This window comes from Streptomyces phaeofaciens (assembly GCF_014648915.1).
Taxonomy (GTDB): Bacteria; Actinomycetota; Actinomycetes; order Streptomycetales; family Streptomycetaceae; genus Streptomyces; species Streptomyces phaeofaciens.
Genome location: NZ_BMSA01000002.1, coordinates 57672 through 283155, shown reverse-complemented (window position 1 = coordinate 283155; position 225484 = coordinate 57672). Strand labels below are relative to the sequence as shown.

At 72.0% G+C, this 225484-nt stretch carries 211 protein-coding genes, 2 pseudogenes and 1 riboswitch (2 of these 214 only partly in view); of the genes and pseudogenes, 98 read left to right on the top strand and 115 right to left on the bottom strand.

What is annotated here, in order from left to right:
* From IE275_RS04780 to IE275_RS04755, 6 genes are all read right to left on the bottom strand, one after another.
* Positions 1–1080, bottom strand: partial view of a TadA family conjugal transfer-associated ATPase gene (locus IE275_RS04780; RefSeq protein WP_189707864.1) — the 5' portion only. 258 nt of this gene lie to the left of the window's left edge; only the first 1080 of its 1338 coding nucleotides appear in the window; its start codon is at positions 1078–1080; its stop codon lies off the left edge, out of view.
* A 13-nt stretch (positions 1081–1093) separates the two neighbouring features.
* The gene (locus tag IE275_RS04775; protein WP_189707862.1) at positions 1094–1468 is read right to left on the bottom strand and encodes a TadE/TadG family type IV pilus assembly protein; all 375 of its coding nucleotides are present in this window, start codon (positions 1466–1468) and stop codon (positions 1094–1096) included.
* A gap of 1 nt (position 1469) precedes the next feature.
* A complete protein-coding gene (locus IE275_RS04770) occupies positions 1470–1802 on the bottom strand; it encodes a pilus assembly protein (RefSeq protein ID WP_229870101.1) in 333 nt (110 codons plus the stop codon).
* A gap of 395 nt (positions 1803–2197) precedes the next feature.
* Positions 2198–3451 carry a CpaE/TadZ family protein gene (locus tag IE275_RS04765; RefSeq protein WP_189707860.1) on the bottom strand — a complete coding sequence of 418 codons (1254 nt, stop codon included), beginning with the start codon at positions 3449–3451 and terminating at the stop codon, positions 2198–2200.
* A gap of 13 nt (positions 3452–3464) precedes the next feature.
* On the bottom strand, positions 3465–4172 hold the full coding sequence (gene cpaB / locus IE275_RS04760) for a Flp pilus assembly protein CpaB (RefSeq protein WP_189707858.1): 708 nt from the start codon (positions 4170–4172) through the stop codon (positions 3465–3467).
* Positions 4173–4225: 53 nt separating this feature from the next.
* Complete coding sequence (locus tag IE275_RS04755) at positions 4226–5092, bottom strand: hypothetical protein (protein WP_189707856.1); 867 nt, start codon at positions 5090–5092, stop codon at positions 4226–4228.
* Positions 5093–5334: 242 nt separating this feature from the next.
* Here IE275_RS04755 and IE275_RS04750 point away from each other — a divergent pair, with 242 nt between their 5' ends.
* A complete protein-coding gene (locus IE275_RS04750; protein ID WP_189707854.1) occupies positions 5335–7026 on the top strand; it encodes a chitinase in 1692 nt (563 codons plus the stop codon).
* Positions 7027–7103: 77 nt separating this feature from the next.
* Here IE275_RS04750 and IE275_RS04745 read toward each other — a convergent pair whose 3' ends face one another.
* Entirely contained in the window at positions 7104–7487 is a 384-nt protein-coding gene (locus IE275_RS04745) for a hypothetical protein (RefSeq protein WP_189707852.1), read from the bottom strand.
* 118 nt (positions 7488–7605) lie between these two features.
* Between IE275_RS04745 and IE275_RS04740 the strand changes: the two genes are divergently transcribed.
* Both IE275_RS04740 and IE275_RS04735 read left to right on the top strand, forming a co-directional pair.
* On the top strand, positions 7606–8115 hold the full coding sequence (locus tag IE275_RS04740) for a SigE family RNA polymerase sigma factor (protein WP_189707850.1): 510 nt from the start codon (positions 7606–7608) through the stop codon (positions 8113–8115).
* Positions 8116–8208: 93 nt separating this feature from the next.
* Positions 8209–9462, top strand: a complete 1254-nt coding sequence (locus tag IE275_RS04735) for a hypothetical protein (protein WP_189707848.1) — start codon at positions 8209–8211, stop codon at positions 9460–9462.
* Positions 9463–9492: 30 nt separating this feature from the next.
* On the opposite strand, the gene IE275_RS04730 is transcribed toward IE275_RS04735, so the two are convergent.
* The 4 genes from IE275_RS04730 to IE275_RS04715 form a co-directional block, all read right to left on the bottom strand.
* Positions 9493–10818: an Nramp family divalent metal transporter gene (locus tag IE275_RS04730; protein WP_189707847.1), complete on the bottom strand. Its 1326-nt coding sequence runs from the start codon at positions 10816–10818 to the stop codon at positions 9493–9495.
* A 69-nt stretch (positions 10819–10887) separates the two neighbouring features.
* A complete protein-coding gene (locus IE275_RS04725; protein ID WP_189707845.1) occupies positions 10888–11379 on the bottom strand; it encodes an ATP-binding protein in 492 nt (163 codons plus the stop codon).
* 93 nt (positions 11380–11472) lie between these two features.
* Complete coding sequence (locus IE275_RS04720) at positions 11473–12435, bottom strand: anti-sigma factor RsbA family regulatory protein (RefSeq protein ID WP_189707843.1); 963 nt, start codon at positions 12433–12435, stop codon at positions 11473–11475.
* Between the two features lie 44 nt (positions 12436–12479).
* On the bottom strand, positions 12480–14990 hold the full coding sequence (locus IE275_RS04715) for an ATP-binding protein (RefSeq protein ID WP_189707841.1): 2511 nt from the start codon (positions 14988–14990) through the stop codon (positions 12480–12482).
* Positions 14991–15299: 309 nt separating this feature from the next.
* Between IE275_RS04715 and IE275_RS04710 the strand changes: the two genes are divergently transcribed.
* Positions 15300–16670, top strand: a complete 1371-nt coding sequence (locus IE275_RS04710; protein ID WP_189707838.1) for a M14 family metallopeptidase — start codon at positions 15300–15302, stop codon at positions 16668–16670.
* Here the strand turns inward: IE275_RS04710 and IE275_RS04705 are convergent.
* From IE275_RS04705 to IE275_RS04685, 5 genes are all read right to left on the bottom strand, one after another.
* Entirely contained in the window at positions 16667–17218 is a 552-nt protein-coding gene (locus IE275_RS04705) for a hypothetical protein (RefSeq protein WP_189707836.1), read from the bottom strand. The genes IE275_RS04710 and IE275_RS04705 overlap by 4 nt on opposite strands.
* 64 nt (positions 17219–17282) lie before the next feature.
* Positions 17283–18761, bottom strand: coding sequence for a GntP family permease (locus IE275_RS04700; protein ID WP_189707834.1), 1479 nt, complete (start codon positions 18759–18761; stop codon positions 17283–17285).
* 233 nt (positions 18762–18994) lie between these two features.
* On the bottom strand, positions 18995–19405 hold the full coding sequence (locus IE275_RS04695) for a RidA family protein (RefSeq protein WP_189707831.1): 411 nt from the start codon (positions 19403–19405) through the stop codon (positions 18995–18997).
* A gap of 7 nt (positions 19406–19412) precedes the next feature.
* A complete protein-coding gene (locus IE275_RS04690) occupies positions 19413–20180 on the bottom strand; it encodes an IclR family transcriptional regulator (RefSeq protein ID WP_189707829.1) in 768 nt (255 codons plus the stop codon).
* Entirely contained in the window at positions 20177–21226 is a 1050-nt protein-coding gene (locus IE275_RS04685) for a sugar kinase (RefSeq protein WP_189707828.1), read from the bottom strand. The genes IE275_RS04690 and IE275_RS04685 overlap by 4 nt, the downstream gene beginning before the upstream one ends.
* A gap of 125 nt (positions 21227–21351) precedes the next feature.
* On the opposite strand from IE275_RS04685, the gene IE275_RS04680 reads away from it, so the two are divergent.
* The gene (locus IE275_RS04680; protein ID WP_189707826.1) at positions 21352–22617 is read left to right on the top strand and encodes an amino acid deaminase; all 1266 of its coding nucleotides are present in this window, start codon (positions 21352–21354) and stop codon (positions 22615–22617) included.
* Positions 22618–22631: 14 nt separating this feature from the next.
* A complete protein-coding gene (locus IE275_RS04675; RefSeq protein WP_189707824.1) occupies positions 22632–24242 on the top strand; it encodes an N-acyl-D-amino-acid deacylase family protein in 1611 nt (536 codons plus the stop codon).
* 22 nt (positions 24243–24264) lie between these two features.
* Here IE275_RS04675 and IE275_RS04670 read toward each other — a convergent pair whose 3' ends face one another.
* Entirely contained in the window at positions 24265–25122 is an 858-nt protein-coding gene (locus IE275_RS04670; RefSeq protein WP_189707821.1) for a S1 family peptidase, read from the bottom strand.
* Positions 25123–25539: 417 nt separating this feature from the next.
* Here IE275_RS04670 and IE275_RS04665 point away from each other — a divergent pair, with 417 nt between their 5' ends.
* Genes IE275_RS04665 through IE275_RS04655 form a run of 3 tightly spaced genes read left to right on the top strand, consistent with a single transcriptional unit; the run spans position 25540 to position 30058 of the window.
* Entirely contained in the window at positions 25540–26367 is an 828-nt protein-coding gene (locus tag IE275_RS04665) for an FAD binding domain-containing protein (protein ID WP_189707819.1), read from the top strand.
* Positions 26364–29090, top strand: coding sequence for a molybdopterin-dependent oxidoreductase (locus IE275_RS04660; protein ID WP_189707817.1), 2727 nt, complete (start codon positions 26364–26366; stop codon positions 29088–29090). The genes IE275_RS04665 and IE275_RS04660 overlap by 4 nt, the downstream gene beginning before the upstream one ends.
* A complete protein-coding gene (locus IE275_RS04655; protein ID WP_189707815.1) occupies positions 29087–30058 on the top strand; it encodes an antibiotic biosynthesis monooxygenase in 972 nt (323 codons plus the stop codon). Before IE275_RS04660 ends, IE275_RS04655 begins: the two co-directional genes overlap by 4 nt.
* A gap of 20 nt (positions 30059–30078) precedes the next feature.
* Here IE275_RS04655 and IE275_RS04650 read toward each other — a convergent pair whose 3' ends face one another.
* Positions 30079–30753, bottom strand: coding sequence for a hypothetical protein (locus IE275_RS04650; RefSeq protein ID WP_229870100.1), 675 nt, complete (start codon positions 30751–30753; stop codon positions 30079–30081).
* Between the two features lie 124 nt (positions 30754–30877).
* Between IE275_RS04650 and IE275_RS04645 the strand changes: the two genes are divergently transcribed.
* The 4 genes from IE275_RS04645 (at position 30878) to IE275_RS04630 (ending at position 34723) form a co-directional block, all read left to right on the top strand.
* Positions 30878–32089 (top strand): pyridoxal phosphate-dependent aminotransferase, encoded by a 1212-nt coding sequence (locus IE275_RS04645; RefSeq protein ID WP_189707813.1) that lies wholly within the window; start codon positions 30878–30880, stop codon positions 32087–32089.
* A gap of 102 nt (positions 32090–32191) precedes the next feature.
* Positions 32192–32629 carry an SCO4983 family protein gene (locus IE275_RS04640; protein WP_189707811.1) on the top strand — a complete coding sequence of 146 codons (438 nt, stop codon included), beginning with the start codon at positions 32192–32194 and terminating at the stop codon, positions 32627–32629.
* 181 nt (positions 32630–32810) lie between these two features.
* A complete protein-coding gene (locus IE275_RS04635) occupies positions 32811–33410 on the top strand; it encodes a tetratricopeptide repeat protein (RefSeq protein WP_189707809.1) in 600 nt (199 codons plus the stop codon).
* Between the two features lie 53 nt (positions 33411–33463).
* Positions 33464–34723 carry a glycosyltransferase 87 family protein gene (locus IE275_RS04630; RefSeq protein ID WP_189707807.1) on the top strand — a complete coding sequence of 420 codons (1260 nt, stop codon included), beginning with the start codon at positions 33464–33466 and terminating at the stop codon, positions 34721–34723.
* A gap of 40 nt (positions 34724–34763) precedes the next feature.
* Here the strand turns inward: IE275_RS04630 and IE275_RS04625 are convergent, their stop codons facing one another.
* Positions 34764–35810 (bottom strand): glycosyltransferase family 2 protein, encoded by a 1047-nt coding sequence (locus IE275_RS04625; protein WP_189707805.1) that lies wholly within the window; start codon positions 35808–35810, stop codon positions 34764–34766.
* Positions 35811–35905: 95 nt separating this feature from the next.
* Here IE275_RS04625 and IE275_RS04620 point away from each other — a divergent pair, with 95 nt between their 5' ends.
* The 5 genes from IE275_RS04620 (at position 35906) to IE275_RS04600 (ending at position 40861) form a co-directional block, all read left to right on the top strand.
* The gene (locus IE275_RS04620) at positions 35906–36334 is read left to right on the top strand and encodes a GtrA family protein (RefSeq protein WP_189707803.1); all 429 of its coding nucleotides are present in this window, start codon (positions 35906–35908) and stop codon (positions 36332–36334) included.
* A gap of 141 nt (positions 36335–36475) precedes the next feature.
* The gene (locus IE275_RS04615; RefSeq protein ID WP_189707801.1) at positions 36476–37540 is read left to right on the top strand and encodes a hypothetical protein; all 1065 of its coding nucleotides are present in this window, start codon (positions 36476–36478) and stop codon (positions 37538–37540) included.
* A 12-nt stretch (positions 37541–37552) separates the two neighbouring features.
* A complete protein-coding gene (locus IE275_RS04610; protein ID WP_189707799.1) occupies positions 37553–38728 on the top strand; it encodes a toxic anion resistance protein in 1176 nt (391 codons plus the stop codon).
* On the top strand, positions 38725–40272 hold the full coding sequence (locus IE275_RS04605; RefSeq protein ID WP_189707797.1) for a vWA domain-containing protein: 1548 nt from the start codon (positions 38725–38727) through the stop codon (positions 40270–40272). Before IE275_RS04610 ends, IE275_RS04605 begins: the two co-directional genes overlap by 4 nt.
* A complete protein-coding gene (locus IE275_RS04600) occupies positions 40259–40861 on the top strand; it encodes a hypothetical protein (RefSeq protein ID WP_189707794.1) in 603 nt (200 codons plus the stop codon). Before IE275_RS04605 ends, IE275_RS04600 begins: the two co-directional genes overlap by 14 nt.
* Positions 40862–41035: 174 nt before the next feature.
* Here IE275_RS04600 and IE275_RS04595 read toward each other — a convergent pair whose 3' ends face one another.
* Positions 41036–42874, bottom strand: a complete 1839-nt coding sequence (locus IE275_RS04595) for a phosphoenolpyruvate carboxykinase (GTP) (RefSeq protein ID WP_189707792.1) — start codon at positions 42872–42874, stop codon at positions 41036–41038.
* 337 nt (positions 42875–43211) lie between these two features.
* On the opposite strand from IE275_RS04595, the gene trhA reads away from it, so the two are divergent.
* From trhA to IE275_RS04575, 4 genes are all read left to right on the top strand, one after another.
* The gene (gene trhA, locus IE275_RS04590) at positions 43212–43925 is read left to right on the top strand and encodes a PAQR family membrane homeostasis protein TrhA (protein WP_189707790.1); all 714 of its coding nucleotides are present in this window, start codon (positions 43212–43214) and stop codon (positions 43923–43925) included.
* Between the two features lie 111 nt (positions 43926–44036).
* Positions 44037–45581, top strand: coding sequence for a DHA2 family efflux MFS transporter permease subunit (locus IE275_RS04585; protein ID WP_189707788.1), 1545 nt, complete (start codon positions 44037–44039; stop codon positions 45579–45581).
* A gap of 5 nt (positions 45582–45586) precedes the next feature.
* On the top strand, positions 45587–46216 hold the full coding sequence (locus tag IE275_RS04580) for a TetR/AcrR family transcriptional regulator (RefSeq protein ID WP_444545875.1): 630 nt from the start codon (positions 45587–45589) through the stop codon (positions 46214–46216).
* Between the two features lie 33 nt (positions 46217–46249).
* Complete coding sequence (locus IE275_RS04575; protein ID WP_189707784.1) at positions 46250–46981, top strand: Mut7-C RNAse domain-containing protein; 732 nt, start codon at positions 46250–46252, stop codon at positions 46979–46981.
* Positions 46982–46984: 3 nt separating this feature from the next.
* Here IE275_RS04575 and IE275_RS04570 read toward each other — a convergent pair whose 3' ends face one another.
* The 5 genes from IE275_RS04570 to IE275_RS04550 all read right to left on the bottom strand — a co-directional run bounded on the left by IE275_RS04570 (position 46985) and on the right by IE275_RS04550 (position 55802).
* Entirely contained in the window at positions 46985–49435 is a 2451-nt protein-coding gene (locus IE275_RS04570) for a galactose oxidase family protein (protein WP_189707782.1), read from the bottom strand.
* On the bottom strand, positions 49432–50640 hold the full coding sequence (locus tag IE275_RS04565; protein WP_189707780.1) for a glycosyltransferase: 1209 nt from the start codon (positions 50638–50640) through the stop codon (positions 49432–49434). The genes IE275_RS04570 and IE275_RS04565 overlap by 4 nt, the downstream gene beginning before the upstream one ends.
* Positions 50637–52286 carry an ArnT family glycosyltransferase gene (locus IE275_RS04560; RefSeq protein ID WP_189707778.1) on the bottom strand — a complete coding sequence of 550 codons (1650 nt, stop codon included), beginning with the start codon at positions 52284–52286 and terminating at the stop codon, positions 50637–50639. Before IE275_RS04560 ends, IE275_RS04565 begins: the two co-directional genes overlap by 4 nt.
* Positions 52283–53563, bottom strand: a complete 1281-nt coding sequence (locus IE275_RS04555) for a glycosyltransferase (RefSeq protein WP_189707776.1) — start codon at positions 53561–53563, stop codon at positions 52283–52285. Before IE275_RS04555 ends, IE275_RS04560 begins: the two co-directional genes overlap by 4 nt.
* Before the next feature lie 205 nt (positions 53564–53768).
* Positions 53769–55802 carry a thioredoxin domain-containing protein gene (locus tag IE275_RS04550; protein WP_189707774.1) on the bottom strand — a complete coding sequence of 678 codons (2034 nt, stop codon included), beginning with the start codon at positions 55800–55802 and terminating at the stop codon, positions 53769–53771.
* 176 nt (positions 55803–55978) lie between these two features.
* Here IE275_RS04550 and IE275_RS04545 point away from each other — a divergent pair, with 176 nt between their 5' ends.
* Positions 55979–59179 (top strand): tetratricopeptide repeat protein, encoded by a 3201-nt coding sequence (locus IE275_RS04545; protein WP_189708688.1) that lies wholly within the window; start codon positions 55979–55981, stop codon positions 59177–59179.
* Between the two features lie 151 nt (positions 59180–59330).
* Here the strand turns inward: IE275_RS04545 and IE275_RS04540 are convergent, their stop codons facing one another.
* Positions 59331–59624 carry a hypothetical protein gene (locus IE275_RS04540; protein ID WP_189707771.1) on the bottom strand — a complete coding sequence of 98 codons (294 nt, stop codon included), beginning with the start codon at positions 59622–59624 and terminating at the stop codon, positions 59331–59333.
* Positions 59617–60498, bottom strand: a complete 882-nt coding sequence (gene mca / locus IE275_RS04535) for a mycothiol conjugate amidase Mca (RefSeq protein ID WP_189707769.1) — start codon at positions 60496–60498, stop codon at positions 59617–59619. Before mca ends, IE275_RS04540 begins: the two co-directional genes overlap by 8 nt.
* A 169-nt stretch (positions 60499–60667) precedes the next feature.
* Between mca and IE275_RS04530 the strand changes: the two genes are divergently transcribed.
* Complete coding sequence (locus IE275_RS04530; protein WP_189707767.1) at positions 60668–61069, top strand: DUF4307 domain-containing protein; 402 nt, start codon at positions 60668–60670, stop codon at positions 61067–61069.
* A 176-nt stretch (positions 61070–61245) separates the two neighbouring features.
* Positions 61246–61746: a transcription elongation factor GreA gene (gene greA, locus IE275_RS04525; RefSeq protein WP_189707765.1), complete on the top strand. Its 501-nt coding sequence runs from the start codon at positions 61246–61248 to the stop codon at positions 61744–61746.
* Positions 61747–61818: 72 nt separating this feature from the next.
* On the opposite strand, the gene IE275_RS04520 is transcribed toward greA, so the two are convergent.
* From IE275_RS04520 to ilvA, 3 genes are all read right to left on the bottom strand, one after another.
* The gene (locus IE275_RS04520) at positions 61819–62682 is read right to left on the bottom strand and encodes an ABC transporter permease (RefSeq protein ID WP_189707763.1); all 864 of its coding nucleotides are present in this window, start codon (positions 62680–62682) and stop codon (positions 61819–61821) included.
* The gene (locus IE275_RS04515; RefSeq protein ID WP_189707761.1) at positions 62679–63659 is read right to left on the bottom strand and encodes an ATP-binding cassette domain-containing protein; all 981 of its coding nucleotides are present in this window, start codon (positions 63657–63659) and stop codon (positions 62679–62681) included. Before IE275_RS04515 ends, IE275_RS04520 begins: the two co-directional genes overlap by 4 nt.
* Positions 63660–63874: 215 nt before the next feature.
* Positions 63875–65104, bottom strand: a complete 1230-nt coding sequence (gene ilvA, locus IE275_RS04510) for a threonine ammonia-lyase (RefSeq protein ID WP_189707759.1) — start codon at positions 65102–65104, stop codon at positions 63875–63877.
* Between the two features lie 163 nt (positions 65105–65267).
* Here ilvA and IE275_RS04505 point away from each other — a divergent pair, with 163 nt between their 5' ends.
* The 3 genes from IE275_RS04505 (at position 65268) to IE275_RS04495 (ending at position 66665) form a co-directional block, all read left to right on the top strand.
* On the top strand, positions 65268–65771 hold the full coding sequence (locus IE275_RS04505) for a MarR family winged helix-turn-helix transcriptional regulator (protein WP_189708686.1): 504 nt from the start codon (positions 65268–65270) through the stop codon (positions 65769–65771).
* 139 nt (positions 65772–65910) lie between these two features.
* On the top strand, positions 65911–66420 hold the full coding sequence (locus IE275_RS04500) for a sigma factor-like helix-turn-helix DNA-binding protein (protein WP_189707757.1): 510 nt from the start codon (positions 65911–65913) through the stop codon (positions 66418–66420).
* Entirely contained in the window at positions 66417–66665 is a 249-nt protein-coding gene (locus tag IE275_RS04495; protein WP_189707755.1) for a hypothetical protein, read from the top strand. Before IE275_RS04500 ends, IE275_RS04495 begins: the two co-directional genes overlap by 4 nt.
* Positions 66666–66693: 28 nt before the next feature.
* On the opposite strand, the gene IE275_RS04490 is transcribed toward IE275_RS04495, so the two are convergent.
* Positions 66694–67848: a cystathionine gamma-synthase gene (locus tag IE275_RS04490; RefSeq protein WP_189707753.1), complete on the bottom strand. Its 1155-nt coding sequence runs from the start codon at positions 67846–67848 to the stop codon at positions 66694–66696.
* A 175-nt stretch (positions 67849–68023) separates the two neighbouring features.
* On the opposite strand from IE275_RS04490, the gene IE275_RS04485 reads away from it, so the two are divergent.
* Positions 68024–69142, top strand: coding sequence for a hypothetical protein (locus IE275_RS04485; protein ID WP_189707751.1), 1119 nt, complete (start codon positions 68024–68026; stop codon positions 69140–69142).
* 38 nt (positions 69143–69180) lie between these two features.
* Here IE275_RS04485 and IE275_RS04480 read toward each other — a convergent pair whose 3' ends face one another.
* On the bottom strand, positions 69181–70023 hold the full coding sequence (locus tag IE275_RS04480; RefSeq protein ID WP_189707749.1) for a YhjD/YihY/BrkB family envelope integrity protein: 843 nt from the start codon (positions 70021–70023) through the stop codon (positions 69181–69183).
* A gap of 347 nt (positions 70024–70370) precedes the next feature.
* Between IE275_RS04480 and IE275_RS04475 the strand changes: the two genes are divergently transcribed.
* Both IE275_RS04475 and IE275_RS04470 read left to right on the top strand, forming a co-directional pair.
* Complete coding sequence (locus IE275_RS04475; protein WP_189707747.1) at positions 70371–70655, top strand: hypothetical protein; 285 nt, start codon at positions 70371–70373, stop codon at positions 70653–70655.
* A 79-nt stretch (positions 70656–70734) separates the two neighbouring features.
* Positions 70735–71547 carry a hypothetical protein gene (locus IE275_RS04470; RefSeq protein ID WP_189707745.1) on the top strand — a complete coding sequence of 271 codons (813 nt, stop codon included), beginning with the start codon at positions 70735–70737 and terminating at the stop codon, positions 71545–71547.
* Positions 71548–71641: 94 nt separating this feature from the next.
* On the opposite strand, the gene msrA is transcribed toward IE275_RS04470, so the two are convergent.
* Entirely contained in the window at positions 71642–72154 is a 513-nt protein-coding gene (gene msrA, locus IE275_RS04465; RefSeq protein ID WP_189707743.1) for a peptide-methionine (S)-S-oxide reductase MsrA, read from the bottom strand.
* Between the two features lie 177 nt (positions 72155–72331).
* A complete protein-coding gene (locus IE275_RS04460) occupies positions 72332–73168 on the bottom strand; it encodes an MBL fold metallo-hydrolase (RefSeq protein ID WP_189707741.1) in 837 nt (278 codons plus the stop codon).
* Positions 73169–73348: 180 nt separating this feature from the next.
* On the opposite strand from IE275_RS04460, the gene IE275_RS04455 reads away from it, so the two are divergent.
* Together IE275_RS04455 and IE275_RS04450 are read left to right on the top strand one after the other, a co-directional pair.
* Entirely contained in the window at positions 73349–73813 is a 465-nt protein-coding gene (locus IE275_RS04455; protein WP_189707739.1) for an SRPBCC family protein, read from the top strand.
* Positions 73814–73926: 113 nt separating this feature from the next.
* Positions 73927–75030 (top strand): serine hydrolase domain-containing protein, encoded by a 1104-nt coding sequence (locus tag IE275_RS04450; protein ID WP_189707737.1) that lies wholly within the window; start codon positions 73927–73929, stop codon positions 75028–75030.
* A gap of 106 nt (positions 75031–75136) precedes the next feature.
* On the opposite strand, the gene IE275_RS04445 is transcribed toward IE275_RS04450, so the two are convergent.
* The gene (locus IE275_RS04445; RefSeq protein ID WP_189707735.1) at positions 75137–75523 is read right to left on the bottom strand and encodes a VOC family protein; all 387 of its coding nucleotides are present in this window, start codon (positions 75521–75523) and stop codon (positions 75137–75139) included.
* 81 nt (positions 75524–75604) lie between these two features.
* A complete protein-coding gene (locus IE275_RS04440; protein ID WP_189707733.1) occupies positions 75605–76645 on the bottom strand; it encodes an NAD(P)-dependent alcohol dehydrogenase in 1041 nt (346 codons plus the stop codon).
* Between the two features lie 172 nt (positions 76646–76817).
* Here IE275_RS04440 and IE275_RS04435 point away from each other — a divergent pair, with 172 nt between their 5' ends.
* Positions 76818–77723, top strand: coding sequence for a helix-turn-helix domain-containing protein (locus IE275_RS04435; RefSeq protein WP_189707731.1), 906 nt, complete (start codon positions 76818–76820; stop codon positions 77721–77723).
* Between the two features lie 34 nt (positions 77724–77757).
* On the opposite strand, the gene IE275_RS04430 is transcribed toward IE275_RS04435, so the two are convergent.
* The 5 genes from IE275_RS04430 to IE275_RS04410 all read right to left on the bottom strand — a co-directional run bounded on the left by IE275_RS04430 (position 77758) and on the right by IE275_RS04410 (position 82844).
* Positions 77758–78549 carry a group II truncated hemoglobin gene (locus IE275_RS04430; RefSeq protein ID WP_189707729.1) on the bottom strand — a complete coding sequence of 264 codons (792 nt, stop codon included), beginning with the start codon at positions 78547–78549 and terminating at the stop codon, positions 77758–77760.
* Between the two features lie 116 nt (positions 78550–78665).
* Positions 78666–79352, bottom strand: coding sequence for an ABC transporter ATP-binding protein (locus tag IE275_RS04425; protein ID WP_189707727.1), 687 nt, complete (start codon positions 79350–79352; stop codon positions 78666–78668).
* Between the two features lie 45 nt (positions 79353–79397).
* A complete protein-coding gene (locus tag IE275_RS04420; protein ID WP_189707725.1) occupies positions 79398–80870 on the bottom strand; it encodes an ABC transporter permease in 1473 nt (490 codons plus the stop codon).
* Between the two features lie 136 nt (positions 80871–81006).
* Positions 81007–82254, bottom strand: coding sequence for a L,D-transpeptidase (locus IE275_RS04415; protein WP_229870099.1), 1248 nt, complete (start codon positions 82252–82254; stop codon positions 81007–81009).
* 236 nt (positions 82255–82490) lie between these two features.
* Entirely contained in the window at positions 82491–82844 is a 354-nt protein-coding gene (locus IE275_RS04410) for a hypothetical protein (RefSeq protein ID WP_189707721.1), read from the bottom strand.
* A gap of 109 nt (positions 82845–82953) precedes the next feature.
* Here IE275_RS04410 and IE275_RS04405 point away from each other — a divergent pair, with 109 nt between their 5' ends.
* Together IE275_RS04405 and IE275_RS04400 are read left to right on the top strand one after the other, a co-directional pair.
* Positions 82954–83337 carry an LPXTG cell wall anchor domain-containing protein gene (locus tag IE275_RS04405; RefSeq protein ID WP_189707719.1) on the top strand — a complete coding sequence of 128 codons (384 nt, stop codon included), beginning with the start codon at positions 82954–82956 and terminating at the stop codon, positions 83335–83337.
* 42 nt (positions 83338–83379) lie between these two features.
* Entirely contained in the window at positions 83380–84174 is a 795-nt protein-coding gene (locus tag IE275_RS04400) for a hypothetical protein (RefSeq protein WP_189707717.1), read from the top strand.
* Between the two features lie 57 nt (positions 84175–84231).
* Here IE275_RS04400 and hutH read toward each other — a convergent pair whose 3' ends face one another.
* The 3 genes from hutH to IE275_RS04385 all read right to left on the bottom strand — a co-directional run bounded on the left by hutH (position 84232) and on the right by IE275_RS04385 (position 87913).
* Positions 84232–85770 carry a histidine ammonia-lyase gene (gene hutH / locus IE275_RS04395; protein ID WP_189708684.1) on the bottom strand — a complete coding sequence of 513 codons (1539 nt, stop codon included), beginning with the start codon at positions 85768–85770 and terminating at the stop codon, positions 84232–84234.
* Between the two features lie 125 nt (positions 85771–85895).
* Positions 85896–87038: a GGDEF domain-containing protein gene (locus tag IE275_RS04390; protein ID WP_189707715.1), complete on the bottom strand. Its 1143-nt coding sequence runs from the start codon at positions 87036–87038 to the stop codon at positions 85896–85898.
* A gap of 71 nt (positions 87039–87109) precedes the next feature.
* On the bottom strand, positions 87110–87913 hold the full coding sequence (locus IE275_RS04385) for an enoyl-CoA hydratase/isomerase family protein (protein ID WP_189707713.1): 804 nt from the start codon (positions 87911–87913) through the stop codon (positions 87110–87112).
* A gap of 237 nt (positions 87914–88150) precedes the next feature.
* Here IE275_RS04385 and IE275_RS04380 point away from each other — a divergent pair, with 237 nt between their 5' ends.
* A complete protein-coding gene (locus IE275_RS04380; RefSeq protein ID WP_229870098.1) occupies positions 88151–88795 on the top strand; it encodes a hypothetical protein in 645 nt (214 codons plus the stop codon).
* Positions 88796–88818: 23 nt separating this feature from the next.
* On the opposite strand, the gene IE275_RS04375 is transcribed toward IE275_RS04380, so the two are convergent.
* Both IE275_RS04375 and IE275_RS04370 read right to left on the bottom strand, forming a co-directional pair.
* Positions 88819–89985 carry an adenylate/guanylate cyclase domain-containing protein gene (locus tag IE275_RS04375; RefSeq protein ID WP_189707711.1) on the bottom strand — a complete coding sequence of 389 codons (1167 nt, stop codon included), beginning with the start codon at positions 89983–89985 and terminating at the stop codon, positions 88819–88821.
* Between the two features lie 151 nt (positions 89986–90136).
* On the bottom strand, positions 90137–91003 hold the full coding sequence (locus tag IE275_RS04370; protein WP_189707709.1) for a biotin--[acetyl-CoA-carboxylase] ligase: 867 nt from the start codon (positions 91001–91003) through the stop codon (positions 90137–90139).
* Between the two features lie 110 nt (positions 91004–91113).
* Here IE275_RS04370 and IE275_RS04365 point away from each other — a divergent pair, with 110 nt between their 5' ends.
* From IE275_RS04365 to IE275_RS04355, 4 genes are all read left to right on the top strand, one after another.
* On the top strand, positions 91114–92718 hold the full coding sequence (locus tag IE275_RS04365; RefSeq protein WP_189707707.1) for an acyl-CoA carboxylase subunit beta: 1605 nt from the start codon (positions 91114–91116) through the stop codon (positions 92716–92718).
* A 15-nt stretch (positions 92719–92733) separates the two neighbouring features.
* Positions 92734–92943 carry an acyl-CoA carboxylase epsilon subunit gene (locus IE275_RS04360; protein WP_189707705.1) on the top strand — a complete coding sequence of 70 codons (210 nt, stop codon included), beginning with the start codon at positions 92734–92736 and terminating at the stop codon, positions 92941–92943.
* Positions 92944–93053: 110 nt separating this feature from the next.
* A complete protein-coding gene (mmpB, locus tag IE275_RS46770; RefSeq protein WP_268255251.1) occupies positions 93054–93182 on the top strand; it encodes a morphogenic membrane protein MmpB in 129 nt (42 codons plus the stop codon).
* A 27-nt stretch (positions 93183–93209) separates the two neighbouring features.
* On the top strand, positions 93210–93815 hold the full coding sequence (locus IE275_RS04355; RefSeq protein WP_189707703.1) for a Maf family protein: 606 nt from the start codon (positions 93210–93212) through the stop codon (positions 93813–93815).
* Here IE275_RS04355 and IE275_RS04350 read toward each other — a convergent pair.
* Positions 93784–94398 (bottom strand): hypothetical protein, encoded by a 615-nt coding sequence (locus IE275_RS04350; protein WP_229870097.1) that lies wholly within the window; start codon positions 94396–94398, stop codon positions 93784–93786. The two genes, IE275_RS04355 and IE275_RS04350, sit on opposite strands and share 32 nt — an antisense overlap.
* Positions 94399–94772: 374 nt before the next feature.
* Here IE275_RS04350 and IE275_RS04345 point away from each other — a divergent pair, with 374 nt between their 5' ends.
* Entirely contained in the window at positions 94773–96545 is a 1773-nt protein-coding gene (locus IE275_RS04345) for an acetyl/propionyl/methylcrotonyl-CoA carboxylase subunit alpha (RefSeq protein ID WP_189707701.1), read from the top strand.
* A 292-nt stretch (positions 96546–96837) separates the two neighbouring features.
* Here the strand turns inward: IE275_RS04345 and IE275_RS04340 are convergent, their stop codons facing one another.
* Both IE275_RS04340 and IE275_RS04335 read right to left on the bottom strand, forming a co-directional pair.
* Positions 96838–97803 carry a DeoR/GlpR family DNA-binding transcription regulator gene (locus tag IE275_RS04340; protein WP_189707699.1) on the bottom strand — a complete coding sequence of 322 codons (966 nt, stop codon included), beginning with the start codon at positions 97801–97803 and terminating at the stop codon, positions 96838–96840.
* Between the two features lie 122 nt (positions 97804–97925).
* Positions 97926–99374: an NAD(P)H-quinone dehydrogenase gene (locus tag IE275_RS04335; RefSeq protein WP_189707697.1), complete on the bottom strand. Its 1449-nt coding sequence runs from the start codon at positions 99372–99374 to the stop codon at positions 97926–97928.
* 96 nt (positions 99375–99470) lie between these two features.
* Between IE275_RS04335 and IE275_RS04330 the strand changes: the two genes are divergently transcribed.
* The 4 genes from IE275_RS04330 (at position 99471) to IE275_RS04315 (ending at position 102887) form a co-directional block, all read left to right on the top strand.
* The gene (locus IE275_RS04330) at positions 99471–99917 is read left to right on the top strand and encodes a gamma-glutamylcyclotransferase family protein (RefSeq protein WP_189707695.1); all 447 of its coding nucleotides are present in this window, start codon (positions 99471–99473) and stop codon (positions 99915–99917) included.
* A 53-nt stretch (positions 99918–99970) separates the two neighbouring features.
* Positions 99971–100252 carry a type II toxin-antitoxin system RelE family toxin gene (locus tag IE275_RS04325; RefSeq protein WP_189707693.1) on the top strand — a complete coding sequence of 94 codons (282 nt, stop codon included), beginning with the start codon at positions 99971–99973 and terminating at the stop codon, positions 100250–100252.
* Positions 100253–100349: 97 nt separating this feature from the next.
* Positions 100350–101174: a purine-nucleoside phosphorylase gene (locus IE275_RS04320; RefSeq protein ID WP_189707691.1), complete on the top strand. Its 825-nt coding sequence runs from the start codon at positions 100350–100352 to the stop codon at positions 101172–101174.
* Between the two features lie 78 nt (positions 101175–101252).
* Positions 101253–102887 carry a phospho-sugar mutase gene (locus IE275_RS04315; RefSeq protein ID WP_189707689.1) on the top strand — a complete coding sequence of 545 codons (1635 nt, stop codon included), beginning with the start codon at positions 101253–101255 and terminating at the stop codon, positions 102885–102887.
* A gap of 435 nt (positions 102888–103322) precedes the next feature.
* Here the strand turns inward: IE275_RS04315 and IE275_RS04310 are convergent, their stop codons facing one another.
* Complete coding sequence (locus tag IE275_RS04310) at positions 103323–105011, bottom strand: hypothetical protein (RefSeq protein ID WP_189707687.1); 1689 nt, start codon at positions 105009–105011, stop codon at positions 103323–103325.
* Positions 105012–105413: 402 nt separating this feature from the next.
* On the bottom strand, positions 105414–106157 hold the full coding sequence (locus IE275_RS04305) for a PH domain-containing protein (protein WP_189707685.1): 744 nt from the start codon (positions 106155–106157) through the stop codon (positions 105414–105416).
* 123 nt (positions 106158–106280) lie between these two features.
* On the opposite strand from IE275_RS04305, the gene deoC reads away from it, so the two are divergent.
* From deoC to IE275_RS04290, 3 genes are read left to right on the top strand one after another with little or no spacing between them, the layout of a single operon-like run.
* On the top strand, positions 106281–107234 hold the full coding sequence (deoC, locus tag IE275_RS04300) for a deoxyribose-phosphate aldolase (RefSeq protein WP_189708678.1): 954 nt from the start codon (positions 106281–106283) through the stop codon (positions 107232–107234).
* Positions 107235–107239: 5 nt separating this feature from the next.
* On the top strand, positions 107240–108676 hold the full coding sequence (locus tag IE275_RS04295; protein WP_189707683.1) for an aldehyde dehydrogenase family protein: 1437 nt from the start codon (positions 107240–107242) through the stop codon (positions 108674–108676).
* Positions 108669–109553 (top strand): aldehyde dehydrogenase family protein, encoded by an 885-nt coding sequence (locus IE275_RS04290; protein WP_189707681.1) that lies wholly within the window; start codon positions 108669–108671, stop codon positions 109551–109553. The genes IE275_RS04295 and IE275_RS04290 overlap by 8 nt, the downstream gene beginning before the upstream one ends.
* Before the next feature lie 66 nt (positions 109554–109619).
* On the opposite strand, the gene IE275_RS04285 is transcribed toward IE275_RS04290, so the two are convergent.
* A complete protein-coding gene (locus tag IE275_RS04285) occupies positions 109620–110027 on the bottom strand; it encodes a hypothetical protein (RefSeq protein ID WP_189707679.1) in 408 nt (135 codons plus the stop codon).
* 58 nt (positions 110028–110085) lie between these two features.
* Between IE275_RS04285 and IE275_RS04280 the strand changes: the two genes are divergently transcribed.
* Positions 110086–110793: a uridine kinase family protein gene (locus IE275_RS04280; RefSeq protein ID WP_189707677.1), complete on the top strand. Its 708-nt coding sequence runs from the start codon at positions 110086–110088 to the stop codon at positions 110791–110793.
* 274 nt (positions 110794–111067) lie between these two features.
* On the opposite strand, the gene IE275_RS04275 is transcribed toward IE275_RS04280, so the two are convergent.
* Entirely contained in the window at positions 111068–111808 is a 741-nt protein-coding gene (locus tag IE275_RS04275) for a SigE family RNA polymerase sigma factor (protein ID WP_189707675.1), read from the bottom strand.
* Positions 111809–112096: 288 nt separating this feature from the next.
* Here IE275_RS04275 and afsQ1 point away from each other — a divergent pair, with 288 nt between their 5' ends.
* From afsQ1 to IE275_RS04250, 5 genes are all read left to right on the top strand, one after another.
* Positions 112097–112774, top strand: coding sequence for a two-component system response regulator AfsQ1 (gene afsQ1, locus IE275_RS04270; RefSeq protein ID WP_175522268.1), 678 nt, complete (start codon positions 112097–112099; stop codon positions 112772–112774).
* Complete coding sequence (locus IE275_RS04265; protein ID WP_189707673.1) at positions 112771–114357, top strand: ATP-binding protein; 1587 nt, start codon at positions 112771–112773, stop codon at positions 114355–114357. The genes afsQ1 and IE275_RS04265 overlap by 4 nt, the downstream gene beginning before the upstream one ends.
* The gene (locus tag IE275_RS04260; protein WP_189707671.1) at positions 114354–114959 is read left to right on the top strand and encodes a hypothetical protein; all 606 of its coding nucleotides are present in this window, start codon (positions 114354–114356) and stop codon (positions 114957–114959) included. The genes IE275_RS04265 and IE275_RS04260 overlap by 4 nt, the downstream gene beginning before the upstream one ends.
* Before the next feature lie 148 nt (positions 114960–115107).
* Positions 115108–115659 carry a VanZ family protein gene (locus IE275_RS04255; protein WP_189707669.1) on the top strand — a complete coding sequence of 184 codons (552 nt, stop codon included), beginning with the start codon at positions 115108–115110 and terminating at the stop codon, positions 115657–115659.
* Positions 115660–115751: 92 nt separating this feature from the next.
* Positions 115752–115955, top strand: a complete 204-nt coding sequence (locus IE275_RS04250) for a PspC domain-containing protein (RefSeq protein ID WP_189707667.1) — start codon at positions 115752–115754, stop codon at positions 115953–115955.
* 77 nt (positions 115956–116032) lie between these two features.
* Here IE275_RS04250 and IE275_RS04245 read toward each other — a convergent pair whose 3' ends face one another.
* Together IE275_RS04245 and IE275_RS04240 are read right to left on the bottom strand one after the other, a co-directional pair.
* Positions 116033–116398 carry an ATP-binding protein gene (locus tag IE275_RS04245; protein WP_189707665.1) on the bottom strand — a complete coding sequence of 122 codons (366 nt, stop codon included), beginning with the start codon at positions 116396–116398 and terminating at the stop codon, positions 116033–116035.
* Positions 116399–116535: 137 nt separating this feature from the next.
* Entirely contained in the window at positions 116536–117699 is a 1164-nt protein-coding gene (locus IE275_RS04240; RefSeq protein WP_189707663.1) for an adenosine deaminase, read from the bottom strand.
* A 113-nt stretch (positions 117700–117812) separates the two neighbouring features.
* Between IE275_RS04240 and IE275_RS04235 the strand changes: the two genes are divergently transcribed.
* Positions 117813–118577, top strand: coding sequence for an alpha/beta hydrolase (locus IE275_RS04235; RefSeq protein ID WP_189707661.1), 765 nt, complete (start codon positions 117813–117815; stop codon positions 118575–118577).
* Between the two features lie 137 nt (positions 118578–118714).
* Here the strand turns inward: IE275_RS04235 and IE275_RS04230 are convergent, their stop codons facing one another.
* The gene (locus IE275_RS04230; protein ID WP_189707659.1) at positions 118715–119668 is read right to left on the bottom strand and encodes a LysR family transcriptional regulator; all 954 of its coding nucleotides are present in this window, start codon (positions 119666–119668) and stop codon (positions 118715–118717) included.
* Between the two features lie 63 nt (positions 119669–119731).
* On the opposite strand from IE275_RS04230, the gene IE275_RS04225 reads away from it, so the two are divergent.
* From IE275_RS04225 to IE275_RS04215, 3 genes are all read left to right on the top strand, one after another.
* Entirely contained in the window at positions 119732–121009 is a 1278-nt protein-coding gene (locus IE275_RS04225) for an MFS transporter (protein WP_189707657.1), read from the top strand.
* An 88-nt stretch (positions 121010–121097) separates the two neighbouring features.
* Positions 121098–122213: a DNA polymerase III subunit beta gene (gene dnaN, locus IE275_RS04220; protein WP_189707655.1), complete on the top strand. Its 1116-nt coding sequence runs from the start codon at positions 121098–121100 to the stop codon at positions 122211–122213.
* A gap of 110 nt (positions 122214–122323) precedes the next feature.
* A complete protein-coding gene (locus IE275_RS04215; protein WP_189707653.1) occupies positions 122324–123349 on the top strand; it encodes a sigma-70 family RNA polymerase sigma factor in 1026 nt (341 codons plus the stop codon).
* Here IE275_RS04215 and IE275_RS04210 read toward each other — a convergent pair.
* The 13 genes from IE275_RS04210 to IE275_RS04150 form a co-directional block, all read right to left on the bottom strand.
* Complete coding sequence (locus IE275_RS04210; RefSeq protein WP_189707651.1) at positions 123233–123580, bottom strand: STAS domain-containing protein; 348 nt, start codon at positions 123578–123580, stop codon at positions 123233–123235. The two genes, IE275_RS04215 and IE275_RS04210, sit on opposite strands and share 117 nt — an antisense overlap.
* 220 nt (positions 123581–123800) lie before the next feature.
* A complete protein-coding gene (locus IE275_RS04205; RefSeq protein WP_189707649.1) occupies positions 123801–125084 on the bottom strand; it encodes a thymidine phosphorylase in 1284 nt (427 codons plus the stop codon).
* Positions 125085–125179: 95 nt separating this feature from the next.
* The gene (locus IE275_RS04200; RefSeq protein WP_189707647.1) at positions 125180–125581 is read right to left on the bottom strand and encodes a cytidine deaminase; all 402 of its coding nucleotides are present in this window, start codon (positions 125579–125581) and stop codon (positions 125180–125182) included.
* Entirely contained in the window at positions 125578–126840 is a 1263-nt protein-coding gene (locus IE275_RS04195; protein WP_189707645.1) for an ABC transporter permease, read from the bottom strand. The genes IE275_RS04200 and IE275_RS04195 overlap by 4 nt, the downstream gene beginning before the upstream one ends.
* Positions 126840–127955, bottom strand: coding sequence for an ABC transporter permease (locus tag IE275_RS04190; protein WP_189707643.1), 1116 nt, complete (start codon positions 127953–127955; stop codon positions 126840–126842). Before IE275_RS04190 ends, IE275_RS04195 begins: the two co-directional genes overlap by 1 nt.
* Complete coding sequence (locus IE275_RS04185) at positions 127952–129622, bottom strand: ABC transporter ATP-binding protein (RefSeq protein WP_189708676.1); 1671 nt, start codon at positions 129620–129622, stop codon at positions 127952–127954. The genes IE275_RS04190 and IE275_RS04185 overlap by 4 nt, the downstream gene beginning before the upstream one ends.
* A 236-nt stretch (positions 129623–129858) precedes the next feature.
* The gene (locus IE275_RS04180; protein WP_189707641.1) at positions 129859–130911 is read right to left on the bottom strand and encodes a BMP family lipoprotein; all 1053 of its coding nucleotides are present in this window, start codon (positions 130909–130911) and stop codon (positions 129859–129861) included.
* A 240-nt stretch (positions 130912–131151) separates the two neighbouring features.
* Positions 131152–132189 (bottom strand): BMP family lipoprotein, encoded by a 1038-nt coding sequence (locus IE275_RS04175; protein WP_229870094.1) that lies wholly within the window; start codon positions 132187–132189, stop codon positions 131152–131154.
* Positions 132190–132494: 305 nt separating this feature from the next.
* On the bottom strand, positions 132495–133751 hold the full coding sequence (locus IE275_RS04170) for an amidohydrolase (protein ID WP_189708672.1): 1257 nt from the start codon (positions 133749–133751) through the stop codon (positions 132495–132497).
* Positions 133752–134219: 468 nt separating this feature from the next.
* A complete protein-coding gene (locus tag IE275_RS04165) occupies positions 134220–135296 on the bottom strand; it encodes a hypothetical protein (protein WP_189707639.1) in 1077 nt (358 codons plus the stop codon).
* Positions 135297–135370: 74 nt separating this feature from the next.
* Positions 135371–136309 carry an N-acetylneuraminate synthase family protein gene (locus tag IE275_RS04160; RefSeq protein ID WP_189707637.1) on the bottom strand — a complete coding sequence of 313 codons (939 nt, stop codon included), beginning with the start codon at positions 136307–136309 and terminating at the stop codon, positions 135371–135373.
* Positions 136310–136322: 13 nt separating this feature from the next.
* Positions 136323–137540, bottom strand: coding sequence for an N-acylneuraminate cytidylyltransferase (locus tag IE275_RS04155; RefSeq protein WP_189707635.1), 1218 nt, complete (start codon positions 137538–137540; stop codon positions 136323–136325).
* Between the two features lie 26 nt (positions 137541–137566).
* Entirely contained in the window at positions 137567–138907 is a 1341-nt protein-coding gene (locus IE275_RS04150; protein WP_189707633.1) for a DUF6716 putative glycosyltransferase, read from the bottom strand.
* Positions 138908–139105: 198 nt separating this feature from the next.
* Here IE275_RS04150 and IE275_RS04145 point away from each other — a divergent pair, with 198 nt between their 5' ends.
* Positions 139106–140092: a glycosyltransferase family 2 protein gene (locus IE275_RS04145; protein ID WP_189707631.1), complete on the top strand. Its 987-nt coding sequence runs from the start codon at positions 139106–139108 to the stop codon at positions 140090–140092.
* A complete protein-coding gene (locus tag IE275_RS04140) occupies positions 140092–141483 on the top strand; it encodes a polysialyltransferase family glycosyltransferase (RefSeq protein WP_229870093.1) in 1392 nt (463 codons plus the stop codon). The genes IE275_RS04145 and IE275_RS04140 overlap by 1 nt, the downstream gene beginning before the upstream one ends.
* Positions 141484–141493: 10 nt before the next feature.
* Here IE275_RS04140 and IE275_RS04135 read toward each other — a convergent pair whose 3' ends face one another.
* Entirely contained in the window at positions 141494–141709 is a 216-nt protein-coding gene (locus IE275_RS04135; RefSeq protein ID WP_189707629.1) for a hypothetical protein, read from the bottom strand.
* A gap of 120 nt (positions 141710–141829) precedes the next feature.
* On the opposite strand from IE275_RS04135, the gene IE275_RS04130 reads away from it, so the two are divergent.
* Genes IE275_RS04130 through IE275_RS04120 form a run of 3 tightly spaced genes read left to right on the top strand, consistent with a single transcriptional unit; the run spans position 141830 to position 144526 of the window.
* Entirely contained in the window at positions 141830–142852 is a 1023-nt protein-coding gene (locus IE275_RS04130; protein WP_189707628.1) for a glycosyltransferase family 2 protein, read from the top strand.
* Positions 142842–143264, top strand: coding sequence for a GtrA family protein (locus IE275_RS04125; protein ID WP_189707625.1), 423 nt, complete (start codon positions 142842–142844; stop codon positions 143262–143264). The genes IE275_RS04130 and IE275_RS04125 overlap by 11 nt, the downstream gene beginning before the upstream one ends.
* Positions 143261–144526, top strand: a complete 1266-nt coding sequence (locus IE275_RS04120) for an NAD(P)/FAD-dependent oxidoreductase (RefSeq protein WP_189707623.1) — start codon at positions 143261–143263, stop codon at positions 144524–144526. The genes IE275_RS04125 and IE275_RS04120 overlap by 4 nt, the downstream gene beginning before the upstream one ends.
* A 57-nt stretch (positions 144527–144583) precedes the next feature.
* Here the strand turns inward: IE275_RS04120 and IE275_RS04115 are convergent, their stop codons facing one another.
* Genes IE275_RS04115 through IE275_RS04105 form a run of 3 tightly spaced genes read right to left on the bottom strand, consistent with a single transcriptional unit; the run spans position 144584 to position 150019 of the window.
* Positions 144584–146266 (bottom strand): hypothetical protein, encoded by a 1683-nt coding sequence (locus IE275_RS04115; RefSeq protein ID WP_189707621.1) that lies wholly within the window; start codon positions 146264–146266, stop codon positions 144584–144586.
* 4 nt (positions 146267–146270) lie between these two features.
* Positions 146271–148598 (bottom strand): glycosyltransferase, encoded by a 2328-nt coding sequence (locus IE275_RS04110; protein ID WP_189707619.1) that lies wholly within the window; start codon positions 148596–148598, stop codon positions 146271–146273.
* On the bottom strand, positions 148595–150019 hold the full coding sequence (locus tag IE275_RS04105) for a glycosyltransferase family 29 protein (protein WP_229870092.1): 1425 nt from the start codon (positions 150017–150019) through the stop codon (positions 148595–148597). Before IE275_RS04105 ends, IE275_RS04110 begins: the two co-directional genes overlap by 4 nt.
* A 289-nt stretch (positions 150020–150308) precedes the next feature.
* On the opposite strand from IE275_RS04105, the gene IE275_RS04100 reads away from it, so the two are divergent.
* A complete protein-coding gene (locus IE275_RS04100; RefSeq protein ID WP_229870091.1) occupies positions 150309–151436 on the top strand; it encodes an acyltransferase family protein in 1128 nt (375 codons plus the stop codon).
* 26 nt (positions 151437–151462) lie between these two features.
* Here the strand turns inward: IE275_RS04100 and IE275_RS04095 are convergent, their stop codons facing one another.
* Positions 151463–152113, bottom strand: coding sequence for a TetR/AcrR family transcriptional regulator C-terminal domain-containing protein (locus tag IE275_RS04095; RefSeq protein ID WP_189707612.1), 651 nt, complete (start codon positions 152111–152113; stop codon positions 151463–151465).
* Positions 152114–152183: 70 nt separating this feature from the next.
* Between IE275_RS04095 and IE275_RS04090 the strand changes: the two genes are divergently transcribed.
* Positions 152184–153521: an FAD-dependent monooxygenase gene (locus IE275_RS04090; protein ID WP_189707610.1), complete on the top strand. Its 1338-nt coding sequence runs from the start codon at positions 152184–152186 to the stop codon at positions 153519–153521.
* Positions 153522–153525: 4 nt separating this feature from the next.
* Here the strand turns inward: IE275_RS04090 and leuE are convergent, their stop codons facing one another.
* The 3 genes from leuE to IE275_RS04075 form a co-directional block, all read right to left on the bottom strand.
* Entirely contained in the window at positions 153526–154173 is a 648-nt protein-coding gene (gene leuE / locus IE275_RS04085; protein WP_189707609.1) for a leucine efflux protein LeuE, read from the bottom strand.
* A gap of 60 nt (positions 154174–154233) precedes the next feature.
* The gene (locus IE275_RS04080; protein WP_229870090.1) at positions 154234–154833 is read right to left on the bottom strand and encodes a Uma2 family endonuclease; all 600 of its coding nucleotides are present in this window, start codon (positions 154831–154833) and stop codon (positions 154234–154236) included.
* A gap of 68 nt (positions 154834–154901) precedes the next feature.
* The gene (locus IE275_RS04075; RefSeq protein WP_189707607.1) at positions 154902–156482 is read right to left on the bottom strand and encodes an acyl-CoA mutase large subunit family protein; all 1581 of its coding nucleotides are present in this window, start codon (positions 156480–156482) and stop codon (positions 154902–154904) included.
* Positions 156483–156595: 113 nt separating this feature from the next.
* Between IE275_RS04075 and IE275_RS04070 the strand changes: the two genes are divergently transcribed.
* A complete protein-coding gene (locus IE275_RS04070; protein WP_189707605.1) occupies positions 156596–157450 on the top strand; it encodes a L,D-transpeptidase family protein in 855 nt (284 codons plus the stop codon).
* Positions 157451–157706: 256 nt separating this feature from the next.
* Here the strand turns inward: IE275_RS04070 and IE275_RS04065 are convergent, their stop codons facing one another.
* From IE275_RS04065 to IE275_RS04045, 5 genes are all read right to left on the bottom strand, one after another.
* Positions 157707–159221, bottom strand: a complete 1515-nt coding sequence (locus IE275_RS04065) for a hypothetical protein (protein WP_189707603.1) — start codon at positions 159219–159221, stop codon at positions 157707–157709.
* The gene (locus IE275_RS04060) at positions 159221–159880 is read right to left on the bottom strand and encodes an RNA polymerase sigma factor (protein ID WP_189707601.1); all 660 of its coding nucleotides are present in this window, start codon (positions 159878–159880) and stop codon (positions 159221–159223) included. The genes IE275_RS04065 and IE275_RS04060 overlap by 1 nt, the downstream gene beginning before the upstream one ends.
* Positions 159881–160276: 396 nt before the next feature.
* Complete coding sequence (locus IE275_RS04055; protein WP_189707599.1) at positions 160277–161026, bottom strand: hypothetical protein; 750 nt, start codon at positions 161024–161026, stop codon at positions 160277–160279.
* Positions 161027–161104: 78 nt separating this feature from the next.
* Positions 161105–161713, bottom strand: coding sequence for an RNA polymerase sigma factor (locus IE275_RS04050; RefSeq protein WP_189707597.1), 609 nt, complete (start codon positions 161711–161713; stop codon positions 161105–161107).
* A 161-nt stretch (positions 161714–161874) separates the two neighbouring features.
* Complete coding sequence (locus tag IE275_RS04045) at positions 161875–162288, bottom strand: hypothetical protein (protein WP_229870089.1); 414 nt, start codon at positions 162286–162288, stop codon at positions 161875–161877.
* 172 nt (positions 162289–162460) lie between these two features.
* On the opposite strand from IE275_RS04045, the gene IE275_RS04040 reads away from it, so the two are divergent.
* Positions 162461–162919, top strand: a complete 459-nt coding sequence (locus IE275_RS04040; RefSeq protein WP_189707595.1) for a DUF1877 domain-containing protein — start codon at positions 162461–162463, stop codon at positions 162917–162919.
* A gap of 184 nt (positions 162920–163103) precedes the next feature.
* Here IE275_RS04040 and IE275_RS04035 read toward each other — a convergent pair whose 3' ends face one another.
* Positions 163104–163661, bottom strand: a complete 558-nt coding sequence (locus tag IE275_RS04035) for a hypothetical protein (RefSeq protein WP_189707593.1) — start codon at positions 163659–163661, stop codon at positions 163104–163106.
* Between the two features lie 139 nt (positions 163662–163800).
* Entirely contained in the window at positions 163801–165462 is a 1662-nt protein-coding gene (locus IE275_RS04030; protein WP_373299165.1) for a beta-N-acetylhexosaminidase, read from the bottom strand.
* Between the two features lie 166 nt (positions 165463–165628).
* Between IE275_RS04030 and IE275_RS04025 the strand changes: the two genes are divergently transcribed.
* The 9 genes from IE275_RS04025 to IE275_RS03985 all read left to right on the top strand — a co-directional run bounded on the left by IE275_RS04025 (position 165629) and on the right by IE275_RS03985 (position 172456).
* Positions 165629–166168, top strand: coding sequence for a 2-oxo-4-hydroxy-4-carboxy-5-ureidoimidazoline decarboxylase (locus IE275_RS04025; protein ID WP_189707589.1), 540 nt, complete (start codon positions 165629–165631; stop codon positions 166166–166168).
* 329 nt (positions 166169–166497) lie between these two features.
* Positions 166498–166878: a succinate dehydrogenase, cytochrome b556 subunit gene (gene sdhC / locus IE275_RS04020; protein WP_189707587.1), complete on the top strand. Its 381-nt coding sequence runs from the start codon at positions 166498–166500 to the stop codon at positions 166876–166878.
* A gap of 5 nt (positions 166879–166883) precedes the next feature.
* A complete protein-coding gene (locus IE275_RS04015) occupies positions 166884–167366 on the top strand; it encodes a succinate dehydrogenase hydrophobic membrane anchor subunit (protein ID WP_189707585.1) in 483 nt (160 codons plus the stop codon).
* Positions 167367–167385: 19 nt separating this feature from the next.
* Positions 167386–169140: a succinate dehydrogenase flavoprotein subunit gene (gene sdhA / locus IE275_RS04010; RefSeq protein WP_189707583.1), complete on the top strand. Its 1755-nt coding sequence runs from the start codon at positions 167386–167388 to the stop codon at positions 169138–169140.
* Positions 169140–169901: a succinate dehydrogenase iron-sulfur subunit gene (locus tag IE275_RS04005; RefSeq protein ID WP_189707581.1), complete on the top strand. Its 762-nt coding sequence runs from the start codon at positions 169140–169142 to the stop codon at positions 169899–169901. The genes sdhA and IE275_RS04005 overlap by 1 nt, the downstream gene beginning before the upstream one ends.
* Before the next feature lie 153 nt (positions 169902–170054).
* Positions 170055–170675, top strand: coding sequence for a Uma2 family endonuclease (locus IE275_RS04000; RefSeq protein ID WP_189707579.1), 621 nt, complete (start codon positions 170055–170057; stop codon positions 170673–170675).
* Positions 170676–170813: 138 nt separating this feature from the next.
* Complete coding sequence (locus IE275_RS03995; protein WP_189707577.1) at positions 170814–171371, top strand: hypothetical protein; 558 nt, start codon at positions 170814–170816, stop codon at positions 171369–171371.
* An 8-nt stretch (positions 171372–171379) separates the two neighbouring features.
* A complete protein-coding gene (locus IE275_RS03990) occupies positions 171380–171709 on the top strand; it encodes a hypothetical protein (protein WP_189707575.1) in 330 nt (109 codons plus the stop codon).
* A 54-nt stretch (positions 171710–171763) separates the two neighbouring features.
* Entirely contained in the window at positions 171764–172456 is a 693-nt protein-coding gene (locus tag IE275_RS03985; protein WP_189707573.1) for a hypothetical protein, read from the top strand.
* Here IE275_RS03985 and IE275_RS03980 read toward each other — a convergent pair.
* Positions 172394–173338 (bottom strand): hypothetical protein, encoded by a 945-nt coding sequence (locus IE275_RS03980; protein ID WP_189707571.1) that lies wholly within the window; start codon positions 173336–173338, stop codon positions 172394–172396. The two genes, IE275_RS03985 and IE275_RS03980, sit on opposite strands and share 63 nt — an antisense overlap.
* A 160-nt stretch (positions 173339–173498) precedes the next feature.
* On the opposite strand from IE275_RS03980, the gene IE275_RS03975 reads away from it, so the two are divergent.
* The 4 genes from IE275_RS03975 (at position 173499) to IE275_RS03960 (ending at position 175753) form a co-directional block, all read left to right on the top strand.
* Positions 173499–173909 carry a VOC family protein gene (locus IE275_RS03975; RefSeq protein ID WP_189707569.1) on the top strand — a complete coding sequence of 137 codons (411 nt, stop codon included), beginning with the start codon at positions 173499–173501 and terminating at the stop codon, positions 173907–173909.
* A gap of 137 nt (positions 173910–174046) precedes the next feature.
* Positions 174047–174454, top strand: a complete 408-nt coding sequence (locus IE275_RS03970) for a hypothetical protein (protein WP_189707568.1) — start codon at positions 174047–174049, stop codon at positions 174452–174454.
* Positions 174451–174969 (top strand): thiol-disulfide oxidoreductase DCC family protein, encoded by a 519-nt coding sequence (locus tag IE275_RS03965; protein WP_189707566.1) that lies wholly within the window; start codon positions 174451–174453, stop codon positions 174967–174969. Before IE275_RS03970 ends, IE275_RS03965 begins: the two co-directional genes overlap by 4 nt.
* A gap of 10 nt (positions 174970–174979) precedes the next feature.
* Positions 174980–175753, top strand: a complete 774-nt coding sequence (locus IE275_RS03960) for a TetR/AcrR family transcriptional regulator (RefSeq protein WP_189707564.1) — start codon at positions 174980–174982, stop codon at positions 175751–175753.
* 18 nt (positions 175754–175771) lie between these two features.
* On the opposite strand, the gene IE275_RS03955 is transcribed toward IE275_RS03960, so the two are convergent.
* Together IE275_RS03955 and IE275_RS03950 are read right to left on the bottom strand one after the other, a co-directional pair.
* Positions 175772–176182, bottom strand: coding sequence for an ATP-binding protein (locus tag IE275_RS03955; protein ID WP_189707561.1), 411 nt, complete (start codon positions 176180–176182; stop codon positions 175772–175774).
* A 110-nt stretch (positions 176183–176292) separates the two neighbouring features.
* Positions 176293–177831 (bottom strand): ABC transporter substrate-binding protein, encoded by a 1539-nt coding sequence (locus tag IE275_RS03950; protein WP_229870088.1) that lies wholly within the window; start codon positions 177829–177831, stop codon positions 176293–176295.
* Between the two features lie 349 nt (positions 177832–178180).
* On the opposite strand from IE275_RS03950, the gene IE275_RS03945 reads away from it, so the two are divergent.
* The 3 genes from IE275_RS03945 to IE275_RS03935 are packed head-to-tail and all read left to right on the top strand — an operon-like array spanning position 178181 to position 180385.
* Positions 178181–178741: a hypothetical protein gene (locus IE275_RS03945; RefSeq protein WP_189707557.1), complete on the top strand. Its 561-nt coding sequence runs from the start codon at positions 178181–178183 to the stop codon at positions 178739–178741.
* Entirely contained in the window at positions 178741–179883 is a 1143-nt protein-coding gene (locus IE275_RS03940; protein WP_189707555.1) for a hypothetical protein, read from the top strand. The genes IE275_RS03945 and IE275_RS03940 overlap by 1 nt, the downstream gene beginning before the upstream one ends.
* 4 nt (positions 179884–179887) lie before the next feature.
* The gene (locus tag IE275_RS03935) at positions 179888–180385 is read left to right on the top strand and encodes a hypothetical protein (protein ID WP_189707553.1); all 498 of its coding nucleotides are present in this window, start codon (positions 179888–179890) and stop codon (positions 180383–180385) included.
* Positions 180386–180404: 19 nt separating this feature from the next.
* Here the strand turns inward: IE275_RS03935 and IE275_RS03930 are convergent, their stop codons facing one another.
* Together IE275_RS03930 and IE275_RS03925 are read right to left on the bottom strand one after the other, a co-directional pair.
* On the bottom strand, positions 180405–181745 hold the full coding sequence (locus tag IE275_RS03930) for a metallophosphoesterase (RefSeq protein ID WP_189707551.1): 1341 nt from the start codon (positions 181743–181745) through the stop codon (positions 180405–180407).
* A gap of 3 nt (positions 181746–181748) precedes the next feature.
* Positions 181749–181988: an SCO4848 family membrane protein gene (locus IE275_RS03925; RefSeq protein ID WP_189707549.1), complete on the bottom strand. Its 240-nt coding sequence runs from the start codon at positions 181986–181988 to the stop codon at positions 181749–181751.
* A gap of 91 nt (positions 181989–182079) precedes the next feature.
* Between IE275_RS03925 and IE275_RS03920 the strand changes: the two genes are divergently transcribed.
* Positions 182080–183438 (top strand): D-alanyl-D-alanine carboxypeptidase family protein, encoded by a 1359-nt coding sequence (locus IE275_RS03920; RefSeq protein WP_229870087.1) that lies wholly within the window; start codon positions 182080–182082, stop codon positions 183436–183438.
* On the opposite strand, the gene IE275_RS03915 is transcribed toward IE275_RS03920, so the two are convergent.
* From IE275_RS03915 to IE275_RS03900, 4 genes are read right to left on the bottom strand one after another with little or no spacing between them, the layout of a single operon-like run.
* The gene (locus tag IE275_RS03915) at positions 183392–184306 is read right to left on the bottom strand and encodes a YihY/virulence factor BrkB family protein (RefSeq protein WP_189707545.1); all 915 of its coding nucleotides are present in this window, start codon (positions 184304–184306) and stop codon (positions 183392–183394) included. The genes IE275_RS03920 and IE275_RS03915 overlap by 47 nt on opposite strands.
* On the bottom strand, positions 184294–184731 hold the full coding sequence (locus IE275_RS03910; RefSeq protein WP_189707543.1) for a GtrA family protein: 438 nt from the start codon (positions 184729–184731) through the stop codon (positions 184294–184296). Before IE275_RS03910 ends, IE275_RS03915 begins: the two co-directional genes overlap by 13 nt.
* A complete protein-coding gene (locus IE275_RS03905) occupies positions 184725–185738 on the bottom strand; it encodes a decaprenyl-phosphate phosphoribosyltransferase (RefSeq protein ID WP_189707541.1) in 1014 nt (337 codons plus the stop codon). The genes IE275_RS03910 and IE275_RS03905 overlap by 7 nt, the downstream gene beginning before the upstream one ends.
* Positions 185731–186315 (bottom strand): phosphatase PAP2 family protein, encoded by a 585-nt coding sequence (locus tag IE275_RS03900; protein WP_189707539.1) that lies wholly within the window; start codon positions 186313–186315, stop codon positions 185731–185733. The genes IE275_RS03905 and IE275_RS03900 overlap by 8 nt, the downstream gene beginning before the upstream one ends.
* Before the next feature lie 132 nt (positions 186316–186447).
* Here IE275_RS03900 and dprE1 point away from each other — a divergent pair, with 132 nt between their 5' ends.
* Both dprE1 and dprE2 read left to right on the top strand, forming a co-directional pair.
* Positions 186448–187797, top strand: a complete 1350-nt coding sequence (gene dprE1, locus IE275_RS03895; protein ID WP_189707537.1) for a decaprenylphosphoryl-beta-D-ribose oxidase — start codon at positions 186448–186450, stop codon at positions 187795–187797.
* An 8-nt stretch (positions 187798–187805) separates the two neighbouring features.
* Positions 187806–188561: a decaprenylphospho-beta-D-erythro-pentofuranosid-2-ulose 2-reductase gene (dprE2, locus tag IE275_RS03890; RefSeq protein WP_189707535.1), complete on the top strand. Its 756-nt coding sequence runs from the start codon at positions 187806–187808 to the stop codon at positions 188559–188561.
* A gap of 30 nt (positions 188562–188591) precedes the next feature.
* Here dprE2 and IE275_RS03885 read toward each other — a convergent pair whose 3' ends face one another.
* The 3 genes and pseudogenes from IE275_RS03885 to IE275_RS03875 form a co-directional block, all read right to left on the bottom strand.
* Positions 188592–189170, bottom strand: coding sequence for a 2'-5' RNA ligase family protein (locus IE275_RS03885; RefSeq protein ID WP_189707533.1), 579 nt, complete (start codon positions 189168–189170; stop codon positions 188592–188594).
* Positions 189171–189392: 222 nt separating this feature from the next.
* Positions 189393–190406 (bottom strand): tryptophan--tRNA ligase, encoded by a 1014-nt coding sequence (gene trpS / locus IE275_RS03880; RefSeq protein ID WP_189707531.1) that lies wholly within the window; start codon positions 190404–190406, stop codon positions 189393–189395.
* A gap of 78 nt (positions 190407–190484) precedes the next feature.
* A pseudogene (locus tag IE275_RS03875) lies at positions 190485–191945 on the bottom strand (glycine hydroxymethyltransferase); the annotation flags it as partial.
* A 38-nt stretch (positions 191946–191983) separates the two neighbouring features.
* A riboswitch (ZMP/ZTP riboswitch) is annotated at positions 191984–192073 on the bottom strand.
* A 90-nt stretch (positions 192074–192163) separates the two neighbouring features.
* Here IE275_RS03875 and rocD point away from each other — a divergent pair.
* Entirely contained in the window at positions 192164–193369 is a 1206-nt protein-coding gene (gene rocD / locus IE275_RS03870) for an ornithine--oxo-acid transaminase (RefSeq protein ID WP_189707527.1), read from the top strand.
* Positions 193370–193410: 41 nt separating this feature from the next.
* Here rocD and IE275_RS03865 read toward each other — a convergent pair whose 3' ends face one another.
* Both IE275_RS03865 and IE275_RS03860 read right to left on the bottom strand, forming a co-directional pair.
* Positions 193411–194604, bottom strand: coding sequence for a glutathionylspermidine synthase family protein (locus IE275_RS03865; RefSeq protein ID WP_189707525.1), 1194 nt, complete (start codon positions 194602–194604; stop codon positions 193411–193413).
* A 17-nt stretch (positions 194605–194621) separates the two neighbouring features.
* Positions 194622–194972: a hypothetical protein gene (locus tag IE275_RS03860; RefSeq protein WP_189707523.1), complete on the bottom strand. Its 351-nt coding sequence runs from the start codon at positions 194970–194972 to the stop codon at positions 194622–194624.
* Between the two features lie 123 nt (positions 194973–195095).
* On the opposite strand from IE275_RS03860, the gene IE275_RS03855 reads away from it, so the two are divergent.
* On the top strand, positions 195096–195908 hold the full coding sequence (locus IE275_RS03855; protein WP_189708664.1) for a DMT family transporter: 813 nt from the start codon (positions 195096–195098) through the stop codon (positions 195906–195908).
* 33 nt (positions 195909–195941) lie between these two features.
* Here IE275_RS03855 and pdxR read toward each other — a convergent pair whose 3' ends face one another.
* Positions 195942–197354, bottom strand: a complete 1413-nt coding sequence (pdxR, locus tag IE275_RS03850; RefSeq protein WP_189707521.1) for a MocR-like pyridoxine biosynthesis transcription factor PdxR — start codon at positions 197352–197354, stop codon at positions 195942–195944.
* A gap of 47 nt (positions 197355–197401) precedes the next feature.
* Between pdxR and IE275_RS03845 the strand changes: the two genes are divergently transcribed.
* On the top strand, positions 197402–197899 hold the full coding sequence (locus IE275_RS03845; RefSeq protein ID WP_189707519.1) for a carboxymuconolactone decarboxylase family protein: 498 nt from the start codon (positions 197402–197404) through the stop codon (positions 197897–197899).
* A gap of 27 nt (positions 197900–197926) precedes the next feature.
* Here IE275_RS03845 and IE275_RS03840 read toward each other — a convergent pair whose 3' ends face one another.
* The 5 genes from IE275_RS03840 to IE275_RS03820 are packed head-to-tail and all read right to left on the bottom strand — an operon-like array spanning position 197927 to position 205059.
* Positions 197927–198874 carry an ABC transporter substrate-binding protein gene (locus IE275_RS03840; RefSeq protein ID WP_189707517.1) on the bottom strand — a complete coding sequence of 316 codons (948 nt, stop codon included), beginning with the start codon at positions 198872–198874 and terminating at the stop codon, positions 197927–197929.
* Between the two features lies 1 nt (position 198875).
* A complete protein-coding gene (locus IE275_RS03835; protein WP_189707515.1) occupies positions 198876–200831 on the bottom strand; it encodes an ABC transporter permease subunit in 1956 nt (651 codons plus the stop codon).
* The gene (locus IE275_RS03830) at positions 200831–201952 is read right to left on the bottom strand and encodes a quaternary amine ABC transporter ATP-binding protein (protein ID WP_229870086.1); all 1122 of its coding nucleotides are present in this window, start codon (positions 201950–201952) and stop codon (positions 200831–200833) included. Before IE275_RS03830 ends, IE275_RS03835 begins: the two co-directional genes overlap by 1 nt.
* On the bottom strand, positions 201952–203481 hold the full coding sequence (locus tag IE275_RS03825) for a GMC family oxidoreductase (protein ID WP_189707513.1): 1530 nt from the start codon (positions 203479–203481) through the stop codon (positions 201952–201954). The genes IE275_RS03830 and IE275_RS03825 overlap by 1 nt, the downstream gene beginning before the upstream one ends.
* A gap of 48 nt (positions 203482–203529) precedes the next feature.
* A complete protein-coding gene (locus tag IE275_RS03820; RefSeq protein ID WP_189707511.1) occupies positions 203530–205059 on the bottom strand; it encodes an aldehyde dehydrogenase family protein in 1530 nt (509 codons plus the stop codon).
* 268 nt (positions 205060–205327) lie between these two features.
* On the opposite strand from IE275_RS03820, the pseudogene IE275_RS03815 reads away from it, so the two are divergent.
* Positions 205328–206221, top strand: a pseudogene (locus IE275_RS03815) (bifunctional helix-turn-helix transcriptional regulator/GNAT family N-acetyltransferase); the annotation flags it as partial.
* Between the two features lie 99 nt (positions 206222–206320).
* Here IE275_RS03815 and IE275_RS03810 read toward each other — a convergent pair.
* The 5 genes from IE275_RS03810 to IE275_RS03790 all read right to left on the bottom strand — a co-directional run bounded on the left by IE275_RS03810 (position 206321) and on the right by IE275_RS03790 (position 210862).
* On the bottom strand, positions 206321–207310 hold the full coding sequence (locus tag IE275_RS03810; RefSeq protein ID WP_189707509.1) for a malate dehydrogenase: 990 nt from the start codon (positions 207308–207310) through the stop codon (positions 206321–206323).
* A 422-nt stretch (positions 207311–207732) separates the two neighbouring features.
* A complete protein-coding gene (locus IE275_RS03805; protein ID WP_189707507.1) occupies positions 207733–208722 on the bottom strand; it encodes a helix-turn-helix domain-containing protein in 990 nt (329 codons plus the stop codon).
* A gap of 109 nt (positions 208723–208831) precedes the next feature.
* Complete coding sequence (locus IE275_RS03800) at positions 208832–209299, bottom strand: helix-turn-helix domain-containing protein (RefSeq protein WP_189707505.1); 468 nt, start codon at positions 209297–209299, stop codon at positions 208832–208834.
* A 245-nt stretch (positions 209300–209544) separates the two neighbouring features.
* A complete protein-coding gene (locus tag IE275_RS03795) occupies positions 209545–210018 on the bottom strand; it encodes a DUF3017 domain-containing protein (protein ID WP_189707503.1) in 474 nt (157 codons plus the stop codon).
* Positions 210008–210862, bottom strand: coding sequence for a bifunctional methylenetetrahydrofolate dehydrogenase/methenyltetrahydrofolate cyclohydrolase (locus IE275_RS03790; RefSeq protein ID WP_189707500.1), 855 nt, complete (start codon positions 210860–210862; stop codon positions 210008–210010). The genes IE275_RS03795 and IE275_RS03790 overlap by 11 nt, the downstream gene beginning before the upstream one ends.
* A 310-nt stretch (positions 210863–211172) precedes the next feature.
* On the opposite strand from IE275_RS03790, the gene IE275_RS03785 reads away from it, so the two are divergent.
* The 5 genes from IE275_RS03785 to IE275_RS03765 all read left to right on the top strand — a co-directional run bounded on the left by IE275_RS03785 (position 211173) and on the right by IE275_RS03765 (position 215807).
* A complete protein-coding gene (locus IE275_RS03785) occupies positions 211173–211808 on the top strand; it encodes a DUF2076 domain-containing protein (RefSeq protein ID WP_189707498.1) in 636 nt (211 codons plus the stop codon).
* A 117-nt stretch (positions 211809–211925) separates the two neighbouring features.
* Positions 211926–212699, top strand: coding sequence for an FHA domain-containing protein (locus IE275_RS03780; RefSeq protein WP_189707496.1), 774 nt, complete (start codon positions 211926–211928; stop codon positions 212697–212699).
* Positions 212696–214264: a serine/threonine protein kinase gene (locus IE275_RS03775; protein WP_189707494.1), complete on the top strand. Its 1569-nt coding sequence runs from the start codon at positions 212696–212698 to the stop codon at positions 214262–214264. Before IE275_RS03780 ends, IE275_RS03775 begins: the two co-directional genes overlap by 4 nt.
* Positions 214265–214391: 127 nt before the next feature.
* Entirely contained in the window at positions 214392–215306 is a 915-nt protein-coding gene (locus IE275_RS03770; RefSeq protein WP_189707492.1) for a hypothetical protein, read from the top strand.
* Positions 215307–215342: 36 nt separating this feature from the next.
* Positions 215343–215807, top strand: a complete 465-nt coding sequence (locus IE275_RS03765) for a hypothetical protein (protein ID WP_189707490.1) — start codon at positions 215343–215345, stop codon at positions 215805–215807.
* Positions 215808–215984: 177 nt separating this feature from the next.
* Here the strand turns inward: IE275_RS03765 and purH are convergent, their stop codons facing one another.
* Positions 215985–217562 carry a bifunctional phosphoribosylaminoimidazolecarboxamide formyltransferase/IMP cyclohydrolase gene (gene purH / locus IE275_RS03760; protein ID WP_189707488.1) on the bottom strand — a complete coding sequence of 526 codons (1578 nt, stop codon included), beginning with the start codon at positions 217560–217562 and terminating at the stop codon, positions 215985–215987.
* Entirely contained in the window at positions 217559–218188 is a 630-nt protein-coding gene (gene purN, locus IE275_RS03755) for a phosphoribosylglycinamide formyltransferase (protein WP_189707486.1), read from the bottom strand. Before purN ends, purH begins: the two co-directional genes overlap by 4 nt.
* 282 nt (positions 218189–218470) lie before the next feature.
* Here purN and IE275_RS03750 point away from each other — a divergent pair, with 282 nt between their 5' ends.
* Positions 218471–219274, top strand: a complete 804-nt coding sequence (locus tag IE275_RS03750; RefSeq protein ID WP_189707484.1) for a hypothetical protein — start codon at positions 218471–218473, stop codon at positions 219272–219274.
* Between the two features lie 100 nt (positions 219275–219374).
* Here IE275_RS03750 and IE275_RS03745 read toward each other — a convergent pair whose 3' ends face one another.
* Complete coding sequence (locus IE275_RS03745; RefSeq protein ID WP_189707482.1) at positions 219375–221213, bottom strand: cell division protein PerM; 1839 nt, start codon at positions 221211–221213, stop codon at positions 219375–219377.
* Between the two features lie 96 nt (positions 221214–221309).
* Between IE275_RS03745 and IE275_RS03740 the strand changes: the two genes are divergently transcribed.
* A complete protein-coding gene (locus IE275_RS03740; RefSeq protein ID WP_189707480.1) occupies positions 221310–222527 on the top strand; it encodes a helix-turn-helix domain-containing protein in 1218 nt (405 codons plus the stop codon).
* 63 nt (positions 222528–222590) lie between these two features.
* Here IE275_RS03740 and sucD read toward each other — a convergent pair whose 3' ends face one another.
* From sucD to IE275_RS03725, 3 genes are all read right to left on the bottom strand, one after another.
* A complete protein-coding gene (sucD, locus tag IE275_RS03735) occupies positions 222591–223475 on the bottom strand; it encodes a succinate--CoA ligase subunit alpha (protein WP_189707478.1) in 885 nt (294 codons plus the stop codon).
* Positions 223476–223496: 21 nt separating this feature from the next.
* The gene (gene sucC / locus IE275_RS03730; protein WP_189707476.1) at positions 223497–224675 is read right to left on the bottom strand and encodes an ADP-forming succinate--CoA ligase subunit beta; all 1179 of its coding nucleotides are present in this window, start codon (positions 224673–224675) and stop codon (positions 223497–223499) included.
* A gap of 729 nt (positions 224676–225404) precedes the next feature.
* Positions 225405–225484, bottom strand: partial view of a hypothetical protein gene (locus IE275_RS03725; RefSeq protein WP_189707474.1) — the final stretch only. Its footprint extends 763 nt past the window's final position; the window shows 80 of its 843 coding nt (coding positions 764–843); the start codon falls outside the window, past its right edge; it ends in the stop codon at positions 225405–225407.

The window sequence follows — 225484 nt, the reverse complement described above, 5'->3', positions numbered from 1 at the left end:
GGTGAGCTGGACGATCACGTCGACCGCGCTGTTGATCTGGTCGTGCAGCGCGACGAACGGGATCTCGACGTCCGACATGGACGCCAGCGTCTGGAGCCGCATCAGGGCGTCCTCCGCGCTGTTGGCGTGGACGGTGGCCAGGGAGCCGTCGTGGCCGGTGGACATCGCCTGGAGCATGTCGAGGGACTCGCCGCCGCGGACCTCGCCGACCACGATCCGGTCGGGGCGCATCCGCAGGGAGTTGCGGACCAGGTCGCGGATGGTGATGCGGCCGTTGCCCTCGACGTTCGGGGGGCGGGACTCCAGGCGGATGACGTGCGACTGCTGGAGCTGGAGTTCCGCCGAGTCCTCGATGGTGATGATCCGCTCGCCTTCCGGGATCAGCCCGGAGAGCGCGTTGAGCAGGGTCGTCTTCCCGGTGCCGGTCGCGCCGGAGACGATCACGTTGAACTTCGCCTGCACCAGGCCGGCCAGCAGGTACAGCATGGGCTCGTCCAGCGAGCCGAAGCCGATCAGCTCGTGCAGGGTGAAGGAGCGCGGGAAGCGGCGGATGGTGAGGGTGGGGCCGGTCAGGGCGAGCGGGGGGATGATCACGTTGACGCGTTCGCCGGACGGCAGCCGGGCGTCGACCATCGGGTTGGTCTCGTCGACCCGGCGGTTGACGGTCGAGACGATCCGTTCGATGGTCTGCATCAGCTGGTCGTTGGAGGCGAAGCGGATCGGCAGCTGCTCGACCCGGCCCGCCCGTTCGACGAAGATCGCGTCCGGGCCGTTCACCATGATCTCGGTGATGGAGGCGTCCTCGAGGAGCGGCTCCAGGATGCCGAGCCCCAGCGCCTCGTCGACCACCCGGCGGATCAGCTGGGAGCGCTCCGCGGTCGACAGCACCGGGCCCTCGCGGCTGATGATGTGCCCGAGCACCCGCTCCAGGCGCGCCCGGCGCTCGGCGGCCGCCAGCGAGCTCATCTCGGCGAGGTCGATCTCCTCCAGCAGCTTGGCCCGGTAGGAGGAGACCAGGTGGCCGTCCTCGCCGCGACCGCCCTGCTCCTCGGGTGAGGTGATGCGGGCCCGCAGACTCATCTCCGGTTCCTCCTCATGGACGTCGGTGGTCGACCGGCATGGTGGCCGTCTTGCGGGCGGTGCCGAAGTCCCCGATGCCGGGGATGACGGACGGGATACGGACACTGGAGGTGACCCGGACCTCGTCGCCCAGGAACGCCGGGGCGCAGCTCGCGTCCAGCCAGCTGCTGACCGCCCGCGCGCAGTCCCCGTTCGCGTCCCCGTCGAGGGACGCGCTGCGGGCCCCGGCGCGGGCCGCGGTGCCCGCCTGCTGGGCGGCGTACGCGATCACGCCGAGCTGTACGGCGGCCAGGGCGAGCAGCAGCAGGAGGGGCAGGAAGCCCAGGTACTCCAGGGCCACCTGGCCCCGGTCGCGGGCCCGGTCGGGTCGGTTCCGTCCGTGGGGCATCTCAGTCGCCGTCCTCTTCCTCCACGGCGCCGGCGTGGCCGTGCACCGTGAACGGGAAGTCGATGGTGCCCGGGAAGAGCACGGGCACCCGCAGGGAGACGTCGGCGGTCACCAGGCCGCCTCCGGTGGTGCACTGCACGGTGGCGTTCCCCCTCCACGCGTCCCCCAGGTTCCTCAGGCCGGCCTCCTGGCAGGCCCCCTGCCGCTCCCCCGGCGGCGCGGCCGTTCCCGCCCGCACCGCCTCGTCCGCAGCATGCCCCGCGAGCGTGAACGTGTACCCCACGAGCACGAACTGCCACACCAGCGCCAGGGTTACGATGATCAGCGGGGTCATGCCGAGGAATTCGACGGTGACTTGGCCCCGGTCCGGGGCGTGATGGCCGGCGGGGTCAGGTATGCGGCGTCCGGGCAGGGTCCGCGCCCGGCGTCCGGTCAGGTCCCGCACACCACGCCCGGCGAGGCCGGGTACACGGCCTCCGATCAGGCCCCGCACCCGGCCTCCGGCCAGGCCCCGGGAACGACGCCCGACGGGGTCCCGTACCGGGCGCCCGACCATGCCCCGCGCACCACGCCCGGCCGATTCCCGTACCCGGCGCCCGGCAAGGCCCCGCGCCCGGCGTCCCGCCGGGCCCCGTACCGCCCGCCGGGCGAGGTCCCGCCCGCGGCGCCCGGACAAGTCACCCGCCCACCGTCCGGCCAACTCCCACCCCCAGTCTCCGATCACGGCGCTCACTCCTTCCGCCGCCGGAGGCCGCCCGTGCCCCGGTCCCGGTCCCGGGTGCGGCCCGATCGGCGTTCCAGGGCGCGTTCCGGTGTCTTGACCAGGCCCAGTTCGGCGGCGAGCGCCCACAGGGCCTGGCGGACGGTGCCCTTGCCGTCGAGGTCGTGGACGCGGCCCGCGTCGACCGCGGCCTGGAGTTCGCGGAAGTTGGCGGGGATCGCGGTGGCGGCGACGGCGGTGCCGGTGATCTTCTGGATGAGGGGCGGCTGGATCTCCGTGGCGCGGGTGTGGCGGTTGACGACGACGGTGGTCTCCTCGGCCTTGCGGATCTGGAGCCGGTCCCACATGCGGACGGTGCGTTTGGCGCCGCGGACGGCGACCACGTCGGGGGTGGTGACGAGCAGCGCGGTGTCGGCGAGTTCGACGACGGCCGCGCCGGCGCCGCCGAGCTGGGCGCCGCAGTCGACGACGACCACCTCGTAGCGGGAGCGCAGGGCGCTGACGATCTGGCGGGCGGCGCGGTCGGTGACCTCCTCGCCGCGTTCGCCCTCGGCGGGGGCGAGCAGGAGGGCGATGCCGCTGTCGTGGCGGAAGACGGCCTCGGCGAGGATGCGGGGCGAGATGTCGGTGATGGCGGCGAGGTCGACGACCGAGCGGCGGAACTGGACGTCGAGGTAGGAGGCGACGTCACCGGTCTGGAGGTCGAGGTCGACCAGGGCGGTGGGGCGGCCGGAGGCCTGGGCGGCGAGGGCCAGCTGGACGGCGGTGAGGGTGGTGCCGACGCCGCCCTTGGCGCCGCTGACCGTGACGACGGTGCCGCCGGCGCCGGTGAACACGTCGGCGCCGTGGCCGAGATGGCGGCGTACGCCGACGGACCACTGGGCGACGGCCTGGACGCGGTTGGCCAGTTCCTCGTAGCTCAGCGGGAGGGCGACCAGGCCGCGGGCGCCGGAGTCCATGGCGGCCTGGAAGAGGCCGGGGCTCGCGTCGGTGGTGACGAGGATGACGCCGACGGCCGGGAAGCGCAGGGCGACCTCGCGGACCAGCTCCAGCGCGGGAACGGGGCCGATGCGTTCGTGGACGACGACGACCTCGGGGAGTTCGTCGACGGACTCGGCGGCGAGCCGGGCGAGGGTGTCGACGAGCTGGGTGGAGTCGGCGACCGGGGCGACGGGTTCGGCGTCCGGGAGCTGGCTGAGCAGGGTGGTGAGGGAGCGGACCGCGTCCGCGTCGCCGACGGCCGGAAGGATCCTGGTGGGCATGGGCGGCGGCCTCTCACTTGTCCGTGACGAGTTCGTACGTACGGTCCTGGTCCGGGACCGCGGCGCTGCCGCCGGGGGCCACGAGGGCGAGGCGGACGCGCTTGGCGAAGGACTCGGCGTAGGTGATGCGCTGGGCGTCGAGCGTGGAGAGCGCGAAGGTGATGGGGACGGCCTCGGTGGCGGACCGGTCGCGGTTGTCCGCGTCGGGTTCGAGGGCGGTCAGCTCGCCGACGTCGAGGACCCGGGCGTTGGTGACGATGATCTTCGACTGGTCGGGGTCGCTGTCACGGGCGCCCTCGAAGGTGGCGTAGACGTTGACCGAGGAGCCCGGGGTGATCTTGCCCGCGACGCCGGTCGCCGCGTCGATCATGATGGCGACCTCCTGCTGTCCGGGCCGCAGGGCGGGCTGGTCGACGATCATGTCGCTCTGGAGCAGGGAGCCCTTCTTCAGCGTCGTGACGGCGATCTTGCCGCGGATGGCGGCGAGGTCGGTGACGGCGTTCTCGGACAGCCAGCGCTCCGGCATGCTGATCTTCTTGAACTGGCCCGCGCTGAGGGCGGTGTAGGGCGCCACGTCGGAGCGCAGTTCGTAGGCGGTCACCTCGGGGCCGACCTTGGACTGCACGTCGTCGATGACCGAGAGGACGCCGGCGAAGGCGCCGAGGGCGCACAACACCGACAGGAGCAGGAGAATCACGCCGCGGCGCTGACGGGAGTTCATGAACCGTGCAACCTCGTTGGGGGTCGGGTCGAGCGGGACGGTGGTCCGGCGTTTCAGCCTGTGGTGAGAGCGCGGAGGGGACGGGCGGTGAGTTCGGCGGGGGGCGGCGGGGTGGCGGAGCAGAAGACGCAGCGGTCCCCGATGACGTCGATGCCGCACCAGTGGCAGACGCTCTGCCGCACCGAGGCGACCAGCTGGTAGAGGACCGACAGGTCGGGCAGATAGGCGCAGAACTCGACGAGCTTGCCGGTGCCCCACCAGTTCGCGGACTCGGCGGGCGCCTCGGTCTCCCTGAGGCCCTGCACCTGCCAGGCGGGGGCCAGGGTCGCGGTGACCCAGTCGGACTGGAGCTGCCCGCGCCCGACGAGCATCCAGGTCCCGAACTCGGGGCCGGGCAGGGTGACGTCGGGTCCGGCCTTCACCAGTGCGGGCTGCGGATGGGCGAGCACTCCGAACTGGCTGCCCGGGACCCAGGACCTGGCATGGGACTTCAGGCCGACGACGGGGACGCGGTCGAGGCGGGCGACGGAGCCGAGGAGGGCGCCGGCGTGGATGTAGTGGGTGAGCAGCCGCCCGGCCGAGGCGAGGACGCCGGGGCCGAGGTCGCAGGAGGCGAGCTGGCGCAGCTGGCGGGCGAGGACCGCGACTCCGAGCGGGGGCAGGTCCGGGCGGAAGAGTGCGATGCGGTCGCTCTCCAGGAGCGCGCGGATGGTGTGCAGTCGCCGCTCGACGGCCGCGGGCACTCCGCGCGAGTACACCACGACGAGGTGTCCGTGCTGTTCGACGAGTGTCTGGACGGCGGTCAGGGCCGCCTCGAGCGGCTGCCGGTCCAGGCCGGCGAGCACGGCGGCGGGCAGGGTCCGTTCGTCCTGCGGCGGCAGCGCCAGGTCGGCGCCGGTCACGGCAACGGCAGTTGGCACGCGCAGCTCCCCGATTCCCGCGGTCCGGCCCACCGGTTGTGTTACTCCGGCGCACCGGGGTGACTTCATTGCGTGACTACCTCAGCACTGTAACCACGCCCCTGTGGCCGGAGAACAGCTTTCCGTAGCTGGTAGGCAACTGTTCTTCGCGCAAGCCACGGCAAACCGGGGCAGGTTGCGCACACCGACCCTCCACATACGGATCCCTTGACAATTAAATTGGTCTGGACCAACTTGTTGTCATGTCCCCACATAAAAGATCGACACGACTGTGGTCGGGCGCGGTGACCGCCGCCCTGGCCCTCACCCTGGCGGGCGCGGCTCAGGCGTCCGCCGCGGACGTCAACAACGCGAAGAACGCCGGCTTCGAGTCCGGCCTGGCCAACTGGACCTGTTCGGCGGGCAGCGGTACGACCGTCTCCTCGCCCACGCACGCCGGCGCGGGCGCGCTCAAGGCGACCCCGGCCGGCCAGGACAACGCCCGGTGCTCCCAGACCGTGGCCGTGAAGCCCAACTCGACGTACACGCTGGGCGCCTGGGTGCAGGGCGGCTACACCTACCTGGGGGTGACCGGCACGGGCACCACCGACGTCTCGACCTGGACGCCCGACTCCGCCTCCTGGAAGCAGCTGACGACCACCTTCACCACGGGCTCCTCGACGACCTCGGTGACGGTCTACACGCACGGCTGGTACGGCCAGGCCGCCTACTACGCCGACGACGTCTCGGTGTTCGGCCCCGACGGCGGCGGGGGCACCGACCCCGCCCCCACGGTCCCCTCCGCGCCGGCCGGCCTGACCGTCTCCGGCACGACCTCCTCTTCCGTCTCCCTGGCCTGGAACGCCGTCTCCGGCGCGACCGGCTACAACGTGTACCGCGCCGGTACGAAGGTGACGGCGGTGACCGGCACGTCCGCCACCGTGACCGGGCTCGCGGCCTCGACGGCGTACAGCTTCCAGGTCACGGCGACCAACGCGGCCGGTGAGTCGGTGAAGTCGGCCGCCGTGACGGGGACGACGACGGCGACCGGCGGCGGGGGCGGCGGCTCCCTGCCCAAGCACGCCGTCACCGGCTACTGGCAGAACTTCAACAACGGCGCCACGGTCCAGAAGATCTCGGACGTGCCCGCCCAGTACGACATCATCGCCGTGGCCTTCGCCGACGCGACGACCACCCCGGGCGCGGTCACCTTCAACCTGGACTCCGCCGGACTGGGCGGCTACACCGTCGACCAGTTCAAGGCGGACATCAGGGCGAAGCAGACGGCCGGCAAGAAGGTCATCGTGTCGGTGGGCGGCGAGCGCGGCACGGTCGCGGTGAACGACTCCGCCTCCGCGACGAACTTCGCGAACTCGGTGTACACGCTGATGCAGACGTACGGCTTCGACGGCGTGGACATCGACCTGGAGAACGGGCTCAACGCGACCTACATGAGCCAGGCGCTGCGCTCCCTGTCCGCGAAGGCGGGGCCGTCGATGATCCTGACGATGGCGCCGCAGACGATCGACATGCAGTCGACGTCGAACACGTACTTCCAGACCGCGCTGAACGTGAAGGACATCCTCACGGTCGTCAACATGCAGTACTACAACAGCGGTTCGATGCTGGGCTGCGACGGCAAGGTGTACTCGCAGGGCTCGGTGGACTTCCTCACCGCCCTCGCCTGCATCCAGCTGGAGGGCGGCCTGGCCCCGTCCCAGGTGGGCCTCGGCCTGCCGGCCTCCACGCGCGGGGCGGGCAGCGGGTACGTCTCCCCGACGATCGTCAACAACGCCCTGGACTGCCTGGCCAAGGGCACGAACTGCGGTTCCTTCAAGCCGTCGAGGACGTATCCCGACCTGCGGGGCGCGATGACGTGGTCGACGAACTGGGACGCGACCGCGGGCAACGCGTGGTCGAACGCGGTGGGGCCGCACGTGCACGCGCTGCCGTGAACCCCGGCGTGAGGTGAGCCGACGGCCGCCCGGGGACCGGTCTCAGGTCCCCGGGCGGCCGTCGGCGGTACCCCACGTCACCCCGTCGGGCGGTAGTACCCCAGGACCCAGGCCAGGTGGGCGAACCAGGCCTGGAGGCGCTCCCTCGGCTTGGCGCGGACGATGCCCTCGAAGACGCGGCCGTCCAGGTGGACCACGGCCACCATGAGGGACTTGCCGTCGTCGCTCCCCTTGTAGTGGACGCTGCGGATCTCCGGCCAGGTGAACTCGACCGTGATGTCGTACATCTCGAAGGCGACGCCCGACGCGTCGACGACGATCGAGTTGCGCCGGTCGACCGCCAGGAACTCGGGCAGGGCCTGGCCGGGCGGGAGGTACTGGGGTCCCTCCGGGGCGTACTGCGGCGGGGGCGGGCCGAATCCCGGAGGGGTCGCCGGGGGCGGCGGGGGCTGCTCAGTCACCCCGGCAACCTACCCCGCCGTCCCTGTGCCCCCTCTTTCCGTCCCCCGTGAAACATTTCCCCTCCCCCACCGCATCAATGAGGTGAGGACGACGTACGGCGACTGAGGGGGAGCACGCATGAGACAGGCCCGTGCGGACGAGTACGCCGAGTTCGCGGCGGCGCGTGCCGGGCATCTGTACCGGTCCGCGTGTCTGCTCACGGCAGGGGACACCCATCTCGCCGAGGATCTGGTCCAGGAGACCCTCGGCAGGGTGTACGTCCGCTGGGCACGGGTCTCCCGGGCCGACAACCCGGCCGCGTACGCGCAGACCGTGCTGACCCGTACCTTCCTCGCCCACCGGCGGCGGCGCAGCAGCGGCGAACGGGCCGTGGAGGCGTTCCCGGACGTCCCCGACGGCAGCGGCACGGACACCCCGTTGCGGCTCACCCTGCTCCAGGCCCTGGCCCGGCTGCCCGCGAAGGACCGGGCGGTCGTGGTCCTGCGGTACTGGGAGGACCGTTCGATCGAGGAGACCGCCGGCGCCGTGAACGCCAGCTCCGCCGCCGTGCGCACCCGCTGCTCGCGCGCGCTCGGCCGGCTGCGGGAGCTTCTCGGCGAGGACATCGGCGAGTACGCGCGGCCCTGAGCCGCCCGCCCCGCGCCGGGCCCCGGCCCCGTCCCCGCACAGCACCCGACCTTCGACTTCTTCATCACCCGCTCGTGGAAACGGTGGTTCACCATGCCCGCACACCAGCCCGACGACCCCTTCGAGGACCGGCTCTCCGCAGCTCTCCACCGGACGGGCGGCGCCTTCGACTCCCCCCGTACCGAACTCACCGCCGCCGGGGCGCGGCGCGGCCGGCGGATGCAGGTGCAGCGCCGCGCCGCGATCGTGGGGAGCGTCGCGGCCCTCGCCCTCGTGGGGGTGGGCGGATCCCTCCTCCTCCCCGGGGGCACGCCCGACGCGTCCCCGCCCTCCCTCGCCGGGAACGGCAGCAAGGCCGCGACGACGTCCTACTCCGGCGACGACGTCGTCCGCGCCCTCGTGAAGCTGCTCCCCAAGGGGGCGTTCACCGAGACGGAGTCGCGCGGAACGGACGAGGAGCTGCCGCCGCTCGCGGTGGGCGTGTTCGACGACGGCAAGGGTCCGGCGTCCCTCTCCCTGGGCCTGGACCGGATCCCGGCGGACGCGGGGAAGATCGATCCCTCCGCCCAGGTGATGCCCTGCCCCGAGGACGGGCAGGGGGACCTCGACAGCTGCGAGAGCGGACTGCTGCCGGACGGGTCCGCGGTGACCGTCTACCAGGGGTACGAGTATTCCGACCGCCGCGAGGACACCAAGTCGTGGGGCGCGGACCTGGTCACCCCGGCCGGGCAGCATGTGAGCCTCATCGAGTGGAACGCCCCGGCGGAGAAGGGCGAGCCCGTCTCCCGGCCCGAACCCCCTCTCACCACGGCCCAGTTGAAGAAGGTGGCCGCCGACGGCGTATGGCGCCGGATCATCGACGCCATTCCCGAGGAGGAGCGCCCGACGGCCTCCGCGGGCGGACACGGCGGCGGCGCGCTGATGCCCGACTACGTGGTCATGCGCAAGCTCGCCCTCCTGCTGCCCAAGGGCCTCGACCGCGACGCGGGGGTCAGCCAGGACGGGTACGGATCCTTCGTCGTCGACGACGGCAAGGGCAAGGGCCTCGTCCAGGTCAACGTGCAGCCCGGCATGTCCGCCGACGCCGGACAGCTCTTCGGCTCCGGCGCCGAGACCCTCCCCGACGGGACCCGGGTCGCGACGCGCCAGGAGCCGGGCGAGAAGGGCGGGGCCGGGGTCGTGATGTGGACCGTCGACACGCTGCGCAAGGACGGACTGCGGGTGGTCGTCAGCGCCTTCAACACGGGTGACCAGACCAAGGCCGCGACCCGCGCGAAGCCCGCGCTCACCATGGCGCAGCTGCGGGACATCGCACTCAGCCCCCGCTGGACGAGCACGGAGGACTGACGGACGAAGGCAATGGGACCGGACGCGCGGTCAGAAGAACTCCGACCACGGCTGGTCCCAGACCTGCTTCACGCACAGCACCAGGAAGAGCACCCCGGCCAGCGCGAGCATCGTGTTGCTCAGCGGACCGTTGCGCCACTGGCGTGGCGTGCGGGAGGAGTTGAGCAGCCACAGCAGCGTGCCCGCCAGGAACGGCAGGAAGGCCGCGCCCAGGACGCCGTACAGGATGATCAGGCGGAAGGGCTGGCCCTGGAAGAGCAGGACGATCGGCGGGAAGGTCAGCCAGAGGAGGTAGGCGCGGAAGGGCCAGGAGCGCTCGCGCTCGCCCGAGGCGACCTTCTCGCCGCGGGCCGCCTGCTGGGACCGGAAGCGCTCCACGAAGTCGGCGAACATCAGGCTGACGCCGTGCCAGACGCCGATCAGGGAGGTGAAGGAGGTGGCGAAGAAGCCGATCAGGAAGAATTTCGCGGTCGCCCCGCCGTACTCGGCCTCCAGGATGTCGCCGAGCTGGACGAGCCCCTTGTCGCCGCTCGCGATCGCCACGTTCGCCGAGTGCAGCAGCTCCGCGCCGACGAAGAGCATGGCGATGACGAAGATGCCGGTCGTGAGGTACGCGACGCGGTTGTCCAGGCGCATCACCTTCATCCAGCCGGTGTCGGTCCAGCCCTTGGCGTTGACCCAGTAGCCGTACGCGGCCAGTGTGACGGTGCCGCCGACGCCGCCGATCAGACCGAGGGTGTTGAGGACGGAGTCCTTCTCGTCGGGCAGTACCGGCAGCAGGCCGGCGAGGGCGTCGGGGAGGTTCGGGGTGACCCGGATCGCCAGGTAGACGGTGACGACGAACATGACACCCACCAGGACCGTCATGACCTTCTCGAAGACCGCGTACTTGTTGAACCAGACGAAGACCAGCCCGACCAGCCCGCACGCGATGCCCCACCATTCGAGGTCCATCACGTCGGGGAACAGCGCCTGGAGCGGCAGCGCGCTCGACGACATCGCGGCCGCGCCGTAGACGAAGCCCCAGATCACGACGTAGACGACGAAGAACCACGTCGTCCAGCGGCCGAGGCTCGCCCAGCCGTCGAAGAGGGTGCGGCCGGTGGACAGGTGCCAGCGCCCCGCCGCCTCCGCCAGGGAGATCTTCACCAGGCAGCCGGCGACCGCCGCCCAGAGGAGGGTGTAGCCGAAGTTGCTGCCCGCGATGAGCGTGGCGACCAGGTCGCCGGCGCCCACACCGGTCGCGGCGACGACGATGCCGGGGCCGATGTACTTCCAACTCGCCTTGCGGGGGGTGGGGTTGTCGATGCCGGATGGTGCCTCGGTGTCCGTGGGGTTTCCCGTGGTGTCCGCCATGAAGGTCAAGAAAGCCCAAAGCGGCCGGTCCGGCAAGGGGGCGGGCACGATCTCCACCCGAAGTGGTTGCTACTGCGACGGCTGCCGCCGGCCGCAGCCGTCGCAGCCGCAGGTGCCGAGCTCGAACCACACGGTCTTGCCCGGCCCGTCCCGGTGGCAGCCCCAGCCCCGGGCGAGGGCGTCCACGAGGAACATCCCCCGGCCGCTCTCCGCGTCGCCCGCCTCCCGTAACTCCGGGGGGTGCCGGCCGGTGTCGGCGACCTCGCAGCGCAGCGTGCCGTGCGCGGCGAAGAGGGTGAGCCTGAAGCGGCTCGCGGAGTGCAGCACGGCGTTGGTGGCCAGCTCGCTGACCAGCAGCTCGGCCGTGTCGACCAGGTCGTCCCGCTCCCCCAGCCCCCACCGTTCCAGCTGCCCGCGCACCTGCGCGCGGGCCTCGCGGACGGCGGCGGGCCGGGGCTCGTACTCGATGCTCGAATGACCGGCTCCCAACGGCGGCTGGGGGTACGCGCCGTACTGAGGGTGGGGGTCCGGGAGGGGGTCTCCCCCGGAGAGTCGCAGCATGAGGTCAGCGTGCCCTCCCCGGGCCTCACGCGCACGGGGAGGACTACCCGTTTCCGTACCCGCCCGTAGTACCACCGGGGTACACGCGGGGGCTCACCCGTACTGAAGGCGTACGGACGTGCCCCCGCCGGCCGCGGCACGGACGTCGACGTACGCGCACACCTGGCGGGCGAACCACAGGCCCTGGCCGGGCTCCGGGGCGGCGGTGCCGGGCGGCACGAACCCGGCGAGCGGGTCGTCGACGCGCCGGGCCAGGCCCAGTTCGCAGCAGCAGCCGGGGGCCTCGCCCCACAGCAGGGCGCCGGTCACCGGGCCGAGGCCGGCCGCCTCCGCGACGGCCGTGGCGAACAGCTCCGCGTCGGCCGGCCCCAGCCCCCGCGCGGCCGCCCAGCCGCGCACCGCCTCCGGCACCGGCTCGGGCAGCAGCTCGGCCTCGGACGGCACGGGCGCCAGCGGTACGGCGTCCAGTTCGGCGGCGATCTCGAACGGGTCCGCGTAGACGCCGGTGTCCGGGTGGGCGCGGCGGGCCGCCTCGACGACGACGGCACCGGCGGTGCGGGTGTCGTAGACGCACATCGCGGTGGTCGCCGTGGGGGCGAAGAGGAGGTTGGCGAGGGCCTCGTAGCGGATCCACTCGGTGCTCTCGCGCGGGGAGCGGCCGGCGCGGCCGTTCCACACGGGTTCCATGAGGAGGTGGCAGCGGCCGCCGGGGCCGGCCTGGGTGGCGAGGTGCCGGGCGGCGCGGGCCACGGCGTTGGCGGCCGAGCCGGTGTACCAGTCGGTGTGCGGGAGGAGGCCGACGTCCTTCGCGGTGGTGCCGAGGGCGTCGCGCAGGAGGTCCAGCTTGTCGGGGGCGACGATCGCGAGGGGCGGCGGCTCGTGGGAGGCGGCGAGACCCTCGGTGAGGAAGGGGAGGGCGGCGGCGACGAACGCCTCGTCGGTGCCGAAGACGGCCATCCGGTGGTCGAAGGTGCCCTGCACGGGCGGTGGCGCGGCGGCGGCCGGGCGGACGGCGGCGGGCTGGAGGGCGGTGGGCCGGGCGGGTCGGGTGGTCATGGGGTCCCCCATGGGTGCGGGTGGGTGGGTGGAGTGCGGGGCGGTCACCGCTGGGCCGTCACCCAGGCGGCGATCTGGCTGCGGTTGCTGAGGCCGAGCTTGCTGAGGATGCGTTCGACGTGCCCTTCGGCGGTGCGGCGGGCGATCACCAGGCGGTCGGCGATCTGCTGGTTGGCGAGTCCCTCGGCGACCAGTGCGGCGACCTGCGTCTCGCGGCGGGTGAGGCGGACACCGGGCTGCGGTCCGGCGGCGGGCCGCTCGGGCGCGGCGGGCGGCTCGCCCTCGGTCTCGTCCAGCGCGTACGCGACGACGTCCGCGAGGGCGAGGGCGGCGCCCCGGTCGTAGGCCCGGCGCAGGGCGGCGGGGCCGAGCGCCTCACGGACGCGTTCCTCGCCGGCCCGGCGGGTGGCGTTGAGGGCCGCCGAGCCCCAGCGGTCACGGTCGACGTCGGCCCAGGCGCGGTCGGCACCGCCGAGCAGGACGGCCGCCCGGTCGTGGGCGCCGCGCTCGGCCGCGATCCGGGCCAGCAGGTCGAGGGTGAGTCCCATGCCGAGCACGTCGTGCACCGCGAGCTTGAGCCGCAGGGCCTCCCGGCCGTGCGCCTCCGCCCGGTCCCGGTCGCCCTTCACGCTGTGGGCGAGCGCGAGGATGCGTTCCACGTACGACAGCACCCACCGCTCGCCGTGCGCGGCGCAGAGCCGGCGGGTCTCCTCGCAGACGTCGATGGCCTCGTCGGCGCGGCCCAGGAAGGCCAGGGCGCAGGCGAGTTCGACCCGGTCGAGGCCGACGAGGCTGAGGTGCTGGCCGGGGAGCGGGCCGCGGGCGACGCCGGTGCGGAAGTGGTCGAGGGCGCCGGTGAGATCGTCGCTGAAGAGACGGATGACGCCGACGACGTAGTCGGCGTGCGCCGCCTCCGCCCGGTCGCCCAGGCGGTGGGCGAGGTCGCGGGCCTGTTCGGCGCGGTGCCGGCCACGGGTGAGGTCCTCGGGGCAGCCGGCCAGCAGGCCCGCGATCCACAGGGCGCGGGCGCGTTCGGAGGTGGGGCCGGGGTTGGCGTCGAGGGCGCGGTCGAGCCAGTAGCGGCCTTCACGGGGTGCTCCGCAGGCGTGCCAGTGGAACCACAGGGTGCCGGCGAGCCGCAGTCCCGCGAGAGCCTCTCCGGGGGTGGTGAGGCTGAAGTCGAGGGCGGCGCGGATGTTGTCGCGGTCGGCGCGCAGGCGGGCGACGATGGCGGGCTGGCCGGGGCCGAACCAGGCGCGCTCGTGGGCGGCGGCCTGGCGCTGGGTCCAGTCCCGGTGCCGGGTGCGGGTGGCCCGCTCCTCCCCCGGTTGCTCACGCAGGCGTTCGAGACCGTAGTGGCGGAGGCTGTCGAGGAGGCGGTAGCGGACGCCGCCGGCCGGGCCGGTCTCGCGGCACAGCACGGACTTGTCGACCAGCCCGGCGACGGCTTCCAGGACGTCGTGGGGGTGGAGGCGGGGGGAGGGCGCCCGGTCGCCGGCGGCGTGGGTACCGCGTTCCGCCGCCGCGTCGGCTCGTGAATCGGTGGCGGTGGCGCTGGTGGTGACGGGGAGGGTGGCGGTGGCGCTGGTGGCGACGGGGACGGTGGCGCTGGTGGTGACGGGGACGGTGGCGGTGGCGGTGGCCGCCCCGTCCGCTCCCGCGCACACCGCCTCCGCCGTCTCCAGGTCGAAGCTCCCGGCCAGTACCGACAGCCGGGCCCAGACCAGCTGTTCGCGCGGGTCGCACAGGGCGTGGCTCCAGTCGACCGCCGCGCGCAGGGTCTGGTGGCGGGGCAGGACCGCGGGGCTGCCGCCGGTGAGGAGGCGGTAGCGGTCGTCGAGGCGGGCCACGAGCTGGTCGACGTCGAGGACGCGCATCCGCACGGCGGCCAGTTCGATGGCGAGCGGGAGGCCGTCGAGGCGGCGGCAGAGGCGGGCGACCGACGCCCGGTTCGCCGCGGTGAGGCGGAAGCCGGGGACCACGGCGGCGGCCCGGTCGGCGAAGAGCGCGAGCGCCGGGTAGCCGTCGGCGGCGGAGAGGTCGCCGTCCGGGTCGGGCACGGGCAGCGGCCGTACGTCCATGAGGTGCTCCTCGGTCAGCCCGAGCCGGTGACGGCTGGTGGCGAGGATGCGGATGCCGGTCGTGCCGCGCAGGAGCGCGGCGGCCAGCTGGGCGCAGGCGGCGAGCAGATGCTCGCAGTTGTCGACGACCAGCAGCAGCCGGCGGTCCCGCAGGCGCTGGGCCAGCGCCTCCAGCGGCGGGCGGTCGGAGTGGTCGTGGAGGCCGAGGGCGTCGGCCACGCCGTGCGGGACCAGGGCCGGGTCGTGCAGTCCCGAGAGGTGGACGAAGCGGACGCCGTCGGGGAAGGCGCGGGCAACGCGGGCCGCGATGCGGCCGGCCAGACGGGTCTTGCCGACGCCGCCCGGGCCGGTCAGGGTGACCAACCGGGCCCTCGCCAACAGCTCGCGCCCTTCGGCCAGTTCGGTCCGCCGGTCGACGAAACTGGTCGTCTCCACCGGGAGGTGCCAGTCCCGGCGCGGCGCTGATCCACCCATGATCAGCCAGTCCTCTGAGGGGGTCCGTTCATGCGGACCCTCAGGCTTCCCCGGGCCGTACATATATGCACGTTCAGGTCACACGGGTGGGTGCACTTTGCCGTGGATCGCGCCGAAAGGCGTGGTCATGCGTACACTGCGCGGCCTTCATCCGCATGATTCAGGCCAAGCGGCTCTTTGTCCTCTCTTGACCTGCACATGCCATGCGCTCACGATGAGCGGCACCCGTACCGCCGCACAGCAAGCGCACAGCACGTCGCACGGAAGCAGCACCACCCCCCACACTTCCCCTCCCCACAAGGAGATCTCATGCGACTTCGCATCCGCGGCTCAGGCTCCGGCGCCACAAGCGCCCGCGGCGGCAGAAGGTCCGCCGCCCTCGCCGCCCTGCTGGCCCTGGCCCTCGCGGCACCACTGACGGCCACGGCCACCGACGCCGCCGCGGGCAGCGCCTCGAAGCCGACGGCCTCCGCCGACGACATCCGTCAGTACGAGATCCGGATCCACCACAGCACCCCGCAGATGCGCACCGCGATCGCGGCGTCCGGGGTGAGCGTCGACGAGGCCGACGAGGAGACCGTCGTCGTCTCGGGCCGCGCCGACCAGATCACGAAGCTGCGCTCCCAGGGGTACGAGGTGTCCCTGCTGGGCTCCGCGCCGAACCGGGTCGCCGAGGACGAGGTGCGGCTGTTCGACTTCCCCTCCGCCGACTCCCGCTACCACAACTACGCGGAGATGACGGCGGAGATCGACCAGCGCATCGCGGCCTACCCGGGCATCATGAGCAAGCGGGTGATCGGAAAGTCGTACCAGGGCCGGGACATCGTCGCCGTCAAGATCAGTGACAACGTCGCCACCGACGAGGCCGAGCCGGAGGTGCTGTTCACCCACCACCAGCACGCCCGCGAGCACCTCACCGTGGAGATGGCGCTCTATCTGATCCGTGAACTCGGCGCGGGCTACGGCTCCGACTCCCGCGTCACCAGCATGGTGAACGGCCGCGAGATCTGGATCGTCCCCGACCTCAACCCGGACGGCGGCGAGTACGACATCGCCACCGGCTCCTACCGCTCATGGCGCAAGAACCGCCAGCCCAACTCGGGTTCCTCCGCCGTCGGTACGGACCTCAACCGCAACTGGGCCTACCGGTGGGGCTGCTGCGGCGGTTCCTCGGGCTCGACGTCGTCGGAGACCTACCGGGGCACGGCCGCCGAGTCCGCGCCCGAGGTGAAGGTCGTCGCCGACTTCGTGCGCAGCCGGGTCGTCGGCGGCAAGCAGCAGATCACCGCCGGGATCGACTTCCACACGTACAGCCAGCTGGTGCTGTGGCCCTTCGGGTACACCACCGCCGACACGACCACCGGGATGACGGCCGACGACCGCAACGCGTTCGCCACCATCGGGCGGGCGATGGCCGCGAGCAACGGCTACACGCCGGAGCAGGCGAGCGACCTGTACATCACGGACGGGTCGATCGACGACTATCTCTGGGGCTCGCACAAGATCTTCTCGTACACCTTCGAGATGTACCCGGGATCGGCGTCCGGGGGTGGGTTCTACCCGCCCGACGAGGTCATCGAGCGGGAGACGGCCCGTAACAAGGACGCGGTGCTGCAACTCCTGGAGAACGCCGACTGCATGTACCGGTCCATCGGCAAGCAGGCCCAGTACTGCGCCTAGTCCTTGTCGGCGACGTCCTTCTCGGCGACGTCCGTCTCCGTGACGTCCTCGGCCTCGTCCTCGGCGCCCCCTTCTTCGAAGTAGGCGTCGAGGACCGCGTCCAGCTGGTCCTCCCACTCCTTGAAGCGGCTCCTGGCCGTCGCCTCGATCTCGATCGGGTACCAACGGCGGTCAGGGGTGTGCACCGTGATGGTGAATCGCTTGCCGAACCGCGGCGCCTCCGTCTCGACGGCGCCGATCTCGTCCCAGCGGAACTCGCACGCCTCCTCGTCGAGTCGGAGACGGACGCCCCTGGCGTCGGCGCTGATCCGCGCGCGGCGGTCGGATGCCTCGAAGACGGGGCCGTCCGACGACTCGTCCTCGGCGGGGGACTCCTCCGCCGGGGCCGACGCCTCCTCGGACCCGACGCCCTCGGCGTCCTCGGCGTCCTCGGCGGGCGCCTTGTCCTCCGGCTCCGCGGTCACGGGCGACGTGAGCCCGGGGATGAATGCCGGGTCGAATCCGGCGCCCTCCAGGGGCTGGCTGCTCGAACCTATGCGCTGCTCCACAGCGGGCAGTATGGTCGAAGATCCTGTGCCGGACACAGCCAGCCCCAACTTCGTTATGAGACGCCTACACGAACAGGCTCAATCCGGCCGCCGTCACGAACCCCACCACCGACAGCACCGTCTCCAGGACGGTCCACGTCTTCAGGGTGTCGCGTTCGCTGATGCCGAAGTACTTGGCGACCATCCAGAAGCCTCCGTCGTTGACGTGCGAGGCGAAGATGGAACCCGCCGAGATGGCCATGATGACGAGGGCCACGAAGGCCTGGGAGTGGTCGCCGGCGGCGAGCAGCGGGGCCACGATGCCCGCCGTCGTCACGATCGCCACGGTCGCCGAGCCCTGGGCGATCCGCAGCACCACCGAGATCAGGTAGGAGAGGACGATCACCGGCAGGCCCACGTCGTTGAAGGTGTCCGACAGGGCCTGGGCCACACCGCTCGCCTTGAGGACGGCACCGAAGACGCCGCCCGCGCCGACCACGAGCAGGATGTTGCCGACCGGCTTGAGCGAGGCCGTCGACACCGTTTCCAGGGACTTGCGGGACCAGCCGCGCCGGATGCCGAGCAGGTAGTAGGCGAGCAGCAGGGCGAGGGTGAGCGCCACGAAGGGGCTGCCGAAGAACTCGACGATCGAGCGCAGGGTGGAGGGGTCCAGGGCGATCGAGGAGAACGTGGCGGCCAGGATCAGCAGCAGCGGCGTACCGATGATGCCGAGGACGGTGCCGAGGGGCACCGGGTCCTCGCGGGGTACGACACCCTGTGCCCGCTGTTCCTCGACGACGGCCCGCCGGGCCTCCGCCGCCGCCTCGGCCATGTCCTGCGGTACGGCGACGAAGATGCGGCGGCCGATCCACGCGGAGAACACCCACGCGGCCAGTACCGCCGGGACACCGCAGACCACGCCCATGAGGATGACCCAGCCGAGGTCCACGTGGAGCAGGCCGGCGGCCGCGACCGGGCCGGGGTGCGGGGGCAGGAACGCGTGGGTCATGGACAGGCCCGCCAGCAGCGGCAGGCAGTACAGCAGGATCGACCGGCCGCCCCGCTTGGCGGCCGCGTAGACGATCGGCGCGAGGACGAAGATGCCGACGTCGAAGAAGACCGGGATGCCGAAGACCAGGCCGGTCAGACCCATCGCGAGGGGGGCGCGCTTCTCGCCGAACACGCCGAGCAGCCGGGACGCGAGCACCTCGGCGCCACCGCTGACCTCAAGGATCGCGCCGAGCATCGTGCCCAGGCCGATGATGATCGCGACATGGCCGAGGATGCCGCCCATGCCGGACTCGATGGTGGAGACGGCGTCCGAGCGCTGGACGGTGCCGAAGAGTTCGGTGACGGACAGTCCGGCGAGCAGGCCGACGGCTATGGAGACCGCGAGGAGGGCCACGAAGGGCTGGATCCTGACCTTGATGATCAGGAAGAGCAGGAGGGCGATGCCGAGGGCGGCGACCGTCAGCAGTCCTGCGGTGCCGTCGATCAGGAGGAGCAGGCCGCCGGTGTGGGGTGGGGTCACGGCGGGGGCGGATGCTGCGAGGGAGTGGGGCAACGGGGGGTCCTCTGCGTGGGTGCATACAGCTTTCGGGCAGGGCGGATCGCGGTACGGCGCCGCTGGGGGCGCCGTACCGTCGTGCGGTGTGCGGGAGTTGATGAACCGTCGGCCGACCGACGTCGGTCGGCCGACGTCAGTGGACCGACGTCAGTGGACCGACGTCAGTGGACCGATGCCGGCGGACCGGTGCCGGCGGACCGGTGCCGGTGGCCCGGAGTCTGCGGGCCGGGTCAGCCGAGGACGGCGAGTGCGTCGATCTCGACGAGGAGTCCGGCGGGCAGTCCGACGTAGACCGTGGTGCGGGCGGCGGGCGGGGCGGTGAGGGCCTGCTCCTCGAAGTACGCGTTGTAGATCGCGTTCATCTCCGCGAAGTGGGCCGTGTCCGTCAGGTAGACGCGGATCATCATCACGTCGTCCCAGGAGGCGCCGCCCTCCTCCAGGATCGCCTTGACGTTGGCGAGGGTCTGGAGGGTCTGCTCGCGCAGGGTGGGGCCGGCGGGCGTGGGCGGCCTGCCCTCCTCGGCGGGCAGGAAGCCGACCTGGCCGGCGACCTGGAGGATGTTGCCCTTGCGGACCCCGTGGGAGAACTTCGCGGGCGGTGCGGTGTGGGTCTTCGGGGTGAGCGCGGTCTTCTCGGTCATGCTGTACCTATCCCTCGGGGGCTTCCTTGATCGGGGTCCTGCCGGAGTACTCGCCGCTGATGGTGTCCGCCGTACGGCGCACCAGCGGGAGCAGCGTGAGGAGTTCGTCGGCGGTGACGACGACGTTCGGCGCGGAGACCGACATCGCGGCGACCACCCGGCCGTCGGCGCCCCGGATCGGTGCGGCGACGCAGTTGATGGACTCCTCGTGGCCGCCGAGGTCGGTGGCCCAGCCCTGTTCTCGGACCTTCTCCAGCTCCCGCAGGAAGGCGGGGGCGTTGGGGGTGGAGCGGGCCGTGTAGAGGGGGTAGTCGAGCTTCTCGGCGACCGCCCGCCGTTCGCCCTCGGGCAGGTCGGCCAGGAGCAGCTTGGCGACGGCGGCGACGGTGATGGCGACGGGCTTGCCGATGCGGGAGTACATCCGCACCGGGTAGCGGCTCTCCACCTTGTCGATGTAGAGCACCTCGCCCTCCTCGTGCACGGCGAGGTGGACGGTGTGTCCGCACCGCTCGTTGAGCCGGGCGAGGTGGGGGTGGGCGATCTCGCGGATGTCGAGGTTCTCCATCGCCTCCTGGGCGAGGGCGAAGAGGCGGGCGCCGAGGCGGTAGCGCTGGTCGGACTGGCGGTAGACCAGGCCGTGTTCGTGCAGGGTGCGCAGCAGCCGCAGGGCCGTCGACTTGTGGACGCCGAGGCGGTCGGCGACCTGGCCGAGGTCGGCGGGTCCCTCGGCGAGCAGGGGCAGGATGCTCAGGGCGCGGTCGACGGTCTGGCTCATGGGGTGCGTACCTCCTCGGTGGCCGGCGCGGCCTGGGTCCAGCCGGGGCCGAGTCGAAGTCTCCCCCACGCGGTGTCGTCGAGGGCGGCCAGCCGGTCGGCGTGGTCGCGGGAAGGGGGGACGGCGAGGTCGCCGGGGGCGGTGAGGGCGGCGGCGGCCATCAGATGACCGTGCCGCAGCCGGTCGCGCACGGGCAGCCCGCGCAGGGTCGCGGAGAGGAAGCCGGCGGCGAAGGCGTCCCCGGCGCCGACGGCGGCGACGACGTCGACCCGCGGGGCGGGCATGTGCAGGGCGGTGCCCCGGTCGAAGACGGTCGCCCCGCGCGCGCCCTGTTTGACGACGAGCACCTCGGGGTCGGGGAACGCGGTCCGTACGGCGTCGACGCCGTCCAGGCCCCACACCTCGGCGGCCTCGTCCTCGCCGACGAACACCAGGTCGGCGCCGCGGGCCAGTTCGAGCAGCACCTGGGGGCTGTTGCCGTCGGTCCACAGGCGGGGGCGGTGGTTGACGTCGAAGGAGACGAGGGGCCGCCCGGGCCGGGGGGCCATGAGCGTGCGCAGCAGGCGGAGACAGTCCGCGGAGAGGGCCGCGGTGATCCCGGTGAGGTGCAGCACCCGTGCGGCCCGTACGGCGTCGAGGGGGACGGTGTCCACGGACATCGCGGAGGCGGCGGACCCGGCGCGGTAGTAGGCCACCTCGTGGGCGTCGGTGGACCGGTCGCCGGCGGTGCGGAAGTAGACGCCGGTGGGGCGGGCGGGGTCCCGGGAGACGGACGCCACGTCGACGCCGTACGCGCCGACGGTCTCGACGAGGTGGTCGCCGAAGCCGTCGGCGCCGACCCGGCTGACCCAGCGGGCCGGGTGCCCGGCGGCCGCGAGGGCGCACACCACGTTGGACTCGGCGCCGCCGATGGCCCGCTCGAAGGAGGGCACGTCGGCGAGGCGGCCGGGCCGGGAGGGCAGGAAGGTGACCATGGACTCGCCGAGCGCGACGACGTCCACCACGTCGATGACGTCCGGGGCGTTGCGGGGTCCGGTGGCGGTCACGATCGTCGTAGCTCCCAGCGTCGGGCGGGGCCGTTGACCCCGCGTTGGCCGAGATGTTAGACAGCCGTAAGCGATATACGCAATGGACGTTGCAGTTGTTGCAACGCTCCTGATCAGGAGGTTCCATGAGCACCGAGGCACTCGCCCGACTCGCCGAGGAACGTGTCGACCACCGCTTCAAGGGCCTCCCCCCGGACGCCGACGGCCTCACGGTCGGCGAACTGGCCGCCCAGCGCCGCAACCTCTTCACCGACGGCTTCGCCACCCCCGTCCTCGCGCTCTCCGCGGAGCGCCTGGAGCACAACCTGCGGCTCATGGAGACGTACGCGACCCGGCACGGGCTGGCCTTCGCCCCGCACGGCAAGACCTCCATGGCCCCGCAGCTCTTCCAGCGGCAGATCGACCGCGGCGCGTGGGGCATCACCCTCGCGGTCCCGCACCAGGTGCGGGTGGCGCGGGCGTTCGGGGTGAAGCGGATCTTCCTCGCCAACGAACTGGTCGACGAGGCGGCCCTGCGCTGGATCTCCGGCCGGCTGGACGCCGACCCGGAGTTCCGGCTCGTCTGTTACGTCGACTCCGTGCGCGGCGTGGAGCTGATGGACGCGGCGCTGCGCGGGGCGGCCCGGCCGGTGGACGTCGTCGTCGAGCTGGCCGCAGGCGAGGGGGCGCGCACCGGGGTGCGGACCGAGAAGGAGTGCGCGGCGGTCGCCGACGCGGTGGCCGCCGCACCGACCCTGCGGCTGGTGGGGGTCGCCGGGTACGAGGGCGAGGTGCCGGGCGCCGACGCGGAGCGGGTGCACGCCTGGCTGCGCCGGCTGGTCGCGCTCGCCGTCGACCTCGACCGGGCGGGACGGTTCGCGGGCCTGGACGAGATCGTGGTCAGCGCGGGCGGCTCCGCCTGGTTCGACGCGGTCGCCGACGTCTTCGCCGCGATCCCCGAACTCTCCCTGCCCGTCCTGAAGCTGCTGCGTTCGGGTGCCTACGTCTCGCACGACGACGGGCACTACCGCAAGCTGACCCCGTTCAACCGGGTGCCGGAGGAGGGCGCCCTGGAGCCGGCCTTCCGGCTGTGGACCCAGGTGGTCTCCCGCCCCACCCCCGAGCAGGCGTTCGTCAACGCGGGCAAGCGCGACGCGGCCTACGACCTGGATCTGCCCTTCGCCCAGGTGATCCGGCGCGGCGGCACGGAGCGCCCGGCCACCGGTGTGTCCGTCACCGCCCTGTCCGACCAGCACGCCTGGCTGCGCACCCTGCCCGAGGCGGATCTGGAGGTCGGCGACTGGGTGGGCCTGGGCCTGTCCCATCCGTGCACGTCGTTCGACAAGTGGCCGCTGATCCCGGTAGCCGAGGCGGACGGCACGGTCGTCGACTACATCCGTACGTTCTTCTGAGCGGGAGGCAGGGCATGGAAGACCTCGTCGTCCGGGACGCGGACGTCGTCGACGGCAGCGGCGCGGACTCCTACCGCGCGGACGTGGTGATCGACGGCGGGCGGATCGTCTCGATCGTGAAGGAGGCGGCCGCGGCCGGCTGCCAGCGGCCGAAGGCCGTCCGGGAACTGGACGCCGAGGGGCTGGTCCTCGCCCCCGGCTTCATCGACATGCACGCCCACAGCGACCTCGCCCTGCTGCGCGACCCGGACCACAGCGCGAAGGCCGCGCAGGGCGTGACCCTTGAAGTCCTGGGCCAGGACGGGCTGTCGTACGCGCCCGTCGACGACGCCACGCTCGAAGGGGTCCGCCGGGCCGTCACCGGCTGGAACGGGTACGGCGACGACATCGACTTCGACTGGCGGTCGGTGGGCGAGTACCTGGACCGGCTGGACCGCGGCATCGCCGTCAACGCGGCCTACCTGATCCCCCAGGGCACGGTCCGGGCGCTCGTCGTCGGCTGGGAGGACCGTCCGGCCACGCCCCGGGAACTGGACCGGATGCGGGAGCTGGTCGCGCAGGGCCTGGAGCAGGGGGCCGTCGGCCTGTCCTCCGGACTGACCTACACCCCCGGGATGTACGCACCGGACGCCGAACTCACCGAACTGTGCCGGGTGGTGGCGGCGTACGGCGGCTACTACTGCCCGCACCACCGCTCGTACGGCGCGGGCGCGCTGGAGGCGTACGCGGAGATGGTGGCGCTGACCCGGGAGGCGGGCTGCCCGCTCCATCTCGCCCACGCCACCATGAACTTCGGCGTGAACGAGGGCCGGGCCCCCGAGCTGCTCGCCCTGCTGGACAAGGCGCTGGACACCGGCGCGGACATCACCCTGGACACCTATCCGTACACCCCCGGCTGCACCACGCTGGCGGCGCTGCTGCCGAGCTGGGCGAGCGAGGGCGGCCCCGGGGAGATCCTGCGCCGCCTCGCGGACGAGGAGATCGCCGAGCGCGTCCGGTACGACCTGGAGGTGACCGGCGCGGACGGCTGTCACGGGGTGCCCGTCGACTGGCGGACGATCGAGATCTCGGGCGTGGCGGACCCGGCGCTGGGCGACTTCGTGGGCCGTACGGTCCATGAGTCGGCGTCCCTGCGCGGGGAGAGCCCCTGGACGACGGCCCGCGAGCTGCTCCTGGCGGACCGGCTCGGCCCGACGATCCTCCAGCACGTGGGCCACGAGGAGAACGTCCGGACCATCATGCGCCACCGGGTCCACACGGGCGGCTCCGACGGCCTCCTTCAGGGCGCCAAGCCGCACCCGCGCGCGTACGGCACGTTCCCGCACTATCTCGGGCGGTACGTACGGGAGCTGGGGGTGCTGTCGCTTCAGGAGTGCGTCGCGCACCTCACCGGCCGCCCGGCGGCCCGGCTGCGGCTGCCCGACCGGGGCCTGGTCCGTGAGGGGTACCGCGCCGACCTGGTCCTCCTCGACCCGGCGACGGTGGCGGCGGGTTCGACGTACGACGCCCCGCGCACCCTGCCGACGGGCATCCCGCACGTCCTGGTCGACGGCCGGTTCGTGATCGAGGACGGCCGGCGCACGGACGTCCTGGCGGGGCGGGCGGTCCGTCGCAGTCCCGTGTGACGGAACGCCCCCCGCGTCGCCGTTACGGCTTCGGCAGGGCGCAGCCGCTCGCACTCAGGCTGAGCTGGTTGCCGGTGGTGAAGCAGGCCGGGATCAGATACGTCTCCTGGGCGTAGTTGATGCCCTGCCGGACCGTGACGTTGCCGCTCGCGTCGACCTCGCACGGGTTGTTCACGGTGCAGCTCGCGCCGTCCTCGTTGCCGGTGTTGTTGACGGCGACGACCTTGCCGGTGGACTGGTCGATCACCGGCGAGCCGGAGGTGCCGCCGATGGTGTTGCAGGCGGAGGTGTAGCGGACCGAGTCCTTCCAGGTCCAGTCACCCTCCTTCAGGCGGTACACGAAGGCGTCGATGTTGCAGTTGTAGAGCCTCTTCCAGTAGCCGGACGCCACGGTGATGGCGGTACCGGCGGTGGGGTGCGTGTCCTGCACGGTCAGCGCGGTGATCCCGTACGAGTTCTTGATCGTCGCGTAGGTACTGGTGAGCTGGTAGATCGAGACGTCCGTGTCGGTCATCGTCGCGTAGGCGAGCTTGCTCGCGCGCAGCGTGGCGACCCGGGTGCCGGAGGAGTTGAGCAGTCCGAAGGTCCGGGTGGAGGTCTGGTTGGTGAGCACCTCGCCCGGGTCCAGGAAGCCCGAGGTCAGACAGTGGCCGTTGCTGAGCACCAGGGCCGGGTCGGTGTCCAGGGAGTTCGGGAAGCGGACGACCGATCCGGAGCAGTTGCTGAGCGCGACGGTCCCGGCGAGGCTGACGGCCTGGAGCGTGGGCGCGGCCGCCTTGGTCTCGGTGGTGGAGGCGCTCACGGGCGCCGCGACCGCGGGTGCCGCGCCCGCCCCGGCGATGGCCAGGGCGATGAACACGGCGACGAGAGGCTTTCTCATGTGGGGGTCCCCTCTGACGACAGGGCGACCGGAGATCTTCCGGCCGCCCGTTGATTTGTCATGCGCATTGTTAGTGCCGCGGGGAAAGAGATCAAGGGTCTGTTTTCGGCCGTGGGAGGGCGCCGAAGACGCCCCTCCGCGAAGAGAAGACGCCCCTCCCTGGAAGAGGTGCGGCGGAATCGGGCCGTCCGGCGCCGGCGGCCGCGGCCCTCGCCCCCGCGGCTCCGCCAGGCGAGGCCGGCCCCCGCGGGGATAACCTGGAGAGGACTCTCCGCGCCCGTCGAACCCGCCCCCATCAGGTCGGCCAGGGCGGCCGCACCGCGATCCGTCGCACTCGGCAGGTCCGCTCCCGGCGCGTGTCGCGCCCCGTCGACAGAGGCCGCCGCCCGCCCGTCGTCGTGAGGGAGACCGGCTCCCATGGACCTCAACACCATCACCGAAGTCGTCCGGCGGCCGTCCGACCGGCCGGGCGCCGACTGGCGCGAAGGCGACGCCTGGCTCGCGGGCGGAACCTGGCTGTTCTCCGCCGAGCAGCCCGGCCTGCGCCGGCTCGTCGACCTGACGGCGCTGGACTGGGAGCCCCTCGTCCCCGGCGACGAGGGCCTGGAGATCGGGGCGACGTGCACCGTCCGCGACCTGTACGCCTTCGTGCCGCCGGACGACTGGAGGGCGGGCCCCCTCCTCGCCACGTGCTGCGAGGCCTTCCTGTCCTCGTTCAAGGTCTGGAACGCGGCGACCGTCGGCGGCAACATCTGCATGTCCCTGCCCGCCGGCCCCATGATCACGCTGACGGTCGCGCTCGAGGCGCAGTACGAACTCTGGGCTCCCGACGGGTCCACGCGCATCGTCGACGCCCTCGGCTTCGTGACCGGGAACCACCGAAACGTCCTCGCTCCCGGGGAGATCCTGCGGCGGGTCAGGATTCCGGCACGCGCCCTGCGCGGACACACCGCGCACCGTCGCTTCTCACTGACCCGCCTGGGCCGTTCGACGGTGTTCCTGATCGGCACGAGCGCGCCGGAACGGGGCGACCTGCTGCTCACCGTCACGGCCGGCACCACCCGGCCCGTACGCCTCGCCTTCGACACGATGCCCGATGCCCGGACCCTGCGGGAGAGTGTCGACGCCCTCCCCGCCGCCCTCTGGTTCGCCGATCCCAACGGGACCCCCGGCCACCGCCGCCATCTGACACGGCACTTCGCCGAAGAGATTCGTCGCGCACTCATGACGGGGGACCCGGCATGACCTGCACCGTGAACGGCAGGACCTTCCACGAGGAACCGGCACCCGGCCAGTGCCTGCGCACCTTCCTTCGCTCGCTCGGCCACCACGGCGTCAAGAAGGGGTGCGACGCGGGCGATTGCGGTGCCTGCACGGTGTGGCTCGACGGCGATCCGGTGCACAGCTGCATCACCCCCGCCTTCCGCGCCGACGGTCGTGACGTGACCACGATCGAGGGCCTGGGATCACCGGGCGACCTGCATCCGGTGCAACGGCGGTTCCGTGACGCCCCGGGGTTCCAGTGCGGATTCTGCACCGCGGGGATGATCATGACGGCGGCGGCACTGACCGAGGCCCAGCGAGCCGACCTGCCGCGGGCGCTGAAGGGCAACCTCTGCCGCTGCACCGGCTACCGGGCGATCGAGGACGCCGTGCGGGGCGTCGTCGGCGTGGAGGCGGCCGCGCCGGGAAAGGCCGTCGGGACAAGCGTCGGCGCGCCGGCGGCCGACGAGGTGGTGACCGGTCGCGCCGAGTTCACGATGGACACCCGCATCGACGGCATGCTGCACCTCAAGGTGCTGCACTCCCCGCACGCGCACGCCCGGATCGTGTCCGTCGACAAGACCGCCGCGCTCGCGGTTCCCGGCGTGCACCGGGTCTACACCTGGCGGGACGTGCCGCGCAGATCCTTCACCACGGCGATCCACAGCGACCATCTCGTCGATCCGGACGACACCTTCATCCTCGACGACACGGTCCGCTTCGTGGGCCAGCGCGTCGTCGCGGTCCTGGCCGACACGGTCGGGGCGGCGGAGGAGGGCTGCCGGAGGGTCGCCGTGGAGTACGAGGTGCTGCCGGCGGTGTTCGACCCCGAGGCGGCGATGGCGGAGGGCGCACCCCAGCTGCACGGCACGGACGATCCGTTCGTCCGCGATCCCGCCCACAACATCCTGCTCGAGGTGCACGCGCACATCGGTGACGTCGAAGCGGGGTTCGCCGAGGCCGACGTGATCCACGAAGGCACGTACTCCTCGCCCCGGGTGCAGCACGCCCATCTGGAGACCCACGGCTCGATCGCCTGGATGGAGAACGGCCGCCTGAACGTCCGCACCAGTTCGCAGTCGCCGTCGATCGCGAAGGTCAAACTCGCCCATCTGTTCGCACTGCGCCCGGACCAGCTCCGCGTGTTCTGCCGGCGGGTCGGCGGCGGCTTCGGCGGCAAACAGGAGGTGATCTCGGAGGATCTGGCCGCGCTCGCGGCCCTGGACACCGGACGGCCCGTCTGCTTCGAGTACACCCGCGAGGAGGAGTTCACCACCGCCTCGCCACGCCATCCGATGACGTTGACGGTCAAGCTCGGCGCGAAGGCGGACGGAACCCTCACGGCGGTCCAGGTCCGCAATGTGTCCAACACCGGCGCCTACGGCAACCACGGCGGCGAAACGCTCTACGCGGGCGGCGCCGCCGTCATGATCTACCGCTGCCCCCACAAGAAGTACGACGCCTGCTCCGTCTATACCAACACCGTTCCCAGCGGGGCGCTGCGCGGATACGGGATGACGCAGCCGGCGTTCGCCGTGGAGTCGGCGATGGACGAACTGGCGCGCGCGTTGCACCTCGATCCGCTCGCCCTGCGCCGCCGGAACATCGTGCGGCCGGGTGACCCGCTCGTCGCCCTGCACGACGGCCCCGACGACGTGTCCTTCACCGAGGACGGCCTCGCACAGTGCATCGACCTGGTGGACGCCGCCCTGGCCCGCACCGCCGACCAGCCGTCCCCCGGCCCCGGGTGGCTCGTCGGGACCGGCGTGGCGAGTTCACTGCACGAGACCGCGCCGCCGACCGAGCACCTCTCCGAGGCCTGGGTCACGCTCGGCGACGACCTCGTGTACGAACTGGCCGTCGGAACGGTCGAGTTCGGCGAGGGCACGTCGACCGCGCATGTCCAGATCGCCGCCCAGCAGCTGGGGACGACGCCGGCCCGGATCCGCCTGGTGCAGTCCGACACCGACCGCACGGGATTCGACACCGGCGCGTTCGCCAGTGCGGGACTGTTCGTGGCGGGCAACGCGGTGCTGCGAGCCGCGGGAGCCGTACGCGACCGCGTCCTGGAGTACGCCGCCGCGCACACCGGGGTCCATCTCGTGATGTGCGCGATGGACGACGACGAGGTCGTCTGCGGCGACCGGCGGGTGCCGCTGGCCGAACTCGTCACGTCCGCCCGGGCGCGCGGAATCCGGTTCACCGCCGCCCGCAAGGCCTACGGTTCCCCCCGCAGCGTCCTGTCCAATACGCAGGGGTTCCGCATCGCCGTCCATCCGGTGACGGGTGAGATCCGCATCCTGCACAGCGTCCAGGCGACCGACGCCGCCGTGGTCATCAACCCCGCCCAGGTCCGCGGCCAGGTGGAGGGCGGTGTCGCCCAGGGGATCGGCTTCGCGCTGACCGAGAACTACCAGGTCGACACGGACGGCGTCATGGTCAATCCGAACCTGCGCAACTACCGTGTCCCCGCCTACGCCGACATCCCCCGCACCGAGCTGCTCCTGGTGTCCTCGACGGATTCGGTCGGCCCCATGCGGTCGAAGGGAATGGCGGAGTGCTGCATCAACCCGGTGGCCCCCGCGCTGGCGAACGCGCTCCATGACGCCACGGGCGTCCGCTTCCGCGCACTGCCCCTGACCCCGGAACGGATCTACGGCCGCCTCGGCGAGAAGCAGTCGATGCCGACGGGCCTGCGGACATGAGCACCGAACAGCGCGAAGGCGCCGCGGCGACGGCCATCATCAGCCAGAAGGTCCTGCCCGGCCGCGAACGCGAGTACGCGAGCTGGCAGAAGAGCGTCAACGCCGCCGCCGCCGACTACGCCGGGTACCTCGGCGCCGAGGTCACCCCGCCGACCTCCGTGCAACCCGAATGGGTCGTCGTGTACCGCTTCGACTCGGTGGCCCACCTCCAGGCGTGGATCAACAGCGCGACCCGGCAGAGTCTGCTCGACATCGGCGACGGGTACCTCGACGGACCCGGAACCCAGCAGGTGGTCAGCGGCGGCACACAGCCGACGGATGCGCTGGTGACCGTGGTGGTCAGCCACCGGGTCCACGCGCGGCACGTCGACGAGTTCCTCGCCTGGCAGCGGCGCATGAGCCAGGAGGAGAGGCGGTTCGAAGGGTTCCGCGGCACCGAGATCTTCCGCCCGGTCGAGGGCGTTCAGGACGAGTGGACCACGCTGTACCGCTTCGACAGCGCCGAGCACCTGGAGGCCTGGCTGACGTCGTCGAAGCGGCAGGAGGTCCTCGCCGAGGGCGAGCGGTTCGACACGTTCAGGCTGCGCACGATCGACAACTCGTTCGGCAGCTGGTTCGCCTTCGAGGAGAACGGCAGGAACGCGCCGCCGCCGTCGGAGACCAAGACCGCCCTCGCGGTCTGGGTCGGCCTGTATCCGACCGTCGTGCTGCTGACACTCGCCCTGTCGCCGCTGGGGATGCCGTTCTGGTTCGGGCTGCTCGTGGGCAACCTGCTGTCGAGCTTCATCATGAGCTTCGTGACGATGCCCTACTACGTGAACCGGCTCCTCGAGCGGTGGCTGCGGCCGGCACCGGACACACCGGCGGCGCGGACCAACCTCTTCGGCCTCGGCGTCGTCGCCGCGGCGACCGTGTTCTGGGGCACCGTGTTCTACCTCGTCACCACCAGGATCTGGACGCTGCCCTGACCGGGGCCGGCCCGCCCCGGCTACCTGGGCCCCTTCGTCCTCCCCCGCCCGTTGCCCTTCCCCGAGCCCGGAGCGGACGTCGTCGCGCTCGCCGCCGGGCCGTCGGTGGCCCCGGCCGACGACGCGGCCGAGGACCCGGCACCGGACGCTTCGGACGGCGTGGCCGCGGAGGACGGCTCCGCGCTCGCGCCGGGCGGCGCGGACGTACGGACGTCCGGGGATCCGGCCGGGACGCTCGCGGACGGGGACCCGGACTCCGGATCCGCCGTGCCGTCGGGTGCCGTGAGGGTGTCTCCCGGCTCGCCCCGCCGCTCCCCCGCCGGGGAACCCGGGCTGCCCGAGGTGAAGGACAGTCCCGCCACCAGCGCGGCCAGGGACACCACCCCCACGGCCCCCGCCGCGGCCACCACCCGGCGGGTGAGCCGTCCGTCCGTCCGCCGGGCCGCCCGGCGGCGGTCCGCGCGGCCGGGCGGGGCGGGCCGGTCCGCCGGGGCCGGCGCGACCCGGGGGAGTTCGGTGGTCTCGTCGTACGCGTTCTGCCAGCCGTGGGCGGCCGCCGGGTCGCTGTAGTGGGTGTACGAGGACGGGTCGGCCTCGGCATACGGGTGATACACGGCCGGGCGTACGCGGGGCACCGCGCCCGGCTCGCCGGCCGCGGCGTTCGTCCCGTTCTCGTGGTCGTCTGGGCTGGACATGGCCGCGGATTGTAGGGACGGGACGGCCGCGGGGACAGCCCTCGGCGAAATCCACCCAAAGTGCACGTCTCACGTGGTGGAAAACACGCCCCACGGAGCGTTACCGCGCCGTAAGCTCCCAGACATGCAGGTGATCCAGTCGACCAAGCTCGCCAACGTCTGTTACGAGATCCGGGGCCCGGTTCTCGAGGAGGCGATGCGCCTGGAGGCGGCGGGGCACCGCATCCTCAAGCTCAACACCGGCAACCCGGCGGCGTTCGGGTTCGAGTGCCCGCCGGAGATCCTGGAGGACATCCTCCGCAACGTCTCCACGGCGCACGGCTACGGCGACGCCAAGGGCCTGCTCGCCGCGCGCCGGGCGGTCGTCATGCACAACCAGACCCTCGGCATCGAGACGGACGTCGAGCACGTCTTCATCGGCAACGGCGTCTCCGAGCTGATCGTGATGGCGATGCAGGGCCTGCTGGACGACGGCGACGAGGTGCTCGTCCCCGCCCCGGACTACCCGCTGTGGACGGCCGCCGTGTCGCTGTCCGGCGGTACGGCCGTCCACTACCGCTGCGACGAGCAGTCCGACTGGATGCCCGACCTCGCCGACGTCGAGCGCAAGGTCACCGACCGCACCAAGGCGATCGTCATCATCAACCCCAACAACCCGACCGGGGCCGTGTACGACGAGGCCATGATCCAGGGGCTGACGGACATCGCCCGCCGGCACAACCTGCTGGTCTGCTCCGACGAGATCTACGACAAGATCCTCTACGACGGCGCCACGCACACCCCGACCGCGAAGGTCGCCCCGGACCTGCTCACCCTCACCTTCAACGGCATGTCGAAGGCGTACCGGGCGGCCGGCTACCGGGTCGGATGGATGGCCGTCTCCGGCCCGCGCGCGCACGCCGACTCCTACATCGAGGGTCTGACGATCCTGGCGAACATGCGCCTGTGCGCGAACATGCCGGGCCAGCACGGCGTGGTGGCCGCGCTCACCGGGCGGCAGTCCATCAACGACCTGGTGCTGCCGGGCGGGCGGCTCAAGGAACAGATGGACACGGCGTACGAGCTGCTGACCCAGATCCCGGGGGTGTCGTGCGTGCGGCCGAAGGGGGCGCTGTACCTCTTCCCGCGTCTGGACCCGACGGTCTTCAAGGTCAAGGACGACCGGCAGATGGTCCTGGACCTGCTGCGCCAGGAGAAGATCATGGTCGTCCAGGGCACCGGCTTCAACTGGCCCGAGCCCGACCACTTCCGGGTGGTGACCCTGCCGACGGCGACGGACCTGCGGGACGCGGTGGGCCGTATCGCCCGCTTCCTGGACGGCTACGGCCAGCCCTGACATCACCCTGCGTGGAGCGGTGGTCCACTCCTGTGAACGGCTCAACTTTAGACGAGATCTAAGCTAGGATGGCTTCCTGTCAGAGCACAGGAGGCCCTCCTCATGTACGAGCCGATCCGCACCCCTTCCTCCCGCAAGGGGTCCGTCCACACGAGGGCCGGCATCACCTCCGACTTCCCCCACCGCACCCGCGAGGAGGAGCTGGACATCCAGCTCGCCGGTCATCTCGCGGCGCTGCTCGCCGTGACCGACGAGCTGCGTGAGCCGGCCCCGTCCGCCGACCTGGACAACGCGGCCGTACGCCTCGCGCAGCAGGTCAGCAGGTTGCGGGGAGGACGGACGCCGGTCCGGTCCGTGACCCCCGGCGGGGACCGTCCCCACCGCACGGCACTGCACGAACGGGCGCACTCCCTCGCGGGCCGCGCCCTGGTCGTCGCCGCGTCCCGCGCGGACACGACGGCGGCGATCCTGGCGGCGCAGCGCATGGACGCGCACGCCGCCGCGCTGGCCGAGGCCGGACTCACGGCCACCGCCGGCTGACCCCTCCCGGGTCCCCGAACGGCCCCGGTCCGCGTGCACCCGCAGCGACGCGCGGACCGGGCGCCATGAACGTCGCCGCCCCCGGGGCGGCTGAGCCGCCCGCCCTGCATTCGGGTGGACCGCGCGCCCCGCACCGCCGCCCGGCCCCGGCTTCCGCACCCCGCCTCGTAACGTCGGCACGGTGAAACGCAGGCAATGGCTGGTGGTGCTCGGCGGTACGGCCACGGCCGCCACCGCACTGATGGCGTGGGCGGTCCATTCCTACGCGACGGCGCCCCCCGAGTCCGGCACCCGGCCGGCGGCGCGGGCGACGGCCCCGAGCGCCGACTCCCTTCTCCAGGCCGGCATCGCGCAACAGAGATACGGCGACCTCGAGGGCGCCGCCCGCACCTACCGGCGCGTGCTGCAACTCGACCCGCGCAACAAGTTCGCCTGGTACAACCTGGGCGTCATCGCCCACGACGACGGCCGGACGGCCGAGGCCCGCAACGCCTACGAGAAGTCCCTGAAGATCGACCCGTCGTTCCAGGCGGCTCTCTTCAACGAGGCACTCCTGCTGAAATCCGGCGACCCCGACCGCGCGATGGGACTCCTGGAACGGGTCATCGGCGTGAGCCCGCAGGACGCCGCCGCCCATCTGCATCTCGGGGAGATCTGGGCGGGCAAGCACCGCGGCCGGGACGCCCTCGACGAGTTCCGACGTGCCGTCGCGGCCGATCCCTCCATCCGCTCCCAGGTACCGGAAGCCTTCCGGAACTCCCTGGGCTCCTCGCCCGAGTAGCCCCTCGGGCCGATCCCCCACGCCTGCCGAGCGCGACCCGAACGGAGTCCGGAATGCCCGACACAGCCGCCGAGGAGCCACGCCCGCGCACGGCCGACCCGACGGTGAAGGCGCTGGCCGCGTACACCGTCGTGGCGGTGGCCCTGGCGGCCCGCGTCTTCCTGCTGCCCGGCGAGTCGGCGGACTACCGCATCTTCCTCCGGCCGTGGTACCAGCACATCGCCGGCCACGGCGGGTTCGCCGCCCTCGCCGACCCGGGCTTCTCGGACTACAACGTCCCCTACCTCTACCTGCTGGCCGCGCTCACCTACCTGCCGGTGCCGGCGCTGACGGGCATCAAGGCGATCTCGGTCCTGGCCGACCTCGCGATGGCGTACTACGCCCTGCGGATCGTGGCCCGGCTGCGGCCGGCCCACCCGTGGGCGGGCTTCGGCGCCGCCGCGGTGGTGCTCCTCCTGCCCACCGTCGTCACCAACAGCGGGTGGTGGGGGCAGTGCGACGCCGTCTACGCCGTGTTCCTCGTCGGCGGGATCCACCAGGTGCTGTGCCACCGGCCGTGGTGGGCCTGCGCGTTCTTCGGGATCGCGCTGGCGTTCAAGTTCCAGGCCGTCTTCCTCTTCCCGTTCCTCCTCGTCCTGGTGCTGGTGGGACGGGTGCCGTGGCGCAGCCTGCTCGCCGTTCCCGCGGCCTACCTCGCCCTCGCCGCGCCCGCCCTCGCGCTCGGCGCCGACCCGTGGCGGCTGCTGACGGTCTACGCCCGGCAGACGAACACGTACCGCCTGCTGTCCGTCAACGCGCCCTCCGTCTACGAGTTCGTGTCGGTGCCCGGTGACACGGACGCGGTGCGCGGCGCGGGGGTGCTGATCGCCGGAGCGCTGGTGGTGCTCCTGTCCGCCGCGGCGGTGTGGTCCCTGCGGCGCGCCCGGCCCGGCGGGCAGCACCTCACGGACACCCGGATCGTGCTGCTCGCCGCCTGCTCCGCGACCGTGGTGCCCTTCCTGCTGCCCTCGATGCACGAGCGGTACTTCTACGTCGCGGACGTCCTCACCGCGGTGGCCGCGTTCGCCCTGCCCCGGCGGCTCTGGTACGTACCGGTGCTGGTGCAGCTCGCCTCGTTCGGCAGCTATCTGAAGTGCAACTCCGCGGTTCTGGCGCCGTATCTGTCGATGCCGGCGCACGGTGCGCTGATGCTGCTGGCGCTGCTGGCGCTGGTCCGCACCACCACCCGTGAACTGCGCCGCGGACCGCAGGCGCCGGCGGTGCCCGCCCGGCCGTCCGCCGACCGGACCACGGCCGAGCCGGCCCCGGTGTGACCGGACACGGCCGAGCCAGACGGGACTTTGCGGACACGGCCTAGCCGCCGAGGAGGTCCGGCCGGTGCCCCGGGTCGCGGCGTGGGCCCGGCCAGGGGACGCCCGCCGTGGGGGTGGACGCGGCGGCGGTGTCCTCGGCGACGTAGTAGGTCGGGCGTCGCTGGGCGGCGGTGTAGAGGCGCCCGATGTACTCGCCGAGCACGCCCAGGCAGACGAGCTGGACGGAGCCGATGAAGAGCACGGCGATGATCAGGGAGGTCCAGCCGCGGGTGGTGTCGCCCGCCGCGTACACGGCCAGGGTGTAGGCGAGCATGCCGAGGCAGACGAGGAAGGCCAGGGTGCCGAGCCAGACGGCCAGCCGCAGCGGGGCGACGGAGAAGCCGATGACGCTGTCGATGGCCAGCAGGATCATCTTGCGCAGGGGGTACTTGGTGCGGCCGGCGACCCGCGGCTCGCGCCGGTAGGTGACCTCTCCGCTGGGGAAGCCGAACCAGGGCATGAGCAGCCGGTACACCTGCGGCTGGTCGGGCAGGGCCTTCAGGGCGTCGAGGGCGTGGCGCGACAGCAGCCGGAAGTCACCGGCCTGGGCGCAGACATGGGGGCCGACCAGGCGGCGCATGAGCCAGTAGTAGAGGCCGGCGGTGCGGCGTTTGAAGCCGGTGTCGCTGGAGCGGTTGACGCGGACGCCGTAGACGATGTCGAGCTGCCGGGTGCGGGCCAGGGCGAGCATCTCGGGGATCTTCTCCGGGGGGTCCTGGAGATCGGCGTCGAGGCTGACGGCGTGCGAGCCGCGGGCGTGGTGCAGACCGGCGGTCAGCGCGGCCTGGTGTCCGCTGTTGCGCCGCAGCCGGACGATCCGCAGCTGCGGCCAGTCGGCGCGCAGTCCCGCCAGCCGTACGGCCGTCCCGTCCGTGGAGCCGTCGTCCACCGCGACGACCTCGTACGTCTCCTGGGTCCCGTCCAGTACCGGGCGCAGCCGGCCCACCAGCGCCGGCAGCGCCTCTTCCTCGTTGAACATCGGAATCACGACCGACAACGCGACCGACGGCTCGCACCGGTCGGTCGGGTCGGGGCTCACATCGATCATTCGGCGGTCCCAGCCCATCCTGGATCGGGCGGGCGCAAACGCACCCGATTTGCTCACCTTAAGTAAGATTTGATCACTTACGGTACAGTGTCCCCATGGCTCAGCGCGTCCAGACACACGCGCCCCGCACCGCCGGGGCCGCCGCCCGGCAGGTGCCGGTGTTCGCCGTCGTCGGCGCGGTGTCCACCGTCGCCTATCTGGGGCTGTACGCGTTGCTCCGGCCGGTGCTCGACGCCCAGGCCGCCAATCTGATCGCGCTGCTGGTCACCGCCGTGGCGAACACCGCCGCCAATCGCCGGTTCACCTTCCGGGTGCGGGGCACGGCGGGCGCCGCCCGGCACCACCTCCAGGGCCTGGTGGCCTTCGCCGTCGGGCTCGCGCTGAGCGGCGGCGCGCTCGCCCTGGCGCACCGGATCCTTTCGGACGCGCCGCGGGTGGAGATCTGCGCCCTGATCGTGGCCAACGGCGCCGCGACGACGGTGCGGTTCCTCCTGCTGCGGCAGTGGGTGTTCGCCCCGCGGTGACCCGCTCGCGGCCGCGCGGACCGGCCGTCCGCCGCGGCCCGACGGGAGCCGGGCGCTCCCGTTGCGTTCCGGGTCACCCCCTTCACCGCCCGTTCACCCGGCCCACCCAGGAACGTGGGGTTCCGCGAGCACGCTGCCCCCGTGAGACGAATCGTGGGAATCGTCCTCGCGGCCTTGTTGATGACGGGTGTGGTGGTCGCCGTCGTCGCGGGCCGGGACAACGAGGACTCGGGCACGGCAACGAAGACCGTGCGGATGGTGATCGGATCGGAGAAGGCGGAGTTCTTCGCGGATCCGGACGTGGTGAAGGCCCTCGCCGCCAAGGGCTACACCGTGCAGGCCGAGACCTCCGGGTCCTGGGCCATGGAAGGACTGGACCTCAAGGGGTACGACCTCGCCCTGCCCTCCAGCCAGGCACCGGCACTGGAGCTGGCGGCCAAGTACCGGGTGACGGGGACCCTCCCCCGCCCCTTCTACTCGCCGCTGGTCGTCGTGGCGCACAAGAACGCCGCCGAGGTGCTGGCCGGCAACGGGCTCGCCGCCCTGGACGCCGAGCACCGCGGCACCTTCCGGATGGGCGCCTACCTCGACGCGGCCCGCGCCGACCGCACCTGGCAGCAGCTGAAGGGGGCCGGGAAGTACGGTGAGCTGACGGGCACGCTGTACCTGTCGAGCACCGACCCGGAGACCTCCAACTCCGGCGCCCTCTACCTCGCGGCCGCCTCCTACGTCGCCAACGGCGGCAAGGTCGTCGCGAGCGACGCCGAGGTCGCGAAGACCGGGCCGCTGCTGAACAAGCTGGTCAGCGTGCAGGGCGCCCAGCAGTCCAGCACGGACGCGGCGTTCCGGGACTTCGTCAGCGGCGCCGGCAACCCGCTCGTCCTGGTCTACGAGTCACAGGTCGCCTCCCTCCTCGCGGACGGGCAGCAGCCCGGCGACCTGGTCGTCCTCTACCCGGACACCACGGTCAACAGCGACCACACCGCCGTACCGCTGACCGAGAACGGCAAGGCGCTCGCCGCGCTCCTGGCCGCGGACCCGCGGCTGCGCGAGCTGGAGGTCCGGCACGGATTCCGCCCGCAGGGCGACGCCGCCGAGTTCGCGTCGGCCGGCACCTATCTCAAGCAGCGACTGACCGGCGTCCGCCAGGCGCCCGTGCCCACCTCGAAGGTGCTGCACGAGCTGGCGCGACGGGCGCGCGGATAAGGGGGACAGCACATGAGCACCAGCGACGACACCTTCACCCTCACCCCGCCCGAGCCCGTGGCCGCCGTGCCGCGCGAGAAGGCCGGCGGACTGGTCCCCGTGGACGACGGGGTGCGCACGGACATGGCCGCCAAGGCCACCGCGTACGTCGAGGGCCTCGCCGGCCTGGACGCCCGCTCGCCCGAGTTCGCGGGCAAGGTCGGCGAGATCACCGCGCTCGGCGCGGGGGAGATGCGCACCGCCGCCGCGCAGTCCAACCGCATGCTGGAGCGGACCGTCCGCAGCCTGCCCGGCAAGGGCGGCGACGCCCAGTCGCAGGTCGCGGGCTCGCTCGTCGAACTCCGCCGGGTGGTGGAGGACCTGGACCCGCGCGACCTGCCCGCCGACAAGGGCCGCAAGTTCCTGTCGCGGCTGCCCGGCGGCAACAAGCTCCGCGACCACGTCGCCAAGTACGCCTCCGCCCAGGGCACGCTGAACAAGATCGTGGGCTCGCTGCGCGGCGGCCAGGACGAACTGCGGCGCGACAACGCCGCGTTGCAGACCGAGCGGGTCCGCCTCTGGGAGACCATGGGCAAGCTCCAGGAGTACGTCGTCCTGACCAGCGCCCTGGACACGGCCGTCGAGCAGCACATCACCGGCGTCGGGGGCGGCGACCCCGAGCGCGCCGACAGTCTGCGCGCCGACGTCCTCTTCCCCGTCCGGCAGAAGCACCAGGACCTGCTCACCCAGCTCGCGGTGTGCGCGCAGGGCTACCTCGCCATGGACGTCGTACGCCGCAACAACGACGAGCTGATCAAGGGGGTCGACCGGGCGGCCACCACGACCGTCTCGGCGCTGCGGATCTCCGTGATGCTGGCCTCCGCCCTGGACAACCAGAAGAAGGTGATCGAGCAGGTCAACGCGTTGCGCGGGACGACCGAGGACCTGATCCGGGGCAACGCGGAGATGCTGGCCACGCAGAGCGGGGAGATCCAGCGGATCGCCGCCGACCCGGCCGTGGGCGCCGAGACCCTGCGCTCGGCGTTCCAGCAGATCTACCGCACCCTCGACGCCATCGACACCTACAAGGTGCAGGCGACCGAGGCGATGGCGGCGACGGTGGAGAGCCTGACCGCGGAACTCCAGGGCGCGAGCACCTACCTGGAGCGCAGCCGGTCGCGGGGCGCCCTGGACGGGGGCCTCGGATGAGACGGCCCCGAACGCGGCGGCCCCTGCTCGCCCTGACCGCGCTCGCCCTCCTGCTGACCGGCTGCACCGGCGAGGAGCGGCCGGACGACCCCGCCGCCCCCGCGCCGGGCACCCTGCGGGTCCTCGCCTCCAGCGAGCTGGCCGACATGGAACCGGTGTGGGAACAGGTCCGCAAGGACACCGGCGTCACGATCCGGCCCACCTACATGGGCACCCTGGACGCCGTGAACCTGCTGGCGAAGAAGAGCGCCGACGCGCGCTACGACGCCGTGTGGCTGTCCTCCAACGACTATCTGCGGCTGCGGCCGGACGTCGCGCGGAAGGTCGTCTCCGAGACCCCGGTGATGTCCAGCCCGGTCGCGCTCGGCGTGAAGACGCAGGAGCTGGACGCGCTCGGCTGGAAGCCCGAGCAGGTCACCTGGGCGCGGATCGAGCAGGCCGTGGCGGACGGCAGGCTCACCTACGGCATGACCGACCCGGCCCGCTCCAACTCCGGCTTCGCCACCCTGATCTCGGTCGCCTCGGCGCTCTCCGGCGCCCAGTCGGCGCTCACCGACGCGGACGTCACCAGGGCGACCCCGCGGCTGAAGGAGTTCTTCACGGGGCAGAAGCTGACTTCGGGCTCCTCGGGCTGGCTGGCGAGCGCCTACCGGCGGCGCGGTGACGTCGACGCGCTGCTCAACTACGAGTCCGTGCTGAAGGGCATCCCGGGCCTGACCGTGATCCGGCCGAAGGACGGTGTGGTCACCGCCGACTACCCGCTCTCCTCCCTCGCCGCGACCGACGCGAGCACCCGCGCGAACGTCAAGCGGGTGGCGGACGCCCTGCGCACCCCGGCCGTCCAGCGGCTGATCACCACCCGGACCCACCGCCGCCCGGTCGTCGCCTCGGTGCCGCCCGCGGCCGGACTGGACACCACCCGGCGGCGCGAACTGCCCTTCCCCGGCACCCGTTCCGTGGCCGACGGTCTGCTCGACGCGTACGAGAACGAACTGCGCCGGCCGTCCCGGACGGTGTACGTCCTCGACACCTCCGGCTCCATGGAGGGCGACCGGCTGCAAGGGCTGAAGGATGCGCTCAGCGATCTCACCGGCGACTTCCGCGACCGCGAGGAGGTCACCCTGATGCCGTTCGGCTCGGACGTGAAGAGCGTCCGCACCCATGTCGTCAGCCCCTCGGATCCTCAGACCGGCCTCGCCGCGATCCGCGAGGATACCAAGGAGCTGGAGGCCGACGGCGACACCGCGATCTACACCTCGCTGGAGAAGGCGTACGACCATCTGGGCACCGGCCGGGACACGTTCACCTCGATCGTCCTGATGACCGACGGCGAGAACACCGCCGGGGCGGACGCCGGCGACTTCGACGACTTCTACCGCGAGCTGAGCGGCGCACGACAGGACATCCCCGTCTTCCCCATCCTCTTCGGCGACTCCGACCGCTCCGAGCTGGAGCACATCGCCGAGCTGACCGGCGGCCGGCTCTTCGACGCCCGGCAGGGCTCGCTGGACGGCGCCTTCGAGGAGATCCGTGGCTACCAGTAGGTTCGTCGGGTATCTGGAGTCCCGCAAGAACATCGCGGGCAGCGCGGCCGGGCTGGCGGGGCTGGTGCTGACCTTCACGGGAGCGGCGGGCCCGTACTGGCCCGTCGTGGTCGTCGGCCTGTACGGCGCGGGCGCGCTGATCGCCCCGCCGGAGCGGCCGCCGCTGCCGGCCTTCGCCGACCCGTCGGCGCGGCTCGAGGAGGTGCGGGCCGACTTCGCCCGCCTGGGCGGCTATCTGGCGGACGTCGACCTGCCGCCCGCGGCGGCCGGCCGGCTCACCGAGCTGACGGAACTGCTGGCCGCGCTGCTCGACCCCGGCTGGGCCGCCGAACTGCTCGCCCACGACCCGGAGGGCGTCCATGTGCTGTCCCGGGCCGTACGGCAGGACGTCCCCGAGGCCGTCGACACGTTCGTACGGACGCGGTGGTGGACGCGGCTGGCGCCGGGGCAGGAGTCGCCGGAGCGGCATCTGGAGCGGCAGCTGGCGCTGCTCCAGGACGAGGCCGAGGGCCTGGTGGCGGGGCTGCGGGAGACCGAGGCGCGGCGGCAGGAGTCGCACACCCGGTATCTGGAGGACCGCAACCGGTAGGAACGGGCGAGGGCCCGCCGACGCGTTCCCGTCGGGGCGGACGGGAGCGCGGCGACGGGCCCAGGGTCCCCCACGCCGTTGTGCGGGACCTCGCCGGTCTGCACCGCGGCCGGCCGTGACGATCACTGGTCAGGGCACATCCGTGCCGGCCGCGGAGTCTTTGCGGGGCGGGCCTCAGCCCAGGCGCTGCACCAGCGCCCGGTACTCGTCCCACAGTTCCTTCGGGGTGTGGTCGCCGAAGGTGTTGAGGTGCTCGGGGACCAGGGAGGCCTCCTCGCGCCAGATCTCCTTGTCGACCGTGAGCAGGAAGTCGAGGTCGTCGGCGGCGAGTTCGAGGCCGGCGGTGTCGAGGGCGTCCTTGGTCGGCAGGACGCCGATCGGGGTCTCGACGCCGTCCGCCTTGCCGTCGAGGCGCTCGACGATCCACTTCAGGACGCGGCTGTTCTCACCGAATCCGGGCCAGACGAACGCGCCCTGGTCGTTCTTGCGGAACCAGTTGACGTAGTAGATCTTCGGCAGCTTCGCCTGGTCCTTGCCCTTGGCCACGTCGATCCAGTGGGCCATGTAGTCGCCCATGTTGTAGCCGCAGAACGGCAGCATGGCGAAGGGGTCGCGGCGCAGTTCGCCGACCTTGCCCTCGGCGGCGGCGGTCTTCTCGGAGGCCACGTTGGCGCCGAGGAACACCCCGTGGTTCCAGTCGAAGGACTCGGTGACCAGCGGGACCGCGCTCGCGCGCCGGCCGCCGAAGAGGATCGCGGAGATCGGGACGCCCTTGGGGTCCTCCCACTCGGGCGCGATGATCGGGCACTGGGCGGCCGGGACGGTGAAGCGGGCGTTGGGGTGGGCGGCCGGGGCGTCGGCGGACGGCGTCCAGTCGTTGCCCTTCCAGTCGGTGAGGTGGGCCGGGGTCTCCTCCGTCATGCCCTCCCACCAGATGTCGTTGTCGTCGGTGAGCGCCACGTTGGTGAAGACCGAGTTGCCCCACAGCGTCTTCATCGCGTTGGCGTTGGTGTGCTCACCGGTGCCGGGCGCGACGCCGAAGAAGCCGGCCTCGGGGTTGATGGCGTACAGCCGGCCGTCCTCGCCGAAGCGCATCCAGGCGATGTCGTCGCCGATGGTCTCCACGGTCCAGCCGGAGATGGTGGGCTCCAGCATGGCGAGGTTGGTCTTGCCGCAGGCGGACGGGAAGGCGGCGGCGACGTACTTGGACTCAACCCGGCCGGAGGTGGAAGGGGGCGGGGTGAGCTTGAGGATCAGCATGTGCTCGGCCAGCCAGCCCTCGTCGCGGGCCATGACGGAGGCGATGCGCAGGGCGTAGCACTTCTTGCCGAGCAGGGCGTTGCCGCCGTAGCCGGAGCCGTAGGACCAGATCTCGCGGCTCTCGGGGAAGTGCGAGATGTACTTGGTCGTGTTGCAGGGCCAGGGCACGTCCGCCTCGCCCTGCGCGAGGGGGGCGCCGAGGGTGTGCACGGCCTTGACGAAGAAGCCCGTCTCGCCCAGCTCGTCCAGGACGGGGCGGCCCATGCGGGTCATGGTACGCATGGACACGGCGACGTACGCCGAGTCGGTGATCTCCACGCCGATCGCGGACAGCGGGGAGCCGAGGGGGCCCATGCAGAAGGGGACGACGTACATCGTGCGGCCCCGCATCGAGCCGCGGAACAGGCCCTTCTCACCGGCGAAGATCTCCCGCATCTCGGCGGGGTCCTTCCAGTGGTTGGTGGGGCCGGCGTCCTGCTCCTGCTCGGAGCAGATGAACGTCCGGTCCTCGACCCGGGCGACGTCGGTGGGGTCCGAAGCGGCGTAGTAGGAGTTGGGGCGCTTGATCGGGTCGAGTTTCCGGAAGGTGCCCTTCTCGACGAGCTCCCCGCACAGTCGCTCGTACTCGGCCTCGGATCCGTCACACCAGACCACGCTGTCCGGCTGGGTCAGCTCGACGATCTCGTCGACCCACGAGATCAGTTCCTGGTGGTTGGTCGGGATGACGGAGGGAGCCGCGATATCGCGCGCCACGATTGCTCCTAGATGAGGGGTTTTTTGTTGGAGGCCCCGTGGGGGCTGCGGCCCGGATGCTGACGGTTTCGATCTTCGGCGCTCATCCGGTGCCGACCGCACTCATCTGATCATCCGACGCTCGCGCCCATCTGTCCAGAAGGCATCACAGGTGAGCAGAGTGAGGATCGCCACGCATAACGCGTGTTCTTTGCGTCCGCTTGGCGTTCGTCTGAAGATTCTTTGGGGTGAACCCGGGCCCGGCGGGCGGGCATCCGCGTGAGATGATGGCCACTCTTCGCCCCTCATCGGCTCGCACTGATCCGTAACTTACGGTTCCGTAGGTACGATGCGGCCCATGACTGCGCCCGTCCCCGACGCGCCCACGGACACGCCGGCCGCCGGCCGCGGCCCCGTCGCGCTCCCCCTGCCGCACGAGATCAAGCCCAAGCTCCGCGGCTGGCTGCATCTCGGCATGTTCCCGGCCGCGCTCATCGCGGGCCTGGTGCTCACCGCCCTCGCCGACTCCACGCGCGGCCGGATCGCCTGCGGCATCTACGCGCTCACCGCGTGCCTGCTGTTCGGCGTGAGCGCGCTCTACCACCGCGGCAACTGGAACGCGCGCATGGACGGCATCCTGCGCCGCCTGGACCACGCCAACATCTTCCTGATCATCGCGGGCACCTACACCCCGCTCACCATGCTGCTGCTTCCCGAGGCCAAGGGTCAGTGGCTGCTGTGGGGGATCTGGGCGGCCGCGGCGGCGGGCATCGTCTTCCGGGTCTTCTGGGTCGGCGCCCCGCGCTGGCTCTACACCCCCTGCTACATCGCTATGGGCTGGGCGGCCGTCTTCTTCCTGCCGGACTTCATGCGCACGGGCGGGATCGCCGTCCTGGTCCTGGTGATCGTCGGCGGACTCCTCTACAGCGCCGGCGGCGTGATCTACGGCATCAAGCGGCCGAACCCCTCACCGCGCTGGTTCGGCTTCCACGAGGTGTTCCACTCGCTCACGCTCGCGGCGTTCGTCGTCCACTACGTCGGCATCTCGCTGGTGGCGTACCAGCACGCATAGCGTCGCTTTTCCGCCATTCAATGGCCACGGCTTCCGAGCCGTGGCCATTTTTCATGCCCGGACGCCCCTGTCGATTGACAGTGGCTACATTTTGAGAGCTACTCTCATTTCATGGAAACTGTCACTCCAGACCCCCGTCGCTGGTGGGCCCTAGGGGCCCTGGTCGCGAGCATGCTGGTGCTCGGCTTCGACATGACGATCCTCAACGTGGCGCTGCCGACCATGGCCGCCGAACTCGGCGCCACCACCGGCCAGCAGCAGTGGATGGCGGACGCGTACATCGTCGTCTTCGCGGCCCTGATGCTCCCCGCAGGTCTGCTCGGCGACCGGTTCGGCCGCCGCCGGATGCTCGTCGTCGGGCTGGGGATCTTCCTCGTCGGCTCGGCGCTCGGCGCACTCGCCGACGACGTGAACTGGGTGATCGCCGCCCGCGCCCTGATGGGCGTCGGAGGCGCGCTGGTCACCCCGCTCGCCCTGTCCGTCCTGCCCTCGCTGTTCGAGCCCGACGAGCGCACCAAGGCCGTCGGTATCGTCTCCGCCGGCTCCACGCTCGGCCTGCCGCTCGGACCGATCATCGGCGGCTGGCTGCTCAACCACTTCTGGTGGGGCTCGGTCTTCCTCATCAACCTCCCCATGGCCGCCCTCGGCATCCTCGCCTGCGTCCTGCTGCTGCCGGAGACCCGCGACCCCGCCTCCCCCGAGGTGGACCTCCTCTCCACCGCGCTGACCGCGTCCGGGCTCGGCGCCCTCATCTACGCGATCATCGAGGCACCCACCCGCGGCTGGGGCGACCCGCTGGTCCTCGCGATGTCCGCCGCCGCCGTCGTCCTGATCGCCGGGCTCGTGCTGCGGGAGAGGCGCATGCCGCGGCCCATGCTCGACATGGGACTCCTCGCCCACCGCGGGTTCCTGTTCAACACCCTCGCCGCCACCCTGGTGATGTTCGTGCTGTCCGGCCTGATGTTCGTCCTGCCGCCGTACCTCCAGGCCGTCCTCGGCCACGACTCCCTCGGCACCGGGGTGCGGCTGCTGCCGCTGATGGGCGGGCTGATCGTCGCCGCGCGGGGCGCCCAGCCCGTCGTCGCCCGGTTCGGGGCACGGGCCGTGGTCAGCGCGGGCCTCGTGGTGCTGGCCTTCGCCGCGCTCCTGGGCAGCCGTACGACGGTGGACTCCGGCTACGGCTTCACCGCGCTGTGGCTGTCCCTCGCCGGGGCCGGCTTCGGCTTCGCGGTCGTGCCCGCGATGTCCGGTGCCCTCGCCGCCCTGCCCTCCGACCGCGCGGGCAGCGGCTCGGGCCTGCTGATGACCCTGCGCCAGGTGGGCGGCGCCATCGGTATCGCCCTGCTCGGCAGCCTGCTCGCGGGCGCCTTCCGCGACCGCCTCGACGTCACCGGCCTGCCCGCCGCGGCCGCCGACACCGCCGGGGACTCCGTGGTCGCCGCGCATCTGATCGCCGAGCGGGCCGGATCCGCGCACCTCGCCGCCTCCGCGAACGGCGCGTACGTCCACGGCATGACCCTCGCCCTGCTGGTGTGCGCGGTCGCCGCCCTGGTCGCCGCGCTGCTGGCGGCCGCTCTGCTGCCGGGGACACCGGGTGCGCGGCGGGCCGGGAGCCCCGGCGACATGGCCGCCGCCCCCGCCGATGCCCGACAATGAGGCCCATGACGGCCGCACGTACCTCCTCCCCCGCCGACCGCTCCCAGCTGGGCCTGCGGGAGCGCAAGAAGATCAAGACACGCGAGGCGATCCGCACCGCGACCTACGCGCTGATCAAGGAACAGGGGTACGACGCCACGACGATCGACCAGATCGCCGAGCGGGCCGAGGTGTCGCCGTCGACCGTCTTCCGGTACTTCCCGACCAAGGAGGACATCGTCCTCACCGACGAGTACGACCCGATCCTCCTGGAGGAGCTGCGGTCCCGCCCGGCGGACGAACCGTGGACGGACAGCATCCGGTACGTGATGCGGGAGGCGGTCCGCACGGGCGTCGAGGAGGACGCGGAGGTGGCGCGGCTGCGCACCCATCTGATGGTCCAGGTGCCCGCGGTCCGCTCACGGATGATGCAGAGCATGTCGGTCACCGGCCGCATGCTCTGCACCGCCATCGCCGAGCGCACCGGCAGCGACCCGGACAGCCTGGAGGTGCGGGTCTACGCGATGTCCCTCATCGGCGGGCTGATGGAGACGTCCCTGTACTGGGCGGAGAACGACCACCGGGACGACTTCGCGAGCCTCGTCGACCGCACCCTGACCGTCCTCGCCCGCGGTCTGCCTCACGAAAACCGCTGAGACCGACCCCCTCCCGCATGCCATCCTGACGGGGTGAACGCACCGCAGATCCACGTCGAAGTAGCCCCCGAGCTGGCCGTGTTCGTCCCGCACGCCCGGCGGGCCGGCGCCACGCCCCTGGCCGTCGACGGCGTGTCGACGCTCGGTCATGTCATCGAGTCCCTCGGTGTCCCGCTGACGGAGGTCGGCGCCCTCGTGGTGGACGACCGCGAGGTCCCCGTCTCCCACATCCCGGCGCACGGCGAGTCGGTCGCCGTCCGCCCGGTCGCCCGCCCCCAGCGGGTGCCCGGCGCCCCGCTGCGCTTCCTCCTCGACGTCCACCTCGGCACCCTCGCCCGCCGGCTGCGGCTGCTCGGCGTGGACACGGCGTACGAGTCGACGGACATCGGCGACCCGGCGCTCGCCGCCCGCTCGGCGGCCGAACAGCGGGTGATGCTCAGCCGTGACCGGGGCCTGCTGCGCCGCCGCGAGCTGTGGGCCGGGGCGTTCGTCTACAGCACCAGCCCGGACGAACAGCTCCGGGACGTCCTCGACCGCTTCGCCCCCGAGCTGCGCCCCTGGACCCGGTGCACCGCCTGCAACGGGCTGCTGCGGGAGGCCACCAAGGAGGAGGTCGCCGACCAGCTGGCACACGGTACGCAGCGGTCGTACGACGTGTTCGCGCAGTGCGCCGGGTGCGGCCGGGCGTACTGGAAGGGCGCGCACCACGAACAGCTGGAGGCCATCGTGGAGCGCGCCCTGGCGGAGTTCGCCGGCGACCGCTAGCGGCTACGAGAGCCGCCGGCTCTTCGTCACATCACCCTTTCCGCAGGCGACGCCGTCCCGGTTCGGATCCAGGCGCAGCGGGTCGTCCTTGCCGTTGACCTCGAGCCGCCCGTAGTCGTTCGCCTTGAGCCAGGCGCAGCGGGCGGCCGCGGTCGCCCTCACCTTCGCCGGGAACGCGGTCGGCACGCACACGTTGACCGAGCCGTAGTGCCGGTCGCAGCCGGAGACGGTCGGGGAGACCTTCTGCGAGGTCCGCTTCTTGCCGGGGCCGGTGACCTTGCCGGTCAGGTCGTCGGCGAAGGTGTGGACGTGCGGGGCGGCCGTGGTGCCGTCCGAGACGGAGAACGTCGACGGGGTGTCCGCGCTGAGCGCGGCCGGGCCCTGGAGGTGCACCCACTTCGCCACCGACGGCACGCCGTTCGCATCCACCCCGAAGAGCATGTACCAGCCGGGCGGGGCCAGGTTGGGGTTGCTCGTCACGTTCAGGTCGACGTTGTTGCCGTCCACGGAGAGCGGCAGGTCGACGAAGCGCTGGTTCGGGTCGGAGGAGTGGGTGACGGCCGCCGGGCGGATCAGCTCCGCCTTGGCGATGGGCCGGTCGACCGTGATCCGCTGGGTGTCGCCGTAGTTCCACTCCGTGTCGATGACCGAGGTGATCGTCGGCCGGGTGCCCTTGAGCAGATAGGGCGGGGTGTAGATCGACACGTTGTGGTTCCAGGTGCCGTTGCCCGGGTTGTCGCCGGTGGACATCACCCGGCCGTCCGGCAGCAGGAACGACGAGGAGTGGTAGCCGCGGGCCTGCGGGTCGGCGGCCACGGGATCGAACGTGCCCGTGTCCGGGTCGTAGAGCGAGGACTCGAAGACCGGATCGGCCCGGTTGTGCAGCGCGCCGCCGGTCTCCAGGACCTTGCCGTCGGGCAGCAGCACGGCGGAGACGTACATCTTGCCCTGGCTGCCGGTCTGCGGGACCTTGCCGTTGCCGAGGTCGACCGTGCCCTGCGGGATCGGCGGGCCGGCCACGTAGGACGGGTTGGGCTGCTTGAGGTCGATGACGTCGGTCAGCCGGCCCGCGTCCGGGTTGGAGTCGATGTTGCCGCCGCCGAGGGTGAGGACCTTCTGGTCCTGCGCCGGGGGCAGCAGCACGCTCGCCGACTGGTCGCGCTGGTCCTTGTTCTGGAGGCCGGGGATCTGCGTGGTGGAGTTGGCGTCGTAGTCGTAGATCGCCGCGCCGGTGCCGGGGATGTTGTTGCCGAAGACATGGCTGCCGGAGTAGAAGAGCCGGCCGTCCTGCATGAGGATCATCGACGGGTACAGACCCCAGTACGACCAGGTCTGGTTGACCTTCCACAGCGGCTGCCACCGCTGTTCCTCCTGCGAGAACAGCTCGGCCGTCACCGACCCGGTGGAGTCCTCGCGCAGCCCGCCGAAGGACAGCACGTCACCGTTGCCCATGACGGTGGCCGACGGGTACCAGTGGCCGTCGTTCATGTCGTTGGTCTTGCTGTACGTCTCGGTGGCCGGGTCGAAGATGTACGAGTCCTTGAAGCCCTCGTAGCCGTGCCCGCCCACGACCGGGTACGCCTTGTTGCCGCTCATCACCAGCACCCGCCCGTCCTGGAGCTGGACGTGACCGGCGCAGAACATGTCCTTGGGGGTGGGGACGACCTTGTAGCTGCCGTTGGCCGGGTCGTACACCGCGCTGGTGAACGTGCCCGCCTCGAACTGCTCCTCGCTGTTGCCGGACCCGGCGATCAGCAGCACCTTGCCGTTGTTGAGGACGACGGAGTGCATGGAGCGGACCGGGTTCTGCGTGGGCAGCACGTCCCAGCGGCCGTTGGCGCACTCCTCGGCGGTGCCCGTGCAGGCGGCGGGCGGCAGGACGTCGGGGACCTGCTCCATCGTGTAGTCGTCGGTGGTCGCCGAGCCGGTGCCGTAGACGGAGACGCCCCAGGTGATGCGGTCGGTGCCGGCCGGCACCTCGGGGGTGCGGACCGAGGCCTCGGTCCAGGCGGCGGCCGTCTGAAGCGTCTTGAGGTCGGTCCAGTACTGCCAGCCGGCGGTGGCGTCGTGCCGGAACAGGGTGACGGCGGTGTCCGGGGTCGTCGACTTGTACCAGAGCGACAGGTCGTACTGCTTGCCCGGCGTCACCGTCGGCGCGCACTGCGCCGACTCGGTGATCAGCGCTTTGCGGTCGCCGTCGACCCGCCGGGTGAGCGTCACCTTCATCGCCCTGGACCCGGTGTGGGCGTCGGAGGTGTGCTCGAAGGTGAAGTCGTTGTCGCCCCAGCCCGACTTCTCCCAGCAGTAGGGCATGCCGTCGGTCCCGGCGGTCTCGAATCCGGCGTTCTTGATGAGGTTGGCGGCGGACGCGGGCTGTGGTGCGGTCAGCAACAGGCCCGAGGTCAGGCCCGTCACCGCCAGCACGGCGGTTCTCCTACGGCGTCTTGTCTTCACGCGGCTCTCCTTGCGGCGGTACGGCGTGCGGCGGTACGGGCCCCGCGCGGTCCCCTGCGCGGGAGGTAGACGAGCGCCTCGGTGCCGGCGAAGCGCAGGACGAACGTGGTCACCAGCGCCAGCGCGGTCGCGGACAGCGCGCCCATCCCGAACCGGTGCACGAACAGCGCGATCAGCGGGATCCGCAGCACCAGGTCGGCGTTGGCGAGCAGCGCGAACCGGCCGGCCCGGTCCCACCAGCGGCGGTGGGAGCGGCGGTCGCGGAACAGCAGGTGCTCGATGAGGACGAAGTTCCAGGCGACGCCCAGCTGGTTGGCGAGGATCTCCGCCGGTACGTAGTGCAGACCGGCGGCCGTGAGGGCGTACAGGCCGAGCAGGTTCGGCAGGAAGCCGGTCAGCCCGATCAGGCCGAAGCCGACCATGCGCGCCGCGGGTGAGGCGGTGCGCAGTCCGGCGAGATGGCGCAGGAAGCGCAGGCCCTCCTGCGCGGAGGACTTGGACTCGCCGGCGAAGCGGTCCTGGAAGACGAACGGGACCTCGCTGACCCGGCGCGGGCGGCTGCGCACGGCGAGTTCGAGGAGGATCTTGTAGCCGAGCGGCTTGAGCACGTCCGCCGTCACCGCGCTGCGGCGGATCGCGAAGAAGCCGCTCATCGGGTCGCTGATGCCGTGCAGCCGGCGCGGGAAGAGGGACTTGGTGAGCCAGGTCGCGCCCCGCGAGACGGCGACCCGGTAGCTGCCGGCGAGTCCGGCGCGGCTGCCGCCCTTGATGTACCGGGAGGCGACGACCAGCCCGGCGCCCGACCGCTCCCCGGTGGCGACCAGCTCCGGCACCAGGGACGGCGGGTGCTGGCAGTCGCCGTCCATGACGACGATCCAGTCCGACCCGGCCGCCTTGATGCCCTCGACGACCGCGCCGCCGAGCCCGCCGACCGGTTCCTCGCGGTGGATCACGGTCACCGGGTACGGGCAGTCCTTCGCCGCGTCCCGGACGACCTCGGGGGTGTCGTCGGTGGAGTCGTCGACGAAGACGACCTCGCAGGGCAGCCGGGCGGGCACCGACTCGGTGATCTGGTGCAGGAGCCGGCGGATGTTCGCGGACTCGTTGAACGTCGGTACGACGATGGTGACCGCGCCGGGCTCGGCGAGTTCGGCGGTGCGCAGATCGGGGACGGGGGTGGTGGACTCGGTGTGGTCGTGGCTCATCGGACGCCTCCGGAGACGCTCTGGATCCGCCGGATCTCGATCCGGTCCTCGCCGGTGCCGAAGGTGGCCACCGGCGTCGAGTGGGCGAGGGCCGCGCCGACGTCCGGCAGATCGACGGCGTCGCGCCGTACGGTCGGGGAGGCGACGACGTAGTCGATGTCCCGCCAGCCGCCCGGCAGGGTCTTGGTGACGGCGGGGTCGAGGTCCGCCTTGTAGAACCAGATCGCGCCGAGGCCCGGCTCGTAGCCGGCGTGGACGAGGTCAAGCCAGAGCGCGTCGTCGACCAGGACGCGGGTGTCCCCCGGGTTGTCGACCTCCGTGGCCAGCCACTGGGAGGCGGCCCGGTAGGGGGCGTTGGCGTCGGCGGTGAGAGCGGTGCGGTCGCCGTCGTACCAGCGCGGGACGACGTACGCGCCGGCGGCGAGGGCCAGGGCGGCGGCGAGGGCGTAGCGGCCGCCGGTCCGCCAGCGGACCTCGTCGGGCCGGCGCCATCGGCGCAGGACGCCGTGGGCGACGCTGGCCGCGGCGGCGGCGAGGACCAGGGCGAGGAAGGGCAGTGCCTGGATGACGTACATCGCGGGCAGGTAGCCGCTGGGCCGCATCGCGACGACGCCGAGGATCGCCACCGCGAGGGACGGGCCGGCGAGGGCGCGGGCGGTGACCGACCAGCGCCAGGTGAGCAGGAGCAGCAGCGCGCCCGCGAGTCCGCCGACGATCAGGACGCGGTCGTAGTAGAGCCAGGACCGCAGGACGCCGTGCGAGCCGGAGCCGGCGTCGAGGATGAAGCCCGAACCGGGCCGGGTCATCTGGTACTTGATGCCGTCCCACAGCGACACATGGCCGCTGCCGGGGAACAGTTCGCCCTTGAGGAGGGCGAAGAGCGGGTACGAGAAGCCGATCAGTGTGCAGGCGGTGACCGCGCCGGTGAGGGCGAACTTGCGGGTGTCGCGGTGGCTGTGGCGCCACATGGTGACCAGGACCGCCGGGAGGACGAAGAGCATCGTCTCCTTGGTGAGCACGGCCGTCGCGGCGGCGATGCCGGCGCCGAAGTGGTGCCAGAGGTGGCGGCTGGGCGAGGCGGCCAGGGTGAACGCGAGCAGCGTCCACATCACCGCGAGGTTGTCGAGGAAGATCTCCCGCTGGAGGACGACCGAGAGCGGGGAGAGCCCGAACAGGGCCATGCCGAGCCCGGCCGCCCAGCGGGGCAGCGAGAGCCGCCGGCCCAGGACGTAGAGCAGGACCGCGCTGACGGCGCTGACCACGAGCATCGCGGCGCGCATGGTGCCGACCGTCATCGAGTCGGGGCTGATCAGCTTGGGGATCCAGGTGAGCAGGGCGAGCTGGATCCAGCCGAACGGCGGGTGGTCGTACCAGTAGGTGTAGTGGGCGAGGCCGCGGCCCTCCTGGACGGCCCAGGCCTGGGCGAGGTAGGTGCCCTCGTCGTCGCTGAGGGTGGGGTAGTCGGCGATGTTCCAGCCCTGGACGACGAGGATCGCCACCAGGAGGACGCCGCAGAGCAGCAGGTCGGGACGGGACGAGCGGAGCCGCTTCGGCGGGGACGTTCGGCCGGTCGAACGCGTTTCCGGCGCGGGTCTGCGCTGCGCGGGGACCTGGGCAGTGGTCACCGCGGGAAGGGTGGAGGTCACGCAGGAACGTCCTCTCGGGTCACTGCGGGCTCGGGTGCCGCGGCGGTCAGATGCGCGCCGGTGTGCTCGGTCAGCTCCCAGTCGTTGCGGCCGCGCTGCTCGCGCCAGACGGCGCGCAGCGCGGCTCCCGCGAGGAGGACCTGGTAGAAGGGGCCGCCCACGACGAGCTTGACGTAGTGGACGAACCGGACGCGCAGGCCGTACTGCTTGCCGAAGTCGTGCAGTCCGACGAGCTCGAAGACGAAGGTGACGAGCGCGGTGACGGCCGGCAGGAAGGTGATGAAGGCGATGCCGACGGGCACGTCGAGGAAGAGGGCGATCGCCACGTTGAGCGGGATGATGACGCCGGAGAACGCCTGGAGGAACGGCGTCATGAGGGTGTATCGGGCGAGCAGCCGCTGCCCGAGTCCCGGGAGCTGCTTCCAGTCCTTCTTCCGGTAGACCTGGAGGAAGCCCTGGTTCCAGCGGGTGCGCTGCTTGAGCAGCGACATCAGGGAGCCCGGGGTCTCCTCCCGGGTCACCATGTCGGAGTCGTAGGCGACGACGACCTTCTTGCCGACGCTGGACAGGCGTACGCCCAGGTCACAGTCCTCGGCGAGGCAGTCGGGGTCCCAGCCGTCGGCCGCCCGCAGCACATCGGTGCGGACGAAGACGGTGTTGCCGCCGAGCGGGATGAACCCTTTCTGCGCGTGCAGATGGAGCCGTGAGCGGAACCAGAAGAAGTACTCCAGGCAGTTGCGCAGGCTGTACCAGCTGGAGTGGAAGTTGATGAGCTGGACACCGCCCTGGACGACGTCCGCGCCGGTGGTGCGGAAGGCGTGGTCGACGTGGGCGAGCAGCTCCGGGTGGACCTGGTCCTCGGCGTCGAAGACCCCGACGACGTCGCCGCGGCAGTGCGGCAGGGCCGTGTTCATGGCCTTCGGCTTGTTCTTCTTCTCATGGGTGTCGACGACGACCCGGACCCGGGAGTCGCGGGCGGCCGCCCGCTCCGCCACGGCCGTGGTCTCGGGGTCGTCGTGCCCCACGATGACGATGATCTCGAAGTCGGTGTGGGTGGACTCCAGCAGGCGCTGGACGGTGTGGTCCAGCACGGCTTGTTCGTGCCGTGCCGGAAGCAGCAGCGAGAAGGAGACATGTTCGTCCCCGTCCGGACTGCTGAACCGGGTGGAGGCGAGCACTTCGGGCGTACGCCACGCGTGCATCTGCCACCACAGGGTGAACGCCGCCATCCAGAACAGGGCCAGGGATATGGCGGCGATGAAGACAGACGTCAGCAAGACAAGATCCCCCCAGATCTCAGAACCCCCTGTCGCCACGGCTGGATACTGCCGTCGCGTCACTATGGAGAGGCTAGGGGGAAACTGTGAAGTCCGGGGGATCTTCCGATAAATAGCTTGTTTCACAATTGACCTGCCGGTAACCGGACTTATCCGAACACCGGCTCACTTTTTCCGCTGGAACGCCCCCGCTCCAGGTACTGTTTCAGCCGCTCAGCGCGGTGCGCAGCCGTTCCGGATCGGTCGTCGGGGCGTCACAAGTGAAGTTACGGCAGACGTACGCGGTCGGTTCACCCTCACGCAACGGCCGATCGGCGAGCAACGGAAACTCGTCACCACCCGTGGCCCCGTAGGCGACGACCGCACCCGGCGCGGTGCCCAGAAGCGCCGTGCGGAGCAGGGTCCGCGCCGCCGGGTCGTCGAACGACTCGGCCACGACGGCGACTTCGCGCGGCCCGTCCAGCAGCGCCTCCGCGGCGGCGAGCCCCCAGCCGACGAACCGCGGCACGCGCGGACCGAGGGCCGTGACGACACCGAGCGCCTTCTCGGCGGCCGTGCGGTGGGGCTCGGAGCCGGTGTGAGCGGCGTAGCCCAGCAGCGCGGCGGCGGCGGCCGTCCAGCCGGAGGGGGCGGCGTTGTCGGTCGGGTCCTGCGGCCGGCGGATGAGCCGCTCGGCGTCGGAGGCGGTGTCGAACAGCGCGCCGGACTCCGGGTCGGTGAACCGCGCGAGCACATGGTCGAGCAGGAACCCGGCGAATTCCAGCCAGACCCCCTCCCCGGTCACCGAGGCCAGCGCGAGGAACCCCTCGGCGACATCGCCGTAGTCCTCCAGCACCCCCGCGTTGGCGCCGATGTGCCCGTCCTTGCTGGTGCGGGAGAGCCTCGCCTGGTCGTCGAGGTGCAGCCGGACCAGGAGATCGGCGGCGCCGACCGCGGCCTCGACGAGATCCGGCCGGTCGAAGTAGGCGCCGGTCTCGGCGAGCGCGGCGACCGCGAGCCCGTTCCAGGCGGCCACGACCTTGTCGTCCCGGCCCGGCGCCGCGCGCCCGGCCCGGCGGGCCAGCAGCCGCTCCTTGACGCCGGCGATCCGCTCGGCGTCGAACACACCCTCGTGCTGCGGAAGTTGCAGGACCGAGGCGCCGTGCTCGAAGGTGCCCTCCTCGGTGACGCCGAAGTAGTGCGCGGCGAGCTTCGCGTCGTCCTCGCCGAGCGTCTCCGTCAGCTGCGCGGGCGTCCAGACGTAGTAGGCGCCCTCCACGTGCCTGCCGGTCCCGTCGTCGCTGTCGGCGTCGAGCGCGGAGGCGAACCCGCCCTCGGCTGTGCGCAGTTCCCGCACCATGAAGTCGGCCGTCTCCAGCGCGACCCGGCGGGCGAGCTCGGAGCCCGTCGCCCGCCAGAGATGGGCATAGACCCGGCAGAGCAGCGCATTGTCGTACAGCATCTTCTCGAAGTGCGGCACGATCCAGTCACGGTCGACCGAGTAGCGGGCGAAGCCGCCGCCGAGCTGGTCGTAGATCCCGCCCCGGGCCATCCGCTCACAGGTGTCCCGGGCCATCTGCAGCGCGCCCTCGCCACCGGTGCGCGCATGATGCCGCAGCAGGAACTCGACCACCATGGACGGCGGGAACTTCGGCGCCCCGCCGAACCCGCCGCGCTGCGCGTCGTACTCCCGGGTCAGCCCCAGCAGCGCCTGCGCCTGCTCCTGCTCCCCCGGCGGACGGCCGTCCCCGTACGAGATCTCCCGCCCGGCCAGATCCCGCACGATCTTCCCCGCCACCTCGGCGACCTCCTCCCGCCGCCCGGACCAGGCCTGCTCCACCCCCTCCAGCACCTGCCGGAAGGACGGCATGCCGTGCCGGGGAGCGGGCGGGAAGTAGGTACCGAAGTAGAACGGCTCGGCGTCGGGCGTGAGGAACACCGTCATCGGCCACCCGCCCTGACCGGTGGCCGCCTGCACGGCCTCCATGTAGACGGCGTCCACGTCCGGGCGCTCCTCCCGGTCCACCTTGACGTTCACGAAATGCGCGTTCAGCTGGTCGGCGGTCTCCCGGTCCTCGAACGACTCGTGCGCCATCACATGGCACCAGTGACAGCTGGAGTACCCGACGCTCAGCAGCACCGGCACGTCCCGCCGGCGCGCCTCCGCGAAAGCCTCCTCCGACCAGGGCCACCAGTCGACCGGGTTGTCGGCGTGCTGAAGGAGATACGGGGACGTCTCATGGGCCAGTCGGTTCGGCATGGGTCCATCCTGCCGCAGGACCCCGCCCGTCACGCGGCAGGCGCCTTGCCGCCCGCCGTGATCTCCCGGCGACCGGAGCCCGTCCGCACCCTCGCGCCACGCGGCCCCTGCGCCGCACACTTGAGCGACCAACGCTGTGACCGCCGGAGGGGGACGGGGACATGCGGGACGGGGACATGCGGGACAGCCACAAGGCGGAAGCCGAACGGTTGCTGGCACGGGCCGTGGAGGAAGAGGTACGGCGCTCGGGCGGCCGCACCGACCGGCAGGCACTGCTCACCCGGGCCCGCGGCGCGCTGGACGCGATGGCGCAGACCGCGGGCGAGGAGTACCGGGCGTACACCCGCGCCCTGGACGAGGCCGAGGCCGGACGGGTCAGCTTCGGGCAACGGTACGCACGGGAAGGAGGACGGGCACCGATGCTGGTCGCGGGGGTCGCCGCCCTGACCACCGCCGTCGCCGACCTGGCCCTGGGCACCGGCCCCGGAACGGCACTCGGCGCCGGGCTGGCCGTCGGGGTCGTCGGCGCCGCGACGACCGTGGTCAAGGTCGCGGGCTCACATCTGCCGGCCGCCCACCACCGCGCCGGCGAGGCCGGACGGCCCGGCGGCGCCGAACAGTTGCGGCTCCGGTGGCTGACCGCGCTGGAGGTCCGGGGCATCCGGCCGTTCCTGGACCAGCAGCGCGTCCTGAGCGCGAGCACCGGCCCGAAGAAACGGCCCGGACCACAACTGCGCGGCGCCGACAAGAGCGCGGCGGCACGCGGACGGTCGGTCCTCGATCAGTCCTTCGGCCAACTCCCCGAACCCGTCGGACCGTTCGCCGGGCGCCGCACCGAACTGGCGCGGATCCGGCAGTGGGTGCAGGCCGCCCGGGCCGGCACCCACACCCGGCCGGCGGTCGTCGTCCTGCACGGCCCGCCCGGCAGCGGCCGCAGCGCGCTCGCCGTACGGGCCGCGCGGGATCTGCGGGACCAGTTCCGCGGCGCCTGCGTGGTCGACCTGCGCGGCGACAACGCGCAGGAGGGACCGCTCGCCACCCGGGACGCGCTGCTGCACCTGCTGAACCGGCTCGGCGCCCCCCGCGAACAGCTGCTCTTCCGGGAACGCTCGTCCCCCGACCAGCAGGTCAAACGGCTCGGCGAGCTGTACCAGCAGCATCTCAGCGGACTGCCGGTCACGGTGATCCTGGACGACGCCTCCGACCCGGAGCAGGTGCGCGCGCTGATCCCGGAGCGCTCCGACAGCCTGGTCCTCGTGACGGCCCGCAGCCCGCTCGCCCTCCCCGCCGATCTGTCCGCCCGGGTGCACGAACTCCCGGTGAGCCCCCTGGAGGCGGCCGGCGCCGAGGAACTGCTCCGCACGGCGGCACAGGACACCTCCGGGCCCTACGACGCCGAGTCCGCCGACCGGATCCGGGAGCTGTGCGGCGGACTGCCGCTGGCGCTGCGCATCGCGGGGTCCTCGCTGGGCCCGCGCTCCGCGCGCACTCTGGCCTCGGACCTCGCGGCGTACGGCCCCGTGGAGCCCGTCGAACGCGCACTGTGGCTGCGCTACACCGACCAGCCCGAGCCGGCCCGCCGGCTGCTGCGCCGGCTCGCGCTCGCCGGCCGGGCCTCGCTCGGCGCGGCGGCCGCCGCCGCGCTGCTCGCCACCGACCGCGACGACGCCACCCGGCATCTCGCGGCGCTCGCCGACGCCGGGCTCGTCGACCGCGTGCGCGGCGACCGCTACCGCCTGCACGACCTGGTCCGCGCCTTCGCACAGGCCCGCCTCCTGGACGAGGAGGAGCAGGGCGAACGCACGGCGGCCCAGGAGCGGCTGATCGTCAGCCACGCCGAGCTGGCCGACTCCGTCCTGCGCCTGGTCGACGGGAACATGTCCACCCGCTCCGACCGCTTCACCCCGCACGGCTTCACCTCCCTGGACGAGGCGCTGCGCTGGCTGGACGACGAGTCGAGCTTCATCACGGCGACCCTGCGCCAGGCCGAGGGCGTGCACCAGGGGGCCGTACTGAGCCTGCTGGGCGCCCTGTGCGACTACTGCCTGCTGCGCGGCGACCTCTACCGCCTCGGCGAGATCAACGAACTGGCCCAGTCGGTCGGCCAGGACCTGCTGGTCCGCTCCGTGCAGTGGCGCACCGGCATCGCCGCCCGCCAGCTGGGCGAACTCGACAAGGCCCGCACGACACTCAGCTCGGTCGTCGACCTGTACCTCCAGGCCCATCACGACGCCGGCGCGGCGCGCGCCCTGTGCTCGCTGGGCATCACCCTGCACCACCAGGGCAACCTCACGGAGGCGGCGGCCAGACTGCGGGAGGCACTGGACCTCCAGGCCGCACCCGAGCTGGCCACCGACCGGGCCTGGACGATGCACGCGCTGGCCGCCGTCGAACGGGACCGGGCCCGGCTGTCGGAGGCCCTGGACCTCCTCACCCGCTCCCTGATCCTGCACCGCGAGGGCGGCTCCCTGCACGGCGAGGCCTGGGCCCACTTCCAGCTGGGCCAGCTGAACCTGCGCCGCGGCGACGTCCCGCGGGCGGAGGCCGAGCTGCGCAGCGCCCTCGATCTGTACGGCCGCACCCGCGACGCCCGCGGCGAGGCATGGGCCCTGACCCAGCTCGCGCGGGCCCGGATGGTCGCCGGGGACTCCTCGGCGGCGGTGACGGGCCTGCGCACGGCGGCCGGGCGGCACCGCGACAACGAGGACGCGCGCGGTGAGGCCTGGACCGTGTACTACCTGGGCCTGGCCCTGGAGGAGACCGGCGACCTCGACCACGCGGTCCGTGAACTGGAACGCTCCCGGTCGCTGTTCTCCCGGATGCGGGACGTCTACGGCCTGGCCTGCGCCCGGCACCACTCGGCGCGGGTCACCCGGGACCAGCGCGCGGCGCAGACCGGCTCACTGCGCAACTCCGGCTTCGCCCGGCAGCTCCTCGTCGACGCCCGCACCGACTTCCAGCGCATCGGGGTCGCCCACGGCGAGGCCTGGACCTGCCTGGAACTCGCGATCGTCGAGGCGGGCAACGGCCGCACCCCCCAGGCACTGGCACTGTGCGACGAGGCGACCGCCCTCTTCACCTCCTACGGCGACCGCCGCGGCGAGGACTGGGCCCGCTTCCTGCGCTGCACGCTGCTGCCGTACGCGGCGCAGGGCGGTGTGGAGGCGGGGACGGCGTCCGCCCAGGAGGAACTGACCCGGCTCGGCGCCTCGGGCCATCCCCTGCGCGACACCCGCCTGAGCGAGTGCGTCGCGGCGTACGGGGTGCTGCTGGAGCGGGGTGTACGCCCGGAGGCGGGCTGGCAGGCATGGCGCCTGGGCATGGTGCCGGGGCGGCACGGGCGGGAGGTGATGGGCGTGGTGGTGGACGCGGCGTAGGGCGGGCGGGGGCAACCGCGGAACGGGGGCGCTGCGGAGGCCGATGGCGCCGGGGGCTGCGGAGGCCGACGGGACGGGGGCTGCGGAGGCCGACGGGACGGGGGCAGGGGCGGGCCGTTCGCCCTTCCCCTGCCCTCCGCGCCCCTGCCGGTCAGCCGTTCGCCGGGGAGGCCTTGCCCTGGGTGCCCGTGCCGCTCGTGCCGGCCGTGCCGCCGGCGGACGCCGGGGCGGAGCCCGGGGTGTCCTCGTCGGCCGGGGTCTCCTCGAAGGAGACCTTGCCCATGTGCTTGCTCATGGACTTCATCAGGGCCCACACCGCCAGGGCCATCGCCGCGAACACGATGAAGCCGAGGACGCCGGGGGTGACCTTGTTCTCGTCGACCTCCTTGGCGAGGGGGACGAGATGCGTCATTGCCAGGCTCACGCTTGCGCTCATGTCAGGCATTGTCGCGGATGCCCGCAAAGAGGTCGTCCTCGGGGAGGGAGGTGTCCACGAGGGTCTTCGCCAGCTCGTACTCCTCCGTCGGCCAGACCGCCTTCTGGATCTCCATCGGGACCTTGAACCAACCGCCGTCGGGGTCGATCTGCGTGGCGTGCGCGATGAGCGCCTTGTCACGGATCTCGTAGAACTCGGCGCACGGAACGTGCGTGGTCAGCGTGCGCTCGACCCGCTCGAACTCGTCCCAGCGCTTGAGCCAGTCCCCGTAGGGCGACTCCAGGCCCCGGTCGAGCATCGCCTGGTGCAGCGCCTCGGTGCGGGGACGGTTGAAGCCCTGGTTGTAGTACAGCTTCAGCGGCCGGTACGCCGGGCCGAACTCCGCCTCGGGGTACTTCTCGGTGTCGTCCGCCGCCTCGAAGGCCACCATCGAGATCTTGTGGGTCATGATGTGGTCGGGGTGCGGGTAGCCGCCGTTCTCGTCGTAGGTGGTGATCACCTGGGGACGGAAGGCACGGATCTGCCTGACCAGCTCGCCGGCCGCCTTGTCGACGTCCTCCAGGGCGAAGCAGCCCTCGGGCAGCGGCGGCAGCGGGTCGCCCTCGGGCAGCCCCGAGTCGACGAAACCGAGCCACTCCTGCTTGACGCCGAGGATCTCGCGAGCCTCGTCCATCTCCTTCTTGCGTACCTCGTGGATGTGCTCCTCGATGTACTTGTCGTGCTGAAGCTTGGGATTGAGGATGGAGCCGCGCTCCCCGCCCGTGCAGGTCACGACCAGCACGTCCACCCCCTCGGACACGTACTTCGCCATGGTGGCCGCGCCCTTGCTCGACTCGTCGTCGGGGTGCGCGTGGACGGCCATCAGTCGCAGCTGGTCAGTCAAGACTCAATCCTCGGTAAGTCGGCGCCCGGTGTGAACCGGCGCAATCGCAGGCTTCTATAGTGACCGAACCGGGGGGCGAATAATTCCGGGGTCCGAAGCGGGCGGCCCGTTTTCGGTCCTGCGCCCACCCCCGCCGGACGCCCGGCCCGGGTCTGCCGAGAGGACGATCATGAGTACGGCGAGCACGCGACTGCCCGAGGGTCGTTACGGCCGTGCCTCGGACGAGCGCGCCGACCGCAGACTCAAGATCGCCGGCGCCGTGCTGGGCGCGTTCCTGCTGGCCCTGATCGGTTACTTCGCCTACCACTACGTCGGCCAGAACAAGATCAGCGCCGAGGTGATCACCTTCGAGGCGACCTCGGACGACGCGGTACGGGTCCACCTCGAGGTCCGCAAGGACGCCGGGGCGAGCGGCTACTGCACGGTGCGCTCGCAGGCCGCGAACGGCGCCGAGGTGGGCCGGGCGGACTTCCGCTTCTCCGGTACGGACACGCGCATCGACAAGGTCGTCACGCTCCGTACGACGGCTCTGGGGACGACGGCGGAGCTGCTCGGCTGCCACGCCGGCTGACGGGGCTCGAACCTCCACAATGCGTACACGCTGACCTGCGTCGACGTAATTCTGGTGGCTTATGTCCTCCCCCTTCGCCCGCTGAATTGTTAGGCTCGTGGTTTCGCCCATCCCCTGAGGAACATGCTTGAGGGTAGGGCGATGCTTTGTATTCCCAGTACCGACGAGGAGCACCTGTGACCCAGACCAGCGAGTCCGTCACCTGGCTGACCCAGGAGGCGTACAACAAGCTCAAGGTCGAGCTTGAGTACCTTACTGGTCCTGCGCGCACGGAGATCGCCGCCAAGATCGCGGCCGCGCGCGAGGAGGGCGACCTCCGCGAGAACGGTGGGTACCACGCGGCCAAGGAGGAGCAGGGCAAGCAGGAGCTTCGTGTGCGCCAGCTGACCCAGCTTCTCGAGAACGCCAAGGTCGGCGAGGCTCCGGCCTCCGCGGACGGTGCCGTGGCGCCCGGCATGGTCGTGACGATCGCCTTCGACGGTGACGAGGACGACACGATGACCTTCCTGTTGGCCTCGCGCGAGTACGCGAGCGCCGACGTCGAGACCTACTCGCCGCAGTCCCCGCTGGGCACCGGCGTGATCGGTCACAAGGTCGGAGAGGACGCGGAGTACGAACTGCCGAACGGCAAGAAGGCCTCCGTGCGCATCCTCAAGGCCGAGCCCTACAACGGCTGAGCCCCTTTCCCCTTCCTTCGACGTGCCCCCGGCGCCCGTGCCGCCGGGGGCTTCGTCATGTCCGCGGCCGTGTCATGCGGCCGCCGAGCGGTACTTGCGGACCGCGAGCGTCCGGAAGATCAGGACGATCAGCACCGAGTAGATCAGCGAGGCCCACACCGGGTGCTCCATGGGCCAGGCGTCGGAGGCCGACTGGCCGGGGTTGGCGAAGAGGACCCGGCAGGCCTGGACGGTGGCGCTGAAGGGGTTCCACTCCGCGATGTGGCGCAGCCAGGGCGTCATGTTGCTGGTGTCCACGAACGCGTTGGATATGAAGGTCACCGGGAAGAGCCAGATCAGTCCGCCGGAGGTGGCCGCCTCGGGGGTGCGCACGCTCAGGCCGATGAGGGCGCCGATCCAGGTGAACGCGTAGCCCAGCAGAAGCAGCAGGCCGAAGGCGCCCAGCACCCGGAAGGCGTTGGTGTCGCCGTTGGAGCCGACCCGCCAGCCGACCAGGAGGGCGACGCCGGCCAGGACGAGCAGGGTGAGCGCGGTCTGCACGAGGTCGGCGAGGGTGCGGCCGGTCAGTACGGCGCCGCGGGCCATGGGAAGGGAGCGGAAGCGGTCGATGAGGCCCTTGTGCATGTCGTCGGCGATGCCCGCGCCGGCTCCCGCGGTGGCGAAGGTGACGGTCTGCGCGAAGATCCCCGCCATGAGGAAGTTCGTGTAGTCGGTGGAGCTGGTGCTCCCGCCGATGTCCATCGACCCGCCGAACACATAGGTGAAGAGCACCACGAACATGATGGGCTGGATGAGCCCGAAGATCACCATTTCGGGAATCCGGCTCATGCGGATCAGATTCCTGCGGGCGACGACCAGGGAGTCGCGCACGGACTGCCCGATGGAGCCGCCGGGGGCGGGGGCCGTGCCCCGCACGGCGTCGGTGAGGGTGCTCATGCCGCGGCCTCCTTGCCGTTCTCCTCGTTGCTCCTCAGCTCGGCCACGTGTCCGGTCAGGGACAGGAAGACGTCGTCGAGGGTGGGGCGGCGCAGTCCGATGTCGTCTATCTCTATGCCGCGGGTGTCCAGCTCCCGGATGACCTCGGCGAGGAGCTTCGCGCCGCCGGTGACGGGCACGGTGAGTTTGCGGGTGTGTTCCTCGACGGTGGTGTCGCCCTTGCCGAAGCCGGCGAGCACCTCGCGGGCCGTGGCGATGTGCTCGCGCTCGTGCACGACGACCTCGACGCGCTCGCCGCCGGTCTGGGCCTTGAGCTGGTCGGAGGTGCCGCGGGCGATGACGCGGCCGTGGTCGACGACCGCGATGTCGTGCGCGAGGTGGTCGGCCTCCTCGAGGTACTGGGTGGTGAGCAGCAGCGTCGTACCGCCGGAGACGAGTCGCTTGATCACGTCCCACAGCAGCTGGCGGTTGCGCGGGTCGAGGCCGGTCGTCGGTTCGTCCATGAACATCACGGGCGGGGAGACCACCAGGGCGGCGGCCAGGTCGAGGCGGCGGCGCATGCCGCCGGAGTAGGTCTTGGCGGGACGGTCGGCGGCGTCCGCGAGGTCGAACTGGTCGAGCAGCTCGGCGGCCCGCGCCTTCGCCGGCTTCGCCTTCATCTGGTAGAGCTGTCCGACCATCTGGAGGTTCTCGCGGCCGGTGAGGTATTCGTCGACCGCGGCGAACTGGCCGGAGAGGCCGATGGAGCGGCGCACCTCGTTGGGGTGCTTGAGGACGTCGAGGCCGGCGACCTCGGCGCGGCCGCGGTCGGGGCGCAGGAGGGTGGTCAGGCAGCGGACCGTGGTGGTCTTGCCCGCGCCGTTGGGCCCGAGCAGGCCGAGGACGGTGCCCTCCGGGACGTCGAGGTCGACGCCGTCCAGAGCCTTTACGTCGCCGAAGGTCTTCACCAGGCCTTCGGCGTAGATGGCGCCTGGCATATGAGTCTCCACGTCGTTGGGGATTCTTTGAGAGCCTAGGTTTGTACTTTTCGATCCGCCCGGTGGATGGCACGGGAGCGGGAGGCGGGTGCGGTGACAGGTGCGCCGAGAGATGTCACGGGACCACGGGTCGAGTGACACGAGACACACCATAACGCGATGTATCGCGTCTCTCAATGCTCTTTCTCGAACGAGTGACAAGGAGGCTTCCGACCTCAGTCGATGACGGTGTAACCCGCTTCGCGCAGGGCCCGACCGACCTCGACGCAGTGCGCCGGCCCCATCGTCTCCAGATGCAGCTCGACCTCCGCCTCGGTCAGCCCGAGACGCGGATCGGTCCGCACATGGCTCACGTCCAAGACGTTAGCGTCGACCACTGACAACACCCCCAGCAGCGTGGCGAGGGCACCGGGCCGGTCCGTCAGCCGCACGCTGACCGTGAGGTAGCGGCCCTGAGCGGCCATGCCGTGCCGCAGCACCCGCTGCATCAGCACCGGATCGACATTGCCGCCGGACAGCACCGCGACGACCGGGCCGTCGAAGGCACCGGGCTCGCTCAGCAGCGCCGCGACCGGGCTCGCCCCGGCCGGCTCGACGACCAGCTTGGCCCGCTCCAGGCAGAGCAGCAGCGCGGTGGACAGCTCGTCCTCCGTCACCGTACGCACCTCGTCCACGAGGTCCGCGACGATCTCGAAGGGCACGTCGCCCGGCCGGCCGACCCTGATCCCGTCGGCCATCGTCACCGGTCCGTGCACCGCCACCGGACGCCCGGCGGCCAGCGAGGGCGGGTAGGCGGCCGCGCCCGCCGCCTGCACGCCGACGATCCGTACGTCCGGCCGCAGCGCCTTCACCGCGACCGCCAGCCCGGCCGCGAGCCCGCCGCCGCCGATCCCCACGACGATCGTGCGCACCTCCGGGCACTGCTCGAGGATCTCCAGGCCGACCGTGCCCTGCCCCGCGATCACATCGGGGTGGTCGAAGGGATGGATGAACACCGCGCCCGTCCGCGCCGCGTACTCCTGCGCGGCGGCCAGCGTCTCGTCGACCACCTGGCCGTGCAGGCGCACCTCGGCGCCGTACTCCCGGGTGGCGCTGATCTTCGGCAGTGGAGCGCCCTTCGGCATGAACACGGTGGAGCGCACACCGAGCAGCGACGAGGCGAGCGCGACGCCCTGCGCGTGATTGCCCGCGCTGGCCGCGACGACACCGGCGGCCCGCTCCTCCGGCAGCAGCCCGGAGATCCGGACGTACGCGCCGCGCAGCTTGAACGAACCCGTCCGCTGGAGGTTCTCGCATTTGAGGTGCACCGGCGCGCCGACGAGCTGGGACAGGTAGCGGCTGCCTTCCATCGCGGTCGTGCGCGCCACGCCCGAAAGCATCTTCTGGGCGCCGCGGACGTCGTCGAGAGTGACGGGCCGCAAGGAGTCAGCCGTGCCGTAGCTCATGACACAAGCATCGCAGTTCACAGGCGGGAACCACCGCTGTGACCAACCACCGAGACCGGATTCCGCAGCGCCGGTACGGCCCGCCTTCCGGCCGCGTACCCTGTCCCCCAACCCAGCAGCCCTTTCATGAAGTGAGCCCCCGGCCATGCCCACAACACCTGAAATGTCGATGGACATGACGACCGTCGGTGACACCGGTCTTCTCGACACGCTTCAGCACGAGGTCGCGGTGTTCGCGCGCCGTGCCGAACAGACCCGGCTCGGCGGCGTCGGGCAGGTGCGCAACTCCATGGACCGCGCCGCGTACCTGCTGCTCAACCGTCTCGACAAAGAAGGCCCGATGGGCGTCAAGGCACTCGCCGCGAGCATGGGCATCGACTCGTCGACCGTCACCCGGCAGGTGGCCCCGCTCGTCGACACCGGCCTGGTCAAGCGCACCTCGCACCCCGAGGACGGGCGGGCCGTGGTGCTCCAGCTCTCCCCGCGCGGCCAGTCCCGCCTGGAGGAAGTGCGGTCTTCCCGGCGCCAGTTGATGGCCGAGCTGACCGAGGACTGGGCGCCGGAGGAACGCGAGGCGTTCTGCTCCCTGCTCACCCGCTTCAACACCGCGCTGTCCTCCCGGATGGCCGCCCAGGGCGTGCCGGGCACGGAGCCGACGGCGTCGTAGCCTCCCCGCGCGGGAGGCGGCGCCCCGCCGGCGCGCATCCCGCGCGTGCGCGGCTCTTGACCGAAAGCCCGCTCCTGGCCTCATATGAAAACGGTGTACGAGGGTTCCCAGGGGGTCGCCGTACGGCGGGAGGCTCGGTGTGCGTGAGACGCGTGCGGTCCAGGAAGCCCGCCGGGCCCGGGAGTTCGAGGCGTTCGTGGCCGGGGCGGGCGGCCGGCTGCTGCACGCCGCCACCCTGCTGACGGCCGAGGACCCGCAGGCCAACCCGCGCGCGCGGCGCCTGCTGACGCTCGCGCTCGCGCACACGTACGCGTGCTGGGACCGGCTGCACGGCGAGGACCCGTACAACCGCGCCCGTGAGTATCTGGCCACCCGCTTCGCGCACGGCACCTGGCACCGGTACGGCGCACTGTCGCTCGGCCGTACCCGCACGCACGCCACCGGCCCGCTGGCCCGGCTCACCGCCCAGGAACGGCTCGTCCTGGTCCTGCGGCTCTACGAGGGCGTCGCCGAGGAGCAGGTGGCGGCGCTGCTCGGCCTGCCCGTGGAACGGGTGCGCACGGTGTGCGACCGGGCGACGGCGACCCTGCTGCATCCGCCGCGCGGACCGGCCCCCGCGCGCGTACGGGCGAAGGCGGCGACGTCGTGAACCGGCCCCAGCGGGAGGCCGCCGTACGGCAGATCATGGAGCGGACCCCGCCGCGCCTGCCCATGGACCTCCACCTGGACGCCGTCCGCCGCGGCAGCCGCCTGCTGCGGCGCCGGACGATCGCCCTGCGGCTGCTGTGGCTGCTGATGTTCGCGGCGACCGTGGCCTTCGCCGTCTGGGCGGTGACGGCCCGCCCGTGGGTGGAGCCGCCGTCGCAGACGACTCCACCGCTCACGGGCTGGTGAGACCGAGACCGCGAAGGCCCTGGCGGCTCTAGCCCAGGGCCTGCTGGAGGTCCTCCAGCAGGTCTTCGACGTTCTCGATGCCCACGGAGAGGCGGACCAGGTCGGCGGGAACCTCCAGAGCGGAGCCGGCCACGGACGCGTGCGTCATCCGGCCCGGGTGCTCGATGAGGGACTCCACGCCGCCCAGGGACTCGCCGAGGGTGAACACCTTGGCGCGGTTGCAGACCTCGACCGCCGCCTCCTCGCCTCCGGTGACCTGGAAGGACACCATGCCGCCGAAGGACCGCATCTGCTTGGCGGCGATCTCGTGACCGGGGTGCTCGGGCAGGCCCGGGTACAGCACCTTCGTCACGCGCGCGTGCCGGGACAGCATGTCGGCGACCTTCGTGGCGTTCTCGCTGTGCCGGTCCATCCGCACCGACAGCGTCTTGGTGCCGCGCAGCACCAGCCACGAGTCGAACGGCCCGGCGACCGCGCCCATCGCGTTCTGGTGGTACGCCAGCTCCTCGCCGAGCGTCTCGTCGGCGGTGATCAGCGCGCCGCCGACCACGTCGGAGTGGCCGCCCATGTACTTGGTGAGCGAGTGCACCACGACATCCGCGCCCAGCGACAGCGGCTGCTGGAGGTACGGCGTGGCGAAGGTGTTGTCGACGACCAGCTTCGCGCCCGCGTCCCGGGCGATGTGGGCGACGGCGGCGATGTCGGTGATGCCGAGCAGCGGGTTGGAGGGGGTCTCCACCCACACCGCCTTGGTCTTCGGGGTGATCGCGGCCCGTACGGACGCGGGGTCGCTGGTGTCGGCGACCGACCACTCCACGCCCCAGCGGGCGACGACCTTGGCGAAGAGACGGAACGTGCCGCCGTACGCGTCGTTGGGGATGACCACGTGGTCGCCGGGGCTGAGCAGCGTACGCAACAGGCAGTCCTCGGCCGCCAGTCCGGAAGCGAACGCGAGTCCCCGGCGGCCGCCCTCGAGGGCGGCGAGGTTCTCCTCCAGGGCGGTGCGGGTCGGGTTGGCGCTGCGGCTGTACTCGTAACCGCCGCGCAGTCCGCCGACGCCGTCCTGCTTGTAGGTCGAGACCTGGTAGATCGGCGGGACGACCGCGCCGGTGAGGGGATCGGCGGTGTTGCCCGCGTGGATCGCCAGGGTCTCGAAGTGCTGACTGATGTGCCTGTCACTCATGGACACCGAGCGTAGTGCGCTCGCGGCACTGCTGCCGGACGGGGCGGCCCGTTCCGGCCTCGCGCGCGGTCCGTGCCATGTTCCGGCGGTCCCGGCGCGGCGGTGCGCCGGGGAGTTTTCCACAGGTGCGGGGACGGGTTGGCCAATTGTCGGCGGCGTCTGGTTCGCTTGAGACATGGAGATTCTCTGGGTCCTGATGGCGCTGGTCCTGCTCGGCTTCGTGGTGCTGCCGTTCCTGCGGCGCCGGCGCGGCATGATCGAGCAGGTCCCGGCGGGCCACCCGGACGCCGCGGACCCGGCGAACTACGGCTTCGTGCGCACGGAGGAGCTCGACATCCGTATGCCCGGCCCCGACGAGGACCTGCTGAACGTCCTGGACGTGGTGCAGCGCACGCAGGACTACCGCGCGGCGCAGCAACTGCTGGCCGGTACGGAGACGGAGGGTGAGCTGCGCTGGCAGCGCGTGCAGGCCTTCGCCGGCGCGGCGGCCCTGGAGCTCCGGCAGCGGCCGGGCGGCGTCAGCGAGACCCCGGGCGGGCAGTGGCTGCGGGTGTGGCGGACGGAGGCGCCGAAGGACGCGGGCGGTGCCGCGGTGCACGCCGAGTTCCTGGTGCAGCAGGCGTGGCGGACGTCGACTCCGGGCACCGACGACTTCCGGATCATCATGGAGGAGGCGAAGGACGCCTGCGGCCAGGCGGCGCTGCTCTCCCCCGGCGACCCGGTCCCCCACATCGTCGAGCTCTCGGTGGCCCGTGGCCTGAACTACCCGCAGGCGGAGTTCGAGCAGCTCTGGCTGAAGATCCTGGACCGCTCCCCGGCGCACATGGGGGCGCATCTGGCGGCCCTGCACTACTGGTGCGAGAAGTGGCACGGTTCGCGGGAGCAGGCGAACGCGTTCGCCGAGGCGGCCGCGGCACGGGCGCCGCGGGGCTCGCTGCTGGCGGCCATGCCGCTGTTCGCGCTCTTCGAGCACCTCCCCGAGGTGAACCTGGTCAGCAGCTTCTACCAGAGCGAGGTCGTGAAGAAGGCGATACACGGCGGGCTGTTCGCGGTGCACGCGGCCCGCGCGGACGACCCGATGCTGGCGCACGTCCGCCATCTCCTGGTGTTCTTCCTGGTCCGCTCCGAGCGCTGGGCGGAGGCCATGGGCCAGCTGATCCACGTGGACGGCCATGTGGGCGCCCTCCCGTGGACGCTGTCCGCGGACCCGGCCGGGGAGTTCGCCGTCTACCGCGCACTGGCGGTGGCGGGCTACGAGGCGAACGGCGGCAGCCCGGCGACGCTGCTGCACTGACGACCGGCACGGGCACGGACGCCGGGACTCTCTGCTGTTCAGTGGTCCGAGCCCTTGGTCCGACGACGAGAGACCTGTTCCCTCGCGGTGTGCCAACGCGAACGGGTCTGCTCGACCACGCTGTCCCACTGCCGGCGGACCTCGTGGTCGGAGGGGCGGTGCCCCTGACGGATCCGGCCGAGTTCGTCCGCCACCTCTCGTCCCAGTGCCGCCGACCCGACGATGACGAACATGGCCGCGAAGAGGGCCGAGATCATCGCGAAGACGGCCCCGACCACCCCGTAGCGGGAGACGGAGGAGTTGAAGAGGCGCGGCAGGTAGACGCTCGCGGCCACCCAGTAGGCCGCCGTCAGAACGGCCGCGGTGATCCCGAAAGGAAGCAGGTCGGGCAGACTGATCCGCTTCGCGGACAGGATCCAGCCGCTCCACACGAGAAAGACGGCGGTCGCCGCCACCTCACCCAGCGCGGCCGCGACGGCCAGCCAGTCCCGGCCGGGGAGCGCGGCGAGCAGCCCGGTGACCACTGCGTAGCCACCGAGGGCGAGGATCCACCACAGGCCGTTGCGCGTGTTGCGCACGCTGAGGGGTTTCAGCTCCCAGGTCTGCTCGAAGAGCCGCTGCGAGGCTCGCGCGAAGCTCAGCGCGGAGATCGTCAGGAACACGATCCCGAAGAGACCCACGCTCACACTCGTGCCTTCGGCGGGGGAGAAGAGGGAGTTGACTGCCGCGGCGCCCGATCCCGTGAGGTCGTAGCGGTTGATGATGCGCTCCGCGGCGTCGTAGTGCACGTAGTTGTCCAGAACGGCACCGATGAGGACGGAGAGCGGAACCAGTGCGGTCAGTGCGCTGGACGCCAGGGCCATCGAACGGTCGAAACCCACGATCTTCTGAAAGCGGCTGACGACCCGCAGGGCGAACGCCGGACGCAGCCAGAACGTCAGCGTCCTGGTGAGGCGCTCGCGGTTGATCCTCGCCGTCCTGCCCTCCGTGAAGGTCGGAACCTGTGTGGCGGCGCGAGCCTAACGGACGGTCGCGGGGCGGGTGGGGTGCGACACGTCTGCTTCACGCATGGGTGTGCGGGGCCGTGTGTCCGGGCCGGCGACTGCCGTTCGGATCACCCGAGGCGGCCCTTCAGGTGATTGCCGGACACCTCGTGAACCAGGAAGGCGTCGCAGGGGTACGACCTCTGGGCAGAGAACGAACTCAGAACGCCGTGAGGAGCTTGGGGATGTACGCAGCAGTCCGGCGGTACGAAGGGGTGACCGATTCGGCCGAGGCCGCACGGCTCGTGAACGAGGGGTTCGTGCCGCTCATGCGGCAGGTCCCCGGCTTCGTGGCCTACTACTGGATCGACGCCGGGGACGGGGTGATGGTCTCGACCAGCGTCTTCCAGGACCGGGCCGGTGCCGACGAATCGATCTCCAGGGCTGCGGACTTCGTGCGGGACAACCTCGCGTCGCTGCTCCCCAACCCTCCCCTGGTCATGGCCGGCGAGGTGGTGGCCTCCGCCTGACCGCGTGGGGACCGGCCGCCTGAGCGCCCTGGCGGGCCCCTCAAAAGCCGTTCCCGGCCGTTCGCTACCCTCCCGATCCATGTCCGACCTTGCCGATCTTCCTGATCTTCACAGTGCGACCATCGACGCCATCATGGGTCACGCCGGTCGTTCGACCCTTCCCTTCAAGCGGGCCAACCGGGAGGAGCAGCACGCGACGGCCTTCTGGTTCAACGAACTCGTGGAGACGACTGCCGAAGGTGAGGTCGTCCGGCAGTACCTCGTGACCTCCGGTCGGCCTGCGGAGGTCGAGATCGCCGAGTTCACCCTCCGGCGGGATCTGTGCGCACCCGCGATGAGCGCGGAGAAGCTGCTGATGACCGACTTCGCGCAGGGGTGGACCCACCTCGGGGACCTGGGAGTGGCGGTCATGTCCACCACCGGGCTGCACGCGCACGGCGCTCGTAAGGGGTGGCGCTGGACCACCGACGAGATCACCGACGGCATCGCGGCCACGGAGGAGGACATCGCCGCTCTCGGTGAGAGCCCGGTCGTCGCCTATCTCCTGGGCCACGACGTCGGCGCCGGGAACGGCGCCCGGGAGCAGGCCGTCGTGGTCGGAAAGATCAGCCGCTCCGGCGACGGCGGCATCCGGTGGATGGGGCGCCTGCCCGAGGGGTGCGTCGGCGCGCCGGTGTTCATCGGCTCCGGCCTCGGCGGGAACAGCTTCAAGCTGGTCTGCGTCGGGGTGGCGCTGCCCGGCGACGACCACCACCCGATCGCGGCCTTCGACCGCATCCGCACCGCACTGCGCGCCGTCACCCCGGACACCGCACCGGCGGCCCCCACGCTGTCCGAACCGGGCCCCCAGCCAGGCGGACCCAAGCGCCGCTGGTGGAAGCGACGCGGCTGACGCCACCGGGCACCACTGTCCGGCTCACGGACGCGCGGGGGAGGCGGAGCCTCGGCAGGGCCGAGGGTCCGCCTGTGGCCGGGCCGTTTCGGGGTCAGCCCTGGGTGCGGGCGGGCAGTCGCCATCCCGGGCGGGGGAAGTGGCAGGTGTAGCCGTCCGGGTACCGCTGGAGGTAGTCCTGATGCTCGGGCTCGGCCTGCCAGAAGGGGCCGACCGGCTCCACCTCGGTGACGACCTTGCCGGGCCACAGTCCGGAGGCGTCCACGTCCGCGATCGTGTCCTCGGCGACCTTCTTCTGCTCGTCGTCCACGTAGTAGATCGCCGAGCGGTAGCTGAGGCCGATGTCGTTGCCCTGGCGGTTCACGGTGCTCGGGTCGTGGATCTGGAAGAAGAACTCCAGGATCGCCCGGAAGTCGGTCTTCTCGGGGTCGAAGAGGATCTCGATGGCCTCCGCGTGCGTGCCGTGGTTACGGTACGTCGCGTTCGGCACGTCGCCGCCGGTGTATCCGACCCTGGTCGCCGTGACGCCCGGGAGTCGGCGGATCAGCTCTTCCATTCCCCAGAAGCATCCGCCGGCCAGCACGGCCCTCTGTGTCTGCGCCGCCATCACGGCCCCTCCAATATCTGTCGGCTCGGTCACTCGGTGTCCTCAACGCTCGAGGGTGCCCGGCGATTCCGTGCCGGTCGGCGGTCCGGCCGAGGCCGAGGGCCGAGGGGCGTGCGCCGGGGGCGGGGCGGCGCCGCACGGGGTGTCGGCCGGTGAGGGTCCTGAAGCGTGCCGATGTCATCCGGGGGTGCCGGGCGCGGGCCGTCGCTCTTCGCCGGCGGGTTCGAATCCGGCCAGCATCTGCTCCAGCGCCGCCTGGTCCGGACCCACGAACGCCGATTCCCCGGCGGCCGAGCCCAGCGTGTCGATCATCGAATCGGTGATCCCGTGAGCCGGCGGCAGATGGGTGGACAGGACGAGCTCCGGCTCCCTGTCCAGCAGTGTCTGGAAGGTGCCGAGGAACTTCTCGATGTCGACGTTGCGCACCCACGGGCTGTCGACCGTGGCCCACAGCAGTTGTGCGGCCCGCAGTTCCTCCACGTCGACCGCGGCGACGTCGTCGGCGTGTGCCAGTTCGGCACTGGACATCGGCCCGCCGAAGCAGTCGGAGCTGAAGCAGACTCCCGACCGGTCGTCGAAGAGGCCGACGGTCGCCGGGTTGTCGAACAGCGGGGGTCTGAACCCCGTGAGGGTGCGGTCGCCGACGTCCAGGGTCTGGCCCGGGTTGAGCAGATACAGGCGATCGAGCGGCAGCGGCCGCTCGCAGGACATCAGCCCGGCGGACAGGAACGTGGTCACCACCCGCGCCTCGGGCGCCGCGTCCAGCAGATCGAAGATCCCGCCCGTGTGGTCACGGTCGGGGTGGGTGAGCCAGATCCATCGCACATCGGCGGGATCCAGCACGGACCCGACCGCTTCCAGGAAGTTCCGGTCGGGCAGCCCCAGCCCGGTGTCGATGACGACGGGTTGTGCGGCGAGCAGGACGAAGGAGTTCACCGGGAGGTGTCCGATCCCGGGCACCTCCAGGCTGTCTTTCAGGACGCTGATGTCCGGGCGGACCTTGTGCACCGGCATGTGGCATCTCCATGCCCCCCAGGTGGTGATCGCGCCGCGGCCTGTCCGTCCATCGTCGCCCTTTCCCCCAGGCACCGCACCCCCGGCCGGGCACCGGCCCCGGCCGGGGGTGCGGTGCCCGGCCGGCCCACCCGCGCTCCAGCAGCGGCGATTGCCGGAGGCCGGTGCTTTCATGGGGATATGGGCAGCAGAAGTGTCGTGGTCGAGCGTCGGGTCGGGGCAGGTCAGGGGGCCGTGTGGGAGGCGCTGACCGATCTTCGCGGGATGGAGCGGGTGCTCAGCGGGGTCACCAGGCTCGAGGTGCTCACCGAGGGTGCTTTCGGCGTGGGGACGCGGTGGCGGGAGACGCGGCGGATGTTCGGCAAGGAGGCCACCGAGGAGATGTGGGTGACGGCCAGCGTGCCGCCCGAGCGCTATGTGGTCGAGGCCGAGTCGCACGGGTCCCACTACGTCTCGGAGTGGGACCTGCTGGCGGCGGGACCGTCGGCGACGACCGTCCGGATGACGTTCTCGGCCACCGCGACCTCGGGCGTCGCCGGTCTGCTCGCCACGCTCCTGGGCGGCCTCGGCGAGCGGGCGGTACGCAAGGGCATCGCCAAGGATCTCGACGATGTCGCCTCCGCGGTCGAAGCGCACGGCTTCTGAGCCCGTCAGCCCCGGAGCCCCGGAGCTCCAAAAACTCCGGAGCCCCGGAGCCCCGGAGCCCCGGAGTGGAAAATCGGTTGCCTCCGGTCGGCCGCGGGCGCTGAATGACATACATGGCCGACATCCAGGGCTCGTACGATGATCTGTTCGTAGCGGTTCCCCAAGCGCTGGCCGCGCTGCTGGACGAGGGGGACGTCGGTGGCTCGGTCGCCGTCTTCGTGGACGGGGAGCCGGTCGTCGACGTCTGGGGCGGGTTCGCCGACGCCGGCCGTACGGTCCCCTGGCAGCGGGACACGATCACCAACGTCTGGTCCGTCACCAAGACGATGACGGCGCTGTCCGCGCTGGTCCTGGCCGACCGGGGCGCCCTCGACCCGGACGCGCCGGTCGCCCGGTACTGGCCCGAGTTCGCCGCGGCGGGCAAGGAGAAGGTGCTGGTACGGCACCTTCTCGCGCACACCGCGGGCCTGCCCGACTGGGACGGGCCGGTCGAGGGCGTCTACGACTGGCCGTCCGCCACGGCACGCCTGGCCGCGCGGCCCCCGCGCTGGGAGCCGGGGACCGAGGCCGGCTACCACTCCCTCACCCAGGGGTTCCTGGTAGGCGAGGTGGTCCGCCGGATCACCGGCCGCAGTGTGGGCGAGTTCTTCGCGCGGGAGGTGGCCGGCCCGCTGGGCGCCGACTTCCACATCGGACTGCCCGCCGAGCACGACCACCGGGTGGCGCTCGCGGTCCCGCCGCCCTCCCGGGACGAGGACTACTCCGCCGGCGCCACCGGCGACAGCGCGTACCCCACGGGTACCGCCCTGCGCGTCCGGGACGGCAACAGCGTGGCCTGGCGTCGCGCCCAGATCCCGGCGGCGAGCGGGTTCGGCAACGCCCGTTCGGTGGCGCTCGTGCAGTCGGTGATCGCCTGCGCGGGCACGGTGCGCGGCACGCGGCTGCTGTCACGGGAGGGCTGCGACCGGGCGCGGGAGGAGCAGTTCAGCGGCGAGGACCGCATCCTCGGCATGCCGGCCCGCTACGGCCTGGGCTACGGGCTGTTCGGCAGCGCCCTCGGCTGGGGCGGCTGGGGCGGCTCCCTCGTGATGATCGAGCCCGACAGCGGGATGGCCGTGGCGTACGTGACGAACCAGATGCGCGAACCCGCGGACGACACCCGGGGGCTGGAGCTGGTGATGGCCGCCCATGACGGCCTGACGGGCCTGCGCGCCTGAGCGGACGAACCGTCACCGGGCCGACAACGTGACAGGGCCGACGAACCGTCACCGGGCCGTCGGCCCGTTCCGCGGCCGCCGTCGCACGCACGACGACACCGTCGGCTCAGCCGCTCCCGCTCCCATAGGGCCGGGTCAGGATTTCCAGGCAGTGGCCGTTCGGATCGTCGAAGTAGGTGCCGCGGCCGCCGTCGTGGTGGTTGATCTCGCCGGGGTGGTGGTGGAAGGGGTCGGACCAGTGGGTCAGACCGGCCGCGCGGACGCGGGCGAAGATCGTGTCGAACTCGTCCTCGGAGACCAGGAACGCGTAGTGCTGCGGGGTGATCTCCCCTTGCGCGTCGAGGTAGTCGAGGGTCACACCGTTGGGGATCGCGACGGGGACGAAGGGGCCGTACGGCTCACTGACCTCCAGGCCGAGGAGGTCGGCGAGGAAGCGGGCCGAGGCCTGCTTGTCGTGTGCGGCGACGATGGTGTGGTTCAGCTGAACGGTCATCGTGGAGCCTCCTCGTCACCAACATACTCGCGACCGGCAAGGGCCCCGGGCGGCCGCCGGGGACCCTTGCGCGGGCGGCGATCAGATCGTCGCCGTGTCGATCACGAACCGGTAGCGGACGTCGCTCGCCAGCACCCGCTCGTACGCGTCGTTGATCTCGTCGGCGCCGATCAGCTCGATCTCGGCGCCCAGGCCGTGCTCGGCGCAGAAGTCCAGCATCTCCTGGGTCTCCCGGATGCCGCCGATGCCGGAGCCGGCGAGGGTCTTGCGGCCGCCGATCACCGAGAACAGGTTGAGGGCGACGGGCTCCTCGGGGGCGCCGACGTTCACGAAGGCGCCGTCGGTCCGCAGCAGCGACAGGTAGGCGTCCAGGTTCAGCGGGGCCGAGACCGTCGAGAGGATCAGGTCGAAGGTGCCCCGCAGGTCCGCGAAGGTCTGCTTGTCGCTGGTGGCGTAGTAGTGATCGGCGCCCAGCTTCAGGCCGTCGTCCTTCTTGCGCAGCGACTGGGACAGCACGGTCACCTCGGCGCCGAGCGCGTGCGCGATCTTGACGCCCATGTGGCCGAGGCCGCCCATGCCGAGGATCGCGACCTTCTTGCCGGGGCCGGCGTTCCAGTGCTTCAGCGGGGAGTACGTGGTGATGCCGGCGCAGAGCAGGGGCGCGGCCTCGTCGAGCTTCAGGGCGTCGGGGATGCGGACGACGAAGTTCTCGTCGACGACGACCTTCTCGGAGTAGCCGCCGTAGGTGGGCTCGCCGTCCTTGTCGAGGGCGTTGTACGTGCCGACGCTGCCGCCGGTGCAGTACTGCTCCAGGCCAGCCTCGCAGTTGTCGCACTCACGGCAGGAGTCGACGAGACAGCCGACGCCCACCCGGTCGCCGACGGCGAACTTCGTGACGCCGGGGCCGACCTCGGAGACGATGCCCGCGATCTCGTGGCCGGGGACCATCGGGAAGATCGCCTCGCCCCAGCCCTCACGGGCCTGGTGGATGTCGGAGTGGCAGATGCCGGCGAACTTGATGTCGATCAGGACGTCGAACTCGCGGACCGCGCGACGCTCGATCGTCGTGCGCTCCAGCGGAGCCTTGGCTGCGGGTGCGGCGTACGCGGCAACGGTGGTCATGCCGGGGGTCTCCTAGCAGGGGGTTCGCGGCCCGGTCCGTCTGCGGACCGGGTACGGCTTCGAGCCTGCCGGACGAAGCGCGGCTCACCCAGGCCACGGCTTTGCGTACGACTGGCGTGCCTACCACCGGCGGGGTCAGGTTGACCGTCGTACGACCGTGAATACTGGACGTATGGACGAACAGCGCGGACTCCCCGGCGCGCCCCTGGACCGGCGGGCCGAGCTCAGCGAGTTCCTGCGCACGCGGCGGGCGCGCCTGAAGCCGGAGGACGTGGGTCTGCCGGACTTCGGCCGGCACCGGCGGGTGCCCGGGCTGCGGCGCGAGGAGCTGGCCCAGCTGGCCGGGGTGTCGGTGGCGTACTACACGCGTCTGGAGCAGGGCAACGGGCGGAACGTGTCGGCGGAGGTGCTGGACTCGATCGCGCGGGCGCTCAGGCTGACCGACGCCGAGCACGCGCACCTCACGCATCTGGCGAAGCCGAAGCAGAAGAAGAAGCAGACCGCGCGTCCGCAGCAGGTGCGGGTGTCGCTGCGGCAGCTGCTGGACACGCTGGACGGCGTGCCCGCGTACGTCGTGGGGCGGCGTACGGAGATCCTCGCCTGGAACGCGATGGCGGCGGCGGTCTTCGGCGACTGGGCACAGCTGCCGGCGGCCGATCGGAACTGGGCGCGGCTGATCTTCCTGAACCCCGACTACCGCGAGCTGTACGTCGACTGGGAGCAGAAGGCGATCGACATCGTCTGCGCCCTGCGGATGGACGCCGGCTGCCACCCCGACGACCCGCGGCTGTCCGCGCTCGTCGGGCAGCTGTCCGTCAAGAGCGAGGACTTCCGGCGGCTGTGGGCGACCCACGACGTCAAGGAGAAGAGCCACGGGGTGAAGCGGCTGCGGCATCCGCTGGTGGGCGACCTCGCGCTGAACTTCGAGGGGTTCCGGCTGGCGGGCGACAGCGACCAGACGATGGTGGCGTACCACGCGGAGCCGGGGTCGGCGTCGGCGGAGGCGCTGCGGCTGCTGGCCAGCTGGGGCGTCGACGCGACCCGGGCGGGGGCGGGGTCCCAGGCGCCGTCCGCCTGATCCTCGCCGCCCGCCCGTGCGGGCGCGGGGCGGTTCAGCCCTGGTACGGCGGGGCGGCCCCCCATCCCCACTTCGGCACCGGCTGCTCCGCCGGCGGCTGGGCGTCGGGGCCGGAGAAGTGGACGGCCAGCCGGGTCCCCCACTCCACGTAGGCCAGGAACGCCGAGCGGAACTCCGCGTCGGTCGGCAGGCCGGCCTCGTCGGCCGCGTCCTGGACGAGGTTGACCCAGCGGCGCCGCTGGGGCTCGGTGATGCCGCGGCCGAAGTGCTTGGCGACCATGTGGCTGTGGCCGCCCTGGGTCGCGGAGTAGGTCTCGGGGCCGCCGAAGACCTCCGCGAGCCAGAGGGCGACGTGTTCGGCGTGCTCGGGTGCGAGGCCGGCGAAGAGGGGAGCCAGCAGGTCGTCCTCGACGACCTTGGCGTAGAACGCCTCCGTCAGCCGGGCGAAGGCCTTCTCGCCGCCCGCCCAGGCGTACAGCGTGGGCACGGCGGAGCCCGTCCCGCGCACCGGGGTGACCTTGTAGTCCCGCATCTCCTCGATGTCCTCGACGTACGGCCGGATCTCGGCGAGGAAGGGCGGGAACAGGTCCGAGGTGCGGAAGCCCTGGAGGTGGTCCTCGGTGGAGGTCCAGGTGATGCGCAGGACGAAGGAGGCGGGGTCCGCCTCGCAGCGGGCGAGTTCGTAGTCGACGCAGTAGGGCGACGCCGCGAGCGGCACCGCGGCGCGGGTGTAGGCGGCGAGGAACTCGGCCGATCTCTCCTCGGGGACGCGGTAGCGGATGTACTCCACCGTGGTGCGGGGGGTGGCTGTCTCGGATGCCGTCATGAGGCCAGGCAAACACGGACGGCCCTCCGGAGGCTTCCCTTCCGGCGGGCCGTCCGCTCAGCGCTCAGCGAACTCCCGGCTCACCTGCCATGACGGCGGGTCTTCCGGGGCGGCGGTCAGGCCGACGCGGCGTTCTCCTTCACCGTGATCCTGCCCTTGCGGATCGTGGCGAGGCGCGGGGCCTTCTTCGCGATGGCCGAGTCGTGGGTGACCATGATGAAGGTCAGCCCGTGCTCCTTCCACAGGCCCTCCAGCACCTCCATGATCTCGTCGCGCATGCCCTCGTCGAGGTTGCCGGTGGGCTCGTCGGCGAGCAGCACCTTCGGCTTCTTGACCAGCGCGCGGGCGATCGCGACGCGCTGCTGCTGGCCGCCGGACAGTTCGGAGGGCAGGTGGCCCAGGCGTTCGCCCAGGCCGACGGACGCCAGCGCCTCCGCGGCCCGTTCGCGCCGCTCCCTGACCTTGACGCCTAGCGGGACGAGCGCCGTCTCGACGTTCTCCTGCGCGGTCAGCGTCGGGATGAGGTTGAAGGACTGGAAGACGAAGCCGATGTTCTCGCTGCGCACTTTGGTCAGCTTGGCCTCGGACAGCTTGGCGAGGTCGGTGCCGTCGAGGACGACCTCGCCCTCGGAGGGCCGGTCGAGGGCGCCGAGCATCTGCAGGAGGGTGGACTTGCCGCCGCCCGTGGGGCCCTGGATGACGAGCCGGTCGCCGTCCGCGATGGTCAGGTCGACGCCGGCCAGCGCGTGGACGGTGTCCTTGCCTCGGGTGTAGCGCTTGGTGACGCCTCTGAGTTCGTACATGGGGACAACTCCTGTGGTTCGGAAGGGGGTTGGCTGCTCGGCGCGCTACTCGACGCGCCGCAGCGCGTCCGCCGGGCGCAGCCGGGAGGCCCGCCAGCCGCCGAACGCCCCCGCGATCAGACCGCCGGCGACGGCGAGGCCGACCGCCACGGCCACGGTGGTCAGGCTCACCGGCGCGGTCAGGGCCACCTCGAGGGTCTTGGCGGTCGCCCGGCCGGGACCGCCGCCGAAGCCGCCGCCCCCGCCGGCGGGGCCGCCCTGGCCGCCACCGCCCCCGCCGCCGCCCAGCTGGGCCTGGAGGGTGGGGCTGACGGCCGTGACCGCGTAGGCGCCCGCGAGGCCGAGGGCGATGCCGAGCGCGCCGCCGAGCAGACCGTTGACCATGGCCTCGCCGACGACCTGCCGGGTGACCCGGCCGGACTTCCAGCCCAGCGCCTTCAGCGTGCCGAACTCACGCACCCGGCGGGAGACCGCCGAGGAGGTCAGCAGACCGGCGACCAGGAACGCGGCGACGAGGACCGCGATGGACAGCCACTTGCCGACGTCGGTGGCGAGGGAGGAGGCCGTGGAGAGGGAGCCGGAGACGGTGTCCGCGAGGTCGGCGGAGGTCGTCACCGTCGTACCGGAGACGTTCTTCTGGATGGTCGACTTGACGCTGTCGATCTTCTGCGAGTCGGTCGCCTTGACGTAGATCGTGGTGACCTTGTTCTTCGATTCGCTGAGGGTCTGCGCCTGGGCCAGCGGGATGTAGACGTTGGCGGCGGAGTCGCCGCTGTCGGCCGTGGCGACGCCGATCACCTTGAACTTGACGCTCTTGATGGTGACGGTCGAACCGACCTTGAGCTTCTTCTCCTTGGCGTACGCCGAGTCGATGACGGCGACCTTGGCGTCCGTCTCCGAGGTCTTGAACGTACGACCACTGGTGATCTTGGAGGAGGTCAGCGGGCCCAGCTCGGGCTGGGAGACGTCGGTGCCGAAGACGGAGTAGTTGTTGACGTCGAAGTTGGCGCCGCCGCCCTGCACTTCGCCCTGCGGCTGGCCGTTGCCGCCGCCGTTCTGGCCGGGGCCGCCCTGGCCGCCGCCGTTGCCGTTCTGCTGGAACTGGCCGCGGGTGAACTGGCCGCTGACCTTGATGACCTGGAGGCTCAGCCCGCCGACCGCGTCGGAGACGCCGTTCTGCTTGCCCACCTTGGTCACGGCCGAGGTCGACAGGGTCTGGAAGCCCTGGACCATCACCCGGTCGGTGCTCTGTTCCTCGTCCGACTCGTCGTCCTGCGCGTCGAACTGGAAGCGCGGGCGGTCGGAGGCGCTCGCGGTGGGCGAGGCGGCCTTGGTGACCGTCATGTCCGTACCCAGGCCGTAGAGGGACTGGAGGACCTTGTCCTGGGCCTTCCCCATGCCGGAGGACACGGAGGAGACCACGATGACCAGCGCGATGCCCAGCGCGAGTCCGGAGGCGACGACGAGGGCCGCCTTTCTGCGGCGGCGCAGTTCGCGCCTCAGGTAGGTGAAGAACATGCGCCGCAAGGTAGGTACGGCGCGTGATGACTGGATAAGGCAGAAATAAGAGAACGATGAGAAGACTGTGATTGACCCCGGAAACACCGATGCCGCCCCTGGGGGCGGCATCGGAAAGCTGTGCGTCGACCTGGGGTCAGACGGCCGAACCGGCCTTCCACTGGGCCCAGTCCATGTTCCAGCCGTTGAGGCCGTTGTCCGGGGACACCGTCTTGTCGCCGGTGTTCTGGACGACGATGACGTCACCGACGATCGAGTTGTCGTAGAACCAGGCGGCCGGCGTGTTCGCGTCGTTGGCGCCCTTGGTGTCGGACAGGCCGACACAGCCGTGGCTGGTGTTCACCGCGCCGAAGATGGACTTCGCGCCCCAGTAGTTGCCGTGCACGAAGGTGCCGGAGGTGGTCAGGCGCATGGCGTGCGGGACATCCTTGATGTCGTACTCGCCCTTGCCGTCGTCGTCGGTGAAGCCGACGGTCGCGCCGTTCATCCGGGTCTCCTTGAACTTCTCGGAGATCACCATCTGGCCTTCGTACGTCTTGTTGTCGGGCGAGCCGGCGGAGATCGGGATGGTCCGCACGGTCTTGCCGTCCTGCGTGACCTTCATCTGCTTGGTCTTCGCGTCGACGTACGTGACCTGGTTGCGGCCGATCTTGAAGGTGACCGTCTTCTGCTGCACGCCGTAGACGCCGTCGGCGCCCTCGACGCCGTCGAGCGCGAGCTTCAGGGTGACGGTGGACGCCTCCTTCCAGTAGTCGTCCGGGCGGCAGTCCATGCGCACCGTGGAGAACCAGTGGCAGACGACCTCCTGACCACTGCTGGTGGTGACCGTGATGCCCTTCTGCACGGCCGCCTTGTTGGTGATCTCCTTGTTGAAGTTGATCGACACGGGCATGCCCACACCGACGGTCGAGCCGTCCTCGGGCGTGAAATTGCCTATGAAGCTGTCGTCCGGGGAGACCGTGGTGAAGGAGGCGTTCTCGTGGGCCTCGAGGCCCTTGGAGTCCTTCGCGGTGGCCGCGAGCTTGTAGGTGGTCGAACGCTCCAGCTGGGCGCTCGGCTTCCAGCTGGTCTTGTCGGCGGAGAGCGCGCCCGCGACGGCGGTGCCGTCGGCGGTGGTCATCGTCACCTCGGTGAGCGTGCCCTTCTTCACCGTGACGGCCGCGGAGTTGTTGATGGACGCGTTGTTGGAGCCGTCCGCCGGCGTGATCTTGATCTGCGCCTCGGAGGACTTCTTCGCCGCCGCCTCGTCGGCCCTGGCCTGCGAAGAGCTGTCGCCACCGTCCGACGCGCTGCTGTCACCGCCGGAACACGCAGAGAGCACCAGAACACCGCCGAGCAGTGCGGACGCCGTCATCAGACCTCGGCGCCGCCTACTGTCCGTCATCACACGCTTCTCCATCGTTGCCGATTTCCCAGAACCCCGAGAGTCCCCGTTAAGAAACTTAAACGCTGCGACCGGTTCGTCCCGTTCCACTTTCCCCGAATGTGTGGGGCACACCACGTCCACGGGTCGGTGGAGCCGCCCGGGACACGTGGTGCGGGTGTCGGTCCATGCGTCCCTTGAGACGACGGAACCCCGGGCGGCGGTTGCCGTCCGGGGTCACGATCTCCCCAAGACGATCAGCCGGTGCCACCCTCGCGTGCGTCCTCGTCATTCTCCTCGACATCATCGTCGTCCAGGTCCCAGTCCGGCGAATCGGGGTCGTAGTCGATCTGCTCGCTGGACCAGGACGCCTGCTGGAGCTCCACCCCGGGCACCTCACTGACCAGGTCGAACGGGTCGACGAGATAGGCGAGGGCCTCGGCGGTGTCTTCCGTCACAGCACTCTGGGCATGCGCACGCTCGGACTCCGGGGTCTCCGGGTCGTCGGCGATCCGGCGCAGCGCGGCCTTCGTCACGGCGTCGTCGTCGTGGATCTCCAGCACGAGTTCCACTCGAAGCCGGACAAAACGTGATGTCTTTTCAGTGCTCATGCCCGGAGCGTACGGCTCACGGCTCCGGCAACTTTCCCGCGACCCGCGCCTTTCATTAGCATCGGGCCACACGGCCAATTCGCCAGCGCCACAAGGGGATCGATATTCCGTGTCATCCGCTCGCCGCCCGTTGCTGACCGCCACCGCCGCGGGGACCCTTCTGGGTGCCCTGTGGTTCGTCCCGTCCGCCAACGCGTCCCAGGACGCCCCGGCCCGAGCGGAGACGGCCACACAGGTCACCACCCAGGCACGGGCCGCGTCGACGGCCACGAGGACCGACTCGGCCACCGCCCCGACGACCACCGTGGATGCCGTGGGCGCCGCGGACGCCGCGGGTGCCGTGGACGCCGCCACGACGGCGGACGACGGCACCCGGCTCGCCGACACCGGCAGTTTCGACACCACCCCGTACGTCGTGGGCGGAACGACGCTTCTCGCCCTGGGTGCGGGGTTCGTGGTGTATTCGGTACGCCGGGAACGCCTCGGTTTTTGAATCGACTTGACTGTCCTTTGACAAGACCTTCATAGTCCGCTCATGAAGAGATCATCGGGGGCGCGGCTGTGCGCCACTGCCGCGATGGGCGCGCTGTCGCTCGCGCTCATGACGGGTTGTGGGTCGTCGGACGAGGGGTCGAAGGACTCCGGAGACTCCAAGGGTTCGTCCTCGGCCGCCGCCTCGGACGCCAAGGCGCTGACGTCGGCAGAGCTGGAGAAGCTGCTCCTCGCCCAGGGCGAGGTCAAGGGGTACAAGGTCGGCTCGGGGGACGACACCGCCGCGACCTCCAAGTCCGCGGTGAAGGTCGACAAGTCGGAGTGCGCCCCGATGGCCTGGGCCACGAACGGGCTCCCGCCGGGTGACACGGACGCGAACGCGACCAACAGCCTCACGGAGGACAAGGCGTCGGACGCCCCCACCTCGCTGGACGACGTCAGCGAGGCGGACATCGAGGGCGCCTTCGACATCACCATGACGTACGTGGGCCTGTCCTCGTACGAGGGCGACGGCGACGGCGCCGAGAAGACCATCAAGTCCCTGTCCGACGGGGTGTCCGCCTGTGCCGGCGGGTACGGCTTCACGGCCGACGGGGAGAGCTCGAAGGTCACCAAGGTCGCCACGGAGAAGGGGTCCGGGCAGGGCGACGAGTCGGTGGCGTTCACCCAGGACGTCGAGGTGGAGGGCCAGACGGTCACCGCCCACACCGAAGTGGTGCGCAAGGGGAACACCCTCGCCACGTTCTTCACGATGGACCTTGCCGCGCTCGCGAAGGGCGGCGAGATGAGCGACGTCCCGGCGGCCGTGATCGACGCTCAGGTCGCGAAGCTCAAGTAACCCACAGGCATACGTAGGGGCCCTGCCGTCACACCGGACGGCAGGGCCTCAACTGTCCTACCGCAGCGGGCCGGTGACCGTCTCCGCCGCCGCGACGAGTCGGCCGTCGCGGACGAACGCGTCCGCCGCCGCGAGGTCCGGCGCGAGGAAGCGGTCCGGACCGGGGCCCTCGACCCCCGCCTCGCGCACGGCGGCGATGACCGCCCGGGTCGCGTGCGCCGGGGTGAGGCCCTCGCGCAGTTCGACGCCGCGGGTGGCGGCGTACAGCTCGACGGCGATGACCCGGGTGAGGTTGTCGACGGCCGTGCGCAGCTTGCGCGCCGCCGACCAGCCCATGGAGACGTGGTCCTCCTGCATGGCGGAGGACGGGATCGAGTCCGCGGAGGCCGGTACGGCGAGCCGCTTCAGCTCGCTGACCAGGGCGGCCTGCGTGTACTGGGCGATCATCAGGCCGGAGTCGACGCCGGCGTCGTCCGCGAGGAACGGCGGCAGGCCGTGGCTGCGGTTCTTGTCCAGCAGCCGGTCGGTGCGCCGCTCGGCGATGGAGGCGAGGTCGGCGACGGCGATGGCGAGGAAGTCGAGGACGTAGGCCACCGGGGCGCCGTGGAAGTTGCCGTTGGACTCGACACGTCCGTCGGGCAGGACCACCGGGTTGTCGACCGCCGAGGCCAGCTCGCGTTCGGCGACCAGCCGCGCGTGGGCCATCGTGTCGCGGCCGGCGCCGGCGACCTGCGGGGCGCAGCGCACCGAGTAGGCGTCCTGGACCCGGGGGGCGTCGTCCTGGTGGTGTCCGGTGAGTTCCGAACCGGCCAGCACGGCGAGCATGTTGGCGGCGGAGTCGCCCTGGCCGGGGTGCGGGCGGATGGCGTGCAGCTCGGGGGCGAGGACCCGGTCGGTGCCGAGCAGGGCCTCCAGGGAGAGGGCCGCGGTGATGTCGGCGGACTTGAAGAGCCGGTCCAGGTCGGCGAGAGCCATGATCAGCATGCCGAGCATGCCGTCGGTGCCGTTGAGCAGGGCCAGGCCCTCCTTCTCGCGCAGCTCGACGGGGTCGATGCCGTGCGCGGCGAGCAGCTCTCCGGCGGGCCGTACGACGCCGTCGGGGCCCTCCGCGTCGCCCTCGCCCATCAGGGTCAGGGCGCAGTGCGAGAGCGGGGCCAGGTCGCCGGAGCAGCCGAGGGAGCCGTACTCGTGGACGACGGGGGTGATGCCGGCGTTCAGGATGTCGGCCATGGTCTGCGCGACCTCGGGCCGTACGCCGGTGTGTCCGGAGCAGACGGTCTTCAGCCGCAGGAACATCAGCGCGCGGACGACCTCCCGCTCGACGCGCGGGCCCATGCCGGCGGCGTGCGAGCGGACGATGTTGCGCTGGAGCTGGGTGCGCAGTTCCTGGCTGATGTGCCGGGTGGCGAGGGCGCCGAATCCGGTGGAGACGCCGTAGACCGGGTCGGGCTTGGCCGCGAGCGCGTCCACGATCCCGCGGGCCGCGGCGAGGGCCGCCACCGCCTCCCCGGACAGTTCGATCCGGGCGCCGCCGCGCGCCACGGCGAGCACGTCGGACGCGGTCACCCCGGACGTCCCCACCACCACAGTGTGCATATCCATATTCAGGAGCGTACGCAGTGAAGACGGAGATGTCACCAGTGGGGAGCGGGTTCGCCCCTTACCGAATAGGTCACAACGCCGAAAAGACCGCAACGCCACGACCGGACGCGCCGACCCGCTCAGGGCCGGCCCCGGAACCGCCGCCGCTCGCCGCCCCCCTCGTGCGAGGGCTCGTCCGCGAGGCGTACGACGGGGTCGTCGGGACCCTCCCGGCCCGCGACGACCGGACGCGCCGCCCGGACGGCCTTGGCGCGGTACTGGGCGGCGTCCGCCAGCCGGAAGAGCCGGCGGGCCGAGCGGACCGGCCCGATCGGGTCCTCGGTGGACGCGACACCGCAGGCCACGCCCTCGCCCAGCTCCAGCTCGGCTGCGCGGCGGCAGAGTTCGCCGGCGACCTTCACCACGCCGTCGGCGGGCTGTCCGACCGCCAGCAGGCAGAACTCGTCCCCGCCGAGCCGCGCGGCGAGCGCCCCCGGCAGCATCGCCCCGCACAGCGACAGCACGGAGCCGAAGCGTTCCAGCAGCCGGTCGCCGACCGCGTGCCCCCGGGTGTCGTTGACCCGCTTCAGCCCGTTGAGGTCGCAGACGACGAGGCTGACGGTCGTACCGTCCGCCCGGTGCCACTCGATCGCCTCCTCCAGGCGTACGTCGACGGCGCGGCGGTTGGCGAGACCGGTGAGGGCGTCGGTGAAGGCCAGCCGCCGGGCCTCCTCCAGCCGCTCGGTCTGGGCGATCCCCGCGGCGACGACGGCGGCCAGGACGGTGGCGAAGTCGGCGTCGGCGCGGTCGAAGACGGGGGTGCCGGCCGAGCGGGCCACGTACAGCTCGCCCCAGGCGCGGCCGTGCAGCACGATCGGCGCGACCACACAGGAGCCGCGGCCCCGGCGGCGCAGGGCGGCGACCCGCTGATGGCAGTAGCCGGGCTGTCCGGCGGCGGGCCCCCGCGCGGTCTCCACCCAGGCGTTGGGTTCGCCCCCCGACACCCAGCGCTCGTGCAGGAACTCGGTGATCTCCGGGAACTGGTGCACCGGGTACGCCTCGTCCTCCGGGAACTCGTCCTCGTCGGCGGAGCGGTCGCCCACGTTCACCAGGACACGCAGCCGGCCCAGGTCGCGCTCCCACACGGAGAGCGCGGCGAAGCCTCCGGCCAGCGCCCGGCACGCGCCGAGCGCCGCGGCCCGCCACGACTCCCGGGGTGTGCGCGCCGCCGCCATCCCCTGTGCCAGCCCCACCACAGCCGCGAGGCGTCTGTCCTCACCCATCACCCCAGGTTAGGGACATTTACCACCAAAGGGGATGCCGGAGCGCCACCGAGAGTCACCGGTGGCGCTCGCTACTCCCCCGGCCACTGCGGCGCGCGCTTCTCGTTGAACGCCGCCACCCCTTCCGCCCGGTCCCCCGAGAAGGCCACCGACCGCCACGCCGCGTCCTCGACCTCGAGGCCCGCCCGCAGATCCAGCCCCTGCCCCAGCCGTAGCGCGCGCTTCGCCGCCCGCAGCCCCACCGGCGAGTTCGCCGCGATCCGGGCGCCCATCGCCAGCGCCTCCTCCCGGTCCCGGCCCTCCTCCACCAGCACGTCCACCAGCCCCAGCTCGCGCGCCTCGGCGGCCTCCACCCGCCGCGCGGTGAAGATCAGCTCGGCCGCCCGCGCCGCGCCCACCCGGCGCGGCAGCAGCTGCGTACCGCCGCCGCCCGGAATCACCCCCACCGACACCTCCGGCAGGCCCACCACGGCCGTGCGGTCGGCCACGATGACATCGCACGCCAGCGCCAGCTCGAAGCCGCCGCCCAGCGCGAAGCCGTGCACCGCCGCCACCGTCGGCACCGGCAGCTCCAGCACCCCGGTGTACGCGCCGCGCGCGACCGGCCTCTGCCGCACCAGGTCCGCGTCGCTGAAGGAGTTCCGCTCCTTCAGGTCGGCGCCTACGCAGAACGCCCGTTCGTGCGTCGAGGTCACCACGACCACCCGTACGTCCCGGTCGTCGCCCAGCGCCGCGCACGCCGCGGCGACGGACCGCGCCATGTCGCTCGACACGGCGTTCATGGCCTTGGGCCGGTCGAGGGCCAGCTCCGCGACACGGCCGCCGTCCCCGTGCCGCCGCACCAGCACGAACTCCCCGAACCGCTCCTCGCTCATCGCTTCCTCCGGTTAACGCGGGTTAACACAACTCGACCGCCCGATCATCGCAGCCGGGGTCCGCCGGGGAAAGTGCGGGCCCGTTCCCCGCTCACCGCCCGCCCCATCGCCGCACCGAGGCCCGCCCACCCGTTCGAGTGACATCCCGCCCAACTCCTCCCTGACCGCCCAAGGGAGCGCATAACGTGCGTCCGCCCCGGCGCATCGGGGGCGCGGCCACACCGGGGAGGGAACGCGATGACGAACACACCGGTGGACGAGATCCAGGGAGAGCCCACCCGGCTCTGGGCGACGCCGCGCGGCCGGCACCGCCGCCCCCGCCCCCGCAAGGTGCTGTTCGCCGCGGGCGGTCTGGCCCTGGCCGCCGGTGTGCTGAGCCTCGTCCGGCTGACCCCGGACCCGGGCGGCGTCGGCGGGCTCGGCACCGCGGAGGCGGAACCCCGCCCCGACCCCCTCACGGGCGCCGACACGGCCACCGACCGCCCGGCCAACGCGGGCGCGACCGTCGCCGCCACCCCGACGGCCCCCGCCCCGATGGGCGGAGCCGGCGCGAGCCCGACACCCGAGGTGAGCGCGGTACCCGGCGCCCCGGGCGCCGCGACGTCCGTGGCGCTCGTCCCGGGCACGCTCTACAGCCCGGCCGCCCCCGGCGTGACCCCGGCTCCGGCCCCGCCGCGCGCCCCGGCACCCACGCCCACGACGACCACCGGCCCCCGGCCCGCACCCTCCACGTCCACCCCGCCGCCGGCGCCGGCCCCGACCGGCGCGCGCCCGGCACCGGCTCCGGCACCCGGACAGCCCGGCCACCCGGGCATCTGCGTCCCGGTCATCGGCCTGTGCGTGGACCCGCTGGACCAGGTGGCGGCGGCGCCGCACCGCTGACCGGGGCGGACCGCCGGCGCCGGTCAGTCCTGCGTGCCGTGCTGCCGCCGGGTCAGCAGCCACGGCTCGACCACGCCCAGCCCGCGCACCGGCCGCTGCCACATGGGCTGGAGTGCGAAGCGGTACGTGGGGGGCTCCTCACCCTCCTTCTCGGCGGCGGCCGCGGCCTCCGCGGCCTGCGCCTCCGAGGCGGGCGCGTCGCCGGTGCGGATCAGTTCCTCCGCGAAGGCGCTGTCGACGAGGACGGCGTCCCGCGGCGCTATCGAGGTCAGCCGCGACGCCAGGTTGACCGTCGTGCCGAAGACATCGCCCATCCGGGTGGTGACCGTGCCGAACGCCATGCCGACCCGCAGCTCGGGCATCGTCTCGTCGTTGCTCATCGTCTCGACGAGCAGCAGCGCGATGTCGGCGGCCGTGCCCGCGTCGTCGGCCGCGTACAGCACCTCGTCGCCGAGGGTCTTGATCAGCCGTCCGCCGCGCGCGGCGACCAGGTCGGCGGCGGTGGTCTCGAAGGCCTCGACCAGCTCGCCCAGTTCCTCCTCCTCCATCCGGCGGGTCAGCCGGGTGAAGCCCACGAGGTCGGCGAAGGCGACGGCGAGGCGCCGGTCGACCATCTCCTCGTCGTCGGCGGCCTGGACGACCCGGCCGGCCGAGGCGGCCAGCTGCCGGCGCCAGACGTAGACGAGGAACTCCTCCAGCTCGGGCAGGAGCAGCTCGACGATCGGATAGGTGACCTCGGTGCGGGTCATCCCGGGCTCGGGCGGCTCGGTCAGGCCCTCCAGAAAGGAATCGATCTGCCATTCGGCCAACCGGGCGGTGGTCTGCCCGGTGGAACGCGCGACCTGCACGGCCATGGGCTCGCTCAGCAGCCCCGCCTCGACGAGACCGGCGAGCCGGCGCAGTGCGAGCACGTCGGCCTCGGTGAGGGCCTTGGCCTGCCCGATGTCGGCGAAGCCCATGGCCCGCCAGAAACGGGACGCCAGTTCCATGGAGACACCGGCGCTGCGGGCGGCCTGAAAGGGGGTGTAGCGCCGCTCGGCACCGAGAATCAGCTGTTCGAGGCGGAGGGCGAGCGGGTCCTCGCCGGGTTCGGCGGCAGGGAGGTCCCCGGGCTCGGCCGAAGCCTCGAGCGGGGAGGGGTCCACCCGGCGTTCCGCGCCCGCGCCGGAGCCCGTGTCGTCGACGGTCACGCCTGCTGCCCTTCCGATCTTCCGCGGTCAGGTATCGACCGGCCTCAACTCTACGGCAGTGTGCGCCAGCTCACTCCGTCAGGCGACGGACGGCCCGCCCGCCCCACCCCCGCTCACAGGCCGCGCACAGACGCGCGACGGGTCCGGGACCTCACGCCGGCCGGAGGTGCACGATGTCCCCCGCGCCCACCGGCTCCTGCACCCCGTCCGCGGTGGCGATCACGAGCCTGCCGTCGCCGTCGACCGCGACCGCCTCCCCCACCAGGGCGCGCCCGCCCGGCAGCTCGGCGCGCACGGAGCGCCCGAGGGTCGCGCACCCCGCCGCGTACGCCTCCTGGAGTCCGGCGACCGCCGGATCGCCGCCGGCCGCCCGCCAGCGCCCGTACCACTCCTCCAGCGACCGCAGGACGGCCCGCAGCAGCGGGTCCCGGTCGGTGCCGGCCGCCCCGGCCAGCACCAGCGATCCGGCCTGGGGCACGGGCAGCTCGTCCGCGCGCAGGGTGACGTTGACGCCGACGCCGATCACGACGCCGTCCTCCCCGGCCCGCTCGGCCAGGATGCCGCCGGCCTTGCGTTCCTCGCCCCCGACGGTGACCAGCAGGTCGTTGGGCCATTTGAGTGCCGTGTCCACGCCCGCCGCGCGGGCCAGGCCGGTCGCCACGGCGACCCCGGTGAGCAGGGTCAGCCAGCCCCAGCGGGCCACCGGCACCTCGGCGGGCCGCAGCAGCACGGAGAAGAAGAGCCCGGAGCGCGGCGGCGCCGTCCAGCTGCGGTCCAGGCGGCCGCGGCCCGCGGTCTGCTCCTCCGCGACCAGGATCGTGCCCTCGGCCGCCTCACCCTTGGCGGCCAGTGCCGCCAGGTCGGAGTTGGTGGAGCCGGTGCGCTGCACCACCCGCACGTCCGACCAGAGGCCGTCCTCGCGCACCAGGGCCCGGCGCAGGGCGGTGCCGTTGAGGGGCGGCCGGTCCAGATCGGACCAGCGGCTGCTGTTGTCGTCTGAGGCATCTCGCGGCGTCATGCAAGCCACCCTAGGTGTGTGAAACGCCGCACTGCCGATCGGTAGGTGCACCACTACTCTACGGATGAGTAACCGTCCCCCCTTTTGAGCAGGCAGGGAGCCGCATCCCGATGTCCGAGCCGGAACAGCGTCAAGAGATCGACATCCACACGACCGCGGGGAAGCTCACCGATCTCCAGCGCCGTATCGAGGAAGCGACACACGCCGGCTCCGCACGCGCCGTCGAGAAGCAACACGCCAAGGGCAAGTTGACGGCCCGTGAGCGCGTCGAGCTGCTTCTGGACGACGGCTCCTTCGTGGAGTTGGACGAGTTCGCCCGCCACCGCTCCACCAACTTCGGCCTGGAGAAGAACCGCCCCTACGGCGACGGCGTGGTCACCGGGTACGGCACGGTCGACGGCCGTCCGGTCGCCGTCTTCTCCCAGGACTTCACGGTCTTCGGCGGGGCGCTGGGCGAGGTCTACGGCCAGAAGATCGTCAAGGTGATGGACTTCGCGCTGAAGACCGGCTGCCCGGTCATCGGCATCAACGACTCCGGCGGCGCCCGTATCCAGGAGGGCGTGGCCTCCCTGGGCGCGTACGGCGAGATCTTCCGCCGCAACACCCACGCCTCCGGGGTGATCCCGCAGATCTCGCTGGTCGTCGGCCCGTGCGCGGGCGGCGCGGTGTACTCCCCCGCGATCACCGACTTCACGGTGATGGTCGACCAGACCTCGCACATGTTCATCACCGGCCCGGACGTCATCAAGACGGTCACCGGCGAGGACGTCGGTTTCGAGGAGCTGGGCGGCGCCCGCACCCACAACTCCGTCTCGGGCGTGGCGCACCACATGGCCGGTGACGAGAAGGACGCCATCGAGTACGTCAAGCAGCTGCTGTCGTACCTGCCGTCCAACAACCTGTCCGAGGCCCCGGTCTTCGCGGAGGAGGCGGATCTCTCCGTCACCGACGAGGACCTGGAGCTGGACACGCTCGTCCCGGACAGCGCCAACCAGCCGTACGACATGCACACGGTGATCGAACACGTGTTGGACGACGCCGAGTTCTTCGAGACGCAGGCGCTGTTCGCCCCGAACATCCTGACCGGCTTCGGCCGGGTCGAGGGCCACCCGGTCGGCATCGTCGCCAACCAGCCGATGCAGTTCGCCGGCTGCCTGGACATCACGGCGTCCGAGAAGGCCGCGCGCTTCGTGCGCACCTGCGACGCCTTCAACGTCCCCGTCATCACGTTCGTGGACGTGCCCGGCTTCCTGCCCGGCGTCGGGCAGGAGCACGACGGCATCATCCGCCGCGGCGCCAAGCTGATCTACGCGTACGCCGAGGCCACCGTCCCGCTGATCACCGTCATCACCCGCAAGGCCTTCGGCGGCGCCTACGACGTCATGGGCTCCAAGCACCTGGGCGCCGACCTCAACCTGGCCTGGCCGACCGCCCAGATCGCCGTCATGGGCGCCCAGGGCGCGGTGAACATCCTGCACCGCCGCACGATCGCGGAGGCGGAGGCGAACGGCGAGGATCTGGAGGCGGTGCGGGCCCGGCTGATCCGGGAGTACGAGGACACCCTCCTCAACCCCTACATCGCGGCCGAGCGCGGCTACGTCGACTCCGTGATCATGCCGTCCGACACCCGCCGCCACATCGTGCGCGGCCTGCGTCAACTGCGCACCAAGCGGGAATCACTGCCCCCGAAGAAGCACGGCAACATCCCCCTCTAGCCCCCAGGAGTGGCTGTGACGATCAAGGTCGTACGGGGCAACCCGACCCCGGAGGAGCTGGCCGCCGCCCTGGCGGTGGTCCGAGCCCGCGCCGCGGCGGCAGCGGCCGTGCCGTCCGGCGCGCCGGGCCCCAGGGACGCGTGGGCCGACCCGGCCCGCATCGCGGGGCAGCGTGTCCCGCTGCCCGGCCAGGCGTCCTGGGCCCGCACCTACTGGCCGAGCTGAGAAGGACCCACCGGGGACCGAGGGGAACCGCGCTCGGCCGAGCGACCGGGGGCACGATCTGAGTACCCCTACTCAGGCGCCGCCCCCGGCCGAAGCGCCACCCTGGTGGAATGCTGTGGTCCGACCCCGAGAACGAGCCGCCCGAGGAACTGCGCGACATGCAGGAGACCCTCAGGCGGCTCGGCTTCTTCCTGGCGGCGGCGATGCTGATCGCGTTGCTCGTGCTCGGCCTCAGCTGAGAGCCGCACCGGCGCTACCCTGACCGCATGCGCCGACTCGTCCTCGCCTCCCAGTCCCCCGCCCGACTGAACCTGCTGCGCCAGGCCGGCCTCACCCCCGAGGTGATCGTCAGCGGAGTCGACGAGGACGCCGTCACCGCCTCGACACCCGCCGACCTGGCGCTCGCGCTCGCCGAGGCGAAGGCCTCCGTCGTGGCCGCGAAGCCCGCGGTCAAGGGCGCCCTGGTGATCGGCTGCGACTCGGTCCTCGACCTGGACGGCCAGGCGCTGGGCAAGCCGGCGGACGCCGAGGAGGCCACGGCGCGCTGGAAGGCGATGCGCGGCCGCGCGGGCACCCTCCAGACCGGGCACTGCGTCTACGACACGCTCAGCGGCCGGTACGTCTCGGCGACCGCCTCCACGGTGGTGCGCTTCGGCGAGCCGACGGACGAGGAGATCGCCGCCTACGTCGCCTCGGGCGAGCCGCTCCACGTCGCGGGCGCGTTCACCCTCGACGGCCGCTCGGCGCCCTTCATCGACGGCATCGACGGCGACCACGGCAACGTGATCGGCATCAGCCTGCCCCTGGTCCGCAAGCTGCTGGCGCAACTGGGTGTGAACATCACGGAGTTGTGGGCCCCGGCGGAGCACTGACGACGGTGGGCCCGGCGTCCCTGGGCCCCTCGGCCGGCCCCTGGGGCGGCACTCCCTTGCCCGTGACGCCCGTGGCGCCCGTGACGCCCTCGTCCGGGGCCGGCTCGCCCTTCGGGCCCTGGGCGGTCGCCGCCGCGCCGTCCGGGCCCTGAGAGCCCTCTGAGGGCCCCGGCTGTCCGGCCGCGGGCCGCGCCTGGGCGTCGTACGTCATCAGGAGCAGCACGATCAGGGTGAGCATCACGACCATGAACAGGAACTGCGGCACACCCAGCAGTCCCCAGGCGACCGCGCCCAGCAGGCCGTGCACCACGGCCACGCTGATCAGCAGGACGCGGCCGAAGCCGGCCGGCGGCCGGTTGCGCAGGGCCACCAGCAGGGCGACCAGGCCGCAGAAGGCGAAGTAGAGCCCGAAGACGACCCCGCCGGCCTTCGAGGACGTCGACATCACGTCCGGGTCCAGGCCGGCCAGGGACATGTCCTGGCGGTCCACGACCACGCCCATGAACCAGTTCAGCGCGGCGATGCCGAGCGCCTCCGCGAACAGCACGATCGCCACGATCCATGCCACCGGTCTACGGACCACCGGCCCCCACCCACTTTCGACTGCCGCCCGAGCAAGACTGCGGTTACCCCTAGTACGTTCGAGACATCGTGAACGCTACTAACGGGTAAACCCCGGGACAAGGGTTCTGCGGGCGGCAAAGAATCGTTGGGCCATTCGTAGGGACTCCACAAAGAAACGGAGTGGGCCGCAGCACGCTCTCACAGAGACCTTGACCACATCAGAGGGCTAGGGTTGCCGGGAGGAGTGCTGCGTACGGCGGTACTACAAGGGATTTCGCGGTCGCGTGAGCCTCGCATCACGCTCCGTGTGGGCAAGCTCACCTTTGGGGACGGGTCGAAGTCCCGTGTCGGCAGTCCCTAAACTCGGCTTGTTTCAAGGAGGGAGCCTCAATCGTGCGCAAGGTGCTCATCGCCAACCGTGGCGAAATCGCAGTCCGCGTGGCCCGGGCATGCCGGGATGCCGGTATCGCGAGCGTGGCCGTGTACGCCGACCCGGACCGGGACGCTCTGCATGTCCGCGCCGCGGATGAGGCGTTCGCCCTGGGCGGTGACACTCCGGCGACCAGTTACCTGGACATGGAGAAGGTGCTCAACGCGGCGCGCGAATCCGGCGCCGACGCCGTCCACCCGGGGTACGGCTTCCTGTCCGAGAACGCCGACTTCGCTCAGGCGGTCCTGGACGCGGACCTGATCTGGATCGGCCCGCCGCCGCAGGCCATCCGCGACCTCGGCGACAAGGTGGCCGCCCGGCACATCGCCCAGCGCGCCGGCGCGCCGCTGGTGGCCGGCACCCCCGACCCGGTCTCCGGCGCGGAGGAGGTCGTCGCCTTCGCCGAGCAGCACGGTCTGCCGATCGCGATCAAGGCCGCCTTCGGCGGTGGCGGCCGCGGTCTGAAGGTCGCCCGGACGCTGGAAGAGGTCCCGGAGCTGTACGAGTCCGCGGTCCGCGAGGCGGTCGCCGCCTTCGGCCGGGGCGAGTGCTTCGTCGAGCGCTACCTCGACAAGCCGCGTCACGTGGAGACGCAGTGCCTGGCCGACCGCCACGGCAACGTGGTGGTCGTCTCCACCCGTGACTGCTCCCTCCAGCGCCGCCACCAGAAGCTGGTCGAGGAGGCCCCGGCGCCGTTCCTCTCCGAGGCGCAGGTCGCCGAGCTGTACTCCTCCTCGAAGGCCATCCTGAAGGAGGCCGGCTACGTCGGCGCCGGCACGGTGGAGTTCCTCGTCGGTGTGGACGGCACGATCTCCTTCCTGGAGGTCAACACGCGTCTCCAGGTCGAGCACCCGGTGACCGAGGAGGTCGCCGGCATCGACCTCGTCCGCGAGATGTTCCGTATCGCCGACGGCGAGGAGCTCGGCTACGGCGACCCGGAGCTGCGCGGCCATTCCTTCGAGTTCCGCATCAACGGCGAGGACCCGGGCCGCAACTTCCTCCCGGCCCCCGGCACCGTCACCTCGTTCGCCGCGCCGTCCGGCCCGGGTGTGCGACTGGACGCGGGCGTGGAGTCCGGGTCGGTCATCGGCCCGGCGTGGGACTCGCTGCTGGCGAAGCTGATCGTCACCGGCGCCACCCGTGAGCAGGCGCTCCAGCGGGCGGCCCGTGCGCTGGAGGAGTTCCAGGTCGAGGGCATGGCCACGGCCATCCCGTTCCACCGCGCGGTGGTGAAGGACCCGGCGTTCGCCCCCGAGCTGACGGGCAGCGCGGAGCCGTTCACGGTCCACACGCGCTGGATCGAGACCGAGTTCGTCAACGAGATCCCCGCCTTCGCCGCCCCGGCCGACGCCGAGGCCGAGGACGACACGGACCGCGAGACGATCGTCGTCGAGGTCGGCGGCAAGCGGCTGGAGGTCTCCCTCCCGTCCTCGCTCGGTATGTCCCTGGCCCGGACGGGCCTCGCGGCGGGCGCCAAGCCCAAGCGCCGCGCGGCCAAGAAGTCCGGTCCCGTCGCCTCCGGCGACACCCTCGCCTCCCCGATGCAGGGCACGATCGTCAAGGTCGCGGTCGAGGAGGGCCAGGAGGTCAAGGAGGGCGACCTGGTCGTCGTCCTGGAGGCCATGAAGATGGAGCAGCCGCTGAACGCGCACCGTTCCGGCACCGTCAAGGGCCTGTCGGCGGAGGTGGGCGCGTCCCTGACCTCCGGCGCGGTGATCTGCGAGATCAAGGACTGACGTCCCGCAGTACAGAGCGAGGCGCCCGGCGGACGGGATCGACGAATCCGCCGGGCGCTTCGCGTTCCCGGCGTGCCGTTCGACCCGGCCGAAGGCCGCACCGAAGGAGAAGGCGCGCCCAGCACCTGGGCGCACCCCGTGTGAGGGCCGACGCCTCGGCCGGGGCTCACGGGTGCAAGGACCCGAGCCACGACACCTCGGCCGCCGGCCCGGCGATCTCGCCGAGCCACCGCACCGCTCCCGCCGGCCCGGCACCCGGCACGAGCCGCGACCCCGCCCCCGCCGGGACGGCTCAGCGGCGGCGGAGGTCCGCGACCCGGGCGCGCTCGGCGCCGGGCGGCTGTTCACCCAGGACCGCGGCCGCGCGCAGGCCCGCCGCGGCACCCGGGACCTGGCCCCGGCGCGGGGCCGGCAGAGGTACGTCCCGACGCTGCTGCTGGGGGCGCGCCGGGACCGCGTCACCCCCCGAGCTGCCCGATGCCCCGGCCACGGCGATCTGCACCCCCTGGTCCGCGAGCGCCTGGAGCTCGGTGGCGGCGCGGTCGTCGTGGGCGGGCGGCTCGTCGGTGATGAGCCGGGTGATGAGGTCCGTGGGCACGGTCTGGAACATGGTGTCGGTGCCGAGCTTGGTGTGGTCGGCGAGGACGACGACCTCGGCGGCCGCCTGCACCAGCGCCCGGTCCACGGAGGCCGAGAGCATGTTGGACGTGGACAGTCCGCGCTCGGCGGTGAGCCCGCTTCCGGAGAGGAAGGCGCGGGAGACCCTGAGCCCCTGGAGGGACTGTTCGGCCCCGCTGCCCACCAGGGCGTAGTTGGAGCCGCGCAGGGTGCCGCCCGTCATCACGACCTCGACCCTGTTGGCGTGGGCCAGGGCCTGGGCCACGAGCAGGGAGTTGGTGACGACGGTCAGCCCGGGCACCCGGGCGAGCCGGCGGGCCAGCTCCTGGGTGGTGGTGCCCGCCCCGACCACAATGGCCTCGCCCTCTTCGACGAAGTTCGCGGCGAGGTCCGCGATTGCGGTCTTTTCGGCGGTCGCGAGATGGGATTTCTGCGGAAAGCCGGACTCCCGCGTGAACCCGCCCGGCAATACCGCACCGCCGTGCCGGCGGTCGAGGAGTCCTTCTGCCTCCAGTGCGCGCACGTCCCGCCGTACGGTCACTTCGGAGGTCTGGACGACGCGGGCGAGCTCACGGAGCGACACGGCCCCGTTCGCTCGCACCATTTCGAGGATCAATTGGCGACGTTCTGCAGCGAACACGAAACTGACAGTAACGCGGGCGACCGTCTGCTTTCAGCTCTTTGCGCCGAATAGTAGAAGTTGTTCGCACAGGGGCACGGAGAGTGGTATAGAGCCCCGATTTCGGTGTTCCGGGCCTCCGGTCAGGCCTCCCCCGCCGTCTTGCGCGTGTGCAACTGCCGTGCCACCTCGGCGATCGACCCCGAAAGGGACGGGTACACGGTGAACGCGTTCGCGATCTGTTCGACCGTCAGATTGTTGTCGACAGCGATCGAGATGGGGTGGATCAGTTCCGAGGCGCGCGGCGAGACGACCACACCGCCGACGACGATGCCCGTGCCCGGACGGCAGAAGATCTTGACGAAGCCGTCGCGGATGCCCTGCATCTTGGCGCGCGGGTTGCGCAGCAGCGGCAGCTTGACCACGCGGGCGTCGATCTTTCCGGCGTCGACGTCTGCCTGGCTGTAGCCGACGGTGGCGATCTCGGGGTCGGTGAAGACGTTGGAGGAGACCGTCTTGAGGTTGAGCGGGGCCACCGCGTCGCCGAGGAAGTGGTACATGGCGATGCGCCCCTGCATGGCGGCGACGGACGCGAGCGCGAACACTCCGGTCACGTCACCGGCCGCGTAGACGCCGGGGGCGGTCGTGCGGGACACCTTGTCGGTCCAGATGTGACCGGACTCGCGGACCCTGACGCCCGCCTCCTCCAGGCCCAGGCCCTCGCTGTTGGGGATGGCGCCGACGGCCATCAGGCAGTGCGAGCCGCTGATGACCCGCCCGTCGGCGAGGGTGACCTCGACCCGGTCGCCGACCCGCTTGGCGGACTCGGCGCGGGAGCGGGCCATGACGTTCATGCCGCGGCGGCGGAAGACGTCCTCGAGGACGGCGGCGGCGTCCGGGTCCTCGCCGGGCAGCACGCGGTCGCGGGAGGAGACCAGGGTGACCTTGGAACCGAGGGCCTGGTAGGCGCCGGCGAACTCGGCACCGGTGACACCGGAGCCGACCACGATGAGTTCCTCGGGGAGCTCGGCGAGGTCGTAGACCTGGGTCCAGTTGAGGATGCGCTCGCCGTCGGGCTGGGCGTCCGGCAGCTCGCGCGGGTGGCCGCCGGTGGCGATCAGGACGGCGTCGGCGGTGAGGGTCTCCTGGGTGCCGTCGGCGGCGGCGACCACGACCTTGCGGGAGCCGTCGAGGGCCTGCATGCCCTCCAGCCGGGCGCGGCCGCGCAGCACCCGGGCGCCGGCGCGGGTGACGGAGGCGGTGATGTCGTGCGACTGGGCGAGCGCGAGGCGCTTCACCCGTCGGTTGACCTTGCCGAGGTCCACCCCGACGACCCGGGCCGCCTGCTCCAGCGGCGGGGTGTCGTCGGCGACGATGATCCCCAGCTCCTCGTACGAGGAGTCGAAGGTGGTCATCACCTCTGCCGTGGCGATCAGGGTCTTCGACGGCACGCAGTCGGTCAGCACCGACGCTCCGCCCAGACCGTCGCAGTCGACGACGGTCACCTCCGCGCCGAGCTGCGCCGCCACGAGCGCCGCTTCATAGCCGCCGGGTCCGCCACCGATGATCACGATCCGAGTCACGTACTCCATTGTCCCGCACGGGGCGGGGTGGTACGCGTCCGGGGGCCGGGCGGGCCGTCTCCGTTACGGGAGTGACACGTGGGCGGGCTGCCGTACCCTCCTTCCATGTCGCTCTACGCCGCGTACGCCGGCAACCTCGACGCGCGGCTGATGACCCGCCGCGCCCCGCACTCGCCGCTGCGCGCGACGGGCTGGCTGAACGGCTGGCGGCTTACCTTCGGCGGCGAGCAGCTCGGCTGGGAGGGCGCGCTGGCGACGGTCGTCGAATGCCCCGAGGACCCCGCCGCACAGGTCTTCGTCGCGCTGTACGACCTCGCGCCCATGGACGAGGAGTCCCTGGACCGGTGGGAGGGCGTGGGCCTCGGCATCTACCGGCGGCTGCGGATGCGGGTGCACACGCTGGACGGCGAGACGTCCGCCTGGGTGTACGTGCTCAACGGGTACGAGGGCGGGCTGCCGTCGGCGCGATACCTGGGTGAGATCGCGGATGCCGCCGAGTCCGCGGGGGCACCACACGATTACGTGATGGAGCTGCGGAAGCGGCCCTGCTGAAGGCACCCGTCCGTAGAATCGGCCCCGGATCGACGCACCAGCGGGAGGACAGGATGGCCGGGAGGACCGCCTACACGGTCTATTACACCGAGCAGGCCGCGGTGGTGCGCGACGAGCTCGACGGACCGCAGCGCGCCGCGTTCGACAAGGGCATCACGATGCTCACCGACGACCCGTTTCCCGAGCTGTCCCGGCCCATAAGCTCCACGGGGGACGACCGGACGATCCGGCTGACGCAGAACATCCTCATCGAGTACACGGTCAGCGTGGGACGACTGCTGATCTTCGTCGTCATGGTCTTCAACGACAAGGACATCTACGTCACCGGCGAGTGATCGCCGCGGCCCTCGTTGGAAACGACAAGACAACGATCCCTTTCCCGTGGGCTCTGTCATCTACGCGCGTAGGCATTGACCGGCTAGGCTCATCCGCGTGAACGCATCTCTTCTCCCGGACGACATCCAGGGCGACCCCCACAGCGCCGCTGACGCCGCGGCCGCGCGCCTGCGCGAACTGACCGGCGCCGAGACCCACGACGTCGCCCTCGTGATGGGCTCCGGCTGGGCTCCGGCCGTGGACGCCCTGGGCGCTCCCGACGCCGAGTTCCAGGTCACCGAGCTGCCCGGCTTCCCGCCGCCGGCGGTCGAGGGCCACGGCGGCACGATCCGCTCGTACCGGATCGGCGAGAAGCGTGCCCTCGTCTTCCTCGGCCGCACCCACTTCTACGAGGGGCGCGGGGTCGCCGCGGTCGCGCACGGCGTCCGTACGGCCGTCTCGGCGGGCTGCAAGACCATCGTCCTGACCAACGGCTGCGGCGGTCTGCGCGAGGGCATGCGCCCCGGGCAGCCGGTCCTGATCAGCGACCACATCAACCTCACGGCGACCTCCCCGATCGTCGGCGCGAACTTCGTCGACCTCACGGACCTGTACTCGCCGCGGCTGCGCGCCCTGTGCAAGGAGATCGACCCCACGCTGGAGGAGGGCGTCTACGCCCAGTTCCCCGGCCCGCACTACGAGACCCCGGCCGAGATCCGCATGGCCCGGGTGATCGGCGCGGACCTCGTCGGCATGTCCACGGTGCTGGAGGCCATCGCGGCGCGTGAGGCCGGCGCGGAGGTGCTCGGCATCTCCCTGGTGACGAACCTGGCGGCGGGCATGACCGGTGAGCCGCTGAACCACGAGGAGGTCCTCCAGGCGGGGCGCGACAGCGCCACCCGGATGGGCTCCCTGCTCGCGCAGGTGCTGGGCCGCCTGTAGACCGGCCGCCGTACCGGGGGGCTCCCGGCCCCCCGGCCCCGGCACAGTCACGACCCCACACGAGAGGTTGACCCGGACGTGCACGACGATCTCTTCGCACAGGCCGACGCCTGGCTCGCCGAGGACCCCGACCCGCAGACCCGCGCGGAGCTGGCCCAGCTCATCGAGGCGGGGGACGTCAAGGAGCTGGCCGCGCGGTTCGGCGGCACCCTTCAGTTCGGCACGGCCGGCCTGCGCGGCGAGCTGGGCGCCGGGCCGATGCGCATGAACCGCTCCGTCGTCATCCGCGCCGCCGCCGGACTGGCCGCGTACCTCGACGGCAAGGGGCAGCGCGGCGGGCTCGTCGTGATCGGCTACGACGCCCGTCACATGTCGGCCGAGTTCGCCCGTGACACCGCCGCCGTGATGACCGGTGCCGGGCTGCGTGCGGCCGTCCTGCCCCGCCCCCTGCCGACGCCCGTCCTCGCCTACGCCATAAGGCACCTCGGCGCGGTCGCCGGAGTCGAGGTCACCGCCAGTCACAACCCGCCCCGGGACAACGGCTACAAGGTCTACCTGGGCGACGGCTCGCAGATCGTGCCGCCCGCCGACGCCGAGATCGCCGCCGAGATCGCCGCGGTCCGCGGCCTCGCCGACGTGCCCCGGCCGGACAGCGGCTGGGAGACCCTCGACGACTCCGTCCTGGACGCCTACCTCGCCCGGACCGACGCCGTCCTCTCCGCCGGCTCCCCGCGCGGCGCCCGCACCGTCTACACGGCGATGCACGGTGTCGGCAAGGACGTGCTGCTCGCCGCCTTCGCCCGGGCCGGCTTCCCGGAGCCCGTGCTCGTCGCCGAACAGGCCGAGCCCGACCCCGACTTCCCGACCGTCGCCTTCCCCAACCCGGAGGAGCCGGGCGCGATGGACCTCGCCTTCGCGCGGGCCCGTGCGACCGACCCCGACCTGATCATCGCCAACGACCCGGACGCCGACCGCTGCGCCGCGGCCGTCAAGGACCGCGACGGCGCCTGGCGGATGCTCCGCGGCGACGAGGTCGGCTCCCTGCTCGCCGCGCACCTGGTCGCCCGGGGCGCGCGCGGCACCTTCGCCGAGTCGATCGTCTCCTCCTCCCTCCTCGGCCGGATCGCCGAGAAGGCGGGACTGCCGTACGAGGAGACCCTCACCGGTTTCAAGTGGATCGCCCGCGTCGACGGTCTGCGCTACGGCTACGAGGAGGCCCTCGGCTACTGCGTCGACCCCGAGGGTGTGCGCGACAAGGACGGCATCACCGCCGCCCTGCTCATCACCGAGCTGGCGTCGGTGCTGAAGGAGGAGGGCCGCACCCTCCTCGACCTCCTCGACGACCTCGCCGTGGAGCACGGGCTGCACGCCACCGACCAGCTGTCGGTCCGGGTGGACGACCTGTCCGTCATCGCCGACGCCATGGAGCGGCTGCGCACCGTGCCCCCGACCTCGCTCGCGGGCCTCGCCATCACCCGCGCCGAGGACCTCACCCGGGGCACCGACACGCTCCCGCCCACCGACGGCCTGCGCTACACCCTCGACGGCGCCCGTGTCATCGTCCGCCCCAGCGGCACCGAGCCCAAGCTGAAGTGCTACCTGGAGGTCGTGGTCCCGGTCGCGGCCCACGCCGACCTGCCGGCCGCCCGGGCCCGGGCGGAGGACCTGCTCGCGGCGATCAAGCGGGATCTGGCGGCCGCGGCCGGGCTCTGAGTCGTACCGCCGTGCGGGTGGCCCGACCGTGGTCACGTGTCCCTTGATTCACGTGGAGTTGGGCCCTCGCACGCTCCTCGGACGTCCGGCCGGGCGCCGGACGCCGGATCCTGGACGGGCAGTGCGGAGCGCGCTCGCCTTCCCCCCTGAGCGTGCCCGTCGCACGGTGTCCCGCAGCCCCCTGGCTCATGTCGGGCGGGACGCCGGGATCGAGCCGGACACGGGGTGGCGCACCGGTGACGGTCGCGCCGCCCCGTGTCGGGTCCCGGGCGGCGAAGCGCCTCAGCCCGTGGTGGGCTGACGACGGACCGAACCCCGCCCGGTCACCGGGTCACCCGAGCGCCAGGGCACTCGGACGTGAAGGTACGGAGGGACGGGCATCGGACGCCGGGGCGGCCTCACCCCGTATGCGAGCGAAATCCTGCCCACCAGCGTCTACGGCAGAAAAGTCACCGCCGCCGCCCCCACCACCCCGATGACCACCCCGAGCGGCCACACCGCCCGCCCCCGCTGCCGGGCGTCGCTCACGCCCAGCGGGCGCAGCTCCGGGTTCCGCCACATCGCGGTGATCTCGGCGGCCGTTCGCTCGTACGGGTGCATCACGCCCAGCCGGCGCTCCAGCCAGCGCCAGCGGGGCGTGTGGACGGTCCACTCATCGAAGGACGCCCGCTTGGCGTCCACCTTCAGCTCGGCGCCCGAGGTGCGCACGACCCGGATCTGGTCCCAGGGCAGCTGCCGGGCCTCGCGGAAACCGTTGAACCACAGCCCCTCGCTGTCGGCGGTGACCCGCCAGGCCAGCCGGCGCGGCAGCAGCAGCGCGGCGATCAGCGTCAGCCCGAAACCGAAGAAGTAGCGCCACCAACCGGTGTCCTCCCAGAAGTGGGCGGCGTACGCCAGCGCCACCAGGACCGCGAGCCAGTCCGGCCACCCGGCACGCCACCGCCGTATCTTCACGGCCCCCGACGCCGTCTCGTCGCGCACCCGGTCGGCGGCGGCCAGGCGGCGCTCCTCGTAGCCGGCCTCCCGCGCCTCGCCGCTCCTGCGCTTGGCGTCCCGCCGGCGGAGGGTCCACTCGGTCACCGGCCGGACGGACCCCACCCCCACCTCCACCACGGGCGGCTCGCCGTCCTCCTCCGCCGCGGCGAGGAACACGACCTCGGCACCGTCGTGGGGCACGCCGTACAGGACGGCCTCGCGCAGGGGGCCGGTCCGCTCCTCGTCGATCCGGTCGAGCAGGTCCCTCAGCTCTTGCTCGTCGTCGGCGTCATCGGAGGTGTCCTCGTCGTCCCCGTCGTCCCCGTCGTCGCCGTCATCCCCGTCCTCGTCGAGTTCCCGCGTCGCGACCGTGAACAGCGGCCGCCGCGCGGTCACGTCGTCGGCGGCGTAGACCTCGGTGTCGACGTCGGCGTTCTCGCGCACCAGTACCCGCAGCACGGGCACCGGCGCCCCGCGCAGCCCCGCCGCGCGATGCCGTGCCAGTGCGGCCGTGAGCAGAACGGTCAGTCCGAGCCCGGCCAGGCACCAGCCCGCGGCCGGGGCCCCCTGCCGGTCGCCGGGCGTGTCCCAGAGGCCCGCGGTGGCGTACACCGCGCCGCCCGCCACGGCCACGACGAGCCCCCACCCGAACAGGAACGTCCCTCGCTCCGGCCGTCCGCCCGCCGCCTCGGGCAGGGGGACGGTCACGCCTTGGGCGGCGGCCAGCGCCGCCTCCCGCTGCGGACCCTGCGCGGCCAGCCGCAGCAGGGCGAGTGCCCACAGGACCGTCAGGGCCGCCGCGAGCCCCAGCCGCGGCGCCCACGGCACACCCCCGAGGACGAGGACCACGACCACCGCGACCGGGGCGAGGATCCGCGCCGCCTCGGGCCGCAGGACCGCCCATACGACGGGCAGGGCGGCCAGCGCGGCGCCCCAGGCGGGCAGCCCGGTGGACTCGCCCAGCAGCCCCGCCCCGCCCACCGCCATCAGCGGCAGGCCGAGGAACATCCACGTCTGCGCCCGTACCGGGACCCCGCGCGGCGGCAGCGCCCGCGCCCACTGCCGGGCGTCCTCGCCGTCCCACGGCCGGCACCCCTCGGGTATCGCGGCGGCGGGCAGCCGCAGCACCCCACCAGAACCCGTACTCATCGCTTCTCCCAGAATCACCGGCCCCGGGAAGTGCCGTCACGGCCGGGGCGTGCAGCCGATGATGACCCAGAACTCTGTGTCCTGGAGCAACGGCCCGGCAACGGTTCCACAACCGCCGGTCCCCCGACGGACCAGGTCACGGCCCCCTCGGCCACCTCACCCCCGGACGACAGCCCCCGGCCACGTCACCCCGAGGGCCCCGCCCCCGGCCGCGTCACCCCGAACGCCCAGCCCAAAACCGCCTCAGCCCAGGCGCCCCACCCCCGTGCGACCACTCCCGGCCGGCCCACCCCGAGAGACGCGCCCTCGGCCCCTTCACCCGGGGCGCCCGCCCCAAGCCGCCTCAGCCCAGCCGCCCCGGCCGCCCCAGCCGCGCAACCCGAGGCCCCGCCCCCGGCCGCGTCACCCCACGATCAGCAGAATCCCCAGCACCACCGCACCCGCGACCGCGGGCCCCACGATCTCCCAGGCCCACCGCACGCTCACCTCGCCCTGCGCGCTCTCCTCCTTCTCGCGGGCCTCCCACAGCTGACGCACCTCGTCCATGACCTGGTCGGTCTCGGCCCGCACCGGCCCGTCGGCCGCGGCGCGCCCCGAGAGCCCTCCCGGCCGCCCGCCGGAGAGCCCTCCGCCGGCCCCGCCGAAGCCGCCGAAGCCGCCGAGCCCACGGCCGCCCCGGCCGCCGCCGCGGCCCTCGCGTTCCGCTGCCTGCTCGGCCCGGGCCCGGGCCTCCCGGCGGGTCGCCTTCTTCCGGGCGCGCAGCGAGACGGGGATGGACCACAGCTGGTACTTCTTGCCGCTCTTGGCGACGACCTCGTTGGAGTAGCCGGACCGCAGGCCGGCGATCTGGCCCCAGGGCAGCACGATCACGCGGAAGGGGTTGCGCACCCGCAGCCGGTCCTGGCCCGCGTACACGGCGGGCCGCAGGGTGAAGGCGACGACCAGCGGCACCAGCAGGATCAGGGCGGCGAGCGCCAGCCAGGGCGTCCGCCCCTCGCCCGCCACGATCGCGTCGATGCCGAGCCAGCCGATGAGGCCGAGCAGCAGCACGCCGCCCACGAGGGCCGCGGGCGACCGGTAGATGCGGTCCTTGGTCTCGGGGGCCGAAGGCCGCGGCGCGGGTGACTGGTCTTCCGGGGTCGTCATGGCCCCGATTCTGCCCGACGGCTCCGCCCGCGCTCATCCGCAGCCCCGCTCCTCGCGATGAGCACGGATCCGTGCTCCGGGCTATACATCCGCTACGCGCGTAGATATGCTCGTCTGGTGACCATGCCCACCAATGCACCCACCGCAGCCCTCGCGGACGTGACCTCGTCCGGCAGCACGCTGCGTCGCTTCCTCCACGGGCTGCCCGGCGTCGACGCGGTCGGCCTGGAGGCACGCGCCGCGTCGCTCGGCACCCGTTCCATCAAGACGACCGCGAAGGCGTACGCCATCGACCTCGCCATCTCGATGGTCGATCTGACGACGCTGGAAGGCGCGGACACCCCGGGCAAGGTCCGGGCGCTCGGCGCGAAGGCGGCCCTCCCCGACCCGACCGACCGGACGACGCCCACCACGGCCGCGGTCTGCGTCTACCCGGACATGGTGGCCGTGGCCAAGCAGGCCGTGGCCGGCTCCGGGGTGAAGGTCGCCTCGGTCGCCACCGCCTTCCCCGCGGGCCGCGCCGCCCTCTCCGTGAAGCTGGCGGACGTGCGCGACGCGGTCGCGGCGGGCGCCGACGAGATCGACATGGTCATCGATCGCGGGGCGTTCCTCGCGGGCGACTATCTGAAGGTGTACGACGAGATCGTCGCCGTGAGGGAGGCCTCGGGCGCGGCCCGTCTGAAGGTCATCTTCGAGACCGGCGAGCTGTCGACCTACGACAACATCCGCCGCGCCAGCTGGCTCGGCATGCTCGCGGGGGCCGACTTCATCAAGACGTCGACGGGCAAGGTCGCCGTCAACGCCACCCCGGCCAACACCCTCCTCATGCTGGAGGCCGTCCGCGACTTCCGCGCCCAGACCGGTGTCCAGGTCGGTGTGAAGCCCGCCGGCGGCATCCGCACCAGCAAGGACGCGATCAAGTTCCTCGTGCTGGTCAACGAGACCGCGGGCGAGGACTGGCTGGACAACCACTGGTTCCGCTTCGGCGCCTCCTCGCTCCTGAACGACCTGCTGATGCAGCGTCAGAAGCTGGCCACCGGCCGCTACTCCGGCCCCGACTACGTGACGGTGGACTGATCACCATGGCTTCCGTATTTGAGTACGCACCGGCGCCCGAGTCCCGCTCGGTCGTCGACATCGCCCCCTCCTACGGCCTCTTCATCGACGGCGAGTTCGTGGAGGCGGCCGACGGCAAGGTCTTCAAGACGGTCTCGCCGTCCACCGAGGAGGTCCTCTCCGAGATCGCCCAGGCGGGCGAGGCGGACGTCGACCGCGCGGTGAAGGCGGCCCGCAGGGCCTTCGAGAAGTGGTCCGCGCTGCCCGGCGCCGAGCGCGCGAAGTACCTCTTCCGCATCGCCCGGATCATCCAGGAGCGCAGCCGTGAGCTGGCCGTCCTGGAGACGCTGGACAACGGCAAGCCGATCAGGGAGACGCGCGACGCCGACCTGCCCCTGGTCGCCGCGCACTTCTTCTACTACGCGGGCTGGGCCGACAAGCTCGGCCACGCGGGCTTCGGCGCGGAGCCGAGGCCCCTCGGTGTGGCCGGCCAGGTCATCCCCTGGAACTTCCCCCTCCTCATGCTGGCGTGGAAGATCGCCCCGGCCCTCGCGACCGGCAACACGGTCGTCCTGAAGCCGGCCGAGACCACTCCGCTGAGCGCCCTGTTCTTCGCGGACGTCTGCCGCCAGGCGGGCCTGCCCAAGGGTGTCGTCAACATCCTGACCGGCTACGGCGACGCCGGCGCCGCGCTCGTCGCGCACCCGGACGTGAACAAGGTGGCCTTCACCGGCTCCACGGCCGTCGGCAAGGCGATCGCGAAGACGGTCGCGGGCAGCCGGAAGAAGCTCACCCTCGAACTGGGCGGCAAGGGCGCCAACATCGTCTTCGACGACGCGCCGATCGACCAGGCCGTCGAGGGCATCGTCAACGGCATCTTCTTCAACCAGGGCCAGGTCTGCTGCGCCGGCAGCCGCCTGCTGGTCCAGGAGTCGGTCCAGGACGAGCTGCTGGCGTCCCTGAAGCGCCGGCTGTCGACGCTGCGCCTGGGCGACCCGCTGGACAAGAACACGGACATCGGCGCGATCAACTCCGAGGAGCAGCTCTCCCGGATCACCTCGCTCGTCGAGCGGGGCGAGGCGGAGGGCGCCGAGCGCTGGTCCCCGGCCTGCGAACTCCCGGAAGCGGGCTACTGGTTCGCGCCGACGCTGTTCACGAACGTCACCCAGGCCCACACCGTCGCCCGGGACGAGATCTTCGGCCCGGTCCTGTCGGTCCTCACCTTCCGCACCCCGGACGAGGCCGTGGCCAAGGCCAACAACACGCCGTACGGGCTGTCGGCGGGCGTCTGGACGGAGAAGGGCTCCCGCATCCTCGCGGTGGCGAACAAGCTCCGGGCCGGCGTCGTCTGGTCCAACACGTTCAACAAGTTCGACCCGGCCTCGCCGTTCGGCGGCTACAAGGAGTCGGGCTTCGGCCGCGAGGGCGGCCGTCACGGCCTGGAGGCATACCTCGATGTCTGACCGACTCAGCGTGTTCAAGACCTACAAGCTGTACGTGGGCGGGAAGTTCCCGCGTTCCGAGAGCGGCCGGGTGTACGAGGTGACCGACTCCAAGGGCAACTGGCTCGCCAACGCACCGCAGTCGAGCCGTAAGGACGCCCGGGACGCGGTCGTGGCCGCGCGCAAGGCGTTCGGCGGCTGGTCGGGCGCGACGGCGTACAACCGCGGGCAGGTCCTCTACCGCGTCGCCGAGATGCTGGAGGGCCGCCGGGACCAGTTCGTGCGCGAGGTGGCCGAGGCCGAGGGCCTGTCGAAGTCGAAGGCGGCCGCGGTGGTGGACGCCACGATCGACCGCTGGGTCTGGTACGCGGGCTGGACGGACAAGATCGCCCAGGTCGTGGGCGGCGGAAACCCGGTCGCGGGCCCGTACTTCAACCTGTCCTCGCCCGAGCCGACCGGCGTGGTCGCCGTGCTCGCGCCGCAGGAGTCGTCCTTCCTCGGCCTGGTCTCGGTCGTCGCCCCGGTCGTCGCGACCGGCAACACGGCCGTGGTGATCGCCAGCGAGAAGTCCCCGCTGCCGGCGCTCTCCCTGGGCGAGGTGCTCGCCACCTCCGACGTCCCCGGCGGTGTCGTCAACGTCCTGTCCGGCCGTACGGCGGAGATCGCCGCGCCGCTCGCCGCCCACCAGGACGTCAACGCGATCGACCTCGCGGGCGCCGACGAGGTGCTGGCGAAGGAGCTGGAGATCGCGGCGGCCGACAACCTCAAGCGCGTTCTCCGTCCACAGCCTGTGGATTACGCGGAGACCCCGGGGATCGACCGGATGACGGCGTTCCTGGAGACGAAGACCGTCTGGCACCCGACGGGTTCGCTGGGCGCCTCGGGCTCCTCGTACTGAGCCCTCACGAACGAGCCGCGCCGCCCCTCCGTCCGGGGGCGGCGCGGCTCTTGTGCGCGGACGGTCTCAGTCGCCGAGCACCTGCGTCGCGTCCCCCAGCACGGGGATCGAACCGATCGACCGCGCCTGGGCCACCGGGCCGGTGACCATCTGGGACGTCAGCGGCTTGAAGTCGGCGAGCTGGGTGCCGACGCCGTTGTCGAGGGGGTCGACGCCGGTGCCCGCCAGCGGGTTGGGCTTGAGGCCCGAGACGGCGCCGGTGACGTACGGCAGCGAGCCGAGGACCCCCCGTGCCGCGGACTGCGGGTCGAGCGAGCCGGCCGCGGCGGGGCGGGTGCCCGGCACGTCGCCGACCGGTTCGCCGCCCGCTGCCGCCGCGGTACCGGCGCCCGCGCCGAGCGCCACCCCGGCGGTCGCGAGGGCGGCGAGGACGCGCCGGCCGGTGAAGGTCTGGGAGGAGTCGTGTCGGGCCATCTCGGTGCCACCTTCTGCTGCACAAGGTAATGAGGTCGACACGAAGGGTAGTTGAGGTGTGACGCGCGCTTCAAAGCCGACCCGCGGGGTCGTGACGGGCCCGGAGGATGCCGCACACTGGTGTCCCGTGACCTCCCCTCCGTCCATACCCACGCGAGTCGTGCTGCTCTGCGGCCCTTCCGGCTCCGGCAAGTCCCTCCTCGCGGCCCGCTCCGGTCTCCCGGTGCTGCGGCTCGACGACTTCTACAAGGAGGGCGACGACCCGACGCTGCCGCTGGTCGCCGGGAGCACCGACATCGACTGGGACCACCCGGGCTCCTGGGACGCGGACACGGCCGTCGCCGCGATCGTGGAACTGTGCGGCACGGGCCGCACCGACATCCCCGTGTACGACATCTCGCTGAGCGCCCGCACCGGCACGGACGCGGTGGACATCGGGCGGACCCCGCTGTTCATCGCGGAGGGCATCTTCGCCGCCGAGATCGTCGAACGCTGCCGTGAGCTGGGCGTGCTGGCGGACGCGCTGTGTCTGAGCCGCGGCCCGGTGAAGACGTTCCGCCGCCGCTTCCTGCGCGATCTGAAGGAGGGCCGCAAGTCGGTGCCGTTCCTGCTGCGCCGCGGCTGGCGTCTGATGCGCGCCGAGCGGTCCATCGTGGCCCGGCAGAGCGCGCTCGGCGCGTACGCCTGCGACCGGGACGAGGCGCTGGGCCGGCTGGCGACCGCCGCGACGGGCCGTGGCGCACCGGCGGCGCGCACGAGCGCGTAACCCGGGCAGGCGCCGCGGTACGCCCCGCTGGGCGCCGTGCGCCGAGGCACACACGAGAGCGGGACTGGACGGACCCCCCGGCCCTCCAGTCCCGCATCCCCCGTTCCCCCGTGCCTCCCCCGTACTTCCCCCGTGCTTCCCCCGGATGGTGCTTCCCCTTGCGGTGCGGTACCGCTCCCCCACGTCCCCCGTCGGGTCCCCCCGGTACCGCTCCCCCGTTGTTCCCCCGTTCACCGGCTTCCCTGAGCGAAGCCGGGCCCTTCCCCCGTGACCCTCAGGCGACAAGCTCCCCGAAGGCGTCCTCCTCGTCACGGCCGAAGCTGAGGACCTCGTCCTCGCGCAGCCGGCGGAGCGACCGCCAGATGCTGGACTTCACCGTGCCGACACTGATGTCGAGGATCTCCGCGATCTCCGGGTCCGTGCGGCCCTCGTAGTAGCGCAGGACCAGCATCGTGCGCTGGAGTTCGGGCAGCCGGGCCAGCGCCTGCCACAGGACCGCGCGCAGCTCGGTGCCGCGCATCGCGTCCGTGTCGCCGGGCGTCTCCGGCAGCTCCTCGGTCGGGTACTCGTTCAGCTTGCGGCGGCGCCACGCGCTGATGTGCAGGTTGGTCATCGTCCGGCGGAGGTACCCGCCGACCGCGGCCTTGTCACTGATCCGGTCCCAGGCCCGGTACGTCGAGAACAGCGCGCTCTGGAGCAGGTCCTCGGCCTCGAAGCGGTCGCCGGTGAGGTGGTAGGCGGTGGCGTACAGGGAGGCGCGGCGCTCCTGGACGTAGGCGGTGAACTCCGCCTCGGTCAGGGAGCGACGCTCCCCCGTGTCCTCCCTGTACGCGGCTCCCCCGTGAGCCGCCTGTTCCCCGGCCGGGTCGACGACCGTCATGAACCCGGTGTGCTGGCGCCCGGTGCCGCGAGCGCACCCCCGCCCGTTCACGACACCGGACTTCTCGGAACCCCGGTGCACGTCGTGCAGGCGCGTGATCACTGCGCTGGTGTTCAGGCCGTGCAGCTTGTTCATCTCGCGCCCCCCGTCGTGGACTTCCGGTGTTCGGTCTGTAGCGTCGGCCCGGCTTTCGTGGTGCTGCCTTGCCTGTGCCGAAAAGCTTGCCCACCCCACTTCATGGCGGTGTCCGCCGACTGTCACAGACCTGTCACAGGGGCCTGTCACCGCGGCATCACAGTCACCTCACAGACGCCGGCGGTACGCCGTCCGGTTCACCCCTCGACGGCCTCCCGCACCGGGTCCCGAACAAGATCGGCGCCCCACGGGTCGAACGACAGCCCCCTCATGGGCCAGAATGAGCCCGTGCCTTCCCTGTTGCTGATCGAGGACGACGACGCCATCCGTACGGCCCTGGAGCTCTCACTGACGCGCCAGGGGCACCGTGTGGCGACCGCTGCGAGCGGTGAGGACGGTCTGAAGCTGTTGCGCGAGCAGCGGCCGGATCTGATCGTCCTGGACGTGATGCTGCCCGGCATCGACGGTTTCGAGGTGTGCCGGCGCATCCGGCGCACCGACCAGCTGCCGATCATCCTGCTGACCGCGCGCAGCGACGACATCGACGTGGTCGTCGGGCTGGAGTCCGGCGCCGACGACTATGTGGTCAAGCCCGTGCAGGGCCGGGTGCTGGACGCCCGGATCCGGGCCGTGCTGCGCCGCGGGGAGCGCGAGTCGACCGACGCGGCGACCTTCGGCAGCCTGGTCATCGACCGTGCGGCGATGACCGTGACGAAGAACGGCGAGGACCTCCAGCTCACCCCGACCGAGCTGCGGCTGCTGCTCGAACTGAGCCGGCGGCCCGGTCAGGCCCTGTCGCGCCAGCAGCTGCTGCGCCTGGTGTGGGAGCACGACTACCTGGGCGACTCCCGGCTGGTGGACGCCTGCGTCCAGCGGCTGCGCGCCAAGGTCGAGGACGTGCCGTCGTCCCCGACGCTGATCCGTACCGTGCGCGGGGTCGGCTATCGCCTGGACGCCCCTCAGTGACGCACGAGCAGGGGGGGTTCCGCGGCTGGACCGCGGTACGCAAGGGAAAGCTGGCACGCCTGCGGTTCACCAGTCTGCGACTGCGGCTCGTCGTGGTCTTCGGAGCCGTGGCGCTGACCGCCGCCGTGTCCGCCTCGGGCATCGCGTACTGGCTCAACCGCGAGGCCGTGCTCACCCGTACCCAGGGCGCGGTGCTGCGGGACTTCGAGCAGGAGATGCAGAACCGGGCGGGTTCGCTGCCCGAGCACCCCTCGCAGGACGAACTCCTGCACACCGCCGGGCAGATGGCCAACAGCAGCCAGCGGTTCAGTGTGCTGCTGGTCGGCGAGGAGTCCACCGGCAAGACCGTGTACGGCAGTTCCGGCGGGCTGAACGGGTTCTCCCTGGAGGACGTGCCCGAGTCGCTGCGCCGGGCGGTGAACAAGCAGCAGGACGTCGGGGACGGCAACGAGTCGCCGTACCACCTGTACTGGCAGCGGGTCGTGGACCACGGGACGCCGTATCTGGTGGCCGGGACGCGGGTGATCGGGGGCGGGCCGACCGGGTACATGCGCAAGTCGCTGGAGCCGGAGGCCAAGGACCTCAACTCGCTGGCCTGGTCGCTGGGGATCGCCACCGGGCTCGCGCTGATCGGGGCCGCGCTGCTCGCGCAGGCCGCCGCCACGACCGTGCTGAAGCCGGTGCACCGGCTGGGCGTCGCCGCGCGACGGCTGGGCGAGGGACGGCTGGACACCCGGCTGCGGGTGTCGGGGACGGACGAACTCGCCGATCTGTCACGGACGTTCAACCGGACGGCGGAGGCGCTGGAGAAGCGGGTCGACGACATGGCCGCGCGGGACGAGGCCTCACGGCGGTTCGTCGCCGACATGTCGCACGAGCTGCGCACCCCGCTGACCGCCATCACCACCGTCGCCGAGGTGCTGGAGGAGGAGCTGGACGCCGAGTCGGGCAGCATCGACCCGATGATCGAGCCGGCCGTCCGGCTGGTGGTCAGCGAGACCCGGCGGCTCAACAACCTCGTCGAGAACCTGATGGAGGTCACCCGCTTCGACGCGGGGACCGCGCGGCTGGTCCTGGACGACGTCGACGTCGCCGACCAGATCACCGCCTGCATCGACGCGCGCGCCTGGCTGGACGCGGTCGATCTCGACGCCGAGCGCGGCATCCACGCCCGGCTCGACCCGCGCCGGCTGGACGTGATCCTGGCCAACCTGATCGGCAACGCCCTCAAGCACGGCGGTTCGCCGGTGCGGGTGTCGGTGGCGGCGGCGCGGGACGAGGTCGTCATCGCGGTGCGCGACCACGGGCCCGGCATCCCGGAGGAGGTGCTGCCGCACGTCTTCGACCGGTTCTACAAGGCGAGCGCCTCCCGGCCGCGCTCCGAGGGCAGCGGTCTGGGACTGTCCATCGCGATGGAGAACGCCCACATCCACGGCGGCGAGATCACCGCCGCCAACTCCCCCGAGGGCGGCGCGGTGTTCACGCTGCGGCTGCCGCGGGGCGCCTCCGAGCCGGCGGAACAGGGCGAGCAGGCCGGGCCGTCCGGGCACTCCGCTCCGGACACGAAGGGGAACGCTCGATGAAGGTACGCCGGCTGCTCGCCCTGCCGCTGCTGGCCGCTGTGCTCACCGGCTGCGGGATCCGGGCGACCGAGGTCCCGACCGACTTCGGGCCCGCGCCCTCCCGGGTGCGCTGCTCGCTCGCCGAGCCGAACGTGACGACGCAGGCCGCGCGCGGGGTGCCCGTGCAGGTGTTCCTGCTGTGCGGTTCGTCGCTGGTGGCCGTCGACCGCGCGATGCGGGTGACGGCGGGCGCGGCGGACACCGAGCGGCGCGCGCTGGTGGCGCAGGGCCTGCTCGACCAGCTCGCCGAGTCGCCGTCCGCGGCCGAGAAGGAGGCCGGGTACACCACGGACGTGCGCGGCGGGATGACGGTGAGCGGGCCGGGCCCCGACGACCCCGACGACGCGCTGCGGCTGAGCACGGCACCGGGCGGTCTGACCTCGTACGCGCTCGCCCAGGTGGTGTGCACGTTCTCCGACTCGGCGGCGGCCGAGGGCGACGGCTCGGTGATCCTGGGCGGTCCCGGTTCCGATCCGCTGCGCCGCTACGAGTGCACGGACGAGGTGCGGTCCCGTCCGGGCAGCGCGGAGCCGCCCTCGTCGGAGGTCGCGGACGGCGGCTGACGGGCCTCCGGCAGGCGCGCCGGGGACCGGTGGCCGGGCGGGCGCGCGAAGCGCCGTGGGCCCCGGCGCACCCGTGTGGCGGAGGACTCATCCCGCTGCCGTGCGGGATGCCGGAACCGATCGTGCCGAGGGGCGCGTCTTGGGGGGCGTGCAGCGTCAAGGCTCCATCGGCGGCAGCGCCGCGATCCGTCTCCGCGCGACCGGGATTCTCCTCCTGGTCGCCCACCTCGCGTTCGTCGCCTGGTGCACGCTGCGCCCGCTGAACGTGCCCTGGGTGATGCCCAGTAACCTGCACCCCTTCGCCGGGATCCGCGCCGACCTCCGGCTGGGCTGGCCCGAGGCGGCCCTGCGCATCGGTGAGGGGCTGGCGCTGCTGGCGCCGCTGGGGGTGCTGCTGCCGCTGGCGCACGGCAGGCTCCGGGTGTCGCCGCTGGCCTCCCTGGTCCGTACGGTCACGGCGGGCGCGTTGCTGTCGCTGGGCATCGAGCTGCTCCAGACCGGGGTGCCGGGCCGGGTCGTGGATGTGGACTCGCTGCTGCTGAACACCGTGGGCGTGGCTCTGGCGCACGCCGCGGTGGTGCCGGCGGTCCGCAGGGCGCTGCGCCGCAGGGACGAGCGGCGGGGGTGGACGGCGGTCCGCCCGGAGGAAGGGGCTCAGGGTCGGACCCCGAGAATTCCGAGGGTCGGGATCGCCCCGTAGAGCGACGCTTCTCCGTCTTTGTCTCCGTAGCGTTGAGCACAGATGAGGCAGCCGGAAGGGCCGCCTCGACCGACGCTCACGAAGGAGCCCAGATGTCCCGCCTCGCCCGCCCCACCCACGGCCGCATGATCGGCGGAGTGTGCGCCGCGCTGGCCCGGCGCTTCGACACCTCCGCGACGACGATGCGCGTGATCTTCCTGCTCTCCTGCCTGCTGCCCGGCCCGCAGTTCCTGCTCTACATAGCGCTGTGGATCCTGCTGCCCTCGGAGGGGAAGGCGGCGCGCACGGCCTGGTGACGGCCGTCCGTACGAACGCCGTCGGGGCGCCCCCCCCTCGTGCTGGGGGGCGCCCCGACGGCGTGTGGTGCGCGGGGTCAGCCCAGCGGGATCCCGTTGACCGGCAGGCCGTGCGTGGGCAGGCCCTTGCCGACCGGGAGGCCGCCGAGGAGGCCGGCGACCGGCTTGGTCGGCCCTTGGGCGAGCGCCTGCTCGGCGGCCGGCTGCACGGCGGCGACACCGGCGGAGAGCGCGGGCTGGGCCTGCTCCAGCTTGGCCTGCTCCAGCACCTTGCCGGCACCCGGGAGCAGCTTGGTGGCGTTCTCCACGGGCTTGGTGACCGAGCCCAGCGCCTGCGTGGCGTCCGGGACGGCCGGGGCCGCGTTCGCGGCACCCGCACCGACGGCGGCGAAGGCGGCACCGAGGGCGGCGACGCCGAGGGTCTTGGCAGCAGACTGCTTCATGATGAATGCGTCCTCGAGTGGGATACGGGAACCGATCGGTCCCCGACCGTAAACACGGGGCGGGGGAGGCCGCAAACATCGAAATGCGGACGGATGGTGAATGTCCGTCCGCATTCCGCTCCCGAGGAAAAGTACGATCAGTCGCCCGAGACCACAGAACCGCTGGTGGAGGCGGTCTGCTGGAACAGCCATTCGGACTTCAGCTCGGCATAACCGGGCTTGATCACGTCATTGATCATCGCGAGTCGTTCATCGAAAGGAATGAATGCTGACTTCATAGCATTGACCGAGAACCATTGCAGGTCGTCGAGCGAGTAGCCGAATGCGTCGACAAGGTGCTCGAATTCCCGGCTCATGCTGGTGCCGGACATCAGCCGGTTGTCGGTGTTGACCGTCGCGCGGAAGTGCAGCCGGCGCAGCAGCCCGATCGGGTGCTCGGCGTAGGAGGCGGCCGCGCCGGTCTGGAGGTTGGAGGACGGGCACATCTCCAGCGGGATCCGCTTGTCGCGGACGTAGGAGGCGAGCCGGCCGAGCTTCACCGCGCCGTCGGCGGTGACCTCGATGTCGTCGATGATGCGCACCCCGTGGCCGAGCCGGTCGGCGCCGCACCACTGGAGGGCCTGCCAGATGGACGGCAGCCCGAAGGCCTCGCCCGCGTGGATGGTGAAGTGGTTGTTCTCCCGCTTCAGGTACTCGAAGGCGTCCAGGTGCCGGGTGGGCGGGAAGCCCGCCTCCGCGCCAGCGATGTCGAAGCCGACGACGCCCAGGTCCCGGTAGCGGTTGGCGAGTTCGGCGATCTCCAGGGCGCGGGCGGCGTGCCGCATGGCGGTGAGCAGGGCGCCCACCCGGATCCGGTGACCGTTCTGACGGGCCGTCCGCTCGCCTTCGCGGAAGCCCTCGTTGACGGCCTCGACGACCTCTTCGAGGGTCAGCCCGCCGTCGAGGTGCTGCTCGGGGGCGTAGCGCACCTCGGCGTAGACGACACCGTCCTCGGCGAGGTCCTCGGCGCACTCGCGGGCGACCCGGACGAGCGCGTCCCGGGTCTGCATCACGCCGACGGTGTGCGAGAAGGTCTCCAAGTACCGTTCCAGGGAACCCGAGTCGGCGGCCTCGCGGAACCAGATGCCGAGCTTGTCGGGGTCGGTCTCGGGGAGTCGGGAGTACCCGGTGTCCCGGGCGAGGTCGACGATGGTGCCGGGGCGCAGCCCGCCGTCGAGGTGGTCGTGCAGCAGAACCTTGGGCGCCCGCCGGATCTGGTCCGTGCTCGGGGTGTCGCCCGCTGGGATGCTCTGGCTCGTCATTTCCGCACTCTAACTCCTACGCGCGTAGATCGCGCGTTGTACAACTCCGCCGATACGTAACGGTGACCGCACGGACGGGTGGAGTACACCGACGTTTCTGACACTGTTCTGTCATGGCACAGCAAGCGACACCGGTCCGAACGGCCCGGCTGGGAAGGGCGCTCGGCCCCGAGCCGACGACGGTGAGCGCGGTGGTGCTGCTGCTCCCCGGCGGCGAGGAGGTCTCCGGCCGCAGACCATCCCCGATGTGGGCGGCCGCCTCCGTCCGCGCCCTGGGGCGCACCCTCACCAGGGCGGGACACGAGGAGGGCCTGGCCGCCCATGTCGTCCACTACCGCTACCGCGGCTGGAACGGCAGCGAGGCGCATCTCGCGGCGGACGCGGCCTGGGCGGCGGACGAGATCGTCCGGCGGTACGGGGACGTTCCCGTGTGCCTGGCCGGGGTCGGTATGGGCGGGCGGGCCGCGCTGCGCGCCGCGGGCCATGAGGCCGTCAACTCCGTGCTGGCCCTCGCCCCCTGGCTGCCGGAGGACGACGTGGCCGCGCCGCCCGAACCGGTGAAGCAGTTGGTGGGGCGCCGCGTGATGATCGTGCACGGCACGAACGACGAGCGCAGCGATCCCGAGCTGTCCTTCCGGCTGGCGGCGCGGGCGAAGAAGGCGAACCGGGACGTGTGCCGGTTCGAAGTGCACGCCGACGGCCACGGTTTACACCAGTACCGGGACGAAGTGCACGCACTGGCGGCGGACTTCACGATGGGGATGCTGTTCGGGCGGGGGCTCTCGCGGCCGGTGGAGGACGCGCTCGCGGCTCCGCCGCCGCTGGGGCTGCGGATGCCGTTGGCGGTGGGGTTCGGGAGGTCGCTGCGGGGACGGTAGCGACGGCCGCGCCCCGCGCGCGCCGGACCCGAGGCCGCGCGCCCGGCCGGGCCTCGGGTCCGCCTCCCTGACGCAGCCCCACGGATCGGCCCGTGCCCGCTGCCGCCCCACAGATCGCCCGTGCCCGCTGCCGCCCCTCAGGTCGGCAGCAGGTTCCCCCTTCTCGACAGCAGGAACTTCTTGAAGGCCGCCACCGGCGGAGTGTCCGGGTGGCCGTCCAGCCACGCCACGCCGATCTCCCGGATCGCCCTCGGGGTCGTGACCGTCAGTTCCACCACCCCCGGGCGGGCCACGGCGGGCGGGGGCAGCAGCGCGACCCCCAGCCCCGCCGCCACCAGCCCCCGCAGGGTCTCCGCCTCCTCTCCCTCGAAGGCGACCCTCGGGCGGAAGCCGGCCTCCTTGCACAGGTCGTCGGTGATGCGGCGCAGGCCGTAGCCGGGTTCCAGGGTCACGAAGGTCTCGTCGGCGGCCTCGGCGAGGCGGACCCGCCTGCGGGCGGCGAGGCGGTGTTCGGCGGGGACGACCAGGCGGAGCTTCTGTTCGTCCAGACGGCGGGCGACCAGGTCGGGGGCGTCCGGGACCGGGGAGGTCAGGCAGAGGTCCAGTTCGCCGGCCCGAAGGCCTTCGAGCATCGCCTCGCCGTGGTTCTGCACGAGGCTGAAGCGGACCCGGGGATGGTCGGCGCGGAAGGCGTGGATCAGGCCGGGGACCGTCTCGGCGCCCATGGTGTGCAGAAAGCCGAACGCGACCTTGCCGGTGGCCGCGTCGGCGTCGGCACGGACCTCGTCGGCGGCCCTCTCGATCTCGGCGAGAGCGCGCTCGACGGAGGTGAGGAAGGTGCGGCCGGCGGGGGTCAGGGAGACCGTGCGGCCGCGGCGGGCGAACAGGTCGACGCCCAGGTCCTGTTCGAGACGGACGATCGCCCGGGAGAGCGTCGACTGGGGGACGTTCATCTCCTGGGCGGCGCGGGTGACGTGCTCGGTGCGGGCGACGCCGGCGAAGTACGCGAGCCTCGGCGCCAGCGACATCACCATGTCTTCTGTGTCACCGGACGGTGACAGTCGGGGCTGTGACCTCTGCTGATGCTCCATGGGAACGATTATGTCGATTCCATGCATTGGACGGATGAGCCGGGGCGTCCGTACCTTCGAGGCATGTCTCCCGCCAGTACCGGGGCGTCCACGATCGTGGGCGCCGCCTCGTCCGTCCCCTCCTCCCTCCCCTCCGCCGACTCCCGGATGGCCCCCGGCGGTCCCGGCTACCGCCGGATGAGCTTCGCGCTCTTCCTCGCCGGCGTGGCGACCTTCGCCCTGCTGTACTCCACACAGGCGCTCCTGCCGCTGATCTCCGGCGACTTCGGGGTGGCGGCGAGCGAGGCGAGCTGGACGGTCGCGGCGGCCACCGGCGGACTGGCGCTGTTCGTGCTGCCGATGAGCGCCCTCTCCGAGCGCTACGGCCGCCGTACGGTGATGACGGCCTCGCTGGCGGTCGCGGTGGCCGTGGGACTGCTGGTGCCCCTCGCACCCTCGCTCGGCTCCCTGGTGGTGCTGCGGGCGGTGCAGGGCGCGGCCCTGGCCGGGCTGCCGGCGTCGGCGACCGCGTACCTCGCGGAGGAGGTCCGGCCCAGGGCGCTGGTCACGGCGATCGGTCTGTTCGTGGCGGGCAACAGCGTCGGCGGCATGAGCGGCCGGGTCATCACCGGCTGGGTCGCGCAGGAGTGGGGCTGGCGGGCCGCCGTCGCGGTGATCGGCGTGCTGGCGGTGGGCTGCGCGATCGCGTTCCGGCTGCTGCTCCCGGCGCCGAGGCACTTCACGCCGGGGTCGCTGCGGCCCGGCGCCCTGGTCCGCACGGTCCGCGGCCACCTGGCCGACCCGCTGCTGTGCCGGCTGTACGCGATCGGCGCGCTGTTCATGACCGTCTTCGGCGGTGTGTACACGGTCATCGGCTACCGGCTGACCGAGGCCCCGTTCTCCCTCCCGCAGGGTGTCGTCGGCTCGATCTTCCTGGTGTACCTGGTCGGTACGGTGTCGGCGTCCACGGCGGGCCGGCTGGTCGGCCGGCTGGGCCGGCGCGGGGCGCTCTACCTGGCGGGCGGCACCACGGCGGCGGGCCTGCTCCTCTCCCTGGCCGACTCCCTGGCCCTGGTGCTGCTGGGTCTGGTGCTGATCACGGCGGGGTTCTTCGCGGGGCACGCGGTGGCGTCCTCCGCGGTCAGCAAGACGGCCACCACCGGCCGCGCGCAGGCCTCCGCCCTCTACCAGTCGGCGTACTACATCGGCTCCAGCGCCGGTTCCACGGTCGGGGCGATCGCCTTCCACGCCGGCGGCTGGGCCGGCACGGTCGGGGTGGGTGTGCTGGCGGTGCTCGGTGTCGTGACGATCACGGTCTTCGGGTCGCGGGCGGCACGCCGCGAGGCCCTCGTCGCGGCCTGATCGTTCCCCCCTGCTCACGGCCCGTTGTCAGTGGTCCCGGATAGCCTCCGCGGCCACTGACGTCCGGTCGTGCACAGGGGGTTCGTTCATGGAGTTCAGGGTCGAGCGCGGTGACCTCGTCGAGGCGGTGGGCCGGGCGGCCCGCGCCCTGCCCGCCCGGACACCGGTGCCGGTGCTGGGCGGGCTGCTGCTGGAGGCGTCGGCGGGGCGGCTGACCGTGTCGGGCTTCGACTTCGAGACGGCGGCCCGGATCGGGACCGACGCCGAGGTGACGGCCGACGGCCGGGTGCTGGTCCTCGGGCGGCGGCTGCTGGACATCTGCAAGGTCCTGCCGGACGGGCCGGTGGTCTGCGCCCTGGACGGGACACGGTTCACGGTCGAGGCGGGCGGCACCCGCTTCGGCCTGTCCACCCTGCCGCGCGAGGAGTACCCGGCCGCGCCCCCGCCCCCGCGGGCGTACGGCAGCGTGGACGCGGCCGCGTTCGCCACCGCCGTCGCCCAGGTCGCGGTGGCGGCGGGCCGTGACGACACGCTTCCCGTGCTGACCGGGGTGCAGCTGCGGCTGGACGGCGACGAGATGACCCTGTCCGCCTCCGACCGCTACCGGTACGCGGTACGGCGGCTGGAGTGGAAGGCGGAGGCCGACGCCGGCGGTGTGGTGGAGGCCCTCGTTCCGGCGCGGCGGCTGCTGGACGTGGCGCGGGCGCTCGGGCGGTGCGGAACCGTGCGGGTGGGCCTCGACCCGGCCGCCGCAAGCGGTCCGATCGGCTTCGAGGGCGGACCGATGCGGACGGTGCTGCGGCGGCTGGACGGACGGCTTCCGGGCTACGGCACGCTGTTCGACATGGCGGGGGCGGCGGTCGCCGAGGTGGAGCGCGAGGCGCTGACGGAGGCGGTGCGCAGGGTCGCGGTGGTGGCGGAGGCGAACAGTCCGGTGCGGCTGGACTTCTCGGCGGAGTCGGTGCTGCTGCGCGCCGGGTACGGCGACGACGTGGCCGTCCAGCGGCTGCCGGCCGTCCTGACCGGGGCCGACGAGGTCACCGTCGCCTTCGGTCCGGCGTACCTGCTGGACGCGCTGGCCTCCTTCGAGGCGCCCGCGCTGCGCATGCAGCTGCTCGGGACGGGGCAGCGGGCGCTGCTGGCCCCGGCGGACGCGTCGGCGGCCCACCAGCACCTTCTGATGTCCGTGAAGCAGCTGGTCTGACCTGCGCTTTCACCAACTCGGCGGGCCATTGTCAGTGGGCTGCGGTAGCTTCCGAAGTGCTGGGGCGCACAGGCGCGTGACAGAACGGCCACAGGGGCGGGTGGACGACGATGAGTGACGGCAGGGCCGCGACGGCGACGGTCGAGGACCTCGACGCGAGGCTGGAGAAGCACCGGGTCGAGCTGACCGGGTACTGCTACCGCATGCTCGGCTCCTCCTTCGAGGCCGAGGACGCGGTGCAGGACACCCTGGTGCGTGCCTGGCGGAGCTACGACAAGTTCGAGGGCCGCTCCAGCCTGCGCTCGTGGCTGTACCGGATCGCGACGAACGTCTGCCTGGACATGCTGACGGCGGGCAACAAACGGGCGCGGCCGATGGACCTCTCCGAATCCACTCCCCTGGCCCAGGCGGCCCTCTCCCCCCGTCCCGACCACACCTGGCTGGAACCGATGCCGGACACCCGCGTACTGCCCACGGTGGAGGACCCGGCGGAGGCGGCGGTCGCCAAGGAGTCGGTGCGCCTGGCGTTCATGGCCGCGCTCCAGCAGCTCCCGCCGAAGCAGCGGGCGGTGCTGATCCTGCGGGAGGTGCTGGCGTGGAAGGCGAGCGAGGTCGCCGAGCTGCTCGGCACCTCGGTCGCCTCGGTCAACAGCGCGTTGCAGCGGGCGCGGGCGACGCTCGCCGAGCGCTCCGAGGCGGGCGCGGACGCGGCGGTGTCGAACCCGCTGGACGAGGAGCAGCAGAAGCTCCTCGAACGCTATGTGGCGGCGTTCGAGGGCTACGACATGACGGCGCTGACGGCCCTGCTCCACGAGGACGCCATCATGACGATGCCGCCGTTCGACCTGTGGCTGACCGGCCACGACGACATCGCGGGCTTCATGACGACGATCGGCTCGGCGTGCGAGGGCTCGCGCCTGCTGCCCGTCGAGGTGAACGGCCTGCCGGGGTTCGCCCAGTACAAGCCGGACCCGGAGAACGGCGGCTTCACGCCCTGGGCCATCCAGATCCTGGAGATCTCAGACGGCCGCCTCACCGGGTTCCACTTCTATCTCGACACCCAGCGCTGGTTCCCGCTCTTCGACCTCCCCCTCCACCTCGAAGCGGAGTCCGACGAGGTCGAGCAGGGCGCGTAGGGCGGGATCGGGGTCCCGCAGCCGTATCCGGCCTCCGGCCCGGCGGGCGGCCAGCTGGAGCCGGGCCAGCAGATCGACGGCGGCCAGACCCGGCGGTCCCATCCCGCCCACATCGCAGACGACGACCCCACCGCCCCCTGCGGCGTCCAGCAACGCCCGCACGTCGTCGGCGAGGCCCGCCACCCGTTCGGGGGTGGCAGGGCCGGTCAGGGCAAGCACGGGCGGTGTCATGGGGTCCACGTCCGGTAGACCCCGGGGCAGGGCTCAACTCATCGGGCGGGTCCTGCTCCGCAGGAAACTCGCCAGTGTCGATGGTGACGTCGAACGGGGCCGGCAGTACGAGAGGCTCACCGAACTTGGCGAGGCTGAGCCATGGGTGCCATCCAACAGAAGGTGAACGGGACGGGTGGAGGTCCACCGATCCCGTTCACCCGAAGGGGGAAACCTCAGGTCAGGCAATACGTTCCAGCACCACCGGCGACGCCGTGAACGACGTGCCCGGCGCGGCAATGTCGTACGAACCCTCGACCGCCTGGAGGGCGTAGTCGAAGCGCTCCGGGGTGTCCGTGTGGAGGGTCAGCAGGGGCTGGCCCTCGGTGACGGTGTCGCCGGGCTTGGCGTGCAGCTCGACGCCGGCGCCGGCCTGCACCGGGTCCTCCTTGCGGGCGCGGCCCGCGCCGAGGCGCCAGGCGGCGATGCCGATGTCGTAGGCGTCCAGACGGGTCAGGACGCCGGAGGCGGCCGCCTTCACCACGTGCTGCTCGCGCGCCACCGGCAGCTCCGCGTCCGGATCGCCGCCCTGGGCCGCGATCATGCGGCGCCAGACGTCCATCGCCGAGCCGTCGGCCAGCGCCTTCGCCGGGTCCGCGTCCTTCACGCCGGCCGCGTCGAGCATCTCGCGGGCGAGCGCGACGGTCAGTTCCACCACGTCCGCCGGGCCGCCGCCCGCCAGCACCTCCACCGACTCACGGACCTCCAGCGCGTTGCCCGCCGTGAGGCCGAGAGGGGTGGACATGTCCGTCAGCAGGGCCACGGTCTTCACGCCGTGGTCCGTGCCGAGGCCCACCATCGTCGAGGCCAGTTCGCGCGCGTCCTCGATCGTCTTCATGAAGGCGCCCGTGCCGACCTTCACGTCCAGGACCAGCGAGCCCGTGCCCTCGGCGATCTTCTTCGACATGATCGAGGAGGCGATCAGCGGGATCGCCTCGACCGTGCCGGTGACGTCCCGCAGGGCGTAGAGCTTCTTGTCCGCGGGGGCCAGGCCGTCGCCGGCCGCGCAGATCACCGCGCCGGTGGTGTCGAGGACGTGCAGCATCTCCTCGTTCGACAGCAGCGCCCGCCAGCCGGGGATCGACTCCAGCTTGTCCAGCGTGCCGCCGGTGTGGCCGAGGCCGCGACCCGACAGCTGCGGGACCGCCGCGCCGCAGGCCGCGACGAGCGGGGCCAGCGGGAGGGTGATCTTGTCGCCGACGCCGCCGGTGGAGTGCTTGTCGGCGGTCGGGCGGGACAGGGAGGAGAACTCCATGCGCTCGCCGGAGGCGATCATCGCGGCCGTCCAGCGGGCGATCTCGCGGCGGTTCATGCCGTTGAGCAGGATCGCCATGTTGAGGGCGGCCATCTGGTAGTCGGCGACCTCGCCGCGGGTGTAGGCGTCGATCACCCAGTCGATCTGCTCGTCGGCGAGCTCACCGCGGTCACGCTTGGTGCGGATGACGGAGATGGCGTCCATGGCCATGGCTTTCCTTCCGAGGTTCCAGAAGATGGTGCAGAAAAGTGCGCGGCCCCTCTGTGCCGGTCGGATCTGCGCCGGTCAGAGGGGCCGCACGGGAGTTACCTGAGATGGTCGGGACCGAAGGCCTGCGGAAGCATCTCCGCCAGCGTCAGGATCCCCGCCGGCGTCTCCAGCAGCAGGTCCGGGCCGCCGAACTCGAACAGCAGCTGCCGGCAGCGGCCGCACGGGACGAGGATCTCGCCCCGGCCGTCCACGCAGGTGAAGTGCGTGAGCCGGCCGCCACCGGTGTTCTGGAGCTCCGAGACCAGCCCGCACTCGGCGCACAGCCCGAGTCCGTACGAGGCGTTCTCGACGTTGCAGCCGGAGACGATCCGGCCGTCGTCGACCAGGGCCGCCACACCGACCGGGTAGCCGGAGTACGGGGCGTACGCCCGGGACATGGCGTCCTGGGCCACCGCGCGCAGCTTCTCCCAGTCGGCCGTGGCGACGGCGGGGGTCACTTGCCCTGTCCCTTCCGGTACGGCAGACCGTCCGCCTTCGGCATGCGCAGCCGCTGGGCGGAGAGGGAGAGGACCAGCAGGGTGACCACGTACGGGGTGGCCGTGACGACCTGGTTCGGGACCTCGTCCGTGCTGACGTACCAGATGAACATCAGGGCCGAGACGGCGGCGGTGATCGCGGCGGGGACGTACTTCTTCTTCCACGCCAGGTAGGCCACGCCGGCCACCAGCAGGATCGCGATCAGCAGGATCAGCGCATGGACGTTGGTGGCGCCGCCGCGCAGGTTGAGGCTGTCGGTGTAGCCGAACAGGCCCGCGCCGAGGGCGAGGCCGCCCGGCATCCAGTTGCCGAAGATCATCGCGGCGAGACCGATGTAGCCGCGGCCGGCGGTCTGGCCGTCCAGGTAGACGTTCGAGGCCACGATGGACAGGAACGCGCCGCCGAGGCCGGCGAAGCCGCCGGAGATGATCACGGCGATGTACTTGTACTTGTAGACGTTGACGCCGAGGGACTCGGCGGCGACCGGGTTCTCACCGCAGGAGCGCAGCCGCAGGCCGAAGGACGTGCGCCACAGCACGTACCAGGTGGCCGGGACCAGGGCGACGGCGACGACGGTGAGCGGCGACAGGTTGGTGATCAGACCGCCGACCAGGCCGGCCAGGTCGGAGATCAGGAACCAGTGCTTGTCGTTGAGGGTCTCCAGCCAGCTGGAGAGGCCGGGGATGTCGAAGGTGCCCAGCGAGTCGATCGGCGGGGACTGCTTGGAGGAGCCCTGCGGGGCGTCCTCGAAGGTGAACTTCGACAGGTAGCGGGTGGTGCCCAGGGCCAGGATGTTCAGCGCCACACCGGAGACGATGTGGTTGACCCTGAAGGTGACGGTGGCGATGGCGTGCAGGAGGCCGCCGATGGCGCCGCCGGCGATGCCGAAGACGACACCGGTCCACGGGCCCCACTGGTAGCCGGCCCAGGCACCGAACCAGGTGCCGAGGATCATCATGCCTTCGAGGCCGATGTTGACGACGCCCGCCCGCTCGGCCCACAGACCGCCGAGGCCGGCGAGGCCGATCGGTACGGCGGCGCGCAGCGCGGTGGACATCTGGCCGGTGGACGTGATGCCGTCCGCGCCGGTGATCAGGCGGACGACCGACGTCAGGATCAGCACGCCCGAGATGACCAGTAGGAGGACCGGCAGCGACATCCGGCGGCCGCCCTTGCCGGGCTGCTTGCCCTTGGGCTTCGCGATGGTCGCGGTGCTCATCAGACCGCCACCTCCTTCTTGGTGTTCGCGGCGGCGGCGAGTTCCTCACCGACGCGCTTCTGCTGGCGGCGCAGACCCCAGGTGCGGACGACCTCGTAGGAGATGACGACCGCGAAGACGATCAGGCCCTGCATGATCGTCGCGATCTCCTTCTCGTACGGCTCGGGAGTCGCGTAGTCGAGGGCGGGGGACGCCTTGTCGAGGAAGGCCCACAGGAGGGCGGCGAGCGCGATGCCGCCGGGGTTGTTGCGGCCGAGCAGGGCGATACCGATGGCGGTGAAGCCGACGCCCGTGGGGAAGCTCAGGCTGTAGGTGTGGGCGTCGCCGAGCAGCAGCGGGAGTCCGGCGAGGCCGGAGACGGCGCCGGAGACGATCATCACGGTGAGGATCATGCGCTTGGCGTCGACGCCGGAGGCGGCGGCGGCGGACTCGGACTCACCGGTGGCGCGCAGGTCGAAGCCGAAGCGGGTGCGGTTGAGGACGATCCAGTAGACGAGGCCGAGGGCGATGGCGAGGAAGACCAGGCCGTAGATCTCGCCGACGTCCTGGCCGAGGTCGATGCCCGGGACCCAGCCGGACTCCTTCATGAGGCCGGTCGTCTTGTTGTCGCCGACCAGCTCGCCGAAGACCTCGGGGAGGGTGAGGTAGGCGATGAGGCTGGTGGCGATGGCGTTCAGCATGATCGTCGCGACGACCTCGCTGACACCCCGGGTGACCTTCAGGACGCCCGCGACACCGGCCCAGATGCCACCGGTGAGGGCGGCGACCAGCAGCAGCAGCGGGACCTGGAGGAAGGCCGGCAGGTCCATGTGCGCGCCGACCACCGCGGTCGTCATCGCGGCGAGGCGGTACTGGCCGTCGACGCCGATGTTGAAGAGGTTCATGCGGAAGCCGAGGGCGACCGCCAGGGCGGCGATGTAGTACAGCGACGCCTGGTTGACGATCAGGACCTGGACGTCGGAGTAGCCGATCTGCTCCAGCATGAGCGTGTACGGCTCGATCGGGCTCTTGCCGGAGGCGATCAGCACGACCGAGGTCAGCAGGATCGCCGCGACGAGCGCCATGACCGGGCCGGCCACGGCGAGGAGCAGACGCTCCTTGTCGAACTTCTTCATCGGGCCTCGTCCTCCGGACCGGCAGCTTCCTCGGTGGTGTCCGCGGTGTCCTGGTGCTCCAGGTGACCGGTCGCGGCGCCGGTCATGGCCGAGCCCAGCTCCTCCGGGGTGACGGTGGCGGGGTCGGCGTCCGCGACCAGCCTGCCGTTGTAGATCACCCGCAGGGTGTCCGACAGGCCGATCAGCTCGTCCAGGTCGGCGGAGATCAGCAGGACGGCGAGGCCCTCACGGCGGGCCTCCCGAATGCGGTCCCAGATCTGGGCCTGAGCGCCGACGTCCACACCGCGGGTGGGGTGGGCGGCGATCAGGAACTTCGGGTTGTGGCTCATCTCGCGGCCGACGATCAGCTTCTGCTGGTTGCCGCCGGAGAGGGAGGCGGCCGTCACGTCGATGCCGGGGGTGCGGACGTCGAACTCCTCGACGATCCGGCGGGTGTCGTCCTGGGCGCCCTTGGGGTTCAGCCAGAAACCCTTGGCGTTGGGGGCCTCGGTGACATGGCCGAGGATGCGGTTCTCCCAGAGCGGGGCCTCCAGGAGCAGGCCCTGGCGGTGGCGGTCCTCGGGGATGTAACCCACGCCGGACTCGCGGCGCTTGCGGGTGGACCAGGGGGTGATGTCCTCGCCGAGGAAGGCGAGGGTGCCGGAGTCGGCGTTCTTGGTGCCGATCAGCGCGTCGATCAGCTCGGTCTGGCCGTTGCCCTCGACACCGGCGATGCCCATGACCTCGCCGGCGTGGATGGTGAAGCTGACGTCGTCCAGGACGCGCTTGATCTCGCCGCCCTCGGGGGCCAGCGTGATGCCGCCGGTGGGCTCGGCCTCGGTGCCCAGCGAGGCGCCGCCGCTGGCGAAGACGGTGAGGTTCGCGACCGTGATGACGGCCTGGTCGGTGACCGTGGACTCGGCGGTCTCCGGGGTGGGCAGTTCGCTGCCGACCATCATCTCGGCGAGCTGGCGCGGGGTGGTCTCGGACGGCACCGCCGTGCCGACGGTCGTACCGCGCCGGATGACGGTGATGTCGTCGGCGACGGAGAGGACCTCGCCCAGCTTGTGGGAGATGAAGATGACGGAGAGGCCCTCGGCCTTCAGCTCGCGCAGGTTGTCGAAGAGCGCGTCGACCTCCTGCGGGACCAGGACGGCGGTCGGCTCGTCGAGGATGAGGGTCTTGGCGCCGCGGAAGAGGACCTTGAGGATCTCCACGCGCTGGCGGTCGGCGACACCGAGGTCCTCGACCAGGGCGTCGGGGCGTACGCCGAGCCCGTAGCGGTCGGAGATCTCCTTGATCTTCTTGCGGGCGTTGCCGCCGATGCCGTACAGCTTCTCGCTGCCCAGCACCACGTTCTCCAGGACGGTCAGGTTGTCGGCCAGCATGAAGTGCTGGTGGACCATGCCGATACCGCGGGTGATGGCGTCCGCGGGGCTGGAGAAGCTGACCTGCTCGCCGTCGACCGCGATGGTGCCCTCGTCCGGCTTCTGCATGCCGTAGAGGATCTTCATCAGGGTCGACTTGCCGGCACCGTTCTCGCCGACCAGGGCGTGCACGGTGCCCTTGCGGACAGCCAGGTGGATGTCGTGGTTGGCGACGACACCGGGGAAGCGCTTGGTGATCCCCGCCAGCTCAACCGCGATCGTCGACTGTGCGGTGAGCGGAGGGCTGCTGGACGCGTCGATGGCGCACTCTCCTTGAAAAAGGGGCCGCTCTACGCGCGTAGCGCCCCTGCTTTAAATAGTGCCCGGACCTGATCGACCTTGATCAATCCCTCGATCAAGTCTCGATCCGTTCCGAGCATTCTGCCGCGCGAACGGGGCACGAGTACGTCCATGGTTCCCGTGCCCCGTTCCGTGGCCGTAACGCTGTCATTGCAGCGCGCTATTGGCCAATGCCTCTGACCGGTCGAGTTACCGGGTCAGGAGGTCTTGACGGTGATGCTGCCGTCCTTGATGCCCTCTTCGGCCTTCTTGATCGCGGCCTGGATGTCGGCGTTGTCGGCGAAGGTCGGGTTGGAGTTCGACACGCTCACGCCGCCGTTCTCCAGGCTGCCGCGGACGACACCGGTCTGCGGCTTGCCGTCCTCGACGGACTTGGCCAGGTCGTACACCGCGCCCTGGACGTTCTTCATGGCCGAGGTCAGGATCGAGTCCTTGTAGGCCTTCAGCGCGTCCTGCTTGTACTGGTCGGAGTCGACGCCGATCGCCCAGACGTCGTTGGCGTTGGCGGCCTTGATGACACCCTGGCCGGAGAGGCCCGCGGCGGCGTAGATGACGTCCGCACCGGCGTCGATCTGGCCGTCGGCGGCGCTCTCACCCTTGTCCGGGCTGGAGAAGCCACCCTCGGCGGCGGTCTCGGTCAGGTACTGCGACTTGACCGTGACGCCCTTCTTGGTGTCCTCGACGCCCTGCTTGAAGCCGGCCTCGAACTTGTGGATCAGCGGGACGTCCACGCCACCGATGAAGCCCACGACGTCGGACTTGGTGGCCTTGGCGGCCGCCACACCGGCGAGGTAGGAGGCCTGCTCCTCGTGGAAGACGAGGTCGGCGACGTTGTCGGCCTTGATCTGCTCGTCGTCGACGATGCCGAAGGTGGTCTTCGGGTACTTGGCCGCGGCCTCCTTGACGGCCGGCGCGTAGGCGAAGCCGACGCCGATCACCGGGTTGTAACCCTGCTTGGCGAGGTTCTCCAGGCGCTGCACCTTGTCCGCGTCGGACTCGCCGTCCTGCGGCTCGACCGCGGTGGACTTGTAGCCGAACTCCTTGTCGGCCTGGTCCAGGCCGGCGGTGGCGGCGTCGTTGAAGGACTGGTCGCCCTTGCCGCCGACGTCGTACGCGAGCGCGAGGCCCAGGTTCTTGTCGCTGCTCTCGGACGAGGAGGACGACGTGGACGAGCTTCCACAGGCGGAAACGGACACGGCGAGGGCTGCGGTGGCAACACCCGCGGCCGCGATTCGGGACACCCGGCGCATGGAACTGACTCCTTTGTGCATGCGCCCTTACCAGGCGCTGGTTCCGCCGCAGCGTAACGCGCGTAGACCGGGGGGAAAAACCCTTCTGTCCGCTCCGTTATCGACCTGTGGCCACAGTTGCATCCCAGATTACGGACAGCAGTACGCCCCTTGCGGGAGGCAAGGGGCGTATGGGCTGCAAGGACGCCCGTAAGGGCGTAGCCGGGGGCCGTGCGGGCCCGTGCGGCCCGTAACGCGGCGTTACTTGGTGTTGACCGTGACCTTGCCGTCGACGATGTCCTTCTCGGCCTTCTCGACGGCCGCGACGACGTCCGTCATCGCCTTGTACTTCGGGTTGGAGTCGGCGAACCCGACACCGTCGTTGGAGAGGCTGCCACGGACCACGCCGGACAGCGGCTTGCCGTCCACGACGGACTTCACGAGGTCGTAGACCGCGCCGCCGACGTTCTTCAGCGCCGAGCCGAGGATGTAGTCCTTGTACGAGGCCAGCGCGCTCTGGTTGTACTGGTCGGAGTCGACGCCGATGGCCCACACCTTCTTGGCGGCGGACTCGGTGATCACGCCCTGACCGGAGAGACCGGCCGCGTGGTAGATGACGTCCGCGCCGGCCTCGATCTGGCCGCTCGCCGCGTCCTTGCCCTTGTCGGGGCTGGAGAAGCCGCCCTCCTGGGGCGTCTCGGTGAGGTACTGCGACTCGATCTTGATGTTCGGGACGACGGACTTGGCGCCCTGGATGTAGCCGGCCTCGAACTTGTGGATCAGCGGGATGTCCACACCGCCGATGAAGCCGATGTGCCCCTTCTTGGAGGCCTTGGCGGCGGCGACACCGGCCAGGTAGGAGGCCTGCTCCTCGTGGAAGACCATGTCGGCGACGTTCTTCGCCTGGACGGTCTCGTCGTCGATGATCCCGAAGGTGGTGTTGGGGAACTTGGCGGCGACCTCCTTGACGGCCGGCCCGTAGACGAAGCCGACGCCGATCACCGGGTTGTAGCCGGCCTGGGCCAGCTGGGTGAGGCGCTGGATCTTGTCCGCGTCGGTCTCGCCGTCCTGCGGCTCGACGTCCCGGCCCGTGATGCCGAACTCCTTCTCGGCCTTCTGGAGACCGGCGTAGGCGGCGTCGTTGAACGACTGGTCGCCCTTGCCGCCGATGTCGTACGCGAGGCCGATGCCCTTGCCCTTGTACGCGCCGGACGACGACGACTCCGTGTCGCTCGCCTTGGAGCCGGTGCTGGACTCACCGCAGCCGGTGGCCGCGAGGGCGATGACCGCGACGGTCACCGCTGCTTGGGAGAATCTGGTCCTCCGAGATATGAGACGCACAGCAAGCACCCCTTCATCCCCACGGCGCCGTCACCGGCCCGCTTTCCCCTTGGTGGCGCCGTTCCGTGAAGGCTCCCCACAACAAGCCGTTCCCGGTGGCTATTTCGGCGCACAGTAACGCGCGTAGAAGGCGAGGGGAACGGGGTTTCTCGCTCCCGTTACCGAACCGTGCCGCCCTTGCGTTACAAGCGCGTCCTCGGGGTTACAGGTGGGTGACACAACGGGAGGAAGAGGCGCCTTTCGGGCACCCCTTCCTCCCGTGTTCAAGCCGTCCTGGTCGCCGCGTCCAGGAGCGCTGCCGCCGTGAACAGCTCCACGCCCACCGTGATCGCGTGCTCGTCGGCGTCGAAGTCGCCCTGGTGCAGATCGCGCACGGTGCGCTCGCCGGACGGCCGGACGCCGAGCCGGGCCATGGCGCCCGGCACCCGCTCCAGGTACCAGGAGAAGTCCTCCCCGCCGAGGCTCTGCTCGGTGTTCTCGACCGACGCCTCGCCGCGCCGGGCCGCCATGGCGTCGCGCAGCAGGCCGGTGACCTCGGCGTCGTTGACGACCGGCGGGACCCCGCGCACGTAGTTGATCTCGGACTTGGCGCGGTGCAGGTTGGCGACCTCGTCGATCGCCGCGACGACGATGTCCGGGGCCTGCCGCCACGCCTCGATGTCCAGGCAGCGGACGGTGCCGGACAGCTCGGCGTGCTGCGGGATGACGTTCGGCGCGTGTCCGCTCTCGATCCGGCCCCAGGTCACCGCGAGCCCGGCCCGGGTGTCGACGCGCCGGCCGACGAGCGCGGGCACGTCGGTGACGACCCGGGCGACGGCGGTCACCAGGTCGGTGGTGAGGTGCGGGCGGGCGGTGTGGCCGCCGGGCCCGTCCAGGGCGATCTCCAGCCGGTCGCAGGCGGAGGTGATGGCGCCCTCGCGCAGCCCGATCCGCCCGGCGTCCACCCGGGGGTCGCAGTGCACGGCGATGATCCGGCCGACGCCGTCCAGCGCGCCGCCCTCGATGGCGTCGGCGGCGCCGCCCGGCAGCACCTCCTCGGCGGGCTGGAAGATCAGCCGCACGGGCCGCGGGAGCCGGCCCTGCCGGTGCAGCTCGGCGAGGACGAGTCCGGCGCCGAGGACGACGGTGGTGTGCACGTCGTGGCCGCAGGCGTGGGCGCGGTCGGGCACGGTCGACCGGTAGGCGCACTCGGTCTTGGTGTCCGGGATCGGCAGCGCGTCGATGTCGGCGCGCATGGCGAAGATCGGCGTGTCCCCGATCCCGGTGCCGTCCTCGGTCCCGATGTCACAGATGAGGCCAGTCCCGACGGGAAGTACGCGCGGCGCAAGACCTGCCTTCTCCAGGCGGGCCTTGATCGCCGCGGTCGTGCGGAACTCCTGATTGCCCAGCTCGGGGTGCATGTGCATGTCGCGACGGAACGCGACGAGCTCTGCGCGCAGGGCTTCCGGCAGGGTGCCGGGAAGGGTTCCGGGGGGCACGCCTTCCCCGGCGGGTTCGGCCTCGGACTCTCGGGACGTCAATTGCTTCACCCTCTGAAGGGTAGGACGCCGAGACGGTCAACTGACCCACGATCAACAAAACTTCAACCCTTAGGGGAAGAAAAATTGGCCGCGCGGCGCATGGCTGCTGTGGGGGGTGGGTAAACTCGGGCGGTTTTCCGGCCGAGCGGATCATGGAATGGGTCCTGTGATGGGGAGCCTGGATCCGTACCCGTCACTCTCTTCGTTTCCTCCACGCATACCACGGCACGCCCCACGGGTGCGGAGCTGTCCACGTACCGGAACCGGGTCCGGATGGCGGAACCGCTCCCCCGTGCCACCGCTCCACCACGCCGAGCCACCGGCGGGGGCGGGAGCCGCCCCGGGAGAAGCTGCCCCGGCGGATTGGGCCGTTCGGACGACAGACCGGGTCCGGCGGGCGCCCGGCGCCCCTCGAACCGGACGGTCACCCGACGGCGGGGCGGCCCTCGTCCCCGGCCCGTACCGGCCTCAGACCACGCTCACCGACGCCAGCCGGTGTACGTCCCGTGCGGTGCCCGTCACACCGGAGAGGAAGCCGTGGGCCCGGGGCGAGGCGTGTTCCGTCAGCCAGGCCGGGTCGATGTCGCAGACCGCCACGCGGACGTCCGTGCCGGACAGGGCGAGGGGCAGGGTGTGGACGACCGTGGAGGGGAAGCTGAGAACGGTGCGGCCGATCGGGCCCCGGCGCGCGATCAGCTCCAGGGGAAGGTCGGGGCGGACCACTTCCAGGCCCGTCTCCACGGCCAGCCGGTGGAGCTTGTCGGCGCTCTCCCGGCGGTGGGCGAAGTAGCGGGTGGCGCCGTGGGCGCGGGCGAGCGCCCCTACCGCCTCCAGGTAGCGGTCCGCGTCCACCACGCCGGTCTCCACCAGGGACGTGCCCACCATGTCCGCGCCCTTGGTCACCCGCGGCGGGCCGAAGCGGGCGCGGGTCCAGGCGAAGGTGTTGGCGGTGACGGCGACCCCGTCGGGGGTCTCCTTCATCGGCATGGAGGAGAAGACCTCCACCCGGCGCCCCCCGCCCGGCGTCAGCCGGCGGCGGGCCGCCGAGGACACCGGGGCGAACAGCACGTCGCGGGGACCGGGCCGGCCGCCCTTGCGGTGCCAGCGCACGAGCCTTTCGCCGCGGGCGAGTTGGCCGACGAACTCCATGGTGGCCGTGCCGTCGTCGACCACGACCAGGTCGGAGGCGCGGGTGATGGTCAGCAGCAGTTGCACGTACCGGGAGAACGGGTCTCCCATGACCACCCGTCCGGCCCGGCGCAGCAGCCGGCGCAGCCCGCCGATGGTGCGGAAGGGAGCCGCCGTACCGCCGCGCGCCTCCTCCCAGCGGACCGCGTGGCCCTCCCCGCGGGCCAGCTCGGCCATGCGGCGCAGCTGTCCGCGGGTCATGGGGTCGGTCGGGGACAGGACGACGACGGTGAGCCCCGCGCCGGGCTCCTCCTGGGCGTGCGCCCATTCGAGCACGTTGAGCAGCTGCACCGGGCTCTCGACGAACGCGAGGGTGTGGGGGGTGGTGCCGGTGTTCGTGCCGGCGCGGGGGCTCATCGTCGTAGGACCGTCCCGTCTTCGTCAGGCAGTCAGGCAGTCAGGCAGTCAGCGCTGTGAGGCGGTCGGGGCCGTCAGACCGCGACCGGCTCGCCCGCCGCGGCGGCGATCTCGGCCTCCGCGACGACGCCGGACACCCGGCGCAGCTTCTTCATGGGGCCCAGCTCGGAGTCGTAGACCTTCTTGACGCCGTCGCCGAGGGAGGCCTCGATGGTGCGGATGTCGCGGACGAGGCGGGTGAGGCCGCCCGGCTCGACGGAGGCGGCCTGGTCGGAGCCCCACATCGCGCGGTCGAGGGTGATGTGACGCTCGACGAAGGCGGCGCCGAGGGCGACCGCGGCCAGCGTGGTCTGGAGGCCGGTCTCGTGGCCGGAGTAGCCGATCGGGACGTTCGGGAACTCCTTCTCCAGCGTGTTGATCACGCGGAGGTTGAGCTCCTCGGCCTTCGCCGGGTAGGTCGAGGTGGCGTGGCACATGAGGATGTTGTCGCTGCCCAGGACCTCGACCGCGTGGCGGATCTGCTTCGGGGTCGACATGCCGGTGGAGAGGATGACGGCGCGGCCGGTGGAGCGCAGGGCGCGCAGCAGCTCGTCGTCGGTGAGGGAGGCGGAGGCGACCTTGTGGGCGGGGACGTCGAACTTCTCCAGGAAGGCGACGGCCTCGGTGTCCCACGGGGAGGCGAACCAGTCGATCCCCTTCTCCTTGCAGTACTCGTCGATCTTGCGGTACTCGTCCTCGCCGAACTCCACGCGGTGGCGGTAGTCGATGTAGGTCATCCGGCCCCACGGCGTGTCGCGCTCGATGTCCCACTGGTCGCGCGGGGTGCAGATCTCGGGGGTGCGCTTCTGGAACTTCACGGCGTCGCAGCCGGCCTCGGCGGCGGCGTCGATCAGCTTGAACGCGTTCTCGAGCTCACCGTTGTGGTTGATGCCGATCTCGCCGCAGATGTAGACGGGGCGGCCGGGGCCGACCTCGCGGGAACCGAACGTGCGCAGACGGGAGTTGGTGCTCATGGTGGAGATGTCCTTACTGGGGGAGGGTGTCGAGAGAAGGTCCGAGGATCCAGCCGGCGATCTCCCGGATCGCGCCGTCGCCACCGGGCAGGGTGGTGACCGCGCGTGCGGCGCCGCGTACCACGTCGTGGGCGCTCGCGACCGCCACCGGCCAGCCCACGAGGGCGAAGCAGGGGAGGTCGTTGACGTCGTTGCCGACGTAGAGCACGCGCTCCGGCGCGATGCCCTGTTCCTCGCACCACTGCTTGAGTGCGAGGTCCTTGCGGTCGATGCCGTGCAGGACCGGGAGCTTGAGCTTCCGGGCCCGGGCGGCGACGACCGGGTTCTGTTCGGTCGAGAGGATCAGCAGCTTCAGGCCGCTGCGGCGCAGGGCGGCGATGCCGAGGCCGTCCCCGCGGTGGACGGAGACGAACTCCCGTCCGTCGGAGTCGATCAGCACCCGGTCGTCGGTCTGGGTGCCGTCGAAGTCGAGGACGACCGCGTCGATGTCGTCGAAGGCGGGCAGGGCGCCGGGCCGGTCCGCGTCGAAGAGCGGCGCCAGGGCGCGGGCCCGCGCGAGTTCGTGCTGGTCGTCGATCTCCAGGACGCGTGCCGGGTCGGTGCGGACGAGCTCGGTACGGCCGAAGAAGCGGTGCCGGTGCGTGCGGAAGCCGGCCGCGTCCATCGCATAGGCGGCGCCGGTCTCCAGGAAGTCCTGGGGGCGGTCCTGGCGGCGGGGGCGGAAGGACTTGTCGTGGTTGACGCCGAAGCCGCCCTCGCTGGTCTCGTCCGAGTGGCGCCAGACGAAGCCGTGGAAGGGGGCCACGGTCACCGCGCTGTCCGCGCCCTGCTCGGCGACCGCGCCGGCGACGCCGTCGACGTCCTCGCGGACCAGGAAGGGGCTGGTGCACTGGACGAGCAGGACCACGTCGACCGGGCTGCCGTGCAGGGCCTCGTGGGCGTCCATCGCGTGCAGGACGGCCGCCTCGGAGGTGGCGGTGTCGCCGGCGATGGCGGCCGGCCGCAGCACGACCTCGGCGCCCGCCTCGCGGGCCGCGGCCGCGATGGCCTGGTCGTCGGTGGAGACGACCACGTCGGTGACGAGCCGGGTGGCCCGGCACTCGCGGACCGCCCGCGCGACCAGCGGGACGCCGCCGACCGGGGCGAGGTTCTTCGCGGGGACGCCCTTGGAGCCGCCGCGCGCGGGGATCACGGCGAGGACGCGGCGTACCCCGGCTGCTGAGTCGGACATGGGCTGTACTCCTTGACGTGGGTGGCTCACAGCTCCCCCATCCGCCGGATCACCGGTGCCACCCGTTGCACGCCGTGCCGGTAGGCGCCGCGCGCCGCCCGGCGCACGATCTGCCGGACCGGGCCGGGCTCCTTGTCGGAGGCGGGCGCGCCGGGCAGCGGGCTGCCGTCGGGCGCGAGGTGGTGGCGGGCGAGGATGCCGGGGAGGTAGCCGGGTGCTGTGGCCGGCGTGTAGTAGGGCGTGAGGGGCGGGAGGCCGCCGGGCCGGGCGAGCAGCTTGGCTATGCGTTCGCGGGCCGGGTCGAAGGCGGTCTCGTACGAGCCGTCGGCGGCCACGCCCTGCCGGGAGACCCACTCCGCGTCGGGCGTGGGGCGGTGTCCGGCGTCGAGCTGGTCCCAGGAGGCGAGGCAGCCCGAGCCGACGAAGTGGTGGTTGCCGAGCGCCTCGCGCACCCCGAGGTCGCTGAGGACGACGGTGGGGATACGGCGGTGGAGGGACTCCAGGGCGGCCGTCGAGCTGACCGTGACCATCAGGTCGGTGCGGTCGAGGACCTCGCCCATGTTGCCGTACACCAGGCGGAAGTTGGACGGCGGGTCCAGTCGCTGCGCCAGCTTCTGGTAGGGCAGCTCCTCGATGTGGGTGGTGTGTTCGCCGGGCTTGGAGCGCAGCTTCAGCAGCACCTCCCGCTCGGGGTGCAGCCGGGCGTGCCGGACGAGCCGCTCCAGCAGGTACGTCCGGTCCTTGCGGCTCTCCGGTACGGAGGGCTGCGCGGCGAAGACGACGGTGTAGGGGTCGTGCCGCCCGGTGTAGGGGGCGCCGCCGAGGAACGGCAGGGCCACCTCGGTCACCGAGGAGGCGTCGGCGCCCACTCCTTCGTACACCGCGCGGAAGCGTTCGGCGTCCTGGCGGGAGTTGGCGAGGACCAGGTCGGCGCCGTGCCGCAGGAGCAGGCCGTCGGCGAGCTTCTCGTAGACGACACCGACATAGCCGGTGACGACGACGGGCCGCTCGCCGGTGTCCTCCCGGATCCGCTTCAGCCCGTGCAGGACCGCCTGGACACCGCCGCCGACCAGGGCGAGGACGAGGATGTCGTACGACGTCCGTGACATGGCGCGCAGGAACTCGACGGCCGTGACCTCGCGCAGCGAGTCCGCGTGCACGCCCACCTCGGCCAGTTGGCGCGGGGTGGGGGTGGCACGGCCGCGCAGCAGGAACCCGTCGAGGGCCGGCGCGACTTGCGCGCCGTCACCCGGTGCGGCTTCCATGGACGGCGCGATCCGCGCGGCGGTCAGCGCACCCCATTTCCAGCGGGTGTCGGAGTCCGCCAGGACGGCGATCCGTGGGGGGTTGGCAGTACTTGCAGGCACGACGAAGACGCTAGAAAGCAAAACCGAGGATCGGCCCAACCCCCTCTCAACAAAGAGTTAACAGCACACCACCGGACACCGAACTGGTCCGTCGTTCGGCCGTGAGTACACGGGGTGCACCAATCCGACACATTGAGTTCACCCCCTGTCTCCTCACCGGAAAGTTTCACTGCCGGGGGCGCTCCTAGGCTTTCGCGGGTGCCAAAGCTTTCCGTGATCGTGCCGTTCTACAACGTGCAGCAATTCGCCCCGGACACCCTCAGAAGTCTTCATCTCAACGCCCGCCCGGACTTCGAGTTCGTGCTGGTGGACGACAAATCGAAGGACGAAACTCCGGCCATTCTCGAACGGGCGGCCGAAGAGCTTTCGAAGGTCGCCGAGGTGCGCTTCGTCCGCCATGAGGAGAACGGAGGACTCGCCACCGCCCGCAACACCGGGCTCGACGCGGCGCGGGGGGAGTACCTGACGTTCCTGGACGGCGACGACTGGCTGGCCCGGGGCCACCTGGTCAAGCTGCTCGCCGCGATCGAGTCGCTGGGCTGCGACTTCGTCCGCACCGACCATGTCCAGGCCACCGGACGCGCCCGGACCGTCGTCCGGCATCCGCTCGGGCGGCGCGAGGAGGTGCTGGACCCGCGCGAGGCGATCCTGCCCACCGACCGCTCGACGTCCGTCGACTACGCGTACGCCTGGGCCGGCGCCTACCACCGGCGGCTGCTCGACAAGGGGCTGCTGCACTTCACGGACGGGCTGCGGACCGCCGAGGACCGGCCGTGGATCTGGAAGCTGCACCGGGAGGCGGAGTCGTTCGCCGTACTGAACCTGCACGGCGTCTTCTACCGCCGCGGGGTCGCCTCCTCCCTCACCCAGATCGGCGACGCCCGCCAGCTGGACTTCATCCGGGCCTTCGACCAGGTCGTCGAGGAGACCGCGAAGGACCGGGAGGCGGACCGGCTGCTGCCGAAGGCGGTGCGCACCTACTGCGCGATCATCGCCCACCACCTCGCCGAGATCGACAAGTTCGAGCCCGCGGTGGCCAAGCAGCTGCGGACGATGAGTTCGGCGGCCATACAGCGTATGCCGCAGGAGCTGCTCACCGACGTCCTGGACACCATGGACCTGCGGCGCTCCGCCAAGCTGCGGCGGCTGCGACGCAGGATCACCTCCGCGAAGGCGGCCGCCTGATGACCCGCACCTCCGGCACCTCCGGCACCTCCGGCACCGCCGGCACCCCCGGCCGGCCCCATCCTCCCCGTCGGACGACGCAGATCTTCTGCGCCTCCACGCTCTACGGTCTCGCCACCCTCGCCGCCGCGCTGGACTCCGACCTGTTCCCGGCGGCGGACCGCCGGCTGCTGCTGGTGTGCAACAACGCCACGAACCCGGAGACCGCCCCGGCGGTCGACGAGATGCCCGGCTTCGCGCCGCTGCGGGACCGCTTCGACGCGGTGCTGTCCTGGAACGACGCGATCAGCCCCTTCCACCCGGGCGCATGGTCGCCCCGCCCCGACGACGTGCCGCTCCTGGAGCGGTATCTGCGGCTGCTGTGGGGGCTGGGCGACGACCGGGTGGAGATCGTCCTGGAGTCCCTCCAGGTCAACCCGGCCCAGGCGATCGCCCAGGTGTTCCCGGGCGCGCCCGTCGAGGTGTACGCGGACGGGCTGATGAGCTACGGCCCGACCCGCAACAAGATCGACCCGCTGATCGGCACCCGGGTGCGGCGGCTGCTCCATCTGGACCTGGTGCCCGGGCTGGTGCCGCTGCTGCTGACCGAGTTCGGGGTCGAGGCCCGGACCGTGCCGACGAGCGCCTTCCTGAAGGTGCTGGGGCAGGTCGGCGAGGGCGTCCCGGAGCTGCCGCCGCTGCCCGACGGAGCGGCGCTGCTGCTCGGGCAGTACCTGTCGGCGCTGGACATCCTCTCCGTGCGGGAGGAGGAGGACCTGCATGTGCGGATGATGCGGGGGGCGGTGGCCCGGGGGCACCGCTCGGTCGTGTTCAAGCCGCACCCGACCGCGCCGGCCCGCTACAGCCGGGTCCTGGAGGCGGAGGCGGAGCGGCTGGGTGTCGAGCTGACCGTGCTGGACACGCCCGTCCTCGCCGAGGTGCTGTTCGAGAAGGCCCGGCCGGCGCTGGTCGTCGGCTGTTTCTCCACCGCCCTGTTCACGGCGTCCGCGTTCTACGAGCTGCCGGTCGCCCGGATCGGCACCGAGCCGCTGCTGGAGCGGCTGACCCCGTTCCAGAACAGCAACCGGGTGCCGGTCGTCCTGGCGGACGCGCTGCTGCCCGACCTGGAGGAGAAGGACGAGACGGTCCCGGGCGACACGCTCACCGGTCTGCTCCACGCGGTCGGCTTCGTGATGCAGCCGCAGATCTGCTCGGGGCTGCGCCCGGCGGCGGAGAACTATCTGCGCACCAGGCTCGGCCCGCGTACCCAGCGCTACTTCAAGCGCAAGCGGCTGACCTCGCTGGGCCTGCCCGGCGGTATTCCGGAGCGGCTGGCGTTCCTCCCCCGCAACTCGACGGCCCGCCGTGTGGTCCGCCGTGCCAAGGCGCTGCGCAAAGCGGTCCGTCGCTGACCTCGGATTCTTACGTGCCGGAAACACGCGTGCGGCCGTTTCCCGCGCCGCCGTTTCCCGCGCCGCCGTTTCCCGCGCCGCCGTTCTTCGCGCCGCCGTTTCCCGCGCCGCCGTTCTTCGTGCCGCCGTTTCCCGCCGGGTGGCCTGCCGTGCGGTAAACGGCGCCCGGGGAGAAACGGCGGTGCACGGCCGACCACGCAAATAAACCCGAAAAGATGAAGAGCAATGGGGAAGCCCGCTCCCGGACGCAAGGAGTTGGGCCGCGGTTAACCCGGGCTCCATAGCTTCCCCGAATGCTGCAAATAGCGTTCTCCACAGCCCCGTTCACCCATGGGGGCGGGCCGAGATGACTCAGCAGGACATACGCCCGTCCGTACCTGCTCAGCTCTCGCCGGCCGCGAAGGCCCCGGAACGTCGGCCGCTGATCTCGTACGTCCTGCCGGTCTACAACGAGCAGGACGGCATCGCCGCCTTCCACGCCGAGCTGACCGCCGCCCTCGCCGGCCGGCCGGACCTCGACGTCGAGCTGGTCTACGTGAACGACGGCTCCGCCGACGGTTCGCTCGCCATCCTCCAGGGCCTCGCCGAACGCGACGACCGGGTCAGAGTGGTCGACTTCGCCCGCAACTTCGGCCACCAGATCGCCATCACGGCCGGCCTGGACCTCGCCCGGGGCGACGCGGTGATCGTCATGGACACCGACCTCCAGGACCCGCCCCGGGTCAGCCTCGAACTCGTCGACGCCTGGCGCGAGGGCGCGGAGATCGTGCACGCGCGCCGCCGCTCCCGGCAGGACACCCCGTTCAAGCGGGCCACCGCGCACCTGTTCTACCGGCTGCTGCGCTCCTGGACCGACGTGGACATCCCGGTGGACACCGGCGACTTCCGGCTCCTGGACCGCCGGGTCGCCGACGAGCTGTGCCGGTACCGCGAGCGCAGCCGGTTCGTGCGCGGCATCGTCGCCTCGATGGGCTACCGGCAGAAGGAGATCTCCTTCGACCGCGACGAGCGGTTCGCCGGCGAGACCAAGTACCCGCTGAGCAAGATGGCCCGCCTCGCCATCGACGGCGTGACCAGCTTCTCCACCACCCCGCTGAAGCTGATCACCCGGCTGGGTTTCGTCGTGCTCACGCTGTCGCTGCTCGGCATCCTGTACGCGCTGGCGATGAAGTTCTTCCGGCCCGAGATCACCGTCTCCGGCTGGACCATGCTGATGGTCGTCGTGCTGTTCCTGGGCGGTACCCAGATGCTCTCCCTGGGCGTCCTCGGCAGCTACATCGGACGCATCTACAGCGAGGCGCAGGGGCGCCCGCTGTACCTGGTGCGCGAGGTGATCGGCGCCGAGAAGGACGGCGACGGTGACCGCTGACACGACCGCGCCGGTCACCACCGCGCCCGACGACCGGGCCCGTACGGTACGCCAGCTCGTCCGCTACACCCTGATCGGCGGCAGCGGCGTCCTGCTCGACCTGCTGGCGTTCTTGCTGCTGCACAACAGCGCCGGGATGGACGAGCAGTTCGCCAACGCCCTCAGCACCACCCTGGGCATCACCAGCAACTTCGCCCTCAACGCGCGCTTCACCTTCGAACGCCGCGACCGGCTCGTCGTGCGCTTCCTGCGCTTCTACGCCGTCGGACTGACCGGCATCGCGCTGACGAACCTGCTGTTCCTGCTCTTCACCGACTCGCTGGGGATCGACGCCAACCTCGTCAAGGCGGGCTCGCTCCCGCTGGTCCTCGCGCTCCAGTTCGTGCTCAACAGAAAGTGGAGCTTCGCATGAACCTCGGCATCATCGGCGCGGGTGCCACCGGCCTCACCGCCGCCTGGGACGCCGTACGCGCCGGCCACCAGGTGACCATCCTGGAGGCGGCCGCCGAACTCGGTGGTCTGGCCGCCTCGCTGGAGATCGGCGGGGTCCCGCTGGAGCGGTACTACCACCACATCTTCCGCAGCGACAGAGCCATGATCGCCCTCATCGAGGAGCTGGGTCTGGGGGACGCGCTGCGCTTCCACAGGCCGACGACCGGCATCTACCGGGGCGGGAAGCTCATCGACTTCACCACCCCGTTCGACATGCTGCGCTTCCCGGAGTTCTCGCCGGTGGACGCCGTGCGGTTCGCCGGGTCCTCGGCGGTGCTGAAGGCCGTGCGCAACGGCGGTGACCGCTTCAACGACCGCACCGCGCTGGCCTGGCTGCGCAAGTGGGCCGGGAAGAAGGCCACCGGGGCGATCTGGGAGCCGCTGCTGAAGGGCAAGTTCGGCGACCGCGCCGAGGAGGTGTCGATGGCGTGGCTGTGGGCCCGCATCCACTGCCGGACCTTCGAACTCGGCTATGTGGACGGCGGGTTCGAGCGGGTCTACGCGGCGCTGCGGGACGGCATCGAGGAGCGCGGCGGCAAGGTGGAGTTCGGCAAGGCGGTGCAGACCGTCCGGCAGGAGGCCGACACGCCGGTCGTGACCTGCGCGGACGGCTCGACGTACCGCTTCGACCGGCTGATCGTCACCACGCCGCAGCCGGCCTTCGCCCAGGCGGCCGGGCTGCCCTCGGACAACGCGGTGTGGAAGAACCAGTACCTGGGCGCCACCTGCTTCGTGCTGGAGCTGGACCGCAGCGCGATCCCGTACTACTGGCTCAACATCAACGAGCCGGACTTCCCGTTCCTGGCGGTCGTCGAGCACACCCGGATGATCGACCCGACGGTGTACGGCGGGCGGCACATCCTCTACGTCGGCAACTACGTGGAGCGCGAGGACTGGCGGTTCACCACCGAGCCCGGTGAGCTGCTGCACGCGTTCGTGCCGTACCTGAAGCGGATCAACCCCGCGTTCGAGATGTCCTGGATCAAGGACTGGCACTTCTCCCGGGCCGGATTCGCCCAGCCCGTCGTGACCCCCCGCTACCGGGAGCTGATCCCGGCCCACGAGACGCCGATGAGCCGGGTCACGCTGGCCACGATGGCCCAGATCTACCCGCAGGACCGGGGGCAGAGCTACTCGGTGGAGATGGCGCGGAAGGTGACGGGGTCGCTCGGACTGCGGTGACCCGCGGAACGGGAAAGGGGCCCCGGTCGTCGACCGGGGCCCCTTTCCCGTGTCGTCTCACCTCAGCTCGCAGACCACCGTCGGCGCGCCCTTGGTGAGCGGCGGGCAGTCGTACGTCGCCTCCACCCGGGCCCGCAGCCCCGGGTCGACGTAGGCCAGCCGGAACCAGGCGCGGTCGAGGATCGCGTACGGCGCGGGGTCGTGGTCGACGCAGTCCGCGTTCTCCGCGAAGGACTTCAGCCGCGCGACGTCCGGGAGGAAGCGGGAGCGCTGGAGGAAGGTGGCGATCGGGTAGCGGCACTGGGCCGGGTGGTCGACGTAGTACGTCGTGTCGCCGAAGGCCAGGTAGAGGATCTTCGCACCCGCCGGGATCCGCGCGCGCAGCCGATCGGCGTCCGCCTCCTTGCGTTCGGTGTTGCGCAGGAAGGACGCGCTGGTCGAGGAGACCTTGCCGTGCTGCACCAGGTGCGGCGAGTCGGGCCAGACCGGCCCGGCCAGGCAGACCACTCCGGCGAGCGCGACGAGCGCCGCCGACCGGGCCGGGGCCGGCCGCCGCAGCCGTACGTCCACCACGGCGGCCAGCAGCGCCACCAGCCCCAGCGCCCAGACCGTGGCCGGCCGCTGGAGGCCCTTCGGGGCGTGGGTGTACAGCACGGGCAGGGCGCCGTACAGCAGGGAGACGGCGCCGAAGCACCACGGGGGCGAGCCCTTCGCGCCGCCCACCGCGAGGCCCCACGCCGCGGCGGCCACGACGGTCAGCTGGACCGCGTGGTACAGGAACCAGTTGCCCTGGACGATCACGACGGCCAGCGATCCGCAGCCGATGAGCACGGCGATCGTGAGGAGTTCGAGGCGGCGGGCGCGGCCCCGGGCGCGGGCCAGGATCAGCACCAGCGCGCCGGGGAGCAGCAGCAGGACGGGCGTGAGGACGGCCCGGTCGGCCAGGAAGTCCACGGAGCGTTCGAGGATGAAGCCGGGGCGGATGCCGGTGCGGCTGAGCGCCGACTGGTTGATCCTGGGCATGTCCTCGGTCCACTGCCACTCGTGGGAGCCGAGCAGCACGCTCAGGGCGAAGAGGGCCAGTGCTCCGGGTACGGCGACCAGCGCGGCGCGTACCGCCCGGCCCCGGTCCACGGCCCAGAGCAGCAGGATGCCGAAGGCGGCGGTGGAGGCGGTGGAGTACTTCATCATCACCGCGAGGCCGAGCGGGAGCGCGGAGAGCAGGGCGGCGGGCCAGGGGCGCCTGACGCCGAGGGCGGCGGCGAGGCCCAGGACCGTCAGCACCACGGCCGTCCACTCCGGCTGGAGGAAGTCGGTGCGCGGGGCGAGGGCGAGGACGAGTCCGGTGGCGCCGGCGGTGACGGCGGCCTCGCGGGCGGTGACCCGGCGCAGCAGGGCTGCGTACAGGGCGAAGGCCGCGGCGGCCACCAGGAGGGCGCCCTCGATCTCGATGACCGTCTCGCGGACGACCACGCCGCCGGCCGTCGGCAGGTCCAGCAGGGCGATGAACCACCGGTAGAAGAACGGGCGGTGGGTGAAGACCTCGGACGGGGAGTAGCCGGCGTCGCCGCCCAGCCGTAGGGCGCCGAGCACGTACTGGAGGTCCCCGGTGAGGCGTCGGGTGAGCACGGTGTACCCGACGACGGCCGCGGCCGTGACGGCGACCGCCGGCCACCACAGGGGTGACCGGCGGACGCGCGGGGCGGCGGACGCGTCGACCGGTGCGGTCGTCGTCGCCATGGGATCAGCCGCCCAGGACGGCGCGCAGGTCGGCGGCGTTGGCCTCGGTGGTCTTCCACAGTTCCTGCTGCCGGCCGTGCACGTCGGCGACGGTGCGGTCGTGGTCGGCGAGCAGGTCGCGGGAGCGTTCCACGAGGACGTCGGCGAGGTTGCGGTCGTGCACCGAGACCCCCCATTCGGGGCGGTCGATGTCCCGCAGGAAGTACGCCATCTTCGGGTGCGAGATGAGGCTGATGATGGGCGTTCCGCAGCCGAACGGGATCATGCCCGCGTGGCCGCGCATGCCGATGACCAGCTTGGTGCGGGCGTACAGGTCGCGGATCTCGTCGTTGTCGAAGTCGTACATCGGGATGACGGGCAGCGAGACGCCGTGCTCGCGGCGCAGGTCGAAGGCGAGTTTCTCGTCGTCGAGGGAGTGCGCCGCGCACTTCACCTCGGCCAGTGCGCCGAGGTCCTTGACGGCCTTGGCCATCTGGGCGAGGAAGTAGCCGTAGTCGTGGCCGAAGCGCAGACCGGCGCGGTCGTAGGCGGCGTTGAGGAGGATCGTGTCCTCGCGGGTCGCCGGGTCGCGCCAGCCGTCGACCAGCTGGCGGGTGACCGTGGTCGGGCAGGGCTGGAAGCGGACCTTGTCGTGGAGGTGCGCGGGGAGCATCGCCCGCACCTTCTCGATGGAGCCGTGGTTGCGCAGGCCGAAGAAGGACGAGCGCTCGACGAGCAGGCGCAGCGAGGCGCGGAAGCGCTCCGCCCGGTAGGACTGGCCGTCGAAGGCGTTGAAGCCGACGGCGTAGACGGCGATCGGCACGTCGATGCGGCCGAGCAGCTCGTCGGGGACGTTCCACTGCCAGGCGCTGTTGCCGTTGGGCATGGTGTCCGGGATGAACAGTCCGCCGCCGCCGATGACCAGGCCCTTGCGGGTGTTGACGCGCTCCAGGGCCGCCTCGTCGAAGAGCCGGTGGGCGTGCACGGAGTGCCAGCGCCGGGAGGTGGTGTCCGGGCCGAAGGCGAGCCGGACGCTCTCCGGGAGCAGTTTGTCGCCGGCGTTGCCCTGGCGGTCCATGTAGAAGGCGACGTGCGCGAGCTGGTCCTCGGGGCGGCCTGCGGGCTGGGCGGGGACGCCGACGGTGCGCTGGTGCCAGATGCGGCTGGCGCGGTGGGTCGGGTCCACGGTGAGGCCGGACGTGGCGTGGGCGCGGGCCCGGTCGTCGTCGCCGTGCACCCAGGAGATCTGGGCGAGACGGGCGAAGGCGGTGGCGGCCCGGTTGGGGGCGGCGGTGGCCAGCAGGAGCTGTGCCGTGGCCTCGTCGTAGCGGGAGACGCTCATCAGGGCGTGCCCGTAGACCTCGTGCGGCCAGGCCTCGTCGATGGGGAGGTGGACGCGTTCCAGGATGTCGACGGCGGCCTGGTAGTCGCCGGCGCCGATGTGGGCGAGGGCGACCTTGCGGGCGGTGTCGACGTCACCGGTGCGCTCGACGTGCGGGGTGCCGTAGTGCACGAGCAGGTCGTGGTGGAGGGTGTCGCCGGCTTCCAGGTAGGCGGCGTGGAGTTCGGCGTCGGTCAGCTCGAACGCGGCCCAGCGCTCCTGCGCCAGCCCGTACCCGGCCTCGCCGCCCTGCCAGGGCTTGTGGCGGCCGGTGAAGTGCAGGACGGCGGTGTCCTCGGGGACCGGGAGGTCGCCGGAGAGGCGGCGCTTGACGAAGTTGTACTTGGGGTCGAGGTCGACGAAGTCGCCGTCGAGGAGGGCGTTGAGGATGCCCTGGTCGTGCTTGTCCAGCTCGTACGTGCCGCTGCGGCCGATCGCGTCGATCTTCGCGCAGAACGTGTCGGTCAGGTACTCCTTCTGGATGACGAGGAGACCGCTGTTGAGCATGCGGGTCTTGTCGCCGTAGAAGAACTGCGGGACGGCGCCGAGGCCGTGCCGCATCGCGAGCAGCTCGCCGATCGGGCCGAGGACCACCATGTCGGTGTCCAGGGTGATCACGGTGTCGTAGTCGCGGATCCGGAAGACGTCGAGGATGAAGTAGGCCTTGCGGACCAGGTAGTTGTCCTGGTCGCCCTTGACGTAGGAGTCGTAGTGGCCGGCGTCCACGCGGCGGAACCTCACGCGCGGGTGCAGGGCGCGGATGGCGGCGACGGAGGCGGGGCGCAGGTCGTCGTGGAGGACGAGGAAGTCCTCGCAGACGTCCGGGTTGGACAGGGCGAGGGAGCGCAGCAGGACGAGGAAGCCGGGCAGGTAGTTCTCGTCGACGAAGCTCGCGAAGGCGATGCGGCGCTTGCCGGTCAGGGCGGAGGCGTCGGTGACGGGGGCCGCCGGGGCGGATATGGAAGTGGTCATCGCAGGGAAATCCTCATGCCGGAGACGCTCTGGGCCCGTTCCATGACCCACGCCTTCTCGCTGCCGTATTCGTGCACGTTGGTGATGGCCAGCTTCATCGCCTCGGGGAGGCGGTAGGCGCCGCTCTCGTAGAAGTCGAAGCCGATCAGGTCGAGGGTGGGGCTGACGTCGAGGAAGTCGAGCAGCCACAGCATGTTGAAGCCGGAGGTGGGGATGGCCGCGAACTGTTCGGTGGTCCAGCCGCCGATGTTGCGCACCGGCCAGCGCAGGGATTCGTCGTTCAGGTAGGTCTGGGCGCCCGGGACCAGCTTGTTGCGGACCGAGTACTTCCAGTCGGGCGAGTTGCCGCCGAAGACGAGCCGGATGTCGACCGGCTGGTCCCAGTTGTAGGCGTGCTTGTGGATGGTGACGTGGATGTCGGTCCGCCTGCCCGTATGGACGGGGTCGATGCGGTACGAGTTGAAGCGCACGACGAGGTCGTAGGCATCGATGTCGGAGCCGAGGCCGCTCTCGCCGACCTTGCCGGAGTTGGCGATCAGGCAGATCGACTTGCCGGCGATCCGGTTGCGGAACTCGCCGAGGCTGAGCCACTGCACGCCCCCGAACAGGGGGTCGGGGACCGGGCCGCGCATCCGGTTGCGGCGGGTGTCGGCGTACAGGGCGAGGGCCTGGGCCAGCTCGGCGGTGGGCCGGGCCTGCTGGGCCGTGGCCAGGTCCAGGTACTGGGCGAACGCCTCCTGGACCTCCTGCTCGGGGGTGCCCTGGCGGTCCATCGCGCGCAGGGCGCCGACCAGGCGGGCCTGGGCGCCGGGCTGGTCGCCCGCGGCGTGCGCGGCGAGGCCCTCGGCCCAGGCGTCGGTGGCGGGGCCGTCGGCGAAGCGGGCGGACTGCGGGACCGTGCGCTCCAGGAGGGTGAGCAGCTCGGTGCGGGCCCGGGTGGCGGCGTGAATGCCGTCGACGCGGGCGCGGACGCCGAAGCCGTCGTCCTTGGTGAGGTCGAGGTAGCGCTCGTAGGCCTCGGCGGCGGCGACCGGCAGGCCCATGGCCTCCAGGACCCGGCCGCGCAGCCGCCAGCCGGCGCGGGAGTTGCGGCGCTGGTGGAGGATCGTGTCGGTGATGAGCACGGTCAGGTTCAGCTCGTCGTCGTAGCCGCAGACGACCGCCTTGTTGCCGACGGCGAGCAGCGCGTCGAGGACGGCGTTGGCGATGCCGGCGCCGCCGGACGCGGCCGCCTTGGTGCGTCGCAGCAGGCTCGTGGCGGTGACCTGCGGCGCGGCCGGCTCCTGGGTCGCCCACAGGGCGAGAAGCTGGCGCAGCGACTCGGCGAGCGCGAGGCGGCGGGGGTCGAGGCTGCCGACGAGCTTGCCGCTGTGCACCGAGCATGCGCGCAGGCAGTCGTCCAGCGCGACCGGGGACGGCACTGCCGAGGGCCTCTCCGGCCTGGTGTCTGACCCTCTGCTGCGGACCCTCGTCATGGTTCTCCTGGCATCTGAACTGACGTGTGGACATGCGTATCGACTGGCGTGTGAAAACAACACAGAACTGCTGAGTGTTGAGGGGAGGTTGAGAGAACGTAAGAAAGGAAAACGACGCCCAGGTGAACCCCTCGGAACACGGGGGCGAATGCTGAGACTGTCGAACAGAAGTTTTGCGGGTGACGTCATAGGGTCTGCATGGACGACACTCATTCGAATTCCGAGGGACACCGGCGTGACACAGACGGTCGTGAACGCGGCGCAGGACGGCCCCGGCGCCGAAGGCGCCCCGAAGGCCGCGCCGTCCGGCGGCCGGCTGCGCGCCCTGGACGGCCTGCGGCTGGTGGCGGCGCTGATGGTGGCCTGCTATCACTACGGCGGCCGGGGCGGCGACATCACCCACGCCTGGGGCACCTCTGCGGCCCGGGTGTTCCCGACCCTGCACACGCCGTTCGCGTACGGCTGCCTCGGCGTCCAGATCTTCTTCGTGATCAGCGGGTTCGTCATCTGCATGAGCGGCTGGGGCCGCTCGCTGCGCTCGTTCTTCGCCTCCCGCACCGCCCGGCTGATGCCCGCGTACTGGGCGGCGGTGCTCCTGGTGACGGCGGTCTTCGCGCTGCCCGCCGTCGCCTACACGGCCGTCTCACCGAGCGACGCCCTGGTGAACCTGACGCTGCTTCAGCAGCCGCTGGGCGTGAGCCGGGTGCTGGGCGTGGACTGGACACTGTGGGCGGAGGTCCGCTTCTACGCCCTGTTCGCGCTGTGCGTGGTCCTGCCGGGCGCGAGCCGGCGCCGGGTGATCCTGTTCTGCGCGGGCTGGATCCTGGCGGCGGCGATCGCGCAGGGGGCGCACCAGCCGCTGCTCGACATCGTGCTGATGCCGGAGTACGCGCCGTTCTTCGTCGGCGGGGTGGGCCTGTTCCTGGTGCACCGCGATCGCAGGGACCCCTACGCCTGGGGGATCGTCGTCGTGAGCTTCCTGATCGGCCAGCACTACGCGGTGGACAGCCTGTGGAACGCCGCCGACCCGAACGCCTTCGCCCACCGCACGTCCTTCGGCATCATCGCGGTCGTGGCCTTCGGGTTCGTCGCCGTGGGCGCGATCGCGCTCGGTCTGCTGGACCGGGTGAACTGGCCCTGGCTGACGGTGGCCGGGGCGCTCACCTACCCCTTCTACCTGGTGCACGAGCATCTGGGCTGGGTCGTCGTCGAGACCCTGCACCGGCGGCTGGGGGTGCCGTCGGCCGCGACCTTCGTGCTGACCGTCACGGCGATGCTGGTGCTGGCGTGGGTGTTGAACAAGGTGGTCGAGGAGCGGCTGACGCCGAGGCTGCGGAAGGCGCTGGCGGCACCTCGCCGGTGAATTCCCGGTGAATGGGCTGCCGTATTTCAGGAAACGCCGTATCGCGCCCCGATTCCCGCGATGACGATCTCCAGCCCTTCCTCGAAATGCTCGCCGTAATCGTGGAAGATCTCCGCGCCCGCCCGCGCCGACAGCGGGAACTCGGCGAGCAGCCGGGCGCGTTCCGCCACGTCGTAGCCCTCACGCCGTTCGTCCGGCAGCGGCTGCACTCCCTGCTCCTCGATGACGGATCCGATGGTGTACGCGTAGGTGCTCGACGTGGCCCGGACCGCCTGGCCGAGGGTGAAGCCGGCCGCGGTGAACAGCCGCAGGGTCTCCTCCATCTGAGCGGCGTGGTCGGTGCCGGTGAAGCGTGAGCCGCTGAACACCTTCGCGCCGTCGCGGTAGGCGAGCAGGGCCTTACGGAGCCCGTGGTTGGCCCTGCGCAGCCGTTCCTGCCAGGTGTCGCCGGGATCGAGTTCGGTGCCGGCGACCATCCGCCGGTACATCTCGGTCGCCATCTCGTCGAGCAGGGCCTGCTTGTCCTTGAAGTGCCAGTACAGGGCCGGTGCCTTGACGTCGAGTTCCCTGGCGATGGCGCGCAGGGTCAGACCGTCCAGGCCGGTCTCGTTCAGCAGCGCCAGGGCGGCGTCCGCGACGCGCTTGCGGTCGAGGGGGGCTCGTCGTTCGGTGGTCACGCTTGACAGTTTAACGCCGTTAAGGGCACGCTCGTGGGCGACGGCACTTAACAGCGTTAAGGAGATTGGGATGCGACAGACGGACGTACTGATCGTCGGGGCCGGCCCCACGGGCCTCGCCCTCGGCATCGACCTGGCCCGGCGCGGCGTACGGGCGCTGCTGGTGGAACGCGGCGAGACCCTGGCCCCCGGCTCCCGCGGCAAGGGCATCCAGCCGCGCACGATGGAGGTCTACGAGGACCTCGGCGTCCTCGACGAGATCCTCGCCGCCGGCGGCCCGTACCCGGTGGGCATGATCTGGCAGGACGGCCGGCAGGCCGGCGAGCACCGGATGTTCGACCCGGCGGAGGACGGCGAGGAGGGTTCCCGCTTCACCGGCCCCTGGATGGTCCCCCAGTGGCGCAATCAGGAGATCCTGCGGGCACGGCTGGCGGAACTGGGCGGCGAGGTGCTCCTCGGCCGCGAGGTGGTGGGGATCGAGCAGGACACGGACGGCGTGACGGCGTCCTTCGCCACCGGTGAGAGCGTGCGCGCCCGGTACGCCGTCGCCGCCGACGGGGGCCGCTCGGCGGTGCGCCGGGCCCTGGGCATCGGCATGACCGGCGAGACGGTCGACCCGGACCCGCTGCTGGTGGCGGACGTGCGGATCACGGCCCTGGAGCGGAACCGGTGGCACGTGTTCCCGCCGAGCGGCGAGGGAGCGGGCTTCCTGGCGCTCTGCCCGCTGGCCGGCACGGAGGACTTCCAGCTGGTGGCGCAGTTCCCGGAGGGCACGGACATCGATCTCACCCCGGACGGCGTCCGCAAGGTCGTCGCCGAGCGCACCCACCTCGCCCCCGAGGCCGTGACCGAGGTCCGCTGGACCTCGAACTTCCGCCCGCGCGCGGCCCTCGCGGACCGCTTCCGCGCGGGCCGGGTGTTCCTGGCCGGGGACGCCGCCCACATCCACTCCCCCGCCGGCGGCCAGGGCCTGAACACCAGCGTCCAGGACGCCTACAACCTGGGCTGGAAGCTCGGCGCGGTGCTGGACGGACGGGCACCGGAGAGCCTCCTCGACACCTACGAGGAGGAGCGCCGGCCGATCGCCGCACGGGTGCTCGGCCTGTCGACCGCGATCCACCGGGACGAGGCCCGCCGCGACGCGGGCACCCGCCAGCTGGGCCTGAACTACCGGGACTCGTCACTGACGCAGGACACCCGGCGGACACCGGGCGCCCTGCGCGCCGGCGACCGGGTCCCCGACCTGACGATCGACGGCGTACGCCTCTTCGACCGCCTCAGGGGCCCGGACTGGACCACGCTGACCCTCGCGGACGGGGTGTTCCTGGTCCGCCCGGACGGCTATGTGGGCTGGGCGGGCGAGACGGAGGCCGGACTTCAGGAGTACCGGGCCCGCGTGGGCGTCTGAGGCGTCAGGCGCTCGCCAGGGTCAGCTTCACGGCGAACCCGAGGAACAGCGCCCCCGCGGCCGAGGTGGCCCCCGCCGCCAGCCGCTTCCGCCGCTGGAAGGCCGTGGCCAGCTTCGTCCCGCTGAATATCAGGGCGCTGAGGTACAGGAAGCTCGCGAGCTGCGCGAACGCGCCGAGCACGACGAAGGACAGCGCCGGGTAGGCGTACCCCGGGTCGACGAACTGCACGAAGAAGGCGACGAAGAACAGGATCGCCTTGGGGTTGAAGAGGCTGATGACCAGGGCCCGCCGGAAGGGCCGCTCGTCGGAGACGGCTTCCCCGGTCTCCTGGAGCATCCGCTCCCGCCGGGTGCGCCACATCCCCAAGGCGGCCCGCAGCATCCCGATGGCCAGCCAGGTCAGATACCCGGCGCCCGCGTACTTCACGATCCCGAACAGCACGGCGTTGCCCTGGAGCAGCGAGGCGACGCCGGCGGCGGAGAGCGTCATCAGCGCGGTGTCCCCGCACCAGACCCCGGCGGCGGCCGTATATCCGGCCCTGGTGCCACGCCGGGCGGCGACCGAGAGGACGTACAGGGAGTTGGGGCCGGGAAGCAGGACGATGAGGACCAGACCTGCGAGATAGGTGGGGAGATCGATGACGCCGAACATGGAAAGGAGTGTCGCACGGGGGTGCGACACTCCGGTTCCGGGTCTCGAGGGGTGGCACGATCAGCCGTCGAGAAGCGTGTCCACATCGAAGGTGACCTTGAAGCCGATCGCCCCGGGAAGGGCGACGGACTGGCCGCGCTTGAACCGCTCCGGGTCGCCGTACGCGCCGTCGACCGGGTCCGTGTACAGGAGGACCTCGTCATGCTTCCGGTCCGCGACGAGGTAGCCCGGGATGCCGGCCTGGGCGTAGCACTCGACCTTGGGACCGAGGTCGTCGGACCAGTTCGACGACGTCACCTCCACGACCAGACGGAAGACGTTCGGGGCGTAGTAGTTCTTCGTGACGTGAGCGTCACGGAAGTCCTCGTCGACGACGGAGAGGTCGGGGATGGCGAAGTCCTCGGGCAGTGTGGGCAGCCACAGACCGACGCCCTGGACCCATTCGGCCCCGCTTCCCTCGATACCAGCACGTTCGAACGCCCTACAGAGCTTTGTCAGCGACAGGCCGTGCGAGCCGTCCGGCGGCGGTGTCACAGTGAGCCTCCCCTGGAGAATCTCCACGCGGTGCCCAGGCAGTGCACGGGAAAGCTGGTCGGCGGCTTCGCTCAACGTCAGCTCGTGTTGCACTGCGGCCACGGCATCCTCCTTTTCGGGGGTCACTCTTCACGAGCGTAACCGGGGGCGCGCAGTCTCCGCGTCAGTTCACTCGTTCGAAGGAACAGCCCAGCTCAGAATGCATCCGACGGCACATAGGTCCCCCACACCGCCCGAAGGGCACCGCACACCTCCCCCACCGTCGCCCGCGCCCTCAGCGCCTCCTTCATCGGGTACAGGACGTTGTCCTCACCCTCCGCCGCCTTCTTCAGGGCGGCCAGGGCCGCGTCGACCGCCCCCTGGTCCCGCTCCGCCCGGAGCCGGGCCAGCCGCTCCGCCTGCCGGGCCTCGATGGCGGGGTCGACGCGCAGCGGCTCGTACGGCTCCTCCGCGTCGAGCCGGAAGCGGTTGACGCCGACCACGACCCGCTCGCCCGCGTCCGTCTCCTGGGCGATGCGGTAGGCGCTGTGCTCGATCTCGCTCTTCTGGAAACCGTGCTCGATCGCGGCGACCGCGCCGCCCAGGTCCTCGACCCTGCGCATCAGCGCGACCGCGGCCGCCTCGACGTCGTCGGTCATCCGCTCGACGACGTACGAGCCCGCGAACGGGTCGACCGTCGCCGTCACGTCCGTCTCGTAGGCCAGGACCTGCTGCGTACGGAGGGCGAGCCGCGCGCTCTTGTCCGTCGGCAGCGCGATCGCCTCGTCGAAGGAGTTCGTGTGCAGGGACTGGGTGCCGCCGAGGACCGCGGCGAGGCCCTGGACCGCGACCCGGACCAGGTTGACCTCCGGCTGCTGGGCCGTCAGCTGCACGCCCGCCGTCTGCGTGTGGAACCGCAGCATCAGCGACTTGGGGTTCCGCGCGCCGAACTCCTCCCTCATCACCCGCGCCCAGATCCGGCGGGCCGCACGGAACTTCGCGACCTCTTCGAGGAGGGTCGTCCGCGCCACGAAGAAGAAGGACAGGCGCGGGGCGAAATCGTCGACGTCCATACCGGCCGAGACCGCCGTACGGACGTACTCGATACCGTCCGCCAGGGTGAACGCGATCTCCTGCGCGGGGGACGCGCCGGCCTCCGCCATGTGGTAGCCGGAGATCGAGATGGTGTTCCACCTCGGGATCTCCGCGTTGCAGTACTTGAAGATGTCGGCGATCAGCCGCAGGGACGGCTTCGGCGGGAAGATGTACGTCCCGCGCGCGATGTACTCCTTCAGCACGTCGTTCTGGATCGTGCCGGTCAGCCGGTCCGCGCCGACGCCCTGCTCCTCCGCGACCAGTTGGTACAGCAGGAGCAGCAGCGCCGCGGGCGCGTTGATGGTCATCGACGTCGAGACCTGGTCCAGCGGGATCCCGTCGAACAGCACCCGCATGTCGTCGAGGGAGTCGATGGCGACGCCCACCTTGCCGACCTCGCCGTGCGCGATCGGGGCATCGGAGTCGTGGCCCATCTGGGTGGGCAGGTCGAAGGCGACCGACAGTCCCGTCGTGCCGTGGGCGATCAGCTGCCGGTAGCGGGCGTTGGACTCCACCGCCGTGCCGAAGCCGGCGTACTGGCGCATGGTCCACGGGCGGCCGGTGTACATCGACGGGTACACGCCCCGGGTGAAGGGGTACGCGCCCGGTTCGCCCAGCTTCTGCGCGGGGTCCCAGCCCTCCAGGGCGTCCGGCCCGTAGACCGGCTCGATGGGCAGTCCCGACTCCGACTCACGCGCCATGGGTGTGATGCCTCCCGCCGAGTGGCCCGGCTGTGGGGCCCGACCTGTTTCCGTCCCGTTCACCACCATGCCGGTCCGTTCGCGCGGCGTCATCCGGGGGGAACATCTCTGGCATGCGGATGCGGAGATCGATCACCGCCCTGGCCGGCACGGCGGCCCTGGCAACGGTGTGCGGCTGTACCGTGCAGGCGCGGGAGGCGGACGGCGGGGCGCGCCCGCCCGTCCGGAGCGACGTCGACGGGATGTCACGGGCCCCCACCCCGGCACCGGGCACGCGGGCCGACGACAAGCAGCCGAGCGGGTCCCCCACCCCCCGCGCCACACCGTCCCCCGCCCCCGCCGTCCTGTGGTCCCCGGGCGACTCGGGGCGGGGCGTCCGCGAACTCCAGGCCCGGCTGCGGCAGGTCGCGTGGCTCTTCGAGGGGCCGACGGGGACGTACGGCGCGGCCACCGAGCAGGCGGTGAAGGGGTTCCAGGGCAAGCGCGGGCTGCCGCGTACCGGGCGGACGGACACCGTCACCTGGCAGCGGCTGGTGCGGATGACCCGTGAACCGGGGCAGTGGGAGCTGTATCTGATGGGCGGCCAGCCGGCCGCGGCGCCCGACCCGCGGTGTCTGACCGGACGGGTGCTGTGCATCGACAAGACCAGCCGCACCCTGCGCTGGATGATCGACGGGCGGACCGTGTCGACGGTGTCGGTCCGCTTCGGCTCGCAGTACACGCCCACGCGGGAGGGCGTGTTCCAGGTGTACTGGAAGTCCCGCCACCATGTGTCCACGCTCTACGACTCGCCGATGCCGTACGCGATGTTCTTCAGCGGCGGCCAGGCGGTGCACTACTCGGCCGACTTCGCGGCCCGGGGCTACGGCGGCGCCTCGCACGGCTGTGTGAACATCCGGGACGAGGCGGCGATCGCGGATCTCTTCGCGCAGGTGAGGAACGGCGACAAGGTCGTCGTGTCCTGGTGAGACGGTGAGAAGTTCGGGGCGCGAGCGGGACCGGGGGAACGTGTCCCGCCCGCGCCAGGTGCACGAGCCGTCGGTACGGGGGGAACCCCGGCTCAGTGCGAGGGCCGATGACCAGTCGGCTCACTTGTTACTGCGCCCCGGCCTCCGAAAACGTCACACCCGTCGCGGAAAAAGTTTCCGCGAGGGGAACGGGGCGGGGCGGGGGCGTCCGCGGGAGGGGCCAGGTGGCGGGTCGCGGGGCGGGTCGGGGGGACGGTCAGTGGGACGGTCGGTGGCCGCCGGACGCCTGCCGGGGGGCGGCGGCGCCGTCCGTCCGGTGGCTGTTCCCGCCGTGGGAGCGGCCGTCGTGGCCGCTGTCGTGGCCACCGTGGCGACCGTCGCCGTGCCGACCGTCGCCGTGGCCGCCGTGGTGGCTGTCGCCGTCGTCGCCGTCCCGGCCGTCGTTCCCGTCGTCCCCGTCGTTTCCGTCGTTTCCGTCGTTCTTGCCGCCGTGGCCGGATCGGCCGTCCTGGCCACCGGAGTCGTCGTCGCCCTGGCGGTCGTCGCGGGTGTACCCGCCCCGGCCGTCCCGGTCGGACGTGTTCTTGCCGCCGCCGCGGGTGTCACCACGGAAGTCGGTGCGGCCCCTGGTGTCCTTGAGGACGTCCGCGCAGTACGTCCGCACCCGTGACCAGCCGCCCGCCAGGCGCTCCAGGGTCCGGCGGCGCTCGGCGTCCAGCGTCCGGCCGGCGCTCAGGTCACGGCAGGACGAGGTCACTCCGTTCGGCCAGGTGCCCTTGCCGTCGGGGGCGGCGGAGGCGTCGTCGTCGGCGTTCGCGTCCCCGGGCGCCTCGGCGCCGGTGCCGCCGGTGCTCCCGCCGGCCTCGGGCGTCTCGGGGCCCACGTTCTCACCGGAGACGTCCGGCTCGGGGGAGACGAGCCGCTCCGGGCTCGCGGGCGCCGAGACGGATGCCGCGGGCGTGGCCGGCTCGCCACCGCCGAAGGGGCCCGGCAGCACACCGGTACCGGCCACCACCGCGACCCCGCCGACCATGCCCACGGCGAGCGCGGCGACCAGCCCGAGCCGCGCGGGCCGGCTCCAGCGGGAGCGGGCGCGGCGCTTTGCCGCACCGGTCCCCGGGGGCCGTCCGCCGATCCGCACCACGCCGGCGTCGGACGCGTGCGCGGCACGGGGGCGGGGGATGGCCACGGAGGCGAGGCGCTCGCCGGCGGGAACGGTCTCGCCGGCGGACCGGCGGCCGTCGGCGGCGTGCGGCTCGCGCGCGGCGCGGAGGTCGAAGAGCTCGTCGGTGGCGTGCGCCTCGTGGGCGGCTCGGGCGCCTCGGGTGTCGAGGGCCTCGTCGGCGGCGCGGGTCCCGGCGGTGGCGTGGGCCGCGTCGGCCGTACGGGCCCGGCGGAACGCGGCGAGCGCCGCCGCCTCACCGACGGCACCGCCGGACGCGCGCGCCTCATCGGCGACCGGTGCCTCACCGGCGGCCAGGATCTCCGCGCCGGCCCGCGCCTCGCGTGCCGCGCGGGTCTCGCGGAAGGCCGCCAGGGCCGCCGCCTCGCCCACGAGTTCCCCGTCGTCGGCCGAGGGCGCCGGGGCAAGGGGGGCGAGGGCGGACAAGGCGGACAGGGAGGACAGGGCTGACAGGGTTCTGGCGAGGCGTTCGGCCTGGTCACGAGTGGTTTCGGAGGCCGTGGGGCCGAGGGCGTCGTCGGGTGCGTCGCCGCGCAGCAGACGCTCCGCCGTCTCGCGGTCGAGCCACCTGTCCTGCTTGTCGGCCATCACATGTCCTTCTGCGTCCGGGTGCGCGCATGCGTCACACTCGCGGACGTCACCGCGCGCGAGCGCGGATCTCGCTGGGGCGGCAGCGCGTCGAGCACTCCGGCCGTCTCCGGGTCGTCGCCGAGCAGTTCCGCGAGCTTCTTCAGACCGCGGTGCGCGGCCGTGCGCACGGCACCGGGCCGTTTGCCGAGCGTCTCGGCGGCGGTCTTGGCGTCCAGGCCCATCACGACCCGCAGGACGACGGCCTCCGCCTGGTCCTGCGGCAGCCGGGCGATGAGGTCGAGGGTGCGGCCGGTGGCGAGTGCCTCGATGGCCTCGCCGGCGGTGTCGGACTCGGCGGCCCGCCCGGTCAGCTCGGTCTCGTCGCCGCCGATCGCGGGGCGCCGCCCGCGCATGCGTATGTGGTCGAGCGCGCGGTTGCGGGCGATCCGGGCGGCCCAGCCGCGGAAGCGGTCGGCGTCACCGCTGAACCGTTCGAGGTCACGGGCGATCTGGAGCCAGGACTCGGAGGCGACGTCCTCGGCGTCGAGGTCGCCGACGAGCGTGCGTACGTACCCGAGCAGGCGCGGGTGCACCGTGCGGTACACAGCCCGGAACGCGCTCTCGTCCCCGTGCTGTGCCGCGAGCACCGCGGCTGTCAGCTCCGCGTCGTCCCCCACGTCGTGGTGTCCTCGGTCGATGGTTGGCGGTCTCGGGACCGCTGGTCCTTGCGGTGGTAGCGCTGGTCGTCGCGGTGGTCATGCCGCTTTGGCCGTCCGGCGCGAAAGGCACGTTACGACCTGAAACCGCCAGTCGTCCATGTCCGTAGAACATGCAACTAACTCGTGATGCGAGATTGCCGGTCGGAGGGTGTGTCCGGGGCGTGTCCGGGGGCGCGTCCGGGGGTGTGACAGAAAACGCACTCATGGCGCTGTAGGAAGTACGGGTCGCCGCGCGGCCCGTGCCGCGCGACGGCCGGGGCCTCTCCTGTGGGGGGTGGCGGCCCCGGCCGTTGCTTTGGCAGCACGTCACAGAGCCTGCCGGGGGTCCGTCCGAGGGATCGTCAGAGCAAGCCGTTACTGGCCTTTTCCGTTGCTCCCGCCGGCCTTCGGGGTGGCCTGCCCGTTGCCGCCGCCCTTGGCCTTGCCGTTCCCGGCCGATTCCGATTCCTGTGCGGAGGCGGACGCGGAGGCCGACGCGGTCAGCTCCGCGCAGTACGCGGTGACGTTCTCCTCGCCGCCCGCCGCCGTCACCAGCCGCTGCCAGGCCGTGGAGTCCATCGCCCTGCCCCGGCCCCGCACCCGCTCGTACGCCCGGCAGTGGGCCGCGGTGTCCTTGGCGGTCACGGGCCGCTCGCGCCGCGCCGGGCCGTCCGCGGACGCGGTGGGCGAGGGCGCGGCGGACGTCGCCTCGGAGGTGCTCGCCGACTGCCGGGGACGGCCCGCGTCCCGGTCGTCGTCGGTGGAGGACGAGGACCCGATCGCGGCGAACGCGACCCCGCCCAGCGCGAGGCTCCCGATCAGGGCGAAGACCGTCGCCCGCAGCGGGTGCGCGGCGGTCCGCCGGGTCCGGGGCCGCCAGTCGTCGCGTCGCCGGGTCCGGGCCGAGTGGTGCGCGCCGGTGTCCCGGGCGGCCCGGAAGGCGGCCACCGCCCGCGCCTCTCCCTCGCCGCCCGCCTCCGGGCCGGCGGCGGGCTCGCGCAGGGCCCCGGCGAGCAGCACCTCCACCACCGGGTCGAAGTCCCGACCCGCCGGGTGCGAGGCCGGGCCGGCCGGGTGCGCGCGCCGACGGCCCGGTTCACCCGTGTCGTTCAGCCGTTCACCCATGTCCGTTTCCGTCTCTGTCCCGTGCGTACACTCCCGCGGTCACCGCCACCGATCCATACAGTCCGCGGCCGTGGCCGTTCATTCCGACTCCCCCAGCGCGCGGGGTCCGTCATCCGTCACACCCAGCTGACGGGCCAGGCGTTTCAGGCCCCGGTGCGCGGCCGTGCGCACCGCGCCGGGGCGTTTGCCCAGGACGCGGGCCGCGGCGGGCCCGTCGAGCCCCACGACGACCCGCAGCAGCACGGCCTCCGCCTGGTCCCGGGGCAGCCCGCGCACCAGTTCCAGCGCGTGCTCGGTGGAGAGGGACTCCAGGGCCTGGTCGTGGGTGCTGTGCGGGCCGGGCAGGTCGAGCACGTCCTGCTCCGTGGCGGCCGCCCGGGGCCGTACCCGCATCCGGCGCAGATGGTCCAGGGCCCGGTGCCGGGCGATGGTCGCCGTCCAGCCGCGGAAGCCCGCGCCGTCGCCCTTGAACCGCCCGAGATCCCGGGCTATCTCCAGCCAGGCGTCGGAGGCCACGTCCTCGGCGTCGTCGCCGACGATCCCGCGCAGATAGCCGAGCAGCCCCGGCTGCACGAGCCGGTACGCGACGGCGAACGCGGTCTCGTCACCGTCCTGGGCCCGTGCCACGGCCGCGCCCAGTTCCCCGTCGTACGCCTGTACGCGCCGGGGTTCCCCTCCCTGGCCCAAGACTGTCCTCGTTCGTGCGGAGTTCCCTGCGGGTCCGCGGCCTGCCCGCCGGCCGTCGGGTCCGGACACGGTCATGTCCCCACGCTCATCAGCGCCGGGGCGCGCGGAATCGTCACAGCGTGCCGCCGCTCCGCCGGGCGGCCGCGCCGTGACCCGGGCGGTCAGGCCACCACCCGGCGGGCGCGGCCGTGCAGGGTCAGATAGAAGGTGCGCAGGGACTCCTCGGGGGCGCCCGACTCGAAGCGGTTGACGACCTTGCCCAGCGGGTTCCAGACCCGCCCGTCCGGCATCCGCACCCCGACCGGCTGGCCGGACCAGGCGCGCTGGCGGTCGTCGAGGTCCACCCAGACCGCGCCCGCGCGCCGCACCAGCACCTCACCGACGTACGCGCCCAGCCCCACGAGGGTGTCGTGGGCCCGCTGCCGGTCGGCGCCGCCCTTGCGCAGGCCGTCGATCAGGAAGTCGACGACACGCAGACTGGCGACGGAGTAGTCGAGGGGCAGCCGCCGGTGGCGCGTGGTCGCCGTCGCGACGAAGGCGGCGGCGCAGGCTCTCATCCCACCCGCGTCATCCATGGAGTCCCTTCCCATCGGCGTCGGAACGGGGGACGGCGATCCGGTCCCCCGCCTGCCCCAGCGCGCGGGTTCACCGAAACATCACAGGTCCCACCTGTGTCACCTGTCACAGGGCGGGCAGGCGCTCCTCATGACCGGTGACGCTTTCGTACCCCCGTGCGCTCTGTGAGTGATGAACGTGAACCTCCACCTACGCGCCGTACCGCCCCCCGCGCTGCGCAACAGCGCGACCTGGTTGCGGAAACTGTTCGACGGCGACCACGGCCCCGCGCGGGACCAGCGGCATGTGCTGGGCCGGCCCGGCCCCGACCACCAGATCCTCTACACGGACACCGTTCTGGGGGACCAGGCGGTCCTCGGTGGCGGTCAGGTGTGCGCGGCGGGCCCGCAGGAGCCGCCGTTCCTGCTGCTCACCGCCGCCCAGACGGCCCGGGTGGCCACCTTCCTGGCGACCGCCGACTTCGACGCGCTGTGGCGTCCGGCCCGTGCGGAGCTGCTGCCCCGCTACGGCGGCCCCGGCGAGGAACCCCGCACGCGGGCCGCCTTCGCCGAGGCGCACCACGAGCTGGCCGCCTTCTACCGGACGACCGCGCTGCACCGGGACGCGGTGGTGAAGTGGCTGATGCCGTGAGCGCGGCCCTTTCCGCGCCCGCTCAGCTGGGCTCGTCGTATCCGCAGGCCAGGTAGAGGGCCTTGCCGATCAGCGCGAGATTCTCCTCGGAGATGTTCTTGCACGGACCGCATCCCGCTCGTTCCGCGGTCCAGCGCCTCGAGGCAGTCGGCGGCCGACCAGCCGGTCACATCGACCGTGCCGCTCACGTACGTCCGCGCGCCCGCCGCGACACCACCGCGCGCAGCACCCTGCGCCCCTCCGTGCAGACGTCCAGGGCCGGGCGCAGGCCGCCCGCGCCGTGGCCGGCGAGCAGTTCCAGGACGGTGATCTGGCGGCGCAGTTCGGCCGCGACGAGCGGTGACATGCCGTCCGTGCTGCCCTCGCGGCGGGAGTCGACCGAGGAGGCGTCCTCGGCCGGGTCGAGGAGGCGGTGGATCTGGAGGGAGGCGACGGAGCAGGCGTCCGCCCACACCCGCACCTCGGCGGGGTTCCGGTCCTGCGGGGCCGCGTCGAGCATCCGGCGGGCGAGCCGCGCGGCCTCACCGGCGTCGGCACCCTCGTCGTCCGCCTCCAGCTTGCCCCGGGCCTGGGCCAGTCCCTCGCCCCACTCGCCGGGACCGGCCTCGGCGAGGCTGGCCCACAGCGGGCGCAGGATCTCGTCGTCACCTCCGAGCAGAGGCACGCACCGATCCAAACAAGCCAACCCACTGGCAGCCAGTCCGCGTTCGTCGGCCTGAGCGATCAGCTCCACCAGGCTCATCCACGTCTCCCTCGCCAGGGCGCCGACCTTACGGAGCCCACACTTCCCCTTACTGCGCGCGACGGAGCAAGAGTGTCACAGAGAAGATTTTCGGCCAAGGGGTGTTTCCGTATCGGAGCCGAGCCGCAGGTGGCGGGGCTCAGCTCACCTGCGCCGCCAGCGCCCTGAACCGCGTCCACGACAGTGCCGGCTGCCGGGCGTCCCACAGCTTCTGCGCGGTCGCCCGCAGCGGCATCCGGATGCCGGCCGCGACCTGGTCCTGGGTCTGGGAGCCGGCGAGGTCGCACCAGACGGCGAAGGACCCGCCGAGGATCTGGGCGTCGTAGCGGGCGGGCACCGCCGTGGTGCCGCGCAGCACCCGCGGGGTCCACCGCTCGTAGATCCGCTGCCCCGTGGGGTAGACGAAGGTCTGCGGTTCGCCGAGGACGTAGTACAGGTACTCGTCGTTGTAGTTGAGCACCTTGCGGCCCGCGCCCAGGTAGTCCGTCGGCACCCGCGCCCCGATCTCCTTGCCGGTCCAGTACGCGACGACGAGGTCGGAGGCGGGCTTCACGGACGCGTTCCGGAAGAAGCCGTCGTTCCACACCCGCATGGTCCGGGCGTGGGCGCGGACGGTGTCGGCCCGGTCGTTCAGCCAGCCGGTGGCGAGGTCGGCGACGCCCGCGCCGGCGCCGTGGCGTGCCCGGGCGGCGGTGGCGAGCTGCGGGTAGGAGGCGGCCGGGTTCGCCACGGTGAGCGCCTGGTACTCGTCGCCGCCGAGGTGCCACTGCGCGCCGGGGAACAGGTCGGCGTACTCGTCGAGCAGGTCGTCGAGGAGGTTCGCGGAGTCCTCCTTCGAGATGTCGATCGCCCCGCGGGTCGCGACCCCGCTCGCGTTGCGCAGCTGGAGCCCGGGATGGGCGGCGAGCACCGCGCCGAGGTGCCCGGGCGAGTCGATCTCCGGTACGACGGTGATGTGCCGCTGGGCCGCGAGCCGCACGATCTTCCGCACCTGTGCCTTGGTGAGGTGCTGTCCGGCCACGATCTCCGGGTGGGTGTCGGACTGGATCCGGAAGGCCTGGTCGTCGGAGAAGTGCAGGCCGAGCTGGTTGAACTTCAGGTCCCCCAGCTCCCGCACGCGGTCCTCGATCCACCCGGCGGTGAAGTGCTTGCGGGCGATGTCCAGCATGAACCCGCGCTGCGGCTTGGCCGGCGCGTCCCGTACGACGCCCTCCGGGGCCGTCCGCCCGCCGCGCACCTCCTGCTTGAGGGTGCGGGTCCCGTAGAACACGCCGGCGTCGGAGGGCCCGCTGATGGTGACCCGTCCCCCGCGCACGGTCATGGCGTACGACTCGGGGTTCGCGCCCCCGTCGTCGTTGAGCGCCAGCCGCAGGTCACCGGCGCGGATGTCGTCCTTCCGCCCCGCGTACGTCAGCCCCAGTTCCCCGGCGATCAGCCGTCCCTCGTCGGCGAGGCCGCTGTCGCTCACCACCACCCGGTGCCCGGCGGCGGGGCGCCAGCCCGGACCGCGCGCGGGGGTGTGGGCGTTCACGGCGGGGATGGTGCGGGGGGCGGTGGACAGGGCGTAGGAGCGGCTGGGGCTCGGAGTGGCGGGGCCCGCGGCGGGTCCGTCGCCGTCGGAGGCACCCTGGGAGGTCTCCCGGCCCGCCCGTGCCCCGGTGGGCTCGCCGTCGTCGCCCGACCCGGCGTACAGCCCCAGCCCCACGCCGAGCGCGGCGACCAGGCCGCCGGCTATCAGCGCCGGCAGCGCGACCCGTGGCTGCCGCTTCCTCTGGCGCGCCCGGCGCCTGTGCCTGCTCACGCCGCCCACCGTACGACCCCCGTCCGGAGGCGGCGCGCCGGGTAAGTCCACGACAGGTTCCGAAACTCTCTCGTTCGAGTGAAATTCGGGCATCCGTCGTACACATGCTGACCACTCTCGATAACGTGGCGACACACCTTTCACTGCATCCCCTGCCACACCTCACGTGACTCGAGGATCCACGCTGCCTGCGCATCCGCTCTCCCGTCCGACCGGCCGCGTCGCCATACCGGGGCAGACCCGGACCTCTCCGGCCCCGCCGCTGGACGGCTTCAACACCGCCCCCTCCGAGGAGGCCCACCACGCCCTCCTCGCCTGCCTCCGCAGCCCGCGCTGGGCGCGCCGCATCGCCGACCACCGCCCGTACCCGACGGCCGAGGCGCTCCTCGCCGCGTCGGACGAGGCGGCGTACGACCTGACGGCGGGGGATCTGGCGGAGGCGCTGGCCGGGGAGTGCCTGCCGACGCTGCCCGAGGGGACGTACGAGGCGGCCCACACGGCTCTCGGCGCGGCGCACGCCGCCTACGAGGCCAGATTCGGACATGTGTTCGTCATCTGCCTGGACGGCGTACCCCAGGACGAGGTCCTCGACCATGTCCTGGGCGGAATCCGGTCACGATTGACAAACGATCCCGAGGAGGAGCGGGTGGTCACGGCGGAAGAACTCCGCCGCCTCGCCAGGCAGCGGCTGACCCAGCTCCTCTAGACCCCGTCCAGCCCCCTCCCGACCGCCGGGACGGCCAGGACCTGCCACGACGGCAGGCCCCCGCCCCGACGACCGGGACCTGCCACGACGGCCCGGAGAGCCGGCCGACCGGACCCACACCTCCACAGACGGTGCGCGGCGGCACAAACCACCCCGGATGCTTGTCCCCACTCACCCATACGCGTGCCAGTTTGATCACACCGGTAGGCCCGGCGTAAGCCCAGCGCCAGCGCGTCGCTACGATGCTGGGGGCCGGTGGACCGTACCCGGCCGGGCCCGTCCGACGCCGAAGCCGGCAGGCCCCAATCCCCGCTCCCGGAGGGTCTTCCGTGCCGGCTGGAACGCTGTACCGCGGCCGGGAAGGAATGTGGTCCTGGGTGGCTCATCGAGTCACCGGCGTCCTCATCTTCTTCTTCCTGTTCGTTCACGTGCTGGACACCGCACTCGTCCGTGTCTCCCCCGAGGACTACGACAACGTCGTAGCCACGTACAAGACGCCGGTCGTCGCGCTGCTGGAGTACGGCCTCGTCGCCGCCATTCTCTTCCACGCGCTCAACGGCCTGCGTGTCATCGCCGTCGACTTCTGGTCGCAGGGACCTCGCCACCAGAAGCAGATGCTCTGGGGTGTCGTCATCCTGTGGCTCGCGCTGATGATCGGGGCCATCTACCCCGTCCTCGGCCACGCCGCTCGTGAACTGTTCGGGAGCTGAGACCGATGGCCACCACTGAAACCACCGCGTCCGGGATCGGCCCCGTCGAGGGCGGCTCGGTCTACAACGTGGACAACCCGGCGCCCCTCATCGAGGCCCCGCGCAAGCGCACCAAGAAGACGCCGCGCACCACGCGCGGCAACTTCGAGATGGCGGCGTGGCTCTTCATGCGGCTCTCCGGCGTCCTGCTGGTCGTCCTGGTCATCACGCACCTGCTGATCCAGCTGGTGCTGGACGGCGGCGTCTCGAAGATCGGCTTCGCCTTCGTGGCCGGCCGCTGGGCGTCCCCGTTCTGGCAGGTCTGGGACCTGCTGATGCTCTGGCTCGCCATGCTGCACGGCGCCAACGGCCTGCGCACGGTCATCAACGACTACGCGGAGCGCGCGAACACCCGGCTGTGGCTGAAGGGCCTGCTCTACACCGCCACGGTGTTCACCATCCTGCTGGGCACGCTGGTGATCTTCACCTTCGACCCGAACATCCGCTAGGCACGGGGCTGCGAGAATCATGAAGATCCACAAGTACGACACCGTCATCGTCGGCGCCGGCGGCGCGGGCATGCGTGCGGCCATCGAGTCGACGAAGCGCAGCCGCACCGCGGTCCTGACCAAGCTGTACCCCACCCGCTCCCACACGGGCGCCGCGCAGGGCGGCATGGCCGCCGCGCTGGCCAACGTGGAGGAGGACAACTGGGAGTGGCACACCTTCGACACGGTCAAGGGCGGTGACTACCTGGTCGACCAGGACGCCGCCGAGATCCTGGCGAAGGAGGCCATCGACGCCGTCCTCGACCTGGAGAAGATGGGCCTGCCGTTCAACCGCACCCCGGACGGCACCATCGACCAGCGCCGCTTCGGCGGTCACAGCCGCAACCACGGCGAGGCCCCGGTCCGCCGGTCCTGCTACGCGGCCGACCGCACCGGCCACATGATCCTCCAGACGCTGTACCAGAACTGCGTGAAGGAGGGCGTGGAGTTCTTCAACGAGTTCTACGTCCTCGACCAGCTGATCACCGAGGTGGACGGCGTCAAGAAGTCCGCCGGTGTGGTCGCCTACGAGCTGGCCACCGGCGAGATCCACGTCTTCCAGGCGAAGGCCGTGATCTACGCGTCCGGCGGCACCGGCAAGTTCTTCAAGGTGACGTCGAACGCGCACACGCTGACCGGTGACGGCCAGGCGGCCGTCTACCGCCGCGGTCTGCCGCTGGAGGACATGGAGTTCTTCCAGTTCCACCCGACCGGCATCTGGCGCATGGGCATCCTGCTGACGGAGGGCGCCCGCGGTGAGGGCGGCATCCTCCGCAACAAGGACGGCGAGCGCTTCATGGAGAAGTACGCGCCGGTCATGAAGGACCTCGCGTCCCGTGACGTCGTGTCCCGCTCCATCTACACGGAGATCCGTGAGGGCCGCGGCTGCGGTCCCGAGGGCGACCACGTCTACCTCGACCTCACGCACCTCCCGCCGGAGCAGCTGGACGCCAAGCTGCCCGACATCACGGAGTTCGCGCGCACCTACCTCGGCATCGAGCCCTACACGGACCCGATCCCGATCCAGCCCACCGCGCACTACGCGATGGGCGGCATCCCGACGAACGTCGAGGGTGAGGTCCTGTCGGACAACACCACGGTCGTCCCGGGCCTGTACGCGGCCGGCGAGGTCGCCTGCGTCTCCGTGCACGGCGCCAACCGCCTCGGCACGAACTCCCTGCTGGACATCAACGTGTTCGGCCGCCGCGCGGGCATCGCCGCCGCCGACTACTCCCAGAAGGCGGAGTACGTCGAGCTGCCGGAGAACCCGGCGCAGCAGGTGATCGACCAGGTGGAGAACCTGCGGTCCTCCACGGGCACCGAGCGCGTGGCGACCATCCGCAAGGAGCTCCAGGAGACCATGGACGCCAACGTCATGGTCTTCCGCACCGAGCAGACGATCAAGACGGCGGTCGAGAAGATCGCCGAGCTGCGCGAGCGCTACCGGAACGTCTCGATCCAGGACAAGGGCCGGCGGTTCAACACGGACCTGCTGGAAGCCATCGAGCTGGGCAACCTGCTCGACCTGGCCGAGGTCATGGCGGTCTCCGCCCTGGCGCGCAAGGAGTCCCGCGGCGGCCACTACCGCGAGGACTACCCCAACCGCGACGACGTCAACTTCATGCGCCACACCATGGCGTACCGCGAGGTCGGCGACGACGGCAGCGAGACCGTCCGTCTCGACTACAAGCCGGTCGTCCAGACCCGCTACCAGCCGATGGAGCGTAAGTACTGATGGCAACCCCCGTTCTGGACAAGGTCGAGGCGGAGGCCGCGGCCTCCCCGTACATCACCGTCACCTTCCGCGTCCGCCGCTTCAACCCGGAGGTCTCGGGCGAGGCGACCTGGGAAGACTTCCAGCTGGAGATCGACCCCAAGGAGCGCGTCCTCGACGGCCTCCACAAGATCAAGTGGGACGTCGACGGCACGCTGACCTTCCGCCGCTCCTGCGCCCACGGCATCTGCGGCTCGGACGCGATGCGGATCAACGGCAAGAACCGCCTGGCGTGCAAGACGCTGATCAAGGACATCAACCCCGAGAAGCCGATCACGGTCGAGCCCATCAAGGGCCTGACGGTCCTGAAGGACCTGGTCGTCGACATGGAGCCGTTCTTCCAGGCGTACCGGGACGTCATGCCGTTCCTGATCACCAAGGAGACGAACGAGCCGACGCGTGAGCGTCTCCAGTCGGCCGAGGACCGCGAGCGGTTCGACGACACCACGAAGTGCATCCTGTGCGCCGCGTGCACGTCGTCCTGCCCGGTCTTCTGGAACGACGGCCAGTACTTCGGCCCGGCCGCCATCGTCAACGCGCACCGCTTCATCTTCGACTCGCGCGACGAGGCCGGCGAGCAGCGCCTGGAGATCCTGAACGACCGCGACGGCGTCTGGCGCTGCCGCACGACCTTCAACTGCACGGACGCCTGCCCGCGCGGCATCGAGGTCACCAAGGCGATCCAGGAGGTGAAGCGAGCGCTGATCACGCGCCGCTTCTGATCTCCTCGGCACGTCCACGAGGGCCCCGTTCCGGCTGGAACGGGGCCCTCGGGCGTTACCCGGCCACGATCGGGTGAACGTGGCTGTACGGGACGCGGGGGCGGCACCCTGCCTACGATGATGGCCTCGGCACCCGCCCACAGGAGGCACGCGATGTCCGCTGCAGCCGTCGAGCAGCCCTTCGACGACGAGGAGCCGGTCACCCTCACGGCGATCGCCGACGAGATCATGGAGCGCCACCCGGGCTACCGCGTCGAGATCATCGGAGGAAATCTCCTCGTGACCCCGTCCCCGGATGTGCCCCACGCTCGCGCGCTGACGGGCCTCATGATCCCCTTCCTCGCGGCAGGCCTGCACGGCGAGGAAACCGAAGTGCTCCGAGGCATCGGCCTCTGGCTGCCCACGGACCTCGAGGACTACGCCATTCCCGACCTCGCGGTGGTGGACGCCGACATCGACGACCACCTCATCGAGAACAACGCGTACGACCCGGCGTGCTTCCGTCTCGTCCTGGAGGTCACCTCCAAGAACTGGAAGAACGACCTGAGGACCAAGGTCGCCGCGTACGCCGAGGCGAAGATTCCGGTCTACGTCGTCGTCGACCGCAAGCACCAGCGCCTCCACGTGCTCACCGAGCCCGTCGGAGACACGTACGAGAACCACCGTCCGCACGCCCCCGGCGAGATCGTCACTCTTCCCGACTCGATCGGCGCCAAGGTCACCCTGGACGTGACGGAGATCCTCACGGCGGGACGGCCGAAGGCGAGCGACTGAGGCGGGGCGGCTCCGCTGTTTCCGCCCCTTCGGACACAGGGCCCTCAGGCGTTTTGGCCGGTTTCCGCTCCTCCGGAGTGGATCCTTCCACCCGCACACTGCGGCATGGGCGGAGCACCGTAGGCCGGAGGGGGTGCCATGGGGGACAGGTCCGACAGCGAGATACCGCCCGCGTCGTACGGTCGAGAATCGGCGATGAAGGACGCCTTCTTCATCGCGGCGCCACTGTTCACCGCCGCGTCCCTCTCCCTGGCCGGCGTGGTGGCGGGCGCGGACACGGCATTCCTTCTCCCGGGACTGACCCTCCTCATGCTCACGGGCAGTTCCCTGGTTCTGATCGCCGCGATTCAGCTCAACTACTACGCCCGCCAGTTCGCCTTCACCATCAAAGACGTCGAGGAACGGATCGGTCATCGGCCGGGCTGGCAGAGCACCGACCCCACCGTCCGCGACCGGGAATTCGCGCGCATACAGCGCGTCGCCCACAAGCGCTACGTGAAGTTCGCCAACTACTCGGTCAACTGCTTCAACCTCGGGGTGCTGCTGCTCGGACTCGGGGTGGCGTGTGCGCTGGCTCCGCCCGACGACGGAAAGCAGCAGCCCTGGCGCTGGGTCGCCGGTGCGATGGTGCTGGCCGCGACCGCGCTGGAAGGCCTGTGGATCAGAGCCCTCATGGCCAGTAAACGGTCCGATTAGGAGAGCTGATGCTGTACGAAACGGTCCTGCCCGGTGTCGCACCTGAGTGGCAGCCCGGATGCCCCGGATGTGGAGCGGAGTTCGCCGGTCCCGCGGGGGACAGGAGCGGCCTGGAAGCCGCCCTCGCGGGCACCGTCGACCAATTGAACCGCTTCCTGCGCAGGTACCCGACGAACGAGGTCCGGCACATGGTGCCGGCCTGTCCCCTTCGCCCGGTGCGAGCCGCGCTCCTCATCACCTGCGACGACGTGGACGAAGCCCTTGTGTGGGAGCGCGAGTGCCGTAAGAGGCTCGGTGAGCCGCCCCTTGGCGAGGCCGCCTCGGGCACGCCGGACTAACATGACGCCGCGGTCGCCTCCCGGGCCCGCAGGAGCCCTGGGCGGAAGGCGGCGATGGCAGGCGGCGAGGAGGGTACGCGCGGCTCGCGCGCCCGGGTTCGCGTCGGCCTGCCGGCCGTGATCCTCGGCTGCTACCTCGTCGGTGACTCCGTGCACCGGGCGCGCGCCGCAATCGAGTTCGGCGCCCGGTGGTGGCCCTGGATGCTGTTGGGGCTCGCCGTGGTCAACCTGCTGCGGTCGGCCCTGCCCGCGGCTTCGCTCATCGGGCCCCTGGTCCTCGCGTCGATCGCCGTCGCCGGACTGGTGCGATCCGGGCATCTGGGTACGGGCACTGTCATGGACCTCGCTCTGCCCGGGCTCCTCGCCCTCTGCGGAGCCGCTCTGCTGTGGGGTGCCTCCGGCGGGGAACTCCGGTCGAGCTGGACCCGGGTCCTGACGTCGGGCCGTATCGCCGCGCCCCGGCCGATGGGGAAGACCCTCGTTCTGCGTGCCGTACTCGGTGAACTGCGAGCCGATCTGACGGCCACGGGCGAGTACGAACGGGACACGGTTCACGTCACGGCGTTCGCCGGCCACATACGGATGACCGTTCCGCGGGACCGATGGGTGAACGTGCACGCGTCCGGAACCGTGCTGACCCGTGTCGTCGAGACGGGCGCCCCGCCCGCGAAGGTGGTGGATCCGTCAGTCGGTCTGACGGTCCATGTCCTCGGCGTGTGCGCGGTGGTCGGCATCGTCCGCGTGTGAGCGCTCGCGGGTGTGGTCGTAGACGAGGGGGCGGAGCGCCCGCCCCGCGAACCGTGCCGTGGCCTCCTCGAAGGCGTCCCGTTCGGTCTCGTCGTCGGCCGGCAGCGGATGGTGCAACGCGTCCAGCAGGTCGAACCGGTGCAGGTCGTACACCACGTGCATCAAGCCCGAGTAGGCCTGCGCCACGATCACGGCGCCCTTGTAGGCCACGGCGGCGAGCAGCAGCGCACCGGCGGCCAGCCATCGCAGACCGGACTCGTCGTACCCGGCGACCACCAGGAGGACGGCTGTCGCGAGCAGGCTCCAGCAGAGGTTGACCGCCGAGTCGAGCGCGTCCCTCGCCGACCGCAGCGTGTCGGACATGCGGTCCGAGACCTGCATGTAGATCCGTGGCCAGGAGGCGAGCGTGGACAGACCGTAGCGTTCGCCCGCGCTGAGTTCGCCCGCGCGCAGGGCGTTGCCCAGGGCGGTCGGCAGCAGAACGTCCACGGAGGGCGTGGCTGCGAGCCTGCGTCTGGCGTCCGCGCGAACCCTGCGCGCGGCGGCGTCGGGCGCCGGACGCTCGGCCTGCCCGCGCACCGCCTCCCAGCGCCGCCGCTGTACCTCGATCAGCACACCGGCCGGCCCCGACGTCATCGGCCACCGGTCCCAGTAGCCCTCCAGCACGCGCACGGCCCGGACCTGGAAAGGCTGAAGGAGCGCCGTGAGCAGCAACGTCCCCGACACGAGCACGACGACCGTCACGGCCATGTCCTGATGGTCTCTCGGGGCGACCCGGCTCCAGTCGCCGACGCCGGTGAAACTCCCCGCCCGAACCAGCGCCCACAGACAGACGACGACGAGCCCGCCCGGCAGGAGACCGACTGTCAGAAGCCGCCGCACGCAGCCGCCTCCCCCGCGCCCCGTCCGTCTCTTGCGTCTCTCGACGACTCCATTATGACGTCCGGACCTGCGACGGGGGAGGCGAACGGTTGCTTCTTGTGCAGGAGAGGACGCCACCGAAAACGACCGATTCAGAATGAAATAGCCGTAATCTGATCGCATGTCAGATGACCAGTCGCACGAACTGCTCGGATTCGACAACATCCTGCTGCCCGTCGGGGATCTCGACGAGGCGATGGGTTTCTATCTGCGGGCCGGGTTCACGGCCGCGTTCCGGTTCGACGAGGCCGGGATCGCGTCGTTGAGGGTGGGGGGCGAGACGCCCGGGATCCTGCTCAGGCAGGAGGACGGACTGGGGCGTCGGCCTCCGCCGTGGCCCTCGCCCCGGATGTGGCTGGAGGTGCCGGACGCGCGGGCGGTGGCGCGGCGGCTGGCCGAGGCCGGGGTTCCCCCGCTCGACGTGCCGTTCTCCGTGGCGACCGGGTGGACCGTCGAGATCGCCGACCCCTGGGGGAACGTCCTGGGGTTCACGGACTACACCAAGCGGCCGGAGCTCGGGCGCAGACCGTGACGCACGTCCCATCCACTCCTCGCCGCACGCGAGTTGAACACGTTCAAAAGCAGGGCTACAGTCATCCATGACAGCGATTTGAACGTGTTCAAGTACGCGACCGGGTTCGCGTGCGCGTTCACGAAAGGGTGGGGAACATGGACCGTACGGTCATCGCCTACGTCATCTACCTGGCCGTCAGCATCGCGCTGACCGTCTGGGTCGCGCGGACTCTCAGCCGCAACGGCCGGATCTTCCTGGCCGATGTGCTCCAGGGCAACGAGAAGCTCGCCGACGCCGTCAACCACCTCCTGGTGGTCGGCTTCTACCTCGTCAACCTCGGCTTCGTCGCCCTCTATCTGAGCGACGACGGGACCATCGAGGACACCCGCGGTGTCTTCGAGGCCCTGTCGACCAAGCTCGGCGTGGTGCTGCTGGTGCTCGGTGTGATGCACCTGGGCAACGTGTACGTGCTCAACCGGATCAGGCGGCGCGGGGTCATGGAGCGGGAGCAGGTCCCGCCGGTCGCCCCGCAGGGCTGGGCCGCCCCGTCGGCCCGGGCGTGAGCACCGTGGCCGCCTCGCAGGACACCCCGGACCGGGACGCGGCGCGCGTCCCGGTCCGCCGGCTCACCGTCCTCTACGACGCCGACTGCGCGCTGTGCACCTTCGTCCGCGACTGGCTGACCCGTCAGCCGCAGCTGGTGCCGCTGGAGCCGATCCCGGCCGGGTCCGCCCGGGCGCGGGACCGCTTCCCCGGTCTCGACCACCGCGCCACCCTGGAGGAGATCACCGTCGTCGGCGACGCGGGCCAGATCTACCGGGGCGCCGCCGCCTGGATCGTCACCCTGTGGGCGCTGCGCGAGCACCGCCCCCTCGCCCACCGGCTGAGCACCCCCGCCGGGGCGAAGCTGGCCAAGGGCGCGGTCCTGGCGGCCGCCCGGTGGCGCGGGGCACGGGCCGGGAACCAGCAGTGGGGCGGGGGCACGTACCGCAGCGCGGACGGCTGGTCCTACGACCCGCGCCAGGGCTGGACGCACACCCCGCCCACCTGTGCCGACGGGACCTGCTCCACTGGTTAGGCTCTCGTCCGTGTCCGCCAACAACGACGGCCCCGCCGAGGCCGCTCCCCCGACCGACCCCCACGACGCGTCGCCCGCGTCCAAGTCGGAACAGACCCGCGCCCTGATCCTGGAGACGGCGATGCGGCTGTTCCAGGAGCGCGGCTACGACAAGACGACCATGCGGGCCATCGCCAAGGAGGCCGGCGTCTCCGTAGGGAACGCCTACTACTACTTCGCCGGCAAGGAATGGCTGATCCAGGGCTTCTACGACCGCCTCGCCGCCGAACACCGCGAGGCGGTCCGCGACATCCTGGCCCAGGAGACCGGCCTGGAGGCACGCATGGCGGGCGTGCTGCGGGCCTGGCTGGACGTGGCGAAGCCGTACCACGAGTTCGCGGTGCAGTTCTTCAAGAACGCCGCCGACCCGGACAGCCCGCTCAGCCCCTTCTCCGCCGAGTCGGAGCACGCGCGCGTGGAGGCCATCGCCGTCCACAAGGAGGTGCTCGCGGGCTCGAAGGCGAAGGTGCCGGAGGAACTGCGGGAGGTGCTGCCCGAGTTGATGTGGCTCTCCCAGATGGGCCTCGTCATGTACTGGATCTACGACCGTACGGAGGGCCGCGAGCGCAGCTACCGGCTCGCCGAACGCGGTGCCCGGCTCACCGCGCGCGGCGTCTCACTGGCCCGCTTCCGGGTGCTGCGGCCCCTCGTCCTGGAGATCCACGAACTGTTCACCGACTTCCTGCCGGGCATGACCAACGCCCTGCCGGATCCAGGCCGCAAGAACAGGAAGAACGAGAAGTAGGGCACGGGCACCGGGCGTTCAGGACGCGGGGGACGGCGTCGCGATCAGGGCCCAGACGGTCTTGCCGTGGCGGCCCCTGCTCCACACGCCCCACGCGGTGGCGATGTGCTCCACCATGTGCAGACCGCGGCCGTGTTCCTCCCACTCGCCGACGACCCGCAGCCGGGGTTCGAGCCGGCCCTCGTCCGAGACCTCGATCAGACAGGACCCGTCGGCGAGGGCCGTCACGGCCACCTCGAACTCCCGCTCCAGCAGCGGCCCGTGCCGTACGACGTTGGTGGCCAGCTCGGACACGACGAGGACCGCGTCGGCCAGCGCCCGGTCGTCCGGGCCGTGCCCCCAGTCGGCCAGGTGGTCCCGCACCCGGCGCCGGGCGAGACCGACCGCGGCCGGATGCCGGGGCAGCCGGAAGGAGTTGCGTCTCAGCACGTCGCCTCCTCAACCCGGGCACACCTCCGTCACAGCGTGCTGCGTCGGGTGACTGCCCCGTCTCACGGAGGCGCATGCCCCCGGTCCGCGAGATGGGACACGGCGGACGCTCAGATCCAGTCCAGCCTCCACAGCCGGAACACGCCGTTGCCGTCCGCCAGGTACTGGCCGCCGCCGACGTCCGGGACGGAGACGACGTACTCCTTGCGCTGCCACAGCGGGACGACCGGCACGTCGTCGGCGACGACCTGCTGGAGGGAGCGGAAGTCGTCGGAGACCCGGGCGCGGTCGGCGTACTGCTGACTGTCCTTGATGTACCGGTCGACGGCGCCGCTGCTGTACCCGGTGTTCATGGTGGAGCCGGTGCCGACGAGCGGGCCCGCGAAGGTGTCCGGGTCCGGGTAGTCGGCGACCCAGCCGACGGCGTACGCGTCGAGCTTGCCGCCCGCCCAGCGCTTCTGGAAGTCGGTCCACTCGTAGCCCTTGACGTTCACCTTGAACAGGCCGCCGGCCTCCAGCTGCCGCTTCAGCTCCTTGGCCTCGGCCTCGGCGGCGCCGCTGCCCAGCCCGTAGCCGTAGGTGAAGGTCACCGGGATGCTGACGCCGGCCTGTTCCAGGAGCCGCCGCGCCTTCTCGGAGTTCTGGTCGGGGTAGGTGTCGAAGAACGAGGTGGTGTGGCCGGTGAGACCGGTCGGGATGAGCGAGTACAGCGGCTCCACGGTGCCGTCGTACACGGTCGCGGCGAGCTGCTCGCGGTCGATCAGCCAGGCCATCGCCCTGCGGACGTCCGTGGCGTGCAGCGGGGAGCCGGCGCGGGTGTTGAAGTACAGGTTGCGGGTCTCGGAGCTGTCGGCCTCGGTGACGCGCTGGTCGGGGTCGCTGGCGTTCAGGGCCGCGAGGACCGAGGGCGGCAGCTGGCGCGTGGCCACGTCGATCTCCTTGGCCTGCCACGCCTTGTTCAGCGCGTCGGGGTCGGAGAAGTAGCGCAGCTCGACGGGCGCGCCGGTGTTCACCGCGCCGTGGTAGCGGGAGTTGGGGGCCAGGTCGACCTTCTTGCCCTTGGTGTATCCGGTCAGTTCGTACGGTCCGGTGCCGTCGACGCCGTCGCCGCTGCGCAGGGCGTCGGCCGGGTAGCGGGTGGGGTCGACGATCGAACCGGCCCCGGTGGCCACCTTGAACGGGAAGGTGGCGTCCGGCGACGACAGATGGAAGGTGACGGTCAGCCCTTTCGCGTCCACCGACTTCAGGGTGGAGAACAGGGAGGCGGGGCCGACTTCCGAGTCGATCTTCTTGACCCGGTCGAAGGAGTACTTCACGTCCTGGGCGGTCACCTCGGTGCCGCTGGGAAAGGTGAGGTCGTCGCGCAGCGCGCAGGTGTACGTCGTCAGCCCGCCCTTGACGAAGGAGCAGCTCCTGGCCGCGTCCGGCACGGGCGAGACGCCGCCCGGCTCGTACGTCAGCAGGGACTGGAAGACGTTGCTGAACAGGGCCCAGGAACCCGCGTCATAGGCGCCGGCCGGGTCGAGTGAGGTGACGGTGTCGGTGGTGCCGACGGTGATGGTGGCGTCGCTGTCCTGCTGCGACGGCAGCAGCTGCCAGGCGCCCACGCCGATCACGGCGAGAACGAGCAATGTCACCAGAATCCGCATGCGAACCGATCGCATGGTGATGCCTGCCCTCCCCGGGCACACAAAAGGGCCCGGCATTGCACAGAAAGCCACTCCCCTTGGTGGCGCGGCTCACCCAATCACACGCGTTTCGACGGAGGGAAGGGAATTCTGATGAGTTGAGAAAGAACTTACCGACGCCGTGTTTCGACCGAGTTTCACAGCTTCTTCTCAGGTTCTCCGGCGGGCGGAGACGGGCTCCCGAACCCCGCCGCGATCATCCCCGGCCGTCAGCGGATAACCTGCAAGGGAGAAAGCGACGGAAGAAACAGAAGAAACAGATGCGCAAGACACCGGTCGCGTCGGCGGCCGGGCGGTCGGGGGACTGCTCATGAGTGAGGAAAAGACGGGCGTGGGGGACGACAAGCTCCCCGAGCCCTCGAAGCTGCCGCTGTCGCCGGACGAGATGGAGCGGCACAAGGTACTGCCGGGGTTCGAGGGGTCCTATCAGGCACCGCCCGCCGACAGTTACGTCGACCCGCTGGACCGTCAGCTGCTCGGACCGCGCGGTCTCGACGACCCGCCGCCGGGGCTGCTCGTGCCGCCGGGGCAGCAGGGTGTCCCGGCGGGGCCGAAGCTGCGCATCGCCGAGTCGGTGCTGAAGGCGGCGGCCGGGCAGGTGGACGGGATCTACGACGACTTCTACAAGCCGGCCGCGACGCTGGAGGAGCCGTCCCTGAAGGCGATCGGCGCGCTGGCGGGCTTCGAGTCGGCCCGCGCGGTCCGGCTGGCGCACCGTCAGTGGGAGCGGCAGGCCGGCACGGTCACGGGCTGGCTGGCGCACATCGCGGAGAGTCTGCGTTCGGCCGACCACACGTACACGACCACCGATCAGGGCGTGGACGAGTCGGTGAAGCAGGTTCAGGTCCGGTCGGCGCTGGAGGACTTCTGATGGCCGACGAGCCGTTCTACACAGCACTCCTGGGCGCGGACCTGACCGTCCTGGACAGCCTCGCGGACCGCTGGGAGAGCATCCACAAGTCGATCCACGGGCTGGGCAAGCGCATGTACGACGACGTCCTCGTCCCGTTGCGGAACAAGGGCTACTGGGAGGGGGCGGCGGCCCCGTACGCCTGGCGGATGATCGACGACATCGAGCGGCAGCTCGACGACGCCACGGCCGTGGCGGATGCCGCTCGGAAGGTCGTCGAGGACGCGGCGGGCGAGCTGAAGGCCGCCCAGAAGGACCTGAAGGACGCCGCCCGGCGGGCCGCCGAACAGGGGCTGTACGTCGGCTCCGACGGTGTCGTGTCCACGAACGTCACCGACGGCGAGTGCAAGGTCGACTCCGGAGACACCGACAAGAAGGCCATCGCGGACGCCCAGCGCGAGATCGCCGAGATTCTGCGGCGTGGTGTCGCGGCCGACCGGAACCTGTCCTTCAGCCTGACCTCGGACCTCGGGCTGGGCGCGTGGTTCAACGACGACCCGAAGTTCACGGACATCAACTCCACGAACCGCATCGGGCACGAGGAGTACAACGCGCTGGACCTCGCGCTCCAGGGCAAGAACCCGTATCCGGCGGGCAGTTCGGACGACCCGTACTCACTCGGCTGGGACTGGGTCTCCGGCGACGGTGCCCGGCACCGCGAGTACTACTACGGCGATGAGATGACCGAGCTGATCCGGTCCAGCGACAGCATGAAGCAGCTGCGGCTCGACACCGTCGAGCAGTGGAGGTCCACGGGGCAGCCCACGGGCGATGTGGCGTACTCGATCTCGGAAGGCGGCAAGCTGGGGGCCCTGGGGAAGCTCTTCACCACGGACCTCCCGGCGATCGTCACGGGGGACGAGGACCATCTGGGCGAGGCGTTCACCGGCTCCTACAACCTCAACTACACGGTCAAGGGCGAGGATCCCGACGGCTCCCTGGTCGTCGAGTACAAGCTCCACAACACCACCAGCAACGAATCGTTCCTGCACTTCATCGGTTACTACGACTGGCTCGAGAAGACCAACCGTGAAGAGGGGGTCTTCTCCTCCGTGGACCAGGAGATCGTCTGGACCGAGCGCATTCCGGCGAAGGAGAAGTAGTCCCGTGATCCCGAACGTTCCTTCCGGCGGGCGGCCGCGCGCCGTGGCGGCCCTGGCGGTGCCTCTGCTGCTGCTGCCCCTGGGCGGGTGCTCCTCCGGCACCCCGGAGACCTGCATGCCGCGGGACACGAGCGGGATCAGCTCCGCGGACCTGCCGGGGACCTACGTCGGCGCCCAGGACGCCGAAGGCGCGACGATCACCCTCGGGCCCTCGGACGGCAGCGGGAAGGGCAAGGTCACCGTGCGCGACTGGCCGACGGGCGACTGGTACCGGAGCGAACTGGGCGACACCTTCGACGGTTCCGGCACCTGGGGGTTCGACCCGGGTGCCGGAACCGGCGGAACACCGCGGGTCGGCCTGCGGCTCACCGAACCGAAGCTGTTCCTGGACGGCGACACCCTCGACTCGCTCTCCGTCGCCGCCGACGCCGAGCGCACCTTCCTCTACGAGGACGACGATCCCGACATCTGCGCGAAGTTCCGCCTCCAGCTGGAGAAGTGAGCGGGCCGGCCCGGGCGACTCACGCCTGCCGGGAGGCCAGCTCGATCACCGTGATGTCGGAGGGCGCGCCCACGCGCGTGGGCGGTCCCCAGGCGCCGGCGCCCCGGGAGACGTACAGCTGGGTGTCGCCGTAGCGTTCCAGCCCGGCCAGGGTCGGGTTCGCGGCCTCCGCGACGAGGTTGCCGGGCCAGAGCTGGCCGCCGTGGGTGTGGCCGGAGAGCTGGAGGTCGACGCCGTGGCGCACGGCGTCGTGGATCTGGACGGGCTGGTGGGCGAGGAGCACGCACGCGCGCGTGGTGTCCCGGTCGCCGAGCGCCCGGGTGAAGTCGGGGCCGAGGCCCTCGCTCTCGCCCGCGATGTCGTTGACCCCGGCGACGTCGAACCAGGGCAGCTCCGCGCGGGCGTTCTCCAGGGGGCGCAGGCCGAGGCGGCGTACTTCCTCGACCCACTGTTCGGCGCCGGAGAAGTACTCGTGGTTGCCGGTGACGAAGAAGCTGCCGTGCCGGGCCTTCAGCCGGGCGAGGGGCGCGGCCGCCGGACCGAGGTCCTTCACACTGCCGTCGACCAGGTCGCCGACGACCGCGATCAGGTCGGGCTGCGTCCCGTTGATGGTGTCGACGACCTTCTGCGCGAAGCCCCGGCCGAGCACCGGCCCCAGGTGGATGTCGCTGACGACCGCGATCCGGTAACCGTGTGCGGCGCGCGGGAGCTTGGCCAGCGGGACGGTGACCCGCTTGACCCGCGGGCCGCGCAGCACGCCGTACGTGCCGTAGCCGACCGTGCCGACGGCGGCCGCGGCCGCCGCGCCGCCGACGACCCGGGAGACGAAGAGCCGGCGGGAGGGCGCCGGCCGTGCGGACGGTCCGGTCTCCTCGGACGGCGACGGGTCCGGCCCCGCCGCGGAGGCGCCCGGCTCCGGCGGAAGCGCCGACCCGGACTTCTGCTCGCGCGCGGCCGCGGGTTCCTTCGGCGGCGCGGCCTCGTGGGCCCCCGCCCGCACCGGGACCGGCTCGGGCTCCGTCTCGGCGGCCGTGGCCGCCTTGGCCGCCCGGCGTTCCAGGAAGCGCCGCAGCAGGGGGCGTACGACCTCTCCCGCGATCACGCCGAGCAGCAGGTAGATCGACAGGGCCAGCCACAGGAAGCCCGGCCAGGCCAGGGTGCGCTGGAGCCAGAAGGGGGCGCCGGTGCGCTCGGCGACCAGGGCGCCGATCGCCGCGGCCCAGCCGCCGGCGATCAGCACGGCACCGCCGAGCCGGACCGGGCCCGGTCCGCGGGTGGTGTCACGGAACAGCCGGCGCCACAGGTACCAGTTGCCCCCGACCAGGACGCAGAGCGCGAGCAGGACGAAGAGGAGGGCCATCGCCTACGCCGTCCCGCGCAGAGCGCGCAGACCGCGCAACCCGATGGCCCCGACGACCGTCCCCAATACGAAGGAAACGACAGCGAGCGTCAGGTGGACCCAGAAGTACGCCGTGGGGTCACCGTCGTCGAACGCGAGCCCACTGCTGTCCTTGACCAGGTTTTTGACGAAAGTGACCCAGATGATCCAGCTCCACACCCCGAAGGCGAGCAGGAACCAGGAGACGGGGCGGCTGAGCTTCATGAGTTCAGTATCACCGCCCCGTGTCCGGTTCCATGACGGGGGTGGGGAGGCGAGCGGGACTTCCCGTCGTGTGCCAGGTACGTTCTCCGTCGTGCCCGCACCCATGAAGCAGACCGTCAGGCGATCCCTGCTGGTCACCTCCGCGACCCTCGCGTCCCTCGCGCTGACCGCGCCCGTCTCGCTCGCCGCCCCGAGCCCGTCGCCGTCGGCCAGTCCGTCGGCCGGTCCTTCGGGCAGTCCTTCGGGCAGTCCGTCGAGCACGTCGTCGGGCGGTTCCACCGCCGCTCCCCCGGCGAAGATGTCCACCGTCGGCGGGGTGCGGCTCGGTCTGCCGGGGACGCAGGTGGCGCTCGCGGGCGATGTGCCGGTGGTGCCGAAGGACGTCACCGCGCGGTCGTGGATCGTCGCGGACGCCGAGTCCGGCGACGTGCTGGCCTCGCACAACGCGCACTGGCGGCTGCCCCCCGCGAGCACGATGAAGATGCTGTTCGCCGACACCGTGCTGCCGAAGTTCCCCCGCGCCACCGAGCACAAGGTGGTGCCCGCCGACCTGGAGGGCATCGGCTCCGGCTCCAGCCTGGTCGGCATAAAGGAGAACGAGACGTACACCGTCCACGATCTGTGGCTCGGTGTCTTCCTTCGCTCCGGCAACGACGCCGTGCACGTGCTGTCGGCGATGAACGGCGGCGTCGACAACACCGTCGCGGAGATGAACGACCACGCCGAGGAGCTCCAGGCCCTCGACACCCATGTGGTCTCCCCGGACGGCTACGACGCCTCCGGCCAGGTCTCCTCGGCGTACGACCTGACGCTGATCGCCCGCTCCGGGCTCCAGAAGAAGGACTTCCGGGAGTACTGCTCGACCGTCTCGGCCAAGTTCCCCGGCGCGACGAAGAAGAACAAGAAGGGCAAGAAGGTCCGCGAGTCCTTCGAGATCCAGAACACCAACCGGCTGCTGAGCGGCGACTACGACATCTCGCAGTACCCGGGCATCGCGGGTGTGAAGAACGGCAACACCACCAACGCGGGCGCCACCTTCACCGGGGTCGCCGAGCGTGGCGGACGGGTCCTGCTGGTCACGGTCATGAACCCGGACAAGACCGAGCACAACGAGGTCTACAAGGAGACCGCCAAGCTGTTCGACTGGGGCTTCGAGGCGGCCGGCAAGGTCACGCCGGTGGGCGAACTGGTGGCGCCGAAGGGCACCGAGCAGGCCGCCCAGCCCGGCGCCAACCCGTCGTCCTCCGCCACGGCCGGCACGTCCGGCGAGGCGGGCGGCGCGGGGAACGCGGCGGACAAGCCCGTGGCGGGCGCCGTCGCCGAGGACGGCTCCCGGGGCATGTGGACCGCGCTGGCGATCACCGGCGGGGTGCTGGTGCTGCTCGCGGGCGGGGCGTTCCTGGTCAACCGGCGCTGGCCGCTGCCGGATCTGGTGCGTCGTCGTCGCTGACGCCGTCCGGTCCGGGGTCGCCGGCGCTGCCCGTCGCCGTCCACGCGGCGCTGTACAGGAGCAGCTTCGCGGTGAAGTTGATCCACAGCAGCAGGGCGATGGGCACGCCGAACGCGCCGTACATGCTCTTCGCGGCGATGCCCTGGATGTAGCCGCTGAGCAGCAGCTTCAGCAGTTCGAAGCCGACCGCGCCGATCAGCGCCGCGACGATCAGGCGGCGGCGCGGCGGTTCGACGCCGGGCAGCAGGGTGAGGACGTAGAGCAGCACCAGGAAGTCGGCGAGGACGGCGATCGCGAAGGCGATGACCCGCAGCAGGATGCCGCCCCAGCCGTCCTTGTCGATGCCGAGTTCGTCGATGATCCGGCCGACCAGGGCGGAGGCGACGGTCGAGACGGCGAGGGTGACCAGGACGGCGCCGCCGAGGCCGACCAGGATGCCCGCGTCCTTGGCCTTGCTCAGGACCGGGTTCTCCTCCTTGTCGGGCAGTTCCCACACCGCGCGCAGACAGTCGCGCATCTGGTTGACCCAGCCCATGCCGGTGAAGAGCAGCAGGACACCGGCGATGAGGCCGACGGCGCCGGCGTTCTCGACCAGGCTGTTGAGGTCGAGCTTGTCGGCGATACCGGGGATCTGGTCCTCGATCTTGTCCTGGAGGTCGTTCTGCTGGGACTTGCTGAGGGTGGCGGCGGCGATCGCGGCGCCCAGGGTCAGCAGCGGGAACAGCGCGACGAAACTGATGAACGTCATGGCGGCGGCCAGCCGGGTCCACTTCACCCGGTCCAGGCGCTCGTACGACCGCCACGCGTGCGTGGTCATCAGGCGCGTGACGTACGGCCCGACAACGGGCAGCTTTTTCAGCCAGTCCATGATCCCACTCTGCCCTGCTCGTGGCCGATGACGCGGAAGACCAGCGTGCGGGTACCCCAAAAGCGCAGGGCAGTCGCCAGCGCCATGCCGATCCCGGCGCCGGAGACGGTGTCCGCGCGCTGCGAGGTGAGCCCGAGGCCGTAGTGGCTGACGGTGAGGCACAGGAGCTGGACGAGCGCACCGGCGATGTTCACCGCGAAGAACACCGCGTACGGGCGCAGGCCCCGCACGCGCGCGTGCCGGTAGGTGCCGAGCGCGTTGCCGAGGTAGGCGACCGTGCAGCCGGCCAGGAAGGAGAGGGTCTTCGCGGTGAGCGGGCCGAGGCCCGCCGGGCCGCGCAGCCAGGTGAACAGGGTGAGATCGACGGCGTAGGCGAGGAGCCCGACGGCGGCGAAGCCCAGGAGCTCACGCCGGTCGGCTACCAATTGGCCACCGCCAGACCGTACATGGCCACCCAGGCCACACCGATCAGGGCGAGGGCGCGGTCGCCGAGGACGACCTCCTCGGGTTCGCCGGCGGTGCCGCGGTCGGCGAAGACGGCGTAGCGCAGGACGGCCAGGATGAAGGCGACCATGGACAGCTGGCGCCAGGGCAGCACGCTGGTGTGCGGGACGCCGCCCTCCTCCAGCGCCCACAGGCAGTAGCCGAGCACGGCGACGCCGGCCGCGAGCTGCCAGACGAAGCGCAGGTAGCCGGTGGTGTACTCGGTGAGCAGCGCGCGGGTGGCGCCGGCCGCGCCGGCCATCTGGACGGCCTCGGAGTAGCGCTTGGCCGAGACCATGAACAGCGCCCCGAAGCCGGTGGTGATGAGGAACCAGCGGGACAGCGGGATGCCGAGCGCGAGCCCGCCGACCATCGCCCGCATCAGGAAGCCGGTGGTGACGACGACGAGGTCGACGACCAGGACGTGCTTCAGGCTGACGCAGTACGCCAGTTGCATGCCCAGGTAGGCGGTGAGGAGCGCGGCGACGGCCGGGGTGGTCAGCCAGGCGGCGGCGGCCGGTGCGAGGACGGCGAGGGTGCCGCCGACGGCGTACGCGACCGGCACGGGGACCTGGCCGGCGGCGACCGGGCGGCACCGTTTGGTGGGGTGGGCGCGGTCGGCGTCGGCGTCGCGGGCGTCGTTGATCAGGTAGACGGCGGCGGCGCAGGCGGTGAACAGCGCGAAGACCAGGGCGAGTTCGGTGAGGGCGGGCCAGGAGAAGAGCCGGCCGGCCGCTGCGGGGGCGGCGACGACGAGGCTGTTCTTGACCCACTGCTTGGGGCGGGCCGTGCGCAGGAGTCCGCCGAGGAGGGTGCCGGTGCGACGGGGCGGGCCGCCGGCCGTGCCGCCGCCGCGGGCGGGGGTGGGCCGCCGGCCGCCGGTGCGCTGTTCCAGCAGTGCCGCCTCGGCGGGGCGGGCGCCGCCGGTGAGGGGCGCGGCCTCAGTCATGTGCGCCCCCTTGCGCGCCTGCCCCGCCCGACCCGCCTGACCCGCCTGCCACATCCGACGCACCCGGCACTCCGGCCTTCAGCCAGCGGGCTCCGATCCGCGCCGTGAGCGCGCCGAGGGCCGCGCCCGCCGCCACGTCGGACGGGTAGTGGACGCCGACGACCAGCCGGGACAGGCACATCGCGGCGGCCAGCGGCCGGACGGCGCGCACCCCCAGCGCGCCGAAGGCGACGGCGGCCGCCGCGGCGGAGGTCGCGTGCGAGCTGGGGAAGGAGTGCCGCCCGGCCGTGCGCACCAGGGGTTCGACATGGGCGGGGCGCGGCCGGCGCACGATCCGTTTCACGCCCATGCTGGCGACGTGCGCGCCCGCGGTGAGCGCCGTGGCGCGCAGCCAGGCGGGGCGCCGCCCGCCGTCCACGGCGGCTCCCGCGAGCCCCGCCGCGAGCCAGAGCGCGCCGTGCTCGCCCGCCCAGGACAGGGCGCGCGCGGCGCCCGCCACGCGCGGATCCGCACCGCGGGCGCGCAGTGCCGAAAGGATGCGGCGGTCGATGCCGCCCAGGTCGTCCTTGTGGTCCATGTGGACTCACTGTTCACGGCCGTGCCATCAGAACATCGGCAATATTGAGCGACATACCATTAATCACCCATTTCCAGCAGTAGCTGAGGTTTCAAGACGAATCACCCATTACCGGGCGATACGGTCACCGACATGTCTGCCGAGACCGTTTCCGTCACCGGATGGGGCCGCACCGCCCCCTCCACCGCCCGGCTGATCCGCCCCAGGACCTACGAGGAGGCGGTGGCCGCCGTCCGGGACTGCGGCGTCCGCGGAGGCATCCCCCGGGGCCTGGGACGGGCGTACGGGGACGCGGCGCAGAACGCCGGCGGGGCCGTGTTCGACATGACCGGCCTGGACCGGATCCACGCGATCGACGCGGACGGCGGGACCGTCCTGTGCGGCGCGGGCGTCTCCCTGCACACGCTGATGCGGGTGCTGCTGCCGCTCGGCTGGTTCGTGCCGGTGACCCCCGGCACCCGGTACGTCACCGTCGGCGGGGCGATCGGCGCCGACATCCACGGCAAGAACCACCACGTCAGCGGGTCCTTCGCCCGCCATGTGCTGTCCTTCGAACTGCTCACCGCCGACGGCACGATCCGCACGGTGGGCGAGGGCAGCCCGCTGTTCGAGGCCACCGCCGGCGGCATGGGCCTGACCGGGATGATCCTCACGGCCACCGTGCGGCTCCAGCCGGTCGAGACCTCCCTCATGGCGGTCGACACCGAACGCGCCGCCGACCTCGACGACCTGATGGCCCGTCTGACCGCCACCGACCACCGCTACCGCTACTCGGTCGCCTGGATCGACCTCCTCGCGCGCGGGGCGGCGACCGGCCGCGCGGTGCTCACCCGCGGCGACCACGCGCCCCTCGACGCGCTGCCCGCACGCACCCGCGGAAACCCGCTGGCCTTCCGCCCGGCCCGGCTGCCCGCCGCCCCCGCCGTCCTCCCCGAGGGACTGCTCACCCGCCGGACGGTGGGCCTGTTCAACGAAGTCTGGTACCGCAGGGCACCCCGCGCGCGGATCGGCGAACTCCAGAGGCTCTCCGCCTTCTTCCACCCCCTCGACGGGGTCCCGCACTGGAACCGCGTCTACGGCCGCGCCGGCTTCGTGCAGTACCAGTTCGTCGTCGGACACGGGCAGGAGGACGCGCTGCGCCGGATCGTGGGCCGGATCTCCGCCCACCGCTGCCCGTCCTTCCTCGCCGTCCTCAAGCGCTTCGGGGAGGCCGACCCCGGCTGGCTCTCCTTCCCCCGCCCCGGCTGGACGCTCGCCCTGGACATCCCGGCCGGGCTGCCCGGTCTCGACGTCCTCCTCGACGAGCTGGACGGGGAGGTGGCCGCCGCCGGCGGGCGCGTCTACCTCGCCAAGGACTCCCGGCTGCGGCCGGACCTGCTCACCGCGATGTACCCCCGCCTCGACGACTTCCGCGCGCTGCGCGCGGAGCTGGACCCGCGCGGTGTCTTCGTTTCTGATCTGTCCCGGCGCCTCAACCTCTAGGAGCTGTCGTGAAGGACGCCTTCGGTCTCCCCCAGTCCCTTCTCGTCCTCGGCGGTACGTCCGAGATCGCGCTGGCCACCGCGCGCCGGCTGATCGCCCGGCGCACCCGTACGGTGTGGCTGGCCGGACGCCCGTCGCACGCCCTGGAGTCGGCCGCCGCGGAGCTGGGCGCGCTGGGCGCCGACGTGCGCACCGTCGCCTTCGACGCGCTCGACCCCGACTCCCACGAGGCGGTCCTCGGCAAGGTGTTCGCGGAGGGGGACATCGACGTCGTCCTGCTCGCCTTCGGGATCCTCGGCGACCAGGCACGCGACGAACGCGAGCCGTCGGCCGCGGTGCGGGTCGCGCAGACCAACTACACCGGCGCGGTCTCGGCGGGCCTGGTGAGCGCCCGCGCGCTCCAGGCGCAGGGCCACGGCTCGCTGGTCGTGCTCTCCTCCGTCGCCGGGGAACGCGCCCGCCGCTCGAACTTCATCTACGGATCCAGCAAGGCCGGCCTCGACGCCTTCGCCCAGGGCCTGGGCGACGCGCTGCACGGCACCGGCGTGCACGTCATGGTCGTACGCCCCGGGTTCGTCCGGACGAGGATGACGGCCGGTCTCGACGAGGCGCCGCTGGCCACCACCCCCGACGCGGTCGCGGCCGCGGTCGAGCTGGGGCTGCGACGGCGGTCGGAGACGGTGTGGGTGCCGGGGGTGCTGCGGGTGGTGATGTCGGCCCTCCGGCACGTGCCGCGGGGGCTGTTCCGGCGGCTGCCGGTGTAGGCGCCCGCCGGTCGGGCCGGCGCGGTCGGGCTAGCGGGTGGGCAGCGAGCCCCGGTCGATGTGCGCGGCCTGCGGGGGGACGACGGTGCCGCCGAAGGGGTACTCCCGCAGCTTGCGCCAGACGCCGTCGGAGCCCTGCTCGTGCAGGGCGAAACCGGTGCAGGACCACTCGGCCTCGTACCCGGCCAGCTCCTCGAACGCCCGGTCCATCGCCGCCTCGTCGATGCCGTGCGCGACGGTGACGTGCGGGTGGTACGGGAACTGGAGCTCGCGCACCAGCGTCCCGGAGTCGTCCCGGACCCGCTGCTGGAGCCAGGCGCAGGCCTCGGCGCCCTCGACGACCCTGACGTAGACCACCGGCGACAGCGGCCGGAAGGTGCCGGTGCCGGACAGCCGCATCGGGAAGGACCGGCCGACCGCGGCGACCTGGGCGAGGTGGGCCTCGACGGCCGGCAGCGCGTCCGGCTCGACCTCCGTCGGCGGCAGCAGGGTGACATGGGTGGGGATGCCGTGAGCCGCGGCGTCGCCGAAGCCCGTGCGCCGCTCCTGGAGCAGGCTGCCGTGAGGCTCCGGGACCGCGATCGACACGCCGATCGTTACGGTCCCCACGTCGTCTCCTGTCGTCATGCCGGATGGATGTACTGCGGGTCCTGGTGCCGGTCCCGGGTGCCGGTCGTGATGCCGGTCCCGGGTGCCGGGTTCGTACTCAGTCGTACGGCTATCGACTGTACGGCCACCGCTGTGCTCTGGGCAGGCGCAGGAAAGGTGATGTGCAGCGCTCTGCCCGGTGGAACGTGTGTGCGGTGCGCCCTCGGTGCCTCCGAGCGCCGCTCAGTGCTTCGCCGGCAGGAAGCCGACCCTCTCGTACGTCTGGGACAGGGTCTCGGCGGCGACGGCACGCGCCTTCTCCGCGCCCTTGGCCAGGATCGAGTCGAGCGTCTCCGGGTCGTCCAGGTACTGCTGCGTGCGGTCCCGGAACGGCGTCACGAAGTCGACGACGACCTCCGCGAGGTCCGTCTTCAGCGCGCCGTAGAGCTTGCCCTCGTACTGCTGCTCCAGCTCCGGGATGCTCGTGCCGGTCAGCGTCGAGTAGACGGTGAGCAGGTTGCTGACGCCCGGCTTGTTCTCGGTGTCGTAGCGGACGACCGTGTCGGTGTCCGTGACCGCGCTCCTGACCTTCTTGGCGGTGGCCTTCGGGTCGTCGAGCAGGTTGATGAGGCCCTTCGGCGTGGACGCCGACTTGCTCATCTTGATCGACGGGTCCTGGAGATCGTAGATCTTCGCCGTCTCCTTGAGGATGTACGGCTTCGGGATCGTGAAGGTGGCGCCGAAGCGGCCGTTGAAGCGCTCGGCGAGGTCGCGGGTCAGCTCGATGTGCTGGCGCTGGTCCTCGCCGACCGGGACCTCGTTGGCCTGGTAGAGCAGGATGTCCGCGACCTGGAGGATCGGGTACGTGAACAGACCGACGGACGCGCGGTCGGCACCCTGCTTGGCGGACTTGTCCTTGAACTGCGTCATCCGGCTGGCCTCGCCGAAGCCGGTCAGGCAGTTCATGATCCAGGCGAGCTGGGCGTGCTCGGGGACATGGCTCTGGACGAAGAGCGTGCAGCGCTCGGGGTCGAGGCCGGCCGCGAGAAGCTGCGCCGCGGCCAGGCGCGTGTTGGCCGTCAGCTCCTTCGGGTCCTGCGGCACGGTGATCGCGTGCAGGTCGACGACCATGTAGAACGCGTCGTGGGACTCCTGGAGGGCCACCCACTGGCGCACGGCGCCGAGGTAGTTGCCGAGGTGGAACGAGCCTGCGGTGGGCTGGATTCCGGAGAGCACGCGGGGTCGGTCTGAGGCCATGTTCCTCATTGTCTCAGAGCGCGGGGACCACCCGGAACGGGTCCCGGGCAGCCGCGTGGGCCGCCCGGGACGCCGATGTCAGCCGAGGTCGATCTCCGGGTAGAGCGGGAAGCCCGCGACCAGGTCCGTCGCCCGCCGCGAGATCTCGTCGGCGAGCTTCTCGTCCAGGACGTGGGAGGCCTTCGAGGGGGCGCCCGACTTCGTCGTGCCCGCCTCGGTGCCGGTCAGCACCCGGTCGATCAGGGACGCCACCTCGTCCATCTCCGCCGTGCCCAGGCCGCGCGTGGTGAGCGCCGGGGTGCCGATGCGGATGCCGGAGGTGTACCAGGCGCCGTTCGGGTCGGCGGGGATGGCGTTGCGGTTGGTGACGATGCCCGAGTCGAGGAGGGCGGCCTCGGCCTGGCGGCCGGTGAGGCCGTAGGAGGAGGCGACGTCGATCAGGTTGAGGTGGTTGTCGGTGCCCCCGGTGACCAGGGTCGCGCCGCGGCTCATCAGGCCCTCGGCCAGCGCGCGGGAGTTGTCGACGATGCGCTGCGCGTAGTCCTGGAAGGCGGGCTGCCGGGCCTCCGCCAGGGCCACCGCCTTCGCCGCCATCACATGCGGGAGGGGGCCGCCGAGGACCATCGGGCAGCCGCGGTCGACCTGGTCCTTGAGGGAGTCGTCGCACAGGACCATGCCGCCCCGCGGGCCGCGCAGCGACTTGTGGGTGGTGGTCGTCACGATCTGGGCGTGCGGGACCGGGTCGAAGTCGCCGGTCAGGACCTTGCCGGCGACCAGGCCCGCGAAGTGCGCCATGTCGACCATGAGGGTCGCGCCGACCTCGTCGGCGATCTCGCGCATGATCCGGAAGTTCACCAGACGGGGGTACGCCGAGTAGCCCGCGACGATGATCAGCGGCTTGAACTCGCGGGCGGAGGCGCGCAGCGCCTCGTAGTCGATCAGGCCGGTCGCCGGGTCGGTGCCGTAGGAGCGCTGGTCGAACATCTTGCCGGAGATGTTCGGGCGGAAGCCGTGGGTGAGGTGCCCGCCGGCGTCCAGGGACATGCCGAGCATCCGCTGGTTGCCGAAGGCCCGGCGCAGCTCGGCCCAGTCGGCCTCGGAGAGGTCGTTGACCTGGCGGACGCCCGTCTTCTCCAGGAACGGCACCTCGACGCGGTCGGCGAGGACGGCCCAGAAGGCGACGAGGTTGGCGTCGATGCCGGAGTGCGGCTGGACGTAGGCGTGGCGGGCGCCGAACAGCTCCTTGGCGTGCTCGGCGGCCAGCGACTCCACCGTGTCGACGTTGCGGCAGCCGGCGTAGAAGCGGCGGCCGATCGTGCCCTCGGCGTACTTGTCGCTGAACCAGTTGCCCATCGCGAGGAGGGTGGCCGGGGAGGCGTAGTTCTCGGAGGCGATCAGCTTGAGCATCTCGCGCTGGTCGTGGAGCTCCTGGCCGATGGCGTCGGCGACGCGCGGCTCCACGGCGCGGATCACGTCGAGGGCGGCGCGGAAGGCGGTGGACTGGGTGGAGAGGGGCTGCTGCTCTGACATGTCGTCGGCCTCCGGGTGGCGTGTGCTGGCGAGCGGTCACGGTGTCACGGTTCGGCCCAGGCGCACGGCACTCGGTCACGCACAGGCCGCTCCCCGATGGTCCGTCCCATCCCAGCGCGCCAGTCACGGCCCGCTGATCAGCCTACCGGGCGGGGCGCGCCGCGCAGGTGCCGCGTCCACCATGCGAGCGACCATGGAAGGAGCACCCGGGAGAGCCTGGAGGTCACGTGACTACCACCGACGCGCTCATCGCCGCCGCCGACGCGCACAGCGCGCACACCTATCACCCGCTGCCGGTGGTGATCGCCACCGCCGACGGGGCGTGGATGACGGACGTGGAGGGGCGGCGGTACCTGGATCTGCTGGCCGGCTACTCGGCGCTGAACTTCGGGCACGGCAACCGACGGCTGGTCGAGGCGGCCCGGGCCCAGCTGGAACGGGTGACGCTGACCTCGCGGGCGTTCCACCACGACCGGTTCGCCGCGTTCTGCGGGGAGCTGGCCGCGCTGTGCGGCATGGAGATGGTGCTGCCGATGAACACCGGCGCGGAGGCCGTGGAGACGGCGGTGAAGACCGCCCGGAAGTGGGGGTACCGGGTCAAGGGCGTGCCCGCGGAAATGGCGAAGATCGTCGTCGCGGGCAACAACTTCCACGGCCGGACCACGACGATCATCAGCTTCTCGACGGACCCCGAGGCCCGCGCGGACTACGGGCCGTACACGCCCGGCTTCGCGATCGTGCCGTACGGGGATCTCACCGCCCTGCGGTCGGCGGTCACCGAGAACACGGTGGCGGTGCTGCTGGAACCGATCCAGGGCGAGGCGGGGGTGCTGGTGCCGCCGGCCGGCTATCTGGCGGCGGTGCGGGAGCTGACCCTGGAGCGGGAGGTGCTGTTCGTCGCGGACGAGATCCAGTCCGGGCTCGGCCGGACCGGGCGGACCTTCGCGTGCGAGCACGAGGGGGTCGTCCCGGACGTGTACGTGCTGGGCAAGGCGCTCGGGGGCGGGATCGTGCCGGTGTCGGCGGTCGTCGCGAACGCCGAGGTGCTGGGGGTGTTCCGGCCCGGGGAGCACGGGTCGACGTTCGGCGGGAATCCGCTGGCGTGCGCGGTGGCGCTGGAGGTGATCGCGATGCTGCGCTCGGGCGAGTACCAGGCGCGCGCCGCGGAGCTGGGCGCGCATCTGCTCCGGGAGCTGGGGACGCTGACCGGGACCGGACGGGTGACGGCGGTGCGGGGGCGGGGGCTGTGGGCGGGGGTGGACGTCGCGCCCGGGTACGGGAGCGGGCGGGAGGTGTCGGAGCGGCTGATGGACCGCAGGGTGCTGGTGAAGGACACCCACGGGCCGACGATCCGGCTCTCGCCGCCCCTGGTGATCTCCCGGGAGGACCTGGACTGGGGGCTGGAACAGCTGCGGGCGGTGCTGGGCCTCTAGGTGCCGGGTTGCCGGGTGCCGGGTTGCCGGGTGCCGGGCCGCTAGAGGATCACGTGGGGGACGAAGCGGGCGTACTCGTCGGTGATCAGGCCGTGGGACTCGCGGATGCCGAGGCCGGCGGGCTCGTCCTCGACCACCCAGGCGCCGAGGACGACGTGGTTGCCGTCGAAGGCGGGGAGCGGGGCCAGCTGCTGGTAGCAGTGGGGTTCATCGGACGGGACGGGTACGACGGGTGCGGCGTCCCGCTCGTGGATCGTGACGCCGGCGCCCTCGCGGCCGAGGAGGGGCTTGGCGACGTAGCCGGTGGTGGTCGCCAGCTCGCGGGGGCCGTCGAGGTAGGCGGGGAGGAGGTTGGGGTGGCCGGGGTACAGCTCCCAGAGGACGGCGAGCAGGGCCTTGTTGCTCAGCAGCATCTTCCAGGCGGGCTCGATCCACATCGTGGTCCCGGTGCCGCCGCCGTTGTCGAGGGTGTCCAGGACATGGCCGGCGAAGCGGTCGGTGGTGAGCCACTCCCAGGGGTAGAGCTTGAAGCAGCTGCGGATGAAGCGGAGCCGGTGGTCGACGAAGCGGCCGGAGAGACGGTCGAAGCCGATGTCCTCGACGGGAAGGAAGGCCGTGTCGAGTCCGGCCTGTTCGGCGGTCTCCTTGAGATAGGCGACCGTCATCAGGTCCTCGCCGAGTTCGTCGGCGGTGGAGTGCGCGAAGTACAGGGGGCTGCCGGGCGGGAGGAGCGGGGCCTGCTTCTTCCAGGCGGCGACCAGGCGTTCGTGGAGGGAGTTCCACTGGTCGGCGCCCGGGAAGCGCTCCTCCATCCAGAACCACTGGGGGGAGGCCGCCTCCACCAGGGAGGTGGGGGTGTCGGCGTTGTACTCCAGCAGCTTGGCGGGGCCCGTGCCGTCGTAGCGCAGGTCGAAGCGGCCGTAGACGGAGGGGAGTTCGGCGCGGCGGCGCCAGGCCTCGGTGACGGCGGCGGCGACCCGCGGGTCGGTGATGCCGAGGTCGGCGAGGCGGCCGGTGTCGACGAGGTGGGCGGCGGCCGCGAGGCACATGCGGTGGAGTTCCTCGACGGTCTCCTCCAGGGCCTCCACCTCCTCCAGCGTGAAGACGTAGTAGGCGCTCTCGTCCCAGTACGGGCGCAGGGTGCCGTCCGGGTGGCGGGTGAGGGGGTACACGAGACCCTGTTCCTCGACGGTCCGCTGCCAGCCGGGGCGGGGTTCGACGGTGCGGCGCTGCATGGCGTACGTACGTCCGCTCAGCCGCCGCTGCTGCCGGATCCGGAGCAGCCGAAGCCGCCGCGGTCCACGGCCTCGCTCCTGCTGAAGGTTCCGTAGTCGGCGTGGCCGTCGCTGACGTCGGCGTCGTAGTACCAGGCGGCGTCCGTCTTCTTGCCGGTGCTCTTCCTGCCCTGGCCGGCGGAGGTGGAGCTGCCCGACTTGCAGTTCTTGTCGGCGACCACCTCGTAGCCGTAGAGGGTGTCGTAGCTGTCGCGGTCGACGCAGCGGCGGTCGGGGTCGGAGCCGCAGGAGGTGAGGGCCGCCGCGACGACGCCCATACCGCCGAGCACGACCGTGCTGGACCTCAGCCGTCGGCGCGTGTCCGCCATGTTCCGTCTCCCCCGTGATTCAAGCCGGTGTTTTCCGGCCGTCAGCCTAGAGATCGGTGAGAGCGCGCGTGCACGGGCCCCCGGCCGGGCCCGCTCGCCTACAGTCCGTTCGTGCTGTTTGGAATGGTGTGCGCCCTTGGTGCGGCGGTGTGCTTCGGTACGGCGACGGTGTTGCAGGCGATGGCCGCGCGGGCCGCCTCCGGCGGGGGTGGCGGGGAGGCGGCGCTGCTGCTGAGGGCGCTGCGGCAGTGGCGGTACCTGGCAGGGCTGGGGCTGGACGGGCTGGGGTTCGTGTTCCAGATCGCGGCGCTGCGGTCCCTGCCCATCTACACGGTGGGGGCGGCGCTGGCGTCGAGCCTCGCGGTGACGGCGGTGGTCGCGGCACGGCTGCTGCGGGTGCGGCTCAGCCGGACGGAGTGGGTGGCCGTGGGCGTGGTGTGCGCGGGGCTGGCGATGCTGGGGCTGGCCTCGGGGACGGAGGGGGACGAGAGCGGGCCGGGGTGGCTGCCGTGGGCGATGCTCGGGACGGCGGCCGCGGTGCTGGTGCTGGGACTGACGGGCCGGTGGCTGCCGGAGCGGGGGCGGGCGGCGCTGCTGGGGCTGGCCGCCGGGTTCGGCTTCGGGGTGGTGGAGGTCGCCGTGCGGCTGATCGACTCGCTCGCGGTGCCCGAGCTGCTGGCCGATCCGTCGCTGTACGCGTTGCTGCTGGGCGGGGGCGCGGCGTTCCTGGCGCTGACGGCGGCGCTGCAGCGGGGGTCCGTGACGGCGGCGACGGCCGGGATGGTGATCGGGGAGACGGTGTGGCCGGCGCTGGTCGGCGTGGTGTGGCTGGGGGACGGTACGCGGCAGGGGTGGGCGTGGGTCGCGGTGCTGGGGTTCGCGGTCGCGGTGGCGGGCGCGCTGACGCTGGCCCGCTTCGGGGACGCGCCGGAATGACGGGGGCGCCGGAATGACGGGCCGCCGTCGTGGTCATCCGGGTTTTCGGATCTCGGCGACGGAGAGTGCCGTGCACAGCGTGTCCAGCGCTCCGGACCAGGCGTGGTCCGGCGGGGTGCCGTAGCCGACGACGAGGGCGTCCGGTGGTTCACCGGCCGCGTGCGGGTGGCGGTGGCGGGGGCCGAGGCCGTCCAGGGCCAGACCCAGCCGGGCCGCGGCCCGCACCACCTCCTCCTCCGTGCCGGGCGGGAGACGCAGGACGGCGTGCAGGCCCGCCGCGATGCCGGTGACCCGGACCCGGGGGGCGCGGGCTGCGAGCACCTGGACCAGCGCGTCCCGGCGGCGCCGGTAGCGGGTCCGGGCGGCCCGGACGTGGCGGTCGTAGCCGCCCGAGGTGATGAACTCCGCGAGCGTCAGCTGGTCCAGGGCCCCGCAGCTGTCCACCCCGCCCTTGGCGGCCGCGATCTCCTCGGCCACGCCCGGCGGTGCCACCGCCCAGGCCAGGCGCAGGCCGGGGGCCAGGGACTTGCTCGCGGTGCCCAGGTACACCACATGGTCGGGGTCCAGGCCCTGGAGGGCGCCGACGGGCCGCCGGTCGTAGCGGAACTCCCCGTCGTAGTCGTCCTCCAGGACCAGGCCGCCGGTGCGGCGCGCCCACTCCACGACGGCGGCCCGCCGGTCGTGGTGCAGGGGGACGCCCATGGGGAACTGGTGGGCGGGGGTGAGCAGGACGCCGCCCCCGTCCCCCAACCCGCCGGGATCCGTGCCACGTTCGTCGAAGGGCAGCGGGACCGTGGGCAGTCCGGCCGCCGCCGCGAGCCTCCAGTGCGCGTCCAGGCCGTACGACTCCACGGCGAGCGTCCGCGCGCCGCGCGCCTTCAGGACCCCGGCGAGCAGCTTCAGGGCGTGGGTGAACCCGGCGCACACCACGAGGCGTTCGGGGTCGGCGCGCACGCCCCGGGCGCGGGCCAGATAGCCGGCGAGCGCGGTGCGCAGTTCGACCCGGCCGCGGGGGTCGCCGTAGCCGAGGGCGTCGTAGGGGGCGGTGGTGAGGGCGCGGCGGGCGGCCCTGAGCCATTCGGTGCGCGGGAAGGAGGCGAGGTCGGGGGAGCCTGCGCGCAGGTCGTACACGGGCCGGCGGTGTTCGGTCCGGTGCCGGACCGTACCGGCCGACGGGGCGACGGACCGGTCCGCCACCTTGGTGCCGGAGCCCTGCCGGGCGGTCAGCCAGCCCTCCGCGACCAGGTCGGCGTAGGCGGCGGCGACCGTGTTGCGGGCGATGCCCAGGTCGGCGGCGAGGGAGCGGGAGGACGGCAGCCGGGTGCCGGGGGCCAGCCGGCCGCCGCGGACCGCGTCGCGCAGGGCGTCGGTCAGGCCGCGGCGCAGCCCCGGTCCGGACGGTTCGAGGTGCAGGTCGACGCCGAAAGTGGCCCACGATTCCACCATGGAAATGGACCATACCCGTGGGCTGCCCGGCGCCTAGGGTCGGGGACATGACCACCGAAGAACGTGTCCCGTACGCCACCGAGCACGCCCCGCGTCTGCCGTGGGCCCAGCACGCCCCCGAGGTCTTCCAGGCGATGATCCGGCTGGACGGCGCCGCCCGGAAGGGCGTCGACCCGACGCTGTACGAGCTGGTGAAGATCCGCGCCTCCCAGATCAACCACTGCGCGTACTGCCTCGACATGCACACCAAGGACGCGCTCGCGGCCGGGGAGAGCGTGGAGCGGATCGTCCAGCTCGCCGCCTGGGAGGAGTCGCGGCACTTCTACACGGAGAAGGAGCTGGCGGCGCTCGCGCTGACCGAGGCGGTCACCGTCCTGACCGACGGGTTCGTGCCGGACGAGGTGTACGACACGGCCGCCAAGCACTTCGAGGAGGCCGAGCTGGCCCATCTGATCGCCGCGATCACGGTGATCAACGCGTGGAACCGTTTCGGTGTGACCGCGCGGATGGTGCCGGGGCACTACCACCCGCGGCAGCACGGCTGAGCCCGCCCTCCCCCCGGCCGACGGCGGTCACGGCAGCCACGCCTTCCAGGTGGACGCGTGGCCGTCCGCCCACTTCTTCGCCGCCTCCTGCGGGGTGAGCTTCTGGTCGGCGATCATCAGGGAGACCTCGTTCTGGTCCTCCGTCGTCCAGGCGAACTTCTTCAGGAAGGCCGCCGCCTCGCCGCCCTGCTTCGAGAAGTCCGCGTTGAGGTACTTCTGGAGCGGGGTGCGCGGATAGGCGCAGGCGACCTTCGCCGGGTCCGCGTCGCATCCTTCCTTGTGGGCCGGCAGCTTCACCTCGGTCATCGGGACCTTCTCGAACAGCCACTGGGGCGCGTACCAGTACGTCAGGAAGGGCTTCTTCTCCTTGGCGAACTGCCTGATCTGGGTGATCTGCGCGGCCTCCGAACCGGCGAAGACCACCTGGTAGTCCAGCTTCAGGTTGTCCACCAGGGCCTTGTCGTTGGTGACGTAGGACGGTGAGCCGTCCATCAGCTGGCCCTTGCCGCCGCTCTCCGCGGTGCGGAACAGCGACGCGTACGCGTTGAGGTTCTTCCAGTCGGTGATGTCCGGGTGCTGCTTCACCAGGTACGTCGGCACGTACCAGCCGATGTGGCCGGTGACGCCGAGGGCGCCGCCGCGCGCGATCGTCTTCTTGTCGTCGACGTACCGCTTCTCCTGGTCGGGGTGGCCCCAGTCCTCCAGGATGGCGTCGACCCGGCCCTGGCTGAGCGCGTCCCAGGCGGGGACCTCGTCGATCTGGACGGTGTCCACGCGGTAGCCCAGCTCGTGCTCCAGCAGGTACTGGGCGACGGCCACATTGGCCTGCGCGCCGACCCAGGACTGGACGGAGAGGGTCACGGTCCTCGCGCCCCGCGCGTGGGCGAACGGCGATGCCTGCCTGGTCATGTCGGCGGCGCCGCAGCCGGTGAGGAGCAGCAGGGTTCCCGCCACGGCGGTGGTACGCAGTCGCATGTCACGCTCCCTTCTTCGTACGGCGTTCGGTCGGCTGGGTCACCCGGTCGAGCATCAGGCCCAGGCAGACGATGGCGGCGCCGGCCACCAGACCGGTCGCGAGGTCGCCCTGGGCGAGGCCGAAGACCGCGTCGTAGCCGAGCGCGCCTCCGCCGACCAGACCGCCGATCACGACGACGGCGAGGACGAGGACCACGCCCTGGTTGACGGCGAGCAGCAGCGCGGGCCGGGCGAGCGGCAGCTGGACCTGGCGCAGCTGCTGGGCGGGGGTCGCGCCGAGGGAGCGCGCCGACTCCAGGGCGGCCGGGTCGACCTGGCGCAGGCCCTGCGCGGTGATCCGGACGACGGCGGGCAGCGCGTAGACGACGGCCGCCGCGACGGCGGGCGCGCGGCCCACGCCGAACAGGGCGACGACCGGGATCAGGTACACGAACTGCGGCATCGTCTGGAAGACGTCCAGGACGGGCCGCAGCAGTCGCTCGAACCGGTCGCCGCGGGCCGCGGCGACACCGGTGGCGAAGCCCAGGACGAGGGTGACGGCGACGGCCGCGAGGACCTGGGAGAGCGTGTCCAGGGACGGCTCCCACACGCCGAGCACGCCGGTCGCGGCCAGGGCGAGGACGGCGGTCAGCGCGGTGCGCCAGGTGCCGATCGGCCAGGCCACGGCCGCGACCAGCAGCAGCACCGCCCACCAGGGCAGGCCCTGGAGACCGTCCCGGAGCGGGTCGAGGACCCAGGTGGTGAACCGGCCGGCCCAGTCGGCGGTGCCGCCGATCACGGGGACGCCGGAGTAGAGGTGGCCGGTCATCCAGCCGACGGCGTCGTTGACGGGGGCGGCGACGGCCACCGTCCAGGACCCGGGCCAGTCGGGACGGCCCGCCAGCCGCCCGGCGACGGCGACGGCCACGGCGGCGCCCACGGCGTACGCGGTGTACGCGCGGTGCCCCCGGCCCGTGCCGGTGGTACGCCCGGTGGTGTCTCCCGCCGCGGCCGTGACCCGGTCCAGGACGACCGCGAGGAGCACGATGGGGATGCCGGCCGCCAGGGCGGCGCCCACGTCGACCGAGGCCAGCGCCTGGTAGACACGGTCGCCGAGGCCGCCCGCGCCGATCACCGACGCGATGACCGCCATCGACAGCGCCATCATGATCGTCTGGTTGAGGCCGAGCAGGAGTTCCCTGCGGGCCAGCGGGATGCGGGCGGTCAGCAGGCGCTGGCGGGCGGTCGCGCCCAGCGAGTCCACGGCCTCCAGGACCTCCTTGTCCGCGCCGCGCAGCCCGAGGGCGGTGAGGCGGGCCATGGGCGGGGCGGCGTAGACGACGGTGGCAAGGACCGCCGCCGGGACGCCTATGCCGAAGACCAGGACGACCGGGAGGAGGTAGGCGAAGGCCGGCAGCACCTGCATGGTGTCCAGGACCGGGCGCAGGACGCGGTCCAGGCGGGCGGAGAGACCGGCGGCGAGGCCGAGGACCACGCCGACCGCGACCGACGCGAGGACGGCCACGGCCATCAGCGCGAGGGTCTGCATCGTCGGGACCCACATGCCGAGCGCGCCGCAGGCCAGGAAGGCGGCCGCGGTGCCGAGCGCGAGGCGTTTCCCGGCCGCGCGCCAGGCGAGTGCGGTGGCGGCCGCCGTGACGCCCGCCCAGCCGGCCGCGAGCAGCAGCAGATAGACGGCGCGGACGCAGAACACGACCGCGTTGCTGATGTGGCCGAGGAAGTGGAGGAACAGGGGATGGCTGTCCCGGTGGTCGATGATCCAGTCGCCGGTGCGGGTGAGGGGGCCGGTGAGGTCGACGGTCAGGGCCTTCGGCCAGGTGCCGCTGGACCAGTGGGCGTCGGCCAGGGGGACGAGGACCGCCGCGGCCGCCGCCAGCAGCAGGAGCTTGCGGGCGACGGGGTGCCGCAGGACGCCGGGAAGCGCGGCGCGGGGAGTGGGTGCGGTGGCCGTGGCCATCAGACCACCTCCTTGGCGGGCTCCTCGGCGGAGTTCTCGGCAAGGTTGCCGGCGGGGTGCTCGCCGGGGTTCTCGCCAGGGTTCTCGGCGGGCTCCGTGCCCGCCACCACGCCGAGCAGCCGTTCGTGGTCGACCACCCCCAGGCAGCGGCCCCGGTCCACCACCCGTGCCGGTGCTCCGGCCCTGGCCACCGCCACGATCGCCTGCGACACCGTGGCGGTCGGCGGCAGGGCGGGGCCCGTGCCCGCCTCGTCCCCGGAAGCGGGGCGCATCGCCGTACGGACCGTCAGGACCTGCTCGCGGGGTACGTCCCTGACGAACTCGCGGACGTAGTCGTCCGCCGGGGAGCCGACGATCTCCTCCGGGGTGCCGAGCTGGACCACGCGGCCGTCGCGCATGAGGGCGATGCGGTCACCGAGCTTCAGGGCCTCGGAGAGGTCGTGGGTGATGAAGACCATCGTGCGGCCCTCCTCCCGGTGCAGCCGGACGACCTCCTCCTGCATGTCCCGCCGGATCAGCGGGTCGAGCGCGCTGAACGGCTCGTCGAAGAGCAGCACCTCCGGGTCGACCGCCAGCGCCCGGGCGAGGCCCACGCGTTGACGCTGACCGCCGGACAGCTGGCCGGGGCGGCGCTGTTCCATGCCCTCCAGGCCCACCTTGGCGACGACGCCCGCCGCGCGGGCCCGGCGCTCCGCCCGGCCGACGCCCTGGATCTCCAGGCCGTACGCCACGTTGTCCAGGACCGTGCGGTGCGGGAGGAGGCCGAAGTGCTGGAAGACCATCGCGGCCCGGTGGCGGCGCAGTTCGCGCAGCCGGGTGCGGTCCATGGCGCGGACGTCCTCGCCGTCGACGGCGATGGTGCCGGCCGTCGGTTCGATCAGCCGGGTCAGACAGCGCACCAGGGTGGACTTGCCGGAGCCGGACAGGCCCATCACCACGAAGACCTCGCCCCGGCGGACGTCGAAGGAGACGTCGCGGACGGCGGCCGTGCAGCCGGTGCGGGAGCGCAGGTCGGCGGGCGGCAGGGCGGACAGCTCGGGGTCGGCCGGGACCCGGCCGGCCTTCGGGCCGAAGACCTTCCACAGGCCCTGTACGGAGAACACGGGGGTCGTCGCGCTCATCACGCCTCACCCCCGAGCAGGTCGACGGCCTTCTCCCCGACCATGAGCACCCCGATCATCGGGTTCACGGCGGGCATGGTGGGGAAGACGGACGCGTCGGCGATCCGCAGGCCGTCCAGGCCGCGCACCCGCAACCGCGGGTCGACGACGGCGAGTTCGTCGGAGGCGTCGCCCATCCGGCAGGTGCCCGCCGGGTGGTACACGGTGTGCGCGACCTTGCGGGCGTACTCGCTCAGCTCCTCGTCGCCGGTGAGGTGCGGACCGGGGGCCACCTCGCGCCTGAGCCAGCCGGCGAGCGGCTCGGTACGGGCGATCTCGCGGGCGATGCGGATGCCGTCGACGAGGGTGCGGCCGTCGTGGTCGTCCTCGTCGGTGAAGTAACGGAAGTCGAGGGCGGGCTTCACGGCCGGGTCGGCGCTGGTGAGGTACAGCCGGCCGCGGCTCCTCGGCTTGGGGATGTTGGGGGTCATCGAGACGCCGTGGGGCGGCCGTTCGTAGCCCAGCCGCTCCGGATTGTCCGTGAACGGGATCTGGTAGAAGTGGAACATCAGGTCGGGGCCCGGGTGTGCGGGGTCGCGGCGGACGAACAGGCCCGCGTCGCTGTCCATCGCGGAGTTCTCCGGGATCGGTCCTTCGGTCTCCCAGACGATCACCGACTCGGGGTGGTCGAGGAGGTTCTCGCCGACGCCGGGCAGATCGTGGACGACCGGGATGCCGAGCGCGTCCAGGTCGGCCTTGGGGCCGATGCCGGAGTGCAGCAGCAGCCGCGGCGAGTCGACGGCGCCGGCGCACAGCACGACCTCGCGCCGGGCGCGGACGAGGAGTTCCTCGCCGTCCGCGCGCCGGACGTGCACGCCCCGCGCGCGGGTGCCGTCCAGCTCCAGCCGGTGGGCCCAGGTCTCCAGCAGGATCGTCAGGTTGGGGCGTTCGTCCATCACCGGGTGCAGATAGGCCACCGACGCCGACGAGCGCTTGTTGTCCTCGGGGTGGTAGGCGAGGTCGAAGAAGCCGGCGCCCTCGGTGAACGGCTCGCGGTTGAAGCCCTCGATCCGGGGGACCCCGAGGGCCTGGTGGGCCGCGTCGACGAAGTCGCGGGCGATGGCGTTCCGGTCCTTCGCGTCGACCGGGACGATGTTGTTGAGCAGCCTGGCGTAGTACGCCTCCATCGGCACCGCGCCCCAGCCCCGCGCACCGGCCGCCTCCCATTCGTCCCAGTCGGACGGCAGCGGCTTGAAGGCGATGAGGGTGTTGTGGGACGAGCAGCCGCCGAGGACCCGGGCGCGGCTGTGCCGGATGTGGGAGTTGCCGCGGGGCTGCTCGGTGGTGGGGTAGTCGTAGTCGAGTTCGCCGCCGAGCAGGCCCATCCAGCGGCGCAGGGTCAGCACGTCGTCGCGGCCGACGTCGCTGGGGCCGCCCTCGATGACGGCGACCGTGACGTCGGGGTTCTCGGTGAGGCGGGAGGCGATGACGGAGCCCGCGGTGCCGCCGCCGATGACGACGTAGTCGTAGACAGGGGTGTTCTCGGACATGGGGGTGCTCCAGAGGGGCTTGCGGAGGAGGGAGGACGTCGGCCGGGGTCAGCCGGCGAACCAGCGGACCGGCTTCGGCGCGAGGTTCTGGTAGACGTGCTTGGTCTCGCGGTACTCGGCGAGCCCGGCGGGGCCGAGTTCGCGGCCCACTCCGCTCTTTCCGAAGCCGCCCCACTCCGCCTGCGGGAGGTAGGGGTGGAAGTCGTTGATCCAGACGGTGCCGTGGCGCAGCCGCGCGGCGACCCTGCGGGCGCGGCCGGCGTCGGTGGTCCAGACGGCGCCGGCGAGGCCGTACTCGGTGTCGTTGGCGAGGAACACGGCCTCGTCCTCGGTGCGGAAGGTCTCGACGGTGACGACGGGTCCGAAGACCTCCTCCCGTACGACCCTCATCTCGCGGTGGCACCGGTCCAGGACCGTCGGCTCGTAGAACCAGCCGGACTCCGGGCGTTCGGGGGCGGGCCGGGGCCGCTTGCCGCCGGTGCGCAGCACGGCGCCCTCCGCGAGCGCGGACTCGACGTACGCCTCGACCTTGGCGCGCTGCTGCTCGGAGACGAGGGGGCCGCACTCGACGCCCTGCTCGGTGCCGCGGCCGAGGCGGATCCGGGCGGCGCGGTGGGCGAGTTCGGCGACGAAGCGGTCCCGGACGGACTCCTCGACGATCAGCCGGGAGCCGGCCGAGCAGACCTGGCCGCTGTGGATGAAGGCCGCGTTGAGGGCCTGGTCCACGGCGGTGTCGAAGCCGTCGGCACTCGCGCAGGCGTCGGCGAAGACGATGTTGGGGTTCTTGCCGCCGAGTTCCAGGGCGACCTTCTTGACGGTGGGGGCGGCCGCCCGGGCGACCTCGGTGCCGCTGGCCAGCCCGCCGGTGAAGGAGACGAGGTCCACGTCGGGGTGCTCGGCGAGCCGGGCGCCGACGGTGCGGCCCGGTCCGGTGACGACATTGGCGGCCCCCGCGGGGAGGCCCGCCTCGACGAGCAGCCCGATCAGGGCGACGGTGGTCAGCGGGGTGATCTCGCTCGGCTTGACGACGAAGGTGCTGCCGGCTGCCAGGGCCGGCGCGATCTTCCAGCTCGCCTGGAGGAGCGGGTAGTTCCAGGGGGTGATCAGCGCGCACACCCCGACGGGTTCGTGGACGACCACGCTGTGCACGTCGGGTGAGCCGGCGTCCACCACCCGGCCCGGGGCCTCGGCGGCGACCAGGTCGGCGAAGTAGCGGAAGGCGTCGGCGACACAGTCGATGTCGATCCGGCCCTCTTCGAGGGTCTTGCCCGCGTCCCGGCTCTCCAGCAGACCGAGGCGTTCACGGTCGCGTACGAGGAGATCGGCGACGCGGCGCAGCAGGGCGGCGCGTCCGGCGGCCGGGGTACGCGGCCACTCGCCGGCGTCGAAGGCGCGGCGGGCGGCCGCGACCGCCAGCTCGGCGTCCTTCTCGTCGCCCTCGGCGACCACGGCGAAGGGGCGGCCGTCGGCCGGGTCGAGGATCTCCCTGGTGGCACCCGAGACGGCGGTCTGCCACTCGCCGCCCGCATGGACGGTTGCGGGTGTCCCGTACGCCTGCTGTTCCGTTCTGTCGACCATGGTCGCTGTCGCCTTCCGTTCCTGTGCAGTCCCCCTGCGTCACCCGTGGGGCACTCTCGGGGACCGCGATCGCCTGCCCCTCGCCTCCGGTTGCATGCGCAATCCCGGGTGGAAAGTGCGCTGTGTCACTGCACACGAGAGCAGAACGGGACGAAAGGGGCCAGGGGCGGCGTGGAAGCCGCTTCGGTCCGCCGACGGCGGCGCCGGCCTCGATGACGAGAGGACTTCCGTCGACACACCGGAGACCTTTGACTAAAGTCAAAGAGTTATGGAGCCCGCGTCCACACCCGTGTCGACCGACGACGTGGCGGCCCTGCGCCGCTTCAACCGCTACTACACGCGCCGTATCGGCGCCCTCGACGACCACTACCTGGGCCAGGACCGCCCCCTGGGCGAGGCCCGGCTGCTGTTCGAGATCGGCAACGGGGTGTCGCTGCGCGACCTGCGCACCCGGCTCGGCCTCGACGCCGGCTACCTCAGCCGGATGATCAAGTCCCTCCAGGCCCAGGGCATGGTCCGCACCGGCGTCCACCCGTACGACAGCCGGCTGCGCACGGTCGAACCGACCCCCGCCGGACGGGCCGAGGTCAGGGAGCAGCACCGCCGGGCCGACGGCCTCGCGCAGAGCCTGCTCGACGGCCTCACCGGCCCGCAGCGCGCCGAACTCACCGGCGCCCTCGCCACCGCCCGGCGTCTGCTGCGGCTCGCGGCGATCACCGTCGCGCCCGTCGACGGCGCCGCCCCGGACGCCCGCGCCTGCCTCGACGCCTACGCCGCCGACCTCGACGCCCGCTTCCCCGAGGGCTTCGACTCCTCCGACCTGGTCGGCCCCGAGGAGGTCTCGGGGGACGCGGGCGCGTTCTTCGTCGCGTACGAGGAGGAGCGCCCGGTGGGCTGCGGGGCGCTGCGCACCCTGGAGCCGGGCGTCGGCGAGATCAAGCACGTCTGGGTGCACCACGACGCCCGCCGCCTCGGCCTCGCCCGCCGGCTGCTCGGCCACCTGGAACACGCGGCGGCCGACCGCGGCCTGGACGTCGTACGGCTGGACACGCACGCCTCGCTCACCGAGGCGCGGGCGATGTACCGGGCGTGCGGGTACCGGGAGATCCCGGCGTATCTGGACCACGTGTACGCGGACCACTGGTTCGAGAAGCGGCTGTCTCGCCGAGCGGCTCGCGGAAACAGGCGCGGGCCCCGCTCCGGTGAAGACCGGAACGGGGCCCGTGCGGGGTCGTTCGCCGCGCCGCGCGGGGCGGACGGCTCAGATGAGGCCGAGGGCGCGGACCGCCTCGCGCTCCTCCGCCAGCTCCTGCACCGACGCGTCGATGCGGGCGCGGGAGAACTCGTTGATGTCCAGGCCCTGGACGATCTCGTACGAGCCGTCCTTGGTGGTGACCGGGAAGGAGGAGATCAGGCCCTCCGGGACGCCGTAGGAGCCGTCCGACGGGATGCCCATGGAGGCCCAGTCGCCGTCCGCGGTGCCGTTGACCCAGGTGTACACGTGGTCGATGGCCGCGTTGGCGGCGGAGGCCGCGGAGGACGCGCCACGGGCCTCGATGATCGCCGCACCGCGCTTGGCGACGGTCGGGATGAAGTCCTCGGCCAGCCACTTCTCGTCGCTGACGACCTCGGCGGCGTTCTTGCCGGCCACCGTGGCGTGGAAGATGTCCGGGTACTGCGTGGCGGAGTGGTTGCCCCAGATGGTCAGGCGCTTGATGTCGGCGACCGTGGAGCCCGTCTTCTTCGCGAGCTGGGTCAGCGCGCGGTTGTGGTCCAGGCGGGTCATCGCGGTGAAGCGCTCGGCCGGTACGTCCGGGGCGGCGGCCTGGGCGATCAGGGCGTTGGTGTTGGCCGGGTTGCCGACGACGAGGACCTTGATGTCGTCCGCGGCGTGGTCGTTGATGGCCTTGCCCTGCGGCTTGAAGATGCCGCCGTTGGCCTCCAGGAGGTCACCGCGCTCCATGCCCTTGGTGCGGGGGCGGGCGCCGACGAGGAGGGCGACGTTGGTGCCGTCGAAGGCGACGTTCGGGTCGTCCGAGATGTCGATGCCCTGGAGCAGCGGGAACGCGCAGTCGTCGAGCTCCATGGCGGTGCCCTCGGCGGCCTTCAGGGCGGGGGTGATCTCCAGGAGGCGCAGCCGGACCGGCACGTCCGCGCCGAGCAGCTGGCCGGAGGCGATGCGGAAGAGCAGGGCGTAACCGATCTGGCCGGCCGCGCCGGTGACGGTGACGTTCACGGGAGTGCGGGTCATGGCGTTCTCCGTATGACAGCTGTCGGTGGGGCGTCCCTGCCCCGGATGGGACGTACAAATGATCGATCTCTTGGTATCAAGAGATCCATCCAGCGGTCAGGCTATCGCGCATCCGGCGGCACGGAGGTCCGGGGGTCTGTGGCCCGTCCCACAGAGTGAACACCCTCTTGTCACCGAAGCGGCGGCCGCCGGTCCGGGAGAGGTGAGACCGTGCGGCCGCCGCGGTGGGGGTACCGGGTCGCGCCGGATCCCGTGGGGGTACGGTTCGCGTGCCCAGGGAGGACGGGGATATTCCTGCCGGGCCCGGGTTTTTCGCCCGGCCGCCGCACCGCGCCACCCGTCCGGCCGCGACACGCCCTACGACGTGCGCCCTCCCCGTCCTGCGCCGTGCGCCCCTTCTCGCGCTACGCCGTGCGCCCCTCCTACGCCGTGCACCCCTCCTCGCCCGAGGCCAGCACCGCGCAGGCCTTCGCCTCCGACGCGTCCTTCACCGCGATCATCGGGGTGTAGGCGATGGTGTCCCCGGCGGTGGTGATCCGGCCGGTCTGCCGCGCCGCGCCCACGGTCACCCGTACCGAGTCCCCCGGGGCCGCCTGCACGATCCGCCCCCACGCGGCCCCACAGGTCCTGCTGTACCGGACCTCGACCACGGCCGTGCCGACACGCGCGCTCCTCGCCGTGACCACGAGGTCCCCGCTGCACCCCATCGCCTCGGCGTCCTTGCCGGTGCACCCGGCCCCGGCGCACAGCACCCCGGACGGCAGCACGGCGGGGGAACTCCCGGACGGCGACGGCTCCCGGCCGGCCCCGACGGCCTCCTTCGGATCCCCGTCGCCGGTGAGCAGGAACCCGCCCACGACGACGACCACCACCCCCACGACCCCGGCGAGGAACAGCACCAGCCGGTGCGCCCCGCCGCCGCCTCGCCCCGGGCTCCCGCCCTCCTCGGGCGGCAGGGTGGGCGACACCCCGGCCGGCCCGGCGACACCCGGGGTCGGCCCGGCCCGCCCGCCCGCCCGGTCAGCGGCGGCCGCGCCCCCCTCTCGCCCGCCCGCACCGCGCCCCGGCGGCCCGGACTCCCCGGCCGGGGTCCGCGCCCGGGCGATCCCGATCGCCTCCGTCGCCGCGTCCTGCCGTAGTTCCGCGCGGCTCCAGGCACGTTCGGCGAGTTCCCACAGGGTGGTCAGATGGACGGACGGGGAGCCGGTGACCTCGGCGAGGGCGACGACCGCGCCCTTGGGGGCGAGCAGACGGCCGTTCAGATAGCGCTCCCAGGACGTCCTGCTGTAGCCGGTCCGGTCGGCGAGCGCCGGCAGGCTCAGGCCGGCACGGTCCACGACCCTGCGCAGCAGTTCGGCGAACTCCCTCACCTGGGGATCGAGTTCGTCCGGCAGTTCCTTCCACCGAGGCATCGAACCCCCCTCCCTCCGCCCCGTCCCCCATGGGCCACGCGGGCCCCGATGTACCGACGATTCGGGACACATCCCCGAACTGTCAACGTATCGGCACGACGAGCGCACATCAGCCGAAGGCCACCGCGCCGCCGACCGCCACGAGCAGCAGCGCCAGCAGCAGGAGCACCGCGTACAGAAGGAGCCGGCCGGCGGTGCGCGACGGGGGCGGCGGGGCGGGTTCCGCCAGACGGTCCCACCAGGGGACCGTGGGGTCGTCCTCGTACTCCTCGCCGAAGCCGCCACCCGCGGCCGGCGGCGGCTTCGGCCAGGCCTCGACGGCCAGCTCCCAGCGCACGACGTGCCGTTCGGCGTCCGCCCCGGTCACCCCGGCCACCCGGCACAGCGCGGCGACGGCCTGCCGGGGCGGCGGCTGGACCGCGTTGAGATAGCGGTGCCAGGAGGACTTGCTGTACGCGGTGGCGGCGCCGAGCCCGGCCAGGCTGAGACCCGTGCGGTCCTTCAGCTGCCGCAACTGGTCGACGAAGTGCCGCACCTCCGCCGGCAGCCCGTCCGGCAGCGGCTGCCAGCCACCCATTCCGCCCACCTTCCCCTCGGTCCGTCGGGAGGACGACGTCCGGATGCCGGACGGTTCCCTCGGCGGGCGGCGGCGGGCGCGCCCGGGGCCGGACGGGCACACGGTTTCGGAACGGTCACTTCCACGACACAGCGTGCGGACAGCGGTTGAACAGGGCGTTCACGGTGCGGCAGCGTGGAACGCGACGGCGGCCCGTCCTTCTCGGGGGAGAGGACGGGCCGCCGCGCGCGTGGGCTCAGTTGGGCTCAGTTGGTGACCGTGAAGTGCAGGGTGTCCTTGAGGAAGGGGATCTGGAGCCACGGATCGGGCTGGGCCATCAGCGCCAGCAGGACGATCGCCGTGCCCAGCACCCCGTAGGTCGCGATGTCCGTGAAACGGGAGCGCACCGCGAGCATGCCGACGCCGGGCAGCATCCAGCGCAGCACCGCGCCGGCCAGCAGGGAGACGCCGATCAGCACGGTCCCGATCCGGAACTGGTCGAGCGCGGTCAGCAGCAGGCCGAGCGCGACCCCGCTCAGGACCGCGATGATCGGCCACTGCCGGGCGGCCAGCGCGTCGGCGGACGCGGCCCGGCCCCCGCCCTCGGGACGCGCCGTGTCCCTGGTGAACTTCGGGAAGCGGCGGGTGACGCGGCGCGGTACGCCCTCGGCGTCCGGCGCGCTGACGGGATCGCGCACCTCGATGTCCTCGGGCTCGCCCGAGGTGTTCTCAGCCGGCACTGCGCTCCGCCGCCTCGACCACGTTGACGAGCAGCTGGGCACGGGTCATCGGGCCGACCCCGCCGGGGTTCGGGGAGATCCAGCCGGCCACCTCCCGGACGTCCGGGTGGACATCGCCCACGATCCTGCCCTCGGCATCGCGGGAGACACCGACGTCCAGGACGGCGGCGCCCGGCTTGACGTCCTCGGCGCGGATCAGGTGGGCGGAACCGGCGGCGGCGACGATGATGTCCGCGCGCCGCAGATGCGCCGCGAGGTCCCTGGTGCCGGTGTGGCACTGGGTCACGGTCGCGTTCTCGCTGCGCCGGGTGAGCAGCAGCGGCATCGGGCGGCCGATGGTGACACCGCGGCCGACGACCACGACCTCGGCGCCCTTGATCTCGACGCCGTGGCGGCGCAGCAGGGTGAGCACGCCGTGCGGGGTACAGGGCAGCGGGGCGGGTTCGTTGAGGACCAGCCGGCCCAGGTTCATCGGGTGCAGGCCGTCGGCGTCCTTGGCCGGGTCCATCAGCTCCAGGACGCGGTTCTCGTCGATGCCCCGCGGCAGCGGCAGCTGCACGATGTATCCGGTGCAGGCCGGGTCGTCGTTCAGCTCGCGGACGACCGCCTCGATCTCCTCCTGCGTGGCCGTGCCGGGCAGGGTGCGCTGGATGGAGGCGATGCCCACCTGGGCGCAGTCGCGGTGCTTGCCCGCGACGTACTTCTGGCTGCCGGGGTCGTCCCCGACGAGGATCGTGCCGAGGCCGGGCGTCACGCCCTTCTCCCTCAGCGCCGCCACGCGGGCGGTCAGATCCGACTTGATCTCGGCTGCGGTGGCCTTGCCATCGAGAATCTGGGCGGTCATGGCCCCATCCTCCCGGATGACGGGCCCCCGGTTCCAATCCGGGTGACCCGGGCGGTGACCTGGGCGGTGACCTGGGGCGTGGGCCGACGGGGTGCCGGACCCGTCCGCCGGCGTGCGCGTCCTTGATCGATGATGTTGCACTTGCACAACACCTGCGGAATGCGGCTGGACAACAAACCGGCCATTGCAGAACGATTGACACCACAGTGCCGCGGGCAGTACCGGGGGGACGAACCGCATCTGTACCACTTCCTCCGAGACAGGCCGCCCGTCGTCCCCGCACTCGAGTGCAAACGGAGGAAGGACCGCCATGAGTTTCGGCGAGCCGAACAACCCCTACGGGCCGCCGCAGCCGGCCCCTCAGCAGCCCCCCGCCCCGGGTTACGGCTACCCCGGCCAGCCCCCGCAGCAGGGTTACGGCGCCCCGCAGGCACCGGGATACGGGCAGCAGCCCTACCCGCAGTACCCGGGCGACCCCGGCTTCCAGGGCGGCTACCCCGGTGGTCCCGTCGGCCCGTTCGCCATGCCGAGCCTCGCCCGGGCCGCGCAGATCATGCTCGGCATCGTCGTCCTCGCCCATGTGATCGTCGCGGGCGGGTACGCCTGGGTGCTGTCCGTGTGGGACGAGAAGATGGACGAGGCGGGCGTCACCGGCACGGCGGACGCCGAGCAGGTCGCCGACCTCGGCAAGGGCGTCATCGTCTTCCTCGTGGGCCTGGCCGCCGTCTTCGCGATCCTCGGCCTGATCCTGCTGCTCCAGTGGACCAAGGGCGGCAACGGCGTCCGGGTGTGCGCCATCGTCTACGGCTCGTTCGCGATCGTCACCGGCATCTTCATGATCGCGGCCTGGGGCCTGGGCATCGTCCTGATGGTGGTGTCGATCCTGCTGATCGTCTTCTCCGCGAAGCGGGTCACCGCGGAGTGGTTCCGACGCCCGCGCTACTGACGGCGAAGGAGCGTCTTCACGCCATTCCTCCGCGGGGCCGTGTCACACCGTGACACGGCCCCGTTCCGTCACCCACTCTGATGCCGGTAGGCGCGGGTGGGGAGCGGGAGACACAGCGTGTACAGCATCATCGTCGTACCACCGGTGGACCCGGACGACGGGCGCGGCGGCCATGAGCCCCGGCGCCGGCTCCGGCTCGCCCCCGGTGAGCGGCTGACCTTCGGCAGATCGGCGCGCGACAACGACCTGGCGATCCCGCACGAGGGCGTCTCGCGGCGGGCGGGCGAGATCACCGCGCAGGGCGCCTTCTGGATACTCAGCAACTACAGCCGGGAACAGACCTACGTGGTGGAGAACCCGGAGGGCGCCGGCGAGCACATCAAGGTCGCGCCGGGCCGGCTGGACGCGCCGGTCCCCTTCGAGTTCGCCCGGATCGTGCTGCCCGCGGCGGGCGACCTCCTGCCGGTCGAGGTGTGGGCGCCCCGCCACGACTACCTGGGCACCGCGTCGGGCCTGGACGGCGCGACCACGGCACCCGCGTTCTCCCTGGACCGCAGCAAGCGGTACTTCGCGGTGCTCGCCGCCCTGTGCGAGCCCCGGCTGCGCGGCGAGCCGCACGCCCCGCTGCCCACCGTCGAACAGGTCGTCGCCCGGCTGCGGTCCGCGTGGCCGGCCGCCTCCCGCACCTCCGTGCAGTGGAACATCGACTACCTGGCCGTGAAGCTGCGCCTGAAACCCGGCCCCGACACGGCCGACCCGGGCCCGCGCCTCAACGGCAAGAAGGAGTCCCTGGTGTCGCTGGCGCTCCGCTTCGACCTGGTGCGCGAGGACGACCTCGCCGTACTGAGCGGGCGGACGCCCCCGCCGTCGGATCCGGCGGCCGTCCGGTGACCGGGGCCTTCACCGTCCAGGTCCCCCGGGGGTACCGGATCGGCCGCTGGGAGGTGCGCGAGCCCCTCGCGAGCGGGGCGTTCGGCAGTGTGTACGCGGCCCGGCGGGTCCCCGATGACAACGATGCCTCACCGGACCTGCCCGAGTCGGCCGCCCTCAAGTTCCTGCCCACCGGCACTCGCACCCCCCGCCAGCTCGCCCACCTGCGGGAACTGGCCGAGCGGGAAGTGGAGTTGCTGAGCCGGCTGACCAGCCCGCGGCTGATCCGTCTCTACGAGACCCTCACCGTGGACGACCCGGCCCGCCCCCACCTCGACGGCGCCACCGTGCTGGTGCTGGAGAAGGCCGAGACCTCCGTGGCGGCGCTGCTCGCACGCACCCCGAGGCCCGCGCCCGGGGCCGCCCTGCTCGCCCAGGTCTGCGCGGGCCTCGCCCAGCTGCACCGCGCGGGCTGGGTGCACGGCGACCTCAAGCCCGCCAACGTGCTGCTGATGAAGGACGGTTCGGCCCGTCTCGCCGACTTCAACATGGCCGCCGAACTGGAGGGCACCCACGCCTACACCCCCGCCTTCTCCACCCCCGACTACACCCCGCCCGAGCTGCTGTGGGCCGAGATCGGCGAACGCGGCCGCCGGATCCGCCCCTCCGCCGACGTGTGGGCCTTCGGGGTCCTCGCCCATCTCGTCCTCACCGGCTCCTTCCCGCTGCCCGGCGGCACCCCGACGGCCCGCCGCGACGCGGCCGTCGCCTACTCCCGCGGCACGGCCGAGCTGCGGCTGTCCCCCGAACTCCCGGACTCCTGGCGTGAGATCGTCCGCGCCTGCCTGGCCCGGACGCACGCCGCCCGGATCGGCACCGAGGTCCTGCTGCGCCGGGTGGAGAAGGTCACCGGGACGGCGCCCTCGGGCGGCCGCCGGCCCCGCCTCGCCGGCCGCTTCTCGCGCCGTACGGCGGTCCTGTCCGCCGCGCTCGCCACCACCGCCGTGGCGGCCCTCGGGTACGGCGTCGCCACCTGGGGCGGCGACGGCGTCCCGCCGGACGCCGGGGCCGGCGGGTCGACGGCGAACACGGCCGCGGTGTACGGCGCCGAGTACCTCCGTACCGACCGGGGCGTGCCGCCCCCGTACCGGCTGCTGATCGTCGAGACGGCGCGCGACTGCGACCAGGGGGCCGTCACCCCGGCCCTGATCGCCGCCATGCTGAAGGTGGAGAGCGACTTCGACCCGGACCTCGCCGACCCCGGCAAGGACGAGTACGGCATCGCCCGCTGGACGCCGCGCGTGCTGCGCTGGTGGATGAACGAGGACGGCACGCCCGGCGAGACCGTGCCCTCGCCGCCGTTCCCGCCCGCCGAGTCGATCCCGGCGATGGGCCGCTACCTCTGCTGGATCGCCCCGCGCCTGGACACCGACATCGCCGGCGACCGGCGCGTCCTGGTCGCCGCCGCCTACCGCACCTCCTGGGACACGGTGAACAAGGCCGGCGGGGTCCCCGCCGCGTACCGCGCCTACGCGGCAGAGGTGGCCCACTACCTCAAGGAGTACACGCCCCCGGGCCGCACGTGACCCTGAGAGGTCCGAGGTACCCCCCGGCCCCGGCGTGCCCGATGGTGTGAGTGCCGCACCGGGGACGGGCGGCGACGGGGACCCACGGGGAGACGGGGGACCCTCGGGGGAGACGGGGGAACGTTCCATGAAGCGTGCGCTCGCTTCGCTGTGTGCGGTCGCGGCGGTGACGGGGGCCGTCGCGACCGGATGCGGCCGGGGCACGGACACCGGCGCCCGGCAGGACCGGCCCGGGCCGCTGACCTGGCAGCAGGAGCTGCGCGTCGACGACGCCCAGCAGCGTCTGACCCGGCAGTGCATGAACCGGCAGGGGTTCTCCTTCTGGGAGGACCGCTCCCTGACCCTGCGCGAGAGCATGCCGGTGCGCTATGTGCAGGACGACGTCGAGTGGGCGCGGACGTACGGGTACGGCGGCCGGATCGACGCCCGGCAGGAGCGACGGCGCCTGCACCACCCCGTCGTCGCGTACCGGAAGAGCCTGTCCCCCGCGCGCCGCGCCGCCTTCGACCGGGCGCTCGACGGCGGCAACGGCTTCCAGGTGCTCTCGGCGAAGCTGCCCGGCAGCGGCCGCGAGGTCCGCAAACGCCTCGGCGGCTGCACGGCGGAGGCGGAGAAGGCCCTCTACGGCGACCCCGGCGCGTGGTTCCGCGCCTCCAAGACCGCCACCGGCCTGAACGCGCTGTACGCCGACGACCTGCGGCACGACCGACGGCTGACCGCCGCCGTGGCCGCCTGGTCACGGTGTCTGGAGAAGGCCGGACTGTCCTACCCGGACCCGCAGGCGGCCCGTGACGCGATCCGCGAGAACACCGCGCGGCTCGGCCCGGCGGGCGCCGACCGGGCGTTCGCCACCGAGCGGACGACCGCCGTCGCCGACGCCCGCTGCGCCCGCTCCACCTCCCTGAGGTCCGTGGCCACGGCTCGCGAGACCTCCTACCTCGACCGGCTTCCTGACCGGTACGGCGAGGCGCTCGACACCTACCGGCGCCTCCAGCGGCAGGCGTACGACCGCGCGGTACGGATCGTGCCGCAGCGCGCCTGACGCGACCAACCGATTCGACGAAACGAGGGGAACACCATGCGCAAGTTCGCCATCACGGCGGCGGTCGTCGGCCTGACCGCGCTCGGGCTGGGCGTACCGGCGACGTCCGCCCAGGCGGCCGACACCAGCGCCCAGGCCACCGTCTGCAACAGCAAGTGGCCGGGCCGCAACGGCAACGTCTACGCCTGGGACGGCTACGACTGCCAGGGCGCCCTGCTGGGCGTCACCGCGGGCAACGACTCCGACTGGAGCCAGGACGGCGGCGGTTTCACCAACGCCTGGGACAAGGCGTCGTCCGTCATGAACGCCGGCTACACCGGCGGCAACGACGTCGTGGAGTTCTGGTTCATCCAGGAGTACCAGTCCGGGTACGCCTGTCTCTCCCCCTACGAGTACTTCGCCGACAACCTCTCCGACAACACCTTCAGCAACGGCGAGAGCGCGGACAACAACATCCGCTCGCACAAGTGGGTGAGCAGCTGCAACGTGTGGCTGACCTGACCCCGCCGACCGGTGCGGGCGGTCCCGGCCCCACCCGGGGCCGCCCGCACCTCCCGGCTCCGGGGGGCGTCCCGCGTGACCGCCGTACGGGGGTCGGCGGAGACGGGAACAGAGACGGAGACGGGAACGGGAACGGGCGGCCCGGCAGGATGCCGGACCGCCCGTTCCCGTGCGCGCTCAGTGGAAGAAGTGCCGCGTCCCCGTGAAGTACATGGTGACGCCCGCCTTCTTCGCGGCCTCGACCACCAGCTCGTCACGGACCGAACCGCCCGGCTGGACGACGGCCTTGACCCCGGCCTCGACCAGGATCTCCAGCCCGTCCGGGAAGGGGAAGAACGCGTCGGAGGCAGCGTACGCGCCACGCGCCCGCTCCTCGCCGGCCCGCTCGACGGCGAGCTTCGCGGAGTCGACGCGGTTGACCTGGCCCATGCCGACACCGACGGAGGCGCCGTCCTTGGCGAGCAGGATCGCGTTGGACTTCACGGCCCGGCACGCCTTCCAGGCGAAGGACAGCTCGGCCAGCTGCTCGGCGTCGAGCGCCTCGCCGGTGGCGAGGGTCCAGCCGGCCGGGTCGTCGCCGTCCGCCTGGAGCCGGTCGGTGACCTGGAGCAGGACCCCGCCGTCGACCGGCTTGACCTCGACCGGGTTGGCGGGGGCGCCCGGCGCCTTCAGCACCCGGATGTTCTTCTTCTTGGCGAGGGCCTCGAGGGCGCCCTCCTCGTAGTCGGGCGCGACGATGACCTCGGTGAAGATCTCCGCGACCTGCTCCGCCATCTCCTTGCTGACGGGCCGGTTGACGGCGATGACCCCGCCGAAGGCCGACAGCGGGTCGCAGGCGTGCGCCTTGCGGTGCGCCTCGGCGACGTCCGCGCCGACCGCGATACCGCACGGGTTGGCGTGCTTGATGATCGCGACGGCCGGCTCGTCGTGGTCGTACGCGGCACGGCGGGCGGCGTCCGTGTCCGTGTAGTTGTTGTACGACATCTCCTTGCCGTGCAGCTGCTCGGCGACCGCGAGACCGGCGCCCGTGCCGTCGACGTAGAGCGCGGCGGGCTGGTGCGGGTTCTCGCCGTAGCGCAGGGTGTTCTCGCGCTCCCAGGTGGCGCCGAGGAAGTCGGGGAACCGCGACTCGTCGACCGGCGCGTAGGAGGAGGCGAACCAGGAGGCGACGGCGACGTCGTAGGCGGCCGTGTGCTGGAAGGCCTCGGCGGCGAGCCGCTTGCGGGCGGCCAGGTCGAAGCCGCCGCCGGCGACCGCGGCGAGGACGTCGCCGTAACGGGCCGGGCTGGTCACGACGGCGACCGACGGGTGGTTCTTGGCGGCGGCACGCACCATGGACGGCCCGCCGATGTCGATCTGCTCGACGCACTCGTCGGGCGAGGCACCGGAGGCGACGGTCTCGCGGAACGGGTAGAGGTTCACGACGACCAGGTCGAAGGGCTCGACGCCCAGCTCTTCCAGCTGACGCCGGTGGTCGGGGAGCCGCAGGTCGGCGAGGATGCCCGCGTGGACCTTGGGGTGCAGGGTCTTGACGCGGCCGTCCAGGCACTCGGGGAAGCCGGTCAGCTCCTCGACCTTGGTGACCGGGACGCCGGCGGCGGCGATACGGGAGGCGGTGGAGCCGGTCGACACCAGCTCGACACCGGCCTCGTGCAGCCCACGGGCCAGCTCTTCGAGGCCCGTCTTGTCGTAGACGCTGACGAGCGCACGCCGGATCGCCCGCGTGGAGCTGCTGTCGATGGTCTGGGCGGTCACTGGATAACTACCTTTCGTCCCTCAATGCGATAGCCGTTGCGGGCGAGGCGCCCCACGACCTCGACGAGCAGCCTTCGCTCGACTTCCTTGATGCGCTCGTGCAGAGCGCTCTCGTCGTCCTCGTCCCGGACCTCGACCACGCCCTGCGCGATGATCGGCCCGGTGTCGACGCCGTCGTCGACGAAGTGGACGGTGCAGCCGGTGACCCGGGCGCCGTACGCGAGCGCGTCGCGCACCCCGTGCGCCCCCGGGAAGCTGGGCAGCAGGGCGGGGTGCGTGTTGACGAACCGCCCGCCGAACCGCGCCAGGAACTCCTTGCCGACGATCTTCATGAACCCGGCGGAGACGACCAGGTCGGGCGCGTGGGCGTCGACCGCCTCGGCGAGGGCGGCGTCCCAGGCGTCGCGCGTCTCGTGGTCCTTGACCTTGCACACGAAGGTCGGGATCCCGGCGCGCTCGGCCCGGGCGAGCCCCTCGATGCCCTCGCGATCGGCTCCGACGGCCACGATCTCGGCGCCGTAGGCCTCGGTGCCGGTGGCGGCGATCTCGTCGAGGAGCGCCTGGAGGTTCGTACCGGATCCGGAAACCAGCACGACGAGGCGCTTGGCCACGGGCTTGGCGGCCACGGTGGGGACCCTTTCTCGGGGAGGCGTTCGTACGGCCGGACCGTACGACGTCTTGTATGTTCGTACGAATGCATCGCGCTCCCGGATACGGGGAAGCATACGAAGCAGCCGACCGTCAGCAACGATACCGGCACACGGGACGGCCCCCACGGGACGGGGGCGTGGCCGGAAGGTAGCGTCTGCCGGGAGCGGGATCGGGGAACGCGGTCGCCGTGCGGCGCGTTCCCCGAGTGACAGCTCATGTCAGACAGCCGTATTCACCTAGGGGAAGACGCTCAGTTGATGCCGGACCGCAGCCTGCGACTCCACACGCTCCCCCCGCAGCACCTGCCTGGAGGAGAGCGCGGCACCCTGCTGCTGCGCGAGCGCCCCGGCTCGCCGCCCGACGCCCCGCAGGACGACAACCCCTTCGCCCCGCCCCCGGAGGGCACCCCGGACAGCCCGTGGCGGCCCCGGCACCCGTCGGGCGCGGGCGGCTCCCCCGAGGGTCAGGAGGGCCAGGGCGGCCAAGGACCCCAGGGAACCCCGGGCGCCCAGGGGGGCGGACACTCCCCCTGGGGCAGCCAGTGGAGCGACCAGCAGCCGGGCCGCGCCCCCGGCGGCTTCGGCGAGCGCCCCGGCCCGGGCCCCTCCGGCCCCGGCCCCGAGGGCGGCGGCCCCGGCGGCCAGGGCCCCACACCCCGCTGGGACCCCACGGACCCGGCCCAGCGCAAGGGGCGCTACGCGCTGCTGTGCGGCATGTGGGCCTTCTTCTTCGCCCTCTTCGGCTGGCCGTACGTGGCCCTGCTGCTCGGCGCCCTGGCCCTGAACTGGGGCATCGGCTCCCTGCGAGCCAAGCCCCGCACCCCCGACCCCACCGCCCCGGCACCCGCCGAGCCCACGGGCCGGCCCCAGACCACCGCGGCGATCAGCGGCCTGGTCACCGCGTCCCTGGCGCTCGCCCTGGTCGCGGTCACCTTCACCGCCCAGCTCGTCTACCGCGACTACTACACCTGCACCAGCGACGCCCTCACCAACGAGGCGAAGCAGTCCTGCAACGACCTGCTCCCGAAGGAGCTGAAGGGCATCCTGGGGGCGAACAGCTGAGGGTCGCCCGAGGCCCCCTGACCGTCCGTGCGCGCCTCTGACGCGAGGGGCACGGGGCGCGTGCATGGGCCAGGGCGGCGGGGCGAGGAGCTTTCGGCGGTCACCGTGACGGGGCCGAGCCCTCGTCCTCCGCCGCGCCCGGCGCCTCCTCCCCCACCTCCCGCAAGGCCGCCCACCGCACCTCCCGCGGCGTGTCCCCGTGCCACACCGGTTCGTCGGGCCCCTCCGGCCCGTCCGCCGCCTCCGGCCGCCCCTCGGGCTCCTCGGGCCCCTCGGGCTCCTTCGCCGCGTCGGCCCCCGCCTCCTTCTCCACCCCTCTCTCCGTCCCCCTGCCCGTCCCGCTCCCCAGCTCCCGCTCCATCGCCGTCCCCACCTCCAGTTCCACGAAGTCGTACGGCTCGAACCCGAACTCCCCGAACCCGAACTCCTCGCCCCCGACCAGCCCCTTGTCGTCGTCCCCACGCGCTTCCCGGTCCGAGGGCACCCCGCCGCCCGCCGTCCGCCAGGACGCGTCCGGCACCCACTTCCGGCCCCGCCTCGCCCGCACGCACAGCCCCACCGGCACCCCTACGGCCACGGTCCACAGCACCACCGCGCCACCGACCTGCCACCACACCGGCCCGAACCGAGCCAGCGCCCCCACGCCCAACGGCCCGCCCGCCAACCCCGCGAGCCCGCCGGCCAACACCCCGCACACCACGCCCGCCGCCCCGACGACCCCCACCGTCCGCCACCGCGACCAGGCGTCCTCGCTCCCGCCCGGCAACGCCCCCTCCCGCGCCACGAACACCCCCACCGTCGCCCCGGCCAGCACCGGCACGACCCCGGCCACCCAGTTCCACACGCCTCCCGCCCCCGCCTCCGGCACCGCCGCCAGCAGCGGAAACGGCGGCAGAAGCGGCGCCGGGTCCGAGAGCAACGGGTCCACCACATGCCCGGCCCCGAGCACATAACCGGGCCCGAGCGCATACGCCGCCGCCCACACCGCCGCGTTCGGCACCAGCGCCACACACAGCAGCAGCACCGCGAACCGCCCCGACCACCCCTCGGTCAGCTGCAGGAACGCCCCGCGGGCCGCTCCCAGGTGCCACACCGACGACACGGCCACCAGCAACGCCCCACCCCCGACCAGCACCGCCACCCCGGCCGAGGCCGCCCGCACCGCCGCCCCGACCCACTCGCCGAGCAGGCAGCGCCGCAGCCCTCGCGGCAGCATCCGTACCAGCGCGTGCCGGGGACGCCCTGACGCCGTCCACACCCCCGCCCCCGCCGCCAGTGCCGCCACCCCCGGCACACACACGGCCGCCCACAGCCACGACGGCCGCAACGCTCCCCCGGCCGCGTAGCAGGCCGCGCCCGCCGCCACGACGAGATACCCGACGACCACCCCGGCCCACGCCATCCGCGCACTGACCGCGCCCCCCGGCGCGTGCCCGCCACTGCCGTACCGGTCCGCCCTGTCCGGCCTGTCCGACCCGTCCGACCCGTCCGCCCTGTGCGGCCTGCCCCACCCGTCCGCCCCGACCCGCCCGTCCGGTCCGTCCGCCGCGTCGGTCGCGTCCGGTCCGTCCACGGCGTCCCGCGCGGCCCGATGCACCAGCCACACCGGGAGCACCAGCAACAGCAACGGCGTGACCCCCACCGGCGCCGCCACCCCGGTCAGCGTGTCGGTCCGCACCAGCTCGGCCCCGTGCGCCAGCAGCCACAGCGCGGCGGCGACATGCAGCGCCCCGCCCGGCCCGCTGTCCGGATACGGCGAACTGATCCACAGCACCATCACGAGCGCGGCGAACGACCCCAGCCCGAGCCCGGCGGCCAGCACCCCGCCCAGGAGGCCGGCGCCCAGTCCGGGCGACCGGTCGCGCAGCCGGGCGTGCAGCCGGGTCAGCAGGGGCGACAACGACGACCGGCGGGCGCTCATCAGGTTCACGACCGTCATGGTCCCAACGACACGCGCTTTCCCGTCGTAACAGGCGAACCTCCGCCGTGTCACTCAATATACGTTTATGTACTTTTTCGTACGGAGGGGCTTCCTGTGACTCAGCGCCCCGCCAACCCGCTCCCCCCGCCCAAGGAGTGCCGACGCCTGCGCGAGGCGGGCGCCCTGACACAGGCTCAGGTAGCCGCGCAGGTGGGCGTCACCCGGGAGACGGTGCGCGCGTGGGAGTCCGGCCGCACCACTCCGCGCGGACGGAAGCGGGAGGCGTACGCGAAGCTGCTGGCCTCACTGACGACACCGGAAACAGCACCGGCAACCCAGCCGGAAACACAGCCGGCAACGGGCCCCGCCGGGATCACGACAGCCCCTCAGAAGGCGGGATCCCCCGAATTCATCCCCCATCTGACGGCGAGCCGAACGAGGCAGCGGCGACACCCCCACCCGTCGGCGGCCGGCACCCCCACCCGTACGGCCACCGTCCCCCGCACCTCCGTCGAACGCCCCGGCCCGGCCACCTTCCTGTCCCCCGCTCAGGCCTTCGACGCCCTCTACGCCTTCTGCGCCCCCGCCCTCGTCCGCCAGGCCTACCTCCTCTCGGGCCGCCGCGAACTCGCCCGCGAGTCGGTCGAGCGGGCCTTCCAGATCGCCTGGCAGCGCTGGCCCGAGGTGGCCGTCGACCCCGACCCGGCGGGCTGGGTGCGGGCGACGGCGTACGAGTACGCGCTCTCCCCCTGGCACCGGTTCCGCCCCCGCTACCGCCACCCCGAACCACCGCCCGCCGACGCCGCCGACCGCGCCCTGCTCGACGTACTCCTGGCGCTCCCGCCGTCGCAGCGCCGCACCCTGCTGCTCCACGACGGGGTGGGGCTCGGGCTGCCGGAGACCGCGGCGGAGACGGAGGCGAGCACACCCGCGACGGCGAGCCGCCTGCTGCACGCGCGCCGGGCGGTGGCCGCGCGCCTGCCCGGACTGGCGGACCCGGCCGCGCTGCACCGGCGGCTGGCGGAGGTGGCGTCCGTGGAACGGCTGCGCGCTCCCAAGCCGCCGGCCGTGCGCATGGGCAGCGAGCGGCGGGCGCGCTTCTGGACCCGCGCGGCGATCGCGTTCACGGTCACGATCATCGGCGCCACCGCCCTCACCCTGCGTACGGCCCCCACGCGGTACGAGCCCCCGGTACCGCCCGGCGAGACGGTGCAGGGCATCCCGCCACGGCCCGCCCCCGGCACCCTGTCGGGCAAGGAGCTGAAGCTGCGGAAGAAGCTGCGCTCGGAGACGGCACACGGTCCGGAGCGGCTGATCCCGGAATCACGGTAGGAAACGCCGGTGGGCCCGCCCCCCACCCAGGGGAACGGGCCCACCGACACACCACTACGGAGTTCAGCCGGCGAGGATCTCGCGCGCCAGCTTCGCCGTCTCGGTCGGCGTCTTGCCGACCTTGACGCCGGCGGCCTCGAGGGCCTCCTTCTTCGCGGCGGCCGTACCGGAGGAGCCGGAGACGATGGCGCCGGCGTGGCCCATGGTCTTGCCCTCGGGCGCGGTGAAGCCCGCGACGTAGCCGACGACCGGCTTCTTCACGTTGTCCTTGATGAAGGCCGCGGCCCGCTCCTCGGCGTCGCCACCGATCTCACCGATCATCACGATCAGGTCCGTGTCGGGGTCGGCCTCGAACGCGGCGAGCGCGTCGATGTGGGTGGTGCCGATGACCGGGTCGCCACCGATGCCGACGGCCGACGAGAAGCCGATGTCACGGAGCTCGTACATCATCTGGTACGTCAGCGTGCCGGACTTCGACACCAGACCGATACGGCCCGGCTTGGTGATGTCGCCCGGGATGATGCCGGCGTTCGACTGACCCGGGGTGATGAGACCGGGGCAGTTCGGGCCGATGATGCGGGTCTTGTTGCCCTGCGACACGGCGTACGCGTAGAACGCGGCCGAGTCGTGGACGGCGATGCCCTCGGTGATGACGACGGCGAGGGGGATCTCCGCGTCGATCGCCTCGACGACGGCGGCCTTGGCGAAGGCCGGCGGCACGAAGAGGACGGACACGTTGGCGCCCGTCTTCTCGATCGCCTCGGCGACCGTGCCGAAGACCGGGATCTCGGTGCCGTCGATGTCGACGGACGTGCCCGCCTTGCGCGGGTTCACGCCACCGACGATGTTCGTCCCGTCCGCGAGCATGAGCTTGGTGTGCTTCATGCCCGTGGCACCGGTCATGCCCTGGACGATGACCTTGCTGTCCTTGTTGAGGAAGATAGCCATGGCTGTTCTGTCCCTCGTCCCTTACTTCGCAGCCGCGAGCTCGGCGGCCTTGTCGGCCGCGCCGTCCATGGTGTCCACGCGCTGCACGAGCGGGTGGTTGGCGTCGGAGAGGATCTGGCGACCCAGCTCGGCGTTGTTGCCGTCCAGACGGACGACGAGCGGCTTGGTGACTTCCTCGCCACGGTCCTCGAGGAGCTTCAGCGCCTGGACGATGCCGTTGGCGACCTCGTCGCACGCGGTGATGCCGCCGAAGACGTTGACGAAGACGGACTTGACGTCCGGGTCGCCGAGGATGATCTCCAGGCCGTTCGCCATGACGGCGGCGGAGGCGCCGCCACCGATGTCGAGGAAGTTGGCGGGCTTGACGCCGCCGTGGTTCTCACCGGCGTACGCGACGACGTCGAGGGTGCTCATGACGAGACCCGCGCCGTTGCCGATGATGCCGACCTCGCCGTCGAGCTTGACGTAGTTGAGGTTCTTCGCCTTGGCGGCGGCCTCGAGCGGGTTGGCCGACTCCTTGTCCTGGAGCGCCTCGTGGCCCGGCTGGCGGAACTCGGCGTTCTCGTCCAGGGAGACCTTGCCGTCCAGGGCGATGACGTCGCCGGAGGCGACCTTGGCCAGCGGGTTGACCTCGACGAGGAGGGCGTCCTCCTCGATGAAGGTCTTCCACAGCGTCTCGAGGACGTTCGCCACCTTGTCGGCGACCTCGGCCGGGAAGTTCGCGGCCTCGACGATCTGGCGGGCGACCTCGGGGGTCACACCCACATTGGCGTCGATCGGCGTCTTGGCGACGGCCTCGGGGCGGGTCTCCGCCACCTCCTCGATCTCCATGCCGCCCTCGACGGACGCGATGGAGAGGAAGGTGCGGTTGGCACGGTCGAGGAGGAAGGAGACGTAGTACTCCTCCAGGATCTCCGGGGCCGTCTCGGCGATCATCACCTTGTGGACCGTGTGGCCCTTGATGTCCATGCCGAGGATGTTGGTCGCGTGCTCGACCGCCTCGTCGGCGGTGGCGGCGAGCTTCACGCCACCGGCCTTGCCACGGCCGCCGACCTTCACCTGGGCCTTGACGACGGACTTGCCACCAAGACGCTCGGTGGCTGCGCGGGCCGCCTCAGGCGTGTCGATGACTTCACCGGCCAGCACCGGTACATCGTGCTTGGCGAAGAGGTCCCTCGCCTGGTACTCGAACAGGTCCACGCGCTTCCGTCCCTATCAGTGATCTCGCGGTTCGATGGATGCGTGGGCGTGCCGCGATGGGCAACGTGACGACCGCGTGTCACAAGGGGGGCGCACACGGTGTCCGAGCGCGCGGCATGTCCGTCTCGCAGGTTATCCCTGCTACCCGGAGGCCTCTAAATCGCGGGTCACACCTGAGCGGTGATACCTGTCACATGATGCCGCTCTCACTGGCACGGCGTGCCGGACGTGCGGAGCCTCACCGGGTTGGGGTTGACCCGGTGAGGCCCCTTGAACAGCCCCTTAGGGGCGCAGGGCGACGAATCCCCACCCCAATGGGGACTCCTCGCCCCCCTCCGTGAGGTTTCGGCAGGACGGACCGACGGCTTTCGGCCGTCCGGGGCCTCCTGCCTCACGAAGGAGTCCACTCGCCCTCACTCCGGCACAGACATTGCCTTCGGCCGGAGCGGTTGCGATCAACGGGTGGGTCGGTATCGGGGGCCGGGGGCCGCTTCCCCCGCCTCCGCGGCCCTGTGCGCGCGGGCGGCCCGCGCGCCCTGGATGACCAGGGCGGCGACACCCCTCGGCTTGGCCACGGTCACGGCCACGGCCACGGCCACCCGGACCGTGGACCCGCCGGCGAAACCGTCCCGGCATCGGAGAGGGGGTCTGCGGGGCTCCGGGGCTCCGGGCGGGCAGACCTGCTCCACTCCCGCGCGGCGGGTTCACAGCGGGGGTGACGGCCCGGCCCTAGCCGGGGAAGAGCGGGATGTCCCGGTACCTGTCCTGCGTCCCGGCCGAGCGGGAACCCACGACACCACCGGGCACCA

What these genes read in the sequence shown, in the direction of transcription:
- IE275_RS04215 (WP_189707653.1), top strand. Translation starts at nt 122,324, where the DNA reads ATGAGTGACGGCAGGGCCGCGACGGCGACGGTCGAGGACCTCGACGCG.
- IE275_RS04325 (WP_189707693.1), top strand. Translation starts at nt 99,971, where the DNA reads ATGGCCGGGAGGACCGCCTACACGGTCTATTACACCGAGCAGGCCGCG.
- IE275_RS04205 (WP_189707649.1), bottom strand. Translation starts at nt 125,084, where the DNA reads ATGGCCATGGACGCCATCTCCGTCATCCGCACCAAGCGTGACCGCGGT.
- mmpB (WP_268255251.1), top strand. Translation starts at nt 93,054, where the DNA reads ATGCTGTGGTCCGACCCCGAGAACGAGCCGCCCGAGGAACTGCGCGAC.
- IE275_RS04365 (WP_189707707.1), top strand. Translation starts at nt 91,114, where the DNA reads ATGTCCGAGCCGGAACAGCGTCAAGAGATCGACATCCACACGACCGCG.
- IE275_RS04625 (WP_189707805.1), bottom strand. Translation starts at nt 35,810, where the DNA reads ATGATCGATGTGAGCCCCGACCCGACCGACCGGTGCGAGCCGTCGGTC.
- IE275_RS04230 (WP_189707659.1), bottom strand. Translation starts at nt 119,668, where the DNA reads ATGGAGCATCAGCAGAGGTCACAGCCCCGACTGTCACCGTCCGGTGAC.
- IE275_RS04305 (WP_189707685.1), bottom strand. Translation starts at nt 106,157, where the DNA reads ATGACGACCCCGGAAGACCAGTCACCCGCGCCGCGGCCTTCGGCCCCC.
- IE275_RS04680 (WP_189707826.1), top strand. Translation starts at nt 21,352, where the DNA reads ATGAGCACCGAGGCACTCGCCCGACTCGCCGAGGAACGTGTCGACCAC.
- IE275_RS04055 (WP_189707599.1), bottom strand. Translation starts at nt 161,026, where the DNA reads ATGGGTGAACGGCTGAACGACACGGGTGAACCGGGCCGTCGGCGCGCG.
- IE275_RS04190 (WP_189707643.1), bottom strand. Translation starts at nt 127,955, where the DNA reads ATGAAGAAGTTCGACAAGGAGCGTCTGCTCCTCGCCGTGGCCGGCCCG.
- IE275_RS04425 (WP_189707727.1), bottom strand. Translation starts at nt 79,352, where the DNA reads ATGTACGAACTCAGAGGCGTCACCAAGCGCTACACCCGAGGCAAGGAC.
- IE275_RS04070 (WP_189707605.1), top strand. Translation starts at nt 156,596, where the DNA reads ATGCGGATGCGGAGATCGATCACCGCCCTGGCCGGCACGGCGGCCCTG.
- IE275_RS03930 (WP_189707551.1), bottom strand. Translation starts at nt 181,745, where the DNA reads ATGGCCCTCCTCTTCGTCCTGCTCGCGCTCTGCGTCCTGGTCGGGGGC.
- IE275_RS04770 (WP_229870101.1), bottom strand. Translation starts at nt 1,802, where the DNA reads ATGACCCCGCTGATCATCGTAACCCTGGCGCTGGTGTGGCAGTTCGTG.
- IE275_RS04330 (WP_189707695.1), top strand. Translation starts at nt 99,471, where the DNA reads ATGTCGCTCTACGCCGCGTACGCCGGCAACCTCGACGCGCGGCTGATG.
- IE275_RS04035 (WP_189707593.1), bottom strand. Translation starts at nt 163,661, where the DNA reads ATGAGCCTGGTGGAGCTGATCGCTCAGGCCGACGAACGCGGACTGGCT.
- IE275_RS04490 (WP_189707753.1), bottom strand. Translation starts at nt 67,848, where the DNA reads ATGAGTGACAGGCACATCAGTCAGCACTTCGAGACCCTGGCGATCCAC.
- IE275_RS04110 (WP_189707619.1), bottom strand. Translation starts at nt 148,598, where the DNA reads ATGACCACTTCCATATCCGCCCCGGCGGCCCCCGTCACCGACGCCTCC.
- IE275_RS04390 (WP_189707715.1), bottom strand. Translation starts at nt 87,038, where the DNA reads ATGGGTGAGGACAGACGCCTCGCGGCTGTGGTGGGGCTGGCACAGGGG.
- IE275_RS04650 (WP_229870100.1), bottom strand. Translation starts at nt 30,753, where the DNA reads ATGTCCAGCCCAGACGACCACGAGAACGGGACGAACGCCGCGGCCGGC.
- IE275_RS04545 (WP_189708688.1), top strand. Translation starts at nt 55,979, where the DNA reads ATGCGGGACAGCCACAAGGCGGAAGCCGAACGGTTGCTGGCACGGGCC.
- IE275_RS03925 (WP_189707549.1), bottom strand. Translation starts at nt 181,988, where the DNA reads ATGAAGCTCAGCCGCCCCGTCTCCTGGTTCCTGCTCGCCTTCGGGGTG.
- pdxR (WP_189707521.1), bottom strand. Translation starts at nt 197,354, where the DNA reads ATGGTGGAATCGTGGGCCACTTTCGGCGTCGACCTGCACCTCGAACCG.
- IE275_RS04435 (WP_189707731.1), top strand. Translation starts at nt 76,818, where the DNA reads ATGGACGAACAGCGCGGACTCCCCGGCGCGCCCCTGGACCGGCGGGCC.
- IE275_RS03785 (WP_189707498.1), top strand. Translation starts at nt 211,173, where the DNA reads ATGAGTTTCGGCGAGCCGAACAACCCCTACGGGCCGCCGCAGCCGGCC.
- IE275_RS04695 (WP_189707831.1), bottom strand. Translation starts at nt 19,405, where the DNA reads ATGACCGAGAAGACCGCGCTCACCCCGAAGACCCACACCGCACCGCCC.
- IE275_RS04015 (WP_189707585.1), top strand. Translation starts at nt 166,884, where the DNA reads ATGGCCACCACTGAAACCACCGCGTCCGGGATCGGCCCCGTCGAGGGC.
- IE275_RS04180 (WP_189707641.1), bottom strand. Translation starts at nt 130,911, where the DNA reads ATGCGCCGGGTGTCCCGAATCGCGGCCGCGGGTGTTGCCACCGCAGCC.
- IE275_RS04580 (WP_444545875.1), top strand. Translation starts at nt 45,587, where the DNA reads ATGACGGCCGCACGTACCTCCTCCCCCGCCGACCGCTCCCAGCTGGGC.
- IE275_RS04195 (WP_189707645.1), bottom strand. Translation starts at nt 126,840, where the DNA reads ATGAGCACCGCGACCATCGCGAAGCCCAAGGGCAAGCAGCCCGGCAAG.
- IE275_RS03970 (WP_189707568.1), top strand. Translation starts at nt 174,047, where the DNA reads ATGGACCGTACGGTCATCGCCTACGTCATCTACCTGGCCGTCAGCATC.
- IE275_RS04240 (WP_189707663.1), bottom strand. Translation starts at nt 117,699, where the DNA reads ATGACGAGCCAGAGCATCCCAGCGGGCGACACCCCGAGCACGGACCAG.
- IE275_RS04075 (WP_189707607.1), bottom strand. Translation starts at nt 156,482, where the DNA reads ATGGCGCGTGAGTCGGAGTCGGGACTGCCCATCGAGCCGGTCTACGGG.
- IE275_RS03830 (WP_229870086.1), bottom strand. Translation starts at nt 201,952, where the DNA reads ATGAGCGCGACGACCCCCGTGTTCTCCGTACAGGGCCTGTGGAAGGTC.
- IE275_RS04665 (WP_189707819.1), top strand. Translation starts at nt 25,540, where the DNA reads ATGGACCTCAACACCATCACCGAAGTCGTCCGGCGGCCGTCCGACCGG.
- IE275_RS04740 (WP_189707850.1), top strand. Translation starts at nt 7,606, where the DNA reads ATGAGACAGGCCCGTGCGGACGAGTACGCCGAGTTCGCGGCGGCGCGT.
- IE275_RS03810 (WP_189707509.1), bottom strand. Translation starts at nt 207,310, where the DNA reads ATGACCCGCACTCCCGTGAACGTCACCGTCACCGGCGCGGCCGGCCAG.
- IE275_RS04420 (WP_189707725.1), bottom strand. Translation starts at nt 80,870, where the DNA reads ATGTTCTTCACCTACCTGAGGCGCGAACTGCGCCGCCGCAGAAAGGCG.
- IE275_RS04090 (WP_189707610.1), top strand. Translation starts at nt 152,184, where the DNA reads ATGCGACAGACGGACGTACTGATCGTCGGGGCCGGCCCCACGGGCCTC.
- IE275_RS04720 (WP_189707843.1), bottom strand. Translation starts at nt 12,435, where the DNA reads ATGACCACCCGACCCGCCCGGCCCACCGCCCTCCAGCCCGCCGCCGTC.
- IE275_RS03915 (WP_189707545.1), bottom strand. Translation starts at nt 184,306, where the DNA reads ATGGACTGGCTGAAAAAGCTGCCCGTTGTCGGGCCGTACGTCACGCGC.
- IE275_RS03750 (WP_189707484.1), top strand. Translation starts at nt 218,471, where the DNA reads ATGCCGGACCGCAGCCTGCGACTCCACACGCTCCCCCCGCAGCACCTG.
- msrA (WP_189707743.1), bottom strand. Translation starts at nt 72,154, where the DNA reads ATGGCGGCGCAGACACAGAGGGCCGTGCTGGCCGGCGGATGCTTCTGG.
- trhA (WP_189707790.1), top strand. Translation starts at nt 43,212, where the DNA reads ATGACTGCGCCCGTCCCCGACGCGCCCACGGACACGCCGGCCGCCGGC.
- IE275_RS04725 (WP_189707845.1), bottom strand. Translation starts at nt 11,379, where the DNA reads ATGCTGCGACTCTCCGGGGGAGACCCCCTCCCGGACCCCCACCCTCAG.
- IE275_RS04550 (WP_189707774.1), bottom strand. Translation starts at nt 55,802, where the DNA reads ATGCCGAACCGACTGGCCCATGAGACGTCCCCGTATCTCCTTCAGCAC.
- IE275_RS04565 (WP_189707780.1), bottom strand. Translation starts at nt 50,640, where the DNA reads ATGAGCCACGACCACACCGAGTCCACCACCCCCGTCCCCGATCTGCGC.
- IE275_RS04335 (WP_189707697.1), bottom strand. Translation starts at nt 99,374, where the DNA reads ATGGAGTACGTGACTCGGATCGTGATCATCGGTGGCGGACCCGGCGGC.
- IE275_RS04430 (WP_189707729.1), bottom strand. Translation starts at nt 78,549, where the DNA reads ATGACGGCATCCGAGACAGCCACCCCCCGCACCACGGTGGAGTACATC.
- IE275_RS04160 (WP_189707637.1), bottom strand. Translation starts at nt 136,309, where the DNA reads ATGAGCACCAACTCCCGTCTGCGCACGTTCGGTTCCCGCGAGGTCGGC.
- IE275_RS03950 (WP_229870088.1), bottom strand. Translation starts at nt 177,831, where the DNA reads ATGCGGATTCTGGTGACATTGCTCGTTCTCGCCGTGATCGGCGTGGGC.
- leuE (WP_189707609.1), bottom strand. Translation starts at nt 154,173, where the DNA reads ATGTTCGGCGTCATCGATCTCCCCACCTATCTCGCAGGTCTGGTCCTC.
- IE275_RS04415 (WP_229870099.1), bottom strand. Translation starts at nt 82,254, where the DNA reads ATGACGGACAGTAGGCGGCGCCGAGGTCTGATGACGGCGTCCGCACTG.
- IE275_RS03805 (WP_189707507.1), bottom strand. Translation starts at nt 208,722, where the DNA reads ATGCCTCGGTGGAAGGAACTGCCGGACGAACTCGATCCCCAGGTGAGG.
- IE275_RS03865 (WP_189707525.1), bottom strand. Translation starts at nt 194,604, where the DNA reads ATGCAGCGCCGCACCGTCGAACCCCGCCCCGGCTGGCAGCGGACCGTC.
- IE275_RS04120 (WP_189707623.1), top strand. Translation starts at nt 143,261, where the DNA reads ATGAACCTCGGCATCATCGGCGCGGGTGCCACCGGCCTCACCGCCGCC.
- IE275_RS04440 (WP_189707733.1), bottom strand. Translation starts at nt 76,645, where the DNA reads ATGACCACCGTTGCCGCGTACGCCGCACCCGCAGCCAAGGCTCCGCTG.
- IE275_RS03765 (WP_189707490.1), top strand. Translation starts at nt 215,343, where the DNA reads ATGCGCAAGTTCGCCATCACGGCGGCGGTCGTCGGCCTGACCGCGCTC.
- IE275_RS04520 (WP_189707763.1), bottom strand. Translation starts at nt 62,682, where the DNA reads ATGAGCACCCTCACCGACGCCGTGCGGGGCACGGCCCCCGCCCCCGGC.
- IE275_RS04250 (WP_189707667.1), top strand. Translation starts at nt 115,752, where the DNA reads ATGTCCCGCCTCGCCCGCCCCACCCACGGCCGCATGATCGGCGGAGTG.
- IE275_RS04040 (WP_189707595.1), top strand. Translation starts at nt 162,461, where the DNA reads ATGAACGTGAACCTCCACCTACGCGCCGTACCGCCCCCCGCGCTGCGC.
- cpaB (WP_189707858.1), bottom strand. Translation starts at nt 4,172, where the DNA reads ATGAACTCCCGTCAGCGCCGCGGCGTGATTCTCCTGCTCCTGTCGGTG.
- IE275_RS04155 (WP_189707635.1), bottom strand. Translation starts at nt 137,540, where the DNA reads ATGTCCGACTCAGCAGCCGGGGTACGCCGCGTCCTCGCCGTGATCCCC.
- hutH (WP_189708684.1), bottom strand. Translation starts at nt 85,770, where the DNA reads ATGCACACTGTGGTGGTGGGGACGTCCGGGGTGACCGCGTCCGACGTG.
- IE275_RS03825 (WP_189707513.1), bottom strand. Translation starts at nt 203,481, where the DNA reads ATGTCCGAGAACACCCCTGTCTACGACTACGTCGTCATCGGCGGCGGC.
- IE275_RS04140 (WP_229870093.1), top strand. Translation starts at nt 140,092, where the DNA reads ATGACCCGCACCTCCGGCACCTCCGGCACCTCCGGCACCGCCGGCACC.
- IE275_RS03900 (WP_189707539.1), bottom strand. Translation starts at nt 186,315, where the DNA reads ATGGACCACAAGGACGACCTGGGCGGCATCGACCGCCGCATCCTTTCG.
- IE275_RS03945 (WP_189707557.1), top strand. Translation starts at nt 178,181, where the DNA reads ATGAGTGAGGAAAAGACGGGCGTGGGGGACGACAAGCTCCCCGAGCCC.
- IE275_RS03985 (WP_189707573.1), top strand. Translation starts at nt 171,764, where the DNA reads ATGGCAGGCGGCGAGGAGGGTACGCGCGGCTCGCGCGCCCGGGTTCGC.
- IE275_RS04530 (WP_189707767.1), top strand. Translation starts at nt 60,668, where the DNA reads ATGAGTACGGCGAGCACGCGACTGCCCGAGGGTCGTTACGGCCGTGCC.
- IE275_RS04245 (WP_189707665.1), bottom strand. Translation starts at nt 116,398, where the DNA reads ATGAAGCAGTCTGCTGCCAAGACCCTCGGCGTCGCCGCCCTCGGTGCC.
- IE275_RS03845 (WP_189707519.1), top strand. Translation starts at nt 197,402, where the DNA reads ATGACCACCGAAGAACGTGTCCCGTACGCCACCGAGCACGCCCCGCGT.
- IE275_RS03770 (WP_189707492.1), top strand. Translation starts at nt 214,392, where the DNA reads ATGAAGCGTGCGCTCGCTTCGCTGTGTGCGGTCGCGGCGGTGACGGGG.
- IE275_RS04260 (WP_189707671.1), top strand. Translation starts at nt 114,354, where the DNA reads ATGAAGGTACGCCGGCTGCTCGCCCTGCCGCTGCTGGCCGCTGTGCTC.
- IE275_RS04065 (WP_189707603.1), bottom strand. Translation starts at nt 159,221, where the DNA reads ATGGCCGACAAGCAGGACAGGTGGCTCGACCGCGAGACGGCGGAGCGT.
- IE275_RS04470 (WP_189707745.1), top strand. Translation starts at nt 70,735, where the DNA reads ATGTCCGACCTTGCCGATCTTCCTGATCTTCACAGTGCGACCATCGAC.
- dnaN (WP_189707655.1), top strand. Translation starts at nt 121,098, where the DNA reads ATGGAGTTCAGGGTCGAGCGCGGTGACCTCGTCGAGGCGGTGGGCCGG.
- IE275_RS04380 (WP_229870098.1), top strand. Translation starts at nt 88,151, where the DNA reads ATGACGAACACACCGGTGGACGAGATCCAGGGAGAGCCCACCCGGCTC.
- IE275_RS04005 (WP_189707581.1), top strand. Translation starts at nt 169,140, where the DNA reads ATGGCAACCCCCGTTCTGGACAAGGTCGAGGCGGAGGCCGCGGCCTCC.
- IE275_RS03860 (WP_189707523.1), bottom strand. Translation starts at nt 194,972, where the DNA reads ATGGCGGACACGCGCCGACGGCTGAGGTCCAGCACGGTCGTGCTCGGC.
- IE275_RS04690 (WP_189707829.1), bottom strand. Translation starts at nt 20,180, where the DNA reads ATGAGCCAGACCGTCGACCGCGCCCTGAGCATCCTGCCCCTGCTCGCC.
- IE275_RS04620 (WP_189707803.1), top strand. Translation starts at nt 35,906, where the DNA reads ATGGCTCAGCGCGTCCAGACACACGCGCCCCGCACCGCCGGGGCCGCC.
- IE275_RS04355 (WP_189707703.1), top strand. Translation starts at nt 93,210, where the DNA reads ATGCGCCGACTCGTCCTCGCCTCCCAGTCCCCCGCCCGACTGAACCTG.
- IE275_RS04455 (WP_189707739.1), top strand. Translation starts at nt 73,349, where the DNA reads ATGGGCAGCAGAAGTGTCGTGGTCGAGCGTCGGGTCGGGGCAGGTCAG.
- IE275_RS04675 (WP_189707824.1), top strand. Translation starts at nt 22,632, where the DNA reads ATGGAAGACCTCGTCGTCCGGGACGCGGACGTCGTCGACGGCAGCGGC.
- IE275_RS03995 (WP_189707577.1), top strand. Translation starts at nt 170,814, where the DNA reads ATGGGGGACAGGTCCGACAGCGAGATACCGCCCGCGTCGTACGGTCGA.
- IE275_RS04475 (WP_189707747.1), top strand. Translation starts at nt 70,371, where the DNA reads ATGTACGCAGCAGTCCGGCGGTACGAAGGGGTGACCGATTCGGCCGAG.
- IE275_RS04710 (WP_189707838.1), top strand. Translation starts at nt 15,300, where the DNA reads ATGCGACTTCGCATCCGCGGCTCAGGCTCCGGCGCCACAAGCGCCCGC.
- IE275_RS04410 (WP_189707721.1), bottom strand. Translation starts at nt 82,844, where the DNA reads ATGAGCACTGAAAAGACATCACGTTTTGTCCGGCTTCGAGTGGAACTC.
- IE275_RS04735 (WP_189707848.1), top strand. Translation starts at nt 8,209, where the DNA reads ATGCCCGCACACCAGCCCGACGACCCCTTCGAGGACCGGCTCTCCGCA.
- IE275_RS04460 (WP_189707741.1), bottom strand. Translation starts at nt 73,168, where the DNA reads ATGCCGGTGCACAAGGTCCGCCCGGACATCAGCGTCCTGAAAGACAGC.
- IE275_RS04605 (WP_189707797.1), top strand. Translation starts at nt 38,725, where the DNA reads ATGAGACGGCCCCGAACGCGGCGGCCCCTGCTCGCCCTGACCGCGCTC.
- IE275_RS04385 (WP_189707713.1), bottom strand. Translation starts at nt 87,913, where the DNA reads ATGAGCGAGGAGCGGTTCGGGGAGTTCGTGCTGGTGCGGCGGCACGGG.
- IE275_RS04730 (WP_189707847.1), bottom strand. Translation starts at nt 10,818, where the DNA reads ATGGCGGACACCACGGGAAACCCCACGGACACCGAGGCACCATCCGGC.
- IE275_RS03905 (WP_189707541.1), bottom strand. Translation starts at nt 185,738, where the DNA reads ATGACTGAGGCCGCGCCCCTCACCGGCGGCGCCCGCCCCGCCGAGGCG.
- IE275_RS04115 (WP_189707621.1), bottom strand. Translation starts at nt 146,266, where the DNA reads ATGGCGACGACGACCGCACCGGTCGACGCGTCCGCCGCCCCGCGCGTC.
- IE275_RS04045 (WP_229870089.1), bottom strand. Translation starts at nt 162,288, where the DNA reads ATGGATGACGCGGGTGGGATGAGAGCCTGCGCCGCCGCCTTCGTCGCG.
- IE275_RS04775 (WP_189707862.1), bottom strand. Translation starts at nt 1,468, where the DNA reads ATGCCCCACGGACGGAACCGACCCGACCGGGCCCGCGACCGGGGCCAG.
- sdhA (WP_189707583.1), top strand. Translation starts at nt 167,386, where the DNA reads ATGAAGATCCACAAGTACGACACCGTCATCGTCGGCGCCGGCGGCGCG.
- IE275_RS03840 (WP_189707517.1), bottom strand. Translation starts at nt 198,874, where the DNA reads ATGCGACTGCGTACCACCGCCGTGGCGGGAACCCTGCTGCTCCTCACC.
- IE275_RS04210 (WP_189707651.1), bottom strand. Translation starts at nt 123,580, where the DNA reads ATGACACCGCCCGTGCTTGCCCTGACCGGCCCTGCCACCCCCGAACGG.
- IE275_RS03835 (WP_189707515.1), bottom strand. Translation starts at nt 200,831, where the DNA reads ATGGCCACGGCCACCGCACCCACTCCCCGCGCCGCGCTTCCCGGCGTC.
- IE275_RS04640 (WP_189707811.1), top strand. Translation starts at nt 32,192, where the DNA reads ATGTACGAGCCGATCCGCACCCCTTCCTCCCGCAAGGGGTCCGTCCAC.
- IE275_RS04275 (WP_189707675.1), bottom strand. Translation starts at nt 111,808, where the DNA reads ATGAACAAGCTGCACGGCCTGAACACCAGCGCAGTGATCACGCGCCTG.
- IE275_RS03855 (WP_189708664.1), top strand. Translation starts at nt 195,096, where the DNA reads ATGGTGTGCGCCCTTGGTGCGGCGGTGTGCTTCGGTACGGCGACGGTG.
- IE275_RS04765 (WP_189707860.1), bottom strand. Translation starts at nt 3,451, where the DNA reads ATGCCCACCAGGATCCTTCCGGCCGTCGGCGACGCGGACGCGGTCCGC.
- IE275_RS03990 (WP_189707575.1), top strand. Translation starts at nt 171,380, where the DNA reads ATGCTGTACGAAACGGTCCTGCCCGGTGTCGCACCTGAGTGGCAGCCC.
- IE275_RS04000 (WP_189707579.1), top strand. Translation starts at nt 170,055, where the DNA reads ATGTCCGCTGCAGCCGTCGAGCAGCCCTTCGACGACGAGGAGCCGGTC.
- trpS (WP_189707531.1), bottom strand. Translation starts at nt 190,406, where the DNA reads ATGGCCTCAGACCGACCCCGCGTGCTCTCCGGAATCCAGCCCACCGCA.
- sucD (WP_189707478.1), bottom strand. Translation starts at nt 223,475, where the DNA reads ATGGCTATCTTCCTCAACAAGGACAGCAAGGTCATCGTCCAGGGCATG.
- IE275_RS04400 (WP_189707717.1), top strand. Translation starts at nt 83,380, where the DNA reads ATGAAGAGATCATCGGGGGCGCGGCTGTGCGCCACTGCCGCGATGGGC.
- IE275_RS04370 (WP_189707709.1), bottom strand. Translation starts at nt 91,003, where the DNA reads ATGACGCCGCGAGATGCCTCAGACGACAACAGCAGCCGCTGGTCCGAT.
- IE275_RS03975 (WP_189707569.1), top strand. Translation starts at nt 173,499, where the DNA reads ATGTCAGATGACCAGTCGCACGAACTGCTCGGATTCGACAACATCCTG.
- dprE1 (WP_189707537.1), top strand. Translation starts at nt 186,448, where the DNA reads ATGTCTGCCGAGACCGTTTCCGTCACCGGATGGGGCCGCACCGCCCCC.
- IE275_RS04645 (WP_189707813.1), top strand. Translation starts at nt 30,878, where the DNA reads ATGCAGGTGATCCAGTCGACCAAGCTCGCCAACGTCTGTTACGAGATC.
- IE275_RS04290 (WP_189707681.1), top strand. Translation starts at nt 108,669, where the DNA reads ATGTCTGACCGACTCAGCGTGTTCAAGACCTACAAGCTGTACGTGGGC.
- IE275_RS04585 (WP_189707788.1), top strand. Translation starts at nt 44,037, where the DNA reads ATGGAAACTGTCACTCCAGACCCCCGTCGCTGGTGGGCCCTAGGGGCC.
- IE275_RS03790 (WP_189707500.1), bottom strand. Translation starts at nt 210,862, where the DNA reads ATGACCGCCCAGATTCTCGATGGCAAGGCCACCGCAGCCGAGATCAAG.
- IE275_RS03940 (WP_189707555.1), top strand. Translation starts at nt 178,741, where the DNA reads ATGGCCGACGAGCCGTTCTACACAGCACTCCTGGGCGCGGACCTGACC.
- IE275_RS04450 (WP_189707737.1), top strand. Translation starts at nt 73,927, where the DNA reads ATGGCCGACATCCAGGGCTCGTACGATGATCTGTTCGTAGCGGTTCCC.
- IE275_RS04670 (WP_189707821.1), bottom strand. Translation starts at nt 25,122, where the DNA reads ATGAGAAAGCCTCTCGTCGCCGTGTTCATCGCCCTGGCCATCGCCGGG.
- IE275_RS04235 (WP_189707661.1), top strand. Translation starts at nt 117,813, where the DNA reads ATGGCACAGCAAGCGACACCGGTCCGAACGGCCCGGCTGGGAAGGGCG.
- IE275_RS04540 (WP_189707771.1), bottom strand. Translation starts at nt 59,624, where the DNA reads ATGCCTGACATGAGCGCAAGCGTGAGCCTGGCAATGACGCATCTCGTC.
- IE275_RS04165 (WP_189707639.1), bottom strand. Translation starts at nt 135,296, where the DNA reads ATGAGCCCCCGCGCCGGCACGAACACCGGCACCACCCCCCACACCCTC.
- ilvA (WP_189707759.1), bottom strand. Translation starts at nt 65,104, where the DNA reads ATGAGCTACGGCACGGCTGACTCCTTGCGGCCCGTCACTCTCGACGAC.
- IE275_RS04445 (WP_189707735.1), bottom strand. Translation starts at nt 75,523, where the DNA reads ATGACCGTTCAGCTGAACCACACCATCGTCGCCGCACACGACAAGCAG.
- IE275_RS04295 (WP_189707683.1), top strand. Translation starts at nt 107,240, where the DNA reads ATGGCTTCCGTATTTGAGTACGCACCGGCGCCCGAGTCCCGCTCGGTC.
- IE275_RS04310 (WP_189707687.1), bottom strand. Translation starts at nt 105,011, where the DNA reads ATGAGTACGGGTTCTGGTGGGGTGCTGCGGCTGCCCGCCGCCGCGATA.
- IE275_RS04130 (WP_189707628.1), top strand. Translation starts at nt 141,830, where the DNA reads ATGACTCAGCAGGACATACGCCCGTCCGTACCTGCTCAGCTCTCGCCG.
- IE275_RS04505 (WP_189708686.1), top strand. Translation starts at nt 65,268, where the DNA reads ATGTCGATGGACATGACGACCGTCGGTGACACCGGTCTTCTCGACACG.
- IE275_RS04630 (WP_189707807.1), top strand. Translation starts at nt 33,464, where the DNA reads ATGCCCGACACAGCCGCCGAGGAGCCACGCCCGCGCACGGCCGACCCG.
- IE275_RS03820 (WP_189707511.1), bottom strand. Translation starts at nt 205,059, where the DNA reads ATGGTCGACAGAACGGAACAGCAGGCGTACGGGACACCCGCAACCGTC.
- IE275_RS04225 (WP_189707657.1), top strand. Translation starts at nt 119,732, where the DNA reads ATGTCTCCCGCCAGTACCGGGGCGTCCACGATCGTGGGCGCCGCCTCG.
- IE275_RS03745 (WP_189707482.1), bottom strand. Translation starts at nt 221,213, where the DNA reads ATGACGGTCGTGAACCTGATGAGCGCCCGCCGGTCGTCGTTGTCGCCC.
- IE275_RS04610 (WP_189707799.1), top strand. Translation starts at nt 37,553, where the DNA reads ATGAGCACCAGCGACGACACCTTCACCCTCACCCCGCCCGAGCCCGTG.
- deoC (WP_189708678.1), top strand. Translation starts at nt 106,281, where the DNA reads ATGCCCACCAATGCACCCACCGCAGCCCTCGCGGACGTGACCTCGTCC.
- IE275_RS04515 (WP_189707761.1), bottom strand. Translation starts at nt 63,659, where the DNA reads ATGCCAGGCGCCATCTACGCCGAAGGCCTGGTGAAGACCTTCGGCGAC.
- IE275_RS04655 (WP_189707815.1), top strand. Translation starts at nt 29,087, where the DNA reads ATGAGCACCGAACAGCGCGAAGGCGCCGCGGCGACGGCCATCATCAGC.
- IE275_RS04750 (WP_189707854.1), top strand. Translation starts at nt 5,335, where the DNA reads ATGTCCCCACATAAAAGATCGACACGACTGTGGTCGGGCGCGGTGACC.
- IE275_RS04485 (WP_189707751.1), top strand. Translation starts at nt 68,024, where the DNA reads ATGGAGATTCTCTGGGTCCTGATGGCGCTGGTCCTGCTCGGCTTCGTG.
- IE275_RS04715 (WP_189707841.1), bottom strand. Translation starts at nt 14,990, where the DNA reads ATGGGTGGATCAGCGCCGCGCCGGGACTGGCACCTCCCGGTGGAGACG.
- IE275_RS04660 (WP_189707817.1), top strand. Translation starts at nt 26,364, where the DNA reads ATGACCTGCACCGTGAACGGCAGGACCTTCCACGAGGAACCGGCACCC.
- IE275_RS03800 (WP_189707505.1), bottom strand. Translation starts at nt 209,299, where the DNA reads ATGGGTGGCTGGCAGCCGCTGCCGGACGGGCTGCCGGCGGAGGTGCGG.
- IE275_RS04285 (WP_189707679.1), bottom strand. Translation starts at nt 110,027, where the DNA reads ATGGCCCGACACGACTCCTCCCAGACCTTCACCGGCCGGCGCGTCCTC.